This is a genomic window from Enterobacter sp. Taxon_8, assembly GCF_058354585.1.
The window spans coordinates 2,856,257-3,083,322 of the sequence record NZ_CM177989.1; the positions used below are offsets into that span (position 1 = coordinate 2,856,257).

General features: G+C 56.0%; 212 protein-coding genes, 4 tRNA genes, 1 other RNA gene, 2 pseudogenes and 1 riboswitch (2 of these 220 running past the window's edge). Of the genes and pseudogenes, 104 read left to right on the forward strand and 115 right to left on the reverse strand.

The window, feature by feature from the left end; genetic code table 11:
• The 10 genes from flgK to flgB form a co-directional block, all read right to left on the reverse strand.
• A protein-coding gene (gene flgK / locus AC4IBF_RS13605) for a flagellar hook-associated protein FlgK (protein ID WP_111965536.1) crosses the window boundary here: on the reverse strand, positions 1-1,438 show its 5' portion. The gene continues 203 nt to the left of window position 1, outside the view; 1,438 of the gene's 1,641 nt are visible here — the first part of the coding sequence; it begins with the start codon at positions 1,436-1,438; the stop codon falls past the left edge of the window.
• Positions 1,439-1,513: 75 nt separating this feature from the next.
• Positions 1,514-2,467 (reverse strand): flagellar assembly peptidoglycan hydrolase FlgJ, encoded by a 954-nt coding sequence (gene flgJ, locus AC4IBF_RS13610; protein ID WP_248173464.1) that lies wholly within the window; start codon positions 2,465-2,467, stop codon positions 1,514-1,516.
• A complete protein-coding gene (locus AC4IBF_RS13615) occupies positions 2,467-3,564 on the reverse strand; it encodes a flagellar basal body P-ring protein FlgI (protein ID WP_029740346.1) in 1,098 nt (365 codons plus the stop codon). Before AC4IBF_RS13615 ends, flgJ begins: the two co-directional genes overlap by 1 nt.
• A gap of 12 nt (positions 3,565-3,576) precedes the next feature.
• Entirely contained in the window at positions 3,577-4,275 is a 699-nt protein-coding gene (gene flgH, locus AC4IBF_RS13620; protein WP_023311139.1) for a flagellar basal body L-ring protein FlgH, read from the reverse strand.
• 57 nt (positions 4,276-4,332) lie between these two features.
• Positions 4,333-5,115: a flagellar basal-body rod protein FlgG gene (gene flgG, locus AC4IBF_RS13625; RefSeq protein ID WP_008500810.1), complete on the reverse strand. Its 783-nt coding sequence runs from the start codon at positions 5,113-5,115 to the stop codon at positions 4,333-4,335.
• Positions 5,116-5,126: 11 nt separating this feature from the next.
• Entirely contained in the window at positions 5,127-5,882 is a 756-nt protein-coding gene (locus tag AC4IBF_RS13630) for a flagellar basal body rod protein FlgF (RefSeq protein ID WP_033145205.1), read from the reverse strand.
• Positions 5,883-5,902: 20 nt separating this feature from the next.
• Complete coding sequence (flgE, locus tag AC4IBF_RS13635; protein WP_111965534.1) at positions 5,903-7,153, reverse strand: flagellar hook protein FlgE; 1,251 nt, start codon at positions 7,151-7,153, stop codon at positions 5,903-5,905.
• Positions 7,154-7,179: 26 nt separating this feature from the next.
• Complete coding sequence (flgD, locus tag AC4IBF_RS13640) at positions 7,180-7,890, reverse strand: flagellar hook assembly protein FlgD (RefSeq protein WP_111965533.1); 711 nt, start codon at positions 7,888-7,890, stop codon at positions 7,180-7,182.
• A gap of 11 nt (positions 7,891-7,901) precedes the next feature.
• Complete coding sequence (flgC, locus tag AC4IBF_RS13645) at positions 7,902-8,306, reverse strand: flagellar basal body rod protein FlgC (RefSeq protein WP_008500814.1); 405 nt, start codon at positions 8,304-8,306, stop codon at positions 7,902-7,904.
• A gap of 3 nt (positions 8,307-8,309) precedes the next feature.
• Positions 8,310-8,726 carry a flagellar basal body rod protein FlgB gene (gene flgB / locus AC4IBF_RS13650; RefSeq protein ID WP_023311135.1) on the reverse strand — a complete coding sequence of 139 codons (417 nt, stop codon included), beginning with the start codon at positions 8,724-8,726 and terminating at the stop codon, positions 8,310-8,312.
• Between the two features lie 157 nt (positions 8,727-8,883).
• On the opposite strand from flgB, the gene flgA reads away from it, so the two are divergent.
• The 3 genes from flgA (at position 8,884) to flgN (ending at position 10,360) form a co-directional block, all read left to right on the forward strand.
• Positions 8,884-9,543 (forward strand): flagellar basal body P-ring formation chaperone FlgA, encoded by a 660-nt coding sequence (gene flgA / locus AC4IBF_RS13655; protein WP_491462911.1) that lies wholly within the window; start codon positions 8,884-8,886, stop codon positions 9,541-9,543.
• A gap of 93 nt (positions 9,544-9,636) precedes the next feature.
• Positions 9,637-9,930: a flagellar biosynthesis anti-sigma factor FlgM gene (gene flgM / locus AC4IBF_RS13660; RefSeq protein WP_023311133.1), complete on the forward strand. Its 294-nt coding sequence runs from the start codon at positions 9,637-9,639 to the stop codon at positions 9,928-9,930.
• A gap of 4 nt (positions 9,931-9,934) precedes the next feature.
• Complete coding sequence (flgN, locus tag AC4IBF_RS13665; RefSeq protein WP_008500818.1) at positions 9,935-10,360, forward strand: flagella biosynthesis chaperone FlgN; 426 nt, start codon at positions 9,935-9,937, stop codon at positions 10,358-10,360.
• Between the two features lie 59 nt (positions 10,361-10,419).
• Here the strand turns inward: flgN and murJ are convergent, their stop codons facing one another.
• The 4 genes from murJ to rimJ form a co-directional block, all read right to left on the reverse strand.
• Positions 10,420-11,955: a murein biosynthesis integral membrane protein MurJ gene (murJ, locus tag AC4IBF_RS13670; RefSeq protein ID WP_023311131.1), complete on the reverse strand. Its 1,536-nt coding sequence runs from the start codon at positions 11,953-11,955 to the stop codon at positions 10,420-10,422.
• Between the two features lie 129 nt (positions 11,956-12,084).
• Positions 12,085-13,008 carry a Gfo/Idh/MocA family protein gene (locus AC4IBF_RS13675; protein WP_143344931.1) on the reverse strand — a complete coding sequence of 308 codons (924 nt, stop codon included), beginning with the start codon at positions 13,006-13,008 and terminating at the stop codon, positions 12,085-12,087.
• 2 nt (positions 13,009-13,010) lie between these two features.
• Positions 13,011-13,661, reverse strand: a complete 651-nt coding sequence (locus AC4IBF_RS13680) for a YceH family protein (RefSeq protein WP_491462912.1) — start codon at positions 13,659-13,661, stop codon at positions 13,011-13,013.
• 9 nt (positions 13,662-13,670) lie between these two features.
• On the reverse strand, positions 13,671-14,255 hold the full coding sequence (gene rimJ / locus AC4IBF_RS13685) for a ribosomal protein S5-alanine N-acetyltransferase (protein ID WP_008500822.1): 585 nt from the start codon (positions 14,253-14,255) through the stop codon (positions 13,671-13,673).
• Positions 14,256-14,491: 236 nt separating this feature from the next.
• On the opposite strand from rimJ, the gene mdtH reads away from it, so the two are divergent.
• The 9 genes from mdtH (at position 14,492) to AC4IBF_RS13730 (ending at position 21,170) form a co-directional block, all read left to right on the forward strand.
• Positions 14,492-15,700 (forward strand): multidrug efflux MFS transporter MdtH, encoded by a 1,209-nt coding sequence (mdtH, locus tag AC4IBF_RS13690; RefSeq protein ID WP_136194677.1) that lies wholly within the window; start codon positions 14,492-14,494, stop codon positions 15,698-15,700.
• Between the two features lie 123 nt (positions 15,701-15,823).
• Entirely contained in the window at positions 15,824-16,384 is a 561-nt protein-coding gene (locus tag AC4IBF_RS13695; protein WP_127730376.1) for a lipoprotein, read from the forward strand.
• Between the two features lie 127 nt (positions 16,385-16,511).
• Positions 16,512-17,558, forward strand: coding sequence for a dihydroorotase (pyrC, locus tag AC4IBF_RS13700; RefSeq protein WP_023311125.1), 1,047 nt, complete (start codon positions 16,512-16,514; stop codon positions 17,556-17,558).
• Positions 17,559-17,632: 74 nt separating this feature from the next.
• A complete protein-coding gene (gene dinI / locus AC4IBF_RS13705) occupies positions 17,633-17,878 on the forward strand; it encodes a DNA damage-inducible protein I (protein ID WP_133294159.1) in 246 nt (81 codons plus the stop codon).
• A gap of 273 nt (positions 17,879-18,151) precedes the next feature.
• Entirely contained in the window at positions 18,152-18,406 is a 255-nt protein-coding gene (gene bssS, locus AC4IBF_RS13710) for a biofilm formation regulator BssS (RefSeq protein WP_008500827.1), read from the forward strand.
• 116 nt (positions 18,407-18,522) lie between these two features.
• Complete coding sequence (gene solA, locus AC4IBF_RS13715) at positions 18,523-19,641, forward strand: N-methyl-L-tryptophan oxidase (RefSeq protein ID WP_491462913.1); 1,119 nt, start codon at positions 18,523-18,525, stop codon at positions 19,639-19,641.
• Positions 19,642-19,701: 60 nt separating this feature from the next.
• Positions 19,702-19,815: a YceO family protein gene (locus tag AC4IBF_RS13720; protein ID WP_136194675.1), complete on the forward strand. Its 114-nt coding sequence runs from the start codon at positions 19,702-19,704 to the stop codon at positions 19,813-19,815.
• Positions 19,816-20,023: 208 nt separating this feature from the next.
• Complete coding sequence (locus AC4IBF_RS13725; RefSeq protein WP_111965848.1) at positions 20,024-20,590, forward strand: cytochrome b; 567 nt, start codon at positions 20,024-20,026, stop codon at positions 20,588-20,590.
• Position 20,591: 1 nt separating this feature from the next.
• Positions 20,592-21,170 carry a YceI family protein gene (locus tag AC4IBF_RS13730; RefSeq protein WP_133294157.1) on the forward strand — a complete coding sequence of 193 codons (579 nt, stop codon included), beginning with the start codon at positions 20,592-20,594 and terminating at the stop codon, positions 21,168-21,170.
• Between the two features lie 41 nt (positions 21,171-21,211).
• Here AC4IBF_RS13730 and trhO read toward each other — a convergent pair whose 3' ends face one another.
• Entirely contained in the window at positions 21,212-22,261 is a 1,050-nt protein-coding gene (gene trhO, locus AC4IBF_RS13735; protein ID WP_325849111.1) for an oxygen-dependent tRNA uridine(34) hydroxylase TrhO, read from the reverse strand.
• A gap of 221 nt (positions 22,262-22,482) precedes the next feature.
• On the opposite strand from trhO, the gene AC4IBF_RS13740 reads away from it, so the two are divergent.
• From AC4IBF_RS13740 to AC4IBF_RS13750, 3 genes and pseudogenes are all read left to right on the forward strand, one after another.
• On the forward strand, positions 22,483-23,409 hold the full coding sequence (locus AC4IBF_RS13740) for a Kdo(2)-lipid IV(A) acyltransferase (protein ID WP_115874716.1): 927 nt from the start codon (positions 22,483-22,485) through the stop codon (positions 23,407-23,409).
• Between the two features lie 140 nt (positions 23,410-23,549).
• Positions 23,550-24,766 (forward strand): annotated as a pseudogene (gene mdtG, locus AC4IBF_RS13745) (multidrug efflux MFS transporter MdtG).
• Positions 24,767-24,863: 97 nt separating this feature from the next.
• Positions 24,864-25,238 carry a MysB family protein gene (locus tag AC4IBF_RS13750; protein ID WP_115874714.1) on the forward strand — a complete coding sequence of 125 codons (375 nt, stop codon included), beginning with the start codon at positions 24,864-24,866 and terminating at the stop codon, positions 25,236-25,238.
• 6 nt (positions 25,239-25,244) lie between these two features.
• Here the strand turns inward: AC4IBF_RS13750 and AC4IBF_RS13755 are convergent, their stop codons facing one another.
• The 3 genes from AC4IBF_RS13755 to mdoG all read right to left on the reverse strand — a co-directional run bounded on the left by AC4IBF_RS13755 (position 25,245) and on the right by mdoG (position 29,631).
• Complete coding sequence (locus AC4IBF_RS13755; RefSeq protein WP_032650824.1) at positions 25,245-25,472, reverse strand: YceK/YidQ family lipoprotein; 228 nt, start codon at positions 25,470-25,472, stop codon at positions 25,245-25,247.
• An 84-nt stretch (positions 25,473-25,556) separates the two neighbouring features.
• The gene (gene mdoH / locus AC4IBF_RS13760; protein ID WP_115874713.1) at positions 25,557-28,085 is read right to left on the reverse strand and encodes a glucans biosynthesis glucosyltransferase MdoH; all 2,529 of its coding nucleotides are present in this window, start codon (positions 28,083-28,085) and stop codon (positions 25,557-25,559) included.
• Complete coding sequence (mdoG, locus tag AC4IBF_RS13765) at positions 28,078-29,631, reverse strand: glucans biosynthesis protein MdoG (RefSeq protein ID WP_111966168.1); 1,554 nt, start codon at positions 29,629-29,631, stop codon at positions 28,078-28,080. Before mdoG ends, mdoH begins: the two co-directional genes overlap by 8 nt.
• A gap of 254 nt (positions 29,632-29,885) precedes the next feature.
• Between mdoG and mdoC the strand changes: the two genes are divergently transcribed.
• The gene (mdoC, locus tag AC4IBF_RS13770; RefSeq protein ID WP_133294155.1) at positions 29,886-31,025 is read left to right on the forward strand and encodes a glucans biosynthesis protein MdoC; all 1,140 of its coding nucleotides are present in this window, start codon (positions 29,886-29,888) and stop codon (positions 31,023-31,025) included.
• A gap of 33 nt (positions 31,026-31,058) precedes the next feature.
• Here mdoC and ymdB read toward each other — a convergent pair whose 3' ends face one another.
• From ymdB to csgB, 5 genes are all read right to left on the reverse strand, one after another.
• Entirely contained in the window at positions 31,059-31,601 is a 543-nt protein-coding gene (ymdB, locus tag AC4IBF_RS13775) for an O-acetyl-ADP-ribose deacetylase (RefSeq protein ID WP_133294154.1), read from the reverse strand.
• A 107-nt stretch (positions 31,602-31,708) separates the two neighbouring features.
• Positions 31,709-32,029, reverse strand: coding sequence for a YmdA family protein (locus AC4IBF_RS13780; RefSeq protein ID WP_047742227.1), 321 nt, complete (start codon positions 32,027-32,029; stop codon positions 31,709-31,711).
• Between the two features lie 164 nt (positions 32,030-32,193).
• Complete coding sequence (csgC, locus tag AC4IBF_RS13785) at positions 32,194-32,526, reverse strand: curli assembly chaperone CsgC (protein WP_133294153.1); 333 nt, start codon at positions 32,524-32,526, stop codon at positions 32,194-32,196.
• A 61-nt stretch (positions 32,527-32,587) separates the two neighbouring features.
• Positions 32,588-33,040 carry a curli major subunit CsgA gene (gene csgA, locus AC4IBF_RS13790; protein WP_008500842.1) on the reverse strand — a complete coding sequence of 151 codons (453 nt, stop codon included), beginning with the start codon at positions 33,038-33,040 and terminating at the stop codon, positions 32,588-32,590.
• A gap of 41 nt (positions 33,041-33,081) precedes the next feature.
• Positions 33,082-33,537 (reverse strand): curli minor subunit CsgB, encoded by a 456-nt coding sequence (gene csgB / locus AC4IBF_RS13795; RefSeq protein WP_111966173.1) that lies wholly within the window; start codon positions 33,535-33,537, stop codon positions 33,082-33,084.
• A gap of 764 nt (positions 33,538-34,301) precedes the next feature.
• Here csgB and csgD point away from each other — a divergent pair.
• From csgD to csgG, 4 genes are read left to right on the forward strand one after another with little or no spacing between them, the layout of a single operon-like run.
• Positions 34,302-34,952 carry a biofilm master transcriptional regulator CsgD gene (csgD, locus tag AC4IBF_RS13800; protein ID WP_021240790.1) on the forward strand — a complete coding sequence of 217 codons (651 nt, stop codon included), beginning with the start codon at positions 34,302-34,304 and terminating at the stop codon, positions 34,950-34,952.
• Between the two features lie 4 nt (positions 34,953-34,956).
• Entirely contained in the window at positions 34,957-35,346 is a 390-nt protein-coding gene (gene csgE, locus AC4IBF_RS13805; RefSeq protein WP_008500845.1) for a curli production assembly/transport protein CsgE, read from the forward strand.
• Positions 35,347-35,369: 23 nt separating this feature from the next.
• Positions 35,370-35,783, forward strand: coding sequence for a curli production assembly/transport protein CsgF (csgF, locus tag AC4IBF_RS13810; protein ID WP_023311106.1), 414 nt, complete (start codon positions 35,370-35,372; stop codon positions 35,781-35,783).
• Positions 35,784-35,809: 26 nt separating this feature from the next.
• The gene (gene csgG / locus AC4IBF_RS13815; protein WP_021240792.1) at positions 35,810-36,643 is read left to right on the forward strand and encodes a curli production assembly/transport protein CsgG; all 834 of its coding nucleotides are present in this window, start codon (positions 35,810-35,812) and stop codon (positions 36,641-36,643) included.
• Between the two features lie 43 nt (positions 36,644-36,686).
• On the opposite strand, the gene AC4IBF_RS13820 is transcribed toward csgG, so the two are convergent.
• The 4 genes from AC4IBF_RS13820 to ghrA form a co-directional block, all read right to left on the reverse strand.
• Entirely contained in the window at positions 36,687-37,169 is a 483-nt protein-coding gene (locus AC4IBF_RS13820) for a DUF1097 domain-containing protein (RefSeq protein WP_146749032.1), read from the reverse strand.
• 96 nt (positions 37,170-37,265) lie between these two features.
• Entirely contained in the window at positions 37,266-37,820 is a 555-nt protein-coding gene (locus AC4IBF_RS13825) for a TorD/DmsD family molecular chaperone (protein ID WP_491462914.1), read from the reverse strand.
• Between the two features lie 21 nt (positions 37,821-37,841).
• Positions 37,842-38,579: a phosphatase gene (locus tag AC4IBF_RS13830; RefSeq protein WP_367897189.1), complete on the reverse strand. Its 738-nt coding sequence runs from the start codon at positions 38,577-38,579 to the stop codon at positions 37,842-37,844.
• Between the two features lie 84 nt (positions 38,580-38,663).
• Complete coding sequence (ghrA, locus tag AC4IBF_RS13835) at positions 38,664-39,602, reverse strand: glyoxylate/hydroxypyruvate reductase GhrA (RefSeq protein ID WP_288462123.1); 939 nt, start codon at positions 39,600-39,602, stop codon at positions 38,664-38,666.
• A 232-nt stretch (positions 39,603-39,834) separates the two neighbouring features.
• Here ghrA and AC4IBF_RS13840 point away from each other — a divergent pair.
• A tRNA-Ser gene (locus tag AC4IBF_RS13840) sits at positions 39,835-39,922 on the forward strand.
• Between the two features lie 135 nt (positions 39,923-40,057).
• Here the strand turns inward: AC4IBF_RS13840 and AC4IBF_RS13845 are convergent.
• Positions 40,058-40,963, reverse strand: coding sequence for a LysR family transcriptional regulator (locus AC4IBF_RS13845; protein WP_252092729.1), 906 nt, complete (start codon positions 40,961-40,963; stop codon positions 40,058-40,060).
• Between the two features lie 109 nt (positions 40,964-41,072).
• Here AC4IBF_RS13845 and AC4IBF_RS13850 point away from each other — a divergent pair, with 109 nt between their 5' ends.
• The 3 genes from AC4IBF_RS13850 to AC4IBF_RS13860 all read left to right on the forward strand — a co-directional run bounded on the left by AC4IBF_RS13850 (position 41,073) and on the right by AC4IBF_RS13860 (position 42,429).
• Entirely contained in the window at positions 41,073-41,933 is an 861-nt protein-coding gene (locus AC4IBF_RS13850) for a pirin family protein (RefSeq protein WP_115874707.1), read from the forward strand.
• Positions 41,934-42,160: 227 nt separating this feature from the next.
• Positions 42,161-42,248, forward strand: a tRNA-Ser gene (locus tag AC4IBF_RS13855).
• A 44-nt stretch (positions 42,249-42,292) separates the two neighbouring features.
• Positions 42,293-42,429: non-coding RNA, RtT sRNA (locus AC4IBF_RS13860), on the forward strand.
• 189 nt (positions 42,430-42,618) lie between these two features.
• Here AC4IBF_RS13860 and phoH read toward each other — a convergent pair.
• The 4 genes from phoH to efeU form a co-directional block, all read right to left on the reverse strand.
• On the reverse strand, positions 42,619-43,407 hold the full coding sequence (gene phoH, locus AC4IBF_RS13865) for a phosphate starvation-inducible protein PhoH (protein WP_024908976.1): 789 nt from the start codon (positions 43,405-43,407) through the stop codon (positions 42,619-42,621).
• 500 nt (positions 43,408-43,907) lie between these two features.
• The gene (gene efeB / locus AC4IBF_RS13870) at positions 43,908-45,191 is read right to left on the reverse strand and encodes an iron uptake transporter deferrochelatase/peroxidase subunit (RefSeq protein WP_491462915.1); all 1,284 of its coding nucleotides are present in this window, start codon (positions 45,189-45,191) and stop codon (positions 43,908-43,910) included.
• A gap of 5 nt (positions 45,192-45,196) precedes the next feature.
• A complete protein-coding gene (gene efeO / locus AC4IBF_RS13875) occupies positions 45,197-46,324 on the reverse strand; it encodes an iron uptake system protein EfeO (protein WP_111964488.1) in 1,128 nt (375 codons plus the stop codon).
• A 41-nt stretch (positions 46,325-46,365) separates the two neighbouring features.
• Positions 46,366-47,199, reverse strand: a complete 834-nt coding sequence (efeU, locus tag AC4IBF_RS13880) for an iron uptake transporter permease EfeU (protein ID WP_491462916.1) — start codon at positions 47,197-47,199, stop codon at positions 46,366-46,368.
• Positions 47,200-47,450: 251 nt separating this feature from the next.
• Between efeU and AC4IBF_RS13885 the strand changes: the two genes are divergently transcribed.
• Positions 47,451-48,635: a NupC/NupG family nucleoside CNT transporter gene (locus tag AC4IBF_RS13885; RefSeq protein WP_127730349.1), complete on the forward strand. Its 1,185-nt coding sequence runs from the start codon at positions 47,451-47,453 to the stop codon at positions 48,633-48,635.
• A gap of 70 nt (positions 48,636-48,705) precedes the next feature.
• Here the strand turns inward: AC4IBF_RS13885 and AC4IBF_RS13890 are convergent, their stop codons facing one another.
• Positions 48,706-49,125: a DUF3574 domain-containing protein gene (locus tag AC4IBF_RS13890; RefSeq protein WP_032648964.1), complete on the reverse strand. Its 420-nt coding sequence runs from the start codon at positions 49,123-49,125 to the stop codon at positions 48,706-48,708.
• A 117-nt stretch (positions 49,126-49,242) separates the two neighbouring features.
• The gene (gene putP / locus AC4IBF_RS13895; RefSeq protein ID WP_111964491.1) at positions 49,243-50,751 is read right to left on the reverse strand and encodes a sodium/proline symporter PutP; all 1,509 of its coding nucleotides are present in this window, start codon (positions 50,749-50,751) and stop codon (positions 49,243-49,245) included.
• A 423-nt stretch (positions 50,752-51,174) separates the two neighbouring features.
• On the opposite strand from putP, the gene putA reads away from it, so the two are divergent.
• Together putA and AC4IBF_RS13905 are read left to right on the forward strand one after the other, a co-directional pair.
• Entirely contained in the window at positions 51,175-55,137 is a 3,963-nt protein-coding gene (putA, locus tag AC4IBF_RS13900; RefSeq protein WP_491462917.1) for a trifunctional transcriptional regulator/proline dehydrogenase/L-glutamate gamma-semialdehyde dehydrogenase, read from the forward strand.
• A 51-nt stretch (positions 55,138-55,188) separates the two neighbouring features.
• Positions 55,189-55,584 carry a lysozyme inhibitor LprI family protein gene (locus tag AC4IBF_RS13905; protein ID WP_133294146.1) on the forward strand — a complete coding sequence of 132 codons (396 nt, stop codon included), beginning with the start codon at positions 55,189-55,191 and terminating at the stop codon, positions 55,582-55,584.
• Here the strand turns inward: AC4IBF_RS13905 and rutR are convergent.
• Positions 55,581-56,219, reverse strand: a complete 639-nt coding sequence (gene rutR, locus AC4IBF_RS13910; RefSeq protein WP_008499819.1) for an HTH-type transcriptional regulator RutR — start codon at positions 56,217-56,219, stop codon at positions 55,581-55,583. The genes AC4IBF_RS13905 and rutR overlap by 4 nt on opposite strands.
• 245 nt (positions 56,220-56,464) lie before the next feature.
• Here rutR and rutA point away from each other — a divergent pair, with 245 nt between their 5' ends.
• Genes rutA through rutG form a run of 7 tightly spaced genes read left to right on the forward strand, consistent with a single transcriptional unit; the run spans position 56,465 to position 61,899 of the window.
• The gene (rutA, locus tag AC4IBF_RS13915) at positions 56,465-57,556 is read left to right on the forward strand and encodes a pyrimidine utilization protein A (protein ID WP_111964494.1); all 1,092 of its coding nucleotides are present in this window, start codon (positions 56,465-56,467) and stop codon (positions 57,554-57,556) included.
• Positions 57,556-58,245 carry a pyrimidine utilization protein B gene (gene rutB, locus AC4IBF_RS13920; RefSeq protein WP_491462918.1) on the forward strand — a complete coding sequence of 230 codons (690 nt, stop codon included), beginning with the start codon at positions 57,556-57,558 and terminating at the stop codon, positions 58,243-58,245. Before rutA ends, rutB begins: the two co-directional genes overlap by 1 nt.
• A gap of 11 nt (positions 58,246-58,256) precedes the next feature.
• Complete coding sequence (gene rutC / locus AC4IBF_RS13925; RefSeq protein ID WP_010429508.1) at positions 58,257-58,643, forward strand: pyrimidine utilization protein C; 387 nt, start codon at positions 58,257-58,259, stop codon at positions 58,641-58,643.
• A 7-nt stretch (positions 58,644-58,650) separates the two neighbouring features.
• The gene (gene rutD, locus AC4IBF_RS13930; RefSeq protein ID WP_491462919.1) at positions 58,651-59,451 is read left to right on the forward strand and encodes a pyrimidine utilization protein D; all 801 of its coding nucleotides are present in this window, start codon (positions 58,651-58,653) and stop codon (positions 59,449-59,451) included.
• Positions 59,452-59,460: 9 nt separating this feature from the next.
• Positions 59,461-60,051 (forward strand): malonic semialdehyde reductase, encoded by a 591-nt coding sequence (locus tag AC4IBF_RS13935; RefSeq protein WP_491462920.1) that lies wholly within the window; start codon positions 59,461-59,463, stop codon positions 60,049-60,051.
• A 9-nt stretch (positions 60,052-60,060) separates the two neighbouring features.
• On the forward strand, positions 60,061-60,555 hold the full coding sequence (gene rutF, locus AC4IBF_RS13940; RefSeq protein ID WP_111964498.1) for an NADH-dependent FMN reductase RutF: 495 nt from the start codon (positions 60,061-60,063) through the stop codon (positions 60,553-60,555).
• Positions 60,556-60,576: 21 nt separating this feature from the next.
• Entirely contained in the window at positions 60,577-61,899 is a 1,323-nt protein-coding gene (gene rutG / locus AC4IBF_RS13945; RefSeq protein WP_491462921.1) for a pyrimidine utilization transport protein G, read from the forward strand.
• Here rutG and AC4IBF_RS13950 read toward each other — a convergent pair.
• Positions 61,887-62,810, reverse strand: coding sequence for a DMT family transporter (locus AC4IBF_RS13950; protein WP_136194662.1), 924 nt, complete (start codon positions 62,808-62,810; stop codon positions 61,887-61,889). The two genes, rutG and AC4IBF_RS13950, sit on opposite strands and share 13 nt — an antisense overlap.
• Positions 62,811-62,927: 117 nt before the next feature.
• Positions 62,928-63,098 (reverse strand): con-10 family general stress protein, encoded by a 171-nt coding sequence (locus tag AC4IBF_RS13955; protein WP_023311077.1) that lies wholly within the window; start codon positions 63,096-63,098, stop codon positions 62,928-62,930.
• A 391-nt stretch (positions 63,099-63,489) separates the two neighbouring features.
• On the opposite strand from AC4IBF_RS13955, the gene wrbA reads away from it, so the two are divergent.
• Positions 63,490-64,086, forward strand: coding sequence for an NAD(P)H:quinone oxidoreductase (gene wrbA / locus AC4IBF_RS13960; RefSeq protein WP_023311076.1), 597 nt, complete (start codon positions 63,490-63,492; stop codon positions 64,084-64,086).
• Positions 64,087-64,106: 20 nt separating this feature from the next.
• The gene (locus AC4IBF_RS13965; RefSeq protein ID WP_008499832.1) at positions 64,107-64,334 is read left to right on the forward strand and encodes a YccJ family protein; all 228 of its coding nucleotides are present in this window, start codon (positions 64,107-64,109) and stop codon (positions 64,332-64,334) included.
• A gap of 33 nt (positions 64,335-64,367) precedes the next feature.
• Here AC4IBF_RS13965 and agp read toward each other — a convergent pair whose 3' ends face one another.
• Positions 64,368-65,609 (reverse strand): bifunctional glucose-1-phosphatase/inositol phosphatase, encoded by a 1,242-nt coding sequence (agp, locus tag AC4IBF_RS13970; RefSeq protein ID WP_491462922.1) that lies wholly within the window; start codon positions 65,607-65,609, stop codon positions 64,368-64,370.
• A 152-nt stretch (positions 65,610-65,761) separates the two neighbouring features.
• On the opposite strand from agp, the gene AC4IBF_RS13975 reads away from it, so the two are divergent.
• Together AC4IBF_RS13975 and AC4IBF_RS13980 are read left to right on the forward strand one after the other, a co-directional pair.
• Complete coding sequence (locus AC4IBF_RS13975) at positions 65,762-66,205, forward strand: winged helix-turn-helix transcriptional regulator (protein WP_111964502.1); 444 nt, start codon at positions 65,762-65,764, stop codon at positions 66,203-66,205.
• A gap of 125 nt (positions 66,206-66,330) precedes the next feature.
• On the forward strand, positions 66,331-67,125 hold the full coding sequence (locus AC4IBF_RS13980; protein ID WP_133294139.1) for an SDR family NAD(P)-dependent oxidoreductase: 795 nt from the start codon (positions 66,331-66,333) through the stop codon (positions 67,123-67,125).
• 1 nt (position 67,126) lies between these two features.
• Here AC4IBF_RS13980 and AC4IBF_RS13985 read toward each other — a convergent pair whose 3' ends face one another.
• Positions 67,127-67,486: a winged helix-turn-helix transcriptional regulator gene (locus AC4IBF_RS13985; protein WP_023335206.1), complete on the reverse strand. Its 360-nt coding sequence runs from the start codon at positions 67,484-67,486 to the stop codon at positions 67,127-67,129.
• Positions 67,487-67,586: 100 nt separating this feature from the next.
• Between AC4IBF_RS13985 and AC4IBF_RS13990 the strand changes: the two genes are divergently transcribed.
• Entirely contained in the window at positions 67,587-68,336 is a 750-nt protein-coding gene (locus AC4IBF_RS13990) for an SDR family oxidoreductase (protein ID WP_127730327.1), read from the forward strand.
• A gap of 1 nt (position 68,337) precedes the next feature.
• Here the strand turns inward: AC4IBF_RS13990 and AC4IBF_RS13995 are convergent, their stop codons facing one another.
• Entirely contained in the window at positions 68,338-68,841 is a 504-nt protein-coding gene (locus AC4IBF_RS13995) for a DedA family protein (protein WP_136194661.1), read from the reverse strand.
• A 158-nt stretch (positions 68,842-68,999) separates the two neighbouring features.
• Positions 69,000-69,169, forward strand: a riboswitch (M-box (ykoK) riboswitch).
• Between the two features lie 60 nt (positions 69,170-69,229).
• Between AC4IBF_RS13995 and AC4IBF_RS14000 the strand changes: the two genes are divergently transcribed.
• A complete protein-coding gene (locus AC4IBF_RS14000; protein WP_111964506.1) occupies positions 69,230-70,231 on the forward strand; it encodes a magnesium transporter in 1,002 nt (333 codons plus the stop codon).
• Here AC4IBF_RS14000 and hpxK read toward each other — a convergent pair.
• The 7 genes from hpxK to hpxU form a co-directional block, all read right to left on the reverse strand.
• Positions 70,197-71,459 carry an allantoate amidohydrolase gene (gene hpxK, locus AC4IBF_RS14005; RefSeq protein WP_133294135.1) on the reverse strand — a complete coding sequence of 421 codons (1,263 nt, stop codon included), beginning with the start codon at positions 71,457-71,459 and terminating at the stop codon, positions 70,197-70,199. The two genes, AC4IBF_RS14000 and hpxK, sit on opposite strands and share 35 nt — an antisense overlap.
• The gene (locus AC4IBF_RS14010; RefSeq protein ID WP_115874686.1) at positions 71,456-72,697 is read right to left on the reverse strand and encodes a pyridoxal-phosphate-dependent aminotransferase family protein; all 1,242 of its coding nucleotides are present in this window, start codon (positions 72,695-72,697) and stop codon (positions 71,456-71,458) included. Before AC4IBF_RS14010 ends, hpxK begins: the two co-directional genes overlap by 4 nt.
• 13 nt (positions 72,698-72,710) lie before the next feature.
• A complete protein-coding gene (locus AC4IBF_RS14015; protein ID WP_008499843.1) occupies positions 72,711-73,448 on the reverse strand; it encodes an amino acid ABC transporter ATP-binding protein in 738 nt (245 codons plus the stop codon).
• Positions 73,429-74,085, reverse strand: coding sequence for an amino acid ABC transporter permease (locus tag AC4IBF_RS14020; RefSeq protein ID WP_168708008.1), 657 nt, complete (start codon positions 74,083-74,085; stop codon positions 73,429-73,431). The genes AC4IBF_RS14015 and AC4IBF_RS14020 overlap by 20 nt, the downstream gene beginning before the upstream one ends.
• Positions 74,085-74,750 carry an amino acid ABC transporter permease gene (locus AC4IBF_RS14025; RefSeq protein WP_111964571.1) on the reverse strand — a complete coding sequence of 222 codons (666 nt, stop codon included), beginning with the start codon at positions 74,748-74,750 and terminating at the stop codon, positions 74,085-74,087. The genes AC4IBF_RS14020 and AC4IBF_RS14025 overlap by 1 nt, the downstream gene beginning before the upstream one ends.
• A gap of 4 nt (positions 74,751-74,754) precedes the next feature.
• Positions 74,755-75,537 (reverse strand): transporter substrate-binding domain-containing protein, encoded by a 783-nt coding sequence (locus tag AC4IBF_RS14030; RefSeq protein WP_023311064.1) that lies wholly within the window; start codon positions 75,535-75,537, stop codon positions 74,755-74,757.
• A gap of 191 nt (positions 75,538-75,728) precedes the next feature.
• A complete protein-coding gene (hpxU, locus tag AC4IBF_RS14035) occupies positions 75,729-76,568 on the reverse strand; it encodes a MurR/RpiR family transcriptional regulator HpxU (protein WP_133294134.1) in 840 nt (279 codons plus the stop codon).
• A 142-nt stretch (positions 76,569-76,710) separates the two neighbouring features.
• On the opposite strand from hpxU, the gene hpxW reads away from it, so the two are divergent.
• From hpxW to hpxZ, 4 genes are read left to right on the forward strand one after another with little or no spacing between them, the layout of a single operon-like run.
• On the forward strand, positions 76,711-78,294 hold the full coding sequence (gene hpxW, locus AC4IBF_RS14040; protein WP_133294133.1) for an oxamate amidohydrolase: 1,584 nt from the start codon (positions 76,711-76,713) through the stop codon (positions 78,292-78,294).
• An 11-nt stretch (positions 78,295-78,305) separates the two neighbouring features.
• Positions 78,306-78,494 (forward strand): oxalurate catabolism protein HpxX, encoded by a 189-nt coding sequence (gene hpxX / locus AC4IBF_RS14045; RefSeq protein ID WP_045334723.1) that lies wholly within the window; start codon positions 78,306-78,308, stop codon positions 78,492-78,494.
• The gene (locus AC4IBF_RS14050) at positions 78,491-79,888 is read left to right on the forward strand and encodes an AtzE family amidohydrolase (protein ID WP_133294132.1); all 1,398 of its coding nucleotides are present in this window, start codon (positions 78,491-78,493) and stop codon (positions 79,886-79,888) included. Before hpxX ends, AC4IBF_RS14050 begins: the two co-directional genes overlap by 4 nt.
• Positions 79,885-80,271: an oxalurate catabolism protein HpxZ gene (gene hpxZ / locus AC4IBF_RS14055; RefSeq protein ID WP_133294131.1), complete on the forward strand. Its 387-nt coding sequence runs from the start codon at positions 79,885-79,887 to the stop codon at positions 80,269-80,271. Before AC4IBF_RS14050 ends, hpxZ begins: the two co-directional genes overlap by 4 nt.
• A 48-nt stretch (positions 80,272-80,319) precedes the next feature.
• Here hpxZ and puuE read toward each other — a convergent pair whose 3' ends face one another.
• From puuE to AC4IBF_RS14070, 3 genes and pseudogenes are all read right to left on the reverse strand, one after another.
• Complete coding sequence (gene puuE / locus AC4IBF_RS14060) at positions 80,320-81,219, reverse strand: allantoinase PuuE (protein WP_232057393.1); 900 nt, start codon at positions 81,217-81,219, stop codon at positions 80,320-80,322.
• A pseudogene (gene hpxA / locus AC4IBF_RS14065) lies at positions 81,137-82,008 on the reverse strand (allantoin racemase). The gene puuE and the pseudogene hpxA overlap by 83 nt, the downstream one beginning before the upstream one ends.
• Positions 82,008-82,724, reverse strand: a complete 717-nt coding sequence (locus tag AC4IBF_RS14070; protein ID WP_143344911.1) for a GntR family transcriptional regulator — start codon at positions 82,722-82,724, stop codon at positions 82,008-82,010. Before AC4IBF_RS14070 ends, hpxA begins: the two are co-directional and overlap by 1 nt.
• Positions 82,725-82,868: 144 nt before the next feature.
• Between AC4IBF_RS14070 and AC4IBF_RS14075 the strand changes: the two genes are divergently transcribed.
• Together AC4IBF_RS14075 and guaD are read left to right on the forward strand one after the other, a co-directional pair.
• On the forward strand, positions 82,869-84,365 hold the full coding sequence (locus AC4IBF_RS14075; RefSeq protein ID WP_143344910.1) for an NCS1 family nucleobase:cation symporter-1: 1,497 nt from the start codon (positions 82,869-82,871) through the stop codon (positions 84,363-84,365).
• A gap of 101 nt (positions 84,366-84,466) precedes the next feature.
• A complete protein-coding gene (gene guaD / locus AC4IBF_RS14080; protein ID WP_248173374.1) occupies positions 84,467-85,786 on the forward strand; it encodes a guanine deaminase in 1,320 nt (439 codons plus the stop codon).
• Here the strand turns inward: guaD and uraH are convergent.
• Complete coding sequence (gene uraH / locus AC4IBF_RS14085; RefSeq protein ID WP_133294126.1) at positions 85,766-86,089, reverse strand: hydroxyisourate hydrolase; 324 nt, start codon at positions 86,087-86,089, stop codon at positions 85,766-85,768. The genes guaD and uraH overlap by 21 nt on opposite strands.
• Positions 86,086-86,586, reverse strand: a complete 501-nt coding sequence (gene uraD, locus AC4IBF_RS14090) for a 2-oxo-4-hydroxy-4-carboxy-5-ureidoimidazoline decarboxylase (protein WP_143344909.1) — start codon at positions 86,584-86,586, stop codon at positions 86,086-86,088. Before uraD ends, uraH begins: the two co-directional genes overlap by 4 nt.
• 239 nt (positions 86,587-86,825) lie before the next feature.
• Here uraD and hpxO point away from each other — a divergent pair, with 239 nt between their 5' ends.
• Genes hpxO through AC4IBF_RS14105 form a run of 3 tightly spaced genes read left to right on the forward strand, consistent with a single transcriptional unit; the run spans position 86,826 to position 89,979 of the window.
• Positions 86,826-87,980 carry an FAD-dependent urate hydroxylase HpxO gene (hpxO, locus tag AC4IBF_RS14095; protein ID WP_111964519.1) on the forward strand — a complete coding sequence of 385 codons (1,155 nt, stop codon included), beginning with the start codon at positions 86,826-86,828 and terminating at the stop codon, positions 87,978-87,980.
• A 14-nt stretch (positions 87,981-87,994) separates the two neighbouring features.
• The gene (gene hpxD, locus AC4IBF_RS14100) at positions 87,995-89,032 is read left to right on the forward strand and encodes a molybdenum cofactor-independent xanthine hydroxylase subunit HpxD (RefSeq protein ID WP_143344907.1); all 1,038 of its coding nucleotides are present in this window, start codon (positions 87,995-87,997) and stop codon (positions 89,030-89,032) included.
• A gap of 11 nt (positions 89,033-89,043) precedes the next feature.
• Positions 89,044-89,979: a PDR/VanB family oxidoreductase gene (locus AC4IBF_RS14105; protein WP_491462923.1), complete on the forward strand. Its 936-nt coding sequence runs from the start codon at positions 89,044-89,046 to the stop codon at positions 89,977-89,979.
• A gap of 44 nt (positions 89,980-90,023) precedes the next feature.
• Here the strand turns inward: AC4IBF_RS14105 and AC4IBF_RS14110 are convergent.
• A tRNA-Ser gene (locus AC4IBF_RS14110) sits at positions 90,024-90,111 on the reverse strand.
• Between the two features lie 277 nt (positions 90,112-90,388).
• Between AC4IBF_RS14110 and AC4IBF_RS14115 the strand changes: the two genes are divergently transcribed.
• The 6 genes from AC4IBF_RS14115 to AC4IBF_RS14140 all read left to right on the forward strand — a co-directional run bounded on the left by AC4IBF_RS14115 (position 90,389) and on the right by AC4IBF_RS14140 (position 95,526).
• Entirely contained in the window at positions 90,389-91,525 is a 1,137-nt protein-coding gene (locus AC4IBF_RS14115) for a D-alanyl-lipoteichoic acid biosynthesis protein DltD (RefSeq protein ID WP_248174076.1), read from the forward strand.
• Positions 91,522-91,644 (forward strand): hypothetical protein, encoded by a 123-nt coding sequence (locus AC4IBF_RS14120; protein ID WP_256371422.1) that lies wholly within the window; start codon positions 91,522-91,524, stop codon positions 91,642-91,644. Before AC4IBF_RS14115 ends, AC4IBF_RS14120 begins: the two co-directional genes overlap by 4 nt.
• A 9-nt stretch (positions 91,645-91,653) precedes the next feature.
• Entirely contained in the window at positions 91,654-92,772 is a 1,119-nt protein-coding gene (locus AC4IBF_RS14125; protein ID WP_491463324.1) for an MBOAT family O-acyltransferase, read from the forward strand.
• Positions 92,769-94,202 carry an AMP-binding protein gene (locus AC4IBF_RS14130; protein ID WP_115874668.1) on the forward strand — a complete coding sequence of 478 codons (1,434 nt, stop codon included), beginning with the start codon at positions 92,769-92,771 and terminating at the stop codon, positions 94,200-94,202. The genes AC4IBF_RS14125 and AC4IBF_RS14130 overlap by 4 nt, the downstream gene beginning before the upstream one ends.
• A gap of 17 nt (positions 94,203-94,219) precedes the next feature.
• A complete protein-coding gene (locus AC4IBF_RS14135) occupies positions 94,220-94,438 on the forward strand; it encodes an acyl carrier protein (protein ID WP_008499867.1) in 219 nt (72 codons plus the stop codon).
• A 251-nt stretch (positions 94,439-94,689) separates the two neighbouring features.
• Complete coding sequence (locus AC4IBF_RS14140; protein ID WP_213751053.1) at positions 94,690-95,526, forward strand: alpha/beta fold hydrolase; 837 nt, start codon at positions 94,690-94,692, stop codon at positions 95,524-95,526.
• Between the two features lie 106 nt (positions 95,527-95,632).
• Here AC4IBF_RS14140 and AC4IBF_RS14145 read toward each other — a convergent pair whose 3' ends face one another.
• The 3 genes from AC4IBF_RS14145 to AC4IBF_RS14155 form a co-directional block, all read right to left on the reverse strand.
• Positions 95,633-95,890 carry a YjhX family toxin gene (locus AC4IBF_RS14145; protein WP_063453335.1) on the reverse strand — a complete coding sequence of 86 codons (258 nt, stop codon included), beginning with the start codon at positions 95,888-95,890 and terminating at the stop codon, positions 95,633-95,635.
• Positions 95,891-96,181: 291 nt separating this feature from the next.
• Positions 96,182-96,269, reverse strand: a tRNA-Ser gene (locus tag AC4IBF_RS14150).
• A gap of 144 nt (positions 96,270-96,413) precedes the next feature.
• A complete protein-coding gene (locus AC4IBF_RS14155; protein ID WP_133294121.1) occupies positions 96,414-98,042 on the reverse strand; it encodes an ABC transporter substrate-binding protein in 1,629 nt (542 codons plus the stop codon).
• 270 nt (positions 98,043-98,312) lie between these two features.
• Between AC4IBF_RS14155 and yccA the strand changes: the two genes are divergently transcribed.
• A complete protein-coding gene (gene yccA, locus AC4IBF_RS14160; RefSeq protein WP_047174510.1) occupies positions 98,313-98,972 on the forward strand; it encodes an FtsH protease modulator YccA in 660 nt (219 codons plus the stop codon).
• Positions 98,973-99,059: 87 nt separating this feature from the next.
• Entirely contained in the window at positions 99,060-99,389 is a 330-nt protein-coding gene (gene tusE / locus AC4IBF_RS14165) for a sulfurtransferase TusE (protein WP_032658335.1), read from the forward strand.
• Here the strand turns inward: tusE and yccX are convergent.
• The 3 genes from yccX to AC4IBF_RS14180 are packed head-to-tail and all read right to left on the reverse strand — an operon-like array spanning position 99,386 to position 101,035.
• The gene (gene yccX / locus AC4IBF_RS14170) at positions 99,386-99,667 is read right to left on the reverse strand and encodes an acylphosphatase (protein WP_029739909.1); all 282 of its coding nucleotides are present in this window, start codon (positions 99,665-99,667) and stop codon (positions 99,386-99,388) included. The genes tusE and yccX overlap by 4 nt on opposite strands.
• 11 nt (positions 99,668-99,678) lie before the next feature.
• Entirely contained in the window at positions 99,679-100,467 is a 789-nt protein-coding gene (locus tag AC4IBF_RS14175) for an AraC family transcriptional regulator (protein ID WP_491462924.1), read from the reverse strand.
• A gap of 10 nt (positions 100,468-100,477) precedes the next feature.
• The gene (locus AC4IBF_RS14180) at positions 100,478-101,035 is read right to left on the reverse strand and encodes a kinase inhibitor (RefSeq protein WP_136194639.1); all 558 of its coding nucleotides are present in this window, start codon (positions 101,033-101,035) and stop codon (positions 100,478-100,480) included.
• A gap of 173 nt (positions 101,036-101,208) precedes the next feature.
• Here AC4IBF_RS14180 and rlmI point away from each other — a divergent pair, with 173 nt between their 5' ends.
• Together rlmI and hspQ are read left to right on the forward strand one after the other, a co-directional pair.
• A complete protein-coding gene (gene rlmI / locus AC4IBF_RS14185; RefSeq protein ID WP_096150520.1) occupies positions 101,209-102,399 on the forward strand; it encodes a 23S rRNA (cytosine(1962)-C(5))-methyltransferase RlmI in 1,191 nt (396 codons plus the stop codon).
• A 60-nt stretch (positions 102,400-102,459) separates the two neighbouring features.
• The gene (gene hspQ, locus AC4IBF_RS14190; RefSeq protein WP_013097248.1) at positions 102,460-102,777 is read left to right on the forward strand and encodes a heat shock protein HspQ; all 318 of its coding nucleotides are present in this window, start codon (positions 102,460-102,462) and stop codon (positions 102,775-102,777) included.
• Between the two features lie 37 nt (positions 102,778-102,814).
• Here hspQ and AC4IBF_RS14195 read toward each other — a convergent pair whose 3' ends face one another.
• A complete protein-coding gene (locus AC4IBF_RS14195) occupies positions 102,815-103,228 on the reverse strand; it encodes a CoA-binding protein (RefSeq protein WP_008499920.1) in 414 nt (137 codons plus the stop codon).
• A 173-nt stretch (positions 103,229-103,401) separates the two neighbouring features.
• Here AC4IBF_RS14195 and csgI point away from each other — a divergent pair, with 173 nt between their 5' ends.
• Both csgI and mgsA read left to right on the forward strand, forming a co-directional pair.
• The gene (gene csgI / locus AC4IBF_RS14200; protein ID WP_127730303.1) at positions 103,402-104,064 is read left to right on the forward strand and encodes a curli synthesis inhibitor; all 663 of its coding nucleotides are present in this window, start codon (positions 103,402-103,404) and stop codon (positions 104,062-104,064) included.
• Between the two features lie 80 nt (positions 104,065-104,144).
• On the forward strand, positions 104,145-104,603 hold the full coding sequence (gene mgsA / locus AC4IBF_RS14205; RefSeq protein ID WP_491462925.1) for a methylglyoxal synthase: 459 nt from the start codon (positions 104,145-104,147) through the stop codon (positions 104,601-104,603).
• A 60-nt stretch (positions 104,604-104,663) separates the two neighbouring features.
• On the opposite strand, the gene helD is transcribed toward mgsA, so the two are convergent.
• A complete protein-coding gene (helD, locus tag AC4IBF_RS14210; protein WP_143344904.1) occupies positions 104,664-106,718 on the reverse strand; it encodes a DNA helicase IV in 2,055 nt (684 codons plus the stop codon).
• 123 nt (positions 106,719-106,841) lie between these two features.
• On the opposite strand from helD, the gene AC4IBF_RS14215 reads away from it, so the two are divergent.
• Both AC4IBF_RS14215 and yccS read left to right on the forward strand, forming a co-directional pair.
• Positions 106,842-107,288 carry a YccF domain-containing protein gene (locus AC4IBF_RS14215; RefSeq protein WP_111964540.1) on the forward strand — a complete coding sequence of 149 codons (447 nt, stop codon included), beginning with the start codon at positions 106,842-106,844 and terminating at the stop codon, positions 107,286-107,288.
• 19 nt (positions 107,289-107,307) lie between these two features.
• Positions 107,308-109,470, forward strand: coding sequence for a YccS family putative transporter (yccS, locus tag AC4IBF_RS14220; RefSeq protein ID WP_133294117.1), 2,163 nt, complete (start codon positions 107,308-107,310; stop codon positions 109,468-109,470).
• On the opposite strand, the gene AC4IBF_RS14225 is transcribed toward yccS, so the two are convergent.
• Positions 109,427-110,053, reverse strand: a complete 627-nt coding sequence (locus AC4IBF_RS14225) for a TfoX/Sxy family DNA transformation protein (protein ID WP_127730297.1) — start codon at positions 110,051-110,053, stop codon at positions 109,427-109,429. The two genes, yccS and AC4IBF_RS14225, sit on opposite strands and share 44 nt — an antisense overlap.
• A gap of 217 nt (positions 110,054-110,270) precedes the next feature.
• On the opposite strand from AC4IBF_RS14225, the gene sulA reads away from it, so the two are divergent.
• On the forward strand, positions 110,271-110,780 hold the full coding sequence (gene sulA / locus AC4IBF_RS14230) for an SOS-induced cell division inhibitor SulA (protein ID WP_111964573.1): 510 nt from the start codon (positions 110,271-110,273) through the stop codon (positions 110,778-110,780).
• A 354-nt stretch (positions 110,781-111,134) separates the two neighbouring features.
• Complete coding sequence (gene ompA, locus AC4IBF_RS14235) at positions 111,135-112,190, forward strand: porin OmpA (protein WP_023311028.1); 1,056 nt, start codon at positions 111,135-111,137, stop codon at positions 112,188-112,190.
• Positions 112,191-112,255: 65 nt separating this feature from the next.
• Here ompA and matP read toward each other — a convergent pair whose 3' ends face one another.
• Positions 112,256-112,708 carry a macrodomain Ter protein MatP gene (gene matP, locus AC4IBF_RS14240; RefSeq protein WP_008499929.1) on the reverse strand — a complete coding sequence of 151 codons (453 nt, stop codon included), beginning with the start codon at positions 112,706-112,708 and terminating at the stop codon, positions 112,256-112,258.
• A 186-nt stretch (positions 112,709-112,894) separates the two neighbouring features.
• Between matP and AC4IBF_RS14245 the strand changes: the two genes are divergently transcribed.
• Together AC4IBF_RS14245 and fabA are read left to right on the forward strand one after the other, a co-directional pair.
• On the forward strand, positions 112,895-114,655 hold the full coding sequence (locus tag AC4IBF_RS14245; RefSeq protein ID WP_143344902.1) for an AAA family ATPase: 1,761 nt from the start codon (positions 112,895-112,897) through the stop codon (positions 114,653-114,655).
• A gap of 68 nt (positions 114,656-114,723) precedes the next feature.
• Complete coding sequence (gene fabA / locus AC4IBF_RS14250) at positions 114,724-115,242, forward strand: 3-hydroxyacyl-[acyl-carrier-protein] dehydratase FabA (RefSeq protein WP_136194633.1); 519 nt, start codon at positions 114,724-114,726, stop codon at positions 115,240-115,242.
• Between the two features lie 70 nt (positions 115,243-115,312).
• On the opposite strand, the gene rmf is transcribed toward fabA, so the two are convergent.
• The 6 genes from rmf to rlmKL all read right to left on the reverse strand — a co-directional run bounded on the left by rmf (position 115,313) and on the right by rlmKL (position 123,239).
• The gene (gene rmf / locus AC4IBF_RS14255; RefSeq protein WP_013097261.1) at positions 115,313-115,480 is read right to left on the reverse strand and encodes a ribosome modulation factor; all 168 of its coding nucleotides are present in this window, start codon (positions 115,478-115,480) and stop codon (positions 115,313-115,315) included.
• Positions 115,481-115,735: 255 nt separating this feature from the next.
• Positions 115,736-116,302 carry a membrane integrity-associated transporter subunit PqiC gene (gene pqiC / locus AC4IBF_RS14260; RefSeq protein ID WP_008499932.1) on the reverse strand — a complete coding sequence of 189 codons (567 nt, stop codon included), beginning with the start codon at positions 116,300-116,302 and terminating at the stop codon, positions 115,736-115,738.
• Positions 116,299-117,939 (reverse strand): intermembrane transport protein PqiB, encoded by a 1,641-nt coding sequence (gene pqiB / locus AC4IBF_RS14265; protein WP_136194632.1) that lies wholly within the window; start codon positions 117,937-117,939, stop codon positions 116,299-116,301. Before pqiB ends, pqiC begins: the two co-directional genes overlap by 4 nt.
• Positions 117,940-117,943: 4 nt before the next feature.
• Complete coding sequence (gene pqiA, locus AC4IBF_RS14270) at positions 117,944-119,197, reverse strand: membrane integrity-associated transporter subunit PqiA (protein ID WP_023335152.1); 1,254 nt, start codon at positions 119,195-119,197, stop codon at positions 117,944-117,946.
• A 13-nt stretch (positions 119,198-119,210) separates the two neighbouring features.
• Positions 119,211-121,118, reverse strand: coding sequence for an ABC transporter ATP-binding protein (locus tag AC4IBF_RS14275; RefSeq protein WP_127730291.1), 1,908 nt, complete (start codon positions 121,116-121,118; stop codon positions 119,211-119,213).
• Between the two features lie 12 nt (positions 121,119-121,130).
• Complete coding sequence (gene rlmKL, locus AC4IBF_RS14280) at positions 121,131-123,239, reverse strand: bifunctional 23S rRNA (guanine(2069)-N(7))-methyltransferase RlmK/23S rRNA (guanine(2445)-N(2))-methyltransferase RlmL (protein ID WP_348942659.1); 2,109 nt, start codon at positions 123,237-123,239, stop codon at positions 121,131-121,133.
• Between the two features lie 98 nt (positions 123,240-123,337).
• Between rlmKL and AC4IBF_RS14285 the strand changes: the two genes are divergently transcribed.
• Complete coding sequence (locus AC4IBF_RS14285) at positions 123,338-124,447, forward strand: YcbX family protein (protein ID WP_143344899.1); 1,110 nt, start codon at positions 123,338-123,340, stop codon at positions 124,445-124,447.
• Here AC4IBF_RS14285 and zapC read toward each other — a convergent pair.
• Positions 124,444-124,986 (reverse strand): cell division protein ZapC, encoded by a 543-nt coding sequence (zapC, locus tag AC4IBF_RS14290; protein WP_136194630.1) that lies wholly within the window; start codon positions 124,984-124,986, stop codon positions 124,444-124,446. The genes AC4IBF_RS14285 and zapC overlap by 4 nt on opposite strands.
• A 165-nt stretch (positions 124,987-125,151) precedes the next feature.
• Complete coding sequence (gene pyrD / locus AC4IBF_RS14295; protein ID WP_143344898.1) at positions 125,152-126,162, reverse strand: quinone-dependent dihydroorotate dehydrogenase; 1,011 nt, start codon at positions 126,160-126,162, stop codon at positions 125,152-125,154.
• 248 nt (positions 126,163-126,410) lie between these two features.
• Between pyrD and ssuE the strand changes: the two genes are divergently transcribed.
• Genes ssuE through ssuB form a run of 5 tightly spaced genes read left to right on the forward strand, consistent with a single transcriptional unit; the run spans position 126,411 to position 130,651 of the window.
• Entirely contained in the window at positions 126,411-126,986 is a 576-nt protein-coding gene (gene ssuE, locus AC4IBF_RS14300) for an NADPH-dependent FMN reductase (RefSeq protein ID WP_008499940.1), read from the forward strand.
• Positions 126,979-127,941, forward strand: a complete 963-nt coding sequence (locus tag AC4IBF_RS14305; protein ID WP_136194627.1) for a sulfonate ABC transporter substrate-binding protein — start codon at positions 126,979-126,981, stop codon at positions 127,939-127,941. Before ssuE ends, AC4IBF_RS14305 begins: the two co-directional genes overlap by 8 nt.
• Positions 127,938-129,083, forward strand: a complete 1,146-nt coding sequence (ssuD, locus tag AC4IBF_RS14310; RefSeq protein ID WP_252092707.1) for an FMNH2-dependent alkanesulfonate monooxygenase — start codon at positions 127,938-127,940, stop codon at positions 129,081-129,083. Before AC4IBF_RS14305 ends, ssuD begins: the two co-directional genes overlap by 4 nt.
• 9 nt (positions 129,084-129,092) lie before the next feature.
• Positions 129,093-129,884 (forward strand): aliphatic sulfonate ABC transporter permease SsuC, encoded by a 792-nt coding sequence (ssuC, locus tag AC4IBF_RS14315; RefSeq protein ID WP_115874645.1) that lies wholly within the window; start codon positions 129,093-129,095, stop codon positions 129,882-129,884.
• The gene (gene ssuB, locus AC4IBF_RS14320) at positions 129,881-130,651 is read left to right on the forward strand and encodes an aliphatic sulfonates ABC transporter ATP-binding protein (protein WP_133294108.1); all 771 of its coding nucleotides are present in this window, start codon (positions 129,881-129,883) and stop codon (positions 130,649-130,651) included. The genes ssuC and ssuB overlap by 4 nt, the downstream gene beginning before the upstream one ends.
• Positions 130,652-130,701: 50 nt before the next feature.
• Here the strand turns inward: ssuB and pepN are convergent, their stop codons facing one another.
• On the reverse strand, positions 130,702-133,314 hold the full coding sequence (gene pepN / locus AC4IBF_RS14325) for an aminopeptidase N (protein WP_115874643.1): 2,613 nt from the start codon (positions 133,312-133,314) through the stop codon (positions 130,702-130,704).
• A gap of 254 nt (positions 133,315-133,568) precedes the next feature.
• On the opposite strand from pepN, the gene pncB reads away from it, so the two are divergent.
• The 4 genes from pncB to aspC all read left to right on the forward strand — a co-directional run bounded on the left by pncB (position 133,569) and on the right by aspC (position 139,422).
• The gene (pncB, locus tag AC4IBF_RS14330) at positions 133,569-134,771 is read left to right on the forward strand and encodes a nicotinate phosphoribosyltransferase (RefSeq protein ID WP_133294106.1); all 1,203 of its coding nucleotides are present in this window, start codon (positions 133,569-133,571) and stop codon (positions 134,769-134,771) included.
• A 165-nt stretch (positions 134,772-134,936) separates the two neighbouring features.
• Positions 134,937-136,337, forward strand: coding sequence for an asparagine--tRNA ligase (gene asnS / locus AC4IBF_RS14335; protein WP_111964555.1), 1,401 nt, complete (start codon positions 134,937-134,939; stop codon positions 136,335-136,337).
• Between the two features lie 606 nt (positions 136,338-136,943).
• On the forward strand, positions 136,944-138,047 hold the full coding sequence (locus AC4IBF_RS14340; RefSeq protein ID WP_047651295.1) for a porin: 1,104 nt from the start codon (positions 136,944-136,946) through the stop codon (positions 138,045-138,047).
• A 184-nt stretch (positions 138,048-138,231) separates the two neighbouring features.
• Positions 138,232-139,422, forward strand: a complete 1,191-nt coding sequence (gene aspC, locus AC4IBF_RS14345; protein ID WP_143344894.1) for an aspartate transaminase — start codon at positions 138,232-138,234, stop codon at positions 139,420-139,422.
• A gap of 48 nt (positions 139,423-139,470) precedes the next feature.
• Here aspC and AC4IBF_RS14350 read toward each other — a convergent pair whose 3' ends face one another.
• The 7 genes from AC4IBF_RS14350 to cmoM form a co-directional block, all read right to left on the reverse strand.
• Positions 139,471-140,118 (reverse strand): MBL fold metallo-hydrolase, encoded by a 648-nt coding sequence (locus AC4IBF_RS14350; RefSeq protein WP_008499950.1) that lies wholly within the window; start codon positions 140,116-140,118, stop codon positions 139,471-139,473.
• Positions 140,119-140,138: 20 nt separating this feature from the next.
• Positions 140,139-140,690 carry a peptidoglycan L,D-endopeptidase MepK gene (gene mepK, locus AC4IBF_RS14355; protein ID WP_032639289.1) on the reverse strand — a complete coding sequence of 184 codons (552 nt, stop codon included), beginning with the start codon at positions 140,688-140,690 and terminating at the stop codon, positions 140,139-140,141.
• A gap of 174 nt (positions 140,691-140,864) precedes the next feature.
• Complete coding sequence (gene ldtD, locus AC4IBF_RS14360; RefSeq protein WP_143344893.1) at positions 140,865-142,688, reverse strand: L,D-transpeptidase; 1,824 nt, start codon at positions 142,686-142,688, stop codon at positions 140,865-140,867.
• A gap of 179 nt (positions 142,689-142,867) precedes the next feature.
• A complete protein-coding gene (gene mukB, locus AC4IBF_RS14365) occupies positions 142,868-147,319 on the reverse strand; it encodes a chromosome partition protein MukB (RefSeq protein ID WP_248173311.1) in 4,452 nt (1,483 codons plus the stop codon).
• On the reverse strand, positions 147,319-148,023 hold the full coding sequence (mukE, locus tag AC4IBF_RS14370; RefSeq protein ID WP_008499954.1) for a chromosome partition protein MukE: 705 nt from the start codon (positions 148,021-148,023) through the stop codon (positions 147,319-147,321). The genes mukB and mukE overlap by 1 nt, the downstream gene beginning before the upstream one ends.
• Complete coding sequence (gene mukF / locus AC4IBF_RS14375) at positions 148,004-149,326, reverse strand: chromosome partition protein MukF (RefSeq protein WP_041910621.1); 1,323 nt, start codon at positions 149,324-149,326, stop codon at positions 148,004-148,006. Before mukF ends, mukE begins: the two co-directional genes overlap by 20 nt.
• 3 nt (positions 149,327-149,329) lie before the next feature.
• Positions 149,330-150,109 (reverse strand): tRNA uridine 5-oxyacetic acid(34) methyltransferase CmoM, encoded by a 780-nt coding sequence (gene cmoM / locus AC4IBF_RS14380; protein WP_023311004.1) that lies wholly within the window; start codon positions 150,107-150,109, stop codon positions 149,330-149,332.
• A 124-nt stretch (positions 150,110-150,233) separates the two neighbouring features.
• On the opposite strand from cmoM, the gene elyC reads away from it, so the two are divergent.
• Positions 150,234-151,013 carry an envelope biogenesis factor ElyC gene (gene elyC, locus AC4IBF_RS14385; RefSeq protein WP_063408037.1) on the forward strand — a complete coding sequence of 260 codons (780 nt, stop codon included), beginning with the start codon at positions 150,234-150,236 and terminating at the stop codon, positions 151,011-151,013.
• Here elyC and AC4IBF_RS14390 read toward each other — a convergent pair.
• The 13 genes from AC4IBF_RS14390 to AC4IBF_RS14450 form a co-directional block, all read right to left on the reverse strand.
• Entirely contained in the window at positions 150,990-151,883 is an 894-nt protein-coding gene (locus AC4IBF_RS14390) for a YcbJ family phosphotransferase (protein WP_111964561.1), read from the reverse strand. The two genes, elyC and AC4IBF_RS14390, sit on opposite strands and share 24 nt — an antisense overlap.
• Before the next feature lie 142 nt (positions 151,884-152,025).
• The gene (kdsB, locus tag AC4IBF_RS14395) at positions 152,026-152,772 is read right to left on the reverse strand and encodes a 3-deoxy-manno-octulosonate cytidylyltransferase (protein WP_008499959.1); all 747 of its coding nucleotides are present in this window, start codon (positions 152,770-152,772) and stop codon (positions 152,026-152,028) included.
• Entirely contained in the window at positions 152,769-152,951 is a 183-nt protein-coding gene (ycaR, locus tag AC4IBF_RS14400) for a protein YcaR (RefSeq protein ID WP_006174474.1), read from the reverse strand. The genes kdsB and ycaR overlap by 4 nt, the downstream gene beginning before the upstream one ends.
• Before the next feature lie 45 nt (positions 152,952-152,996).
• Positions 152,997-154,226: a winged helix-turn-helix domain-containing protein gene (locus AC4IBF_RS14405; protein ID WP_133294101.1), complete on the reverse strand. Its 1,230-nt coding sequence runs from the start codon at positions 154,224-154,226 to the stop codon at positions 152,997-152,999.
• Positions 154,227-154,270: 44 nt separating this feature from the next.
• A complete protein-coding gene (lpxK, locus tag AC4IBF_RS14410; RefSeq protein WP_491462926.1) occupies positions 154,271-155,248 on the reverse strand; it encodes a tetraacyldisaccharide 4'-kinase in 978 nt (325 codons plus the stop codon).
• The gene (gene msbA, locus AC4IBF_RS14415) at positions 155,245-156,993 is read right to left on the reverse strand and encodes a lipid A ABC transporter ATP-binding protein/permease MsbA (RefSeq protein WP_111964565.1); all 1,749 of its coding nucleotides are present in this window, start codon (positions 156,991-156,993) and stop codon (positions 155,245-155,247) included. The genes lpxK and msbA overlap by 4 nt, the downstream gene beginning before the upstream one ends.
• A gap of 36 nt (positions 156,994-157,029) precedes the next feature.
• A complete protein-coding gene (locus tag AC4IBF_RS14420) occupies positions 157,030-159,294 on the reverse strand; it encodes a ComEC family protein (protein WP_491462927.1) in 2,265 nt (754 codons plus the stop codon).
• A 214-nt stretch (positions 159,295-159,508) separates the two neighbouring features.
• Complete coding sequence (gene ihfB, locus AC4IBF_RS14425) at positions 159,509-159,796, reverse strand: integration host factor subunit beta (protein ID WP_008499965.1); 288 nt, start codon at positions 159,794-159,796, stop codon at positions 159,509-159,511.
• 170 nt (positions 159,797-159,966) lie between these two features.
• Positions 159,967-161,640: a 30S ribosomal protein S1 gene (gene rpsA / locus AC4IBF_RS14430; protein ID WP_008499966.1), complete on the reverse strand. Its 1,674-nt coding sequence runs from the start codon at positions 161,638-161,640 to the stop codon at positions 159,967-159,969.
• A 111-nt stretch (positions 161,641-161,751) separates the two neighbouring features.
• Entirely contained in the window at positions 161,752-162,435 is a 684-nt protein-coding gene (cmk, locus tag AC4IBF_RS14435; protein WP_024907794.1) for a (d)CMP kinase, read from the reverse strand.
• Between the two features lie 185 nt (positions 162,436-162,620).
• Positions 162,621-163,904, reverse strand: a complete 1,284-nt coding sequence (gene aroA, locus AC4IBF_RS14440) for a 3-phosphoshikimate 1-carboxyvinyltransferase (protein WP_127730265.1) — start codon at positions 163,902-163,904, stop codon at positions 162,621-162,623.
• 69 nt (positions 163,905-163,973) lie between these two features.
• On the reverse strand, positions 163,974-165,062 hold the full coding sequence (serC, locus tag AC4IBF_RS14445) for a 3-phosphoserine/phosphohydroxythreonine transaminase (protein WP_143344890.1): 1,089 nt from the start codon (positions 165,060-165,062) through the stop codon (positions 163,974-163,976).
• 162 nt (positions 165,063-165,224) lie between these two features.
• Positions 165,225-165,917: a DUF421 domain-containing protein gene (locus AC4IBF_RS14450; protein ID WP_252092701.1), complete on the reverse strand. Its 693-nt coding sequence runs from the start codon at positions 165,915-165,917 to the stop codon at positions 165,225-165,227.
• Between the two features lie 127 nt (positions 165,918-166,044).
• Here AC4IBF_RS14450 and ycaO point away from each other — a divergent pair, with 127 nt between their 5' ends.
• The 4 genes from ycaO to pflA all read left to right on the forward strand — a co-directional run bounded on the left by ycaO (position 166,045) and on the right by pflA (position 172,348).
• Complete coding sequence (gene ycaO / locus AC4IBF_RS14455) at positions 166,045-167,805, forward strand: 30S ribosomal protein S12 methylthiotransferase accessory factor YcaO (protein ID WP_252092700.1); 1,761 nt, start codon at positions 166,045-166,047, stop codon at positions 167,803-167,805.
• Positions 167,806-168,211: 406 nt separating this feature from the next.
• On the forward strand, positions 168,212-169,069 hold the full coding sequence (focA, locus tag AC4IBF_RS14460) for a formate transporter FocA (protein ID WP_008499974.1): 858 nt from the start codon (positions 168,212-168,214) through the stop codon (positions 169,067-169,069).
• 51 nt (positions 169,070-169,120) lie between these two features.
• Positions 169,121-171,403, forward strand: a complete 2,283-nt coding sequence (gene pflB / locus AC4IBF_RS14465) for a formate C-acetyltransferase (RefSeq protein WP_023310992.1) — start codon at positions 169,121-169,123, stop codon at positions 171,401-171,403.
• Between the two features lie 204 nt (positions 171,404-171,607).
• Entirely contained in the window at positions 171,608-172,348 is a 741-nt protein-coding gene (gene pflA, locus AC4IBF_RS14470) for a pyruvate formate lyase 1-activating protein (RefSeq protein WP_045630022.1), read from the forward strand.
• Between the two features lie 36 nt (positions 172,349-172,384).
• On the opposite strand, the gene AC4IBF_RS14475 is transcribed toward pflA, so the two are convergent.
• From AC4IBF_RS14475 to lrp, 10 genes are all read right to left on the reverse strand, one after another.
• Positions 172,385-172,915 (reverse strand): anti-virulence regulator CigR family protein, encoded by a 531-nt coding sequence (locus tag AC4IBF_RS14475; protein ID WP_111963925.1) that lies wholly within the window; start codon positions 172,913-172,915, stop codon positions 172,385-172,387.
• A gap of 123 nt (positions 172,916-173,038) precedes the next feature.
• Entirely contained in the window at positions 173,039-174,187 is a 1,149-nt protein-coding gene (locus AC4IBF_RS14480; RefSeq protein WP_111963924.1) for an MFS transporter, read from the reverse strand.
• 276 nt (positions 174,188-174,463) lie between these two features.
• Positions 174,464-175,327, reverse strand: a complete 864-nt coding sequence (locus AC4IBF_RS14485; protein WP_491462928.1) for a dimethyl sulfoxide reductase anchor subunit family protein — start codon at positions 175,325-175,327, stop codon at positions 174,464-174,466.
• A 1-nt stretch (position 175,328) separates the two neighbouring features.
• Entirely contained in the window at positions 175,329-175,946 is a 618-nt protein-coding gene (locus AC4IBF_RS14490; RefSeq protein ID WP_021240882.1) for a DMSO/selenate family reductase complex B subunit, read from the reverse strand.
• A 10-nt stretch (positions 175,947-175,956) separates the two neighbouring features.
• Positions 175,957-178,401, reverse strand: coding sequence for a dimethylsulfoxide reductase subunit A (gene dmsA / locus AC4IBF_RS14495; RefSeq protein WP_133294092.1), 2,445 nt, complete (start codon positions 178,399-178,401; stop codon positions 175,957-175,959).
• A 210-nt stretch (positions 178,402-178,611) separates the two neighbouring features.
• Positions 178,612-179,904: a serine--tRNA ligase gene (gene serS / locus AC4IBF_RS14500; protein ID WP_008499983.1), complete on the reverse strand. Its 1,293-nt coding sequence runs from the start codon at positions 179,902-179,904 to the stop codon at positions 178,612-178,614.
• Between the two features lie 92 nt (positions 179,905-179,996).
• Entirely contained in the window at positions 179,997-181,340 is a 1,344-nt protein-coding gene (gene rarA / locus AC4IBF_RS14505; RefSeq protein ID WP_252092699.1) for a replication-associated recombination protein RarA, read from the reverse strand.
• Positions 181,341-181,349: 9 nt separating this feature from the next.
• Entirely contained in the window at positions 181,350-181,964 is a 615-nt protein-coding gene (gene lolA, locus AC4IBF_RS14510) for an outer membrane lipoprotein periplasmic chaperone LolA (protein ID WP_021240884.1), read from the reverse strand.
• A gap of 128 nt (positions 181,965-182,092) precedes the next feature.
• The gene (gene ftsK, locus AC4IBF_RS14515) at positions 182,093-185,824 is read right to left on the reverse strand and encodes a DNA translocase FtsK (RefSeq protein ID WP_252092698.1); all 3,732 of its coding nucleotides are present in this window, start codon (positions 185,822-185,824) and stop codon (positions 182,093-182,095) included.
• Between the two features lie 135 nt (positions 185,825-185,959).
• Entirely contained in the window at positions 185,960-186,454 is a 495-nt protein-coding gene (gene lrp / locus AC4IBF_RS14520; RefSeq protein ID WP_000228469.1) for a leucine-responsive transcriptional regulator Lrp, read from the reverse strand.
• A gap of 544 nt (positions 186,455-186,998) precedes the next feature.
• Here lrp and trxB point away from each other — a divergent pair.
• The 5 genes from trxB to infA all read left to right on the forward strand — a co-directional run bounded on the left by trxB (position 186,999) and on the right by infA (position 192,822).
• Positions 186,999-187,967, forward strand: coding sequence for a thioredoxin-disulfide reductase (gene trxB, locus AC4IBF_RS14525; protein ID WP_252092697.1), 969 nt, complete (start codon positions 186,999-187,001; stop codon positions 187,965-187,967).
• A 114-nt stretch (positions 187,968-188,081) separates the two neighbouring features.
• On the forward strand, positions 188,082-189,848 hold the full coding sequence (gene cydD / locus AC4IBF_RS14530; protein WP_248173295.1) for a heme ABC transporter permease/ATP-binding protein CydD: 1,767 nt from the start codon (positions 188,082-188,084) through the stop codon (positions 189,846-189,848).
• Complete coding sequence (gene cydC, locus AC4IBF_RS14535) at positions 189,848-191,569, forward strand: heme ABC transporter ATP-binding protein/permease CydC (RefSeq protein WP_252092696.1); 1,722 nt, start codon at positions 189,848-189,850, stop codon at positions 191,567-191,569. Before cydD ends, cydC begins: the two co-directional genes overlap by 1 nt.
• A gap of 45 nt (positions 191,570-191,614) precedes the next feature.
• Positions 191,615-192,319, forward strand: a complete 705-nt coding sequence (gene aat / locus AC4IBF_RS14540; protein WP_252092695.1) for a leucyl/phenylalanyl-tRNA--protein transferase — start codon at positions 191,615-191,617, stop codon at positions 192,317-192,319.
• A 284-nt stretch (positions 192,320-192,603) separates the two neighbouring features.
• The gene (gene infA / locus AC4IBF_RS14545; protein WP_002211347.1) at positions 192,604-192,822 is read left to right on the forward strand and encodes a translation initiation factor IF-1; all 219 of its coding nucleotides are present in this window, start codon (positions 192,604-192,606) and stop codon (positions 192,820-192,822) included.
• Between the two features lie 195 nt (positions 192,823-193,017).
• Here the strand turns inward: infA and AC4IBF_RS14550 are convergent, their stop codons facing one another.
• The gene (locus tag AC4IBF_RS14550; RefSeq protein WP_133294087.1) at positions 193,018-194,544 is read right to left on the reverse strand and encodes an aryl-sulfate sulfotransferase; all 1,527 of its coding nucleotides are present in this window, start codon (positions 194,542-194,544) and stop codon (positions 193,018-193,020) included.
• Positions 194,545-194,566: 22 nt separating this feature from the next.
• Positions 194,567-196,120, reverse strand: a complete 1,554-nt coding sequence (locus tag AC4IBF_RS14555; protein ID WP_252092694.1) for a bifunctional metallophosphatase/5'-nucleotidase — start codon at positions 196,118-196,120, stop codon at positions 194,567-194,569.
• Positions 196,121-196,212: 92 nt separating this feature from the next.
• Here AC4IBF_RS14555 and AC4IBF_RS14560 point away from each other — a divergent pair, with 92 nt between their 5' ends.
• Positions 196,213-197,505, forward strand: a complete 1,293-nt coding sequence (locus AC4IBF_RS14560; protein WP_252092693.1) for a hypothetical protein — start codon at positions 196,213-196,215, stop codon at positions 197,503-197,505.
• A 302-nt stretch (positions 197,506-197,807) separates the two neighbouring features.
• Here AC4IBF_RS14560 and clpA read toward each other — a convergent pair whose 3' ends face one another.
• The gene (clpA, locus tag AC4IBF_RS14565; protein ID WP_014831269.1) at positions 197,808-200,087 is read right to left on the reverse strand and encodes an ATP-dependent Clp protease ATP-binding subunit ClpA; all 2,280 of its coding nucleotides are present in this window, start codon (positions 200,085-200,087) and stop codon (positions 197,808-197,810) included.
• A 27-nt stretch (positions 200,088-200,114) separates the two neighbouring features.
• Positions 200,115-200,435 (reverse strand): ATP-dependent Clp protease adapter ClpS, encoded by a 321-nt coding sequence (gene clpS, locus AC4IBF_RS14570; protein WP_006174393.1) that lies wholly within the window; start codon positions 200,433-200,435, stop codon positions 200,115-200,117.
• A 267-nt stretch (positions 200,436-200,702) separates the two neighbouring features.
• Between clpS and cspD the strand changes: the two genes are divergently transcribed.
• Entirely contained in the window at positions 200,703-200,924 is a 222-nt protein-coding gene (cspD, locus tag AC4IBF_RS14575; protein WP_008499993.1) for a cold shock-like protein CspD, read from the forward strand.
• A gap of 70 nt (positions 200,925-200,994) precedes the next feature.
• On the opposite strand, the gene macB is transcribed toward cspD, so the two are convergent.
• Both macB and macA read right to left on the reverse strand, forming a co-directional pair.
• Positions 200,995-202,935, reverse strand: coding sequence for a macrolide ABC transporter ATP-binding protein/permease MacB (gene macB / locus AC4IBF_RS14580; RefSeq protein WP_133294085.1), 1,941 nt, complete (start codon positions 202,933-202,935; stop codon positions 200,995-200,997).
• A complete protein-coding gene (gene macA / locus AC4IBF_RS14585; protein WP_127730241.1) occupies positions 202,932-204,047 on the reverse strand; it encodes a macrolide transporter subunit MacA in 1,116 nt (371 codons plus the stop codon). Before macA ends, macB begins: the two co-directional genes overlap by 4 nt.
• A gap of 159 nt (positions 204,048-204,206) precedes the next feature.
• Between macA and AC4IBF_RS14590 the strand changes: the two genes are divergently transcribed.
• Complete coding sequence (locus tag AC4IBF_RS14590) at positions 204,207-205,163, forward strand: VirK/YbjX family protein (protein ID WP_252092692.1); 957 nt, start codon at positions 204,207-204,209, stop codon at positions 205,161-205,163.
• On the opposite strand, the gene AC4IBF_RS14595 is transcribed toward AC4IBF_RS14590, so the two are convergent.
• On the reverse strand, positions 205,160-206,818 hold the full coding sequence (locus AC4IBF_RS14595; protein ID WP_115874620.1) for an ATP-dependent endonuclease: 1,659 nt from the start codon (positions 206,816-206,818) through the stop codon (positions 205,160-205,162). The genes AC4IBF_RS14590 and AC4IBF_RS14595 overlap by 4 nt on opposite strands.
• A gap of 289 nt (positions 206,819-207,107) precedes the next feature.
• On the opposite strand from AC4IBF_RS14595, the gene aqpZ reads away from it, so the two are divergent.
• The 4 genes from aqpZ (at position 207,108) to hcr (ending at position 211,649) form a co-directional block, all read left to right on the forward strand.
• Entirely contained in the window at positions 207,108-207,803 is a 696-nt protein-coding gene (aqpZ, locus tag AC4IBF_RS14600; protein ID WP_014883193.1) for an aquaporin Z, read from the forward strand.
• 170 nt (positions 207,804-207,973) lie between these two features.
• Positions 207,974-208,873, forward strand: coding sequence for a LysO family transporter (locus tag AC4IBF_RS14605; protein ID WP_252092691.1), 900 nt, complete (start codon positions 207,974-207,976; stop codon positions 208,871-208,873).
• Positions 208,874-209,017: 144 nt separating this feature from the next.
• Entirely contained in the window at positions 209,018-210,670 is a 1,653-nt protein-coding gene (gene hcp / locus AC4IBF_RS14610; protein WP_252092690.1) for a hydroxylamine reductase, read from the forward strand.
• Positions 210,671-210,680: 10 nt separating this feature from the next.
• A complete protein-coding gene (hcr, locus tag AC4IBF_RS14615) occupies positions 210,681-211,649 on the forward strand; it encodes an NADH oxidoreductase (RefSeq protein WP_252092689.1) in 969 nt (322 codons plus the stop codon).
• A gap of 88 nt (positions 211,650-211,737) precedes the next feature.
• Here hcr and AC4IBF_RS14620 read toward each other — a convergent pair whose 3' ends face one another.
• A complete protein-coding gene (locus AC4IBF_RS14620; protein WP_115874615.1) occupies positions 211,738-212,172 on the reverse strand; it encodes a DoxX family protein in 435 nt (144 codons plus the stop codon).
• A gap of 151 nt (positions 212,173-212,323) precedes the next feature.
• On the opposite strand from AC4IBF_RS14620, the gene poxB reads away from it, so the two are divergent.
• The 4 genes from poxB (at position 212,324) to AC4IBF_RS14640 (ending at position 217,635) form a co-directional block, all read left to right on the forward strand.
• Entirely contained in the window at positions 212,324-214,042 is a 1,719-nt protein-coding gene (gene poxB, locus AC4IBF_RS14625) for a ubiquinone-dependent pyruvate dehydrogenase (protein ID WP_126302814.1), read from the forward strand.
• 38 nt (positions 214,043-214,080) lie between these two features.
• Positions 214,081-215,082 carry a low-specificity L-threonine aldolase gene (ltaE, locus tag AC4IBF_RS14630; protein WP_143344881.1) on the forward strand — a complete coding sequence of 334 codons (1,002 nt, stop codon included), beginning with the start codon at positions 214,081-214,083 and terminating at the stop codon, positions 215,080-215,082.
• A 10-nt stretch (positions 215,083-215,092) separates the two neighbouring features.
• On the forward strand, positions 215,093-216,529 hold the full coding sequence (locus AC4IBF_RS14635; RefSeq protein ID WP_491462929.1) for an SDR family oxidoreductase: 1,437 nt from the start codon (positions 215,093-215,095) through the stop codon (positions 216,527-216,529).
• A 92-nt stretch (positions 216,530-216,621) separates the two neighbouring features.
• Complete coding sequence (locus AC4IBF_RS14640; protein WP_143344879.1) at positions 216,622-217,635, forward strand: 3-beta-hydroxysteroid dehydrogenase; 1,014 nt, start codon at positions 216,622-216,624, stop codon at positions 217,633-217,635.
• A gap of 228 nt (positions 217,636-217,863) precedes the next feature.
• Here the strand turns inward: AC4IBF_RS14640 and AC4IBF_RS14645 are convergent, their stop codons facing one another.
• A complete protein-coding gene (locus AC4IBF_RS14645; protein ID WP_133294078.1) occupies positions 217,864-218,694 on the reverse strand; it encodes an N-acetylmuramoyl-L-alanine amidase in 831 nt (276 codons plus the stop codon).
• Positions 218,691-219,014 carry a heavy metal-binding domain-containing protein gene (locus AC4IBF_RS14650; protein WP_008500028.1) on the reverse strand — a complete coding sequence of 108 codons (324 nt, stop codon included), beginning with the start codon at positions 219,012-219,014 and terminating at the stop codon, positions 218,691-218,693. The genes AC4IBF_RS14645 and AC4IBF_RS14650 overlap by 4 nt, the downstream gene beginning before the upstream one ends.
• A gap of 97 nt (positions 219,015-219,111) precedes the next feature.
• On the opposite strand from AC4IBF_RS14650, the gene AC4IBF_RS14655 reads away from it, so the two are divergent.
• The 6 genes from AC4IBF_RS14655 (at position 219,112) to artJ (ending at position 223,632) form a co-directional block, all read left to right on the forward strand.
• Positions 219,112-219,630, forward strand: a complete 519-nt coding sequence (locus AC4IBF_RS14655; RefSeq protein WP_059445567.1) for a lipoprotein — start codon at positions 219,112-219,114, stop codon at positions 219,628-219,630.
• Positions 219,631-219,856: 226 nt separating this feature from the next.
• Positions 219,857-220,585, forward strand: a complete 729-nt coding sequence (artP, locus tag AC4IBF_RS14660) for an arginine ABC transporter ATP-binding protein ArtP (protein ID WP_023310942.1) — start codon at positions 219,857-219,859, stop codon at positions 220,583-220,585.
• Positions 220,586-220,604: 19 nt separating this feature from the next.
• Positions 220,605-221,336: an arginine ABC transporter substrate-binding protein ArtI gene (gene artI, locus AC4IBF_RS14665; RefSeq protein ID WP_044596922.1), complete on the forward strand. Its 732-nt coding sequence runs from the start codon at positions 220,605-220,607 to the stop codon at positions 221,334-221,336.
• Positions 221,337-221,342: 6 nt separating this feature from the next.
• Positions 221,343-222,059 (forward strand): arginine ABC transporter permease ArtQ, encoded by a 717-nt coding sequence (gene artQ, locus AC4IBF_RS14670; protein ID WP_025756069.1) that lies wholly within the window; start codon positions 221,343-221,345, stop codon positions 222,057-222,059.
• Positions 222,059-222,727 carry an arginine ABC transporter permease ArtM gene (artM, locus tag AC4IBF_RS14675; RefSeq protein WP_023310940.1) on the forward strand — a complete coding sequence of 223 codons (669 nt, stop codon included), beginning with the start codon at positions 222,059-222,061 and terminating at the stop codon, positions 222,725-222,727. The genes artQ and artM overlap by 1 nt, the downstream gene beginning before the upstream one ends.
• Positions 222,728-222,900: 173 nt before the next feature.
• Positions 222,901-223,632: an arginine ABC transporter substrate-binding protein ArtJ gene (gene artJ, locus AC4IBF_RS14680; RefSeq protein WP_021240923.1), complete on the forward strand. Its 732-nt coding sequence runs from the start codon at positions 222,901-222,903 to the stop codon at positions 223,630-223,632.
• A gap of 80 nt (positions 223,633-223,712) precedes the next feature.
• Here artJ and AC4IBF_RS14685 read toward each other — a convergent pair whose 3' ends face one another.
• From AC4IBF_RS14685 to rlmC, 3 genes are all read right to left on the reverse strand, one after another.
• Entirely contained in the window at positions 223,713-225,182 is a 1,470-nt protein-coding gene (locus tag AC4IBF_RS14685; protein ID WP_143344877.1) for a sensor histidine kinase, read from the reverse strand.
• Complete coding sequence (locus AC4IBF_RS14690) at positions 225,166-225,873, reverse strand: response regulator transcription factor (RefSeq protein ID WP_115874592.1); 708 nt, start codon at positions 225,871-225,873, stop codon at positions 225,166-225,168. The genes AC4IBF_RS14685 and AC4IBF_RS14690 overlap by 17 nt, the downstream gene beginning before the upstream one ends.
• 72 nt (positions 225,874-225,945) lie before the next feature.
• Positions 225,946-227,066, reverse strand: the 3' portion of a protein-coding gene (rlmC, locus tag AC4IBF_RS14695; RefSeq protein ID WP_136194592.1) for a 23S rRNA (uracil(747)-C(5))-methyltransferase RlmC. It continues 7 nt past the right edge of the window; the window shows 1,121 of its 1,128 coding nt (coding positions 8-1,128); its start codon lies off the right edge, out of view; its stop codon occupies positions 225,946-225,948.

The following is a 227,066-nucleotide window of genomic DNA, read 5'->3' on the forward strand; positions in this document are numbered from 1 at the left end:
TACCGACGGTACTGACGAGAGAGGCATACGCATCGTTGAAGGTTTTGTTTCCACCCACGACTTTGCCGTTTTGCAGATCGAGCAGTTTTTGGCCGTTACGGTTATCACTCTCGCCGCCGTTCTGCACCGATGCCATCGCCAGCTTGGACTCGTCGCTGATCGCGAGTTCCATGTTCATGATGACGTTGGAAACAGGCTTCACGGTAAAGCTGTCTTTGGTGTTTGCCGTACCGCTTACGTTGACGTTAAGGCCATCAAACGACAGATTGCCGCTGGCATCCGGGCTCATCGTAAAGCTGGTTTTGTCTGAAGTACGGGTAACCGTCCAGTCAGTGCCGTTAAACTGCAGCTTATAGTCTGTCGCCTGGACCTGCTTGCTGTCCGCTACAGAAGCCGTAACAACCGCCGAACCGCCGTTCTTGCTGCTGGACAGGACCGCCGGAGAACCGAAGTTGAACAGCTTACCGCCCGCATCACCGTTCGCATCAAAGCCGGCTTCATGCTGCGTGTTCATTGAATCTGCAAAGGCCAGCGCCATCTGGTTCAGGGTGTTACGAGCTTTATCAAGATCTTCCGTGCGGAAGGTCAGTAAACCGCCCAAAGAACCGGTGGTAATCATCTTCTCCGGGATCTCGACATTACCCGCTACGTCGTCGACATAGGCCACGGTGGTACGAGCCGGATCTGCACTCGACTTCACGGCAGCCAGCTGGTTAGCTTTGCTGCCCTGAACCAGGCTGTAACCGTTGCCGAAAGAGATGTTAAACGTACCGCTATCCTGAACAGACACTTCCACGCCGACGATTTTGTTCAGCTCGTTGACGAGCTGATCGCGCTGGTCGAGCAGATCGTTAGGCGATGCGCCCGCGCCGACGCCGGTCAGACGAGAGATCTGATCGTTCAGGTTCGCAATCTGTTTGGCATAGTTGTTGATCTGAGACACGCTGGTCCCAATGGCGGTATTGACCTGCGTATCCTGATCGCGCAGATACTGATCGTTGGTTTTGAACTGATTGACCAGACCACCCGCTTTACCCAGCACCGTCTGACGTGCAGCCGGGTCTTCCGCGTTGCTCACCAGCGTTTGCAGGCTTTTGAAGAAATCCTGCAGGGTGGTGGAGAGCGAGTTGGTGGTATCAGAGAGCACATCGTCGATTTTTGACATCTGCTGGTAGCGCGTCGTCAGACCGCTGCTCTGCGTCTGCGCGGCGCGCAGCTGGTTGGTGATGAAGGCGTCATACTCACGCTGGACACCGGAGACATAAACCCCGTTACCCACCCAGCCACCGCCGGTCAGCGTGCTGTTAGATGCGCCCAGCACCGTGGTCTGGCGGGTGTAACCTGCCACGTTATAGCTTGAAATATTATTACTGACGGTATTGAGTGCCGACTGCGCAGCACTGAGGCCACTCATGGCGCTGTTAATCAAACTGGACATGGGGGTTCCTTTTATACGTTCAGACACGAGTCCTGATGAAGGTTATCGGCAACCTCCACCGGGACTTGAGAACTTTCAGAACAGATTTTCAATATCTGTGCTATAGGCTTTGCTGACCTTCTCGCCCATGGATTTCAGCTGCTGGATCATGCTGGTGAGCTTGCGTGCATAGTTCGGGTCAGTCGCGTAGCCCGCGTTTTGTAAGGCCTGAGCGCCCTGCTCCGCCGTCGCCGCCTGCGTAACGGCGGTATAACGCGGATTTCGGCTCAGCAGGCCAACGTAGTCGGACAATGCTTCCAGATAAGAGCTGTAGACGCGGAATTTTGCTTTGACCTTCACCGCCGCACCGTTCTCGTATTCGGTGGTCGTGATCTCCGTTGTTGGCCCCTTCCAGCTGGAGGTGGCCTTCACGCCGAAGATGTTGAAGCTCGGATCGCCGTTTTCCTTGCGGATCTGACGCTGGCCCCAGCCCGACTCCAGCGCGGCCTGCGCCAGAATCAGATGATGCGGCACGCCGCTCTGTTCGCTGGCAAGGCGCGCGGGCAGAGAGAGCTGCGCCAGGAAGTCTTTGCTGTCACCGGAGAGCGGCTCATCGCCGCTGCCCGTGGCTTTTGGCATCGCTTTACGCACCATTTGCGTCAGAGCCTGGTTCTGATAACTGGTCACCGTTTCCAGATCGAACTTCATCGGCACCTGCTGCGTCTGTTTCTGAGGCTGAATGCCCTGCGCGGCTTCGGTCTGTTTCACAATCATGTCAGCCAGACCGAGGCCTTTACCGGCGGTCATCTGCTGCGCAATCTGCTGGTCATACATGCTGGTGTAGAGACGCGTTGAATCACTGCTGAACATCCCGTCTTTCGGCAGGGTTTCACGCATGCTTTTCAGCATCATCTGTACAAACATCCCTTCCACCTGGCGGGCGACCGGGCGGATGTTCGCCGCCGGGTCTTTTCCTGCTTTGGTTTTCAGTTCGTTGAGCGACTGGGCATCCCAGGCTGCACTGGTCAACAGTTTGCTATCGGTCAGCATTAGATGATTTCCAGTTTGGCGCGCAGGCAGCCCGCGCTTTGCATGGATTGCAGAATGGACATCAGGTCCATCGGCGTTGCACCCAGGGCGTTCAGGGCTCGCACCACGCTGTTCAGGTTGGCACTGGAGCGAACGCTCTGCAGCGACCCGCCGCTCTGACGCATATCAATCTGCGTTTGCGGCGTCACCACCGTCTGACCGCCACCAAATGGCGTATTCGGCTGGCTCACGTTCGCGGAGCGGTTTACCGTTACGGAGAGGTTGCCCTGCGCTACGGCACAGCTGTCCAGCGACACTTCCCGGTTCATGACCACCGAGCCGGTACGGGAGTTGATGATCACCTTGGCATCCTGAACCGGAACGTTCACTTCCATATTCTGGATATCTGCCAGCATGCGCACCTGGTTGCTGCTGCCGGTAGAGGTACGGATCTGCACGGTGCGCGCATCGAGTGCCGTTGCATTACCGTAGCCGCGGCTGCGGTTGATGGTATCGGCAATTTGCTGCGCCATGGTGAAGTCTTCATTATTGAGCTGCAGGTTGATGGTGTTGCCCGCGCCAAACTGGGTCGGCAGTTCACGCTCAATGATCGCCCCGTTGGTGATACGTCCACCGTTAAGCTGGTTCACCTGCACGCTGCTTCCGCCTGCGGATGCGCCCGCACCGCCAACCAGAATGTTCCCCTGCGCCAGCGCATAGACCTGGCTGTCGACGCCTTTCAGCGGGGTCATCAGCAGCGTACCGCCGCGCAGGCTTTTGGCGTTACCCATTGAGGAGACCACCACGTCAATGGTCTGCCCCTGACGAGCAAACGCCGGGTAGGACGCGGTGACCATTACTGCCGCCACGTTTTTCAGCTGCATGTTAGTTCCCGCCGGCACGGTAATGCCGAGCTGGGAAAGCATGTTGTTCAGGCTTTGGGTAGTGAACGGCGTCTGGGTGGTCTGGTCACCGGTACCATCCAGACCAACCACCAGGCCATAGCCAATCAGGGAGTTTTCACGTACGCCCTGAACGCTGGTGAGGTCGCGAATACGGTCAGCCTGGGCAAATGTTGCCACCAGCGCGAGCGCCACGGCGAAGATCGATTTAAACATGGGTCACCTCGCTTACATTGGCGATAAATTAAGGAAGAAGCGCTGCAGCCAACCCATATTTTGCGCTTCATTGATATAGCCGTTCCCGACGTACTCAATGCGCGCATCCGCCACCTGGGTAGATGGAACGGTGTTGGTGCCGCTGATGGTGCGAGGGTTAACCACGCCCGAGAAGCGAATGAATTCAGTGCCCTGGTTGATGGCGATCTGTTTTTCACCCACAACGTGCAGGTTGCCGTTAACCAGTACCTGGTCAACCGTGACCGTCAGCGTGCCGCTGAAGGTGTTGCTGGCGTTCGCGCCGCCTTTACCGTTAAAGGTGTTGCCGCCGGAGGCCTCAACATCCGCACGGGCATTGCCGAACAGGCCCTGCAGATAGCGTGGCACGGTATCGAAGCCAAAATTGGTTTTGCCATCGCGGCTGGCGTTCGCCGACGAGCTCTTGCTCGCGCTGACGTTTTCCTGCAGCACAATGGTCAATGTATCGCCGACGTTACGCGGGCGGCGATCTTCAAACAGCGGCTGATAGCCGTAATTAATCGGCTGCGCGGTCTGGAAAATGGAGCCGTTTACCACTGGCGCGGGGCCAGGAACGGGTTGGGCAGTCGTCGCACCCTGGACCAATGGTTTAGACGGGATCAAAGCACACCCGCTAAGGGTGACAGCCAGAACAGTCAGTATCGGATAACGAAACGCCGCGTTTTTTTGCATTGCCTTCATCTTCGAAAACAGGGAGCCGGCGCGGCGTTTACCGCACCGGGCTACACCTTAGAGTTGCGTCAGTTTCTGCAGCATCTGGTCGGTCGTCGACACTGCTTTACTGTTAATTTCATACGCGCGCTGGACCTGGATCATATTCACCAGCTCTTCCGCCACGTTCACGTTGGACGTTTCAACATAACCCTGGTACAGCAGACCCGCGCCGTTCAGGCCCGGGGTGCTCTCATTCGGCGTACCGGAGGATTGCGTTTCGGTGTAGAGGTTCTCACCAATGCTTTCCAGGCCGGTATCGTTCATGAAGGTGGTCAGGTTGAGCTGCCCGACCTGAACCGGCGCGGCCTGTCCCTGCTGGGTCACGCTGACCACACCGTCACGTCCGATGGTGATGCTCAGGGCGTTCGCCGGGATGGTAATCGCAGGCTGAACCTGGAAACCGCCCGCCGTCACCAGCTGGCCGTTCTGATCGACCTGGAACGAACCGTCGCGGGTATAGGCAGAGGTCCCGTCAGGCAGCTGCACCTGGAAGAAGCCCTGGCCTTTGATTGCCACGTCTTTACTGTTGTTGGTCTGAGACAGGTTGCCCTGGCTGTGCAGACGCTCGGTAGCCACCGGACGAACACCGGTACCGATCTGCAGACCCGATGGCAGCGTCGTCTGTTCAGAAGACTGCGCCCCCGGCTGGCGGATGGTTTGATAAAGCAAATCTTCGAAAACGGCGCGCTGGCGCTTGAAACCATTGGTGCTCACGTTTGCCAGGTTGTTGGCAATCACGTCCATATTGGTTTGCTGGGCGTCCAGGCCAGTTTTCGCGATCCATAAAGAACTGATCATAAGGAGTCCTGTTAACTCATAGCCAGAAGTTGGTTAGCCTTGCCCGCGTTTTCATCCACGCTGCTGATGATCTTCATCTGCATTTCAAAACGACGGGCGCTGGCGATCATGTCGGTCATGGCTTCGACCGGCTTGACGTTACTGCCTTCCAGAACGCCGGACATCACGCGGATGCTCGGATCGGCCTGTAACGTGGCGCCACGCGTCGCCTGAGCCGCCTGGGTCAGGCGGAACATGCCGTCGTCGCCACGCTGCACGTCTTTGGCTTCCGCCTTCACCAGCTTCAGACGTCCGACGGGCGCAACGGTGTTGGCCGGGTCGCCCGGATTCAGCGCCGAAATGGTGCCGTCCGCAGCGATAGTGAGCTCAGAGCCTTCCGGCACGGTCAGCGGACCTGCTTCCCCCATCACCGGATGCCCCTGAATCGTCAGCTGGCCCGTCGCGCTCACCTGGATGTTGCCGTTACGGGTATAGCCTTCGCTGCCGTCCGCCGTTTGCACCGCCAGCCAGCCGTCCTGCTGCAAGGCAACGTCCAGCGGGCGTGAGGTGTAATCCATCTGCCCTGGCGTCATATCGGCGCCAGGGGTTGATGCTGTCACCAGCGTACGGGTCGGCAGGGAAAGCCCTTCTACCGGCACCGCGCGAAGCGCATTAAGCTGGGCGCGAAAGCCCGGCGTTGAGGCGTTTGCCAGGTTGCTGGCGGTAACGGCCTGCTGATTGAGCGTCTGACTTGCCGCGCCCATCGCGGTATATATTGCGTGATCCATTGCGCTTTCCTGTTAGCCGCTTAACGCAGGTTAACCAGCGTGTTGAGGATCTGGTCCTGGGTTTTGATGGTCTGCGCGTTCGACTGATAGTTACGCTGCGCGACGATCATGTTCACCAGTTCTTTACTCATATCCACGTTGGAGGCTTCCAGCGCGCCGTTGGTCAGCTTGCCGAAGTTACCGGTGCCTGCGGTGCCCAGCAGCGCCACGCCGGAAGACTGTGTGGCAGACCAGACGTTGTCGCCTTCAGACTTCAGGCCTTCGTTGTTGGCGAAGTTTGCCAGCACGATCTGACCCAGAACCTGAGACTGTTCGTTAGAGTAGCTTCCCACCACGGTGCCATCGTCGTTGATCTGGTAGCTCACCAGGTCGCCAGGCTTGTAGCCGTTCTGATTGGTTGCCACCACGCTGTTTGCACCGGTGTTCTGCTGCATGGAGTTCTGGAAACTCAGGGAGAAGGTCGCCGCCGTCGCACCGCTGACAGAACCCGTGGTGATGTTAATGGCCGGCGTGGCGTTTGGCGCTGCGCTCAGCACGCCCGCTGCGTCGTAGTTATACACACCCGCCAGGTTACCGTTCGCATCAAAGTTCATCTGCGCCGCTTTCGTCGCAGCAGAACCCGCAACGCTGCCGTCCTGAGTGTAAAGATCCCATTTATTGTTGGCCGTCTTAACGTAGTAGACGTACATGTTATGGGCGTTACCCTGGCTGTCGAATACGGTCACGGTACCTTTTTTGTTATAGGTATCCGGGTTGGTCGCATCGAAGGGGGCGGTTTGAACAGGATCGGTTGAGTTCAGGTTGATCTGCTGCGTGGCGGTGGTGGTTGATTTCGCCGCCATCAGGGTATTCGGGATAGTAATCGCCTGAGGATTCGCACCGGTCTGAACGGTTGGAGGCGTTCCTGCTGCCGGGTAGCCCGTCAGCTGCATGCCCTGCATGTTAACCAGCGTACGGTTTTCATCCAGTTTGAACTGGCCGTTACGGCTGTAGAACACAGAACCGTTAGAATCGACCATACGGAAGAACCCGTTCTGGCTGATGGCAACGTCCAGGCCACGGCCGGTGTTGGTGGTGGTGCCGTCGCTAAAGTCCTGAGTGATGCCTGCAACTTTTACGCCCAGACCCACTTTGGAACCGGCAAACATGTCTGCAAAAGAAGCAGAACCGGATTTAAAACCATAGGTCGCGGAGTTGGCGATGTTGTTGCCAATGACGTCCAGGTTGGTGGCCGCAGCATTCAGGCCGCTGACCGCTTGAGAAAAGGCCATGACTTACTCCTGATAAGTGTTAAGGCTTAGATAATCTGCCGAACTTCGTCGAGTGTGGTGGAACCAGAGGTTCCCAAATCCAGTTTGTTGCCGTCGCTTCCTTTAATCACGCCCTGGACCAGCGCGAACTGCAGCGGCTGCGCCACCAGCTGGGTCGTCCCGTTGCTGGCGCTGATCGCTACTTTGTAAGAACCGTTTGGTGCTTTAGTGCCGTCGGTCAGGCTGCCATCCCACGTAAAGGTGTGAACGCCCGCCTTCAGCTCACCGATATCAATGGTGCGCACGACCGTGCCGTTGCTGTCGGTGATGGTTGCGGTAACTTTCTCCGCCGCCTGCTGCAGCTCAACGCCAAACGGCGTGGTGGTCGTTGTGGTGTTCCCTTCAGTGGTGCTGGTGCCCGCCAGAATCGTGGTTCCCGGGATCATCACCCCGTGACCAATCAGGCTCGCTGCCTGCAGAGACTGGCTGCTGCCAATCTGGCCGGAAACGGCACCGAGGGTAGTGTTGAGCTTCTCAATGCCGCTCACGGTGCTGATCTGCGCAAGCTGCGTGGTCAGTTCGTTATTCTGCATTGGGTTGGTGGGATCCTGGTTCTTAAGCTGCGCCACCAGCAGCGTCAGAAAGCTGCCCTGAAGATCGGAGGCATTGCTCCCGGTCAGGGAGTTAGAACCCGTCGTACTCTTCGTGTTATTAACACCCGAGTTCGTAGGATCATTCACATTTACGGCGATGGACATGCATGTCTCCTTTACTGGCCGAGAGTGAGTGTTTTGAGCATCATGCTCTTCACGGTATTAAGCACTTCGACGTTGGCCTGGTAGCTACGGGAAGCCGACATGGAGTTCACCATCTCACCCACCACATCCACGTTTGGCATTTTCACGTATCCGCTGGCATCCGCGAGCGGGTTACCCGGCTCATACACCAGCCTGTCCGGCGCCTGGCTCTCTACCACATCAGACACCTTCACACCGCCCGTCGCCGCGCCTGGCGCCGCATCGACCTGAAAGACAACCTGTTTGGCACGATAAGGCTGGCCGTCGGGTCCGGTTACGCTGTCGGCGTTCGCCAGGTTACTGGCGGCCACGTTCAGGCGTTTGGACTGCGCGGTTAACGCCGAACCGGCAATATCAAAAATATTCAACAAGGCCATCTATCAGTTCCCCCCCTGCAGGACGTTCATCATGCCTTTGATTTGTCCGCCGAGTACGGTCAGGCCCGTCTGGTATTTCAGGCTGTTATCGGCAAACTGCGTACGCTCCCGGTCCATATCCACGGTGTTACCGTCGAGTGAGGGCTGATCGGGAATGCGGTAAAGTAAATCGGTCGCTGGCGCGGTCATCGCCTGAGCAGGAATATGGCGAGAGGATGTCATGGCGAGTGCAACACCCGTTCCTTCGGCACGTCCACGCTCCATCACCTTTTTGAGTTCACTGGAAAAATCAATATCGCGCGCCTGAAACCCTGGGGTATCGGCGTTAGCGATGTTGGCGGCTAAAATCTCCTGCCGCTGGGCGCGTAAGTTGAGCGCTTCCTGCTGAAAACGTAACGCGGCGTCGAGTTTATCGAGCATGTCTCCTCCGCTGATGGCAAAATTTCAGTTCACAGCTTAAATCTCACCCGGTCTCCCCTATCGACGGAATAAGCGCAAAATGCGTCGCTATTTATTGCGTTGATGCAAAACCACTGCAGGTAAAATTCATTCAACTCTGGAAACGGTGGAACTTGCGATGCAAACGTTAAAACGTAGCCTGGTGGCAGCTTTCTTGCTGTTTAGTCCTCTGGTGCAGGCTGATGGCTTACAGGATCGGCTGACGGCTTTTTTTGCTGAAAAACTGGCAGGCTTTAGCGATGACGTGACCGTTGCCGTGCGCACGCCACCGAATCTGTACCCGACGTGTGACCAGCCGTCCTTCAGCGTGGTAGGGTTCACAAAACTCTGGGGGAATGTGAACGTGCTGGCACGCTGCGCCAACGAAAAACGCTATTTACAGGTTGCAGTTCAGGCGACGGGCAATTATGTTGTCGCCGCCGTGCCCATTGCGCGCGGCAGCGTGCTGCAGACGAACAGCGTGACGTTAAAACGCGGGCGTCTGGATCAGCTGCCGCCACGCACCATGCTCGATATGAACCAGGCACAGGACGCCGTCAGCCTGCGTGATGTCGCCCCCGGCCAGCCGATACAGCTCTCAATGCTGCGTCAGGCATGGCGGGTAAAAGCGGGTCAACAGGTGATGGTGGTGGCCAACGGAGATGGCTTTAGCATCAACAGTGAAGGGAAAGCGTTAAACAATGCCGCGGTGGCGCAAAACGCCCGCGTCAGAATGTCCTCAGGCCAGGTGGTGAGCGGAACCGTCGATGCTGATGGGAATATTCTGATTAACCTATAATCTTTTTAAAGATTTCGCTGCGCGTGCCGATAAATATTCCACTAATGATGATATCAGGCGCAAACGCCGCGAACCCTCGATGAGGACAACACTATGAGCATTGATCGTACATCAGCCCTGAAGCCGGTAAGCGCTGTACAACCTCGCGAAACGAATGACGCTCCTGCGCAGAAAACGCGTCTGGAAAAACCGTCAACGTCCAACAGCACCAGCGTTACCCTGAGCGACGCGCAGGCAAAACTGATGCAGCCAGGCAGCAACGATATCAATATGGAACGTGTTGAAGCGCTGAAAACGGCTATTCGTAACGGTGAGCTGAAAATGGACACCAGCAAAATCGCTGACGCCCTGATTCAGGAAGCACAGAGTTTCTTACAGAGTAACTAACCGTATGAGTCGACTGTCAGAAATACTGGATCAAATGACGGTTGTTCTTAACGACCTGAAAACGGTAATGGACGCTGAACAACAGCATCTCTCTTCCGGTCACATCAACGGCAGTGCGCTGCAGCGTATTACTGAAGATAAGAGTTCACTCCTGGCGACGCTGGATTATCTGGAGCAGCAGCGCCGCGCTGAGCAGGATCCTAAGCGTAGCGCCAATGACGATATTATTGAGCGCTGGCAAACCATTACCGAAAAAACCCAGCATCTGCGCGATCTTAATCAGCACAACGGCTGGCTACTGGAAGGTCAGATTGAGCGTAACCAGCAGGCGCTTGAGGTATTGAAACCGCATAAAGAAACCGGACTGTACGGTGCGGATGGTCAGACAGCGACTGCGCGTATTGCGGGAGTTAAAAAGATTTCGATTTGACGCCTGAGCGACAAATCATGCAGCGGGGAGCACCATAAGGTGAACTCCCCTTTTGGCGTTTATGCCGTACGGCGGGCAAACTCTTTCACTTTGAACCCCAGCACCGCGAGCGTGGCAAAATAAGCCACCACCCCAACGCCTACCACGGCCATCAGCCGCATCAAACGGTATGGCATGGTGCCCAAGGACCATTCCGGCATCACGTACATCATGCCAAGCAGCGCGGCAGACATCACCAGTACCGCAACGATCAGACGCACCAGGAAACTCCCCCAGCCCGGCTGCGGCGTGAAAATATCCTGCTTGCGCAGCTGCCAGTATAACAGCCCGGCATTCAGACAGGCCGCCAGACCAATCGATAATGACAGGCCCGCATGCTTCAGCGGCCCAATAAACGCCAGGTTCATCAGCTGCGTCATAATCAGCGTCACGATAGCAATTTTCACCGGCGTTTTGATGTCCTGACGCGAGTAGAACCCTGGCGCCAGCACCTTGACGACGATCAGCCCCATCAATCCGACCGAGTAGGCAATCAGCGCGCGCTGGGTCATGGCAGCATCAAAAGCGGTGAATTTTCCGTACTGGAAGAGCGACACCGTTAACGGTTTAGCCAGAATACCCAGCGCCACCGCGCTTGGCAGGGCCAGCAGGAAACAGAGACGTAATCCCCAGTCCATCAGGCGGCAATATTCATCATGGTTGCCGCTGGCAAAACTTTTCGACAGCGACGGCAGCAGAATGGTCCCCAGCGCCACGCCCAGCACCCCGGACGGAAATTCCATGAGGCGGTCGGCGTAGTACATCCAGGAAACCGAACCGGACACGAGGAAAGAGGCAAAGATGGTGTTGATGATAAGCGAGATCTGGCTGACTGAGACGCCGAGAATGGCGGGCCCCATCTGCTTGATCACGCGCATCGCCCCGGCATCTTTGAGATTGATGCGCGGCAGCACCAGCATGCCGATTTTTTTCAGATGCGGCAGCTGATACGCCAGCTGCAGCACGCCGCCGACGGTGACCGCCCAGGCCAGCGCCAGCACCGGCGGGTTGAAGTGCGGCGCGGCGAACAGGGCAAAACCGATCATGCTGACGTTAAGAAACGTCGGCGCAAACGCCGGTACAGAGAAGCGGTTCCAGGTATTCAGGATCGCCCCCACCAGCGAAGCCAGCGAGATGAGCAGAATATAGGGGAAAGTAATGCGCAAAAGCTGCGAAGTCAGGGCAAATTTGTCAGCCGTATCGGCAAACCCGGGTGCGGTCACCATAATTACCCAGGGCGCGGCCAGCATCCCGAGTACGGTCACCACAGCTAAAGCCAGCGTCAGCAACCCGGAGACATAAGAAACAAAGACGCGCGTCGCGTCTTCACCCTGCTTGCTTTTATATTCCGCCAGAATGGGCACGAATGCCTGGGAAAACGCCCCTTCAGCAAAAATACGACGCAGCAGGTTCGGCAATTTGAAGGCGACGAAAAAGGCGTCCGTGGCCATCCCTGCACCAAATACCCTTGCCACAATGGCGTCGCGTGCAAAACCCAGCACGCGGGAAAACATGGTCATCGAGCTGACGGCCGCCAGCGATTTTAATAAGTTCATTAACGTGAATTTCCAGAACCATACGGATTTCCAGGACGGGCAAGCGTAAGCGCCACCCGGCAAAGCCTACAAGCGGCGCTTAGTCTACCCGGATTTCAACGAATTACTATCCGCAGATGTTACAGCGAGTTATTCACTCATGGCATCGCGCCAGAGCCTTTCTACAATGCGCTGCGCCATAATGGCCTGCTCGCCGGACGTTTCAGGAACCGTCTGATTTTGCACGCAGGTGATAAAGTGGCGGGCGCATCCTGCGAAACCGCGCTGCTCGAGGGTGCTCTGCCAGCCTGGCGCCGGGAGCGTCACCACGCCGTTGCCCTTCTCTTCCCGCCACTCGCGCATGTCCGTAATGTCGTACAGCGCGCCGTCGGTCACCGCCTGCACGGATTCACGCTGGCTACCCGCCCGACGGTGCATGCTGGTGGTAATCTGAAGATGCTCAACGGAAAAGTGGTGTTCAGCGTAGACCATTTGCCCCTGATCGTTTGTCACGAGGGTGCCGCTTTTCAGCTGCGCATTACCGTTGGTCAGCCACAGCGCCGTATCCACCACATGCAGGTAATCATCCAGAAGGGTGAACCGCAGATCGTTTGGCCCAATGCTGTCGGTACGGTGCTTATCCATTCGCAGCGAGGCAAGCGTGCCCGACTGCGCCTTAAGCTGCTGGTAAAGCGGCGCGAAGCGGCGGTTGAAGCCCACCATCAGCGTCAGTTTTTTGCGCGCCGCCAGTTCGATCAGACGTTCCGCGTCCGGAACATTTTCCGCCAGCGGTTTATCCACGCAGACGTGAACCCCCGCATTGAGCAGCTCGCTCACCACCTGATAGTGAGTTGCCGTTGAGGTATGCACAAAAACCGCATTACACTCGCGGGCCAGATCCTGCAGGGAGGCAGCGTACGGAATGCGCCAGGTTTCGCAGATACGTTCTGCCTTTTCTCGCGTGGGTGACCATGCCCCTTGCAGGGTCCAGTCCGTCGCCGCACCTAAAACAGGCAGCCAGGCTTTTTGCGCAATGCCGCCCAGCCCCACCACGCCTACGCGTAATTTTTTCACCGTCAGTCTCCCAGATGTGCCAGCAAGGCATCCAGACGCTGTTTCAGCCCGGCGACCTCTTCTTCCAGCGCTTCTACGCGCGCGACAAGAGTGTCAGTGCCTGCTGAGGATACCGCGTCGCTCTCCACGGTAGCGACATCGACGTCGCCGCTGAACAGATGCATATAGCGGCTTTCACGTTTGCCCGGCTCGCGCGCCAGACGCACCACGTACGGGCCGTCTTCGCGAGAAGCCAGCCCTTCCAGGGTCTGCTCGACCTCCTGCATATCGCTGAACTCATGCATACGGGAAGCGCGCGTGCGCAGTTCTCCCGGCGTCTGCGCCCCGCGCAGCAGCAGCGTGGTGATGACCGCCACTTCCGCGCTGCTCAACTTCAGGTCACCGAATTCGGAGTTACAAAAGCGCTGTTCGTACTTGGTCACGCGGTTGCCGAAGCCGCTGACGGTGCGCAAATAGTGGCGTTTTACCAGCGCATCCAGCACGTCCTGAACGTTATGCTCGCTGAGGTTCATCACCGGCTCGCGGTTGGTTTTCTGGTTGCAGGCCATGGTCACGGCGTTGACGGAGAGCGGATACTGCTCCGGCGTGGTGACCTGTTTTTCGAGTAAGCACCCAATCACGCGCGCTTCTGTACCGTTTAGCTGATACTTCATCTTTTCTCCTTAACGACCTGCGGTCCAGTCCCGGGTGGTTAACGCCGTCAGAACGTGGTCGCGCCACTCTCCGTCTATCAACAGATAGTCTTTGGCGTAACCCTCTTTCTCGAACCCTAAACGCGCCAGCAAATTGCCGCTGCGCTGATTATGCGGCATATAGTTCGCCATGATGCGATGGATATGCTGCGTGCGTTGCATATAGCGGATCGCCACCGTTAACGCCTCGTACATCAGCCCCTGTCCCTGCCATTTCTGGCCGATGGAGTAGCCAAGGTAGCAGGCGTGAAACGACCCGCGCACCACGTTTGAAAAATTGGCGATCCCGATAATCTCTTTCTCTTCGGGATCCAGCAGCGCGAAATAAAACGCGCTGCCCTGCTTGTGAAATTCCGTAATCATGCTGAGGCGCGCCTGCCAGCCGGAAGGGTAACAATGGCTCTCATCCCGAACGGGTTCCCATGGTTTTAAAAACTGGCGATTCTCGGCGTAATAATCCGCCAGACGCCAGGCATCACGCTCATGCACCAGACGAACGACCAGCCTGTCCGTTGTCAGACGCACTTTTGGCACATTACTGCGATAGCCAAACATCGATCCCACTCCTTCCCGTCACTTCTGCTTACCCATTAGCTTTACTATACCTGCGCCTGCGCCGTCTGTGAAAACAGTGACATACCATTTTTCTCGCTTTTCACTATTTTCGATGAGAACTCTCTATCAAAGCAGCCTTTTGATAAAAAAATATTGTCACGCCCGGGGGTGGGAAAAAACGCGGCGACAACGCAGAATGTTAGCGTGCTCACCATCTTATTTTCCCTGGAGGGAAAATGTCCCGCGTATCACAGGCCAGGAGCCTGGGTAAATATTTCCTGCTCGTCGATAACATGCTGGTCGTGCTCGGCTTTTTTGTCGTTTTTCCCCTTATATCGATCCGCTTTGTCGATCAAATGGGCTGGGCGGCATTAATGGTCGGCATTGCCCTGGGGCTACGCCAGTTTGTCCAGCAGGGTCTGGGCGTCTTTGGCGGGGCCATTGCCGACCGCTTTGGCGCTAAACCGATGATCGTTACCGGTATGCTGCTGCGCGCGGCAGGGTTTGCCACGATGGCGGTCGCCCAGGAGCCCTGGCTGCTCTGGTTCTCCTGCTTTCTCTCCGGCATCGGGGGCACGCTGTTCGATCCGCCACGTACCGCGCTGGTGGTGAAGCTGATTCGCCCTCAGCACCGCGGCCGTTTCTTCTCGATTCTGATGATGCAGGACAGTGCCGGGGCGGTTATCGGCGCCCTGCTGGGAAGCTGGCTGCTGCAGTATGACTTCCGTCTGGTCTGTGCGGCTGGGGCGGTGCTCTTTATTCTGTGCGCGCTGTTTAATGGCCTGTTCCTGCCCGCCTGGAAGCTGTCGACGGTCAAAGCGCCGGTCCGGGAAGGGCTTGGCCGGGTCCTGCGCGACAGGCGTTTTGTCACCTATGTGTTGACCCTGACGGGCTACTACATGCTGGCCGTACAGGTCATGCTGATGCTGCCGATCATGGTTAACGATATTGCGGGCACGCCTGCAGCCGTAAAATGGATGTACGCCATTGAAGCCTGCCTGTCGTTAACGCTGCTTTATCCGATTGCCCGCTGGAGCGAACGGCATTTTCGTCTGGAGCATCGCCTGATGGCCGGGCTGCTCCTGATGACGCTGAGCATGATGCCGATCGGTCTGGTGAACTCTCTCCAGCAGCTGTTTACGCTGATTTGCACGTTCTATATTGGCTCAATCATCGCCGAGCCTGCCCGCGAAACGCTGAGCGCCTCGCTTGCGGATGCGCGTGCGCGCGGCAGCTATATGGGGTTCAGCCGCCTGGGGCTGGCGCTCGGCGGGGCATTAGGTTACGCCGGGGGCGGCTGGTTGTTTGATGCCGGCAAAGCGTTAAATCAACCTGAACTCCCGTGGATGATGCTGGGCGCGGTGGGCTTTATGACGCTACTCGCCCTGTGGTGGCAGTTCAGCCAGAAACGCAGTGCGAGCGGCATGCTCGAGCCTGGCGCGTAGCCTTTCCCTCGGGCGGGAGCCTCTCCCGCCCCACTTCTCAGTTTTTTCTGCTGGTTTCTGCCAATTCACGCTGACATACTGGCGTAACAGGACAGAAGCGCCGATTTTTCGTTGAGGAACACTATGAAGAAAATTGTCTTTGCCGCTGCATTAGTTGTCAGCGGCCTGCTGGTTGGCTGTAACCAGCTCACGCAATATACCGTCAGTGAACAGGAAATTAATCAGGCGCTGGAAAAGCATAACAATTTCTCGAAAGACATTGGCGTGCCGGGGCTGGCAGACGCGCATATCGTGCTCACAAACCTGAGTAGCCAGATCGGACGTGAAGAGCCAAACAAAGTCACACTGGCCGGTGATGCGGACCTCGATATGTCCTCCCTGTTTGGCAATCAGAAAGCCAACATTAAGCTCAAGCTGAAGGCACTCCCTGTTTTCAACAAAGAGAAAGGGGCGATTTTCCTGCAGGAGATGGAAGTGGTCGATGCGCAGGTGTCTCCGGACAAGATGGCACCGGTTCTGCAAACCCTGATGCCCTATCTGAACCAGTCGCTGCGTAATTATTTTAACCAGCAGCCCGCGTACGTCTTAAGTGAAGACAAAAGCAAGGGTGAAGCCCTGGCGAAAAAATACGCAAAGGGCATAGAGGTGAAACCGGGCGAAATTATCATTCCTTTCACCGATTAACCTGAAGGGCGCTGCGGCGCCCTTTTTTTTCACGGAAAAGTGTGCAAACGAAAACGTTTCCGCTTATGATTTGTGTCCGGCAAAAACAGCCATCCTTATGACTGATTCCTGACAAGCCGGAGCTTCCATGACTGCACAACCCCAGGTTCTTAAAATCCGCCGCCCTGACGACTGGCATATCCATCTGCGCGATGGCGATATGCTGAAAACCGTCGTGCCTTATACCAGCGAAATTTATGGCCGCGCGATTGTCATGCCTAACCTGGTTCCACCAGTCACCACCGTCGATGCCGCGATAGCCTATCGCCAGCGCATCCTGGATGCCGTGCCTGCGGGACACGATTTTACCCCGCTGATGACCTGCTATCTGACCGACTCGCTGGACCCGAACGAAGTGGAGCGTGGGTTTAACGAAGGCGTCTTTACGGCAGCGAAACTCTACCCGGCGAATGCCACCACCAACTCCAGCCACGGCGTCACCAGCATTGATGCCATCATGCCGGTTCTGGAACGCATGCAGAAACTGGGTATGCCGCTGCTGGTCCATGGTGAAGTCACGCACGCGGAGATTGATATCTTCGACCGTGAAGCCCGTTTTATCGAGACCGTGATGGAGCCTTTGCGCCAGCGCCTGCCCGCGCTAAAGGTGGTATTTGAGCATATCACCACCAAAGACGCGGCAGAGTACGTGCGTGACGGCAACGATCTTATCGCTGCCACCATTACGCCACAGCACCTGATGTTTAACCGTAACCACATGCTGGTGGGCGGGGTGCGCCCTCACCTCTACTGTCTGCCTATCCTCAAGCGCAACATCCACCAGCAGGCGCTGCGCGAGCTGGTCGCCAGCGGGTTCTCCCGCGCGTTCCTCGGTACCGACTCCGCACCTCACGCCCGCCATCGTAAAGAGGCGAGCTGCGGCTGCGCAGGCTGCTTCAACGCCCCAACGGCGCTTGCCAGCTACGCAACCGTATTTGAAGAGATGAACGCGCTGGAACATTTCGAAGCATTCTGCTCCCTTAACGGCCCGCGCTTCTACGGCCTGCCGGTCAACGACACCTTCATCGAGCTGGAGCGGAAAGCGAGCCACGTTGAGGAGTCCATTGCCCTGACGGATGATACGCTGATCCCATTCCTGGCGGGTGAAACCGTTAACTGGACGGTAAAACGTTAAAAAATCAATCCCCCTTGTTGTCAAAAAGATAATATACCTGTATAAATAAACAGTATATTACACAGGGGGCATTTATGCGTATTGAAGTCACCATAGCCAAAACTACCGTTCTGCCTGCCGGCGCGCTTGATGCACTGGCAGGCGAATTATCCCGCCGTATTAACAACACCTTTCCCGATAACGCGGGTGCCGTAACGGTGCGTTACGCCTCGGCGAACAACCTCTCCGTCATTGGTGCTGCGAAAGAAGATAAAGATCGCATCAGCGAAATCCTGCAGGAAACGTGGGAAAGCGCAGACGACTGGTTTATCACAGATTAACACTGCTCCCTCATTGTGTTTTTTGCCGGGTCGCCCCGGCTTTTTTTTGTCTAAAAATCCTGCAAGTTCAAATTAATTCGGCATCTTCTTTAAGAATCGTGAACAAGATGGTGTTTTATTGTTCGAACAATCCTAAAAAGCAGAAAAATGTGTTGCCAGCTGTTTATTTTTCCCGTCGGAACCCTTATTACTTGGTATACTGAAGATGCTTTCAGAAAAACATGCATTGAACCTCAAAGCCGTTGTCTTCTAACACGCATTAAGGGGGTTATAATGGAAAAGAATAGTGAAGTGATCCAGACCCATCCACTTGTAGGCTGGGATATCAGTACCGTAGATAGCTACGATGCGCTGATGCTGCGTTTGCACTACCAGACCCCGAATCAACTCAACCGTGAAGAAGCGGAAGTTGGACAGACGCTGTGGCTAACAACAGACGTCGCCCGTCAGTTTATTTCTATTTTAGAAGCAGGTATTGCAAAAATAGAATCTGGCGACTATCAGGAAAATGAGTATAAACGGCACTAAGCTTATGCCCACTTTTCTCTCTACAGGCACCCTCGCGGTGCCTTATTTATTTCTCCCTTGTCTAACCCCGCGTTGTTAATTACTCTGCTAACAAAACATCAGTTTACGAGATGCATATGAGATACGACTTAATCATTATTGGTAGCGGCTCCGTGGGTTCCGCCGCCGGTTATTACGCAACACAGGCAGGCCTGAAGGTCCTGATGATCGATGCCCATCTTCCTCCTCATTCGGAGGGCAGCCATCATGGCGATACCCGCCTCATGCGCCATGCGTATGGAGAAGGCGAGCGCTATGTACCGCTGGTGCTTCGCGCCCAGACGCTGTGGGACGAGCTGGCGAAGCAGACCGAAGAGCGTATTTTCGAGCGTACCGGCGTTATCAACCTTGGCCCTTCCCATTCTGATTTTCTCGCCAGCGTCGAGCGCAGCGCAAAAGCCTTTAATCTTGATGTCGAGAAGCTGGACGCGACGGGCATTACCGCGCGCTGGCCTGAAATTACCGTCCCCGACGATTACATTGGCCTCTTTGAAGCCCACTCCGGCGTGCTGCACTGTGAAACAGCGATCAAAACCTGGATCGATCTTGCCGCGAAAGCCGGCTGCGCGCAGCTGTTTAACTGTCCGGTAGAGGCTATCACCCATGACGAGAATGGCGTCACGGTAACGACTATTGACGGCGACTATTCAGCGTCCCGCCTGCTCGTCAGCGCAGGAACCTGGGTCACGCGCCTGCTGCCGGAACTGCCTGTCCAGCCGGTGCGTAAGGTCTTCTCCTGGTTCCAGTCGGATGGGCGCTACAGCGCGCAGAATAAATTCCCGGCCTTTACCGGCGAATTGCCGAATGGCGATCAGTTCTACGGTTTCCCTTCCGAGAAAGACGCGCTGAAAATCGGTAAACACAACGGGGGCCAGGTTATCTCCTCCCCTGACGAGCGTAAGCCCTTCGGCGCCTGGCCACAGGATGGTTCAGAGGCCTTCTCGTTCCTGCGCACTATTCTTCCGGGCGTCGGTGGCTTGCTGTATGGCGCGGCCTGTACCTACGACAACACGCCGGATGAAGACTTTATCATTGATACCCTGCCGGGGCATGACAACGTCCTGCTGATTACCGGGCTGAGCGGCCATGGCTTTAAGTTCGCGTCCGTGCTGGGCGAGATCGCCGCACAGTTTGCCCAGGGCATCACGCCGCAGTTTGATCTGACGCCCTTCTCCCTCTCGCGATTTAACGGATAATCCGCCACGGGCTCCGGACGTCCCGGAGCCCGTTTCATTTACACTGCATGTTGGGGCGTTATGCGCAGGATCGTTAACTTTCTTATGAAGAATATTCGCGAGCATTTTATGCTCTATATCTTACTGTGGGCGCTGCTGGCCATTATTGATTTTGTTTACATCGTATTTTATTGAAAACCATGATTGACAATAATTGACGTTTATTTAGCTTTGCTGAAACTCTCAATTTCATCTTGCACGAAGACATTGAATTACATTTATTGATCCTGTTCAAAAACGCTGAAATAAATAAAATAAAAATCAATAGACAATTATTTCAGTTGCAATATCACCTCTTCCCGTTCATTTTTACCTTTCGGTTAATATGAAAATGGACATTCTGATGCAATTGCGTAACTCCTCCCGGCGCTACGGAATAATATCCATAAGTTTGCACTGGATATTTGCTCTTGCCGTCTACGGTATGTTTGGACTTGGGCTCTGGATGGTCACGCTCAGCTATTACGATGGCTGGTATCACCAGGCGCCAGAGTTGCATAAAAGTATTGGTGTCCTGCTGATGCTGGGGCTGGTCTTCCGCGTGATCTGGCGACATATCTCCCCGCCGCCCGCCGCGCCAACGTCACACAGCAAATTTACCCGCGTTAGTGCAGTCGCCGCGCATATTGCCCTCTATGCGCTGCTGTTTGCCATCCTGATTAGCGGCTATCTCATTTCGACGGCTGACGGTAAGCCGATTAACGTTTTTGGCCTGTTCGAGGTTCCGGCAACGCTTAGCGATGCCGGGGCGCAGGCCGATACGGCGGGGGTAGTTCACCTCTGGCTTGCCTGGAGCGTGGTGATCCTGTCCGTACTTCACGGGCTTGCCGCCCTCAAACACCATTTTATTGATAAAGACGATACGCTAAAGCGCATGCTTGGCCGCTCGTCAGTTGACTCTGGAGCATAAAATGAAAAAACACCTGCTGGGTATCGCCCTGGGTTCTCTGTTATTCACCGCCGGTAATGCCGTGGCGGCGGATTATAAAATTGATAAAGAGGGCCAGCACGCTTTCGTCAATTTCCGTATTCAGCACCTGGGCTACAGCTGGCTGTACGGCACCTTTAAGGATTTTGACGGCACGTTCACCTTTGACGAGAAAAATCCCGCGGCCGATAAAGTCAATGTGACGATTAATACGAACAGCGTCGACACGAACCACGCAGAGCGCGATAAACACCTGCGCAGTGGGGAGTTCCTCAACGTCGCGAAATTCCCGCAGGCGACCTTCACTTCTACTGAGGTGAAGAAAGACGGTGATAAGCTGAATATTACCGGCAACCTGACGCTTAACGGCGTAACAAAACCAGTCACGCTTGATGCTAAATTACTGGGCCAGGGTGACGATCCGTGGGGCGGTAAACGCGCAGGTTTTGAAGCGGCAGGGAAAATTCACCTGAAAGATTTTAATATCACAACGGATTTAGGCCCGGCGTCTCAGGACGTGGAGCTGATTATTTCCGTTGAAGGGGTACAGCAGAAATCATAATAACTTCGCCCGGCAGGTTTTCACCGTGCCGGGCGTTATTATCATTCCGGGTCAGGGATACCCAGTTTGGTATTCAGACGACCACGTGATTTATTAAAAATCTTGTTGCCGTTTTCACGTCCTGCGCGACGGCGACGCTGCTCTTCTTCCGGCAGGATGCTCTCTTCACTGCACAGCTCGCTACAGCAGCCGTTAAACTTCTCGGCACAGGCCGGGCACTGAATGAACAGCAGATGGCAGCCGTCGTTTTTGCAGTTGGTGTGGGTATCGCACGGCGCGCCGCACTGATGGCAATGGGCAATAACGTCTTCAGAGATACGCTCACCCATCCGCTCGTCAAAGACAAAGTTTTTCCCGATAAAGCGTACCGGCAACCCCTGCTCACGGGCGCGACGAGCGTACTCGATAATGCCGCCTTCAATGTGCCAGACCTTATTGAAGCCGTTGTGCTTCATCCACGCGCTGGCTTTCTCACAGCGGATACCGCCGGTGCAGTACATAACGATCTTTTTATCTTTATGCTCCTGCATCATCTCAACCGCTTTGGGCAATTGCTCGCGGAAGGTATCAGCCGGGATTTCCATCGCGTTCTCGAAATGCCCCACTTCGTACTCATAGTGGTTACGCATATCAATGAATACGGCATCCGGATCGTCCAGCATCGCATTCACTTCCGCCGCCTTGAGGTATTCACCGACGTCCGACGGGTTAAACTCAGGATCGTCGATACCGTCCGCCACGATGCGTTCACGCACCTTCATTCGCAGCACCCAGAAGGATTTCCCGTCATCATCCAGGGCAATGTTCAGGCGTAAGCCGTCGAGTGCAGGGTCAAACTGATAAAGTACGTCACGGAAGGCGCTGACTTTGCTTTCCGGTACGCTAATCTGCGCGTTGATGCCTTCACGGGCAAGGTAGACGCGGCCGAAGACGTTAAGCGCCGTGAACGCCTGATAAAGCGCATCGCGGGTCGCCTGCGGATCGTCGATGGTGAAGTATTTGTAGAAGGAGATGGTTGTGCGCGGTTCGGTTTCAGCCAACATACGCGCTTTTAACATCTCATTCGAAACGCGGTTATGTAACACTGGCATGGTGTACAGTCCTGGATTCGTTAGAGAGAATGAAAAATCGGTCGGCATCATATAGCAAACAAAACCAATTTACATCCACACAATTTACGCTACATTTCACACACCCTGATTAATCAGGCTTAACAATTGCTGTATTCGTGCACGCTTCGAAAGCAGATATTTTGGCTACGTCTCAAAAAATGAGACACTAGCAAAACAGGACGTTTGAACACAGGAAAGACATGACCCAGTTACCAAAATTTACTGCCGCCCTTTTGCATCCCCGCTATTGGTTGACCTGGCTTGGCATCGGCTTTTTATGGCTTCTGGTACAGCTTCCCTACCCTGTTATTTTTCGGTTGGGTAAATTTCTGGGCCGCTTCGCGCAACTGTTTATGAAACGTCGAGCCAGAATCGCGTACCGCAATCTTGAGCTGTGTTTTCCGCAGATGAGCGAGTCAGAGCGTCACGATATGGTCGCGAAGAATTTCGAATCCGTCGGGATGGGCCTTATGGAAACCGGCATGGCGTGGTTCTGGCCGGACAAACGCATGGCTCGCTGGAGCGAGGTGACGGGCACCGGCATGGATCCGGTGCATACGCTTCAGGCCAACCAGACGGGCGTTCTGCTGATTGGCGTCCATTTCCTGACGCTCGAAATCGGGGCGCGCATGTTCGGCATGCAGGCGCCGGGCATTGGCGTTTATCGCCCTAACGATAACCCGGTCATCGATTTAATCCAGACCAACGGCCGCATGCGCTCCAACAAAAGCATGATCGACCGTAAAGATCTGAAGGGAATGATCCGCGCGCTGAAATCCGGTGAAGTGGTCTGGTACGCCCCCGACCACGACTATGGCCCGCAGGCCAGCGTATTTGTCCCCTTCTTCGCCGTTGAAGAGGCCGCCACAACGACCGGAACCTGGATGCTGGCGCGGATGTCCAAAGCCGCCATCGTGCCTTTTGTTCCCCGCCGTAAGCCGGATGGTTCAGGCTACGAGCTGATGATGCTGGAGCCGGAACTCGCGCCGCCGCTCGACGATGCGGAAACTACCGCGCGCTGGATGAACAGCGTTGTGGAGAAGTGCATTATGCTGGCGCCCGAGCAGTACATGTGGTTGCACCGCCGCTTTAAAACGCGGCCACAAGGCACGCCGTCTCGCTATTAATCCTCATGCGGCCCTCAGGGCCGCATGCTGTTTTAGCTTTAAAAGCTCCCTCTCATTGCGGCATTCATAACCCAGGCGCATAATTAGCAGGCTTATTACTTCATGCTTCAGGTGCTCAGCACCTCATTATGCGGATTGTTATGTCACCCTCAGATGCCCCCATAAACTGGAAGCGTAACCTCACGGTTGCGTGGCTTGGCTGTTTCCTCACCGGCGCGGCGTTTAGCCTGGTTATGCCTTTCCTGCCGCTCTACGTCGAACAGCTGGGCGTGACGGGCCACAGTGCGCTCAATATGTGGTCCGGCCTGGTATTCAGCATCACGTTCCTGTTTTCCGCGATAGCCTCACCCTTCTGGGGCGGCCTTGCCGACCGCAAGGGGCGAAAAATCATGCTGCTGCGTTTGGCGCTGGGGATGGCCATCATCATGGCGCTGATGGGCGTGGCGCAAAACGTCTGGCAGTTCCTGATTTTGCGCGCGCTGCTGGGCCTGCTGGGAGGATTTATTCCCAACGCGAACGCCCTGATTGCCACACAAATTCCCCGCCATAAAAGCGGCTGGGCGCTGGGCACGCTCTCAACCGGCGGCGTGAGCGGTGCCCTGCTGGGGCCACTGGCCGGCGGACTCCTGGCCGATAGCTATGGACTGCGGCCGGTTTTCTTTATCACCGCCAGCGTGTTGTTCCTGTGCTTCATCGTCACCTTGCTCTGTATTCGTGAAAACTTCACGCCAGTCGCCAAAAAGAGATGCTCCACGCCAGGGAAGTGCTGACCTCGCTCAAAAATCCCAGACTGGTGCTGAGCCTGTTCGTGACGACAATGATTATCCAGGTGGCTACCGGGTCGATTGCCCCTATTCTGACGCTTTACGTTCGCGATCTGGCGGGTAACGTCAGCAACATTGCATTCATCAGCGGACTCATTGCATCCGTGCCCGGCGTAGCGGCGCTGCTGAGCGCCCCGAGGCTCGGAAAACTGGGGGACCGGGTGGGTCCGGAAAAAATACTGATCTGCGCGCTGGTGATTTCCGTCCTGCTGCTTATCCCGATGTCGATGGTGCAAACGCCATGGCAGCTGGGCGTCCTGCGCTTTTTACTGGGAGCCGCCGACGGCGCGTTACTGCCCGCCGTACAGACCCTGCTGGTTTACAACTCCACGAACCAGATTGCCGGGCGTATTTTCAGCTATAACCAGTCGTTCCGGGACATCGGTAACGTCACCGGACCGCTGCTCGGGGCTGGGGTCTCCGCCAGCTTCGGTTTTCGCGCCGTCTTTATCGTGACGGCGGGCGTCGTGTTGTTCAATGCCATTTATTCATGGTTTAGTTTATCCCGCGCGTTACGGCCGGTGACGGAATAAGACGAACGCCTGACAGCTTATTTTCGTATTCATACTTGCAGAATCGGATATTCAGCTATTCTTTCCCTGAAACCTTCTGGAAAACAGGGAGACACCAATGACCATGTACGCCACGCTGGAAGAAGCTATTGATGCCGCTCGTGAAGAGTTCCTCGCCGACAACCCCGGCGTTGAAGAAGAAGATGCTGACGTGCAACAGCTTAATATCCAGAAATACGTTCTGCAGGATGGGGATATTATGTGGCAGGCCGAATTCTTTGCCGATGAAGGTGAAGAAGGGGAATGTTTGCCGATATTAAGTGGTGAAGGTGCGCAGGCCGTCTTTGACGGCGACTATGAAGAAATCGAACTTCGGCAGGAATGGCTGGAAGAGAACACCCTGCACGAGTGGGATGAGGGTGAGTTTCAGCTCGAGCCGCCGCTTGATACGGAAGAAGGTCAAACCGCAGCCGATGAGTGGGACGAACGTTAATTTAGGTTATTCGTAAGGGCCGTGGCTGGCATCAATCGGCAGCAGCAGCGTGTCGAAAATCAGCGAGAACGGCAGATCGAGCACGGTCAGGTAGCGCCATGCGGAATCACGGAGATCCCATTTCACGCCAGGGTAATACTGATTCCCGTGGCCTTGCCCTGGAATGGTGCGACTGATGATACTGCCGCAGCCGCTGAGCAGGCATGCCATCAGTACGACGATGATTATTTTCATGAGTAACCTCTAAAAAAATACCGGCGATTAAGCCGGTATTTTATTTGGCGGGAGGCGCTTCGCTTGCCCACCCTACTTAACAACTTACTTCGCCTTCAACGCCAGCGGGTTAAGTTTCAGTTCCTTATAGTAGTTTACCCACGAAGAGTATCTCTCCGGAGCGGACCACACGCGATAGTGAAGACGCGCCATCGTGACCGGGTCGCTCAGCAGGACCAGACGACGGTCGCGGTTGAGTTTTTCCGGAGTCTCGTTAAGCGCCTGCTCTACGTGACGATCGCGGGCAATCTCCAGCACCTGGCTTGCGCGGTGGCGCGCCGTCGCCATAGCCGTTGCCAGGGCGTTGAATGACGGGTTAAACACGGCGTGCATGAAGCCGTCATCCAGCGTGCGATTGCGGTTCTGCTCCAGGTAACGATCGGTATCCACCAGCACCTGCGGCGGGGAATACTCTTCCGGGATCAGGAACAGCTTCCAGCGTTTGGTCCGCAGTCCCACCGTCGAACGGCTGGAGATCACGGAGACAAACGGCGACAGGATTAGCGAGAAGACAATCGGCGCCAGCCAGAACAGGAAACGCAGATCCAGCCACGCCATCCCGGCCGCCCACACCAGACCCAGCAGCAGCTGAGAACCATGGCGCATAAAGGCTTCGCTCCACGGCGTGGAGTCGTCATCACGCTGCGGTGAGTTCCAGACCACCTCCCAGCCCAGGAACGCACTGACCACAAACACGGTGTGGAACAGCATACGCACCGGCGCCAGCAGCACGGAGAACAGGACTTCCAGCAGCAGTGAAAGGGTCACGCGGAAGAAACCGCCGTACTCTTTCGAGCCTTTGCACCAGATCAGGATGATGCTGAGCAGCTTAGGCAAGAACAGCAGCACCATGGTCGAGGCAAACAGCGCGATCGCCAGCTCCGGACGCCACTGCGGCCAAACCGGGAACAGCTGCCGCGGTTGCAGGAAGTATTGCGGCTCCGTCAGGGCATGGACAACCTGCAGCGCGGTGGAGAGCGCAAGGAACATAAACCACAGCGGTGCGGAGAGATACGACATCACGCCGGTCAGGAACACCGCACGGTGAACCGGGTGCATCCCTTTAACAAGGAACAGGCGGAAGTTCATCAGGTTACCATGACACCAGCGGCGGTCACGCTTGAGCTCGTCCAGCAGGTTCGGCGGCAGCTCTTCGTACGATCCCGGCAGGTCGTAGGCAATCCAGACGCCCCAGCCAGCACGACGCATCAGCGCCGCTTCAACGAAGTCGTGCGACAGAATAGAGCCGGCAAACGACCCCTCGCCCGGCAGCGGCGCCAGCGCACAGTGCTCAATGAACGGCTTCACGCGGATAATCGCGTTGTGACCCCAGTAGTGCGATTCACCCAGTTGCCAGAAGTGCAGACCCGCCGTAAACAGCGGCCCGTAAACACGGGTGGCGAACTGCTGGCAGCGTGCATAAAGGGTGTCCATTCCGGACGCTTTTGGGGAGGACTGGATAATACCCGCGTTCGGGTTGGCTTCCATCAGACGCACCAGACCACTCAGGCAATCTCCGCTCATGACGGAGTCAGCATCCAGCACCACCATGTAGCTGTACTGGTTACCCCAGCGACGGCAGAAGTCATCAATGTTACCGCTTTTACGCTTCACACGACGACGACGGCGGCGGTAGAAGATCTGGCCTTCGCCCTGCACTTCCGCAATCAGCTCCATCCAGGCTTTTTGCTCTGCAACGCAGATATCCGGGTTGTAGCTGTCGCTCAGGATGTAAACGTCGAAATGCTCCGCGTTGCCGGTGGCCTTTACGGACTCCCAGGTTGCGCGCAGCCCCGCGAATACGCGGTCAACGTCTTCGTTACAGATAGGCATAATCAGCGCGGTACGGTGCTCAGGATTGAGGGGTTCATTCCCGACCGTTGATGCTGAAATGCTGTATTTGTCACGCCCCATCAGCAGCTGCAGGAAGCCCATCAGCGCGGTCCAGAAGCCGGCTGAGACCCAGCAGAAGAGAACCGCGAACAGCAGAAGGATGCCGCTCTGCAAGATGTACGGCAGCAGCTGCATGAAGGAGACCCAGAGATCCTGGCCCATCATGTCCGTCGGGTTTATGAATGCCCAGCCCTGATACGGCAGGATGGTTTTCATATACCAGGTCGCGACGACCGTCTGCGCAAGCGTTAGAAGCAGCAGGATATAGCGACGGATTGTCCCCACGGTACGCCATTTCTGTTCAGACGCCTGCTCTTCTTTCGTCAGGCGTGACAGATAGCGCGGCGTCACATCACGTCCACGCAGGCGATCCCAGAAGCGACCCACCGGGTTGGTGCGCCACGGATCGGGGAACATAGAGGAACGCGTGGCCTTCGGCATCGCCTGAAGCTGATCGCGTCCTTCATCGTCTTTAATCAACTGCCCTTCCGCCAGCGAGTCCGGCCAGGCCTGCTCCAGACGCGCCTTGACTGACCCAAGCGGCGTATCATCATCACGGGAAAACTGACGATGTTCACCATCCAGCGCGGTGTGAACCGCGCGGATGTCGCTCTTAGGCAGTGCCGCTTTTTCGATATCCGTCAGCGGCATGGCATCAATATATTCAGATGTATTATTCATTGGCAGGTAGCTGATAGCTCCAGGTTTCACTCAGCGGCTGATCGTTACTGACCAGCGCAGCACGCATTTCAGTGGTCTGTTTCGGATCTTTCACTTTCACGCGCAGGGTCAGACGCCAGCCTTTGGTTACCGGGTTATAACGCACGGTATTCTCAACGATTTCACCGTTATCACCGATGCTGGCCTGAGCGGCAACGGCGGTGTCCGGTGCCAGTTTCTTCATATCCTGGCCCGTGAAGTCCACGACAAACGCCACGGTACCGTCAGGCTGACGAATCAGATTAGACTGCTTCACATCACCCGTTGAGCGGCGAGTCTGCATCACATACGCGTTATCCGGCGCATGCAGCTTATCTTCGTCGCGGCTGAAGGTAATGGTGTACTTGAAGTTCATCTCTTTACCGGCTTCCGGCAGCTGATCCGGCGTCCAGTAAGCAACGATGTTATCGTTGGTTTCGTCGTTGGTTGGAATTTCTACCAGTTCGACCTTACCTTTACCCCAGTCACCGTTTGGCGTGACCCAGGCGCTTGGACGCTGGTCATAGCGATCGTCCAAATCTTCAAAACGGGAGAACTGACGACCACGCTGCAGCAGGCCAAAACCTTGTGGGTTTTCCATCGCGAAGCTGCTCACCGCCAGATGTTTCGGGTTATTCAGCGGACGCCAGATCCACTCACCGTTACCGGCATGAATCGACAGACCGTTGGAGTCGTGCAGTTCCGGGCGGAAGTTGGTTGCCGGTGACGGCTGGTTCGGCCCAAACAGGAACATGCTGGTCAGCGGCGCAACGCCCAGTTTGCCCACTTTATCACGCAGGTAAACCTTAGACTGTACGTCAACCACCGTGTCGCGGCCCGGCATAATCACAAAGCGATAGGCCCCGGTCGCACGCGGCGAATCCAGCAGCGCGTAGATAGTCAGACGTTTATCCGTTGGTTTTGGACGTTCAATCCAGAACTCACGGAAACGTGGGAACTCTTCACCTGATGGCAGCGCGGTATCAATAGCCAGTCCGCGCGCAGAAAGCCCGTATACCTGCCCCGCGCCAATCACGCGGAAGTAGCTGGCACCAAGCATGCTGACGATTTCGTCGTTTTTATCTTTGCTGTTGATCGGGTAAAGCACCTTAAAGCCTGCGAAGCCCAGGTCTTTCACCGTATCTTTGTCGTGTTGCACATTGCCAAAATTAAAGTAATCCGGGCTGTATTTGATCTTACGTACCGCTGTTGCCGTCACTTCATTGATGGCAACAGGCGTGTCGAAGTACATACCCTGATGATAAAACTCAAGCTTGAACGGGGTTTTAATATTGCTCCAGTACGCTTTGTCGTGATTGAACTGGATCTGCTGATAGTCCGCATACTTCATGTCGCGGAAAACGGAGGGCAAGTTACTTTTCGGCGCTTCGTAGCTCTTGCCTGCCATCGATTTTGCCTGTTTTGCGACATCGTCGATGTTAAAGGCCAGTGCCGATGAGGTATACAGTGATAACACCACTGCAGCACCCAACCAACGCATTTTCATCATCTGTGGTTTATGTTTCATAATAAGTAAGCACTTCCCCCTTTGTGTGCTTATATCGATCCGATCCATTTTAATGGAAACTCAGGCAATCCGACAACATTATCACTGCTTTGTTCAGCTGCTGGCTCATGGATTAAGCAAATGAAAGAACCCGCTATTCACTTTGCGTGCTTATCCTGGAGACAGGGTGTCGGTCTTGGTGTAGGGTTGGCTTCGAATGTAACCATTATGAGTCTTAGGGATAAGACGAAAAGTCTGAGAATGCACAACGTTATATGAGCACAACACCAACAGAACGTGAATATTTCCTCGACTCGATCAGGGCCTGGCTGATGCTATTGGGGATCCCCTTTCACATTTCACTGATTTACTCCAGCCATACCTGGCACGTGAATAGCCAGATGCCCTCCTGGTGGCTGACGCTGTTTAACGACTTTATTCACGCCTTTCGTATGCAGGTTTTCTTCGTCATATCCGGCTATTTTTCTTACATGCTGTTTCTGCGATACCCGCTTAAGCGATGGTGGAAAGTACGCGTGGAGCGCGTGGGCATCCCCATGCTCACCGCAATTCCGCTGCTGACGCTGCCTCAGTTCATTATGCTGCAATACGTCAAAGGCAAAGCGGAGAACTGGCCGAATCTGACGCTGTATGAAAAGTACAATACGCTGGTCTGGGAGTTGGTGTCTCACCTGTGGTTCCTGCTGGTCCTTGTGGTGCTCACAACGGTAAGTCTGTTGATTTTTAGCCGCCTGCGCCACCATCTGAGCGCAAAAGCCGACACCTTCTTCGCCAACGTTACGATGGGCAAACTGTCAGTGCTATTCTTGCTGTTGGGGATCGCTTATGCCGCCGTGCGACGGACGCTGCTTATCGTCTATCCGCCTATTTTGAGCGACGGGTTATTTAATTTCGTGGTGATGCAGTCACTGTTCTACATTCCGTTCTTTTTAATCGGCGCGCTGGCTTTTATTCATCCAAAGCTTAAATCGCTGTTTGTCACCCCGTCACCGTGGTGCGCGCTGGGGGCAACCTTCGCGTTCGCTGCATATCTGCTGAATCAGCGCTACGGCAGCGGCGACGCCTGGATGTATGAAACGGAAAGCGTGATCACGATGCTGCTGGGCCTGTGGATGGTGAACGTGGTATTCGCGCTGGGCCATCGTTTGCTGAACTTTAAGTCCAGCCGCGTGACTTACTTCGTTAATGCATCACTGTTTATCTATCTGGTGCATCATCCGTTGACGCTTTTCTTCGGGGCTTACATCACACCGCACATCGCCTCCAACACGCTGGGCTTCTTTACCGGGCTGGTTTTTGTGGTAGGGGTGGCGATCGTACTTTACGAAATCCATCTGCGGATCCCGCTCCTGCGTTTCCTCTTTTCAGGAAAACCGCAGGCAAAAGCCTCATAAACCACGCGGCGCACCAGATGCGCCGCGTTTGCTTCAGCTTTCCAGCTCTTGTTTGCGCTGAGTCAGAAGCCGCTGATAAAGATGCGTGGTGTCGTCGTCAAAACAGACAAAAATCACCTTCTCTGGCAGCGGTTTTAACGACAGATAGCGGTAAACGGTTTCTACAGCGATCGTTGCGGCTGCCGCCTTAGGATAACCATACACGCCGGTGCTGATAGCCGGGAACGCCATCGTTTTATAACCGTTGTCGGCGGCCAGTCGCAGACAGTTCCGGTAAGCCTCTTCCAGAATACTCGCCTCGTGCCGATCGCCACCGTGCCAGACGGGCCCAACGGCATGAATAACCGCTCTGGCGGGCAGATTGCCCGCCAGCGTAATTACCGCATGACCGGGAGGACATTCGCCCTGCTGTTGCCGCACGGTTTTACAGGCTTCGAGCAGCTGCGGTCCGGCAGCACGGTGAATAGCCCCGTCCACACCGCCTCCCCCCATCAGGGAAGGATTGGCCGCATTGACGATGACGTCGACGTGCATTGTCGTAATATCGCCTTGAATAATTTCAATTTGCGGTTTCATAAAGCCCCTCTGCAATCCGCCTTTTTCTTAAGTGTATCGCAGAGGTGACCGGGAGAAAAAACTATCAGAAAAAATCCTCTTCCACCGCAGGGCGGGGAGAACGCGCATTAGCGATACTGGATTTCAATAACTGCAAGCGTTTTTTCAGGATTAAGGTATTTCATATTGAGCGTTGCCAGGTTTGAGTCGCTCACTTTCCCGTTAAGCGCCTCTTCATAGCTGACCATACGCGTTTGCATACGGTTATTATTTGGACATGACATTGCAAATTGTTGCTTCTGCGGAGTGACTTCACAAGGGTCGGCGACGATAGCACCGCGAAAATGTATGACACCGCCGTCAACAACTGTGGCCGAATAAGCCGGGATACTCAAAGCAGAAACGACCAGACCCAGACCTGCTACGAGTCGAGCAAAATAGTTGTTCATTATAGGTACTCCTCAATGAAAATCGTCCATGAGGGGTAAACGCGCTTCATTTATTACGGCAAACGAAGTTTCACGTTACGGAACATAACGACCTGGTCCCTGATATCAGCATAGCTCAACGGCACAGACCCGCCACATTCACAACATATTGATTTAATACATTTTTATAGCGGGCGTTCCGCTGGCGACCACTGTTGTGATAAATGAAGCGATTTTCCATCTGTAACGGTGACAACGATTTTTACCGTGTCTCCTGCATTAATATTTAAACTCAGGCGCATTAAATCAATCGTCTGATTAGCGGGTATAAAAAGTGTGTTTTGCTGCCGGGAAGAACTTTGCCCCCCCTGCCCTTCTCGTAAAGAAACAATCTGAACCTGACAATCACACGACTGCGTAAGAGTGACCTGAGGAATAATGGTGGTCATATTTTCCTGCTGCGACGTTTTGAAGGTGATCTGACTGGAAAGCGCGGCCAGGAGAATTAAGGTATTCATGATGAACTCCCGAAAAAAAACAGGGCTGATGCCCTGTTTTTTTGTAGCACAGATTTCAGTATCAGTACTGATGAGCTGTCGCGTGGTTACCAAAACCGATCTGGGTAACGTTGACAGTAGAGTTAGAGGCAGTCTGGTCAACGAGTGCGCCGTTAAAGCCGCCGGACTGGCTAACGTTCATAACAGATTTTTTACTGTTCCACTGATCAAGTGTTGCACTGTTGCCGAATCCTTTCTGGGTCAGGTTGATTTTACTGTCATCAGAACCCTGACCAACGTCAGCGCCGTTACCGCCACCTTTCTGGGTAATATTCAGCACGGAATTTCTGGCGTCTGTCTGCAGAGCAACCGCGGAGTTACCGCCACCGTCCTGATAAATATTCAGGGTTGAATTTGGACCACTGTATCCGCCATGACCATGCCCATGACCCCAGCCGCCCTGATTAATAGAACCCGCCATAGCACTACCAGAAACTACGATTGCTGCAAGCGCTGCCACTTTGAGAAATTTCATGGTAAACCCCCATCGGATTGATTAAAGTCGTCGCGAAAGCGCTAATGTTGAATAACGTTAATCGCCATTTGCGACTGTTTCTGCACTACAACTGCGGTTTTCTGCGTACCGTACTGCGTAATATTTGCTCTATTACCCGACCCTTTCTGGATAATTTTCGCGCTATTACCGTATCCATCTTGCGTAATACCTGCATCATTCGCGTTTCCGCTCTGATCGATCCAGGCTATATTGTAACTCCCTGATTGATCAACTCTCGCTCTGTTGCCTGCCCCATCCTGGGAAACAATGGACAATAGTTTCGAACCTTCCTGGCGAACCTGAGCGTCATTGAAAACACCCTGTTGACCAATAATGGCTGCCTGATTGAGTGATGAAAGACTTAATTCGTTAACCGCAAAGTTATATTCAGCATTTGCTAAATCTGAATTCGCTGCGGTTACAAATCCAGGCGCACCCAGTAATGTAAACATCATAAATAACGATGTGTATTTCATGTTGTCACCCTGGACCTGGTTATTGAATAACTCCATAACTCTATAACAGTGTCACATGTAAAAACGATTCGTTTTGTGTTAACGCGTCGTTACGGTGAAGAGTATGTCCGCTGAAACATTTTAAATATCTCACCCGCGCGGCTTATTTTTATTTTTCAGATCACCACAAAGTCGTAATTTACATCAAAAACCACTTTATTCAGGCCAGCTTATATTTTTTATTAAATGCATTTTTCGAAAGGGTTGTACAGCAAGATAAAAGCTGTCCAAGCCTCCTCCCGGGGTGTTTAAACGTAACGGCATGAGAACATTTTTTCTCAGCACGTGACACGAGGCCTCTTTTCTTAAGCCAGACTGCTGCTCATTCGAGGGCTTAGTAAAAACCTGTAACTCATACAAAATTATTGCTTTATAAAAATAATAAATATCCATTTAAATCATGCAATTAAAAATATTTGTATGATTTTTAAAATCTGTGCAGCTCTATTTATGTGTACAACTTTCTCATCAATTCTCGCCATTCAAAACAACTCAATTTCACAAATTAATATTGATTTTTACATTATGTTACATGTTTAACACTTGCTTTAAACTTCGTAAAAGCTAGATTGAAATTAGATGTACGAAATTGGTTTTATATTTACCTCCCTGTGGAGGTTATGGTCTGATTCTACACACAGCAGTGCAACATCTGTCAGTACTTCTGGTGTCCTCTTTTAAACAGGAGGACAGCTGCCAGGTGCCAATTAAAGTGGGGTTTCATCATGTATAATGAAGTCCATAGTTTACATGGTCATACATTACTGTTGATCACAAAACCTTCTCTGCAAGCGACAGCATTATTACAACATTTAAAGCAATCTTTATCACTGAACGGGAAATTGCATAATATTCAACGTTCTTTTGATGATATTGCACCTGGCAGCATCATTCTTTTCGATATGATGGAAGCGGATAAAAAACTTATCCATTACTGGCAAGATATTTTAAGCAGGAAAAACAACAATATCCGTGTGCTATTGTTGAATACGCCTGATGAATATCCTTTCAGAGATATTGAAAGCTGGCCGCATATCAATGGCGTGTTCTACGTCACAGAAGAAGAAGACCGGGTAGTTGAGGGTCTGCAAGGTATATTGCGCGGAGAGTGTTATTTTTCGCAAAAGCTTGCCAGTTATCTCATCACGCACTCGGGAAATTATCGTTATAACAGCTCAGAGTCAGCACTGCTCACGCACCGTGAGAAAGAGATCCTGAATAAGTTACGCATTGGTGCTTCAAATATTGAAATCGCCCGTTCGTTATTTATCAGCGAAAATACGGTAAAGACGCACCTTTATAATCTTTTCAAGAAGATAGCTGTGAAAAACAGAACTCAGGCTGTTTCGTGGGCAAACGATAACCTCAGGCGTTAATCACATGAAGCGCACGTTGAGTTGGATCGCCGCAGCGAGTTTCCTGCTCGCTGCCGGGAATCTGAAGGCCGTCGAGGTCGAAGTTCCCGGATTGTTAACAGACCACACTGTTTCATCGGTCGGGCACAGTTTTTACCGTGCCTTTAGTGATAAATGGGACAGTACTTATACCGGAAATATAACGATCAACGAGCGGCCCAGTGCACGATGGGGAAGTTGGATAACAATAACGGCTAATCAGTACGTTATTTATCAAACGTTTTTATTCCCCACAAAAATGGACTTCGATAAAAACGTAGCCCTGGCACTGGCACAATCAGAAGACGCTATTAATCGCCTGCAAATAGATAAAGCCCTATTAAGCACTAGCGATTTAGCAAAAGACGAGTTCTAGCGAACCGATATGCGGAGGCTGTCATGCGTATTGCATATGCAGTTGTTTCGATAATGCTAATAACACCCATAAGCTGGGCCGGAAACATGACGTTTCAGTTCCGTAACCCTAACTTTGGCGGTAACCCTAACAACGGCGCGTTCCTGCTGAATGAAGCTCAGGCGCAAAACTCCTATAAGGATCCCAGCTTAAAGGATTTTAGCATTGATACCCCGTCCGCACTGGACAACTTCACTCAAGCTATTCAGTCGCAGATTTTAGGTGGGTTACTGACCAACATTAATACCGGTAAACCCGGCCGGATGGTGACCAACGACTTTATCGTTGATATCGCCAACACTGACGGACAGCTTCAGTTGAACGTGACCGATCGTAAAACCGGAAGAATCTCCACTATTCAGGTTTCCGGTCTACAAAGTAATTCAACTGACTTTTAAACAATAGCTAAATAAGGACAACGATCATGCAGCGCTTCCTGATTTTTGTTGCAGTGTGCTTATTGAGCGGTTGTTTAACTGCTCCACCTAAAGAAGCTGCAAAACCTACGTTAATGCCTCGGGCCCAGAGTTATCGTGATTTAACGCATTTACCTGCTCCAACGGGGAAAATATTTGTCTCCGTATACAACATTCAGGATGAAACCGGGCAATTCAAACCTTACCCGGCAAGTAACTTCTCCACGGCCGTGCCGCAAAGCGCCACCGCGATGCTGGTTACCGCGCTCAAGGATTCGCACTGGTTTATTCCCCTGGAACGTCAGGGTCTCCAGAACCTGTTGAATGAACGTAAAATCATTCGTGCAGCACAGGAAAATGGTACCGTCGCGGCCAATAACCGTACGCCTCTGGAATCTCTGGCGGCAGCGAACGTGATGATTGAAGGATCGATTATTGGCTACGAAAGTAACGTTAAATCGGGTGGAGCGGGCGCGCGGTATTTCGGTATCGGCGCGGATACCCAATACCAGCTCGACCAAATTGCCGTTAACCTGCGTGTGGTCAACGTCAGTACAGGCGAAGTGCTCTCTTCGGTGAACACCAGCAAAACCATACTGTCCTATGAAGTTCAGGCAGGGGTATTCCGCTTCATCGATTACCAGCGTTTGCTGGAGGGTGAAATTGGCTACACCTCCAACGAGCCGGTCATGATGTGTCTGATGTCAGCCATTGAAACCGGCGTGATCTTCTTAATCAACGACGGTATTGACCGCGGGCTGTGGGATCTGCAAAACAAAGCAGACGTGCAGAACCCGATACTGGTGAAATACCGCGATATGTCAGTCCCTCCGGAATCCTGACAGGAAGCGCATAAAAAAGGCGAGATGATTATCTCGCCTTTTTTTATTCGCTCACTGCCGTGACGTTTTGCGCTTTTTCCCGCCGCGACGCCAGCCAAAGACCACTGTTTTTCATGGCATAGCCAAACAGCAACCCCAGCACCAGTGAGGGGACCACCAGCTTCCAGTCACCCTGCCCTGCAAAGGTCGCACACGCCCCCATAAAGGTTCCAGGAACAAATGAAAGCAGCAGATGCTTAGCCTGGATGCACATTAAAAAGGCAACAACGCCCGTCATCACGTATCCCAGCATCTCCAGATGCGGCGCCAGCGCGCTGCCTTTCATGATCACCAACGCCCAGATAACGCCGCTCATCAGGGTGCAGCCAGAGATAAAGAGCCCTTTGACGCCCCCCTGCGGGCAGGCGAAATAGGCCGTACAGCCAAGGAATCCGGCCCAGCTGAGTAATCCGAGAGACATGGCCACCCATCCCCAAAGCCCGGAGAGAATGCCCGTCGTTATTGCGATACAAAGTAATATGTTCATGGCGCGCATCTTAGCAGAAGCGCACCATAGAAATGCGATCAGAAGCACATTATGTGCAAATTGAAATGCGTAGTTGCAGAATTTATGTGATCTAAATCACTTTTCATTCTCTTCTTCCAGCTCATCCCACATCGCCGCGATCGCGTCGCGCGTGAGCGGTGCCAGCGTTCTCCAGAATGGCGAGGTGGCATGCGCTTCGACTTTACCAAGGAATGTTCCGACCCACGGCAGCAGGTACGTTTCGAACAGGGTTTCAATAGCTTCGTTCTCATCATCCCCGGCGTTGTCTTCGATCCAGGAGGCAGCAAGCAGCAGCGTACCGATATGATCCGCCGGCGTATCGCTCAGCGGCATACCGCGGGTGGAGAGGAAAGCGCGGACTTCCGCTTCCGTCGCCCCGTCCTGCCAGGCTGAGCGGTATGGCGAAACGCGGCACTCATCGCCGACGAACAGTGCATTGTAGTCCGTCGCAATCTGCTGCATATCGCAGCTTTTTTGCAGACGTTCCAGTAAATCATCCTGTTCCAGCGGCCAGTTCTGCGCCAGTTTACCTTCACGAATCAACGTAAAAAGCGGAACCAACAGCGGGTCTTGCGGCTGGCGATAATAGAGCGTACCCAGCACGCGGCAGAGGATGGAAAACTCGTTCATTTTTATTATTCCATTACACAATTAAAGATCGGCAAATTCGGCAATCGGCTCCATTCCGCGGGACTCAAGGAAATCGAGCATGCGGCGTGGGGTCACGTTCAGGATTTGCGCTTCCGGGAAGTTAACATCATTCAGCACTTTCAGGCACTCGCTGAAATCACCCAGCGTAAACGCCGTATGAGAATCTGAGCCCAACGCCACCATGCCGCCCGCATCACGCACGGCGGCCGCCACTTCGCGACAGTTGGCTTCACTGCCCTTACGCGAGTGAACAAAAGAGGAGTTATTAATCTCCAGCGCCACGCGGTGCTTCGCTGCCGCCTGCGCGACAGCCTGAATATCAATCGGATATTTTGGGTTACCGGGATGACTGATAATGTGCACATTGCCGCTGGCAATGGTGGCAATCATCGCCGCGGTATTGGTCTCTTTATCCTGAGGAGCAAAAACCGGCTCATGGAAGCCGGCGAGGACAAGGTCAAGAGACGTCAGCATCGGGCCGGTGCAGTCGATCTCACCGTCGGTATTTTTGATGTTTGCCTCAATGCCGCGCAGTATCCCAATGCCGTCCACCAGACGTGGCCAGATCCGCATATTCACAAAATGCCAGTAGTGCGGCGCATCAGCCATATCCGGGCCATGATCGGTGATCGCGAACAGCTTGATGCCTTTAAGCTTCGCCTGGGCGATATAATCATGGAGGTTGCTATAAGCGTGGGTACTGGCGACGGTGTGCATATGCAGGTCAACGGGATACATCTCTCTCTCCTCTGCGGTTTTTCCAAAGGATAGCAGTTATCAGCGGCGAATATTAGCAAAAACCCGGCGAACGCCGGGTTTATCTCAGTAGCCGCGCTGTCTGTCGACCTGGCCGGTGACCGGGTTACCCTTTTCCATTTCGCTGATGGTATGTGATATATACGCCACCGCTTCTGCCGGACGCGTCACGGCGGCCACGTGAGGGGTCATCGCGACGCGCGGGTGCGCCCAAAGCGGGCTTTCCGCGGGTAGCGGCTCACGGCTATAGACATCCAGCATGGCACCTTTAAGCTTTCCTCTGTCCAGCGCCTTCAGCAGATCGGGCTCGACCAGATGCACCCCGCGCGCCAGGTTCATCAGGTAGCTCCGATCGACGAGCTGATTGAGCAACGCTTCATTGATGATACCGACCGTTTCCGCCGTATTGGGCAGCAGGTTGATGAGCACGCGCGTCCCGTTCAGAAAGGCCGGGAGTTCATCCGTCCCGGCAAAGCTCTCTACGCCCGGATAATCTTTGCGGCTGCGACTCCAGCAGCGCAGCGGAAAGCCCCACGGAGCAAGGGCTTCAGCCACTTTTGAGCCCAGCACGCCCGCGCCGAGGATGCCGATGGTAAAGTCCTCACGACGGTAATCCGGCAGCGGCTCCCAGCGGGCCTGCTGCTTAAATGCCTGATAGTCATCAAAGCGGCGGAACCAGTGCAGAACCTGGCTCACGGCATATTCCTGCATCTGCTGGCCCATTCCGGTATCTTCCAGGCGAAACAGTGGAACGTCTTCCGGCAGCATTTCAGGGTGTGCCTTAAGTTTGCTCAGAATGGAATCCACGCCGGCTCCAAGGGCAAAAACGGCCTTCAGCTTGCGTCCCTGGAGCATTTCTACCGGAGGATGCCAGACCAGCGCATAGTCAGCATGTTCATTATCGCCGCGCTTCCACTCGCGTACGCGTGCGCCGGGCAGCGCCGCCGAAAGTGCGTCAATCCAGTAAGCGTTATCAAATGTAGGGTGATAGAAGAGAATATCCATGGTCATTCCTGCCTTTTATTGCGCTGTTTTGCTTTCATTTTCAAGTGGATTGTCAGCATAACAAATTTATCAGGAAACCGCGTTGCTGATAAAAGAGGCATTTTATGCACATTTAAGAATCATGTTGCCTGAAGTTTGTCTAAACGCGCTAAATTACTGAAAAAGTGAGTTGACGGCAGTTCGGCTTTTCCTTACATTAGCGCCCGTCCCGTCAACAACGGGATGACAATATGGTGAGGTGTCCGAGTGGCTGAAGGAGCACGCCTGGAAAGTGTGTATACGGCAACGTATCGGGGGTTCGAATCCCCCCCTCACCGCCATATTTAAAGAAGAGCTCGCATGAAAATGCGGGCTTTTTTTTTCGCATATTGTACGCACGCAGGGGGGATTCGAACCTTGTGGCTCTGTGAGAAACTCATGTCGGGTAGCGCTGCGCTTACCCGACCTGGAAAAAACTAGTCTTCCACCATCTTCGCATACTCTTCGGTCAGAAAATCCACCAGCGCCCTAACGGAGGGCAGCAAACCGCGTCTTGAAGGATAAACGGCGTGAATCACTTCCCGTCTGGGTTCCCATGCCTCAAGCACCCGGACCAGCTCACCGGACGCAAGCTGATCCTTCACCATCAAAATCGGCAACTGCACCACGCCAATGCCTGCCATGGCGGCTTCACGCAGCGCGAGCATATCCGTACTGATCAAACGGGGATGGTAATGGATCTCCGCTTTCGCCCCGTCGGGTCCGGAAAGTGCCCACTTATGGTTGTGCTTTCCCTCCCCCATACTTAATCCAGGCCAGGCGCTGAGTTCAGACGGCATTGACGGTTCCCCCAGACGGGCAATCAACGCCGGGCTTGCCACCAGGCAATGCCCCCTGTCAGCCAGCACCCTTAGCACCAGGTCACTGTCATCAAACGGACGCGGGCGTACGCGGATCGCGATATCCACGCCCTCTCCCACCAGATCTACACGCCGGTTAGTCGCCTCAAGCTGAAGATTGATCCCGGGGTAGCGCGCCATAAATCTTGCCAGCATCGGACCAACGTGGACATGCAGTAAGGTTATCGGGCACGTGATCCTGACGATACCGCGCGGTTCGGCCTGCAGTGCCGCCACGGCTTCCTCGGCAGCCTCGGCCTCCACCATCATCGCTTTGCAGTGCTGATAGAACGTCTGGCCGACCTCGGTCACCGTAAAATGCCGGGTTGTTCTATGGATGAGCCGTACGCCAAGCCGCTCTTCCAGCTGCGCAATCCGGCGGCTTAGCCTGGACTTTGGCAGGTCAAGCGCCCTTCCCGCCGCAGCAAAGCCACCGTAGTCCACCACCTTCACAAACCAGACAAAGTCATTGAGATCCTGCATAAAACCTCATCGTTCTATTTTCAGAACAGTGAATGCCATTTTCACTATCTACCGGGATATTGACCCTGAATATAAGCTAATTACATCAACAGAACATCAGGAGTTAATCATGAAAAACGTAACAGGCGTTTATACCGCTCCCCGCCAGCACTGGGTTGGAGATGGTTTCCCGGTCCGTTCAATGTTTTCTTATCAGACGCACGGCGAGCCGCTCAGCCCGTTCCTGCTGCTGGACTACGCGGGCCCGTATACCTTTCCTGCTGATGGTGCGAAACGCGGCGTAGGCCAACACCCTCACCGGGGTTTTGAAACGGTCACTATCGTCTATGCCGGTGAAGTGGAGCATCGCGACTCCACGGGTAAAGGCGGCGTCATTGGCCCTGGCGACGTGCAGTGGATGACCGCAGGGGCAGGCATTTTGCACGAGGAGTTCCACTCCAGCGCGTTCTCGCAGAAAGGCGGGGAACTGAAAATGATGCAGCTTTGGGTCAACCTGCCGGCGAAAGACAAGATGGCGGCACCGGGCTACCAGAGCATCACGAAAGCCGATATCCCGGTGGTGACGCTGCCGGATAACAGCGGTTCGCTGCGAGTTATTGCCGGTCGCTACGACACGGTGACAGGCCCGGCGCACACCTTCTCGCCGCTTAACGTCTGGGACATCGCGCTGAACCAGGGAAGCCATCTGACGCTCAATCAGCCTGAAGGCTGGAGCACGGCGCTGGTCGTGCTTGAAGGCAGCATCACGGTGAACGGTGCAACTCAGGCGGGTGAAGCCCAGCTGGTCGTATTGAGTCAGGAAGGTGACAAACTGCACCTGGAGGCGAACAGCGATGCAAAAGTGCTGCTGATGGCCGGCGAGCCGCTGAATGAACCGATCGTGGGCTATGGCCCGTTTGTGATGAACACTAAGAGTGAAATCAACGAAGCCATTCGTGATTTCAATTCCGGCCGCTTCGGCCAGATCTGAACGTAATAAAGGAGGACTGCCGCTGCGATCTTCAATATCCAGCGCCCCCTTGAACCGTCAAGTTCTCGATTCACAACGTTATCCCCTGCTCCACGGCGAAAAACCGTGGAGCTGATTATTGCTTAACCGAACAGGCACTAAAGCAGAAAATCTGCTTGACCGTGTCAGCGCAACTCCCTATAGTAGCGCCCCGTTGCCCCCCAAGCGGTCAGGCAGCAAAACAATATGGTGAGGTGTCCGAGTGGCTGAAGGAGCACGCCTGGAAAGTGTGTATACGGCAACGTATCGGGGGTTCGAATCCCCCCCTCACCGCCATATTTGAGATGAGAGCTCGTACGAAAGTACGGGCTTTTTTCTTTTATATTCTCCGAAAAGGGGGGATGAGAATCCCCGACCGGGGTTCGACAACTGGCGCAGCCAGTTGGACAGACTGTGAGTGCAGCGAACAGGCTGCCCGCAGGGCGAGCAAAGCGAGTCAATCCCCCCCTCACCGCCATATTTGAGATGAGAGCTCGTACGAAAGTACGGGCTTTTTTCTTTTATATTCTCCGAAAAGGGGGGATGAGAATCCCCGACCGGGGTTCGACAACTGGCGCAGCCAGTTGGACAGACCGTGAGCGCAGCGAACAGGCTGCCCGCACAAAATCAAAGCCCGGTTTCCCGGGCCTTGAACGCAACAGCAAACTCAGTAATACGCTTGCAGCGTGCGCTGGCAGAGCGCCGATCGCACGCAGTCCTCTTTGGTGAAACGTACCACCCCAATCATCTCATCTTCCTCAAAACGTGACATGGCGTCGCTCAGCCCGGATTTTACGCCGGACGGCAGGTCACACTGGGTAATATCGCCGTTAACGATAACCGTCACGTTCTCCCCGAGGCGCGTTAAAAACATCTTCATTTGCGCAGCGGTCACGTTCTGAGCCTCGTCAAGAATGACGACCGCATTTTCAAATGTACGTCCGCGCATATAGGCGAACGGCGCGATTTCCACCTTGCCAATCTCTGGCCGCAGGCAGTACTGCATGAAGGATGCACCCAGCCGCTTCACCAGCACGTCATAGACGGGCCTGAAGTACGGGGCAAACTTCTCCGAAATATCACCGGGCAAGAAGCCGAGATCTTCATCAGCCTGCAGTACCGGACGGGTAACAATGATTCTTTCCACGTCCTTATGGATCAGCGCTTCCGCCGCTTTGGCTGCACTGATCCAGGTTTTCCCGCATCCGGCTTCACCGGTTGCAAAGATGAGCTGTTTACTCTCGATAGCATTCAGGTAGTGCGCCTGAGCCTCATTGCGCGCCACAATTGGAGAATTATCACGGCTGTCTCGGGCCATGCCAATTGCTTCTACGCCACTCATCTGCACAAGCGAGGTGACCGATTCTTCTTCACGCTGTTTATGGCTACGTGAATCCCGTCTCAGCACACGTTTTGCTTCGCGACGAGCTTTGATCACTGCTTTTTGTCTTCCCATGGATAGCACCTTGAGTTGTTGGTATTCATCACACGCGCCAGCGTCGGCACGATTATGCGCACGAACATCAGAGGGTTGGCTTCCTTGTAAGCCATTGCTTGCACTATCGGATGACGATACGGAACAGCTACGCGCACCGTTCTGCACGTCGGTCGAATCAGATTCTTGAGGGAGGGGGGAAAATTTAGTGGTGAGGAAATCGCTGCCGGAGTCTGAGCCTCCGCGCCGGGTGCTGCGGTTGTTATGTTTACCTTGTCCAGTACAGGACGCAACCATTCGCGATCTCCATAGTGATTCAGCATCACTGCCGGGAACTACCGCTGTCTTATCTTAAGTACATCAGGAGCTATCATAAATGCAACATTTATTTTACCTGAATGCAACTTTTAGGACTGTCCCTACAGTTGAAATCAGTCTCATATAGAAATATTACAGAAATATAACAGCAGGATAGTCATATGAAAAAATAATGTCCCTGCGAATCGTCGCAGGGACAATTATCAGGCTTCAATAAGACTCTGAGCGAGATACGCGCTGCTGTCGCGCACGCCCGGCAGGGCAAAGAAATAGCCTCCGCCGATAGGTTTAATGTACTCTTCCAGCGCCTCTCCGTTTAAGCGCTTCTGCACGGTGAGGAAGCCCTTTTCGAGATCGTGCTGGTAGCAGACGAACAGCAGCCCCATATCGAGCTGACCGGAGTTAGTCACGCCGAGCGAGTAGCTGTATCCCCGACGCATCATCAGGCTCGACTGCGTCTCTTTGGTGCGCGGATTGGCCAGACGAATGTGGCTGTCCAGCGCAATCACATCGCCATTAGGATCGCTGGCGTAGTCGGGCAAGTCATGCTCGTTCTTCATGCCGAGCGGCGCGCCGCTTTGCTTATCGCGACCGAAGATCGTCTGCTGCTCTTTCAGCGGCGTGCGGTCCCAGAACTCCACGTGGAACTGAATAATGCGCACCGCCTGATAGCTGCCGCCCACCGCCCATGCCGGTTCGCCCTGATCGGCAGTGACCCACACCACCTCCTTCATGAGCGCACCATCGTGGCTGTCCGGATTGGCAGTGCCGTCCTTGAAGCCCAGCAGGTTCACCGGAGTCTCTTTCCCCTTGCTGCGGGCGGCGTGGTCCGAGATAAACCCTTCCCGCTTCCAGCGCACGCTCAGCAGATCCGGCGTGTGCTTGATGATGTCGCGCAGGGCGTGGATCACCGTGTCCTGCGTATTGGCGCAAATCTGCAGAAGCAGATCGCCGTGGCAGAGGGCGGCATCCAGGGAATCATTCGGGAAGCGCGTCATTTTTTGCAGCGCTTTCGGCTTCTGTTTTGCCAGCCCGTAGCGCGCATCAAACAGCGATTCTCCCAGCGAAACGGTTATGGTCAGGTTATCCGGGGCAATGAATGGCCCCAGAATGCCGGAGTCCATTGGCGGCAGACGCGGGTTCGGCGTATCGGGCGCCGGTCCACCGGCGGTAAGAAACGCGATGCGCGTCGTCAGCAGGCGGAACAGACGTTCCAGATCGGCTTTATCGCTGGCCAGCGAATCAAAGGCCACCAGCATCATCGACGCCTGCTGCGGCGTCAGGATGCCCGCCTGATGCTCGCCATAAAACGGCTGCGTCTCCATGCGGGCATTGGGTGACAGCGTGCCGGGCGCGCTTTGCGGTTTTGCCGCATGCGCTACCGGACACCCGCCAGCCAGAGCAAGCGCGCCCCCCAGCGCCCCTACCCCTTTTAACAACCGACGACGTGAAGGCTCAACCACGTCGTTCTCGCTATGCTTATTCATCGTGCTTAGTCCAGACCCAGTACGCCACGCAGCAGGGAGAGATCTTCCGCCAGGGCGGTAATCGGGCCTTTCAGCGCGTTACGGTCGGCGTCGGTCAGCTTGTCGTAGGTCTCAAACCCGTCTTTGGTGCGGTACTTCGCCAGGATGGTGTCGACTTTTTTGAAGTTGGCATCCACCTTGCCCAGCAGCTCGCCGTTCTCTTTCTGCAGCTGAGGACGCAGCAGGTTAACGATTTTCTGCGCGCCGTCGACGTTGGCCTGGAAGTCCCACAGATCGGTATGGCTGTAGCGATCTTCTTCGCCGCTGATTTTGCTCGCGGCTACTTCTTCAATCAGGCCGGCCGCGCCGCCCACCACTTTTGACGGCGGGAAGGCCAGCTCGCTTATGCGCTTTTGCAGCTCCAGCACGTCGCCGTTCAGCTGCTCAGCGTATTTCTCCATCCCTTTGGTGGAGTTGTCGCCAAACAGGGCTTTCTCCAGACGGTGGAAACCGGTGAATTTCGGATCGGCGGCCTTCTGCTCGAAATCATCTTCGCGGGCATCAATGCTGCCATCAAGGTCAGAGAACAGCTCGGCGATCGGCTCGATACGCTCGTAGTGCTGACGTGTTGGCGCATAGAGGGATTTCGCTTTTTCGATGTCACCGGCCTTCACCGCATCGGTAAAGGCTTTGGTTGCCGCTGCCAGATCCGCCGTCTCTTTCGTGACGTACGCTTTATACGCGGTAATCGCATCGCCCAGGCTCAGCACCGCAGCGCCTTTCGCCGCATCGGCCGTCGCTTCGCCTTTGACAATAAGCTTCCCTTTAGGGTTGGTCAGCAGGCCGCAGGTCATCTCATATTCGCCCGGCTGCAGGTTGGCGGTCATCTTCTGGCTGAAGCCAGGAGCGATATTTTCGCGCTCCTCCACCACCAGAACCCCTTTCAGGATCTCCCATTCCAGCGCCTTCTGGCTGTGGTTCTGAATAATAAACTGGGTTTTGCCGCTGTTCACCGTGAGGGTCATCGGCTCACACTGCTTATCATTAACGGTGACTTTAACCTGAGGAACATCCGCGCCCCAGGCGGAGAATGCAGAAGCGAACAGCGCGGCAATGCCTGCGCATAACGCACTACGACGGAACTGAATTGCCATGACTCTTCCCTTTAAAAAGTATGTTGTAACTAAATCAACTATTATGGCGTAACGCGAGACGCCTGCGTGCCGGTACGCGGCGGCATTGCGAACAGCACCAGCGCCGGAACCAGATAGATAAAGTAAATCGCCACTTCGCTGACGCTCGGCGTTTCCTGATAGCCGAAGATACCTTCAAGCAGAGTGCCGGTCAGAGAGTGCGTGGAGAGCACGTTGCTAAGGTCGAACGCGACGTCCTGGAAGTGGTTCCACAGGCCCGCTTCATGGAAGGCGCGAATCGCCCCTGCCGCCAGCCCTGCCGCCACCAGCAGAATAAACAGGCTGGTCCACTTGAAGAAAGCGCCCAGGTTCAGGCGGATACCGCCCCAGTACAGCAGGAAACCGAGCACCACGGCCGTGGCGAGGCCCAGCATGGCCCCCAGCGGCGGCCAGATCCCCACATCCTGCTGAAACGCCGCCAGCAGGAAGAAAACAGACTCCAGCCCTTCGCGCGCGACGGCGAAAAAGACCATCATAATGAGCGCCCAGCCGTGGTTATTCCCCTTTTGCAGCGCGTTATCCACCGCCTGCTCCAGCTGCACCTTCACGTTACGGGAGACCTTACGCATCCAGAACACCATCCAGGTGAGGATCACCACCGCAATCACGGCGACGCTCCCTTCGAACAGCTCCTGCTCTTTCTGCGGGAACTCGCCGGTGGTTTCGTTGATGAGGACACCTAAGCCCAGGCAGAGCGCCGCGGCAAGGAATACCCCGACCCACATGACGCCAATCCAGCGTCCGCGCTGGGTTCGCTTCAGATAACTGGCGATGAGGCTCACGATAAGGGCGGCTTCGAGCCCTTCACGTAACATAATGAGAAATGGAACAAACATGCCGACACCTTAAATGTTTATCGCGGTCAACTGATGCAAAGAAAGGTAAATTCTTGTGATAGTGATTATCATTACGACGAAAAGAAAAACAAGCGAAATGTGCGGTGTTTTGATAACGAGTTGTAAACGCCCAGCCTGATAATAGTTACATACGTTATCGTTAAGTTTATAAGTTATAACGAAAATGCTCATTTACGCTGATTCAGGGCTGTGGCTAAATATCCGCCTCAAACACCTGGTGAAAATAAATTATGTTTAAAATTGTCCATTTCCTGCTGGCGCTGGTGATTATTCTCGCGCTTGCCTGGCTGGTAAGTTTCGACCGCCGAAAAATTCGCATTCGTTTTGTTTTACAGCTGATTGTCATTGAAATTGCCCTGGCGTTCTTTTTCCTGCACGCCGAAAGCGGGTTATTCCTGATTAAATACGTCTCGGGATTTTTTGAGTCACTGCTCAAATTTGCTGGCGAAGGCACCAATTTCGTCTTTGGCGGTATGGGTGAAAAAGGGCTGGCGTTCATTTTCCTCGGCGTGCTTTGCCCAATTATTTTTATTTCCGCGCTGATTGGTATTCTTCAGCACTGGCGGATCCTGCCGATTTTTATTCGGGTGATCGGTACTCTGCTGTCGAAACTGAACGGCATGGGTAAGCTGGAATCCTTTAACGCGGTTAGCTCGCTGATTCTCGGCCAGTCGGAAAACTTCATTGCCTACAAGGGCGTGCTGGGGGATCTCTCTTCCCGTCGTCTCTTCACCATGGCAGCCACGGCGATGTCGACGGTCTCCCTGTCGATTGTCGGCGCGTATATGACCATGCTCGACGCTAAATTTGTCGTCGCGGCGCTGATTCTGAACATGTTTAGCACCTTTATTATTCTTTCGGTCATCAACCCGGCACGCCCGGAAGCGGAGCCAGATATCAAGCTGGAAAAACTGCATGAATCGCAGAGCTTCTTCGAAATGCTCGGCGAGTATATTCTGGCCGGTTTTAAAGTGGCGATGATTATTCTGGCCATGCTGATTGGCTTTATCGCGCTTATTAGCGCCGTTAACGCCCTCTTCTCCAGCGTATTTGGCATGAGTTTCCAGCAGATCCTGGGCTATGTATTTTATCCCCTGGCGTGGCTGGTGGGTATTCCGCTGGGTGACGCCCTGAACGCGGGCAGTATTATGGCGACCAAGCTGGTGGCGAATGAATTTGTGGCGATGATTGAGCTGCAAAAAATCGCTCATCAAATGTCCCCGCGCGGGCTGGGGATTTTATCCGTCTTCCTGGTGTCGTTCGCGAACTTCGCATCCATCGGCATTGTGGCCGGAGCGATTAAGGGTCTTAACGAGCAGCAGGGGAACGTGGTGTCGCGTTTCGGTCTGCGTCTGGTTTATGGAGCAACGCTGGTAAGTTTACTGTCGGCGAGCTTTGCGGGGTTGGTGCTCTGATGCAATGCCGGGTGACGCGCAGCGATCCCGGCCTACAAAACAACAACGGCGGGAATTCCCGCCGTTTTCATTAAAACTGCACGCACACCGGCTGGTCGACACGCATCACCGACTCCTGCGCGAAGCGTGACTTATAAATCCCGCGCAACGCTTCGATGTTCTTCTCGCTCTGCGCATCTTTTCCATGGATCAGCATCAGCGCCTTGCTCGGTTCGCGCGCCACTTTCCCGTCGTTCCCCAGCCATTGCCCGCGCGCGTCAAACACCGTTAAGCCGTCGCGAAAGCGTGGCGTCACGTCCTGGTCAACAAACTGCTGCCACTCGTTGCTGGTAATCTGCGCCCCGGCAGGACGGTTTAAGCCGAAATAGAGCGTGGTTTGCTGCATCTGGTTATCCGCTTTGCAGGTCTCCACCGCAGCATGCTGCGATGGCGCGTTGCAGCCCGCCAGCATCAATAATGCCGCCGCCATTAACCCTGTTTTGATTGTCATGCTTCGCTATCCTCATTGTTATAAGCACATGGATATCACAGGAAATTACGGATTTTGGCAAGAAAAAAGCCGGGTGGTGCTTGCGCTCACCCGGCCTGTATTGTGCAGCGAGAAAAATTATTCTGCCTGAAGCTTAGACGGCGGCGCAGTGTGGTAATGCGCGTCGGCTTCCGCAAAGCGTTTCTGCATGGAGGCAGACGGCGCTTTACCCAGCAGGCTAAACACCACGATACCGATGCTGCCGAAGATGAAGCCAGGAATGATTTCGTACAGGCCCAGCCAGGCGAACTGTTTCCAGACGATAACGGTCACCGCACCGATAATCATCCCCGCCAGCGCGCCGTTACGGGTCATACGGGACCACATGACGGAGAACAGGACGACCGGACCAAATGCCGCACCGAAGCCCGCCCACGCGTAGCTAACAAGACCCAGCACGCGGTTCTCCGGGTTAGCCGCCAGCGCAATCGCCACCAGCGCAACCGCCAGCACCATGAAGCGCCCGACCCACACCAGCTCTTTCTGGCTTGCGTTTTTACGCAGGAAGGCCTTATAGAGGTCTTCGGTGATCGCACTGGAGCAAACCAGCAGCTGGCAGCTCAGGGTGGACATCACCGCCGCCAGGATCGCGGAGAGCAGAATACCGGCAATCCACGGGTTAAACAGAATCTGCGCCAGCTCGATAAACACGCGTTCGGCGTTCTGGTTCACCGCACCCGCCTGCGCCGGGTTGTTGCTGAAGTAGGCGATACCGAAGAAGCCAACAGCGCACGCACCCGCCAGACACAGGATCATCCACGTCATACTGATGCGACGGGCATGTACGATGGTGTGGTGAGAATCCGCCGCCATAAAGCGCGCCAGAATGTGCGGCTGACCGAAGTAGCCCAGACCCCAGCCCATCAGGGAGACGATGGCCACGAAGTTCAGCCCTTTCAGCATGTCGACGTTTTCAATGCTCTTCTGCTTGATCACTTCCAGCGATTCGCCAAAGCCGCCAACGGTGAAAATCACAATCACCGGGGTCAGGATCAGGGCGAAGATCATCAGGCTCGCCTGCACTGTGTCGGTCCAGCTTACCGCCAGGAACCCGCCCACGAAGGTATAGAGAATGGTCGCAGCGGCACCGGCCCACAGAGCGGTTTCGTAGCTCATGCCGAAGGTGCTTTCGAACAGGCGCGCGCCGGCCACGATGCCGGAGGCGCAGTAGATGGTGAAGAACAGCAGGATAACCACCGCAGAGATAATACGCAGGATGCGGCTGTTATCTTCAAAACGTCCGGTGAAGTAATCCGGCAGCGTCAGGGCGTTGTTGTTGGCCTCGGTGTGCACGCGCAAACGGCCTGCCACCAGCTTCCAGTTGATCCACGCGCCCACGGTCAGACCGATGGCAATCCAGCTTTCCGAAATACCAGAGATAAAAATCGCACCCGGCAGACCCATCAGCAGCCAGCCGCTCATGTCGGATGCGCCCGCGGAGAGTGCGGTCACCATCGGGCCTAAACTGCGTCCGCCCAGAATATAGTCGTCAAAGTTCTTTGTAGAACGCCACGCCAAAAACCCTATCAGGATCATGCCAAAAATATAAACGAGAAATGTCACCAGCATCGGTGTGCTAATAGCCATTCAAATTCTCCAAAAGTGTCGAGCGACAACCGTCCGGGTTGCCTTGTTATATGATCACCGGAACGAGGTGACGGTATCTTGTGTTTCGGTTGGGCGCGCTATCCTGCCGTATGCGCCCTCCGCTGACAAACGATTTAACACTGCATTTACATCAATTTCATCCCCGGTTTGATACGAGTTTCCTATAGGTTGCACTCGCTCACGCTTTTACGGGTTGCACCTTTTAAAAGTGTTAACTTCCGCATAAAACCAGGCTTTCCGCGTCAAAGCCAGCACGTTTTTCCAGCTAACCATTCGTTAACAATCCATTCATTTTCTGGGTTGCAAACCAGGTCACATTTAACACGGTTGCACAAAGTTGCAACATGGGGGATATTTCACGCTATCTACAGAATGCTATTACAGAACAACAGGAGCTTTGGCATGGGTATGACCACCATGGGGGTTAAGCTGGATGACGCGACCCGCGAACGGATTAAGACCGCAGCAACCCGCATTGACCGCACGCCGCACTGGTTAATTAAGCAGGCGATTTTTAACTATCTCGAAAGACTCGAGAGCGATGAGGGCCTGCCGGAGCTGCCTGCCCTGCTCGCCGGTGCCGCCAATGAAAGCGAAGAGGCGCCGGCCGCTGGCGACGAAAGCCATCAGCCGTTCCTTGAGTTTGCCGAGCAGATCCTGCCGCAGTCCGTCAGCCGCGCCGCCATTACCGGCGCTTACCGCCGCGCCGAAACCGACGCCGTGCCGATGCTGCTGGAGCAGGCTCGCCTGCCTGACGCCGTTGCCGCACAGGCGCACAGCCTGGCGTATCAGTTAGCCGACAAGCTGCGTAACCAGAAAACCGCCACCGGCCGCGCCGGAATGGTTCAGGGTTTGCTGCAGGAGTTCTCCCTCTCCTCTCAGGAAGGCGTGGCGCTGATGTGCCTGGCGGAAGCGCTGCTGCGTATTCCGGATAAAGCCACCCGCGACGCGCTGATCCGCGACAAGATCAGCAACGGCAACTGGCATTCGCACATTGGCCGCAGCCCGTCGCTGTTCGTTAACGCGGCAACCTGGGGCCTGCTGTTTACCGGCAAACTGGTTTCGACCCATAACGAAGCCAACCTGTCACGCTCCCTGAACCGCATCATCGGCAAGAGCGGCGAGCCGCTGATCCGCAAAGGCGTAGACATGGCGATGCGTCTGATGGGCGAACAGTTTGTGACCGGGGAAACTATTGCCGAAGCGCTGGCGAACGCCCGCAAGCTGGAAGACAAAGGTTTCCGCTATTCGTACGACATGCTCGGTGAAGCGGCCCTGACCGCCGCCGACGCGCAGGCCTACATGGTTTCTTACCAGCAGGCGATCCACGCCATCGGTAAAGCGTCCAACGGTCGCGGTATTTATGAAGGCCCGGGCATCTCGATAAAGCTCTCCGCCCTGCACCCGCGCTACAGCCGCGCGCAGTATGACCGGGTGATGGAAGAGCTCTATCCGCGCCTGAAGTCACTGACCCTGCTGGCGCGCCAGTATGACATCGGCATTAACATCGACGCCGAAGAGGCCGACCGTCTGGAGATCTCCCTCGATCTGCTGGAAAAACTGTGCTTCGAGCCGGAGCTGGCAGGCTGGAACGGGATTGGCTTCGTTATCCAGGCCTACCAGAAGCGCTGCCCGTTCGTCATTGATTACCTGATTGACCTTGCCACCCGCAGCCGCCGTCGCCTGATGATCCGTCTGGTGAAAGGCGCCTACTGGGACAGCGAAATCAAACGCGCCCAGATGGAAGGTCTGGAAGGCTACCCGGTCTATACCCGCAAGGTTTACACCGACGTCTCTTACCTCGCCTGTGCGAAAAAGCTGCTCGGCGTGCCAAACCTGATCTATCCGCAGTTCGCTACCCATAACGCCCACACCCTGGCGGCGATCTACAGTCTGGCCGGGCAAAACTACTATCCAGGCCAGTACGAGTTCCAGTGCCTGCACGGCATGGGTGAACCGCTTTACGAGCAGGTCACAGGTAAAGTGGCGGACGGCAAGCTAAACCGCCCGTGCCGTATCTATGCTCCGGTGGGCACGCACGAAACCCTGCTGGCGTACCTGGTTCGTCGTCTGCTGGAAAACGGCGCGAACACCTCCTTCGTTAACCGCATCGCCGACACCACGCTGCCGCTGGACGAGCTGGTGGCCGACCCGGTACAGGCCGTTGAGAAGATGGCAGCGCAGGAAGGCCAGATTGGTCTGCCGCATCCAAAAATTGCCCTGCCGCGCGAGCTGTACGGCAAAGGTCGCGTCAACTCGGCGGGTCTGGATCTCGCCAACGAACACCGTCTGGCGTCCCTCTCCTCTGCCCTGCTCAACAGCGCGCTGCAGAAGTGGCAGGCCAAACCGATGCTGGAGCAGCCCGTTGATGACGGCGACATGCAGCCGGTCATCAACCCGGCAGAGCCAAAAGATATCGTCGGCTATGTGCGTGAAGCGACAGAAGAGGAAGTGGATCAGGCGCTGGACAGCGCGGTGAATAACGCCCCTATCTGGTTCGCCACGCCGCCGCAGGAGCGCGCCGCCATTCTGGAACGCGCGGCGGTGCTGATGGAAGATCAGATGCAGTCGCTCATCGGCATTCTGGTGCGCGAAGCGGGTAAAACCTTCAGCAACGCAATCGCAGAAGTACGCGAGGCCGTCGACTTCCTGCACTACTATGCCGGTCAGGTGCGCGATGATTTCGATAACGAAACCCACCGTCCGCTGGGTCCGGTCGTCTGTATCAGCCCGTGGAACTTCCCGCTGGCGATCTTCACCGGCCAGATTGCCGCCGCGCTAGCCGCAGGCAACAGCGTGCTGGCAAAACCGGCAGAGCAGACCCCGCTGATTGCCGCGCAGGGCATCAACATTCTTCTGGAGGCAGGCGTACCGGCGGGCGTGGTCCAGCTGCTGCCGGGCCGCGGTGAAACCGTGGGCGCCAAACTGACCTCCGATAACCGCGTGCGCGGCGTGATGTTTACTGGTTCGACCGAAGTGGCCTCGCTGCTGCAGCGCAATATTGCCACCCGTCTGGATGCGCAGGGTCGTCCTACGCCGCTCATCGCGGAAACCGGCGGCATGAACGCCATGATAGTCGACTCCTCTGCCCTCACCGAGCAGGTGGTGGTTGACGTGCTGGCCTCCGCCTTCGACAGCGCCGGTCAGCGCTGCTCCGCCCTGCGCGTGCTGTGCCTGCAGGATGACGTGGCAGACCACACGCTGAAGATGCTGCGTGGCGCGATGGCCGAATGCCGCATGGGCAACCCGGGCCGTCTCACCACCGACATCGGGCCGGTGATCGACGCGGAAGCCAAAGCCAATATTGAAAACCACATTCAGTCCATGCGCTCGAAAGGCCGTCCGGTGTTCCAGGCGGTGCGAGACAACAGCGAAGACGCCCGCGAGTGGCGTTCCGGCACCTTTGTGCCGCCTACGCTTATCGAGCTGGCAAGCTTCGACGAGCTGAAAAAAGAGGTCTTCGGCCCGGTGCTGCACGTGGTGCGCTACAACCGTAACAACCTCAACGAGCTGGTTGAGCAGATCAACGCCTCCGGCTATGGCCTGACGCTCGGCGTGCATACCCGTATCGACGAGACCATTGCGCAGGTGACCGGCAGCGCCAAAGTGGGCAACCTGTACGTTAACCGCAACATGGTTGGCGCGGTCGTGGGCGTGCAGCCGTTCGGCGGTGAAGGCCTTTCCGGCACCGGTCCGAAAGCGGGCGGTCCGCTCTACCTGTACCGTCTGCTGGCGAACCGTCCGGAGAACGCGCTGGGCGTCACCCTGGCGCGTCAGGATGCGGAGTATCCGGTGGATGCGCAGCTGAAAACCGTGCTGACCCAGCCGCTGGAGGCGCTGATCGCCTGGGCGGAAAAACGTCCTGAACTGCGTGCCGTGGCGCAGCAGTACGGCGAGCTGGCACAGGCCGGTACGCAGCGTCTGCTGCCGGGGCCGACCGGCGAGCGCAATACCTGGACGCTGATGCCGCGCGAACGCGTACTGTGCGTGGCGGATAACGAGCAGGACGCGCTGGTACAGCTGGCCGCCGCGATGGCCACCGGGTGTGAAGTGCTGTGGCCGGACGATGCGCTGCATCGGGACCTGGCCAAACAGCTGCCAAAAGCGGTCTCGGCCCGTATTCACTTCGCGAAAGCCGATGCGCTGCTGACCCAGCCGTTTGATGCGGTGATCTACCACGGTGATTCCGATCAGCTGCGCGAGCTGTGCGAGCAGGTTGCGGCCCGCAGCGGGGCGATTGTTTCGGTGCAGGGCTTTGCGCGCGGGGAAACCAACCTGCTGCTGGAGCGTCTGTACGTGGAGCGCTCGCTCAGCGTCAACACCGCGGCGGCGGGCGGTAACGCCAGTCTGATGACAATAGGTTAACGCTGTGCTAATAAGGCTCCGGAGACGGAGCCTTATTTTATTGGGGAATATATGAAACGATATCTTATCGCCAGTGCAGCGCTGCTGCTGAGCGCCAGCGCGCTGGCCGACGAGTGCGACAAAGCGACCACCCAGCTTGAACTGAATACCTGTAGCGCGCAGCAGTACCAGGCTGCCGATAAAAAGCTCAACCAGACGTACCAGGCGGCCGTTAAGCGTGCGGCAGACCCTCAGCGAGATCTGCTGAAAAAAGCGCAGCAGGCGTGGATTACCCTGCGCGATGCGGACTGCGCGTTTATCGGTTCGGGTACGGAAGGCGGGAGCGTTCAGCCAATGATTGTTAACCAGTGCCTGGCGGAAAAAACCGTGGAGCGCGAAGCGTTTCTGGCCTCGCTGATGCAGTGTGAAGAGGGCGACTTAAGCTGCCCTCTCCCGCCGGCAAACTAACGTAAGCGGATCCCTTCAATAATCATCCGCTGCACGTTTTCCAGGGTGCTGTGGAAAAACGCTTCGTCCTGGAGCGTTTTTCCGGTCACCGCCTCGACCTGGGCCGCAAAGTCAGCGTAATGCTGGGTGGAGGCCCAAATCATAAAGATCAGATGATGCGGATCGACCGGGGCCAGCTTTCCGCTGGCAACCCATCCGGCGATAATGGCCGACTTGTCGTCCACCAGCTGTTTCAAATCTCCGGTCAGCTCCGCCTGCAACAGCGGCGCCCCCTGCAGCATCTCAAGGCAAAACAGCCGTGATGCCTGCGGGTAATCGCGCGACACCTCCAGCTTCAGGCGAATGTACTCCTTGATCGCTACCAGCGGGGCCAGCTCCTCGCGAAACGCTTTCAGCGGCGCCAGCCAGATATCGAGGATCTGCTGCATCACCGCGACATACAGCGCCTCTTTCGATGGGTAATAGTAGAGCAGATTGGTTTTGGATACCCCGGACTGCTCCGCCACCTGCTCCAGGCGCGTGCCGTGAATGCCAAACTGCGAAAACGTCTCCAGCGCCGCGCTGAGGATCGCCTGCTTCTTGGCGCTCACCGCCTGCGAACGTTTACCTGGTGTTTTCACTGCGCCTTGTGTCATTCCCGCTCTCCTTATTCTGCGTTGCCCTCAGCATAGCAAAACCCCCGTCTCACCACGACATCCTGCACTCCGATCGCGCATGAATGCCTGTTTTCTGTGCAATGTTTTTGACCATTTAGTCCACATTTAGCTGCATCAATCCACCAACTTCTGATTAACACATTAATAACACAGCCATTTTCAAAACTGGCACTGCCTTTGCAAAAACACCGTTACACCTGCGACGTAATGAAGAGAGGTTCGTGATGAAAATTGGCGTATTTGTACCCATCGGCAACAACGGCTGGCTTATCTCGACCACTGCACCGCAATACATGCCGACCTTTGAGCTCAATAAAGCCATCGTGCAGAAAGCGGAGCACTACCATTTCGACTTTGCGCTTTCGATGATCAAGCTGCGCGGCTTTGGCGGCAAAACCGAATTCTGGGATCACAACCTGGAGTCCTTCACCCTGATGGCTGGGCTGGCGGCAGTCACCTCGCGGATCCAGATCTACGCCACCGCCGCCACGCTTACCCTGCCCCCGGCCATCGTCGCGCGCATGGCCTCCACCATTGACTCCATCTCAGGCGGACGCTTTGGCGTCAACCTGGTTACCGGCTGGCAAAAACCCGAGTACGAGCAGATGGGGCTCTGGCCGGGTGACGATTACTTCTCGCGTCGCTACGACTACCTGACCGAATACGTGCAGGTTCTGCGCGACCTGTGGGGTACCGGCAAAAGCGATTTTAAGGGTGACTTCTTCACCATGAACGACTGTCGCGTCAGCCCGCAGCCGTCGGTGCCGATGAAGGTGATTTGCGCCGGACAGAGCGACGCGGGGATGGAATTCTCCGCCAAATACGCCGACTTCAACTTCTGCTTCGGTAAAGGCGTTAACACGCCTGCCGCCTTCGCCCCGACCGCCGCTCGCATGAAAGAGGCCGCCGACAAAACCGGGCGCGACGTGGGCTCCTACGTGCTGTTCATGGTGATAGCAGACGAAACCGACGACGCCGCGCGCGCGAAATGGGAGCGCTATAAGGACGGCGCCGACGAGGAGGCCCTGAGCTGGCTTACCGAGCAGAGCCAGAAGGATACCCGCTCCGGCGCGGATACCAACGTTCGTCAGATGGCCGACCCGACCTCCGCCGTCAATATCAACATGGGCACGCTGGTCGGCTCGTACGCCAGCGTTGCCAGAATGCTCGACGAAGTGGCGGCCGTCCCCGGCGCGGAAGGCGTCCTGCTGACCTTCGATGACTTCCTCACCGGCGTGGAAACCTTCGGCGAGCGCATCCAGCCGCTGATGCAGTGCCGCGCCCACGTTCCTGCCGTCACGAAGGAGGTGGCGTAATGACGACCCTTAACGCACGCCCGGAAGCCATTACCTTCGCGCCACAGCAGAGCGCGCTGATCGTGGTGGACATGCAAAACGCCTACGCCAGCCCCGGTGGTTATCTTGATCTGGCGGGCTTCGACGTCTCCGCGACCAGACCGGTTATCGAGAACATTAAAACCGCCGTCGCCGCCGCGCGCGCCGCGGGCATGCTCATCATCTGGTTCCAGAACGGCTGGGACGAGCAGTACGTCGAGGCCGGCGGCCCCGGCTCGCCCAACTTCCACAAGTCGAACGCCCTGAAAACCATGCGTAAACGGCCCGAACTGCAGGGCAAGCTGCTGGCGAAAGGCGGCTGGGACTATCAGCTGGTGGATGAGCTGGTCCCACAGGCGGGTGATATCGTCCTGCCCAAACCGCGCTACAGCGGCTTTTTCAACACGCCGCTCGACAGCCTGCTGCGCAGCCGGGGCATTCGCCACCTGGTCTTCACCGGCATTGCCACCAACGTCTGCGTGGAGTCGACCCTGCGCGACGGCTTTTTCCTCGAGTATTTTGGCGTGGTGCTGGAAGACGCGACCCATCAGGCCGGGCCGGAATTCGCCCAGAAGGCGGCCCTGTTCAATATCGAAACCTTTTTTGGCTGGGTCAGTAACGTTGCGGATTTCTGCGACGCCCTGAATCCCCCGCTCGCCCGTATCGCCTGAGGAGACATCTGATGCCGAAATCCGTAATCATCCCGCCGGGCACCAGCACGCCCATCGCCCCGTTTGTCCCCGGCACCCTTGCCGACGGCGTGGTGTATGTCTCAGGCACGCTGCCGTTTGATAAAGACAACAACGTGGTATTTATCAACGACCCAAAGGCGCAAACCCGCCACGTGCTGGAGACGATCAAAACCGTGATCGAAACGGCCGGTGGCACGATGGAGGACGTGACCTTCAACAGCATCTTTATCACCGACTGGAAAAACTACGCCGCGATTAACGAAATCTACGCCGAGTTCTTCCCCGGCGATAAGCCGGCCCGGTTCTGCATTCAGTGCGGTCTGGTGAAGCCGGAGGCGCTGGTTGAGATCGCCACCGTTGCGCACATCGCGAAGTGAGGCAGGCATGAAACTCTCCGTCTCACCGCCCCCGTATGAGGGTGCGCCCGTGGTGGTCCTTATTGCCGGGCTCGGCGGCAGCGGCAGCTACTGGCTGCCACAGCTGGCCGCGCTGGAGCCGGAATATCAGGTGGTGTGCTATGACCAGCGTGGAACGGGCAATAACCCCGACGTCCTGCCGGAAGGGTACAGCCTTGCAGAGATGGCGGACGAACTGGACCAGGCGCTGGCTGAGGCCGGAATTGCACGCTACAGCGTCGTCGGCCACGCGCTGGGGGCCCTGGTCGGCCTGCAGTTGGCCCTCGACAGGCCCGACGCCCTCACCGCGCTGGTGTGCGTCAACGGCTGGCTGACCCTCAACGCCCACACCCGCCGCTGCTTTCAGATCCGCGAGCGCCTGCTGCATTACGGTGGCCCACAGGCGTGGGTTGAGGCGCAGCCGCTGTTTCTCTACCCGGCAGACTGGATGGCCGCTCGCGCGCCCCGCCTGGAGGCCGAAGAAGCGCTGGCGCTGGCCCATTTTCAGGGAAAAGCCAACCTGCTGCGCCGGCTCAGCGCCCTGAAAAAGGCCGACTTCAGCCGCCATGCGGCGCGCATCCGCTGCCCGGTCCAGATCATCTGTTCCGCCGACGACATGCTGGTGCCCTCTGTCTGCTCGTCTGAACTGCAGGCTGCGATCCCGAACAGCCACAGCGCGGTGATGCGCCAGGGCGGGCATGCCTGCAACGTCACCGAGCCGGACACCTTTAACACCCTGCTGCTCAACGGGCTGGCCAGCCTGCTGCACAGCCCTGAACCCGCTTTATAAGGAGCTTTAATGAGCGAAGCCATTACCCCCGCCGCGCTGGAAACGCTGTTCACCGGCGCCCGCACCCATAACGGCTGGCAGGATATTGCCGTCAGCGACGAGACGCTGCGCGAAATCTACGACCTGATGAAATGGGGGCCCACGTCCGCCAACTGCTCCCCGGCGCGGATTGTGTTTGTGCGAAGCGCTGAGGGAAAAGAGAAGCTGCGCCCGGCGCTCTCCAGCGGCAACCTGGAGAAAACGCTTACCGCTCCGGTCACGGCGATTGTCGCCTGGGACGGTGAATTCTACGAGCGCCTGCCTGAACTGTTCCCGCACGGCGATGCCCGAAGCTGGTTTACCGCAAGCCCCGCGCTGGCGGAAGAGACCGCCTTTCGCAACAGCTCGCTGCAGGCCGCCTACATGATTTTCGCCTGTCGCGCGCAGGGGCTGGATACCGGCCCGATGTCGGGCTTTGACCGACAAAAGGTCGACGAGGCCTTTTTCACCGGCACGACGCTTAAAAGCAATCTGCTGATCAACATTGGCTACGGCGACCCGGGCAAACTTTACGGGCGCCTGCCGCGCCTGACCTTCGACGATGCCTGCGGGCTGGCGTAAGGAGCGATCATGACGACACCGGATAAGCAAACCTTTCGCGATGCTATGGCCTGCGTTGGCGCGGCGGTGAATATCATCACCACCGACGGCCCGGCGGGGATGGCAGGCTTCACCGCCAGCGCGGTGTGCAGCGTCACGGATTCACCGCCCACCCTGCTGGTGTGCCTGAACCGCGGCGCGTCCGTCTGGCCGACGTTCAGCGAAAACCGCACCCTGTGCGTCAATACCCTCAGCGCCGGACAGGAGCCGCTCTCAAACCTGTTTGGCGGCAAAACGCCGATGGAAGAACGCTTCGCCGCCGCCCGCTGGCAAACGGGCGACACGGGCTGTCCGCGCCTGGAGGAGGCGCTGGCCTCGTTTGACTGCCGGATCAGCCAGGTGGTGAGCGTCGGTACGCACGACATTCTTTTTTGCGACATCGTTTCGATTATTCGCCACCCCGCGCCGCAAGGCCTGGTGTGGTTTGACCGCGGCTACCACGCGCTTATGCGACCCGCCTGTTAACCCGCTTTAAGGAGACAGATCATGTTCGGATTTCCCCACTGGCAGTTGAAATCGACCTCCACAGACGCTGGCGTGGTCGCGCCGGATGAACGACTCCCGCTCGGGCAGACTATGGTGATGGGCGTCCAGCACGCGGTCGCCATGTTTGGCGCCACGGTATTGATGCCGATGCTGATGGGACTGGATCCCAACCTCTCTATTCTGATGTCGGGTATCGGTACCCTGCTGTTCTTTTTTGTCACCGGCGGGCGCGTGCCCAGCTATCTGGGATCCAGTGCCGCCTTTGTCGGCGTGGTGATCGCCACCACCGGGTTTAACGGCCAGGGAATCAACCCCAACCTGAGCGTGGCCCTCGGCGGCATCATCGCCTGCGGTCTGGTGTATACCCTGATAGGTCTGGTGGTAATGAAGATCGGCACGCGGTGGATCGAACGCATGATGCCTCCAGTTGTCACCGGCGCGGTGGTGATGGCGATTGGCCTGAACCTTGCGCCGATTGCGGTGAAAAGCGTCTCCGCCTCGCCGTTTGAAAGCTGGATGGCGGTTGTGACCGTGCTGTGCATCGGCCTGGTGGCGGTGTTTACGCGAGGCATGATCCAGCGGCTGCTGATCCTGGTAGGTTTGATTTTCGCCTGTCTGGTCTACGCCGTGCTGGCGAACGTTTTTGGTCTGGGCAAGCCTGTTGACTTTACGCTGCTTCACCAGGCCGCCTGGTTCGGCCTGCCGAAAATCACCTCGCCCACCTTTAACACCCAGGCGATGATGCTTATCGCACCGGTGGCGGTGATCCTGGTGGCGGAAAACCTGGGTCACCTGAAGGCGGTCGCGGGGATGACCGGACGCAGCATGGACCCGTACATGGGCCGCGCGTTCGTCGGCGACGGGCTGGCGACCATGCTCTCCGGTTCCGTGGGCGGCAGCGGCGTTACCACCTATGCCGAGAATATCGGCGTGATGGCGGTGACCAAAGTCTATTCGACGCTGGTCTTCGTGGCGGCGGCAGTGATGGCGATGCTGCTCGGCTTCTCGCCGAAATTCGGCGCGCTGATCCATACTATTCCGTCACCGGTCATCGGCGGGGCCTCAATCGTGGTGTTTGGGCTGATCGCCGTGGCCGGCGCGCGTATCTGGGTGCAGCATCGGGTCGATCTCAGCCAGAACGGCAACCTGATTATGGTGGCCGTCACGCTGGTGCTGGGCGCGGGCGATTTTGCCCTGACGCTGGGCGGGTTTACGATCGGCGGGATTGGCACCGCGACCTTCGGCGCGATCCTGCTTAACGCCCTGCTGAGCCGCCGGATGGCCGCTGCGCCGCAGGGCGAGGTGGTACATCAGGATTCGTGATTTAACGTCGCGCTGTCATCTTCTGGCAGCGCGTTTTTCTTCCGCTTGAGCTTCAGCTCGCTCACCAGCACCCCGGCGACAATAAACGCCGCGCCCACCAGGGCCAGCAGCGGCAAACGCTCGCCGGCGAGTCGCCCGAAAATGCCTGCCCAGACCGGCTCACCGGTGTAGATCACCGTTGCCCGCGTCGGCGACACGCTGCGCTGCGCCCAGTTCATGGTGACCTGGATAATGGCGCTGAAGATACCCAGCCCCAGTGCGACCACTACCAGACCGGTGGACATCTGCGGCACGGACTCCCCTGCAGGAACCATCGCCGCAAAGGCCACCAGAGACGCCGTCGCGAGCTGCACCACCGTTACGCGTTTGACGTCGACCTTGCCCGCCCAGGCGCTAATCAGAATAATTTCCGCCGCAATGGCGATCGCCCCAATCAGGGTAATGATTTCGCCCGGCCCCAGCGCCAGAAGATTGTTTTCCGGCCCGGCCAGCAAAATCAGACCGATAAACGCCAGCACGATGCCAATACAGGACATCATCCCCGGCAGCCGACCCAGGCACAGCCACTGCAGCAGCGGCACCAGGGGCACATACATGGCGGTGATAAATGCGGATTTGCTGCTGGAGATGGTCTGCAATCCCCACGTCTGGAGGCTGTAGCCCATCGCTATCGCCACCCCAATCGCCACGCCGGCCTTAAGCTCTTTCAGCGTCAGCCCCCTCAGCGTTTTAAGCGAAATTAGCCCCACGGCAAGGGCCGCCGTCGCAAAGCGCAGGCCAACAAAAAAGAACGGATCGCTGAGGGTCACCGCGTACTGAACGGCCAGAAACGTCCCGCCCCAGAACATGGTGATGAGAATGAGGATGGCTTCCTGCGGTTTAACGGAGAATTTGAAGCGTGAGACAGACATGCGGCACCAGAAAGAGAAAACAATTCTGTAGTGTGCGTTGCCTCTGGTTACAGTTCAATGTTGCAGAAATAAAAAAACCGCCGGGAGATCCCGGCGGCAGAGGTTCAACCCGGCGCATTACTTACTGCTGCCGTGGCTGTTTTTCCCCCCTTTTTTACCAGCTTCTGATGCGCGCTGAGGGTCATTTTTAAAATTGCCCCCGCTGTGCTGGCCACCTTTACGACCTGCTTCTGATGCTCTTTCACGGTCTTCAGCGAAATTACCAGAACCACCACGATGGTTTGCCATCTCTAACCTCCAGAGTGTGAAACATTAGACATCATATTGCATTCAGTAAAAGAGGATTCTTTCACCTCGCGGCGCAAGGACGACGCCTCAATCTGTGCCGCGTGAAACTAAGCTTAGTGGACTGAGGCTGTCCGGCAAGCCACAGGTAATATCCTGCAACATGATCTCAGTCTTTCAGGTGAGATGACGCGGCGGGGATGCATAAGCCTTTCTTATCATTTTAAAAATCCGCACCGGGAAAGTTGTATCATTTTGCTACAAAGCCATTTTTCTACTCATGTTGTTATAAATCAAATAAATGGCGTTCATTTTTGCAGTCTGGCCGTGATGGCATATCTTTAAAAGAGCGCAGCGATCCGCTGTCAGAGAAACCAACGAGGAGTGAAGCAAAATGGCAAAAGTTCTGGTGCTCTATTATTCCATGTATGGACACATTGAAACCATGGCTCACGCGGTAGCAGAAGGTGCAAACAGGGTTGACGGCGTTGAGGTTGTGGTGAAACGCGTACCGGAAACCATGCAGGCGGAAGCCTTCCTGAAAGCCGGGGGGAAAACGCAAAACGCCCCGGTCGCCACCCCGCAGGAGCTGGCGGATTATGATGCCATTATCTTCGGCACCCCGACCCGCTTCGGCAATATGTCAGGCCAGATGCGCACCTTCCTCGATCAAACCGGCGGGCTTTGGGCATCCGGCGCGCTCTACGGCAAACTCGCCAGCGTATTCAGCTCAACCGGCACCGGCGGCGGTCAGGAGCAGACGATTACCTCAACCTGGACTACCCTTGCTCATCACGGGATGGTGATTGTGCCGATTGGCTACGGCGCGCAGGAGCTGTTTGACATTTCCCAGGTGCGTGGCGGTACGCCGTACGGCGCAACCACCATTGCCGGTGGTGATGGCTCACGTCAGCCAAGCAATGAAGAACTGTCTATCGCCCGCTATCAGGGTGAATACGTCGCGGGTCTGGCCAAAAAACTGAACGGCTAACACCCAACAGGAGGACAAGCATGCCAACTCAAGAATCCAAAGCTCACCACGTGGGCGAATGGGCAAGTTTACGCAACACCTCTCCGGAGATTGCCGAAGCTATCTTTGAAGTCGCGAAATACGATGAAAAGCTGGCCGAGCAGATTTGGGAGGAAGGTAACGATGAGGTGCTGGTGCGCGCCTTCGAAAAAACGGATAAAGACTCGCTCTTCTGGGGCGAGCAAACCATCGAACGTAAAAACGTCTAAGCGTTTCCCCCCGCCGCAGCGGGGGGGTCTCTCTTACTTCGCCGCGTTATTCATCACCGCATTGAATTTATCAACAGGACAGAAGCCGTTCGCATCCACCGGGCAGCCCTTCAGCTCCAGCGTCACGCGCTGTGCAGGCGACTGCAGCGACAGCACGCTGGCGTTGCGCAGCTGCTCTGAGCTCTGATAGACATACTCAATTTTCATCAGCTCCTGGTTGGCATTTTTGTCATGCCAGCGCTGGAAGACAATCTTACCGCCAATCGGGGTGCGTTCCTGCTGGTCGTGCAGCTGATACGGTTTGAAATCCAGGGCCGTCAGCAGGGAAGCAATGTTCGAATCATGCCCCACCAGCAGGGTGATCTTAGGCGCTTTCGCCTGGTCGGTGACCAGCGTTTTATCGATATATTTCACCAGCGGCTTCGCTACGTTTTGCGCCACCTCGGTTGAGGTAAACAGCGAGTCCTGATAGCCGTTCTTCAGCTTCGACAGCACGCGCCACTGCTGGTCGGTTTTGATTTCTCCCCAGGCCACCTGGTCGGCCGGGAAGCCTTCGTAATACTGCAGCGTAAACGCGTCCACCAGCGAGTTACCCACCTTCAGCGGCCCGGATACGCCAGGCTCTTTTTCATAGTCGGCGCTGAAGGTATCTTTTGCGTCCGCCAGAGAGCAGACTTTTTTCTCTTTGCAGGACGGCGAATCGGCGTAGTTCGTCATCTGCTCAAGCAGCTTATAGCTTTCGCCAAGCTGCATTTTCTGCCGCTCGGTCTCCATCGCCTTGAGCGCTTTTTCGCGGAATTCCGGCGAGTTATCGGTAATCACCGGGTTGAACGTCGGGTCCATGGTGCCCATTTTTTCCTGATGGTGCACGGGCACATCGCAGCCCGGGAACGCGCCGGTAATGAAGAACTGCGCGGTGGCGACGGTACGCTGCAGGCTGTTGGCGTAAGCATAAACGCTATCCGCCGCTGGACATTCTCCCGTCTTCACCATCCCCTGCTCTGCCAGCCACTCGCGCATGTAATGGCCCATATAGACTTCCAGCACGCCACCTTTGGTGGTGAGCTGACCGCCCGGCACCTCCCACTCCGGCCACTGCTTCGGCGTGGACTGCTCCAGCACGCTGCCGTTATTAGCGAGCGGCGCGCGCAGGTTATGGCGACTCATGATTAAAACTTGCTCCAGCTGATACCCTTCCGGCGTCTCTTGCGCCTGCACGCCAAACGTTGCTGAAATGGAACCGGCGACTGCCAGCGCGAGTAGTGCTTTTCTCATCCCTAATTCCTCACTCGTTTTAAAATGTCGCGTTCAGTGTGACAGATTCGTGACAATTTTCCGGGAAGCATTTCTCAAACTGATGATTAACATGCTTACGACGCGTGCAGATTAGTTTTATAATAAAACCACACCCCACCGGAGAATTCGCTGTGAAACGTACCCGCCTTGAAGAGAGCACCTGCCCCGTCGCCCGTTCGCTGGATATTATAGGCGACTGGTGGTCGCTGCTGATTGTTCGCGACGCGCTACGCGGGATTAAACGCTTCGGCGAGTTCCAGAAAAGCCTTGGTATCGCAAAAAATATGCTGACTACGCGGCTAAAACTGCTGGTCGACGAGGGCATCCTCCGGCTTCAGCCCGCGTCTGACGGCAGCGCCTGGCAGGAGTATGTCCTGACCGATAAAGGGCGCGCCCTGCAAACGGTGCTGGTTGCCCTCTCCCAGTGGGGCAACGAGTTTTTGTTCGCGGAAAACGAATGCGGCACCGTGCTGGTCGATACCGAACAGCGCAAACCTCTGCGTAAACTGGCGCTTATCGCCGACGACGGGCGCGAACTGACGCCTGAAGAGATCGTGGCTAAACTCCCCTCCTGACCGTTCCCGACGGCAAAAGCACAAAATGCTCGCAAATATGGTTGCATTATAAAACCAAATAGCAGAGAGTTTATTCAGTTTCATATTGAAACCAAATAACCCACTTTGCTTTGAGGTAACACACGATGACTACGCAAATCACCACAGCCCTGATTACGGGTGCCTCTTCCGGGATCGGTGCCGTCTATGCTGACCGCCTTGCCGCGCGCGGCGCTAACCTGGTGCTGGTCGCCCGTCGCGAGGATCGCCTGAAAATCCTCGCCGCCGACCTTCGCGCGCGCTATGGCGTGGCCGTCGATATTCTGGTTGCCGATCTCACCGATGAAGCCGGGATCCGCGCCGTGGAAGAAGAGCTGCGCAGCAATACCGCCATTGATACGCTCGTTAACAACGCGGGCACCGCGCAGATGGCACCGTTCCTCGCGGGCGAGGTGGCGCAGCATCAGGCCATCAATACCCTGAACACCACGGCGCTGATGCGTCTGACCTACGCCATCCTGCCGCGCCTGGCGCAGAACAATCGCGGCACGCTGATCAATATCGCGTCCGTGCTGGCCCTGCACGTCCGGGCGGGCAGCGCGCTTTACAGCGCCACCAAGGCGTGGGTGTTGAGCTTTACACGTGGGTTACAGGAAGAATTTGCCGACAGCAACGTGCGCATTCAGGCCGTACTGCCTGCCGCCACGGCGACTGAAATCTGGAGCCATTCAGGCGTCACGGTGGACGATCTGCCGGAAGGATCGGTGATGACCACCGACAACATGGTGGATGCGTCGCTGGCGGGTCTGGATCAGGGTGAACCGATCACCATCCCGCCGATGCATGACGCTGGCCTGTGGGATCGCTACGAAGCGGCGCGCCTTGAGCTGTTCAACAGCGCGCGCACCGGCATTCCGGCACCGCGCTACGTAAAACAGTAGCCTAACGCTCAAGCTGGTCGCCGTACTCGCTCATCCAGGCGGCCAGCGGGGAGAGTGCGTCCTGCAGGGTTAACCCCAGCTCGGTTATCTGATACTCCACGCGCGGCGGGATCTCCGGGTAGACCGTCCGCGTCACCAGCCCGCGCTGCTCAAACAGGCGCAGCTGCTTCGTCAGCTCTTTCTGGGTGATGGGGGCTGCGGCCCGCAGCAGATCGCCAAAGCGTACGGGCGTATTAAAGACAATCAGGCGATAGAGAATGGGGATCGCCCATTTACCGGAAATCAGGTTCACAAACTGCGTCATCGGGCAGGTATAGGCCTCAGATTTTTTTTCACAGCACACCTCCAGCATTTCTGCCATAGCACACCTCTTGCCTCTTTAGTATCCATTTGGTACCTGGTTTCCTTTCGATACTAACGTTTCTATAGTGCTTTCTCCAGTGACATTTCAGGAGAAGAATATGGGTCGTTTAACAGATAAATATACGCTGATTACCGGCGGCACCAGTGGCATCGGTCTCGCCACCGCGCAGGCGTTTATCGCCGAAGGCGCGCGCGTCGCCGTGACCGGGCGTAACCCGGACACCCTCGCCGAAGCAGAACGCATTCTTGGCGATAAGGCCTGGGTAATCCCAACCGATGCGGGCGATATCTCGTCGCAAAAAGCCCTGGCGGAAACCCTCGCCGCCCGCTGGCCGCGCCTGGACGCGGTGTTTCTCAACGCCGGCGACGTAACGCACGCGCCGCTGGAAGAGTGGCGGGAAGAGACCTGGGATCGCCTGATGGGCATCAACCTGAAGGGACCGTTCTTTTTGATTCAGGCGCTGCTGCCGCTGCTGAATAACCCGTCGTCGGTGATCCTCTGCGGCTCCGTGAGCGCGCGCATCGGCCTGCCCACCAGCAGCGTGTATGCCGCGAGCAAGGCCGCCCTGCTGTCGCTGGCGCGCACGCTCTCGGCGGAACTGCTGCCGCGCGGGATACGCGTCAACGGCCTGAGCCCCGGTCCGGTGGAGACCCCGGCGTTTACCAAAACGGGCTTAAGCGACGAGGCGCTTAACGCGATGATGGCGGAAATCATCAAGCTGGTGCCGCTCGGCAGAATGGGCTCAACGGTGGAGCTGGCAAAAGCCGCGCTCTATCTGGCGTCCGACGAGTCGAGCTACACGGTAGGAACGGAGCTTCTGGTGGATGGTGGAATGGGGAGCCTGTAACTCAAAAGGCGCTGATGCCGGTGACCGCGCCGACATACAGCGCCGCCCACGCGCAGGCGGAAAGCAGGCTGACGGCGTAGACCTTTGCTGCATTCAGCCTGAGCATACCCGCTGCCAGCGGCACGATGTAACGCAGCACCGCCAGAAAGCGCGACGTAAACAGTGCGATGACGCCGTTCTTTTGCAGCTGATGCTGTACCCGTAAAAACGTAGCGGCATGCTTCGACGTAAAGCGCGTGACCAGCCGGGTGTGCCCCATCAGCTGCCCTAAGTGGTAGTTCAGCACCGATCCCGCCGTTGCCCCCATCACTACAGCCAGCCATGCCAACGCAGGATGCATGCTCCCCTGGCTGACGGTAATGCCCGCCAGCAGCATCACCGACGCGGGCGGCAGCACGGAGGAGATCAGCACCGTCGATTTACTCAGCGCCATCACAAATAACAGCGCGAAAAGATGTGCCGGATACAGCGCAAAATGATTCAGCAGATTATCAAGCCACGCCATTTTCTCTCCTCCGTTAATTATTTAATCCACCATTTAAAATGAATAAACCTAAATAAACCCTCAACGCTTTATTAATAATATTTATCTAAACCGTTCTTAAACATTATTTAATTTCCTGAGCGGTAAATTTAAACAGGCGTATTATTTCCCTCGTTTTACAACGATCTCGTTATGGCGAGGCTCCTGTACAAATACACGTTATCGCTCTGGTAGGTTCGAGAGAACCGGCACAGGGTAAAACAGGCACTGTCGAATCAAGGCTTTGTCAGTATAACTTCCCTCACGGGATACGGTGTACAGTGCTGAACCCAGGACGTGGGGATCTCCTCTTCGACATGCCCTGTCTTGCTCGCCCCTGAGAGATGTTATTATTCAAAGGGAATTCACTATGTCTTACGCTATTCACAATCAAAACCTGGCATTCAATGACAGCGCTGTCGCGCAATATATGAATACCGATTTTATTGTCCTCGATATTTCATTATGCGTAGCGCTGGCGCGCGAGCAATTCTTCGAAAAATTAAAAGACGACGATATTCCGTCTCATATTTTTATTGAAGACAATGGTCGCCTGGCGGGCATGATTGCCGTGCGTAAATTGCTGCAAACCGCCGACACGGTCCAGCCGGTGAAATCGCTGATGATTTCGCAGTTTTTGCAGGTCAAACCGGAGGATGAACGTGCCGACGTTGCCGGACTGCTGGCGCACGGCGGCGCGGATGTGGTGCCTGTGGTCACCCACGGCAAGCTCGTCGGCTGCCTGACGGAGCGCGAAATCGCCCATCTGCTGGAAGATGACGTCACTGAAGACGCCCAGCTTCAGGGGGCGACGCTACCGCTGGAGAAGCCCTATCTGGATACCAGTCCGTATAGCCTGTGGAAGAAACGCTCCGTCTGGCTGCTGCTGCTTTTTGTCGCAGAAGCCTACACCAGCTCGGTGATCCAGCATTTCGAAGAGGCGCTGGAGTCCGCCATCGCGCTGGCGTTCTTTATTCCGCTGCTGATCGGCACGGGCGGCAACAGCGGGACGCAGATCACCTCCACGCTGGTGCGCGCCATGGCGCTGGGAGAAGTCCGTCTGCGCGACGTTGGCCGCGTGCTGCGTAAAGAGATGACCACCTCGCTGATGATTGCCGCCACGCTCGGTATCGCCGGGTGTATCCGCGCCTGGATGATGGGGATTGGGCTGGAGATTACGCTCATCGTCAGCCTGACGCTGGTGTGCATTACGCTCTGGAGTGCGATTGTGTCGTCCGTCATTCCGATGGTGCTCAAGCGCTGCGGCATTGACCCGGCTGTCGTCTCCGCGCCGTTTATTGCGACGCTTATCGACGGTACCGGGCTGATTATCTACTTTAAGATCGCGCAATATACGCTGGGGCTGGAGTAACGCGGTCCGCCAGCTGGATCACCGCTCGCGAAAACGCCTCAATCGCCAGGGCGACATCTTCAGCCATCACCGATTCCGCCGGATGGTGGCTGACGCCCCCTTTGCAGCGCACAAACAGCATGCCGACCGGCCAGCGTTCCGCGATGGCAATCGCATCGTGGCCCGCACCGCTGGGTAGCGATAGCGAGCGACCCTGTACCGATTTGACCGCCTCCTCCAGCACGTTTTGCAGGTGGGTATCGCACGGCGTGGCGGCAATGCGGTAAAACTCCTCGGCGCTGAAGTCCAGATTGCGGCGCGATGCGATCGCCTGCGCATGCTCCAGCAGCTCGTTAAGCAACCGATCCAGCGGCGCATCCTGCGGGCCGCGAATATCCAGCGAGAGCTGAACCTCGCCGGGGATCACATTCACCGCCCCCGGCAGGCAGCGCAGTTCGCCAACCGTCGCCACCAGGTTGCCGCCCTGCTGTCGGGTAGCGTTTTCAATGATGACCATCCACTCGGCGGCGGCGGCCAGCGCATCCCTGCGGTGGTGCATCGGCACGGTTCCCGCGTGCCCGGCCTCGCCGGTAAAGCGACAGTTCAGACGACGCGCGCCGTTAATGGCTTGCACCACGCCCAGGGCGAGCGTCTCCTGCTCGAGGCACGGCCCCTGCTCAATATGCAGTTCCAGATAGGCGCTGAAATCCTCCTGACGGCGCGCGGCATGCAACACGCGGGCAGGATCGAGCCCCACCAGGGTCATCGCCTGCGCCACGCTGATTCCGCTGGCGTCGGCTTTCTCCAGCCAGCCCTGCGGCCAGGTGCCGGTGATGCCCCGGCTGCCTAACAGCGTAATGCCGAAGCGGGTCCCCTCTTCGTCGCAAAAGCCGACAATCTCGATGGCCTGCGCCAGATGCACACCCTGCTGGTGCAGGCTGTCCACCACCTCAATGGCGGCAAGCACGCCGAGCATACCGTCGTAGCGCCCGGCATTGCGCACGGTATCAAGATGCGAGCCGAGCAGCACCGCCTGCGCCCCTTCCTGCGCGCCCTCATAGCGTCCACAGATGTTGCCCACGCTGTCCTGCCAGACGGTCATGCCCGCCTGGCGCATCCACTCTCCGACCAGCTGGTTAGCCTGCAGATGCTGCGTGGAGAGATAGACCCGCGTCAGGCCGTCCGGGGTTTCGCTGATGGCGGCCAGCGCGTCGGCGCGCGCCATCACCCGCTCTGCCGCCGGGCTCATTGCGGCGTCTCGCGGCGATAGTGGTCCCACGCGGCCTGCATGGCGGCCCCCTGCGTGGTGGAGAATTTCAGGTAGTTGAGCACCGACTCCAGCGCGCTCAGGGTGGTCATCACGCAGTCCTTGCGTGCGTTGTAGCCCATGGTGCCAATGCGCCAAACTTTGCCGTGCAGCGGGCCAAACGAGGTGCCGATTTCAATCCCGAAATCCTCCAGCATCAGCTTACGCACCTGGTCACCGTTGATGCCCTGCGGTATCACCACGCCCAGCACGTTGTTCATCTTGTGCTTCAGGTCGCCGAAGGTCTCCAGCCCCATCGCCTGAATGCCCTTCAGCAGCGCATCGCCGTGCAGCCTGTGGCGAGCGATGCCGTTATCCAGCCCCTCCTGCAGGATCAGACGCGCGCACTCGCGGGCGCCAAACAGCGCGGTGGTGGCTTCGGTGTGGTGGTTAAGACGTTCCGGCCCCCAGTAGTCCATCACCATGCCGAGATCGAAGTAGTTGGAGTAGATCATCTCCTCGTCGCCGTCGCGGTGGGCGTCGGTGCGTATGCCTTCCTCAACGCATTTGCGGCGGCGGATCGCCTCCTCCATGCGCGCGCTCAGGGTGATCGGCGAGGTGCCAGACGGGCCGCCGAGGCATTTCTGCATCCCGGCCGAGACGGCATCCAGCCCCCAGGCATCGGTCTCCAGCGCGTTACCGCCGAGCGACGCGGTGGCATCGGTGTAAAACAGCACGTCGTAGCGGCGGCAGATCGCGCCCAGCTCGGCGAGCGGCTGCAGCATGGTGGTGGAAGTGTCGCCCTGCACGGTCAGCAGCAGGCGCGGACGAATACGCTTAATCGCATCCTCGACCTGGTCCGGGGTAAACACCTCGCCCCACGGCACCTCGATGGTATGCACCTCCGCGCGGCAGCGGCGGGCAATTTCGCACAGCAGGTGGCCAAAGCGGCCAAAGACCGGCACCAGCACCTTATCTCCCGGGCGGATGGCGGAGACCAGAATGGCTTCAATCCCCGCACGGGAGGTGCCGTCCACCAGCATCGTCCAGCGGTTTTCGGTGCGGAATACGCCGCGATAGAGCGCCATCACCTCGTTCATGTAGTGGGTCATGGCCGGATCGTACTGCCCGATCAGCTGGCTCGACATGGCGCGCAGCACGCGCGGGTCGGCGTTGATCGGGCCCGGCCCCATCAGCAGGCGCTGCGGCGGGTTGATTTGCGGAAAGTGTGCGATATCCATTGTTAAGTCCTTATCAGTTGAGGCCGCGCACGGAGGAGATGAACTGCTTCAGTTCCGTGGTCTGCGGGTTGGCGAACAGCGTTTTGCTGTCGCCCTGCTCCCAGACTTTCCCCTGGTGCATAAACACCACGCGGTCGCCCACTTCGCGGGCAAAATTCATTTCATGGGTAACCAGTATGAGCGTCATCCCCTCGGCCGCCAGCTGCTCCAGCACTTTGAGCACTTCGCCCACCAGCTCCGGGTCGAGCGCGGAGGTGATCTCGTCGCAGAGCAATACTTTCGGCGACATGGCCAGCGCGCGGGCAATCGCCACGCGCTGCTGCTGGCCGCCGGAGAGGCTCGACGGGTAGTAATCCAGACGATCGCCGAGGCCAACCTTCTCCAGCATGCGCTGCGCCAGCTCGCGGCATTCGGCGGCGCTTTTCTTCAGCACCCGACGCGGGGCGAGCATCACGTTTTCCAGCGCCGTCATGTGCGGGAACAGGTTGAAGCTCTGGAACACCATCCCCACCGAGCGGCTGATTTCGCGCGCCTGAGAATCCCGGTCGGTAATGGTCATGCCGCCCAGCTTGATGCTTCCGTCCTGATAGCCTTCCAGGCCGTTGATGCAGCGCAGCAGCGTGCTTTTGCCCGATCCGCTGCGCCCGATGATGGAGATCACCTGGCCCATGTCGATATCCAGATCGACGCCCTTGAGCACGTGGTTATCGCCGTAGTACTTCTGCACCTGATTAATGGTGATGAGAGGCATTGAATTTCGTCTCCAGATAGCGGCTGTAGCGCGACAGCGGATAACACAGAATAAAGTAGCCCAGCGCCACCAGCGCAAAGACCTTAAACGGCTGATAGGTCACGTTGGTCAGCATGGTTCCGGCCTTGGTCAGCTCGACAAAACCGATAATCGACGCCAGCGCGGTGCCTTTGATCACCTGCACGGCAAAGCCGACCGTCGGCGCGATGCCGATGCGCAGCGCCTGCGGGGCGACGACGCGAAACAGGGTCTGGCCGAAGGTCAGCCCCAGGCAGCGCGACGCTTCCCACTGCCCCTTCGGTAAAGCGCGAATGCAGCCGTTCCAGATATCGAGCAGAAACGCGCTGGTGTAAAACGTCAGCGCCAGCGAGGCGGCGGTCCACGGCGAGACGTCGATGCCGAACAGCGCCACGCCGAAGAAGGCCAGGAACAGCTGCATCAGCAGCGGCGTGCCCTGAAACAGCTCAATATAGCCGCGGATAATGCGCTTCACCGTGCGCCCGCCCGTCAGGCGCAGCAGCAGGAGCGGCAGCGTTACCACCGCCCCGCCGACGAACGCCACCAGCGACAGCAGCACCGTCCAGCGTCCGGCCAGCAGCAGGTTGCGAATAATGTCCCAGTCGGTAAAGGTGGTCATCATGCCTGCACCCCCAGCCATTTGCGTCCTGCCGCCATCATCAGCTGGCGCAGGGTAATCGACAGCGCCAGGTAAATCCCGGTTGTCACCAGATAAACCTCAAAGCTCAAAAACGTTCTGGACTGGATCAGGTTGGCGGCGAAGGTCAGCTCTTCATAGGAGACCTGCGACACCACCGAGGAGCCGAGCATCACGATGATGCACTGGCTCACCAGCGCCGGGTAAATGCGCTGCAGCGCGGGCGGCAGCACCACGCGAATAAAGGTCTGCAGGCGGGTGAGCCCCAGCACGCGTCCGGCTTCCCACTGCCCTTTCGGCGTGACCTGAATGCCCGCGCGGATAATCTCGGTGCTGTAGGCGCCCAGGTTTACCACCATGGCCAGCAGCGCCGCTTCACCCGCCGTCATCTTCAGGCCAAGATTTGGCAGGCCGAAGACAATGAAAAACAGCTGTACCACAAACGGCGTGTTGCGGATGATCTCCACGTAGCCGCCCCAGATCCGGCTGAACCAGGTCGTGCGTCCGCTGCGGATCGCCGCCCCGAAAATCCCTATCGCCAGCCCGCCGACGGTCGCCATCACCGTCAGCTGAACGGTGACCCACAGCCCTGCAAGCAGCTCTGGCCAGTGCGGCCAGAGCGCGGAGAAATCAAGTTGCTCAGTCATCGGCTCAGGCGCCAAGGTTTGCCGGCAGCGGGGCCTTCAGCCATTGCTCAGACAGGCCGTTTAGCGTGCCGTCCTTGATGCCCTGCTCAATCAGCGCATCCACTTTTGCCTTCAGGGCCGGTTCGTTTTTCTTCAGGCCAATAAAGCACGGCGAATCTTTCAGCATAAAGCTCGGCACCGGGGCTTTATCCGCGTTCTGGCGCGAAATGGCCGCCACCACGAGGTTACCGGTTGCCACGTACTGCACCTGCCCCGACAGGTAAGCGGAGAGCGTGGTGTTATTGTCTTCGTAGCGCTTCACGTCCGCGTCTTTCGGCGCCAGTCCAGTCAGCACCATGTCCTCCACCGCCCCGCGCGTCACGCCGATGGTTTTTCCGCTCAGCGCGGCGGCGTCCTTCAGCTCGGCCCCTTTTGGACCAAACACGCCAAGGAAGAACGGCGCGTAGGCGCGGCTGAAGTCGATCACCTTCTCGCGCTCCGGGTTTTTACCGAGGCTGGAAATGACCAGGTCCACCTTATCGGTTTGCAGGTACGGCACGCGGTTGGCGCTGGTCACCGGCACCAGCTGCAGTTTGAGCTTCATCTGTTTGGCGAGATAGCGCGCCATATCGATGTCGTACCCCTGGGGCTGCAGATCGGTCCCCACCGAGCCAAACGGCGGGAAGTCCTGCGGAACGGCAATACGGATAGTACCGCGCTTCTCGATATCCTGTAGCTGGTCAGCCTTTGCCGGCAGCTGCGTGAAGAGGCATGCTGCCCCGGCCAGTGCAATCAACAATTTTTTCATGGTGCTTCCCCGTAACGTTAACATGAAACAAAAGATTCTTTGAATGTGATTTTGCAACTAATGTGCCAGATAAGGCGAAGCGGGTAATATTCTTGTAAAGCCTGATAAAACGCGGACGAGGCGAAAATGCTCTCCATTTTCGCCCCGCCATTACGCACCATTTTAATGCAAAGCACCAGCCTGATGCCCCATTATCGCTGTTCGAGCTCGTCCAGCTGCTGATAGAGGGAGGCAATCTCGTGAATGCGCGGACGGCCTTTATCGAGGATCTCATGCAGGAAGGCGTTCGCCAGCAGGTTGATCAGACTGTTAACCGAGGAATAGCTGTCATAGGCCGAGACGCTGTCCAGCGGGGCGCAGAGCTGCCAGCTGGCGAGCGGAAACAGGCTGTGGGCCTGCGGCTCGCACATCAGCAGCACCGGAATACCGCTGCTCTGAAGCTGCTGCATCAGAGGGCGGATAATGCGCGGACGGCGGCGGAAGGCCATCATGACCACCAGATCGTCCGGCGTTAAGTCCACCAGCTCCTCGCTCAGGCTCTGCCCCGGCTGCGGCAGCACCAGCACCTGACCGCGCGCCTGCAGCAGCTGCTGGCGCAGGTGCAGCGCCGCCGGATAGGCGTTACGCATGCCGATAATGACAATGCGGCGCGCCCTGACCATGCAGGCCATGGCGTCGGCAAACTGCTGCGCATCGAGGGCATTGACCCACTGGGTCAGGTTCGCCATCTCCTGCTTGTAGTGGCGCGCCAGCAGCGTATTGCCCTGCACCGCATCGCGATTGTCGGTGAGCGGCATCCCGCTCTGGCGCAGGGTGCGCAGCTCTTCACGCATATCCTTATATTTCTCATAGCCCAGACGCTTAAACAGACGGCTCACCGTGGCTTTCGACACCCCGCTCAGCTGCGCCAGCTCGGCGCTGTTGTAGCTAATGAGATCGTCAAAATGATCAAAAATAAAGTCCGCCACCCGCTGCTCCTGCGGCGACAGCGACGGGTATTGTGCTTTCAGACGTTCATCCAGTTGTTCCATAGCGCCTCTGTAACTTTTGTTTCATCACATTTTGGTTTTCATTCTACCTTTCATTATACGTGCCAGTTTACTGAAACTTTTCTTTCAGAACTGGAACAGCTTTTGCAGCGCCTTGTGACTTTCAGGGTTACGAGGACTCTTCATGCAAAGTAATGTCTCCACACACGGTATGGCGGTTGCGCCCCACCACCTCGCCAGCCAGAGCGCGCTGACGGTGCTACGCGAGGGCGGCAGCGCGATAGAAGCGATGGTCGCGGCGGCGGCCACCATCGCCGTGGTTTACCCGCATATGAACGGGCTGGGCGGCGATGGCTTCTGGCTTATCGTACCGCCGGAAGGCGACCCCATCGCCATTGACGCCAGCGGCGCGGCGGGATCGCACGCGACGCTGGCCGCCTACGACGGGCTCACGCAGATCCCCCATCGCGGACCGCAGGCGGCGCTAACCGTCGCCGGCACGGTCAGCGGCTGGGACGAGGCGCTGAAGGTTTCCCGTGCGATGACCGGCAAGTCGCTGCCGCTGGCCCGCCTGCTGGCCGACGCCATTGACTACGCGCAGAACGGCACGCCGGTCACGGCCTCTCAGGCTCACGCCACTGCCAGCAAGTTCGACGAGCTGAAGGATGTGCCGGGCTTCGCGGAAACCTGGCTGGTCGACGGCAAGCCGCCGCAGGCCGGGAGCCGCTTTTATCAGCCCGCCATGGCTACAACCCTGAGGCGCCTGGCGGAAGACGGTCTGGACAGTTTTTATCGCGGCCCGCTGGCGGACGTGCTGGCGCACGGCATGGAGACGCTGGGCCTGCCCGTTACGCTGGCCGATTTACACGCCCACGCAGCCCGACGCACCGCGCCGCTTAAGCTGCAGCATCAGCAGGGAGAGATCTTTAACCACGCTCCGCCGACGCAGGGGCTGGTCTCGCTGGCGATACTCGGCATCACCGACCGCCTGAACATGGCGGAGGCCGACGACGCCGAAACCCTTCACCGCATCGTTGAAGCCACCAAGCTGGCCTTTGGCCTGCGCGATGCCCACATCACCGACCCGCGCGAGCTGAAAACCGATATTCAGGATCTGCTGGATCCCGCCGCTCTGCAGGCGCTTGCCGACAGGGTTGACGACGGCCGGGCCGCACCGTGGGGAACCGGAAAAGGCCCCGGCGATACGGTGTGGATGGGGGTGATAGACAGCAGCGGGCTTGCCGTGTCGTTTATCCAGAGCCTTTATCACGAGTTCGGCAGCGGCGTTGTCCTGCCCGATACCGGCATCGTCTGGCAGAACCGCGGCGCATCTTTCAGCCTCGATCCTGCCCATCTTCTGGCCCTCGCGCCGGGCAAACAGCCGTTCCACACCCTGAACCCGGCGGCGGCGCGTCTGAAGGACGGTCGCGTGATGGTCTACGGATCGATGGGCGGCGACGGACAGCCGCAAACCCAGGCCGCGATCTTTACCCGCTACGCGATTCAGGGCGTGCCTTTACAGGAGAGCATTTCCCGCCCGCGCTGGCTGCTGGGGCGCACCTGGGGACAAACCTCGGACACCCTAAAGCTTGAAGGACGTTTTTCACCCGAGACGGTCGTGCGCCTGCGGGCACTCGGTCACGAGGTGGAGCTTTTCCCTGACTTTAGTGAAGCCATGGGCCACGCGGGCGCGATTGTCCGCCACCCCAACGGGCTGTTCGAAGGGGCATTTGACCCGCGCAGCAACGGCGCGGCCGCCGGATTCTGAGGAGAAAAAAAATGACGACACACCAACCCGACTGGCAGGCATACCTGGCGCAAATGGAAACTGTACTCGGCGTGACGCTGGATGACGCCCGCCGCGCCGAGCTGCAGCTGCAGTTCAGCCGCATAGCCACCATGGCCGCCCCGCTGATGGCGCTGCCGCTCGACGACCGTCTTGAGATCGCAGGAGTATATAAAGCATGACGCTACACGAGATGAGTATCAGCGCTATTCAGCAGGCGCTGAGCGCTGGGGAGCTGAGCGCTCGCGAGATCGCCCGACAGACGCTGGAGGGGATTGCGCGCGTTAACCCGCAGATCGGCGCCTGGACAGCCGTGACGGAAGCACGCATGCTCGCCGAGGCCGACAATATCGATACCCTGCGACGGGAAAAGCGCCCCCTGCCGCCGCTGGCGGGCGTGCCCTACGCGGTAAAAAATCTGTTCGACGTTGCCGGTCACACCACCCTCGCAGGAGCCGAATTGTTCAGCCAGCGCCCTGCCGCCGCCGCTGACAGTTTTGCGGTGCGCCAGCTGCGCAGCGCGGGCGGGCTGCTGACCGGGATGGTCAATATGGACGCCTACGCCTACGGCTTTACCACCGAGAACAGTCACTACGGCACGACGCGTAACCCGCACGACCTGGCGCGCATTGCGGGCGGGTCGTCCGGCGGTTCAGCCGCCGCGGTGGCCGCCGGGCTGGTGCACTTTTCGCTCGGCACCGACACCAACGGCTCGATTCGCGTTCCGGCCTCCCTGTGCGGTATCTATGGCCTGAAGCCCACCTTTGGCCGCCTGTCGCGATCCGGCAGCCATCCGTTTGTCGCGAGCCTGGATCATATCGGCCCCTTCGCCCGCCGCGTGTGCGACCTGGCGTCCGTGTATGATGCGCTGCAGGGACGGGATACCAGCGACGGTTTTCAGGCCGAGTGCTCCCGGGAACAGACGCGCCCCCTGCTCGATCGTGGGCTTGATGGCCTGCGCTGCGCGGTGCTCGGCGGCTATTTCACCACCTGGTGCGACGCAGACGCCAGAGCCGCCGTGGCGCGGGTAGCGAAAGCGCTCGACGTGCAGGATGAGCTGCAGTTCCCTGACGCCGAGCTGGCGCGTTCGGCGGCGTTTATCATCAGCGCCTCCGAAGGGGGAAATCAATACCTGCCCGCGCTTCGCCATGAACCGGCGCGTTTTGAGCCGCACTCTCGCGAACGGCTGCTCGCCGGGGCGATGATCCCCTCAGCCTGGTATATTCAGGCCCAGCGGTTTCGCGCTCACGCCCGGCAGGCGTTCAAAACCTTATTTGCGCAGGCGGACGTGCTGATCGCCCCGGCCACTCCGCGCAGCGCCACGCTGGCGGGCGCGCAAACCATGGAAATCAACGGTCAGCCGCTCCCCATTCGCGCCAGCATGGGGATGCTGACCCAGCCGATTTCGTTTTTGGGCCTGCCGGTGACCACCGTTCCCCTGCGCACCGCGCAGGGTGCGCCCATCGGCCTGCAGCTGATTGCCGCGCCGTTTAACGAGCAGGCCTGCCTGCGCGTCGCGCGGGTTCTGGAAGAGAGCGGCATCACCGATGCCCGTCCGGCGGAGATAGCAGCATGATGAATCACGATGACATTAACCTCCCGTGGGTGGTTGCCGAGGTGACCGCCGCGTTTTACCGCTATGAGGACGCGCTGGTAAGCAACAACGTTGCGGTGCTGGACGAGCTGTTCTGGCACGACAAAAACACGGTGCGTCTCGGAGCGGGTGAAAACCTGTACGGGATTGATGAAATCCGCGCCTTTCGGGCGGCGCGCCCGTCCGCCGGATTGCAGCGGACGCTGCGCCACACAGTGATTACCACCTTTGGGGAGGATTATGCCGTGTGCAGCACCGAGTTTACCCGCGCGGGGACGGAACGCATTGGCCGCCAGCAGCAGACGTGGGTACGGTTTGCCTACGGGTGGCGGATCGTGGCGGCGCAGGTGAGTTTGATGTCGTAGTCGTAGGCCGGGTAAGGCGCAGCCGCCACCCGGCTAAAGACGGCTCAGTTATTTCTGAAACGGATGCACCTCCCGCCAGTGGTCGGCAATCTGCTGGCGGGTACAGACCCACACCCGCTCGTGCTGCTGCACATAATCCAGGAACTTCTGCAGCGCGCGAAAACGCCCCGGTCTGCCCAGCAGGCGACAGTGCATGCCGATGGACATCATCTTCGGCGCGCTTTCCCCCTCTTCGTACAGCACGTCAAAACTGTCCTTCAGGTAGGTATAGAACTGCTCGGCCGTGTTAAACCCCTGCGCGGTCGCGAAGCGCATGTCGTTCGCATCCAGCGTATACGGCACAATCAGGTGCGGCTTGCGGGTGCCGTCGCTGCAGGCCACTTCCGTCCAGAAGGGCAAATCGTCGCCGTAGTAGTCGCTGTCGTAGTCAAAACCGCCGTGCTCCACCACCAGCTGGCGCGTGTTGGGGCTGTCGCGCCCGGTGTACCAGCCCGCTGGCGGCTTGCCGAACAGGTCGGTCAGAACGTGCACCGCCTTATGCAGGTGTTCGCGCTCCTGACTGATGTCCATGTTTTGATAATGGATCCAGCGCCAGCCGTGGCTGACCACGTCGTAATCCGCGGCTTTGATCGCCTCAACGATCTCCGGGTGTCGCGCCAGCGCCATCGCCACGCCAAAGACCGTCAGCGGCAGGCCGCGCTTTTGAAATTCATTGTGGATCCGCCAGAACCCGGCGCGGCTGCCGTATTCGTAGAGGGAGTCCATCGACATGTGCTTATCCGGGTAGCTGGCCGCGCCGATAATGTCCGACAGGAACTGCTCGGATCCGGCATCGCCGTGCAGAACGTGGTTTTCCGCCCCTTCCTCATAGTTGAGCACAAACTGCACGGCGATGCGCGCCTGATTCGGCCACCGCGCGTGCGGCGGGTTGCCCGCGTAGCCGCGCAAATCCCGCGGATAATCCTGTTCAAAAAGCCCCATTGCCACCCCCAAAAATTAAAATGGATTCAATGCCTGAAAATGCCCGCTTAACGGTTTGTTCTCCGGGAATGCCAGATCCCCGTGCTTGCTGGTCGACAGCCCCAGCGCCACCAGCGATTCCACCATCTTCACCGCCGCGCTGACGCCGTCGATCACCGGCACGCGCAGCTCGCGGGTCAGCTCCTGCGCCAGCGTTGCCATGCCGCCGCAGCCCAGCACGATGGCGCCACAGCCATCCTCTTTCAGCGCCTGTATACAACGCGCGCGCACTTTTTCCTGCGCCAGACCGCTGCCATCCTCCAGCGCGAGCACCGGAAGGTCGATGGCGTGCAGCTCCGCGCAATGGTCCTGAAAGCCATACTGGTGCAACAGATGACGGGCAATAATCAGCGTGCGCGGCAGCGTGGTAACCACCGAAAAACGCGTCGCCACCAGCGTCGCCATGTGCATCGCGGCTTCGGCAATGCCGATAACCGGCCCCTGGGCCAGCTCGCGCGCCGCCAGCAGGCCCGGATCGCCAAAGCAGGCAATCACGTGACCCGACACGCCCTGTTCCCTGCCTTTTTTGATCTGTTCCAGCACACCGACGGCGGCGATGGCCTCATCAAAGTGGCCTTCTATGGACGGTACGCCCGCGCACGGGCAGACCGCGAGGATCTCCGTCCCCGGCGCCGCCACCGCGCGGGCCGCCGCGCCGATGGTTTCCGTCATGGCGAGGCTGGTGTTGGGGTTGATCACTTGTATACAGACAGACATTACGACTCCTTGTGGCCGGCAAACAGCCGGGCAAAATCAGGCAGGCACTCGCCCGCCCGCTCGAAGCAGAGGCTGGCGACGATATGTTCAAAATGGAGCATGAGGGCATCGCTTAATGGCTCAAGCGCCTTCTGGCGCAGCAGATCCACAAGCTGTTCGTGATCGTTGCAGCGGCAGCCCTGACGCCACGGCGCGCCCCAGGTGGCAATCACCAGCGAAGAACGCTGGCTCAGGCTGGTCACCATCTCAGTGAGCACCTGGTTGCCGGAGATGGCCTGCAGCTGAATGTGGAAATTGGCGGAGTGGCGAATCGCCGCCGGGCCGTCATAGGCCTCGTGCGCCTGCTGCTCCTGGCGAATAATGGTCTCCAGCGCGGCAAGGTGCGGCGGCTGGCAGTGCGCCAGCACGTCCGGAAGGTTAGCGACCTCCAGCAGCGCGCGGGTGCGAAAGATGTGTCGCGCCTCTTCCACCGTCGGGCTGGCGACGTGTGCACCACGCTTGGGCGTCAGGGTGACCATTTGCACAGCGGCGAGTCGTTGAAGCACCTTGCGGATGCCCGTGCGGCTTACGCCAAACACCTCGGCCAGCGCCTCTTCCGGCAATTTGCTCCCCGGCAGCAGCTGATGTTCGACAATCGCGGTCATCAGCGCCTGAAAGATCGATTCGTCTTTGTCATGCAGGTCTGGCGCGGTCTGCAGGGCGTTTATGTTGTTCATTCACCACTCCGTCTTTTACTCTTCGTTATCGAATCGTATACATAAAAATAAAATATTGCATACAAGATTTATTATTTTGGCCTGGATCCTGCAACACCGTTTGCACTCCCGCTTAACGGGTTTTCATTCACAGGAGCAGGTTTCATGCCAAACAGTCAAAACGCACAGCAAGGTACGGCCGCTGATTCCGGTGCGGTTTACAGCCCACGTCTTTGCAATGAGGATCTGGCACCGACGCGTGACCAGAACTGGAGCTGGTACAATATCTTTTCGTTCTGGATGTCGGACGTTCACAGCATGGGGGGTTATGTTGTCGCCGCGAGCTTCTTTACGCTCGGGCTGGCAAGCTGGCAGGTGCTGCTCTGCCTGCTGGTCGGGATTTGCATCGTGCAGCTGTGTGCCAACCTGGTGGCCAAACCGAGCCAGATGGCGGGCGTGCCCTACGCGGTGATCAGCCGTCAGGCGTTCGGCGTCTTCGGAGCCAATATTCCGGCGGTGATCCGCGGGCTGATCGCTTTTGCGTGGTACGGGATTCAGACCTATCTGGCCGCCAACGCCCTGATGCTGGTGGCGCTGAAGTTCTGGCCATCGCTCTCTTCGCTCACCGCCGGTGCGTTCCTGGGCCTGTCTCATCTGGGCTGGATCTGCTTCGCTATTATGTGGGTCCTGCAGGCGATGGTCTTCTGGCACGGCATGACCGCCATCAAGCGCTTTATTGATATCGCCGGTCCGGCGGTCTACGTGGTGATGCTTGCCCTCGCAGGCTGGATTGTATACAAGACCGGTTTTGACGGGATATCCTTTACCCTCGCCAGCAAATCCCTGAGCGCGGGCGAGCAGACCTGGCAGATGATCACCGCCACCGCGCTGGTAGTCTCCTACTTCTCCGGCCCGCTGCTCAACTTTGGCGACTTCTCCCGCTACGGTAAAAGCATGGGCGAGATCCGCCGCGGCAACCGCTGGGGCCTGCCGTTTAACTTCCTGCTGTTCTCCATCGTCACCGTAGTCATTGTCTCCGGCACCCAGTCGCTGTTTGGCCGCATGATCACCGACCCGATTGAGACCGTCAGCCGCGTGGGCAACGATCTGGCCGTGGCGATTGGCCTGCTGACGATGATCACCGCCACCATAGGGATCAACATCGTGGCAAACTTCGTCTCGCCGGCGTTTGATTTCTCTAACTGCTCGCCGCAGAAAATCAGCTTCCGCACCGGAGGGATGATTGCCGCCGTCGGCTCGATCCTGCTCACCCCGTGGAACCTGTTCAACTCGCCGGAGCTTATCCACTACACCCTGGACGTGCTCGGGGCGTTCATCGGCCCGCTGTTCGGCATTCTGATTGCCGACTTCTACCTGATTAAGCGCGGCAAGGTGTCGGTTGACGATCTGTTCGACGACACGCCAAAGGGTAAATACTGGTACCGCAACGGCTTTAACCCGAAAGCTATTGGCGCGCTGATCCCATCCGTTGCCGTGGGCCTGGTGATTAGCTTTATCCCGGCCCTGCATGAGGTGGCGAACTTCAGCTGGTTTATCGGCGTCTTCCTCGGCGGCGTGACCTACCGCTGGCTGGCGCGGGAAGATCGTGAGACGGCGGACGCGACGTCGTTCAGCTCCCGCGTGGCAACGCAAAAAGAGTAACCCCCTCCCTCCGGCCGCAGCGTATCTGCGGCCCTTTCATTCTGGCACCGTTCTTGCTGAGCCTTCTCACCCCCCGCTACGCAAACACGAAGGCAGGAACCATGATGGAATACCAGACTGCGATACGCGGTGCATTTTTTGATATTGCCCGGGTCTGCGACAGCGCAGACGCCATTGCTCAACACGCGCGCTACCTTGAGGACGGGCTGCTGTTTATACAGAGCGGGAAAATTCTGGCGCAGATGCCGTGGCAGGAGGGCGAGCAGTATCTTGACCCCCACAAGGGCTACACCGACCTGCGCGGCAGGCTGCTGCTGCCCGGTTTTGTCGACACCCACGTCCATTACCCGCAAACGGAGATGATCGGCGCCTTTGGCGAACAGCTGCTGGAGTGGCTGACCACCTACACCTTCCCGGTGGAAAGCCAGTTTGCCGATGAGGCCTACGCGAAAGAGATCGCCGAATTTTTCATACAGCAGCTGGTCAGCAACGGCACCACCACCGCGCTGGTGTTTTGCACGCTGCATCCGGAATCGGTCGAAGCGCTGTTTACCGAGGCCCTGCGCCTGAACATGCGCCTTATCGCCGGAAAGGTGATGATGGACAGACACGTGCCGGACTACCTGAGCGAAGACGCGAAGCAGAGCTACCGGCAGACGCGGGCGCTAATCCAGCGCTGGCACCACCGGGGACGGCTGGGCTATGCCATTACGCCGCGCTTTGCCCCGACGTCATCCCCCGAGCTGCTTGCGGCGGTCAGCCTGCTCAGAGAGGAGTTCCCGGACGCCTGGCTGCAGACCCACCTGAGCGAAAACCCCAACGAAGTGGCCTGGGTAAGCGACCTCTGGCCGGAGCACGAGCGCTATCTGGACGTGTATCACCACTACGGCCTGACCGGCGAGCGCAGCGTGTTTGCCCACGCGATCCATTTGCACCACAGCGAGTGGCAGTGCCTGCATGACACCGGCTCGGCGGTGGCGTTTTGCCCCACCTCTAACCTGTTTCTCGGCAGCGGGCTGTTTCGCCTGCCCGCCTGCTGGCAGCACAGGGTGCGGATGGGCATCGGCACCGACGTTGGGGCGGGCACGACCTTCAGCATGCTGCGCACGCTGGGGGAAGCCTACAAGGTCGGCCAGCTTCAGAGCTACCGCCTGCGCGCCAGCGAGGCGTTTTACCACGCCACGCTGGGCGGCGCGCACGCCCTCCGGCTGGACGATAAGATTGGCAACTTCACACCCGGCAAAGAGGCGGATTTTGTGGTCATCGATCCCGACGTGACGCCGCTGCAGCGCCTGCGCAATCGCCGCTGTCAGGATATCTACGAGCAGCTTTTTGTGCTGATGACCCTCGGAGACGAGCGCAACATCAGCGAGACCTGGGTCAACGGCGAGCGGGTGTGGTCAACTGCCCCGGTAGGTTGACCATCCGCCGGGGGCAACCACAAACGGCAGATGGAAATGCTCGTCTGCCGTTTCTCCCGTCACAAAATCAATTTGCGCACTGGGATAGAGCGTGTCGCGACCGGTTTCGCTAAACCACGCCCCGATCTCCGCCACCAGCCGATAGCGGCCCGCGGGCAGAGAGGCAACGAACGCGGCGATGCGCCCCTGGGCGTTGGTCACGCCCGTGGCCAGCGTCTTCCCGTCCTGTTGCAGATGAACCGTTACGCCCTCCGCGGGCTTGCCCGTTGAGATATCGAGAATATGGGTGCTGAGTGTGCTCATTCGCTAATAACTCCTTCCAGCCGAAGCAGCGTAATTTCCCACAGCTGTTCCAGCGCGGCGCGGACTTCCTGCGCGTCGCTGTTCTCCAGCCGCGCGTGCAGGGCCTGTAATATCTCCTCGCCGCTGCGGCCCTTCGCGCGGATCAGAAACACGCGTCCGAAGCGGGCCTCGTAGCGGGCATTCCCCTCGCGCAGCGCCTGGGCAAGGGCGCCATCGCGATCGTTCACAGCGCCCTGCTCCTGACGCGACAGCGCCGCCTCCGCCGCTGAACCCGCGGGCTTTTCCCCGATGCGCGGATGGGCGCTCAGGGCCTGCGCCAGCGCCGCTTCGTCCCAGTTTTGCGTCAGCGCGTTTGCCGTACTGAGTAATTCGTCCCGGCTGGCGTATGGCCGCCCCAGAGCCAGCGCGTCGGCCCAGCCGGGTATCGCCACGCAGGGCTGAAGCAGCGTAAGAGCATCTTTCTCAGGAAGCTGATTGAAGTCGTGCAGTGCGATCATAGTGTCTCCTTTATTATCCTTCTCCAGACTATTGCACAAACCACGCCACCCTGAACGCGGGCGTGAAACAGTCGATTCCGTATAGCTCAACTGGAAATTTTTGATTCATAAAAAGGCACGCCCACCGCGTTTACGCACCTTAGCAGTGCAAACGTCTCCCTTACAACGCCGTTTTCACCACTCTGCAGCCTGGTACGCAAATTGCTGAATGTCTTTACACCCTGCAAAAGGAGAGAAGCATGAAAGCAATCGTGATTGGCGCGGGTATTGGCGGCCTGAGCGCTGCCGTGGCGCTAAAGAAAGCGGGCATCGACTGTACCGTGTTTGAAGCCGTAAAGGAGATCAGGCCCGTCGGGGCGGCCATCTCCATCTGGCCTAACGGCGTGAAATGCATGCAGCACCTCGGCATGGGCGACATCATCGAGACCTGGGGCGGGCCGATGCGTTTTATGGCCTACAAGGATTACCGGCGCGGCGAGACTCTGACCCGCTTTAGCCTTGCCCCGCTGGTTGAGCGTACCGGCGGACGTCCCTGCCCCGTCTCGCGCGCTGAACTCCAGCGCGAAATGCTGGACTTCTGGGGGCGCGACAGGGTGCAGTTCGGCAAGCGCGTGGAACACGTCCATGAAGACGACGCGGGCGTGAACGTCACCTTCACCGATGGCACCACGGCAACCGGCGATTTTCTGATTGCCGCCGACGGCAGCCACTCGGCGGTTCGCCCGTATGTGCTGGGGTATACCCCGGAGCGCCGATACGCCGGGTACGTAAACTGGAACGGGCTGGTGAAGATTGACGAAGAGATTGCCCCGGCGCACCAGTGGACCACCTTCGTTGGCGAAGGCAAACGCGTGTCGCTGATGCCCGTCTCCGGCGGACGCTTCTACTTCTTTTTTGACGTGCCGCTGCCCGCAGGCCTGGCGGAAGATCGCACCACCCTGCGCGCCGATCTCACGGGCTACTTCCGCGGCTGGGCGCCGCCGGTGCAGAAGCTTATCGCGGCGCTGGATCCTGAAACCACCAACCGCATTGAAATCCACGACATTGAGCCGTTCGACAGCCTGGTGCGCGGCAACGTCGCGCTGCTCGGCGACGCCGCGCACAGCACCACGCCGGATATCGGCCAGGGCGGCTGTGCGGCGATGGAAGACGCCGTCGTGCTGGGGGAGTGCCTGCGTGAAAACCATAATATTACGCTGGCGCTGCGGCAGTACGAGGCGCTGCGCTGCGACCGGGTGCGCGACCTGGTCCTGAAGGCGCGTAAACGCTGCGACGTCACCCACGGGAAAGACATGGCGCTGACGCAGGCCTGGTATCAGGAGCTTAGCGAAGAGACCGGAGAGCGCATCATCAACGGTCTGTGCGAGACCATTCAGGGCGGCCCGTTAGGCTGAACGCAAGAGGGATAATGATGAAAAGAGAACCAACTCCACCCGCCCACTGTACGTTTGAGCCAGAGGACTGGCTGCGTCTGGCGAAATGCTGGCATCCGGTCGCGCGCGCCTGCGACGTCGGCCCGGCGCCGGTCAAGGCGACCCTGCTGGATGAACAGCTGGTGATTTACCGGATCCACGACCAGGTCGTGGTCGCCCGTGACGTCTGCCCGCACCGCGGCGTGCCGCTGACGCTCGGCTTTCACGACGAGCACGGGATTATCTGCCCCTATCACGGCCTCCGCTTTGGGGAGGACGGGCGCTGCAACCGTATTCCCTCCAGCCCCGACCAGCCCGTTCCGGCGAAGCTGAACCTGATTAACTACGCCGTGGAGGAGCGGTTCGGGCTGATCTGGACCTGCCTGGCGTTTGATCCGGAAAACCCCGCGCCGCTGCCAACCATGCCGCACTGGGATGACGCCGGATTTCAGCAGATTAACTGCCCGGCGTTTGAGGTCAACGGCTTTGCCGGACGTCAGGTAGAGGGTTTTCTGGACGTGGCGCACTTTGCCTGGATCCACACCGAAACCTTTGCCGACCCCAATAACCCGCTGGTGCCCCACTATCAGCCGCAGGAGACGCCGTTTGGCTTCGTGGCGGATTACTGGAGCTCCGTGAGCAACTATCCCGCCAGTTCCCCCGTGCAGGCTCCGGAAGGGTTCCAGTGGTTGCGCCATTTTGAGATGCACCTGCCGTTCACCGCCACCCTGACGATTCATTTTCCGGGTGAATCGCGGCTGGTGATCATGAACGCCGCATCGCCGGTGTCATCGCGCGTGACCCGCATGTTCGCCCCTATCGCCCGCAATTTTGACCTGCATATTCCTGTGGAGGATGTGCATGCCTTCAATCTGCGGATTTTTGAAGAGGACCGTCTGATGGTGGAAACCCAGCGCCCGGAAAGCCTGCCGCTGGACCTGACCCTGGAAGCGCATATCCCCGCAGATAAAAGCTCGATTGCTTACCGTCGGGGGCTGAAGAAGATGGGCTTTGGCGAGTTTTTCCTGGTATGACGGAGGCCGATATGCTGAGCGTGATTGTTGACGGGCTGTGGCGAGAGGGCGACAAAAGCCTCGCCGTCAGGCTGGTGGCGGAAGACGGCGAAGCGCTGCCACCCTGGCAGCCCGGCGCACACATTGATGTTCACCTGCCCTGCGGCGTGGTTCGCCAGTATTCCCTGACCGGAGCGTGTAGCGGCGAGAACTACCTGATCTGCGTGGGGCGGGAAACCGCCTCGCGCGGCGGATCGCGCTACGTTCACGAAACACTGCGTCCGGGGCAGAAGCTGCTAATTTCAGCCCCGCGCAATCTGTTTCCGCTGGTTCAGGCAGAACGGGTTTTGCTGCTGGCGGCGGGCATTGGCATTACGCCGCTGTATGCGATGGCCCTGCAGCTGAAGGCAACCGGAACGCCGTTCACGCTGCACTACTACGTCAGAAACCGCGAAAGCGCGGCGTTTACGCGTGAACTCTCCCGGTTCGACGAGTGCCTCATTCATACCGCCAGCCCGCGCATAACGCTGGCAGAGCATCTCCCCGCGCCCGAGGCGGGGCTTCACGCCTGGATATGCGGACCGGCAGGATTTATGGAAAAAGTGTGTGAGGTCGCCACTGCAAAGGGATGGGATGACGCCCAACTTCACAGCGAGGCGTTTCAACCCGTTGCGCCCGCCGCAGGCGGTGAAACCGGGGAGATTTTCACGGTCAAACTGGCCTCCACCGGTGAGCGCTGGCCGGTGCCTGCGGATAAGACCATCGCCCAGGTATTACAGGAAAACGGGGTAGACATTCCGCTGTCATGCGAAATGGGGATCTGCGGCGCGTGCCTGACGCCGGTGATTGACGGCGTGGTGGATCACCGGGATAGCGTGCAGTCGGAGGCGGAAAAAAGCGCGACGAACCAGCAGGTGGCGCTGTGCTGTTCGCGAAGCCATTCCGGGGAGCTGGTGATTGGGCTGTAAAACGAAAAAACCCTGCGATATTGCTATCGCAGGGTTTTCGAATTTGGCGGAAGCGTAGAGATTCGAACTCTAGAACCCTTTCGGGTCGCCGGTTTTCAAGACCGGTGCCTTCAACCGCTCGGCCACGCTTCCAAAGTGAGGCGCACTATAAACATCTATTAGCGCCTTGTAAAGCAGGAATTTTTCTATTTTTCCCCACAGGCGTTTGACTGCGCAAAAAGTCACCCAAACGCTGACTTCACATCATTCTCCGCGACCTTGTACATACCGTAACATAGCAACGCTCATCGTTTTAAATCGCTCTGGTATAGAATGCCATAAAAATAAACGGTCATATGTTGTGTAATTGTTATAAATCTGAGTAGCCACAGATTTAGAAATTACTGCCATGCAGTGTTACTGGTTGATGATGAAAATCAAAAATTCGCTTTGCTTACATATCCTGATGGCGACGCTGGCCATTTTGTTTCTCTGTGTTCACCCGCTGGTGACGAGTTTCGATCCGCCGCTCACCTTCCAGCCGCTGATTAAATCAATGGCGGGCACGCCTAAAGAACAGGCGGAAAAAATTGCGACTATTTCTCATGCCTTAGAAGGGAATGCTATTTTCTTCATTGGCGCGTCTGAGGTTGCCACCTCAGAAGATGAACATTACGCTGTATATAATTACTTTAATAAGCAATTACACAAACCCGTCGTGGCGTATGGCGATGCGTTTGTCGATGATGAAACGCAATTTTTACTATTCTCACGTTTTAAAAATAGCCTTAACGCAAACAGTAAAGTTGTTTTGCTGCTGGCGCCTGACAGCTTTTACTCAAAAGGGCTGCCACCGGCTATTTATGCCGATAATTTCCCCGGCTCTATTTTTAATCCACTGATGAAGGATCCGCAGGCTCGCCCGCTGCTGGTTAATTATTTAAAGCATATTGATAGTAAAGAAATAAGCCATTTAACCTTTGGCCAAATGCGCGTCTTTGGCTGGCATCCCGATCAGATCTGGGACGAGCTGAGCTTCCAGTTTGCGAACGTCTGTACCATGATAAAAAACGACTGGCTGTCGCTGCTCAACATTAGGCCCCAGACGGTTCAGACCTGGCCGCCGCAGCCAGCCACCCACATTATCCCTGACTGGGATAAAGAGCTGGCGAATGCCCGCGAGTTAAATAAAAAACGCCAGCAGAGCGCGGCCACCCTGTGGATGGACAAAACGATTTACGAAGAGGACGGTACGCGGCAACAGTGGGACGACACGCCGGTCGTGCCTGCGCAAATCGCCGCTTTCAGTAAAACCGTCCAGCTGCTGAAAGAACATCACGTGCAGGTGATTGCTATCGTCGACCCGGTTAACCCCTGGGCGCTTTACAACACCGATACCTTCCGCCCGGTTGATAAGCAAATTAAAACCATTCTGGAAAAAAACCAGATCCCCTATTTAGATATGTACGCCATGCCTTATCAGAATGGCTGGAACTGGGATCGTTTGCACCCTTCCGAACTGGCCTGGGTTCCTATGATTCGCTTTATTGCACAGAGTTTTAAATGATGAAAATTGCGATCCGTCTTTTTTTCCTTTATCTCCTGCTGGCGATTACCGTCGTCGCGTGGACCTCTGTCGATGACAGCATGAGTATGCAGCTGCATTTTGAATATCAAAAATTCTGAGGCCGAATGATGTATAGCTCAGGAATGTTTTTTGTCTATTTGTTTTCATCCGCCCTGGCGTTTGCGCTGGTCAATCGCGTATTACGCCATCGCCTGACGTATTTATCGGCCTTATCCGTCCTGGCCGCATTAGGCTGGGGCTATATTTTTCAGGGTGATTACCGTGTTCCCGCGGTCGTTTTTTTTAGTTTTTACATTGTCGCCGCGTTTAAAGAAAAAGGATGGTTAAAAACCTGGCAGGCGATTGTGTTAACGCTGCTTCCTTTATTTTTGGTGAAACTGCACGTTAATAACCATCTCAGCATGATTGGCCTCTCTTTTATGACGTTCCGCGCGGTGGACGTGCTGCTCTATCGCAGTAAAAAAGAAGGGCAGAATTTCCTGCACTATTTCTGCTATCTGTTTATGCCCTTTATTATTCTGGCGGGCCCAATGTACCGCTGGCGGACATGGATGAGCGACGTCAGTAAGCCCGTCTTTGCCCTTACTCGCGAACAGTTTTTAGTGGCGCTGGAGCAAATCATTACCGGCATTGTCCAGAAGTTCCTGTTTGCGATGCTGGTTGACTCACTCGTCGTGCAGCCCTGGAGCCATAAGCCGTTTACCCTGACCGTGGGCGTGGTGATGTCGATAGCCTACAGCGCCTACCTCTACTTTGATTTTGCGGGCTACAGCAATATGGCCATCGGTGCGGGCCGCCTGTTTGGACTCAACATTCCGGCAAACTTCAATATGCCGCTTCTGGCAAAGAACCCGCAGGATTTCTGGCGCCGCTTCCACATCAGCCTGTCTGAATGGCTGCGCGATGTGGTCTTTATGCCCGTTTATATGAACCTGATGAAGTTCAACTTTTTCCGTCAGAACAAAACGCTGGCGCAAAATATCGGTATTTTTTGCACCCTGTTCTGCATGGGGGCATGGAATGGCCTGGAACGCCATTACGTCATCAGCGGCGCGCTGTTTGGCGGCATTTCTGTCGCCCATAACATGCTGCTGTGGTCAGCCAAACGCAGCCCGACGTTACACCGCGGGTTGCAGTATCCGGCCGTTGCGTTTTTGGGACGCATTCTGACGCTGGGAAGCGCCGCGGGCTCCCTTTACATCTTTAGTGGAATGTCACCTCTATGAAAAATCACTCCGATCTTCAGGAAATGCACGATTTCTTGCGTGCGGCATTATGCGATCCCGCCTCCCCGCAGCAGCCGGCCATCAGCGGCAGCGACGAAGCCTTAAGTTGGCTGCAGCTTTCCGCGGCCGTGACGGACTGGGCGCAGCGCTATCAGCGTTGCCAGCCTGTTGCCGGTACGCCGGTCGTCTTGTACGGACACCAGCAGGCCGAGTTCGCCGTGGCGATTTATAGCTGCCTGCTGCACAACATTCCGTACATTCCGGTGGACTGCATTTACCCGCAGGAGCGCCTGCGGGAGATCTGCCATCTGGCCAGCGCCCCTTACTATTACGACGTCGCGACCCGGCAGTTTATCGCCACCGGTGAACCGGGCAAGGTGCTGGAGGAGCAGGATTTGGCCTATATCATGTTTACCTCAGGCAGCACCGGCAAGCCTAAAGGGGTGCAGATTGGACGTGAAAGCGTATGGCACTTCATGAAATGGGTCAGCCAGGACTTTTCGCTGCCGGAAAAACCAGTGCTGATGAACCACGCGGTGTTCAGTTTTGACCTCTCCCTGATCCCTTTGCTGGCGAATCTGGCGATGGGTGGACACATCGTGCTGAACGCCAAAGAAGACATTCAAAAAGAGAACTGGCTGGAACGACTGAAAAGCAATGCCGTCTCCGCCTGGATTTCCACCCCCTCTTTTGCTTACCAGCAGCTGCTTTCCCCGCAGTTTAACAGCGAGTATTTACCTGAACTCAACGTCTTTATCTTCATTGGTGAAGTGTTGAATAAAGCGCTGGTTAAACAGCTTCGCCGCCGCTTCCCGCAGGCAAAAATCATTAACTCCTATGGTCCAACGGAAGCGACCATCGCGACCACCGTGGTTGAAATCACGGATGAGATCCTGAACAGCGACAGCGCCGTGCTGCCGGTGGGGGTCATGATGCCAGAGAGCAGAATGGAAATTTCCGCTGAAGGCGAGCTGATTATCTGGGGTAAAAACGTCATGCGCGGCTACCTGGGCCTACCGCAGGAGAACGCAGAAAAATTACTCCGTCGGGAAAATGAAGCATTTCGCGGCTACCGGACCGGCGATCTGGGCTATGAAGCGGGACTTATCTACTGCCAGGGCCGCAACGATAGCCAGGTCAAACTGAATGGCTACCGTATTGAAATTAACGAGATTGAAAACCGCCTGCTGGCCATGTCCGGCATCAACGAAGCGGTGGTTCTGCCGCTGATGAAATCCTGCGGCAGCGTGCTGCGCATTGCCGCGTTCTGCGTGACCGATATGGCGCCGGATACCATCAAAACGTCGCTTTCTAAGGTGGTTCCGCACTATATGGTGCCTTCACAAATTATCGTAAAAGACGCTTTGCCGCTGAATCCCAACGGCAAAATTGACCGCAAGCTGCTGGACGCTTACGCCCGCACAAATTAATGACTCCAGGAAAAATTATGGAACAAGAAATTCTCGCCCTGTTCGAAAAAGTGTTATCCCGTAAGGTGGGCTTTCACGATGAACTGATTGAATCCGACATTCTCGACTCCATCCTGGCGGTCGATATGGTGCTGGAAGTGCAGGACGTTTACGGCTGTATGATCCCGCCAACTGACGTAGCGACGGTGCTGAAAACCCCGGCTGACCTGGCCCGCTATATTGAAGAAAACCGCTAAACGCCCCTGCAGTTAATGCTGCCCTGAAGGCTCTGGAGGATCTCCCCAGAGCCTTTTTTCGTTCCCCCTCCCGCCTGAAAGCAAAACGCTGCCTTTCACAGGAATGAAACCCACTGCTTTTACTATTTCACCTACACTTTAGGGGTACTGTCGGTACGGGAAATAGAAAAAAGCCAACTTAATTAAGGCATTAATGATTCGCTCTCCACCCGGGTTGCGATCGTTTTGCCTTTAACAGAGGAGTCTGCAGTATGGCATTCGTAACCACGAAAGACGGCGTCAACATTTACTACAAAGACTGGGGCCCCAAAGAGGCCCAGCCCATTGTCTTCCACCACGGTTGGCCGTTGAGTGCCGATGACTGGGATAACCAGATGCTCTTCTTCCTTGCTGAAGGCTATCGCGTTATCGCTATCGATCGCCGCGGTCATGGGCGTTCGGACCAGGTGAGTGAAGGACACGATATGGATCATTATGCGGCCGATGCGTCAGCCGTGGTTGAAAGCCTGGATCTGCGTAATGCCGTGCACGTCGGTCACTCCACAGGCGGCGGCCAGGTCGCCCGCTATGTTGCCCGGTACGGCCAACCGCAGGGGCGCGTTGCCAAAGCGGTGCTCGTCAGCTCTGTTCCGCCTCTCATGGTCAAAACGGAGACTAACCCCGGCGGAACGCCGATCGAGGTTTTCGATGGCTTCCGCAAAGCGCTGGCGGCTAACCGCGCCCAGTTTTACCTCGACGTCGCCAGCGGTCCTTTCTATGGTTTTAACCGTGAGGGAGCCGAGATTTCACACGGTACGATTCAGAACTGGTGGCGTCAGGGCATGATCGGCAGCGCCAAGGCCCACTATGAGGGGATTAAGGCATTTTCTGAAACCGATCAGACGGAAGATTTAAAAACCATCACGGTTCCCGTTCTGGTGATGCAGGGCGACGACGATCAGGTCGTGCCGTATAAGAATGCCGCCCTGCTGCAGGACAAGCTGCTGGCGAACAGCGTACTGAAAATTTATCCGGGCTTCCCGCACGGGATGCATACCACCCATGCGGATACTATCAACGCGGACATTCTGGCTTTTATTCGCTCATAACGCTGCGTTTCTTGCGGGATGGCGCTGCGCTTACCCGGCCTACATCCCGCCACGATATCCAGTTCAATGCATGAACGCCACCCGAGGGTGGCGTTGTCTATTTCACTTAGCGATTATCCAGCTGGGCGCGAACGTTGTTCAGCCCGGTGGTGTTGATCCGGTACGGCTGCCCGTTCACGGAGCGGATTAGCTTTTTGGTGCGGAGTTTTTTGAAGACGCTGAGCGTGCAGTCGCTCAGTATCAGCCCTTCACGGGTATAGCACTCTACGGACGTAACGCGGCCGGAACTGTCGCGGACGTGCACAATACGCCCACCTTTGGCGAGAACGTGTAAGGTACGTTGTTCCTGACGGGATAAATTCATACTGGAAAACCTGTGTAATCATCATGCGTAAAAACGAGCCCACACCCGCAGGTGCGTGCGTAAGGTTTAAGCGCAGCGATAACCAGTCCGTCCTGAAAAGGGCGGGAAGCTGATTATCTGATGAAAACATTCTCCAGCATCAAAGCCTCGATGAGAGATGAAAAGGTATTTACGGGGGTGAATAATAGCGCCTGATTTTTGCGGGGAAATAACGGGGTCTTGAAAGTGTGAGGCGGATCGGTCAATCCAAAACAAAAACCCCAGGTTCACAAGTAACCTGGGGTTTATATCTGGCGGAAGCGCAGAGATTCGAACTCTGGAACCCTTTCGGGTCGCCGGTTTTCAAGACCGGTGCCTTCAACCGCTCGGCCACACTTCCTAAGTGAGGCGAACTATAAACACCTCACCGCATGCTGTAAAGAGTAGCTGCACTCGTTCGCTGTAAAAATAGTCAAAACGTGTTTAATCGGTTGAACTGACGACACATCGACGATTTTATCAGCACAGTCTCCCGCGCTCAGGCTTAGTGTTTTTTGATGTACATGTCTTTGGTGTAATAGTACCCCAGCTTATCCGGCGTAAACCCACCCACCCACGGTTTCACCAGGTGCGTGCGAACGTAGTGATAAACCGGAATGGCCGGCACATCACGACCCAGCAGATCTTCCGCCTGCTGGTAGAACTTACCCCGCTCTTCCGTTGTTTTGGCTTTTGCGGCATTCACCAGCGCCTGGTCGTATTCCGGATTGCTGTACTGGCTGGTGTTTTCGCTGTCGCCGGTGCGGAAGGTGTTCAGGAAGGTCGCCGCATCGTCGTAATCGGCAATCCACGCGTACCGCACCGCGTCAAAGTTGTGGGTGTGCATGGTATCCAGCATGGTTTTCCACTCCTGATTTTGCAGCTTCGCCTCCACGCCGAGGTTCTTTTTCCACATGGAACTGGCCGCAATCGCGATACGCTGGTGCGATTCAGAGGTGTTATAGAGCAGGTTGAAGCTCAGAGGGTGGCTTTCGTTGTACCCGGCCTCGTTGAGCAGTTTTTTCGCCTCAGCGATGCGCTTGTCCTGCGGCCAGCTGGCGTAGTCCGGATTCTGAAGCTTAACGCCGCCGATATCCGGCTGGCTGATGAGCCACGCCGGGCGCTGCCCCTGCCCTAACACTTTCCCGGCAATGATGTCTTTATCGAGCGCCATGTTCAGCGCCTTGCGCACCCGGGCGTCGTTGAACGGCGGTCGGGTGGTATTGAATTCGTAGTAATAGGTCGCCAGCTGCGGAGAGACATCCAGTTGGCTGCCCAGAGTCTTCTTAAGCTGGGCAAACTGGTTGATCGGCACCGTGTACACGATATCAATTTCACCCGCTTTATAGCGGTTCACATCCGCGGCTTCGGAGGTGATAGGCAGATACGTCACCTTGTTGATCACGGTATGAGCATTATCCCAGTAGCGCGGGTTGCGCTCCGCCACAATGCGTTCGTTGACCACCCACTGTGAAAGCTTATACGCCCCACTAGTGACGATATGTTCAGGCTTGGTCCACTTGTCGCCAAAGCGGCCAATCAGCACTTTATCCACAGGCACCAGTGACGGGTGCGCCAGCATTGCCAGGAATGCCGCATTAGGCTGAGTCAATGTCACTTCCAGCGTGGTGTCGTTAATGGCTTTCACGCCCAGCGTATCGGGGGCTTTTTTCCCTTGAGCGATATCCGCACCATTTACGATGTGCATGTTGCCTGGATAGCTGGCATACGGTGAAGCAGTTTTAGGATCAACCAGACGCTGCCAGCTCCAGACCACATCTTCCGCGGTGATGGCAGTGCCGTCGCTCCAGGTGATGCCCGGGCGCAGATGGAACGTCCAGACGGTGTTGTCCTTGTTCTCCCATTTTTCCGCCAGCCGGGGCTGAACTTCACCCGACGGGGAAACGCTGACCAGCCCGTCGAATAAATCACTGATAATATTGAATTCGACGTCGCTTTCGACTTTATGCGGGTCGAGCGAAGCGGGCTCATTACCGTTGTTCCTGACCAGTTCCTGCTTATCGGCCAGCTGCGTTCCTGCCGGCACGTTAGCCGCCCAGGTAGCCGTGCTGGCGCACAGGATCCCTGCGGTAAGTAAAGAGAGCGTAAAGCGCGTGCGTGTTTGTGGTTTCATTTCCTTCGCCTTATTGTCTGTTTTTGTGACGATCCGGAAATAACTCTTAGCGGCCTTATGGTAATAACGCAATAATTTTCAGTAACCTATAAGAGGTTGATCTGATTAATCGCGCCAAACCGCTGTTCATACTGGTGAAATGTATTTATGCAGAAGAAACAACCAGCTCCAGCGCTAACCTGCTGAGTAAAGATGGGTAAAACCACTTTGAGACTGGCGCCCCGTTTCCTATTCTTTCCGTTAATTACATCTGTCATAAGAGAGTGACTCATGGATCGTATAATTACTTCCTCACGCGACCGCACATCGCTACTCAGCACCCACAAGGTGCTGCGCAATACCTATTTCATGCTCAGCCTGACGCTGGCGTTTTCGGCGATCACCGCCACCGCCAGCACCCTGCTGATGCTGCCGTCTCCGGGGCTGATCCTGACGCTGGTGGGTATGTATGGTCTGATGTTCCTGACCTACAAAACCGCTGACAAACCGGTCGGTATTCTGTCGGCCTTTGCCTTCACCGGCTTCCTGGGCTACATCCTGGGACCGATGCTGAACGCGTATCTGTCTGCCGGTATGGGCGACCTTATCGGCATGGCGCTGGGCGGTACCGCGCTGGTATTCTTCTGCTGCTCGGCCTACGTGCTGACCACCCGTAAGGACATGTCCTTCCTCGGCGGTATGCTGATGGCGGGTGTTGTTGTGGTGCTGGTGGGCATGGTGGCTAACATCTTCCTGCAGCTGCCTGCCCTGCACCTGGCGATCAGCGCCGTGTTTATTCTGATTTCTTCCGGCGCGATCCTGTTTGAAACCAGCAACATCATTCGCGGCGGTGAGACGAACTATATCCGCGCCACCGTGAGCCTGTACGTGTCGCTGTATAACATCTTCGTCAGCCTGTTGAGCATCCTGGGCTTCGCCAGTCGGGATTAAACCGCAGCGCTGTGAACCTGGCCCCGCTTATGCGGGGCTTTGTTTTTTGGTACACTGCTGCGGTTTTTGACTGACGCGTGAATGACTATGTTGAGTTTTGAAGGCAAAGAGATCGAGACCGATAACGACGGTTATCTGAAAGAGAGTGGCCAGTGGAGCGAACCGCTGGCGGAGAAAATTGCGGAAAACGAAGGGATAACCCTCTCTCCAGAACACTGGGAAGTGGTGCGTTTTGTTCGCGAGTTCTATCTTGAATTCAACACCTCTCCGGCCATTCGCATGCTGGTCAAGGCGATGGCCAATAAGTTCGGTGAAGAGAAAGGCAACAGCCGCTATCTGTATCGTCTGTTCCCGAAAGGCCCGGCAAAACAGGCCACCAAAATTGCCGGCCTGCCTAAGCCGGTGAAGTGCATTTAATACCGAATACCGAAATTTACGTATTCGCGCCCCGGTTGATGGGGTTCCGTTAAGACCTTATCAACCCGCGCGCTGCGCGGCCCACCCGCTTTCAGCCACGCCACCAGCTTGTCGACCTGCTCCGCTTCGCCGCAGGCGACCACTTCGACGCTTCCGTCGTCCATGTTGCGCGCGTATCCCGTTAGCCCAAGCTCAACAGCTTCGCGCTGGGTGCTGTAGCGGAACCCGACGCCCTGAACAACGCCGTGAACCCAGGCAATAGTGCAGACTTTAGACATTCTTCTTCTCCTTAACGTAGCGTTTTCGGTAAGCAGCCGTAGTGTTGCCGGAAACGGGCGGTGAAACGAGAGCTGGAAAGATACCCACATTGTAATGCGATTTCGCCGATCGGTAATCGTGTTGACTGTAGCTGCGACAAAGCCACGGCCATCCTTATCTCCTCCACAATCTGGCGAAAACTCTGCGACTCTTCACGTAACCGCCTGCGCAGCGTCGGCACGCTTAATGCGAGACGGCTGGCAACGTCCTGCGCGGTCCAGTCTCTGGCGGGCGACAGCATAATGAACTGCCGCACCTGCTCGGTCAGGTTACTGTTTCGCTCAACAAGCAGCGGACCCGCCACGCCATCATGTAGCAAGGCCAGCAACAGACCGAAGGCCTGATGCTTTTGTAGCGCTTCCGGTAACTCCTGACGCACGGCGTGCAGCAGGTTGTCCCACATAAATGCCAGCCCCTCGCTCAGCGGAGCACAGAGCGAATGCAGCGTCGTGCGCGGCCAGGATTTCAGGTAATGCGCTTTAAACTCGGCAACAATTTCCGGCGATAACATTAGCAAATCCGAGTGAAACAGCCCGTTTACAGGCTGATTAATAATTTCCATCGACGTATTGGCAGGGATAATGATGAGCTCATCCCGTGTCGCCTCCAGGCGGTTATCATCCTGAACAATCACCTTACTGCCGTGAGTGATATGACAAATAGCCGGAAAAAAAAGTTTAACCTGGTGCAGGCGATGCATTTTGCTGGCAGTCACTTCACCCGCTGTAAGATGTTTATGTCGAAAATGAAACTCCTGCACCCTGCCATCCTTATCTGCTGTAGGTTGCTGTTAACTGAGCCTTTGCCAGAACGTGACTATTGATCATAAAACCGACCAGCGCGCCGCTGGCATTGTTGTCGACGGGCAGTTTATCCACGTCGAGCGCCCAGACGGTAATCTGATAGCGGTGAGGCTTATCCCCGGCGGGTGGACATACGCCGCCGAATCCAGAATAGCCGAAATCATTACGCCCCTGCACAGCGCCGGCAGGTAATTTCTCGCCGTTCGGATTACCGGCATCAGCGGGCAGCGTCATTGTCTTCGCCGGGATATTGGCTACTGTCCAGTGCCACCAGCCGCTGCCGGTAGGTGCATCCGGGTCATATACCGTAACGGCAAAACTTTTCGTACCGGCAGGGGGATTCTTCCATGCCAGCCGTGGTGAAGTATTTCCACCGTGGCAGCCGAACCCCTCAAACACCTGCTGTGTCGCTAACCGCCGTTCGCCGGAAATATCCCGGCTGGTGATGCCGAAAGGCGTTGCCGCTAAAACCTGAGAACTCATTGCCGCCAGAGCGGCTATGGCTATTACACTGTGCTTTTTCATGGGTATTTCCTTTGCTGAACCGGAAGCCCTAAGATAAAGCACGCAACAATGCCCCAATGTGCCTAAGCGATTTGATTTTGTGCCGAAACGCTCAACGGCATCCGCAGATGATTGCGCCTTGCTGAATGTGGTAATCTACGCGCCATTTCCTGAAATCGACAGAACAGCAAATTATGAGTGTACGTTTAGTGTTAGCCAAAGGGCGCGAGAAATCATTACTGCGCCGTCATCCCTGGGTCTTTTCCGGCGCGGTTGCCCGTATGGAAGGCAAAGCCAGCCTCGGTGAAACCATTGATATCGTTGACCATCAGGGTAAATGGTTAGCGCGAGGCGCCTACTCGCCAGCGTCCCAGATCCGTGCTCGCGTCTGGACGTTTGATAAAGATGAAACCATTGACATCGACTTCTTCGTTCGCCGCCTGCAGCAGGCGCAGCAGTGGCGCGACTGGCTGGCAAAACGTGACGGGCTGGACAGCTACCGCCTGATCGCCGGTGAGTCCGACGGCCTGCCGGGCGTGACCATCGATCGCTTCGGTGACTTCCTGGTACTGCAGCTCCTGAGCGCCGGAGCGGAATACCAGCGTGCCGCGCTGATCAGCGCGCTGCAAACGCTGTTCCCGGAATGCGCCATTTACGACCGCAGCGATGTGGCGGTGCGCAAAAAAGAAGGCATGGAGCTGACTCAGGGGCCCGTAACGGGCGAACTACCACCGGCCCTGCTGCCGATTGAAGAGCACGGCATGAAGCTGCTGGTGGATATTCAGGGCGGGCACAAAACCGGTTACTACCTCGACCAGCGCGACAGCCGTCTGGCTACGCGTCAGTACGTTGCCGACAAACGCGTGCTGAACTGCTTCTCCTATACCGGCGGTTTTGCCGTTTCAGCTCTGATGGGCGGCTGTGCCCAGGTTGTCAGCGTGGATACCTCGCAGGAAGCGCTGGACGTGGCAAAACAGAACGTCGAGCTGAACAAGCTGGATCTGAGCAAAGCGGAATTTGTACGCGATGACGTGTTCAAGCTGCTGCGTAAATATCGCGATCAGGGCGAGAAGTTCGACGTCATCGTGATGGATCCACCAAAGTTTGTGGAAAACAAAAGCCAGCTGATGGGCGCGTGCCGTGGGTATAAAGATATCAACATGCTGGCCATCCAGCTGCTGAACCCGGGCGGGGTTCTGCTCACCTTCTCCTGCTCCGGCCTGATGACCACAGATTTATTTCAGAAAATCATCGCCGATGCCGCAATAGATGCTGGCCGTGATGTACAATTTATAGAGCAGTTCCGTCAGGCAGCCGATCATCCCGTGATTGCTACCTACCCGGAAGGACTGTATCTGAAAGGGTTTGCCTGTCGCGTCATGTAACTTGAAAAGAGAAATATTGCCCGCACATAACGTGTAAGTCGTATTTCCCGGGAGGTGACTATGATTGCCAGCAAATTCGGTATCGGCCAGCAGGTCCGCCACACTTTGCTCGGGTATTTGGGTGTGGTCGTGGATATCGACCCGGAGTATTCCCTTGATGAACCGTCAGCAGACGAGCTGGCGGTCAACGCAGAGCTTCGCGCCGCGCCCTGGTACCATGTGGTGATGGAAGGTGATGACGGGCAACCCGTCCACACCTACCTCGCCGAAGCGCAGCTGAGTAGCGAGCTGCAGGATGAGCATCCGGAGCAACCCACTATGGATGAACTTGCTCAGACTATCCGCAAACAGTTACAGGCTCCGCGCCTGCGGAACTAAGCGTGTAAAAAAAGCCCGATGAACGGGCTTTTTTTTATTACTTCGCCAGCCCCAGACGGGGGATATCGATCGCCGGACAGCGGTCCATGACGACGTTCAGCCCCGCATCCCGCGCCAGTACCGCAGCCTGCTCGTTAATCACACCCAGCTGCATCCACAGCGTTTTCGCCCCTACGGCGATAGCGTCCTGCGCCACTTCCCACGCTGCCTCGGAGTTTCGGAAGACATCAACCATATCAATTTTTTCCGGCACGTCAGCGAGCGTGGCATACCCCTGCTGACCGAGTAAGGTTTTCCCCGCCACTTTTGGCGAGACCGGGATAACGTGATAGCCCTGATCGAGAAGGTATTTCATCACCCGATAGCTTGGGCGATCGGGTTTATCGCTCGCGCCCACCAGCGCAATGGTACGCGTGGATGTCAGAATCTCGGCAATATCGTTCTCTTTCATGGTTTTTCTCCTGGCTTTTTTAAAAGTGTACGCCAAACCGCGCATCTCAACCATCCATCCCATACAGATGCATGAGGGCAAAACTGCGAAATATGTCTATATGTTAGTAAACGTGATTATCGAAAAATTTAGATACATTAATGCGGCGACAGGATTTCTGACGGGAGCCTTCTATGAAAACCGGTATTGCCACGGCTCTGATTGCGTTAGTGATGCCGGTCTGGGTTTTTGCTACCACGCTCCGGCTCTCTACCGACATTGATCTCCTTGTTCTGGACGGAAAAAAGGTCTCCAGCTCGTTATTGCGGGGTGCGGACAGCATCGAATTGGATAACGGGCCGCATCAGCTGGTCTTCCGGGTGGAAAAATCGATCGGGCTTGCGAATCACGAGCAAAGGATGTACATCTCGCCGCCGCTGATCGTCAGCTTTAACACCCGGCAAATCAGTCAGGTGAACATCACTCTGCCTCGCCTTGAAACGGAGAAAGAGTCTGCGGCCTTCGACGCTTCACCCCGCGTTGAACTGCTGGACGGGGATGCGATGCCGATTCCGGTGAAGCTGGATATTCTGGCGTTGACGACCTCACCGAAAGGCCCGGATTACGAGGCAGCGACCCAGACCTATAACAAAGCGGGTAAACGCGCCTCTCTTCCGCAGTTTGCGACCATGATGGCGGACGACAGTACGCTTTTGTCCGGCGTCTCCGAACTGGATGTCATTCCTCCCCAGTCCCAGACCCTGACGGAACAGCGCCTTAAATTCTGGTTCCAGCAGGCCGATCCCGACACGCGGGCCCGATTTTTACAGTGGGCAAAACAACAACCTTCATCATAAGCCACATTTTTTACGCCTTTCTCTTGCAGCGTCAGACGGTTCCCGTCATCGTGTAGTCAGTTAACCTGATGGATATGATTATGGAATTGACAACACGCACGCTGCCTGAGCGCAAACACATTGCTCTTGTGGCGCACGATCACTGTAAACAAATGCTGCTTAACTGGGTTCGCCGCCATCAGTCTTCGCTGGAAAAGCACGCCCTGTCGGCGACCGGTACAACCGGTAACCTGATCCAGCGCGAAACGGGTCTACAGGTGAATGCGATGCTGAGCGGCCCGATGGGCGGCGATCAGCAGGTCGGCGCGCAGATTTCCGAAGGGAAAATTGATGTGCTGATCTTCTTCTGGGACCCGCTGAACGCGGTTCCGCACGATCCGGATGTCAAAGCGCTGCTGCGCCTGGCGACGGTGTGGAATATTCCAGTGGCGACAAACCTCTCGACGGCGGATTTCATCATCGAATCGCAGCAGTTTAACTCACCGGTAGATATCCTTATTCCGGACTATCAGCGTTATCTTTCAGAGAGATTGAAGTAGCTTTTTTTTGCCGGGTGGCGGCTACGCCTTACCCGGCCTACCCATCCTTGCCCGGCGGCGTTATGGCTTCCGCGCCACCGGCACATCTATACTCTTCAATATATCGACAAACACGGATGGCTCCTCTTTATTGAACAGCAGCCACACGCGATGGCGCGCGCGGGTCATTGCCACATACAGCAAACGCCGCTCTTCGGCATCCGGGAAATCTTCCGGCTCCGGCAGCAGGGCCTGTTCCATCACCGACTCGCGGGCCGGGGCCGGGAAACCGTCGCTCCCCTCTTTCAGCCCCACCACGATCACATAATCGGCCTGCTGCCCTTTGCTGGCATGAATCGTCATAAATTCAAGCTGCAGTTTCGGCCAGCGGGTGGCGGCTTTTTCCAGCGCCTCAGGTTTAATGTGATGGTAGCGTGCCAGCACCAGGATACGCTCATCGGGCTTAGCGTAGCCGCTGAGCTTGTCCAGCAGCGGTTCCAGCTGATCGTCCGCCAGCAGGGTCACTGCTTTTTTATCCCCAGGCCGCAGGCTATTGAGCGGTTTTGCCAGCTGATGCGGGTTCTGCTGGATAAAGCGGTTGGCGATTTCACCAATCCGTGAATTGAAGCGGTAGGTCGTATCCAGATCGCTGCGATCGCCTTCGCCAAAATAGTGGTGGAATGCGGTCGTCAGCGAAAGCTGTGCCCCGCTGAAGCGATAGATGGCCTGCCAGTCATCCCCCACCGCAAACAGAGAGGTATGTTTATTTTGTGCCCGCAGCGCCGAGAGCAGAGCCGCACGCTGTGGAGAAATATCCTGGAACTCATCCACCAGAATATGTTTCCACGGGCTGACAAAACGTCCCTTTTCAAGAATGATGATGGCTTGATGGATCAAACCGGAGAAATCGACCGCATTTTCTTCTTTCAATGCTGTTTTCCAGGCCTTCAGCAGCGGCGCCATCAGCTTGACCCGCTTCGAAAACAGCTCGCGGATTGCCTCCGGCGCGCTTTCAATCATCTCTGCCTGCGATCCACCGTGCATTCGCATCAGGCTGACCCAACGGTCAAGTCGCGAACCCAGCCGACGCGCCAGTTTGTCATCCTGCCAGAAGCTGCCCTCAGGCACCTCCCAGTTGAGTTCCTCTTCCAGCCACTGACGCCACCCTTTCGCCTGCGCCTTTTTCTCACTGCACTGCTGGCGCCACGTTTTGATGAACAGCGCCTGACGCGCCTGCGCGTCGTTTTCCAGCTTACTGATGGAAGGCACTTTTTTACTGCCCTGCTGAATAATATGCAGCGCAAGAGCATGGAATGTTCTGGCCGTGATATCCCGGGTGTGCAGGCGCTCCTGGATCCGTTCGTCCATTTCCTGCGCGGCCTTACGGCCAAAGGCCAGAAGCAGAATTTGATCGGCGACCGCTTCCCCGGTCGTCAGCAGCCAGCCGGCACGCGCGACCAGCACCGACGTTTTACCGCTACCGGCTCCCGCCAGCACCAGCAGCGACTGCTCGCCGTTGACCACCGCTCGCGCCTGAGCCGGATTGAGCGGTGAAGATTCCACCGTACTGAAAAAATCGGCGTATTGGGTAAGCATGGCATCCGTCCAGGCCTGGTTATGGGCGAGACGGCTTTTATCCTTTTCATTCAGCCAGGCCTGACACTGGCGCCAGGCGTCGCGACAGTTGTCAAACTCGTCGAGACGCGTCACGGAGAGCGGCAGCGCCGAGAGTGCCTGCCGGATCTTTTGCTGCAGGCCGGCAGTCTGCTGACGGGTCAGCCACGCGTGCTGCGCGTTGCTCTGGGCGATATCGTCCAGCACCTGCTGCAGCACCTGGGCGGCAATCACGCTCATATCCTGGCTCCACTGCTGCCAGAGTGCGTTCAGGTGATGATGGAAACGCTGGGTTTCCGCCCACTCGGTGCCATGAAGGCGCACGACTTTATCGTCAGGCAGAACGAACTCCAGCTCGCCCCACACCAGACCGCGTTTGCAATGAATAGCCAGAAGCTGATTAAACGGAATAAGGTATTCGTGGCGTTCCCCGGAGACTTTCACCCCGGCATTGAGGAGAACAACCCTGTCGTAAGGGTGTTGTGCCAGGCGTTTGCCCAGCGACGTTGCTTTCAGTTCCATGTTCCGCCAAATCCACGAAGAGATAATTTACCTGACAGTTTAACTGCCAGTTTTAAGGTGCTCCAGCCTAAAAAAACGTTACAATCATTGGGCGTTAATTATATCGAAAGGAAGTGAGCGTTTATGCGTACCGTTCTGAATGTGTTGAATTTTGTGCTGGGCGGTTTTGCCACCACCCTTTCCTGGCTTTTTGCCACGCTGGTGAGCATCGTCCTGATTTTCACGCTTCCCCTGACCCGTTCCTGCTGGGAAATCACAAAACTCTCCTTAATCCCCTACGGGAATGAAGCCATCCACGTTGACGAGCTGAATCCGGAGAGCAAAAACGCCCTGATGAATACGGGCGGAACCCTGCTTAACATTCTGTGGCTGATTTTCTTTGGCTGGTGGCTGTGCATCATGCATATTTTTGCCGGTATTGCACAGTGCATCACGATTATTGGTATTCCTGTGGGGATCGCAAACTTTAAGATCGCCGCTATCGCCCTTTGGCCCGTTGGTCGCAGGGTTGTTCCGGTAGAAGTGGCCAGAGCGGCGCGCGAAGCAAACGCTCGCCGTCGTTTTCAGTAAATAAGGACTGGCCGCGTTTATGCTAAGCCCACTGCTTCGCCGTTATACCTGGAACAGCACCTGGCTTTATAACGTCAGGATATTTATCGCGCTTTGCGGCACGGTTGCCCTGCCCTGGTGGCTGAATGATGTCAAGCTCACCATTCCGCTCACGCTGGGGGTGGTCGCCGGGGCGCTGGCGGATCTGGACGACCGTCTGGCCGGGCGCTTACGTAACCTGGTCATTACGCTTGTCTGCTTTTTTATTGCGTCAGCTTCCGTTGAGCTGCTTTTCCCGTGGCCCTGGCTGTTTGCCCTGGGCCTTACGCTCTCAACCAGCGGGTTTATTTTGCTGGGCGGGCTTGGGCAGCGCTATGCCACCATCGCGTTTGGTGCATTGCTGATCGCTATCTACACCATGCTGGGCGTTTCCCTGTACGACCAGTGGTACCAGCAGCCGGTTCTGCTGTTGCTCGGTGCCATCTGGTATAACCTGCTGACGCTAACCGGTCATCTGATTTTCCCGGTTCGCCCGCTGCAGGATAACCTTGCCCGCAGCTTTGAGCAGCTAGCCCGCTATCTGGAACTGAAATCCCGGCTGTTCGACCCGGACATCGAGGAAGAAAGCCAGGCGCCGCTCTACGATCTGGCCCTGGCAAATGGCCAGCTGGTCGCCACTCTTAATCAGACAAAAGCTTCCCTGCTTACCCGTCTGCGCGGCGATCGCGGTCAGCGCGGAACACGACGGACGCTTCACTACTATTTTGCAGCCCAGGACATTCATGAACGCGCCAGCTCCTCGCACGTTCAGTATGCCGCCCTGCGCGAGAAGTTCCGCTACAGCGACGTGATGTTCCGCTTCCAGCGTCTGCTGTCCATGCAATCCCAGGCGTGCCAACAGCTCTCTCACTCCATTCTGCTGCGCACGCCCTATCAGCATGACCCCCGCTTTGAACGCGTATTCAGCCATCTTGATGCGGCACTCGACCGCGTTCAGGCCAGCGGAACGTCACCGGAACACATCAAAGCGCTGGGTTTTCTGCTTAACAACCTGCGTGCGATTGATGCCCAGCTGGCAACCATTGAGTCCGAACAAGCGATGGCGCTGCCAGGCAGTGAGGTGGAAAACCAGCTTGCTGATGACAGCGTACACAGCGTTAGCGATATGTGGCTACGGCTGAGCCGCAACTTTACGCCGGAGTCGGCTCTCTTTCGGCACGCCGTGCGAATGTCGCTGGTTCTGTGCGTGGGGTATGCCTTTATCCAGATTACCGGGCTGCATCACGGCTATTGGATCCTGCTGACCAGCCTGTTTGTCTGCCAGCCGAACTATAATGCCACCCGACACCGTCTTGCGCTGCGTATTATCGGCACGCTGGTGGGCGTCGCGATTGGCCTTCCGGTGCTCTATTTCGTGCCCTCCGTTGAAGGTCAATTGATCCTGATCGTGATTACCGGCGTGTTGTTCTTCGCGTTTCGCAACGTGCAGTACGCCCATGCCACCATGTTCATCACGCTGCTGGTGCTGCTTTGCTTTAACCTGCTGGGTGAAGGGTTTGAAGTCGCCCTGCCCCGAGTGATCGATACCCTGATTGGCTGTGCGATTGCCTGGGCCGCGGTCAGCTTTATCTGGCCGGACTGGCGTTTCCGAAATTTGCCGCGCGTGGTAGACAGGGCGATGAACGCCAACTGTCGATACCTTGACGCGATCCTGGAGCAGTATCATCAGGGCCGCGATAACCGCCTGGCTTACCGGATAGCCCGCCGCGACGCGCACAACAGTGATGCGGAACTGGCCTCCGTAGTCTCTAACATGTCGACGGAGCCTCGCGCCACGGCGGATATTCGTGAGACCGCGTTCCGCCTGCTCTGCCTGAACCATACGTTCACCAGCTATATTTCGACGCTGGGCGCTCACCGTGAGAAACTCACCAACCCGGGTATTCTCAACCTGCTCGATGACGCCGTCTGTTATGTCGATGACGCGCTTCATCATCGACCAGCCGATGAGCCGCGCGTTGAACAGGCGCTGGATGAACTGGCTCAACGCATTGCGCATCTAGACCCGGGAAACGACAGTAAAGCACCTCTGGTGCTTCAGCAGATAGGCCTGCTTATCGCTCTGCTGCCTGAAATTTGCCGGCTGCAACAGCACATCGCTACCTGGAGGAGTGATTCTCCTGTGGCTCAGTCAACGCATTAAACCACTCCGTGAGCTCCCGGCGAATGTCTGCCGGGAGTGCCGCTTCATGCAGCCCCTCGATAGCCCCTTCCAGCGCGAAGAGAACTTTAATACTCAGCGCTTTATTTTTTGCCCGCATCTTTAGCCAGCACGCCCTTGCACCAAGCTCCCGCAACATTTCCTCATTGGTGATGCCAGCTTCAAAGAGCAAGACTTCAAGCTGAAAGGTCAGGTTTGGCAGATCCTTGAGTCGGTTTCGTTGATGGCGCTGATAACGCTCTTTTCTTGCCGCACTGAGCGCAAACGAGGAGAGCTGAAGTAACCGCTCCCTGTCCTGCCATAATCCGTCATCAACACGATAATAGTTGAGCAGCACCGGACGGCCTCGCTTCATCAACGTCAAAAAAGAGGAGGCATTTTTTACACAGTATTTGGCACTCTCCTCACAGGCGCGAAGGTAAAGCTCGCCATCTGAGACCATGGCAAAAACAGCATCATCCACCGCAAGGGTATAGCCGCCAAACAACGCGCGGTGATGAATCTCGCCCAACGGGGAGAGGTATTCCTGAGATTTATAAATCCGTTCATAAGATATCTTTTTCATGATATTTCCCTTCAAAATCATAAAGTAACAACTAAATTTCTTACTAGCGGATCCGTTAGCAGGAAAATAGGCAACTTAACGTCGTTGAGCAAGATGATTTTTCGAGGAGCATCAAGATTGAATGAATTTTGCGAGTCGCTTTCCGAAAATGAGGTTGATCTTTGGGCATACAGGGGTTACTGTATATCCATACAGTAACTACAGGGCTGGAATGAATATGCACACTTCAGGCTATGCAAATCGCGCTACCTCTCTCTCTTCTGCTGCAGGCAATGTCTCGCAGAATTCCATCGAGCGTGTTTCCACGGGGCTTATCAGTGAAGTGGTTTATCGTGAAGACCAGCCCTTGTTAACGCAACTTCTGTTACTGCCGTTATTACAACAGCTCGGTCAGCAATCGCGCTGGCAGCTTTGGCTCACGCCTCAGCAAAAGCTGAGCCGTGAGTGGGTTCAGTCCGCCGGCCTGCCGCTGACGAAAGTCATGCAAATTAATCAACTCTCGCCTTGCGATACCGTTGAGTCGATGATCCGCGCGTTACGCACAGGGAATTACAGCGTGGTGATTGGATGGTTACCGGAAGAATTGACTGAAGAAGAACATTTCCGTCTGACTGAAGCCGCTGAAGAAGGGAATGCGATCGGGTTCATTATGCGTCCGGTTCGATCGGATTCTTACCGCAGAGGACAACTTTCTGGGCTAAAAATTCACTCAAATTTGTATCATTGAGCGAAATTAAGATTTTTCCTGGAATTTTTTTTGACCGCAAGATGGGATTTAAGTTCCCGACCTAAAAATTGCGGCAAGGCTTGTCTGGTGCGGTTCTCCTTAATTTTATTGCACAAAATTCGTTCGAAAAATGTTAAATAATCGGTATACGGAACTTTTTTTTTCATATGCCTGACGGACTTCACACTTGTAAGTTTTCAGCTACGTTGTAGACTTTACATCGCCAGGGGTGCTCGGCCTAAGCCGAAGATATCGGTAGATTTATATTTGACCACGCCCCCCGGTGAAGGATTTAACCGTGATTCTCTCTTGAGACTTTCATGGCGAATTTTGGATGATAACGAGGCGCAAAAAATGAAAAAGACAGCTATCGCGATTGCAGTGGCACTGGCTGGCTTCGCTACCGTAGCGCAGGCCGCTCCGAAAGATAATACCTGGTATGCAGGTGGTAAACTGGGCTGGTCTCAGTTCCACGACACTGGCTGGTACAACAGCAGCCTGAACAATGATGGCCCAACTCACGAGAGCCAGCTTGGTGCAGGTGCGTTCGGTGGCTATCAGGTTAACCCGTATGTTGGTTTTGAAATGGGTTACGACTGGTTAGGTCGTATGCCATACAAAGGCGACACCATCAACGGCGCTTTCAAAGCACAGGGCGTTCAACTGACCGCTAAACTGGGCTACCCAATCACTGACGATCTGGACGTGTACACCCGTCTGGGCGGCATGGTATGGCGTGCTGACTCCAGCAACAACATTTCTGGCGACAACCATGACACCGGTGTTTCCCCAGTATTCGCTGGTGGCGTTGAGTGGGCTATGACCCGTGACATCGCTACCCGTCTGGAATACCAGTGGGTTAACAACATCGGCGACGGCAACACCGTTGGTGTTCGTCCAGACAACGGCATGCTGAGCGTAGGTGTTTCCTACCGTTTCGGCCAGCAGGAAGAAGCAGCACCAGTTGTTGCTCCAGCGCCGGCTCCAGCTCCAGAAGTACAGACCAAGCACTTCACTCTGAAGTCTGACGTTCTGTTCAACTTCAACAAAGCGACTCTGAAACCAGAAGGTCAGCAGGCACTGGATCAGCTGTACACCCAGCTGAGCAACCTGGATCCTAAAGACGGTTCTGTAGTGGTTCTGGGCTTCACCGACCGTATCGGTTCTGACGCTTACAACCAGAAACTGTCTGAGAAACGTGCTCAGTCTGTTGTTGATTACCTGATCTCTAAAGGTATCCCAGCTAACAAGATCTCCCCACGTGGTATGGGCGAATCTAACCCAGTTACTGGCAACACCTGTGACAACGTGAAAGCTCGCGCTGCACTGATCGACTGCCTGGCTCCAGATCGTCGCGTAGAGATCGAAGTTAAAGGCATCAAAGACGTTGTAACTCAGCCAGCGGCATAAGTTATCGTCTTATAAAAAAACCCCGCCATGCGGGGTTTTTTATTGTCTGAAGAAAAGTAAAAAATCTACTTTTTACCCAACAGAGCCTGAAGGTCGTTCTTCAGCGTCGACATCTGGTTGGCGTACTTCTCTTTATGTTCTGCATCCTCAATCAGCTGCACGATGGTTTCCGACAGCGTTTTTCCCCGTCGTTGTGCCAGCCCGGCCAGGCGCTGCCAGACAACGAACTCAAGGTCGATTGATTTTTTGCGAGTGTGCTGATGCTCAGCATTAAAATGCCGTTTGCGTCGCGCGCGGATAGTTTGCTTCATCCGGTTTAACAACGCAGGATTGATGTGTTTCTCAATCCACCCGTTAACCTGTACCGGTTCATTTTCGAGGGTCAGCAAAATATCCACGGCTTCTTGCGCAGCGCTGGCTTCGATGTAGCAGGTGATCAGCTCCCCTTCACGGTGCTTTTTGACCAGGTATTTCCATTTCCAGCCGCTTTCGAGATTTTCCAGTTGTTGATATTTCATTGCGATCTCAGTGTTACCACGTAACTCTGTTCAGAATATCAGTTTTTTAGCAATCTGCTGAAAAGAAATCATATCCTGTGAGTGAATGCAGCCATTCGCCCTGTCGAAATCCCCAATCCTGCTTGGGTACAGCCCCCCGCTTACGGTATACTCCACGCTTTTACATCTGACTAAAAAACATCAACTTTGACCATTACGAAACTTGCATGGCGTGACCTTGTTCCGGATACCGAAAGTTATCAGGAACTGTTTGCACAGCCAGATCTCGCAAAAGAACACGAATTCATCCTTAGCGATACGCAGCCCCGTTTGCATTACGCGCTGGAGCAGGTGTTAAGCCCCTGGGCAACTGCGCCCTTCATGCTGCTCAAAGCCCCGGAAGAAGCGGAATACCTGACGCTGCTCGGTGATGCTGTGCGTCAGCTGAAGCCGGAAGCGAACGCCGTTTTTGGCGGGCAGTATCGTATTGCGGGACATGATGTCACTTTCGAACCTGCGGCGCAGGCCGATGGCGCTTTTGCCGCTAAGGGCGAAGTGGTTACCGCTAACTGGGTCGAGGCGGAACAACTCTTTGGTTGTCTGCGCCAGTTTAACGGCGAACTTTCGCTGCAGCCGGGGCTGGTACATCGCGCAAATGGCGGTGTTCTCATCATCTCACTGCGTACCCTGCTCTCGCAGCCGCTGCTGTGGATGCGTCTGAAAACCATCGTGCATCAGCAGCGTTTCGACTGGGTCGGCTACGATGAGTCTCGTCCCCTGCCTGTCTCGATTCCGTCTATGCCGCTGTCGTTAACCGTCGTGCTGACGGGCGACCGTGAGTCGCTGGCGGACTTCCAGGAAATGGAGCCCGAACTGGCTGAGCAGGCGGTATATAGCGAATACGAAGATAATATCCAGATTGCCGATGCCGACGATATGGCGCAGTGGTGCCAGTGGGTGATGACCGTTGCAGAACGTTTTGCGCTGCCAACGCCTGCGGCTGACGCGTGGCCAGGCCTGATACGCGAAGCGGTGCGCTATACCGGTGACCAGGAAACGCTGCCACTCTGCCCGCTCTGGATAGGTAAACAGCTGCGTGAAGTGGGTGTGATTAGCGGTAACGGTGCGTTCACCGGAGAGCAGCTCACCCAGATGCTGGCTCAGCGAGAATGGCGAGAAGGCTATCTTGCTGACCGTATGCAGGATGAAATTCTGCTGGAACAAATTCTGGTGGAAACCGAAGGCGAACGCGTCGGGCAGATCAACGCCCTGTCGGTGATTGAATTTCCTGGCCATCCGCGCGCATTCGGGGAACCGTCCCGTATCAGCTGCGTTGTGCATATTGGCGATGGCGAATTTACCGACATCGAACGCAAAGCCGAGCTGGGCGGCAACATTCACGCCAAAGGCATGATGATCATGCAGGCGTTTTTGATGTCTGAGCTGCAGCTTGAGCAGCAGATCCCCTTCTCGGCCTCGCTGACGTTTGAACAGTCCTACAGCGAAGTGGATGGCGATAGCGCCTCTATGGCTGAACTGTGCGCCTTAATCAGCGCCCTGGCGGAAGTGCCCATCAATCAGAACATCGCGATCACCGGCTCGGTGGACCAATTCGGTCGTGCTCAGCCTGTCGGCGGCCTCAACGAAAAAATTGAAGGCTTCTTCTCTATCTGCCAGCAGCGCGGTTTAAATGGCAAGCAGGGTGTGATTATTCCTGCTCCCAACGCACGCCATTTAAGCCTCAGCCAGGAGATTCTGGATGCGGTTGAACAAGAGCAGTTCGCCATCTGGGCCATCGAAGGGATTGAGGATGCACTACCCTTACTGACAAACCTGGTATGGGATGGCGAAGGGCAAACCACCCTGATGCAGACTATCCAGGAGCGCATTGCTCAGGCAACACAGCAGGATGCTCGTCACCGTTATCCATGGCCGTTACGCTGGCTGGGCTGGTTTAGTTCGAACTGATCGGACTTGTTCAGCGTACACGTGTTAGCTATCCTGCGTCCTTCACTAAAATAAGGCTTACTGAGAACATGGTAGATAAACGCGAATCCTATACAAAAGAAGATCTTCTTGCCTCTGGTCGCGGCGAACTGTTTGGCGCAAAAGGCCCACAGTTGCCGTCCCCGAACATGCTGATGATGGACCGTGTCGTGAAAATGACCGAAACCGGCGGCAACTTCGATAAGGGTTACGTAGAAGCAGAACTCGATATCAACCCGGACCTGTGGTTCTTCGGTTGCCACTTTATTGGCGATCCGGTAATGCCTGGCTGTTTGGGCCTGGATGCCATGTGGCAGCTGGTTGGCTTCTATCTGGGCTGGCTGGGTGGCGAAGGTAAAGGCCGCGCACTGGGCGTGGGCGAAGTGAAATTCACTGGCCAGGTTCTGCCTACAGCGAAGAAAGTGACCTATCGTATTCACTTCAAGCGCATCGTAAACCGCCGCCTGATTATGGGCCTGGCAGATGGTGAAGTACTGGTCGACGGTCGTCTGATCTATAGCGCAAGCGACCTGAAGGTTGGCCTGTTCCAGGACACTTCTGCGTTCTGATCGTGCTTTTCGAACCCCGGAAAGGCGAAACCTCCGCAATGCGGAGGTTTCTTTTTTGAAAGAGACGTTATCAGGCTATGAGTGCCCTGTCGCCGATGGCTTCTCGCCAGCCTCCAAGCCATTGTGACCTTTGATTTATCGTCTGATAAGGACACATTTCTTTAGAACGTCCAGCGATGCCGGCCTGATAACCACGTTGATGAGCCCGTTCCAGGCGATCTCGTTTCTGTCTCTTCATGCCTCGTTTCCCTCATTCTTTTGTCTGGTGGAAAGAAAACAGTGTCTGCACTATCTGCACAGGCACAGATAACGAATACCCCGAATTAGTCGCATCGTCAATGTTCAAAATTCATACGGGTGTCATATCTGTGAGCTACATGGAAGTTCATTTGTACAAAAATTGTGACGTGGCACAAGTAACAACCTGAGTTGAAAACGAAAAAAAAACCGCAATCAGCGACAGGCCAACTGCGGTTTTAATGATGAATTTTACTTATGGCAGCCGGGAAATCTCCCTCGCGATACTGGCCGACTCCTGCGCCCAACCCTGAGCCAGGACTTTCACCATTTCGTCATAGCCATCCTTCTGCTGCTTCAGCTCCAGATGGAAAGGACGCTTAATCAGCTGCCCCTGATGGTTTAGCAACCACTCCCCGCTGATCACCACCGCACCGTCATAACGGCCGTGGAAGCCCGTTACTGTGACGTTCAGCGTATCCTGATCGTTACCCAGCGGCTGCGACGCGACTACCCAGCCCGGAAGCTGGCTGCCCAGGTTAGCCACCAGCGTGTTGCGCAGCTGCTGATCCAGCGGGCTGGCCCACAGGTTGTTGGTCGCAATCACGTATTTAACGTCGCTGGTCTGATAGACCACGCCGTTTCCTGCCAGATAATCCGGCACGGCGACCTGCTCAACCCACAGCTGGCGGTTTCCCTGACTCGCCGTGCTTTGCCCACCGCTGTGGGTTGCCACAGGCAGCTGATAATAACTTTTATTATCTCCCCCTGAACTGCACGCCGTTAACAGCAGAGCGCCAACCATCAATAGCCATTTTTTCATTCTTTTGCCCTCTTCGGCTCAGGATCCTTTTTATCTTTCGCTTCGAATACCAGCGCATTGCTCTTCTCGTTGAGCGTTTTCAGCACCGGCTGTAGTTCACGCAGGACCTGATCAAGACGCTGCATATCTGCCACCATCTTGTTATAGGCCGCAGAGCCCGGCTGGAAGCCCTGCATACTGCGGTTCAGCTCACGCAGCGTTTTCTGCATGTCCTGCGGCAGCTGCTGCATGCTCTGGCTCGCCGTGATCTTGTTGATGTTATCCAGCGTGGTTTGCAGACGGCGCATCGTTGCCTGGCTTTCGCTCAGCGAGTTTGTCGCCGCTTCAATCATCGGATTCAGTGGCAGATTGTTGATCTTATCCAGCGTCTCCATCAGACGCTGCTGGATCTGCGCCAGACCGCTGCTCACCGTTGGGATGATCTTGTAGCCGCCGAATTCACGGATACCGGTAATCGGCGGTGCTTTCGGGTAGAAGTCCATATCCACATACAGCGCGCCGGTTACCAGGTTGCCGGTTTTCAGCGACCCGCGTAGACCGCGTTCCATCAGTTGGGTGATGTGGGTAGCGATATCCTGGTTTTCACCAATCTGGTTAAGCAGACGCTCTGGTTCAATGCGGATCAGCACCGGAATGCGATAGTCATCATCCAGCATCTGGCTCAGACCCGGGACGAAGAACGGCACTTGCCCAACCGTACCGAGGCGAATACCGCGGAACTCAACGGGCGCCCCCGGCTGCAGGCCGCGAACGGAGTCTTTGAAGAACATCAGGAAGTCAACGTGATCGGTATAGAGTGCATCCTGAATGCTTTTTTGATCGTCAAAGAGGCGGAAAGCGGTGTTCTCTGCAACCGGCTGCCCCAAATCCAGGCCTTCCGGCACGTCAAAACTCACGCCGCCGCCAAACAGCGTGGTCAGCGAACCCATTTCAACGCGCATGCCTGCCGAGGTCAGATCCACCGCGATCCCGCTGTCTTTCCAGAAACGGACGTTGCTGGTGACCAGGCGATCGTTTGGCGCATTGATGAAGAGCTGATAGCTAATTGCGCGTTTCTGCGGATCGAACGTGCTTTTCTCAACCGACCCGACGCGGTAGCCGCGGAACAGGACCGGGTCGCCGGCCGTGAGCTGACCTGCTTTTTTGCTGTCGAGGATCACGCGGATGCCCTTGGCATCAGGCGGCGCAAGCGGCGGTGAATCCAGAAGCTGGTATTTGGCAGGCTGGTTACCCTTAGCGCCTGGCTGCAGCTCTATGTAGGCGCCCGAAAGCAGCGTTCCTAAGCCGCTGATCCCTTCACGCCCTACCTGCGGTTTAACGACCCAGAAAACGGAATCGTCGTGCAGCAGTTTCTCCATGCCGGCATTAAGGCGCGCCTTAATCTCCACATGGGTTAAATCGTCGGTCAGGGTTGCGCTTTCGACCACGCCCACATCCACGCTACGGCTTTTGATGGTCGTTTTACCGCCCTCAATCCCCTCGGCATTGGTGGTTATCAGCGTGACTTCCGGTCCCTGATGGCTGTAATGATAAAACAGGATCCATGCACCGATCAGCGCGGTCACGATGGGAAAAATCCACACCGGTGACCAGTTTTTGACCTTCTGCACTTTCGCCTCTCCACTCTTATTTTCCATGCTCTTACTCTTCCTCATGGCTTGATTCAGGCTCACGATCCCACGATAAACGAGGGTCGAAGGTCATGGCCGCAAACATGGTCATGATCACGACCAGTGCAAACATTAAAGCCCCCATCGCGGGATAAATACTCATCAAACCGCCCATCCGCACCAGCGCAGAGAGAACGGCGATGACAAACACGTCTATCATTGACCAGCGTCCAACAAACTCGACCACTTCATAAATCAGGTGCATGCGTTCGCTGTCGCGCTTCCCATGGCCCTTCGCATCCCAACAGAGCCAGGCGATGGCGATCATTTTTAAGGTTGGCACCATAATACTGGCGATAAAGATAACGCCAGCGACCGGATAGGAACCCTCGCCCCAAAGCAGTATCACCCCGGCCAGGATCGTTGAGGGCATTTTGTCACCGAGCAAATCGGTGATCATGATTGGCAGAATGTTAGCAGGCAGATACAGCATGATGGACGTGACCAGCAGCGCCATCGTCCACTGAAGACTATTTTTACGCCGCACGTGCCCTTTCGTTTCGCAGCGCGGACAAACGTCGAGATCGGCGGGCAGCACGGCGGTACAGCATGGGCAGGAACGCAGCCCCTGACGAATGCCGGGCACGCCGACCTTCACCGTCTGCGCAAGCGTCGGTGCCGGGGCGATATCATCCCACGCCCAGCGCCTGTCAACGCACTGGAATGCACGCAGCTGGAGGACGCAGTACAGACACCACGGAATAAAGCTGCTGCCGATCCCCACGTCGCCGTACGCCATCAGCTTCACGAAACTGACCAGAATGCCCGCCAGAAAGATCTCGGCCATGCCCCAGCTTTTGAGCTGAAAAAGGATACGCGCAAGCCGGATTTTCAGTGATGCGGGCATCCTGACGCGGTTGACCAGTAAAAGGATTACGACCAGGCAAAAAGCCGGGACTATCTGGACAAACAGGAGAAAAAAGGTGCCGAGGCTAGCGTAATCTTCTGAGAACATCACGCCCGGGATCTCAAGCAAATCCACCTGGCTGGTTATCCCACCCACCTTCATATAGATGAAGGGGAAGAGATTAGAGAGCAGCAGCATAAAAAGTGCTGCAAGAGCGTAAGCAGTGGGACGCTGCCGCGGCGCGTCCCACTCGGTTGTCAACGTCGCACCGCAACGTGGACACAGGGCTTTATGTCCGTGACCAAGCTCTGGCAACGCCACGAGCATATCGCATTGCGAGCATAAAATATGCCTGTCGGCATGGTGCTGGTCACACATATGTTATCCCTGTTTATGCGCCGTTTTTCAGAGACTCAAGGTACTCCCAGCGCTCAAATGCTTCTTCCAGGGCTTTTTCAGCCGCGGACAGTTCTGACAGTACTTTCTGAGTATAGTCATGCGATTGGGTAAAGAATGACGCATCAGCAACCTGTTTTTGCAGATCCTCAAGCGCGGCCTCCAGCTCTTCAAGACGCTGCGGCAGTCCCTCCAGTTCGCGCTGCAGGTTATAGCTTAGTTTAGCCGAGGTTTTCTTGACAGTTTCTGCTTTTGTTACAGTAGCTTCAGGACCAATTTTGGACTTTGACTGCTTCGTCGCCAGCGACTGTGCCTGCTGCCCTTTTGCGTCGTGATAACCGCCTACATATTGACCAATTCGCCCTTCACCTTCGAAGATCCAGCACTCGGTCACGGTGTTGTCAACGAACTGACGATCGTGGCTAACCAGCATCACGGTACCCTGATAGCCGTCGATCAGCTCTTCGAGTAGTTCCAGCGTTTCGACATCCAGGTCATTCGTTGGTTCATCGAGAATCAGCAGGTTACTTGGCTTCAGGAACAGGCGCGCCAGCAGAAGACGGTTGCGCTCACCGCCTGACAGCGCGCGCACCGGCGTCATGGCGCGTTTCGGATGGAACAGGAAGTCCTGCAGGTAGCCCAGCACGTGGCGCGGCTTGCCGTTTACCATCACCTCCTGCTTACCTTCAGCGAGGTTATCCATCACCGTACGGTCCGGATCCAGCTCCGCGCGGTGCTGGTCGAAGTAGGCGACCTCCAGCTTGGTCCCGCAGTGAATGCGGCCGCTGTCGGCCTGCAGCTGGCCCAGCATCAGCTTCAGCAGCGTGGTTTTACCGCAGCCGTTCGGGCCAATCAGGGCGATTTTGTCGCCGCGCTGGACCTGTGCGGAGAAGTCTTTCACCAGCACTTTACCGTCAACCTGGTAGTTGACGTTTTCCATTTCGAAGACAATCTTGCCGGAGCGGGACGCCTCTTCCACCTGCATTTTGGCGCTGCCCATCACTTCACGGCGTTCGCTGCGCTCGCGACGCATCGCCTTCAGGGCGCGCACGCGGCCTTCGTTACGGGTACGGCGGGCTTTGATGCCCTGGCGGATCCAGACCTCTTCCTGCGCCAGCTTGCGGTCGAACTCGGCATTCTGCAGCTCTTCCACGCGCAGGTTTTCTTCTTTCTCCAGCAGATAGGTGTCGTAATCGCCGGGATAGGTGACCAGCTTGCCGCGGTCGAGATCGACAATACGCGTCGCCATATTGCGGATAAACGAACGGTCGTGTGAGATGAAAATAATGGTGCCGCTGAAGGTTTTCAGGAAGCCTTCCAGCCAGTCGATCGCTTCGATATCCAGGTGGTTAGTCGGTTCGTCCAGCAGCAGCACCTTCGGCCCGCTAACAAGCGCGCGGCCCAGGGCCGCCTTACGCAGCCAGCCGCCGGAGAGCGCCGACAGCTCCATATCGGGTTCCAGACCGAGCTGTGCCAGCACTTCATTAATACGGTTTTCAAGCTGCCACAGACCGTGGTGATCGAGCATCTCCTGCACTTTTGCAAGTTCGTTGAGGTTTTTGTCGCTCGGATCGGTCATCACCAGATGCGAAATCTCGTGATAGCGCTTCAGGTATTCGGCCTGTTCGGAGATCCCTTCCGCAACGAAATCGTAAACGCTGCCGGTCACGTGACGCGGCGGGTCCTGCTGGAGGCGGGAGACGATCAGATCCTGTTCGTAAACAATGCGTCCGTCATCCAGGCCCTGTTCACGGTTAAGGATTTTCATCAGCGTGGATTTACCCGCGCCGTTACGGCCCACCAGACAGACGCGCTCGTTATCTTCGATGTGCAGCTCTGCATTATCGAGAAGCGGTGAGTCGCTGAAAGAGAGCCACGCGCCGTGCATACTAATTAAAGACATTTATTTTTCCTTTCAGACCGCGGTAATAAACCAGCAGTTATGGATTTGACGGTTACGGGCAAAGTCCTGAGACAGCGTTTTTTGGCTGATTTCTTGTGCTTTCAGTCCCAGGGCTGCTAAGCCGTCATGATCCATACGGAAGCCGCGTTTGTTGTTCGAGAACATAATGGTGCCGCCTTTGCGCAGCAGGCGCTTCAGGTCGGTCATCAGGCGCAGGTGATCGCGTTGAACGTCAAAGCTATCTTCCATACGCTTGGAGTTGGAGAAGGTCGGAGGATCGATAAAGATCAGGTCGAACTGCTCGTCGGTATCGCGCAGCCAGCCCAGCACGTCGGCCTGCATCAGGCGATGCTGACGTCCGGTTAAGCCGTTAAGGCGCAGGTTGCGCTCCGCCCACTCCAGATAGGTGCGGGACATATCTACCGTGGTAGTGCTGCGCGCGCCGCCCAGACCGGCATGCACGCTGGCGCTGCCGGTGTAGGAGAAGAGATTCAGGAAGTCCTTGCCTTTACTCATCTGGCCCAGCATGCGGCGGGCGATACGGTGATCGAGGAACAGACCGGTATCCAGATAGTCGGTCAGGTTGACCCACAGGCGCGCGTTGTATTCGCCCACTTCGATAAAGTCGCCCTTCTCGCCCATCTTCTGATACTGGTTTTTGCCTTTCTGACGTTCACGCGTTTTCAGCACCAGCTTGTTTGGCGCAATACCCAGCACGGCGATGGTGGCGGCAATGACGTCCAGCATGCGCTGACGCGCTTTTTGCGCATCAATGGTTTTCGGCGGCGCATATTCCTGAATCACCACCCAGTCCGCGTAGCGGTCAACCGCCACGTTGTACTCCGGCAGGTCGGCATCATACAGGCGGTAGCATTCAATGCCCTCCTGCTTCGCCCACTTCTCAAATTTCTTCAGATTCTTGCGCAGACGGTTAGCGTAATCTTCCGCCACGCCGGACGGCTTGCTGTCGGCCGCCTTCTCCGCCAGATGGTAGTTTTTCTGCACGCAGTCCAGCGGGCCGTTTTTCGCCTTAAACTGGCGATCGGCACGCAGCTGCAGGCAGCTCAGCAGCTCCGGCGAGGCGCTAAACAGAGACAGGTTCCAGCCGCCGAAGTGGTCCTTCATATTACGGCCCAGCAGGCTGTGCAGGGCAATCAGCGCCGGTTCACTGTCGAGACGTTCGCCATATGGCGGGTTGCTGATCACGGTACCGTACGGGCCTTTTGGCAGCGGGTTGGTCAGGTTTGCCACGTCTTTTACTTCGAAGGTGACCAGCTCGCCGATACCGGCACGGCGGGCGTTGCTGCGCGCGCGCTCAATGACGCGCGGGTCGCTATCAGAGCCGTAGAAATGAGAGGTATATTCCGCCAGCCCCTTACGTGCGCGGGTCTGCGCGTCGTCTTTGACCTCTTTCCAGAGCGCTTCATCGTGCTGCGCCCAGCCCTTGAAGCCCCACTGGCCGCGGTGAAGTCCCGGCGCGCGGTCGGTGGCCAGCATGGCCGCTTCAATCAGCAACGTACCGGAACCGCACATCGGGTCGAGCAGCGGCGTGCCCGGCTGCCAGCCGGAGCGCATCACAATGGCGGCCGCCAGGGTCTCTTTGATGGGGGCCATACCGGTACGATCGCGGTAGCCGCGCAGGTGCAGCCCCGCGCCGCTCAGATCGAGAGAGATGCTTGCCGTGTCGCCGTTCAGCCAGACGTTAATACGCAGATCGGGGTTTTCACGATCGACGTTAGGACGTTCCTTATTTTTACGGGTAAAGCAGTCCACAATGGCGTCTTTTACGCGCAGGGCACCGTACTGGCTGTTGCGGATCTCGTCGTTCACGCCGTTGAAATGTACCGCAAAGGTAGCATTCGGGGTGAAGATCTCTGTCCAGTCGATCATCTGTACGCCGGTATAGAGGTCAAGATCGCTATAAACCTTGCACTCCTTCATCGGCAGCATGATGCGCGACGCCAGGCGGCTCCACATCAGGCTCTGGTAAATAAGCCGCGTGTCGCCCTCAAAATGGACACCACCCTGAACCACCTGGCACTCTTGCGCGCCCAGGCTTTCCAGTTCAGTTTTTAACAGCTCTTCCAGCCCACGGGCCGTACTGGCAAACAGAGAATTCATATCGTCACTTTTACTCTTAGAAAATTGTCGCGCATTATAGCTAATATGGCGTGTATGTCATAAAGTTGAAGGCTTATTTTCATTCGAGGGAGTGTGCAGTGGCGACGTTATCCAGGCTTTTTATTCATCCGGTGAAATCCATGCGCGGCATCGGCGTCTCTCACGCGCTTGCCGACATGAGCGGATTTGCCTTCGATCGTATTTTTATGGTCACCGAGCCTGACGGAACGTTCATTACCGCACGCCAGTTCCCTCAGATGGTTCGCTTTACCCCTTCCCCGCTTCATGACGGTTTGCACCTTACCGCGCCGGACGGTTCCAGCGCGGTGATTCGCTTTGCTGATTTTGCGCCCGTCGATGCGCCGACGGAAGTGTGGGGCAATCATTTTACCGCGCGCATCGCACCGGATGAGATTAACCGCTGGCTGAGCGGCTTCTTCTCCCGCGACGTGCAGCTGCGCTGGGTTGGGCCTGAACTGACGCGTCGCGTGAAGCGCCACGACGCCGTTCCCCTCTCCTTCGCCGATGGCTTCCCGTTCCTGCTGACTAACGAAGCTTCACTGCGTGATTTGCAAGGCCGCTGCAAAGCCAGCGTTCAGATGGAACAGTTCCGTCCGAACCTGGTAGTAACGGGCGCAGACGCCTGGGATGAAGACACCTGGAAAGTGATCCGCATTGGCAGCGTCATTTTTGACGTGGTGAAGCCGTGCAGCCGCTGCATTTTCACGACGGTAAGCCCGGAGAAAGGCCAGAAGCACCCTTCCGGCGAACCGTTGAAGACATTGCAGTCATTCCGCACCGCGCAGGACAACGGCGATGTCGATTTCGGCCAGAACCTGATCCCGCGCTCCAGCGGCGCGATCCGCGTCGGTGATGAGGTAGAAGTGCTCGCCCGTGGGCCAGCAAGGGTTTACGGCTCGGGTCAGGAAGAGGAGTTTGTCGACGTTGAGACAAACGTCGCCGCTGCGGTAGAGATTCACTGGCAGGGCAACGTGATCCGGGGTAATAACCAACAGGTTTTGCTTGAACAGCTGGAACAAGCAGGGATCCGCATCCCCTATTCCTGTCGCGCAGGCATTTGCGGATGCTGCCGCATCAGGCTGGTGGATGGAGAGGTCAGTGCGCTGAAAAAATCAGCAATTGGAAGTGATGGCACAATTCTCTGCTGTAGCTGCATACCGAAAACGTCCGTACAGCTGGAAGCTTAAACCGCCTGCTCGAGGCTGAAGGCATCCACGCGAAGCTGGGGCTTCAGCCTGTCGTTCATGACCTTAATAGCATCCCCAAGCTGCATCGTCCGCCCGGCAATCGTTACGCCGGGCTGCGCCAGCAGACAGAGTGCAGCATTTTCGCCAGGCTCAACCACCAGCAGGCTCACCTCTTCTGTAGTGTCGCTCAGATTTACGCTCGCCGCATCGCCCGTTGCCGGGGTCCAGTTCATGCCGTGGGGCAGAAAATGCCAGCTCTTTGGCATTTGCGGTTTCAGGAAACGGATAGCCACCAGCGCATTTAATACCAGCTCGGCGCGCTGCTCTTTAGAGAGCACCAGATCGCGGCATTTTTCCTCAAAGGAGAAATAAAGCGCTGCATCGTCAACGCAAAAGCCCGACGGGGAAAACGCATCCGGGGTTAACATTCGGCGGGCAAAACGAGAACGAAACAACATGCCATTGGCTAAGTCGAGCATCATTCGGTCATGCTCGTCGCAAAAATACCAGCGCCAGTTATCGTCAGGTTTAATTCGCATGTGTCTCTCCCGTCCCCAAACGTCCTGTACTAAAAATGTCCTGTTTGCCGCCTCGTTTATAACACCATTAATAAAAGACTATAATGACTAAATAAGCAACAGTGACGGAATATAAAACAACCAGGGCTGGAAATAAAGCCCTGGTTGTCTGATTAAGAGAAAAGATTAGATATGAGTAACGATTTCTTTAATCAGCGGCGGTCCTTTAAAAATAAAGCCGGAATAGATCTGCACCAGCGACGCACCCGCCGCCATTTTCTCGCGCGCAGCAATCACGGAGTCAATGCCGCCGACGCCAATAATCGGCAGACCACCTTTTAATTCCGCAGACAGGGCGCGAATAATTTCGGTGCTTTTTAATTGTACCGGACGGCCACTTAACCCACCCGCTTCGTCACAGTTTTTCATTCCCTGCACGAGGGAACGATCGAGAGTGGTATTGGTTGCAATCACACCATCAATATTATGGCGAACCAAACTGTCGGCAACCTGGATCAATTCTTCGGGAGAAAGATCCGGGGCGATCTTAACCGCGACCGGAACATATTTATGGTGGATCGACTGAAGTTCATTTTGTTTATTTTTAATGGCACTCAGAAGATCGTCCAGCGCTTCGCCATATTGTAAAGAGCGCAGCCCCGGGGTATTGGGTGAAGAAATATTCACCGCAATATAACCGGCATAGGCGTAGACTTTTTCCATACAAATCAGATAGTCATCTTTACCCTGCTCTACCGGCGTGTCTTTATTTTTGCCGATATTGATGCCTAATATCCCGTCAAAATGGGCTTTTTTTACATTCTCAACCAGGTGATCAACACCGAGGTTATTAAAGCCCATGCGGTTGATCAGCCCTTCGGCTTCCACCAGTCGGAACAGGCGCGGCTTGTCATTTCCCGGCTGCGGGCGCGGGGTGACGGTACCGATTTCAATGGAGCCAAAGCCCATCGCGCCCAGGGCATCAATGCACTCGCCATTTTTGTCCAGACCGGCCGCCAGACCCAGCGGATTTTTAAAGGTCAGCCCCATGCACTGCACAGGTTTTACCGGCACATTCTGACGTACCAGAGCGGCCAGCGGCGTTCCGGTAATACGACGTAATTGCTGGAATGTAAATTCATGAGCGCGCTCAGGGTCGAGCTGGAAAAGGGCTTTACGAACGAAGGGGTAGTACATGAACTCTCCTGGATTCCCGGTGTGCAAACCGGGAGGGGATTATGGGCGATCCAGGCGCGAAAGGGAATTGACCTGCGGCAAAAAATCAGCGCAAAACGCAATCGTTTACCTTCCCGTCTATTTCTTATGCACTTTTTCGCATTTTAATTGCAGATAAATCATTTAGTGGAATAACCGTGCGGTGTCACACTCCTGAAAATTGTTATGAATGTTAGATAAAAGCAAACAATTAGTTATAAGGAGGAAGTATGCGCGTCATTACCCTGGCCGGAAGTCCACGATTCCCATCGCGCTCCAGCGCCCTGCTGGAATATGCCCGCGAAAAACTCAATGCTCTGGATGTGGAAGTGTGCCACTGGAACCTGCATAACTTCGAACCTGAAGATCTGCTTTATGCCCGTTTTGACAGCCCTGCGCTGAAAACGCTCATCGAGCAGCTTAACGGCGCTGACGGCTTAATAGTGGCAACGCCCATTTATAAAGCCTCTTTTTCCGGCGCGCTGAAAACCCTGCTCGATCTGCTTCCGGAACGCGCCCTGGACGGCAAAGTCGTGCTGCCGCTGGCAACGGGCGGTACGGTTGCCCATTTACTGGCCGTGGATTACGCCCTGAAGCCGGTACTGAACGCGCTGAAAGCGCAGGAGATCCTCCACGGGGTTTTCGCCGATGACTCGCAGGTCATTGACTATCAACACAAACCACACTTTACGCCCAACCTGCAAACCCGCCTCGATAACGCTCTGGAAACGTTCTGGCATGCCCTTCACCGCAGAGATATCCAGGCCCCGGCGTTTGGTCAGCCTCAAGGAGTCGCACATGTTTAAAACGTTCACCCGTATCGGTCTGGCAGGTCTGATGGCCCTTACCTCGCTGGCCCATGCCGCAGAAACAGCTCCGGAAAGTTTACGCATCGGGTATCAGAAAGGCAGCGTCAGCATGGTGCTGGCGAAAAGCCACCAGCTTCTGGAAAAACGCTTCCCGGATACTAAATTCTCCTGGGTGGAGTTCCCTGCCGGCCCGCAGATGCTGGAGGCCCTGAACGTCGGCAGTATCGATCTCGGCAGCACTGGCGATATTCCGCCCATTTTCGCCCAGGCCGCGGGAGCGGACCTCGTCTATGTAGGCGTTGAGCCGCCCAAGCCGAAGGCCGAGGTGATCCTGGTGCCTGAAAACAGCGACATTAAAAGCGTCGCCGACCTTAGAGGACATAAAGTTGCTTTCCAGAAAGGTTCCAGCTCACACAACCTTTTGCTGCGAGCTCTGCAAGAGGCCGGACTCAAGTTCACCGACATTCAGCCCGTCTACCTGACTCCCGCTGACGCGCGCGCCGCGTTCCAGCAGAAGAACGTTGATGCCTGGGCCATCTGGGACCCGTACTACTCCGCCGCATTGCTGCAGGGCGGCGTTCGCGTGCTGAAAGACGGTACCACGCTGAAGCAGACCGGCTCGTTCTATCTGGCCGCGCGTCCTTATGCGGAAAAGAACGGCGCATTTATTCAGGGCGTGCTGGATACCTTTACCCAGGCCGATGCCCTGACCCAGACCCAGCGTCAGGAGAGCATTTCCCTGCTGGCGAAAACCATGGGCTTACCTGAGCCGGTGATCGCGAGCTATCTCAACCACCGTCCGCCGACCACCATTACCCCGGTGGACGCACACGTCGCCGCGCTTCAGCAACAAACGGCTGACCTTTTCTATCAAAACCACCTCGTGCCAAAACAGGTCACTATTCGCGAACGCATCTGGCAGCCTGCAGGCAAAGAAGGAGCTAAATCATGAGTCTGAATCTTTTCTGGTTTTTACCCACCCACGGTGATGGACACTATCTTGGTACAGAAGAGGGCTCGCGCCCGGTTGACCACGGCTACCTGCAGCAGATTGCGCAGGCGGCGGACCGAATCGGTTTCACTGGGGTGCTCATCCCGACCGGACGTTCATGTGAAGATGCCTGGCTGGTCGCCGCATCAATGATTCCGGTCACCCAGCGTCTGAAGTTCCTGGTTGCGTTACGTCCTAGCGTCGTCTCCCCTACCGTGGCGGCACGTCAGGCGGCAACGCTGGACAGACTATCCAACGGCCGCGCCCTGTTTAACCTGGTGACGGGCAGCGATCCGCAGGAGCTGGCAGGCGATGGGGTGTTCCTTGACCATACCGAACGCTATGAAGCTTCCGCCGAGTTCACCCGCGTCTGGCGACGCCTGCTGGAAGGTGAAACCGTTACCTTCAAAGGCAAGCATATCCACGTTCGTGACGCGAAACTCTACTTCCCGCCGGTACAGCAGCCGCGACCGCCGCTCTATTTTGGCGGATCGTCGGATGTAGCCCAGGATCTGGCGGCAGAACAGGTCGATCTCTATCTGACCTGGGGCGAACCGCCTGAGTTGGTGAAAGAAAAAATTGCCCAGGTCCGCGCTAAGGCGGCCGCCCATGGCCGCAAGGTGCGCTTCGGCATTCGCCTGCATGTGATTGTGCGCGAAACCAGTGAAGAAGCCTGGCAGGCGGCGGACCGCCTGATCTCGCATCTGGATGATGAAACGATCGCCAGAGCCCAGGCCGCATTTGCCAAAACCGACTCCGTCGGGCAGCACCGGATGGCATCCCTGCACAACGGCAAGCGCGAGAATCTGGAGATCAGCCCGAACCTGTGGGCGGGCGTTGGTCTGGTGCGCGGCGGTGCGGGCACGGCGCTGGTCGGCGACGGACCGACCGTGGCCGCGCGCATCAACGAATACGCCAAGCTGGGTATCGACAGCTTCATTCTCTCCGGTTATCCGCACCTGGAAGAGGCCTACAAGGTGGGCGAGCTGTTATTCCCGCACCTGGATGTCGCCATTCCGGAAATTCCGCAGCCGCAGCAGCTCCAGCTGCAGGGCGAAGCCGTGGCGAACGAATTCATTCCACGTAAAGCCGCACAGAGCTAAGGAGCGACCATGTCTGCCACCTCACAAAAATGGCTGCTGCGCGCCGCGCCGTGGTTTTTACCCGTCGGCATTGTGGCTCTCTGGCAGCTCGCGTCGTCCACCGGCTGGCTGTCGAGCCGCATTCTGCCCTCTCCGGAGGGTGTTGTAGAAGCGTTCTGGTCGCTGAGCGTCAGCGGTGAGCTGTGGCAGCACCTGGCGATCAGCTCCTGGCGCGCGGCGATCGGGTTTTCCATCGGCGGCAGCATCGGTCTGGTTCTGGGCCTGATCAGCGGTCTTTCACGCTGGGGCGAGCGGCTGCTGGATACCTCCATCCAGATGCTGCGCAACGTGCCGCATCTGGCGCTGATCCCGCTGGTCATCCTGTGGTTTGGGATTGATGAGAGCGCCAAGATTTTCCTCGTGGCGCTGGGCACGCTTTTCCCCATTTACATCAACACCTGGCACGGCATCCGCAATATCGATCGCGGTCTGGTCGAGATGGCACGCAGCTACGGCTTGTCCGGTTTTTCCCTGTTTATTCACGTGATCCTGCCGGGCGCCCTGCCCTCCATTATGGTCGGGGTGCGTTTCGCGCTCGGCCTGATGTGGCTAACGCTGATTGTGGCGGAAACCATCTCGGCCAACTCCGGGATTGGCTACCTGGCGATGAACGCCCGCGAATTCCTGCAAACGGACGTGGTGGTGGTTGCCATTATCCTTTATGCCCTGCTCGGCAAACTCGCTGACGTTAGCGCCCAGTGGCTGGAGCGCAGCTGGCTGCGCTGGAACCCGGCCTATACCCTTCAGGAGGCGAAAGCATGAATACTGCACGACTGAATCAGGGGACACCGCTACTGCTGAACGGCGTCACCAAACGCTACGGCGATAACACCATTCTTAACGGGCTGGATCTGCATATTCCCGCCGGACAGTTTGTGGCAGTTGTCGGGCGCAGCGGCGGCGGAAAGAGTACCCTGCTACGGCTTCTGGCCGGACTGGAAGCCCCCAACGGCGGCGATATTCTGGCAGGGACAACGCCGCTTTCGAATATCCAGGACGATACCCGCATGATGTTCCAGGACGCGCGCCTGCTGCCGTGGAAATCGGTTATCGATAATGTCGGGCTCGGTCTTAAGGGCAACTGGCGGGATGAAGCCCGCCAGGCGCTGGCCGCCGTTGGGCTGGAAAATCGAGCCGATGAATGGCCTGCAGCCCTTTCGGGTGGGCAGAAGCAGCGCGTGGCGCTGGCGCGCGCGTTAATTCACCGTCCGGGCCTGCTGTTGCTTGATGAACCGCTGGGCGCGCTCGACGCCCTGACGCGAATCGAAATGCAGGATTTGATTGGATCTCTCTGGCAGGCACACGGCTTTACGGTACTGCTGGTGACGCATGACGTGAGCGAAGCCGTCGCAATGGCCGACCGGGTGCTGTTAATAGAAGATGGCAAAATAGGTCTGGATCTGACGGTAGATCTTCCGCGGCCTCGTCGCGTGGGCTCGGCAAGACTGGCGGAGCTGGAAGCGGAAGTGCTGGATCGGGTGATGAAGCGTGGAGGTACGGAGTTACAGCGAGCTAAGGCTAATGCCTGATGCCCTCACCCCGGCCCTCTCCCACAGGGAGAGGGCCGGGTTAACTTTTATTACGCTAAGGCTTTAGCAATCTTCTCGTACAGATCGCCAGACAGGTTTTCCAGCCCTTTCAGCTGCTCAAGCGCGGCACGCATTTTCGCCTGACGCTTCGCATCGTAGCGTTTCAGACGGATCAGCGGCTCAATCAGGCGCGACGCCACCTGCGGGTTACGGCTGTTCAGCTCGGTCAGCATTTCCACCATGAACTGATAACCGCTGCCGTCTTCGGCGTGGAACGCGGCCGGGTTGCTGCTGGCAAACGCGCCAATCAGCGAACGCACGCGGTTTGGGTTGCTCAGTGTAAAGGAACGATGCTTCAGAAGGCTGCGCACGTTGCTGAGCGCATCGGCCGCCGGGCTGGTCGCCTGCAGGATGAACCACTTGTCCATCACCAGGCCATCCTGATGCCACTTGTCGTCGTACTCCTGCATCAGCGCGTCGCGGCACGGCAGCTCAGCGGCAACGCTTGCACCCAGCGCGGCCAGCGCGTCGGTCATGTTATCCGCTTCATGATACTGCTTGCTCACAAGGGTGTTCGCCAGCTCGGTTTCACCAAACGCCAGGTAGCGCAGACAGGTATTACGCAGAGAACGTTTACCAATGTCCGCGTGCTCAACGCGATAAGCATCAAGCTTGTTGGCGTTATAAATGGCGAGGAACTCGTCCGCCAGCTCAGCAGCCAGCGTACGGGTCAGCGCTTCACGCACCGCCACGATCGCGATCGGATCGATAATCTCGAACAACTCGGCGATTTCCGTTGCTGACGGCAGGGTCAGAATTTCAGCGGCGAGCGCCGGGTCAATCTTCTCATCCAGCAGGATCGCGCGGAACGCGTCAGCCACGTGCACAGGCAGCGACAGCGGCTGGCCCTGCTGGTGACGGTTTACGTTGATCTTGATGTAGGTCGCCAGCAGGCTTTGCGCCGCATCCCAGCGGGAGAAATCGTTGCGCGCGTGACGCATCAGGAACGTCAACTGCTGATCGCTCCACTTGTACTCCAGCTTCACCGGCGCGGAGAATTCGCAGAGCAGAGCAGGCACCGGCTGGAAGTAGACGTTATCAAAGATAAAGGTCTGCTCGGCCTGGGTCACGTTCAATACGTGGTGTACCGGGTGGCCGCCCTTCTGCAGTGGGATGACTTTGCCTTCGTTATCGTACAGCTCAATGCTGAACGGAATATGCAGCGGGTATTTCTCTTCCTGCTCTGCCGTCGGCGGCGTGCGCTGACTGATGGTCAGCGTGTACTGCTCGGTTTCCGGATTGTAGTCGTCTTTGACGGTAACAATTGGCGTACCGGCCTGGCTGTACCAGCGGCGGAAGTGGGAAAGATCGACATTAGAGGCATCTTCCATCGCCTGCACGAAATCGTCGCAGGTGGCCGCGCTGCCGTCATGACGCTCGAAGTAGAGCTGCATCCCTTTCTGGAAGTTCTCTTCACCCAGCAGGGTATGGATCATGCGGATAATTTCTGCGCCTTTTTCGTACACCGTCAGGGTGTAGAAGTTGTTCATCTCAATGACTTTATCCGGGCGGATCGGATGCGCCATTGGGCTGGCATCTTCTGCAAACTGCAGGCCGCGCATGGTACGCACGTTGTTGATGCGGTTCACCGCGCGTGAACCCAGATCGGAGCTGAACTCCTGATCGCGGAAGACGGTCAGGCCCTCTTTCAGGCTCAGCTGGAACCAGTCGCGACAGGTGACGCGGTTACCGGTCCAGTTGTGGAAATATTCGTGGCCGATGACGCGTTCGATATCGAGATAATCTTTATCGGTAGCGGTATCGGTGCGCGCCAGCACGTATTTGGAGTTAAAGACGTTGAGGCCTTTATTCTCCATTGCGCCCATGTTGAAGAAATCAACGGCGACGATCATATAGATGTCGAGGTCATATTCGAGGCCGAAGCGCTCTTCGTCCCACTTCATGGAGTTGATGAGCGAGGTCATCGCCCACGGCGCGCGGTCAAGGTTACCGCGGTCTACGAACAGCTCCAGCGCCACCTCGCGGCCTGAGCGCGTTTTGAAGGTGTCACGCAGCACGTCGAAGTCCCCCGCCACCAGCGCAAACAGGTAGCACGGTTTCGGGAACGGATCCTGCCACTGAACCCAGTGACGGCCATTCTCCAGCTCGCCTTCACCTACGCGGTTGCCGTTGGAGAGCAGGAAGGGATACAGGGTTTTATCGGCGATGATTTTGGTGGTGAAGCGCGCCAGGACGTCCGGGCGATCGAGATACCAGGTAATGTGGCGGAACCCTTCCGCTTCACACTGGGTACACAGCGCCACGCCAGACTGGTAAAGCCCTTCCAGCGCGGTATTGGCGGCCGGGCTGATTTCATTCACGATGCGCAGCGTAAACTGTTCCGGCAGGTTGTCGATGACCAGTTGGTTGTTTTCTTCTTTATAGTCCGACCAGGCTTCATCATTGATATGCAGGGAGACCAGCGTCAGGTCTTCGCCATCCAGACGCAGCGGAACGGCGGTTGCGCTGTGGCGCGTCACTTGACTCACCGCCGTGACAACGGTTTTTGTGGCATCCAGGTCAAAAGTCAGATCGATTTCGCTAATCAGGTAATCCGGCGCACGGTAGTCGTGGCGGTATTTGGCTTGTGGCTGTTGTGTCATAGAAAACCTTATGCATCGTTTGTCGAGTAACGTTTCAATATATTCCTGTTGCGCAAATCGCGCTATGCAGAATGTTCATCTTTTCAGGGGCAAAACCTTTTTTTGCTACATTTGTATAACACGGGGCACAAAATGCCCTCGACCATAAAACGCGCTTATGTTGTGATCGGGGTTCAATAAATCACTAAACAAGGTATACTCCGGAGTTGTTTATTGTACTAAACGCTCCTGTGAGAGGATGCTACTGCGCACCTATGACTCAATTCGCTTCTCCAGTTCTGCATACGTTGCTGGATACCGACGCGTATAAACTGCATATGCAGCAAGCCGTTTTCCACCACTACTATGACGTTCACGTCGCGGCGGAATTCCGCTGTCGTGGCGACGACTTGCTCGGTATCTACGCAGACGCCATTCGTGAACAGGTCGATGCTATGCAGCATCTGACGCTGCAGGACGAGGAATATCAGTGGCTTTCTGGCCTGCCTTTCTTCAAAGCCGACTACCTGAACTGGCTGCGCGATTTCCGCTATAAGCCGGAGCAGGTCACCGTGCTTAACGATAACGGCAAGCTGGATATTCGCCTTGAAGGTCCGTGGCGGGAAGTGATCATGTGGGAAGTGCCGCTTCTGGCGGTGATCAGTGAACTGGCTCACCGCTACCGTTCGCCGGAAAAAGGCGTCGAGCAGGCGGTCGCCGCGCTGGAAAACAAACTCGCAGCCTTCTCCACGCTGACCGCAGGGCTGGACATGTCCCGCTTCCGCCTGATGGACTTTGGTACGCGGCGCCGTTTTTCGCGCGACGTACAGGAGGCCATCGTTAAACGTCTGCAGCAGGAGCCGTGGTTCGTGGGCACCAGTAACTACGATCTGGCCCGTCGCCTCAACCTGACGCCAATGGGTACCCAGGCGCACGAGTGGTTCCAGGCGCATCAGCAGATCAGCCCTGACCTGGCCAACAGCCAGCGCGCGGCGCTGGCCGCATGGCTTGAGGAGTACCCGAATCAACTCGGGATCGCCCTCACCGACTGCATTACGATGGATGCCTTCCTTCGCGACTTTGGACCTGAATTTGCAGAGCGATATCAGGGGTTACGCCACGATTCAGGGGATCCGATCGAGTGGGGCGAGAAAGCGATTGCCCATTACGAGAAACTTGGCATTGACCCGATGAGCAAAGTGCTCGTCTTCTCGGATAATCTCGACCTGGCGAAAGCGGTCGAACTCTATCGTCATTTCAACACCAGAGTGAACCTGAGTTTCGGGATTGGTACCCGGTTGACCTGCGACATTCCTCAGGTAAAACCTCTGAATATCGTGATAAAGCTGGTGGAATGTAACGGCAAGCCGGTGGCGAAACTCTCCGACAGTCCGGGTAAAACCATCTGCCATGACAAAGCGTTTGTCCGCGCATTGCGCAAAGCGTTCGATCTCCCCTTGATTAAAAAAGCCAGTTAAGCGCTTATGGGAGCCTTTATGGCTCCCTTCCCTTATTTATTTCTCAATTCTTCTCTTTTGACTGCGAAATTTACTTGTCTGATAGCGGATGGCAGGTAACATAGATATCCCCCCATAAGGGTGGACAAGTGTTTATTTTTTCCGACTATTAACAGAGAGAATATTATGAGCGTTGTGCCTGTAGCCGACGTACTCCAGGGCCGTGTCGCCGTTGACCAGGAAGTCACCGTGCGCGGATGGGTGCGTACCCGCCGAGATTCTAAAGCTGGCATCTCCTTCCTCGCCGTCTATGACGGTTCCTGCTTTGATCCTGTACAGGCCGTCATTAATAATTCTCTGCCCAATTACAATGATGACGTTCTGCACCTGACAACGGGCTGTTCCGTTATTGTCACCGGCGTGGTTGTAGCATCACCGGGTCAGGGCCAGAGCTTCGAAATTCAGGCTTCTGCCATTGAAGTCACCGGCTGGGTTGAAGATCCGGATACCTATCCGATGGCGGCTAAACGTCACAGCATCGAATATCTGCGTGAAGTGGCCCACCTGCGTCCGCGTACCAACCTGATTGGTGCGGTGGCGCGCGTGCGTCATACGCTGGCGCAGGCGCTGCATCGTTTCTTCGATGAACAGGGTTACTTCTGGGTGTCGACCCCGCTGATTACCGCGTCCGACACAGAAGGTGCCGGTGAGATGTTCCGTGTCTCAACGCTGGATCTCGAAAACCTGCCGCGCACGCCGGAAGGTAAAGTGGACTATGACAAAGACTTCTTTGGTAAAGAGGCCTTCCTGACCGTTTCCGGTCAGCTCAACGGCGAAACGTACGCCTGTGCGCTGTCTAAGATCTACACCTTCGGCCCTACCTTCCGCGCAGAAAACTCCAACACCAGCCGTCACCTGGCGGAATTCTGGATGCTGGAGCCGGAAGTGGCGTTCGCCGACCTGGACGATGTTGCGGGCCTGGCGGAAGCGATGCTCAAGTACGTCTTCAAAGCGGTGCTGGAAGAGCGTCCTGACGACATGAAATTCTTTGCAGAACGCGTAGACAGCGATGCTGTAGCGCGCCTGGAACGTTTTGTCTCAGCCGACTTTGCGCAGGTGGACTACACCGACGCGGTGGCGATCCTCGAGAAATGCGGTGAGAAGTTCGAGAACCCGGTTTACTGGGGCGTAGACCTGGCGTCTGAGCACGAGCGCTATCTGGCCGAGAAGCATTTCAAAGCGCCGGTTGTCGTTAAAAACTACCCGAAAGACATTAAGGCCTTCTATATGCGCCTTAACGAAGACGGTAAAACCGTGGCAGCGATGGACGTCCTGGCGCCGGGCATTGGTGAAATCATCGGTGGCTCTCAGCGTGAAGAGCGTCTTGACGTGCTGGACGCGCGTATGGAAGAGATGGGGCTCAACCCAGCTGATTACAGCTGGTACCGCGATCTACGCCGTTACGGTACCGTACCGCACGCCGGTTTTGGTCTGGGCTTCGAGCGTCTGATTGCCTACGTGACCGGTGTTCAGAACGTACGCGACGTGATTCCGTTCCCACGTACTCCACGTAACGCCAGCTTCTAATCGCTAAAAGACTAAAATGGCCAGCAGATGCTGGCCATTATTTTATTCTGTATTGTCAGTTTTCGTCAGCTTAAAGTCAGCGTCTTTAAACCTTCGCCCCGTCACAACCACTACCTGTTACGTTTTGTTTCCGCGAAACATCCAGCCACAAAAAATAAACCCTATTCTTATTGCGATTATTTCACCATCGGGCAATAGCACAAATTTCAACCATTTTCACAGCCATCCAGAAGGCTTTCAGGAGTCATAAGAAAAAACGGGTCGTTTAGCGTCTGTTTATATGAATTGCCTTTATCCAAATTAATCATAAGGAATTCATATATATAGGATATGCTCTGTTGTTTAATTCGCCAGGGCACTCTGAAGTTTGAGGTGGTTCACAAAGTTCCCAAAAATACATATTTAGTTACACATATTTTCTTTCCGTTACTCAATCTTGAGAATTGTAGCACTTTCAGGCTAGCGAAACGCTTCGGCGAATGGAAAGATGCCTGTCAGATACATAAAGACACCTAACTCTCATCAATAGTTCCGGAAATATTTATTGACAGAATTTATTGACGGCAGTGGCGAGTGTCATAAAAAAACCAATGAGGGTAATAAATAATGATGAAGCGCAATATTCTGGCAGTGGTAATCCCTGCCCTGCTGGTAGCCGGTGCAGCTAACGCTGCAGAAATCTATAACAAGAACGGCAACAAGCTGGACTTCTACGGTAAAGTTGTGGGTGAACACGGCTTCACCACTTCTGGCGTACACAAAAACGCTGACTCCTCTTATGGCCAGATCGGCTTCAAAGGCGAAACTCAGATCAATGATCAGCTGACCGGCTACGGCCAGTGGGAATACCGTGCACGCGCCGGTGCAGCTGAAGGTGACCAGACTAACGTAACTCGTCTGGCTTTCGCTGGCCTGAAAATCGCTGACGCGGGTTCTCTGGACTACGGTCGTAACTACGGTATCGTGTATGACGTAGAATCCTACACCGATATGGCTCCATCCTTCTCTGGCGAAACCTGGGGTGGCGGTTATGTTGATAACTACATGACCAGCCGTTCTACTGGCCTGCTGACCTACCGTAACAACAACTTCTTCGGTCTGGTTGATGGTCTGAACTTTGGTGTTCAATACCAGGGTAAAAACGATCGTAAAAACCTGAATGAAGCAAACGGCGACGGCGTTGGCCTGTCACTGGGTTACGAGTTCGGTGAAGGCTTCGGTCTGATCGGTGCCTACAGCACCGCTAACCGTACGCTTGAGCAGAAAAAAGATGGTAAAGGCGATAAAGCTGAATCCTGGGCTGTTGGCGCGAAATACGACGCAAACAACATCTACCTCGCGACCGTTTATGCAGAGACTCGCAACATGAGCCGCCTGGGTAACAGCGGCGAAAACTATGTTCCGAATGATGATGGTAATGTTTATAACATTGCTAACAAGACTCAGAACTTCGAAGTTATCGCTCAGTACCAGTTCGACTTCGGCCTGCGTCCTTCCGTTTCTTACGTTCAGTCCAAAGGTAAAGACCTGAACGGCATCGGCGACCGTGACCTGGCGAAATACATCACCACTGGTGCGACTTACTACTTCAACAAGAACTTCAACGTGTACGGTGACTACCGCTTCAACCTGCTGGACGACAAAGATGCGTCCACCAGCTGGGTTGGCTCTGACAACCAGGCTACCGTTGGCGTAACCTACCAGTTCTAATCAGTACACCACTTTGTTATATGCTTAATGAACAGGGCTTCGGCCCTGTTTTTTTATGCCTGACAGAAAATAATGGCGACTTTTGAAAAGCCGCACGCTTTTCGTCGCAAACGGTTGGCATTTTGTAAATCTACCGTTAACCTGATAGCGGATTTCACTTCTGTAATCACAATGGAACTTCGTCATGTTTGAGAACATTACCGCCGCTCCTGCCGACCCGATTCTGGGCCTGGCCGATCTGTTTCGTGCCGACGACCGCCCTGGCAAAATCAACCTGGGTATTGGTGTATATAAAGATGAAACCGGCAAAACTCCGGTACTGACCAGCGTTAAGAAAGCTGAGCAGTATCTGCTGGAAAACGAAACCACCAAAAACTACCTCGGTATTGATGGTATCCCTGAATTTGGTCGCTGCACCCAGGAGCTGCTGTTCGGTAAAGGCAGTACAATTGTGAGTGACAAACGTGCCCGCACAGCACAGACCCCAGGCGGTACCGGTGCGCTGCGCGTGGCGGCGGATTTCCTTGCGAAAAACACTTCTGTTAAGCGCGTTTGGGTAAGCAACCCAAGCTGGCCTAACCACAAGAGCGTGTTTAACTCTGCGGGTCTGGAAGTGCGTGAATACGCCTACTACGACGCGGCAAACCACTCTCTCGACTTTGACGGCCTGCTGGCGAGCCTGAGCGAGGCGCAGGCAGGTGACGTGGTGCTGTTCCACGGCTGCTGCCACAACCCAACCGGTATCGACCCGACGCTTGAGCAGTGGCAACACCTGGCGAAGCTGTCCGTAGAGAAAGGCTGGCTGCCGCTGTTTGATTTTGCCTACCAGGGCTTCGCCCGTGGTCTGGAAGAAGATGCCGAAGGCCTGCGCGCGTTCGCAGCCGTGCACCAGGAGCTGATTGTCGCAAGCTCATATTCCAAGAACTTCGGTCTGTACAATGAGCGCGTGGGTGCCTGTACGCTGGTTGCCGCTAACGAAGAGACCGTCGATCGTGCGTTCAGCCAGATGAAATCGGTTATCCGCGCTAACTACTCTAACCCACCGGCACACGGTGCGTCTGTCGTTGCGACTATCCTGAGCAACGATGCGCTGCGCGCTATCTGGGAACAAGAGCTGAACGATATGCGTCAGCGCATCCAGCGCATGCGCCTGCTGTTTGTGAACACCCTGGCTGAGAAAGGCGCGGATCGCGACTTCAGCTTTATCATCAAACAGAACGGCATGTTCTCATTCAGCGGCCTGACCAAAGAGCAGGTTCTGCGTCTGCGTGAAGAGTTCGGCGTGTACGCCGTGGCCTCTGGCCGCGTGAACGTTGCAGGCATGACGCCTGACAACATGGCGCCACTGTGCGAAGCGATTGTCGCCGTACTGTAATTTGCGCCCATAAAAAAGCCTGCGTTATGCAGGCTTTTTTTATTCGGGTTACCAGACAGGCATTTCATCCTGAAGGAACGGGTTATGGAGCCGTTCATAGCCCAGCGTCGACATCGGACCGTGTCCAGGGATAAACGTTACATCATCACCAAGCGGCAATAACTTCTGTTTAATCGACTGAATCAGTTGACCGTGGTCACCGCGCGGAAAATCGCTGCGTCCTACGCCACCTTTGAAAATCACATCGCCGGAAATCAGCAGACGGGACTGGTCATCAAAGAAGACGATATGGCCCGGCGTATGCCCAGGACAATGCAACACCTGTAAAGTCACATTCCCTATGCTAACGCGCTCTCCTTCGTTCAGCCAGCGATCGGGCGTCAGTGGTTGACACTCATCCAGGCCAAACATGCGGCTTTGGGCGGGTAACCCCTGCAGCCAGAACTCATCTTCTTTTTCCGGACCGACTATCGGCACGCCGTAGTGTTCAGCCAGTTCAGCCGCTGCACCCACATGGTCGAGGTGACCATGCGTCAGTAAAATCTGCATGAGCGTCACGCCGCTGTCGGCGACTTCCTGCTTGATCTTCTCAGCGTCACCGCCGGGATCGACAAGCGCGGCCAGTTTAGTCTGTTCGCACCAGATGAGAGAACAATTCTGGGAGAACGCGGTAACCGGAATAATACGATAGTTCATACTGCTCCTGTGTTTCGTTATTACCAGTGCCGAACCGGACCGGTATCAATATGCACAAAGTTGCTGCTGGGGTAATATCCTACACCACCTGCGCGCATAGATAACGCAGCTTTGCGAATATTGGCTAACGAAACGCCTTCAATATGGAAATCCATTGCCTGTCCCTTCGTGTGATAGCTTTTTTTCGCTACCCCGCGACTGTGGGCGCGAAGTTCATTATTGGTATCAATCGAGCGATAGCCAGAAATGAGCTGAACCGGCTTGCTGGTGCCCAGCAGGCCCTGAAGGCGGAAAAGCTGATCAAACAGTCCTGGATCGATGGCTTTTATTTTATTCGCGCGGAAATCACGGAAAAAATGGTTAAGTCTTGCTAATTCATCCTGAATATAGCCTCTGCCATCGAAAAACTCCGCTTTTAGCGACTCACCGGTATGCAGGTTGTTGAGCGTTAAAACTCGCGGACGAGGTGTCGAGAGGGTGGCAAATGCTGGCGTCGGCAAGATGGCCGCTGCGCCAAGCGCAACACCACCTAACGCCAGCAGTTTGCGGCGATTAGCGTCAAATTTGTCCATGATAATCAGGTCTACAGGTAAAAGAAATCGTAATATGCTTAGCGCACGAAGGGCACCTTAACTGGCAAAACCGGGTACGTCAAGGCGCCCAACCCCAGTGAATACGCGGCTTACAGCGATATTGCCCCTTATTCACCCTAACTTACGACAATCATTTTTCCCGAACTGCTTCATTTACCTGATTAATTGTTCCGCTTTTGGCAAAATTTGTGCGCCGGATCGCGCGGTGAGATCATAATTGTAAATATCTGTACGGTACTGAGTACGCCCGTCTTCGCCAACAAACGCCGTCAGATAGTAGAGATTGACCGGAATGTTGTGTCGAATATTAACGTAACGCGTATCCCCCTGCTTCAGGGCATCGGAAATGCGCGTATCGTTCCAGCCCGCATCCTGCAATAGCATATTGGCCAGCTCCGAGGCTTTGTTCACGCGTACGCAGCCAGAACTCAGCGCGCGAGTATCTTTCTGGAACAGGTTGTGGTTCGGCGTATCGTGCAGATAGATAGCGTCTGAACTCGGCATATTGAATTTGTAGCGCCCTAAAGAGTTATGCGCCCCGGGTGCCTGCTGGAAACGGAACGGCAGATTAGAAGCCGTAATTGTCGACCAGTCGACCATATAAGGATCGATGGCCTCTTTACTGTTCCATCCGCGCATCACCGTATAGCCATGACGTTCCAGATACCCCGGATCGTTCCAGACCTTCGGCAGAATGTCTTTTCTCGCCAGCGTCGGCGGCACGTTCCACGGTGGGTTAACCACCACGTTATTCAGCGCGCTGCTCATCATCGGTGTTTTACGATCCGGACGTCCGACAATCACGCGCGACGCCAGTTTTTCGCTACCGTCCTGATAATAGACCAGGGAATAAGCCGGAATGTTAACCATAATTCCGGTAGAGAGTGTTCCCGGCAGCAGGCGCAAACGCTGGATATTGAGCGCCAGCACCCCTGCCCGCTGCGCAGGCGATACGTTCAGCCAGTCTCGCGTCGTCTGGCCAATGACGCCATCGGCCCCCAGCCCCTGTGCGGTCTGGAATTGCTTCACTGCCGCAACCAGCTCGCGATCGTATGCTGCGGGTTTATTGCTGACGGCAATCGCTTTTTTCTCCTTCACGGGAGCTGACGGGCTGACCGCCGCATTTTGCGGATCGTCGCCTGGCAACGCAATATGTGGCCCGCCATCAAGAAGACCGGAGCGAGTCAGGATCTCGCGCAGAGCAGGCACATCGCTGCTCCACTGCCCCGGACGCAGCGTCGCGGTGCCGCGCATCTGAGGCCATGGGCGCGAGTCACCCACCAGCGCGAGGAGCGACTGGTGCAGAGTGGCATATTGTGGGTGCGCCGGTGCGAGGCTGGCGATAAAGCGCGGCAGTTCGCCGTTATCCAGCGCTAACTGCCATTGGTTAATCACCGACAGTGCCGGCGTCGCCAGCTTGTACGGCTTATCGCTGTAAAGCCAACGGTTGCCGTTGACCGGAATACCCGCCACGAACTGCAGGTAGCCCATCATGGCATCGGAAAGCACCACGTCCCGCGCCTGCCCGGTGACGGCAGGATCGGTTAACAGCTCAACCCATTTTGTAAACTGCGGCTGAAACCCTGCAATCGCAACCTCCGCCAGCTGCTGCTGGAAGGCGCGAACGGCATCGCGGTTTTCCCACATCGGTTTCATATCGCGGGCAGCATAAAGGAGCGTGAGCTGATTGAGATAGACAGGCGCGTACCCGGACGGCAGCCCCGACTGCAGCTGCTGGCTGAGCGATTCGGCGTCGATGCCTTCCGGCAGCGGCTTAATACCGGCCATGATAGCCGTTGCCGGAGACTGGTCCAGAGGCTGGGACAACGACGTTGGCTGCGCGCCCGTCGTTGCCGAGCTGTCAGTCGGCACAATTTCAGGCTCGTCGGCCTGGGCGGTTAACAGCGGAGCAAACATCACTGCCAGGCATAAACTTAGCGCCGACAGCTGACGACCACATTCTTTCTTAAGCAACATCCCTTGCCCCCTGTTTTCACGACATGCCCATCACGTTGGGGCTTTCTTTCATTATAGGTAGACGGCTAAGCTGTTGCCTTACCTTATGTAAAGAAGTTTAAAGATAACGCAGCCCTAAGCACAAGTTAAGTTTAAAAAAAAAAGCGGCGCCAGGGCGCCGCTTCGGGTCAGAAGACGCTTCAGGAAGCGTCCGCCGTGGTTTCAGGCAATGATTCTGGCGGCTGCGGCGCAAAGCCACGCAGCCCAACAACGTGAACGTGTTCGCTGTTCTGGAACACTTTACGCACCAGCTTGTAGGTTGTCCCTTTTTCGGGACTGATGTTCTCAGGTGCCGCAATGATGAGCTGCATATCGAGACGTTCGCAAAGCTCAAAAAGCGTGGCAATGGAGCGCGCATCAAGACGCGCAGCCTCATCAAGGAACAGCAGTCGGCATGGGGAGATGTCTTTGCCGCGCAGGCGGCGCGCTTCGTCTTCCCAGCTCTGTACCACCATCACCAGAATTGACATACCGGTACCGATCGCTTCACCGGTAGAGAGCGCTCCGGATTCCGCACGCAGCCAGCCGTCTGAGCCACGGTTTACCTCAACTTCCATTTCCAGATAGTTACGGTAGTCCAGCAGCTCTTCACCGATGGTTTGCGGCGTACGCTGCCCCATATCAATCTGCGGGTTCAGGCGCTGATAGAGCTTCGCCAGCGCTTCGGAGAAGGTCAGACGGTTACTGTTAAACAGATCCTGATGCTGCTCGTGCTGCTCAGAAAGCACTTCCAGCAGGGTGGCATGCGCTTCACGCACGTTAACGTTGAGGCGCACGCTGTTCACCTGACCAAACGACACGCTCTGCAGCCCCTGGTTGAGCTGGCGGATACGGTTCTGCTCGCGCTGAATGGTTTTACGAATAATGTTCGCCACGCTGCGGGAGCTGATTGCCAGCTTCTGCTCGCGGGAGGTCAGCTCTTCCGTCAGACGGCCCAGCTCGATTTCCATCTGTTCGATGGCTTCGACCGGATCGTCAGTACGGATGATGTCCTGGCGAATACGCTCGCGCAGGTGCTGGTAAACCGCCACGAAGAACTGGATTTTACGTTCAGGACGTTTCGGATCCTCTGACATGCGCAGGACATCGCGCAGGTGTTCGTTATCCGCCACCGCCAGACGCAGGGCACCCAACGCCTTATCCGACATGGAACGCAGCTCATCGGCGGAGAGATATGCCAGCTCACGACGGTGCAGACGACGCTCAACGTTATTATCTTTCACCATGCGCATCACCGCGCACCAGCCCGCCTTGGCGGTCACGACCTGCTCACGCATTTCGTGATAATCGCGTTCCAGCTTGCGCAGGCGACGGGTCAGGTTATCCATTTCGGCTTCGCAGAAGGTCAGCGCTTTTTCCAGCTGATTACGACGCGCACGGTTATTGCTGAGCTGCGAATGCAGTTCGTCACGACGGATACGCGCACGCTCTTCTGCCCCGCTGTCGGCACGAACGCCGATGTCCTGAAGCTCTTTCTGCAGATCGTTTAACAGCTCTTTCTTGGTGTCGAAGGAGCTTTTCAGCGAGGCCAGCACCTGGTTGTACTGGTTCAGCTGAGCGGAGTGGCTGCGCATTGCTTCGCGGGCGCGAGTACGTTCCGCTTCAGCCTGCTCAAGACGCTGACGCAGCTTTTCGTTCAGGTCACTGTTACCGCTCAGCATTTCCGCCGAATCGGAGTAGCCGAAGTGGGCGCGACGCTGCACCACCTCCGTCAGGGCAAACGCCTGCTGACGCGCCTCGCGCTGCACCTGCTGTGACCAGGCATAATCTTCTTTTAACTGCTCAAACTGCTCCGGGTCGCTCTGCAGGACAGAGACTACCGGCTCGAGCTTCGCCAGCTGATTGCCGTGCTGCTGCACGAAGCGCGCGGCTTCCTGCGCTTCATCCAGACGCTCCTGGATCTCGTCCACGCGATCGGCCAGCGTGTCATCCGCCAGCAGATTCAGGCGCGGCAGAATACGGTTAAGGGCCGCGACGCCCTCTTTCGCCTGCTCGAACTGGACGCGGCTCTGCTGGTTGTCGCTTTCATGGCTGGCAATCGCCCGCTCCAGCTCGCCGCGACGGGTATTGAGCTTGCGGATTTCCGCTTCCGGGTCAGCTTCAAAGGCCACGGCCAGATGGCTGCCGATAAAGCGGCTAAACGCCTGATGCAGGCGCTGGGTTTTCTGCACGTCAAACGACAGGGTCGCAAAACGTTCAGACAGCGTTTCACGCTCGGCGTGCAGGCTTTCGATGCGGCTTTCGCGCGCGGCGCGGCCAAACAGCGGCAGCTCAGGGAAGCGGGAATAGCGCCACTGACGGTCGGCGATTTTCACCACCACCGCTTTTTCCAGCTCGTCGACGCTGAATACGCTGTCATCGAACGACTGCGGATCCCCTTCGATCAGGTAGAGATCTTCCGGACAATCTTCCAGTCCGGCAAGCTGCTCAGAAATCAGCGACAGATCCGGGACCACTATCGCGTTGCGGGATGGACCGTACAGCGCGGAGAAGTACGGGGCATCATCAAGACCTACATCATCATAAATCTCGGACAGCAGCACGCCGCCAAAACGCTCGGCGAGTGCATTCAGGCGCGGATCTTCTGACCCGCCCGGCTGGCTTAAGCGCTCAATTTCTTCGTCGACGTCACGCTTGCGCGCGCCCACTTCATCACGCTCAACAATAGCTTCGCGCTCGCGCTCCAGCAGCTGCTGCAGGTATTCTGTCACTTCCTGGCTGGATTCGAACTGCTCGCCGCACTGTTCGCTGAGCTGGTTCAGGCTGCTTTGAGCCGCCAGCCAGACCGGCGCCCGCTCCAGAAGCGTCTTCGAACGGGACTGAAGCTGCTCCAGCTCCTGACGCAGAGTCATACGCTGTTCGCTGGCGCTGGAGACCGTGTCTGAAAGCGCAGCGATACGCGCTTCCAGCTCCTGATGCAGGGCCTCAAGCTCGTCGAAATCGTAATTTTTTCCCTGACGCTTGCAGAATTCCGCCAGCAGACGCTCGGCTTCCTGCTGCTCGCGCAGGCGCTGCTCCAGCTCGTTCAGACGCATACGCAGCGGCTGAACCTGCTCGGCCAGATGGCGCTGGTTCACGCCGTCGCGCAGCAGCTCACGGGCAACGTCCCAGGCTTCGCTACGCGCCAGCGGGCCGTTAATCGCAACGACTAGCTGATAAGCCTGCTCAAACTGGCTGTGCGCCGTTTGCGCGACGCTCATTTTCTGTTCGAGGGACAGCAGTTTTTCGGTGGCTTCCTGCTCTTTGGCCTGGAAGGTATCCAGCCACTCGTCGGCGCTTTCCGGCGTCAGGTCAGGCAGATGGCACAGCTCTTTCGCGCGCTGCAATGCCTGCAGTGCCTGGGTGTACTGAATCGCGCGCGTCTGCTGCACGTCCAGCGCCTGCTGGTAATCGGCAAGCTGGCTTTTCAGCTCATCCACTTCCAGCTCGGCGGCTTCGGCGCGGGCTTCGTTCTCTTCCTGCATGTCGGCGGCTTCGGCCACCACTTCATTTTGCTCTTCGAGACGGATCTGCAGCTCGTCGAGGTCCGCTTCATAGCGCTCGATTTTTTCCTGCTGACGCAGCGCGGTTTGCACCAGGTTCAGGTGATCGCTGGCGGCCTGGTAGTCGGCTTCCAGGTCGCCCTCGGCACCGTTGTGCTCACCGAGTTCGCGCGCCATTTCGACGTGCTTGTACTGCTCGGCCACCAGCTGTTTACGGGAGGTAAACAGCTCGCGACGGTATTCTAATGCCTGATCGAGGTGGACGCGGCGCTCGTTGGCGTGGCGCATGTAGTCCGCCGCCACGTAGTTGGTGGCTTCGCTGATCAGGTGTTTAAACAGGTCACGATCGGACTGGGTAACGCGAATCGCTTCCAGCGTCATACGGTTTTCACGCAGCGCCGCTTCCATATCCTGGAAGGCCTTACGCACCCCGCTGTTTTCCGGCAGCAGGTAGTCGCGCAGGGAGCGGGTAATCGCGCTGGAGATACCGCCGTACAGAGACGCTTCAATCAGGCGATAGTATTTGCTTCGGTCTGATGCCGTGCGCAGACGACGCGCCACCACGCCCAGATCGAACATGAGCGAGTGGTAGTCGGTAATCGAGTTGAACTGCTTGAACTGCACGCCTTCGATCGCTTCGAGCTTATCTTTCAGCTCCTGCAGCGTTAGCACGCGCGCCTGGCGTTCGTTCAGAGTTTCCGTCAGCAGCGCCGTCGGCTGCACGGAGGTCGGCAAGCCCTGAATCGCAAACGGCTTGATATCCACTTTACGGTCGCGGCCGGCGACCTGCTGCAGGCGCACGCCCACGACTACACGCTGATGGCGGGAGTTAATGACGTCCAGAACCGAATAACAGACGCCGGCCTTCAGCTTACCGTGCAGACCTTTATCACGGGAGCCGCTTGTTGCCCCCGCTTCGGTGGTGTTACGGAAGTGAAGCAGCGTCAGGTCAGGGATCAGCGCCGTGACAAAGGCCGCCATGGTGGTGGATTTACCCGCCCCGTTACCGCCGGAGAGCGTCGTGACCAGCTCATCCAGATCGAACGTTCGGGCAAAGAAGCCGTTCCAGTTAATCAGCGTCAGTGAGCGAAATTTACCGCGTTCAATCATTACTCTTCCTCCCCGCTATCCGGCAGATTCTCTTCATGCTCATCATTGAGCTGCAAATGGTTTTCCACCGGCATCGCTTCACCGTCGCGGATCATGCGAAGCTGCGCTTCACGCGCGTCATCGCCCGCACGCACGTCGGCGCCGAAGCGGAAGACAGATTCCGTAATGCGGAATTTGCTGCTGTCATGGCCCATAAACCAGACCATTCCCAGACGACGCAGACGGTTCAGGGAAGAGCGAACCTTTTCCTGTAATTTCTGACGGTCAAGATCCGAACCCGTGGAACGGTTGTTCACCAGCTTGAGCAGCTTGCTCTCATCTGCCAGCGTCAACAGCTCGTCGTAAAGTTCCTGCTGGGTGAAGATCCCTTCATTCGCCAGACGTTCCGGGCTGAGGTAGAGGTAGCAAAGAATTTTGCCGACCATCATATCCAGCTCGGAAAGCACGGAACGCGGAATCAGCGTCGTGGAGCGCGGGCGCAGGTAGAAAAAACCTTCCGGCGCGCGGATAAGCTCCACGTTGTAGCGCGCGTAAAACTCTTCCAGGTACTCCTGAAAGTCCATCAAAAAGGCGTGATTATCCAGCTCGTCTAAGCCAATGTGACGACCGGCACGCAGCTGGCTGTCCAGCGCCGGAAATAACGGATTCGCCAGCGCCTGTGCCAGCTTAACCGGCATCACTTGTTCAATATTTGTCAATGACATGCGCCTGTACCTTGGCTCCGTAATCGTTAATTGGCTGCCACTTCGGCGGCAGTCCGGTGAAATCTGCTTGCGCGATACCCAGGCGCACCGCCTGGTCTACCACAATGCGGGCAACGTCGAAGTGGCGCGCACGAGGATATTGCGCCAGATAGTCGCGCACCACGAGTCCAAGATCCAGCGGAGCTTGTCTGGTTTTGTAGACCGCGAGCTGTTCTTCGATCATCGCCGCAAGCTGCTCGCGAATTTCGTTAAATTCTTCGTATTCCAGATCCGGCGGCAGTTCACCGGTCACCTCTTCATCGCGCAGCGCCATCTCTTCGTCACGCATATCCAGCAGACGATCGGCATTGGCGTAGGTCAATGCCCACGGCGCATCGAAATAGGTCTGTACCGACTGACGCAGACGCTGAGCAAAGACGCGGTTTTTATCCATATCGATCGCGGTACGGATAAATTTATGCACGTGTCGGTCATAGCCGATCCACAGGTCGATCGACTGCTGGCCCCAGCTGATAATACGGTCGAGTTTGCTCTGCAGGTCGAACACCAGACGGTCAATAAAGTGCAGATCGTCGTGCGCCAGGGTCGCATCCTGGATGCGTAGAAGGTTCGCCTGAAGCTTATCCCCTGCGGCTTCCAGCGTATCCTGGAGCTCACGCAGCGTGCCGGAAGTTTCTGACAGCAGAAGTTCACAGCTGGAGATGGCCGCTCGCCAGTCTTTATTCAGCAGCTGTGCGATATCGTCTTTCACCTGCTGCTGCTGCTCGTCCATCAGGCGCTGGGTGAGATCGATACTGTCGAAAATCTCGGCCACCGAATATTTCAGCGGCGCGTAGACGTTACGGTGCCAGTGGAATTCGTCACCGTTTTCATCCGCCGCGTCGGCGGCGCGCTTAAGCTCACCCGCCACGATCGAGAGCTGCATGGAAAGACGCAGCGTGGAAAATTCACGCTGGCGGATATAATAATCGGTGATGCCGATGCCCAGTGGCGTCAGACGATAGATGGCGTTTCCTTCCGCCTGCTCGCTGGTAAAGCGGTTCAGCAGACGTTGACGCACCATATCGTTGATTGCGTTGTTGGCACGCACGCTAATGGTTTCGCTGGTTTGCTCAAACGCATCACTGACATGGCGGAACGCATCCACCAGTTCACCCTCGCTCATTTCACCATCCAGCCGTTCACCGTTCAGCGTGGCAACCGCCAGCAGGAAAGAGAGTCTATCTACCGGCAGCGAGATGGAGAAATCGTTTTTCCTGGCCCAGGCAACCAGTTCGGGGACTGTCTGGGAAAATTCACTCATAGGTTATCCTTGCATCTGCGGCTTGTGCGCGGTGACGTGAATATAGCGGCCAAGGCTGATAAAAGGCTCCTGACGGCAATACCGCGTTTCTAATTCTGTTAAGGTGTCAAAACAGTCACGCTGTTTGTGTTTTTCACGCAGATAATCATGAAACACCCTGACGCCCGTCTTCCCGACTATCTGCCAGCCAATCGCTTCCAGCCAGCCATAAACCTGCTGTGGATCGCGCGGATAGTCCGGGGAAAGCGTGCGCTTTTTCTTTTTGGGCATCCCGACCTGAACATAGTCGAAGTTTCCTGCAACCATGTTGTGCATCAGAAAGCCGTTAGCATTGTAGAACATCAGCGACAGCGTGCCGCCCGGGCGCAACATCGACCACAGGGTTTGTAACACGCTTTGCGGATCGGCAACCCACTCCAGCACCGCATGAAACAATATCAGATCAACCTGGGTTTCCAAATGCTGTGCGATATCCTGAGCGGCGCATTGTATGAAATGCATGTTGTCGCTCACACCTTTCTCTTCTGCCGCACGCGTCGCCCGGGCGACCATTTCAGCAGAAAGATCGCAAAGCGTGACGTGATGACCGCGTTCAGCCATTTTTATGGCCGTCTGGCCTTCACCGCCACCGGCGTCCAGCACGCGCAACGTTTGACCACCGAACGTAGCCAGAATGGTGTCCAGATCCTGCCAGAGGATCGTCTGACGGAGCTGCCCTTTCGTGGTGCCATAAATGTTGCGCGAAAACTTTTCCGCGATGTCATCAAAATTGCGATCCCGCATTGGGAGAGTTCCACTCGCTAACTGCAAAACCGCTATTTTGTCACACCCGCGCGGAGAATGAACCTCTCTGGTGTAATATCACGGGTAATCACCTGCTATATGGTCAAAAAAGGAACCAAAAAGGATGCTTTTTACCCTTAAGAAATACATTGGAGGGATGATGCTTCCCCTTCCGCTGCTGCTCATCATCATCGCGCTGGGGCTGGCGCTGGTGTGGTTCAGTCGCTTTCAGAAAAGTGGCAAAACGCTTATCACGCTCGGCTGGTTAGTCTTGCTGCTGCTAAGCCTGCAACCGGTCGCAGATGGTCTGCTACGCCCCATCGAAAACAAGTACCCGACATGGCAGGGAAAGCAGAAAGTGGCGTACATCGTGGTGCTGGGCGGCGGATATACCTGGGATCCTGACTGGGCCCCCAGTTCAAACCTGATCAACAACAGCCTGCCGCGGCTGAACGAAGGTATTCGCCTCTGGCTGGCGAATCCGGGATCAAGAATGATCTTCACCGGCGCGGCGGCCAAAACGAACCCGGTGAGCACGGCTGAAGCGGGCGCCAGGGTCGCGGAATCGCTCGGCGTACCGCGTTCTTCAATAATCACTCTCGACAGCCCAAAAGATACCGAAGAAGAGGCTGCCGCTGTGAAGCAGGCAATTGGCGATGCCCCGTTCTTACTGGTGACCTCCGCCTCACACCTGCCGCGCGCGATGATTTTCTTTGAGAAGCAAGGCCTGCACCCGCTTCCCGCGCCGGCAAACCAGATGGCCGTCGACGCGCCGCTCAACCCGTGGGAGCGGGCTATCCCCTCCCCGGCGTGGCTGATGCATAGCGACCGCGTCGGCTATGAGACGCTTGGACGCCTCTGGCAGTGGCTGAAAGGATCGTCAGGCGAGCCAGGGCAACAGTGATTTTGTTGCCAGATCGAAGTTTGCGCGATTAAAACGTCCGGTGTTCACCAGCTGCGCGACTTCGTCCCAGAGCAGGTAGAGCCAGCGCCGCCAGAGAAATGCTTCCGCAACAGGGGCGCGCTGAAGGTAATGCCACAGTAAACCTTCCGCCGCCCCGCTGTCGCTGAGCCTGAAGAGCTCATATTCGCGCGGAGCCCAGAGCATGATCCCCGGCCCGAGCATCGCCAGAAGCTGATCGCTGCGGGCATCTTTGAGCATGCTGCGCAGGGTGAAATTACCGTGGATCAAAACGCAGTTGTCATTAAAACCGTCGAACAGTGCCGGTAGGCACTCGCGGGTGCGAAACAGAATGCGTTTGTCCTGCATGGTTAAACCGGTATTGTTGAACTGGTTAAGCGTCCCCCAGAGCACTTCCACCCGCTGGCGGTACCACTGCGGCCACAGGTTTTCCTGAGTGCTGTCGACCGGACCAACAAGCCCGCGGCTATCCTGACGGTGCCAGGCCAGCAGCGCCTCGACAATCTGGTCTTTTAACTGCTCCCAGCGTTCCGGCGTGCGCGCAGGCGCTTCAACGGACACACCGCGTAAACGCTCAATCAGCAGCACGTCCGGGCCGGGGTGTTCCTCGTGGGTCATCACGCCGTACACCGTCGGCATACGGACGGTCCCCTCCCGCGCCAGCATCGACATTTTCCATGCAAGCTGCCTGGCTACTCCCGGCGAGGTGAAACTTCTGGCCATCAGCGGCATTGGGTTGCCCTGACTGTCATACAATGACCAAAGCGCGGTATCGGCCTTTTCACTCACGCATTCTACCCGGCTTAATTTCTCACCCAGCAGATGGCTAAGTTCGGCACGCAGCTGTTCCATATGAGATTACCCCCATTAAGACTACTGCTTTTATAATGAGCGTCCTTAATGAAGATGTCACCCGGAAGAGATCAATCAGGAAAAAGAAAGTGAAAAATAAAGTGGAGAGTGCATCCCTCACTGCGGAGAGATGCCGGTAAGATTAACGCAATTCGGCTCGAACGCGCTCAAGATCTTCAGGGGTGTCTACGCCCGTGCCGGGAACTTCCTCAGCAACGGCAACGTGAATTTTCTCGCCGTACCAGAGCACGCGAAGCTGCTCCAGCATTTCGATATGCTCCAGCGGGCTCGGCGCCCAGGCCACATAGCGGCGAATAAAGCCGGCGCGATAGCCGTAGATCCCAATATGACGCAGGAAGGTATCACCGATGGTCTCTTTAGAAAGCGCAAAGCGATCGCGATCCCACGGAATCGTAGCTCGGGAGAAATAGAGCGCATAGCCTTCCGCATCCATGACGACCTTCACCGCATTCGGATTGAATGCCTCTTCAGCGTGGTGAATGGGTACCGCCAGCGTGGCCATTCCGACCTGACGCTGGGCCAGGTTTTCGGCCACCTGACGGATAATGACAGCGGGGATCATCGGCTCGTCACCCTGCACGTTTACGATGACCGTATCATCACTGAAACCACATTTCTCAACCACTTCCGCCAGACGTTCGGTGCCGGACTGGTGATCGGCGCGGGTCATGCATACCTCACCGCCTGCTGCCTCAACCGCACGGGCGACGTCAGGATGGTCGGTAGCAACAATCACGCGATCGGCACCGGATTCACGCGCGCGTTCAAGAACATGCACAATCATCGGCTTGCCGTTGATATCCACCAGCGGTTTACCCGGCAGACGCGTTGAGGCATAACGCGCAGGGATAATGACAACAAAACTCATGGTTTGCTCTCTTCTGCTACCAGGGAGCGGGCTTCATTTTCCAGCAGTACCGGAATGCCGTCACGCAGCGGGAAAGCCAGGCTGTCCAGCTTGCAGATCAGCTCCTGTTTGTCCTGGCTGTAGTAGAGTTTGCCGTTGCATACCGGGCAGGCAATAATTTCAAGTAAACGGTGATCCATAGTTCCTCCGTATGGGTAATCGCTAAAGCTTAACACATTCCCTTTTCAGGGCGTGCCTGTTTCCCAGCCACTTCGACAGGATGTAAACAATCCATCAGGTACCCGGCCCAGCGTCACGTCGCGGGCACCCTGCCAGCACGCGAATTCGCTAATGGCGGACGTTAACCCTTTTTCCAGGCTCGCCGTCACCCTGACGCCTTCTTGCAGATAAAGCGCAATGATTTCAAGCGTTCCGGTCTTGCGGTGCATTTTGGCATCCATACGCCCGACCAGTTGCCCCTTGTGCAGCAGCGGTAAAACAAAATAGCCGTACTGGCGCTTTGGAGCCGGGGTATAACATTCCAGCCGGTAGCTAAAATCGAACAGCTGCTCGGCGCGTTTTCTGTCCCAGACGACCGGGTCGAAAGGCGACAGCACCGCACTGTGGGTTGCCTGAAGTTTCCCCTCCAGGGCCAGAGGCAGCAGCGGGAGGAGATCCGCATGCAGCCACATTTCGCCCAGCGTTTCCACCGTGACGGGGATGATGCGCTGTTCACGTTGCCAGATGTCCAGCAGCGGTTTCAGCGCGGGCTGGCGAAGGCGGTAATAGTCTGCCAGCCATTGGGGGCGGAAAATCCCCAGGCTGCGGGCGCTGTTCTCCAGCATGATGGCCTCGGCAGTCTCCTGGGTAAGCAGGTCACGCTCGTCGTCCCAGTGCGGCATCACGCGATGCGTCAGGTCGTAGACGCGCTGAAAATTACGCCGCTCAATCACCATGACTTTACCTGAGGTGAACAGCCCTTCGAGATGACGTTTGTGCGGCTTCCACTCCCACCAGCCGCTGGTGCCCTTGCGCGGGTGTTCAAAATCGGCAGAGCGGACGGGACCGTTTTCCTGAATATGCGCGATGAGCTGCTCAATTTCAGCCGCATGCTCCTGCATCCACGCCTGTCGGTATTTCCAGCCCATCTTTTCCGGCGCGAGCATGCGGTGACGAACCAGGGCAAAATCGCTGCGGGGCAGAAAACAGGCTTCGTGCGCCCAGTACTCCATTAACTCCCCCTTGCTTAGCGCTTCATCCAGCCACTGCAAAGGATAATTCCCCAGTCGACTAAACAGGACCAGGTAAGGGCTACGGGCCACAATGTTAATGGTGTCAATTTGAAGCAGCGACATGCGCTGGACGGTAGAGAGAATATCGGCAGGCTGTGCGCGGCGGCGGGGCTTTTTGAGCAGCCCCTGCGCGGCAAGGTGTAAATGACGTGCGGCTGAAAGCGAGAGTTGCGGTAATGACATGCGTTTTCCTGTCAGTCTAAGCGCCACCGGAACCGCGTAAGCCTTTACTGCACCAACGCAATCAGTTCCTGGAGCAAGTGTTCCGGCTGCTCGCCGCTGAGTTCAGCGTCAACCGGCAGATACCACCAGTTATCTTTCGCAAAGGCACGGCATTTTACCGCATCTTTTTCGGTCATGATCAGCGACTGTCCGGGCAAAGTCAGGGCGTCAACCTCCCCTTCCACCAGCGCCTGATGGTCGGCCAGCGGAACGCGCTTTTCCAGACGGGCACCACACTGTTCCAGCGTCGCGAAGAAGCGTGGCGGATGACCAATACCCGCCATCGCCACCGGTGAAGGCAGCTCAGCAACCGACCGGCGTTCCCCCGTCAGCAGGTTAATCGCAGGACCCGGCTGCAGGTGCATGGGGATTTCACCCGATTTTGCCTCTCCACCGTTCACAATCACCGCATCAACGGACTTCAGTCGCGAAGCACGTTCACGCATGGGGCCAGCGGGCAGCCACCAGCCGTTGCCGAAACGACGAACGCCGTCGATAACTACAATCTCTTTATCACGCGCCAGAGCGTAATGCTGCAGGCCGTCGTCAGTGATGATGATTTGTGCCGCGTGTTTAGCAAGCAGGGCCTGCACGGCGTCGCTGCGCACCGGGGAGACCGCAACTGGCGCGCCGGTACGCTGGAAAATCAATACTGGCTCATCACCCGCTTCTGCGGTCGTGGTTTCCGCCGACAGCAGCAGCGGATAACGCGCCGCTTTGCCACCATATCCGCGCGATACCACCCCTGGGCGGATGCCGCGTTTTTGCAATTGCTCCACCAGCCAGATCACCACCGGCGTTTTACCGTTGCCCCCTGCCGTAAGATTACCGACAACCACAACCGGCACCGGCGCGCGCCAGGCACGCTTCAGCCCCAGACGGTAAAGCAGACGGATAATGCCGCTTACCAGGCCGTATAGCCAGGATAGCGGCAAAAGCAGCAGCCACAGCGGGTTCTCACCGGACCAAATGCGTGCAATCATTCGCCAAACTGCATCTTATGAAGCTGGGCGTAAACGCCGCGGTGCTCCAGCAGGTCAGCATGGCTTCCGCGTTCAACAATGATACCGTCCTCAACCACGACGATTTCGTCAGCCTGCTCGATAGTCGACAGACGGTGTGCAATCACCAGCGAGGTACGGTTCTTTTGCAGCTCATCCAGCGCAGACTGAATAGCACGTTCTGATTCCGTATCCAGCGCAGAGGTCGCTTCGTCCAGAATCAGAATCGGGCTATCGCGCAAGAGCGCACGCGCAATGGCGATACGCTGACGCTGACCGCCAGAAAGAAGTACCCCGTTCTCACCGATTATCGTATCCAGGCCGTTATCCATCTTATTGATAAAGTCCATTGCGTAGGCCATACGCGCGGCGTTCTCAATCTGCTCGCGGCTGTACTCATCAGTGCGCGCGTAAGCGATGTTATTGGCGACCGTATCGTTAAACAGATGCACGTTCTGAGAAACCAGAGCAACCTGGTTACGCAGCGACTGAAGGGTATACTCCCGTAAGTCATGCCCGTCTAACAGGATCTCACCTTCGTTAATATCGTAAAAACGGGTGATCAGACTGGCAATGGTCGATTTACCCGAGCCGGAACGGCCTACCAGCGCCACGGTTTTACCCGCAGGAATGGACAGGTTGATATTACGCAGGGCCGGTGTTTCGCGGCCAGGGTAGGTAAAGGTCACATTGCGAAACTCAACGTCGCCGTTTGCACGCTCAATGACGCGCTTACCTTCATCTTTTTCCTGCTCGGAATCCAGAATGCTGAACAGGGTCTGACAGGCCGCCATCCCACGCTGGAACTGGGCATTGACGTTTGTCAGGGATTTCAGCGGACGCATCAGGGCGATCATTGAGGAGAAGACCACGGTGATGGTACCCGCCGTCAGCGTCTCCATGACGCTTGGGAAGCTTGCCGCATACAGGACGAATGCCAGCGCCAGTGACGCAATCAGCTGAATAATCGGGTCAGAGATGGAAGAGGCTGAGACCATTTTCATCCCCTGAAGACGCATTTTGTTGCTGACTTTATCAAAGCGTTTTGTTTCGACTTCCTGACCGCCGAATATCAACACTTCCTTATGCCCTTTCAGCATCTGTTCCGCGCTAGTGGTCACCTGCCCCATCGTGTTCTGCATATTCTTACTAATATTGCGGAAGCGCTTTGAGACGACGCGGATGGCAATAGAAACTACCGGCGCCAGAACGATAAGGATGAGCGACAGCTGCCAGCTGTAATAGAACATCATCACGAACAGGCCGATGATTGACGCGCCCTCACGCACAACGGTGATCAGTGCGCTTGAGGACGAGGAGGCAACCTGCTCGGAGTCGTAGGTAATACGCGACAGCAGCGTCCCGGTAGACTGTTTGTCAAAGAACGAGACCGGCATGCCCATCATGTGGCTGAACAGGCGACGGCGCATGGTCATCACCACTTTCCCGGATACCCAGGAAATGCAGTAGCTGGAGATGTAGCTGGTGATACCGCGTAAGATCATCAGTCCGATAACCACCAGAGGCATCCACAGCAGCACTGAGCGATCCGTTTTACCAAAACCGTCGTCCAGTAACGGTTTGAGAAGCGATAGCATAAAAGTATCGCTGGCTGCGTTGAGGATTAACGCTACTCCCGCCACGATCAGGCCTGTTTTAAAGGGCGCAATCATCGGCCAGAGACGGCGGAAGGTTTGCCACGTGGAGAGATCTTTGTCGTTATGCATTCAAAAAACCAGCATTCGTTGAAATAGCCGCATATTCTACCCGTTATCGACGGGCGCGCCAAACCACTGATGATACCAAACGGGTAAAAATTGCTCTCGCAAGCGCCGGATTTGCCAGTGATGTTGCGAGAATGTCACCGATATTTGTCCAGAATGAGGGGTATCGTGCCAGATATACCCCTCTTTTCGATAGCGTCGGACAACTTTTGCTGACGGGAATCGCCATGCGTTATAGCGGGCCGCTGAATCCAGGGCGATTTTACCTTCCACGCGCTGTACCAGCGGCAAGGAAGAAGAAGTAATGCTGCCATGATGGGGCACCTGTATGAGGGTAGAGGTCAGATAACGCCAGTAATGGCTAAGCATAGCCTGTTCCGCCTGCGCTTCAATATCTCCTGTTAGCAGAACACTCTGCTCACCGTCGTCGATTTTTACCACGCAGGAATGGTTGTTTCCCTGAGCCGGGTAATTTTCAGGGGGCCAGTGTACGGTGAAGGAGAGTCCCTGCCATCTCCATCTCTCCCCGCGAAAACAGGGGTGATGCCCCGCCTGGCGCAATGGGCTTCTTACCCACAGGTCAGGCCACGCTTTTTGCAACGATGCGAGGCCTCCCGCATGGTCGAGGTGCTCATGACTGAGAATAACGCCTTCAGGCCGCAGGTGATGCCAGCGAAGCCACGGGATAATTAACCGCTGTCCGCTGTCCCCGCCCGGCCAGGCGAGCCCGGTATCATAGAGAATGGCTTTCCCCTGCCGTTCAATGACTATTGCCAGCCCCTGCCCCACATCCAGCATATGTACCGTCCAGCTCTCGCTTTTTTCCGTTCTCCAGAGAGGAAATGTCAGTAAAACACTTCCTGCAAAACAAACGGCGGGAAGGGTTTTCCAGGCACGAAAACGCCAGCCAATGATGATAAGCCAGGGCAGTAGTGTCATGTACTGCCAGCGTTGATCTACACTCTGCCAGCCATCAGGCAGGCGCATGAGGAGCCAGAATAGCCCCGCAAGTGACTTATCGGCTGCAAACCAGACAACGCTTTCCAGTGCTTCCAGCGGCAGCAGATGAAGCAGCATGCCGAGCAGGATCAGCGGTACGGAGACAAACGTCACCAGAGGAACGGCAAAGAGATTCGCGACCAGTGAGGTGAAGCTGAAGCCATGGAAAATCAGAACCTGTAACGGCATCAGCAGCATCAGCATACCGACCTGCAGAGAGAGCAGGTTCAGCAGCGGCCGTATACGTCGAGCCCGTTGCCAGTCAGGAAGAGGCAGCCACTGAAACCAGAAAATCAGCGCGGCGACGGCAAATGCAGACAGGGCAAGACTCTGCGAAAGTACGGCTAAGGGATCGCTTATCAGGATCGCTGCGATACAGCATCCCCATACCTGCCAGGGAGACCATTGGCGGGCAGCGATCCGCAACATTGCAAGCACAGCAAGCGCGATGACCGTTCGTAGCGCAGGAGGTTGCAGACCGGTAAGCCAGGCATAGAAGGCGGCAAAGCATAACCCAGCCAGGAGAGGCATTTGCCAGTAGACCCGATGGCTGGGTAATAAAAACTGGAGTCCACGTGCAAGTAACCAGACGAGGGATGCCGCCAGCGCGATATGCAGGCCCGAAATCGCCATCAAATGCAGCGTCCCGGTTTCACGCATCAGGTCTTTTATTTCCCGGGGAACATCCAGACGTTCACCCATCCCAAGTCCGAGGATAACCGCACCCCAGCGGTAAGCAGAAAGTCGGTTTTGCAGTGACATCAGGTATTGCGCTCGCAGGCTGCAGCGCCCATCGACGAGTTCAGCACGGGTGAAGCGCCCACTCAGCGTTTGATGTTGGGCAAAGGCGCTGCGCTGAGAATCATAACCGCCGTCGTTCAGTTCGCCATGGGCAGGCCTGAGCCTGAGCGTCATGGTCCAGCGCTGACCGGCACACGCTTTCTGTGGCAGATAGTTGCCATACAGCGTTACGCCGGTTGAAGCCCACCAGCGCTTGCCATCAATGCTGCGAATGTTTCCCTGATGCAGAGTAGCGCCGTCGGTCGATGTGAGTTCTACCTCAGCATGCACAGCCCCCGTGGTTAAATGCTGCATCGGCCAGACGCTCTCCTGCGCGGCCAGAATGCCCCACGCACAAAATAACAGCGTAATACCAGCATACTTCACTCGATGGTTTTGCCATGCAGCAAGCACTATCCCGCCAGCCACCATGACCCACACGGTGTATGGTGATGGCAGTTCAGGTAACCAGAGTAACGGGGCTATCGCCAGAATGGCGCAGATACTAAGCGTGGGAATTCCCATTGCTACCTCCCTGTTTCAGAGCGGCAGTATGTATGCAAGCAGTGCGAAATGTCAGATGAGAAGAATGCGTTTTACAGCGCGCGCTGTGTTGTTTTTATCGGCTTACAGAAAACGAAACTGAAAATGCGGGACATCTTCAGAATAAAAGCGACAGACACAAAAAAAGCACCCGCAGGTGCTTTCTTTCGAACCCAGTTTAACCGGCTGGCTAAACTCAGTTACCGTAAATATTGGCGCGATCGCGCAGTTCTTTACCCGGCTTAAAGTGTGGAACGTACTTACCTTCCAGCTCGACTTTATCGCCAGTTTTCGGGTTACGCCCGGTACGTGGAGCACGATAGTGCAGAGAAAAACTACCGAAACCGCGGATTTCAATGCGCTCGCCCTGGGCAAGAGTGGAGGCCATATGCTCCAGCATCTCTTTTACGGCATCTTCCACTGCCTTGGCAGGGATATGCGGTTGCTGACTGGCAAGTCTTTCAATCAATTCTGACTTGGTCATGATTCCTCCGGTTCCTTTCAAACCAATTAGCTGAACAGCTCATTAAACAAGGGCGGCCGTAGCCGCCCTTTGTTATTGATTACAGGACGAATCCTGCAATCTGTCAAGTTTGCTCCTCATCCTTCACGCTGTAAATGCGTTACAGCGCAAATGATGCTGAGAACCTGATATTACTCGCCTTTAGCTGCTTTGAAAGCTTCAGCCATTGCGTTGTTAGAGAAGTTTGCATCTTCCTGTTTGTTAACAGTTGCGATTGCATCTTTCTCATCAGCTTCGTCTTTAGCACGAACAGACAGGCTGATTGCACGGTTCTTACGGTCAACACCGGTGAACTTAGCTTCAACGTCGTCGCCTACGTTCAGAACCAGAGTGGCATCTTCAACGCGGTCACGGGAAGCTTCAGAAGCGCGCAGGTAACCCTCAACGCCGTCAGCCAGTTCTACGGTTGCGCCTTTAGCGTCAACTGCAGTTACTTTACCGTTTACGATTGCGCCTTTCTTGTTCAGTGCAACCCAGTTGTTGAACGGATCTTCTGCGAGCTGTTTAACGCCCAGGGAGATACGCTCACGCTCTGCGTCAACCTGCAGAACAACTGCAGCGATTTCGTCGCCTTTTTTGTATTCACGAACTGCTTCTTCGCCTGCAACGTTCCAGGAGATGTCAGACAGGTGAACCAGGCCATCGATGCCGCCGTCCAGGCCGATGAAGATACCGAAGTCAGTGATAGACTTGATTTTACCTTCAACACGGTCGCCTTTGTTGTGGGTTTCCGCGAACTGCTGCCATGGGTTGTTTTTGCACTGTTTCAGGCCCAGGGAGATACGACGACGTTCTTCGTCGATATCCAGAACCATCACTTCCACTACATCACCAACGTTAACAACTTTGGATGGGTGGATGTTTTTGTTGGTCCAGTCCATTTCGGAAACGTGCACCAGACCTTCAACGCCTTCTTCGATTTCAACGAAGCAGCCGTAGTCAGTCAGGTTGGTTACGCGACCAGTCAGTTTAGTACCTTCTGGGTAACGCTTAGCGATAGCTACCCATGGATCTTCGCCCAGCTGTTTCAGGCCGAGGGATACACGAGTACGCTCGCGGTCGAACTTCAGCACTTTAACAGTGATTTCGTCGCCCACGTTCACGATTTCGCTTGGGTGCTTAACGCGTTTCCACGCCATGTCGGTGATGTGCAGCAGGCCATCAACGCCGCCCAGGTCAACGAATGCGCCGTAGTCAGTGAGGTTCTTAACGATACCTTTGACTTCCATGCCTTCCTGCAGGTTTTCCAGCAGCTGATCGCGTTCTGCGCTGTTTTCAGATTCGATAACGGCACGACGGGAAACAACAACGTTGTTACGCTTCTGGTCCAGCTTGATTACTTTGAACTCAAGCTCTTTGCCTTCCAGGTGCAGGGTGTCACGGACTGGACGAACGTCTACCAGAGAACCTGGCAGGAACGCACGAATACCATTCAGCTCAACAGTGAAGCCACCTTTAACTTTGCCGTTGATAACACCGACCACAGTTTCAGCTTCTTCGTAAGCTTTTTCCAGCGTGATCCAAGCTTCGTGACGTTTCGCTTTCTCACGAGAAAGCAGGGTTTCACCGAAGCCGTCTTCTACTGCGTCCAGAGCAACGTCAACTTCGTCGCCAACCTGGATTTCCAGCTCGCCCTGGGCGTTTTTGAACTGCTCTGCCGGAATGGCGGACTCAGATTTCAGACCGGCGTCAACCAGTACTACGTCTTTGTCGATAGCAACAACAACACCGCGAACGATGGAACCCGGGCGGGTTTCGATTTCTTTTAAGGATTCTTCAAACAGTTGAGCAAAAGATTCAGTCATGTTTAATCTTCAGGTTAATATTAACGTCCACCTGGCTCCGTGCCGGATGGGGTTGTTTCACATACCCGCCGTCAATCCATTGCAGCGGGGGTACTGCTAAATCGGTCGCGATTACGCGAGTGCCAGTTTTTGGCGCGCATATTGTAGCGCTTTTTCAATCACTTGCTCAATAGTTAAACTGGTTGAATCCAGAACTAATGCATCTTCTGCTGGAACAAGTGGAGCGACGGCGCGGTTACGATCGCGGTCATCGCGCTCTTTTATCTCGGATAAAAGGCGATCAAAGTTAACACTAAACCCCTTTTCCTGCAACTGAAGCATGCGGCGCTGAGCGCGTTCTTCCGAAGAGGCGTCAAGGAAAATTTTCACAGGTGCATCAGGGAATACCACGGTTCCCATATCGCGTCCGTCCGCGATCAAACCCGGGGCTTCACGAAACGCGCGCTGACGACGTAACAACGCCTCACGAACGCGCGGGAAGGCCGCTACCTGAGAGGCCGCATTCGCCACTTCCTGAGTACGGATTTCCCCGCTCACGTCTTCCCCTTCAAGGATCACTTCCAGGTTGCCATCGGTCGACACGAAACGCACATCAAGATGCGCGGCCAGCGGAACCAGCGCTTCTTCTGACGCCACGTCCACGTGATGATGTAGCGCAGCCAGAGCCAGCACGCGATAGATTGCTCCCGAATCTAAAAGATGCCATTGCAATGCTTCCGCCATCGCTTTGCACAGAGTCCCTTTCCCTGCGCCACTCGGCCCATCAATGGTGATTACCGGGGCAATTGCCGTCATCTTTTTCTCCTTAAATAAGGCATACCGTTTACATGAACGCCGCGCATTATACGCGTCAACGTGCGCAACTGTTACCTTTGCGTGCAAATTACGGATTGATTGAAGCAGAGTGTAGAAGAAATGAACGGAAGTGTTCGTCAGGAAGCGTAAGGAAATGCCGCATCAGGCGATGCGGCAAGGTGTTATCAGGCCAGCGTGCTAATGCGTGCCAGCTGTTCGAAGTAGTCCGGGAACGTTTTCGCCGTACATTTCGGGTCAAGGATGGTCACAGGCGTGTCTGACAACGCCACCAGCGAGAAGCACATCGCCATACGGTGATCGTTGTAGGTTCCGATCTCGGCAACCTGCAGTTTTGCAGGAGGCGTGATGCGAATGTAGTCTTCGCCCTCTTCCACCTCAGCGCCGACCTTACGCAGCTCGGTCGCCATCGCGAACAGACGGTCAGTCTCTTTTACGCGCCAGTTGTAGATATTACGCAGCGTGGTGGTGCCTTTTGCAAACAGCGCCGCAGTGGCAATGGTCATCGCCGCATCCGGAATATGGTTCATGTCCATATCGATGGCATTCAGATCGCCATGGGTACAGGCGATGAAGTCATCACCCCAGGTCACAACCGCGCCCATTTTTTCCAGCACGTCCGCAAAACGTATGTCGCCCTGCACGCTATTGCGACCAATACCGGTGACCTTCACGGTACCGCCTTTGATCGCACCCGCAGCCAGGAAGTAAGAAGCCGAAGAAGCGTCGCCTTCAACCAGATAGCTGCCCGGAGACTGGTACTGCTGCGCCCCACGCACCACGAAGCGCTGATAAGACTGGTTTTCAACCTCGACACCGAAGGTTTTCATCAGGTGCAGCGTGATATCAATATAAGGTTTGGAGACCAGCTCGCCTTTAATCGTAATAACCGTATCCTGCGGCGCCAGCGGCGCGGTCATCAGCAGTGCCGTCAGGAACTGGCTGGAGACGCTGCCGTCAACCTCGACGTGACCGCCGTTAAAACCACCGCGCAGACGCAGTGGCGGATAGTTTTCCTGCTCCAGATACTCAACCTGCGCGCCGCCCTGACGCAGGGCATCCACCAGATGGCCAATCGGACGCTCTTTCATGCGAGGTTCGCCGGTCAGCACAATGTTGTTGCGCCCAAGACACAGGGCCGCCGCCAGCGGACGCATCGCGGTACCCGCATTGCCCAGAAACAGCTCAAGCTCTTCATCCGTCTGCAGCGCGCCGCCGCTGCCGGTCACTTCGCAGCGGGTACGATCGTCGGAGAGAATGTAATGAACACCCAACGCTTTCAGCGCATTGAGCATATGGCGTACGTCATCGCTGTCCAGCAGGTTTGTAAGGACGGTGGTGCCGTTTGCCAGTGCTGCCAGCAGCAGAGCGCGGTTCGAGACACTTTTTGAACCAGGCAGATTAATGGTGCCATCTACCCGCGCGATAGGTTGTAACGTCAGGGATTCCATGAAAACTTAACTCTCAACTCAACATAATAAAAACCCCGCAGCAGGGCTACGGGGGTGAAAACAGCGCTATTAACCGTGGCGACGTTCGAAGTCGATCATGAAATCCGTCAGAGCTTTAACGCCTTCCAGCGGCATCGCGTTATAGATGGAGGCACGCATGCCGCCAACGACACGGTGACCTTTGAGCGAATGCAGGCCTGCCGCGAAGGACTCTTCAAGGAACACTTTATCCAGGCTGCTGTCCGCCAGCTGGAACGGCACGTTCATGCGGGAACGGTTAGCTTTCGCCACATCGTTGCGATAGAAATCGCTTTTGTCGATCACGCCATACAGCAGTTCAGCTTTCTGCTGATTCACCTTGTCCATCTGCGCCACGCCGCCGTTTTGCTTCAGCCATTTGAAGACCAGGCCTGAAAGATACCAGGCAAACGTTGGTGGGGTGTTGAACATAGAATCGTTATCGTTCAGCACGGTGTAATCGAGAATCGACGGGCAGGATTTATGCGCTTTACCCAGCAGGTCTTCACGCACGACGACGATAGTCAAACCGGCCGGACCGATATTTTTCTGCGCGCCCGCATAGATAACGCCGTAGCGGCTGACATCAATTGGCGCAGACAGAATGGTGGAGGAGAAGTCGGCGGCAACCACGACATCGCTGCCGAAGTTTGGCGTCTCGTCGATGGCAATCCCGTCAATGGTTTCGTTCGGGCAGTAGTGCAGATACGCTGCGTTATCAGAAAGCTGCCACTCGCTCATTGGCTTCACGGCGCGCAGGCCATCAACGGTCACTTTGGCGTCGATAACATTCGGCGTGCAGTATTTATGCGCTTCTTTAACGGCGCTCGCAGCCCAGTAGCCCGCGTCAACGTAGTCAGCCGTCGTTTTGTCACCGAGGATATTCAGCGGAACGCCTGCAAACTGGCCGCGTCCACCGCCGTGGCAGAACAATACTTTGTAGTTCGAGGGAATATTCAGCAGATCGCGAAAATCCTTTTCTGCCTCTTCGGCCACCTGAATAAACTCTTTACCACGGTGGCTGATTTCCATCACCGACGTACCGAGACCGTTCCAGTCACAGAGTTCCTGTTGAGCCTGTTTAAGCACGTCTGCCGGTAACATTGCCGGACCTGAACTGAAATTAAAGACTTGAGCCATTTCCCCTCACCACGCTAAAAGCCATAAGTTATAACTGTGGATATCGGTTTTATCATTCAGTGACACGCGCCGCAATGTCTAAAACTTATGACCCTTGAAATGTGCCCCGCGTCACACAAAACAATCTGCCGCCTCGCCATCACAAAACCGACAAAATGGCTGTCAGGTGATGCGTTTGGCCCGGCTAACCTTCGTCCATTCTGGATTTGCACAGCGGGGGCATAATTGACGATCCCCCGGCTGCATCGCGAGCACGTGGCTACATCTCACGCAGGCATACTCGCCTGACTCAGGTACGGTTCTGAAACGCTCGATCAGCATATCCGGCAGGATACACAGTCCCGGCTTCACCTCGTCGTCAGAATAGTAATAGACGCAGATCTGCCCGTTGGTCTCCATGATCGCCAGACGCACCTGCCCGAGCTGTTCAACGCTATTCAGTCGTAGCTCCATAAAGAACTCGAACTCGGTCATATTGGCGCTTTGTACATTTTCCCAGGCCAACTGCCCGTCCTCGACGATAACGACCGGCTTCCCCTCAAGCAGATCTTCCAGCTTTTCGCTTTTCGACATCAGCCACATGACAAGGCGATAAAGAAGCGCCAGTGAAACAAAAACGATAAACACCGGCACCATCGGCACATCATCATAGAAGGCGACATCCCCCGCCGCTGAACCCAGCGTCAGGATGATCAACACCTCAAAGAGCGACATCTGCCGTACGCCGCGACGGCCGGTGATTTTAAGAAACAGGAAGACAAGTACGAAGGTATACAGGCTGCGGAGCGCCACTTCGCCCAGAAATTCAGGAGGAACTTTATCAAACGCCATCCGCTGGAGATCAAATGCTTTCATTTTTCTATGCCTTAACAGTCAGTTACTGCCACTAAGCATAGCCCAGCCATTTATTTTCGCCGAAGATAGCACCCGTCACTCAAAACCCGTATCATTGCGCGCTTTACGTACGATAAAAGTGAACGCCATGACTCAAACGTTTATCCCCGGCAAAGATGCCGCTCTGGAAGATTCCATCGCTCGCTTCCAGCAGAAACTGACCGACCTGGGTTTTAACATCGAAGAAGCCTCCTGGCTCAATCCGGTGCCTCACGTCTGGTCCGTGCATATTCGCGATAAAGACTGTGCCCTGTGCTTTACCAACGGTAAAGGCGCGACAAAAAAAGCGGCACTGGCCTCTGCGCTGGGTGAGTATTTTGAGCGTCTGTCCACCAACTATTTCTTCGCTGACTTCTGGCTGGGCGAGACCATCGCTAACGGCCCGTTCGTTCACTATCCAAATGAAAAATGGTTCCCGCTGACCGAAGACGACGAACTGCCGGAAGGTATTCTCGACGCACGCCTGCGTGCCTTCTACGATCCAGACAACGAACTGACCGCCAGCATGCTGATCGATCTGCAGTCTGGCAATGAGGATCGTGGGATCTGCGCCCTGCCGTTTACCCGTCAGTCTGACGAGCAGACCGTCTATATCCCGATGAACATCGTCGGCAACCTGTATGTGTCCAACGGTATGTCCGCGGGTAACACCCGCAATGAAGCGCGCGTGCAGGGCCTTTCCGAAGTCTTTGAACGCCACATTAAAAACCGCATCATTGCCGAATCCATTAGCCTGCCTGAAATTCCGGCCGACGTGCTGGCGCGCTACCCGGGCGTGGTGGAATCCATCGCTAAGCTGGAAGCAGAAGGTTTCCCAATCTTTGCCTATGACGGCTCGCTGGGCGGCAAGTACCCGGTTATCTGCGTCGTGCTGTTCAACCCGACAAACGGCACCTGTTTCGCCTCCTTTGGCGCGCACCCTGACTTCGGCGTGGCGCTGGAACGCACCGTCACCGAGCTGCTGCAGGGCCGTAGCCTGAAAGATCTCGACGTGTTCACACCGCCAACGTTTGACGATGAAGAAGTGGCTGAACATACGAACCTCGAAACCCACTTCATTGACTCCAGCGGTTTGATCTCCTGGGATATGTTCAAACAGGACGCAGACTATCCGTTCGTGGACTGGAGCTTTGCAGGGACAACGGAAGAAGAGTTCGCGACGCTGATGGCGATTTTCAAAGCCGAAGACCAGGACGTCTATATCGCCGACTACGAGCACCTGGGCGTCTATGCATGCCGCATTATTGTTCCCGGCATGTCCGACATCTACCCTGCAGAAGATCTGTGGCTGGCGAATAACAGCATGGGTGCACATCTGCGCGAAACGCTGCTGGCTCTGCCTGGCAGCGAGTGGGAAAAAGAAGATTATCTGAACCTGATCGCCCAACTGGACGAGGAAGGCCACGATGACTTCACCCGCGTACGCGAACTCCTGGGTCTGGCGACAGGTAAAGATAACGGCTGGTATACCCTGCGTATTGGTGAGCTGAAAGCGATGCTGGCCCTGGCGGGTGGCGACCTGGATCAGGCCCTGGCCTGGACCGAGTGGACCATGGAATTCAACCAGTCGGTCTTCTCTGCCGAGCGCACCAACTATTACCGTTGCCTGCAAACCCTGCTGCTGCTTGCACAGGAAGAGGATCGCGAACCGCTGCAATACCTGAACGCTTTCGTGCGCATGTACGGTGCTGAGGCTGTAGAAGCAGCCAGCGCGGCCCTGAGCGCTGAAGCGCCGTTCTATGGCCTGCAGGCTGTTGATAGCGATCTGCAAGCCTTCCCGGCGCACCAGTCGCTGCTGAAGGCCTACGAAAAACTGCAGAAAGCAAAAGCCGCTTACTGGTCAAAATAAGCGCACATAACATTACCAGCAGTAGGCGTATTCAATCGTCTGGGCTATATTACGGGGCAATTTCATTGCCCCGTTTTTTATTTTCTTCGGCAATGACTGTTGATTGTAATAATAAAGTTAAACATGGGTAAATATAATAATATTTACCTGGGCTTTACTGTTACTTTTTATGGTAAATACTCCATATTAATTAACTGTATCCGAGGTGGCTGAACGAAAAAATTCAACTCTTTTCATAACTTTTAAAATTTATTTTTATACGGATAATCAAACACTTACTCCGCATTTGCTGTAAATCCATACACACTGCGGGCCTATAAGCCAGGCGAGATATGATCTATATCAATTTCTCTTCTATAATGCTTTGTTAGTATCTCGTCGCCGACTTAATAAAGAGAGAGTTAGTGTGAAAGCTGACAACCCTTTTGATCTTTTACTCCCTGCTGCGATGGCCAAAGTTGCCGAAGAAGCGGGTGTCTATAAAGCAACGAAACACCCGATGAAGACGTTCTATCTGGCGATCACGGCTGGTGTGTTCATCTCTATCGCTTTCGTCTTCTACATCACCGCCACCACCGGTACTGCCGGAATGCCTTTCGGTATGGCCAAACTGATTGGCGGCATTTGTTTCTCACTGGGTCTGATTCTCTGCGTCATCTGCGGCGCCGACCTCTTCACCTCAACGGTGCTGATTGTCGTGGCAAAGGCCAGCGGAAGAATTACCTGGGGTCAGCTGGCACGTAACTGGCTTAACGTCTACGTGGGTAACCTGGTTGGCTGTCTGCTCTTTGTTTTGTTGATGTGGCTTTCTGGCGAGTACATGACCGCCAACGGTGGCTGGGGCCTTAACGTCCTGCAAACCGCCGACCACAAAATGCACCACACATTTATCGAAGCCGTTGCTCTCGGCATCCTCGCTAACCTGATGGTCTGCCTGGCTGTATGGATGAGCTACTCGGGTCGTAGCCTGATGGACAAAGCCTTAATTATGGTTCTGCCGGTTGCGATGTTTGTTGCCAGCGGCTTTGAGCACAGTATCGCGAATATGTTCATGATCCCAATGGGCATTGTCATCCGCGACTTTGCGAGCCCGGAGTTCTGGACCGCAGTTGGTTCATCCCCGGAAAGTTTCTCACACCTGACTATTATGAATTTCATTACTGATAACCTGATCCCTGTCACTATCGGGAACATTATCGGTGGGGGTCTGTTAGTTGGGTTGACATACTGGGTCATTTACCTGCGTGGCGACGATCATCATTGATGGTTTTCTCAGGCAGTAAATAAAAAATCCACTTAAGAAGGTAGGTGTTACATGTCCGAGCTTAATGAAAAGTTAGCCACAGCCTGGGAAGGTTTTGCGAAAGGTGACTGGCAGAATGAAGTAAACGTACGTGACTTCATTCAGAAAAACTATACCCCGTATGAAGGTGACGAATCCTTCCTGGCTGGCGCAACTGACGCGACCACCAAGCTGTGGGACAGCGTAATGGAAGGCGTTAAACTGGAAAACCGCACTCACGCGCCAGTTGATTTTGACACCTCCGTTGCTTCCACCATCACTTCTCACGATGCTGGCTACATCAACAAAGCCCTTGAGAAAATCGTTGGTCTGCAGACTGAAGCACCACTGAAACGCGCAATCATCCCGTTTGGTGGTATTAAAATGGTTGAAGGTTCCTGCAAAGCGTATAACCGCGAGCTGGACCCAATGCTGAAAAAAATCTTCACCGAATACCGCAAAACCCACAACCAGGGCGTATTCGATGTTTACACCAAAGACATTCTGAACTGCCGTAAATCTGGCGTTCTGACTGGTCTGCCAGATGCGTATGGCCGTGGCCGTATCATCGGTGACTACCGTCGCGTTGCGCTGTACGGTATCGACTTCCTGATGAAAGACAAGTACGCGCAGTTTGTTTCCCTGCAGTCTGACCTGGAAAATGGCGTAAACCTGGAAGCGACTATCCGTCTGCGTGAAGAAATCGCTGAACAGCACCGCGCGCTGGGTCAGATCAAAGAGATGGCGGCGAAATATGGCTGCGATATCTCTGGTCCTGCTACCAACGCTCAGGAAGCTATCCAGTGGACCTACTTCGGCTACCTGGCCGCAGTTAAGTCTCAGAACGGCGCAGCAATGTCCTTCGGTCGCGTATCCACCTTCCTGGATGCTTACATCGAACGTGACCTGAAAGCAGGCAAAATCACCGAGCAAGACGCTCAGGAAATGATTGACCACCTGGTCATGAAACTGCGTATGGTTCGCTTCCTGCGTACTCCTGAATATGATGAACTGTTCTCTGGTGACCCAATCTGGGCAACAGAATCTATCGGCGGTATGGGCGTTGACGGCCGTACTCTGGTTACCAAAAACAGCTTCCGCTTCCTGAACACCCTGTACACCATGGGTCCTTCTCCGGAGCCGAACATCACCGTTCTGTGGTCTGAAAAACTGCCTCTGAACTTCAAGAAATTCGCCGCTAAAGTGTCCATCGATACCTCTTCTCTGCAGTACGAGAACGATGACCTGATGCGTCCGGACTTCAACAACGACGATTACGCTATCGCTTGCTGCGTAAGCCCAATGGTTGTTGGTAAACAAATGCAGTTCTTCGGTGCGCGTGCAAACCTGGCGAAAACCATGCTGTACGCTATCAACGGCGGCGTTGATGAAAAACTGAAAATGCAGGTTGGTCCTAAATCTGAGCCGATCAAAGGCGACGTTCTGAACTTCGACGAAGTCATGGACCGCATGGATCACTTCATGGACTGGCTGGCTAAGCAGTACGTCACTGCACTGAACGTTATCCACTACATGCACGACAAGTACAGCTACGAAGCCTCTCTGATGGCGCTGCACGACCGTGACGTTATCCGCACCATGGCGTGTGGTATCGCTGGTCTGTCCGTTGCTGCTGACTCCCTGTCTGCAATCAAATATGCGAAAGTTAAACCAATTCGTGACGAAGACGGTCTGGCTATCGACTTCGAAATCGAAGGCGAATATCCTCAGTTTGGTAACAACGACTCTCGCGTTGATGACATGGCGGTTGACCTGGTAGAACGTTTCATGAAGAAAATTCAGAAACTGACTACCTACCGTAACGCTATCCCGACTCAGTCTGTTCTGACCATCACCTCTAACGTTGTGTATGGTAAGAAAACCGGTAACACCCCAGACGGTCGTCGTGCTGGCGCGCCATTCGGCCCAGGTGCTAACCCAATGCACGGTCGTGATCAGAAAGGTGCTGTTGCCTCTCTGACTTCCGTCGCTAAACTGCCGTTTGCTTACGCGAAAGATGGTATCTCTTACACCTTCTCTATCGTGCCAAACGCGCTGGGTAAAGACGACGAAGTGCGTAAAACCAACCTCGCGGGTCTGATGGATGGTTACTTCCACCACGAAGCGTCCATCGAAGGTGGTCAGCACCTGAACGTGAACGTAATGAACCGTGAAATGCTGCTCGACGCGATGGAACACCCTGAGAAATATCCTCAGCTGACCATCCGCGTATCTGGCTACGCAGTACGTTTTAACTCCCTGACTAAAGAACAGCAGCAGGACGTTATCACCCGTACTTTCACTCAGTCCATGTAAGTGGAATTGACTGAAATCACGCGTTAACAACGCGTACAATAAAGGCTCCACGTCAGTGGGGCCTTTTTAGCACCCTCTCCACCTCAGTCTCTTTTGTCCGCTATCTATACTTAATGGATAACAGCCAAAACAGACTTAACACAGCCGGCTTTGAGCTGTGCATACACAGGCCCGGGACGGGCCGATGATGGAGATATCACCGCAATGTCAACTATTGGTCGTATTCACTCCTTTGAATCCTGTGGCACCGTTGATGGCCCGGGCATCCGCTTTATCACCTTTTTCCAGGGCTGCCTGATGCGCTGCCTGTACTGCCATAACCGCGATACCTGGGACACGCACGGCGGCAAAGAAGTGACCGTTGAAGACTTGATGAAAGAGGTGGTGACTTACCGCCACTTTATGAACGCGTCCGGTGGCGGCGTCACCGCATCCGGCGGTGAAGCCATTCTTCAGGCTGAATTTGTCCGTGACTGGTTCCGCGCCTGCCACAAAGAAGGCATACATACCTGCCTGGATACCAATGGCTTTGTACGTCGCTACGATCCGGTGATTGATGAACTGCTTGAAGTGACCGATCTGGTGATGCTCGATCTCAAACAGATGAACGATGAGATCCACCAGAACCTCGTTGGTGTCTCAAACCACCGCACGCTGGAGTTTGCCAAATACATAGCCGACAAAGGCATCAAAACCTGGATCCGCTACGTGGTTGTTCCTGGCTGGTCAGACGACGACGACTCCGCGCACCGCCTGGGGGAATTCACCCGTGACATGGGCAACGTCGAGAAAATCGAGCTTCTGCCCTATCACGAGCTGGGTAAACATAAATGGGTGGCCATGGGCGAAGAGTACAAACTCGATGGCGTGAAGCCGCCGAAAAAAGAGACGATGGAACGCGTGAAAGGTATTCTCGAGCAGTATGGCCACAAGGTCATGTATTAAAGAAAAGGCCCGGTAAAACCGGGCCTTTTTTATATTCTATTTAAATACACCGTTAATAACGGACGTCACAATGGCTGTGCTCAGCGCAATTAAGACCAGGTCGTCCCCGACCACGCGCCATTCATAGCCTGGGTAGGAAGGAAGCTGGTCCAGCATAGAGGCTGGCACGGTTTTCTTCGCAATGCCAGGAGGAAGCGGCTTACCGCGCGCCAGGTTTTTCGCGATGCCCGGAGGCAGAGAGTCATAACCCGTTAAGCCATAATTCAGCGCCAGGTGACGCGCATGATCGAAGCTCACGCGAGCATCAACATCATTACCGACGTCTTTGCTATTTTTGAAGCTCTTATTCGATTTTCCAGGGTTATCCTGTCCGCTATTTTGCTTATTTCCATGGTTGCCGGAGTTACCTGAATTCCCGTTACCATGATTACCGCCATTACCTTGTCCGCCACCGTTTCCGTGACCACCGCCATTCCCGTTTCCAGGATTAGCCATGACCGGAGCCGTTGCAAACGTTAAAGACAACACTACGGCAAGTGCGGTAGTGGAAAAACGACGAATAGACATGATTGCTGCCTTATAGTGGTAGGACTCACATGAATTATCGCCTGGCGCAATAAACAAACAATAAGTAAAACTCTTAGTTGTGACAGGGACAAAAAAGCCTGTCATCGACAGGCTTTAATTTAATCAGGCATGTGCCACAGGCGTTGGATGCTCACCTGCTTTACGCAGCAGCATTAAGAGATATATAAACGACACGCTGGCAATCATGATAAACAGTAAATTGTCGGAGTAATTCTGCATCAGCATCGCGGTAAACGTCGGCCCTAATAAGCTGCCGATGGTATAGCTCAGTAACAGCGCCTGGTTCATTGCCACCAGCTGGTGGTGCTCAACTTTCTCACAGGCCCAGGCCATTGCCACCGGATAGAGCGTAAAGCCGGCGGCCCCGAGAATAAACAGCGCAGGCGCCATTGCGGCGTTGCTGAGCATGGCAAGACATCCCATGATGACCACGAAAACCTGAACGCGCAGCACCAGCAGACGACCGAAGCGGTCCGCCAGTCGGCCAATCGGCCACTGCCCGACGATCCCGGCACTCACCATCACCGCCATCCAGAAGCCAATTCCGGAATCGCTGACGCCCTGATGATTCAGATAGAGCGGCATCAGACCATAGAGCGAGCCCAGTACAATCCCCGATATAATGCAGCCGTTAACGCCCAGACGCGCATGACGCAGTCTGAGCATTGGCCAGACGTGGGTTGCTTCCTGGTGTTCGCTGTTCTGGTTCACGATGCGCGTGAAGAGCAAAGGCAAGATCGCGGCCAGCACCATACCCGTTACCCACGGCAGAACGCTCATGAGGTCGGTTGGCAGCTTGCTGACCATCAGTTGCCCCAGCACGGTGCCGACGTAATAAACCATCATATAGGCTGCCAGCAGGCGTCCACGATTACGGGAGGTGCCGCTGCACATCAGCGCACTTTCAACGACTACCCAAATCATCGCGCAGCCTACACCGGCGATAAAGCGCCATGCCATCCAGCTCCAAAAGCCGACCATCAGGCCCAGCCCCGCACACCCGGCAGCGAAAATCAGCGAAGCCAGATAATAGCTGCGGTTAAAGCCAAAGCGCTTAATCAGGCTCCCGGTCACCAGGGTTCCAAGAAGGTTGCCGGTAAAAAAGGACGAGCTGACCATACCCACCTGCCAGGTCGGTAAGTTTTCATGGGCAAGCCACAGCGGGACGAGCGTATTTAACACTGCGATCGCCAGGGTCAACAGAAGCAAGCCACAGAGCAACAGCAGCACTGGCCGGGTATAGGTGGTCATGGATTAAAAAGCCGTGAGGAAGTTCAGATTTCGTGCGCATCATGCCACTGGCAAAAACAAAGTCAATCCACTGATTTAGCCGCCTCGCACAATATGTTCCCTGTCGATTTAAAAAACTTATCCTGCTAATGCCACGCCTGCTATAGATATTAATTATGTCTCTGTTTTCATTTATTAATGGGCAAAATTAAAACAAAACGACAGTCGAAAAATTTCATGACCGAAAAAAGAAAAAGCCGGGCACTCAGGCCCGGCTTGATATAACCAAATACAACGTTAACTGGCGATAGCCATACCTACAGTCATATGCAACCCGTAGAACACGCCGCGACCAATCAGTTCACCCGCCAGTACCAGCACAAAGGCCAGTGACAGCAGCGGCAGCGCGGGCTGATAACCTTTGAGCTGAGGAGCAATCCAGAATACCAACGCGGCGACCAGCAGAACGATGCGCCAGGCCATCAGAGCACCGTAGTCCGGTACCAGGGCAGAAGCCTGCTGGATAGAACTGTGAATGGTTGCCAGTTCTGCTCCCTGCATCAGGGCGACCATCACACTCACCACCAGCGCCAGCAGCGAAACAGCGGGCAACAAACGCATTGCCCACCCGTCTACGCCCGCCACGCGCAGCAGCAGGTAGCCCAGCAGCGGTCCGCCGATAAACATCGTCAGGAAGAAGCTCATTGGCGTCCAGACGCTGTACCAGGTTGGAACGGTATCGATGGTGTTATAGACGCGCACCATCATCCACACAAACACTACGCCCAACACCATGGTCACGATTAGCCACAGGCTGCGCAGACCCGCAGGCAATTTTTTCATGGCGGCCAGCAGCCAGCCCAGCCCACCGACGGCAAAGAAAATTGCTCCGCTGGCAATCTCGTTACTGAGGGATGAGGCCCCCACGCGGTTCAGGGAGTTAAACGCGCGCATAGGCGAACCCAGATGAAGCGTAGAGGCGATAAACCCAATCCCCATCAGCACCCACAGGCCAAACATGCTCAACACTAAACGCTGCTGCTGTTCAGCATTAAGGCGACCTTTCAACAGCGCCAGCGCGAGCACAATGAAACCACCCGCCACGCACTGACCAAAGACCGTGAAGATCATCAGCGGCCATTCATGCCATCCACTTCCCATCTCACACCTCCTTCGGATTTGCCAGGTAGCCGGTGGTGTCCCCTGTAGGACGGCTGTTGGCGTTAGGTTTAATTACAATGCTCGGCTTCGTGAAGTGCGCAGACGGCAGCGGCGCCACGGCAGCGAGCTGACCGTGTTTTTGACGCAGCTCTTCAATCGGACCGAAGTCCAGCGCGCGCAGCGGGCAGGACTCGACGCAAATCGGCTTTTTGCCGTCCGCTACGCGGGTGTGGCAACCGTCGCATTTGGTCATATGACCTTTGGCGGCATTGTACTGCGGCGCGCCGTACGGGCACGCCATATGGCAGTACCGACAGCCGATGCAGACATCTTCGTCCACCACAACAAAACCGTCTTCACGCTTGTGCATCGCCCCGCTCGGGCAGACCTTGGTACAGGCCGGATCTTCACAGTGGTTACAGGCAATTGACAGGTAATAGGCAAAAACGTTCTGATGCCAGACGCCGTTATCTTCCTGCCAGTCCCCCCCGGCGTATTCATAAATACGGCGGAAGCTGACGTCAGGGGTCAGGTCTTTGTAATCTTTACAGGCCAGCTCGCAGGTTTTGCACCCGGTGCAACGGCTGGAATCAATAAAAAATCCATACTGAGTTGTCATCGGTTACTCCTTAAACCTTTTCAACCTGGACAAGGTTTGTGTGGGATGGGTTGCCTTTCGCCAGCGGCGACGGACGCTGCGTGGTCAGTACGTTAATACTGCCAGCCTGGTCGATGCGGTTTGCATCAGGGCTATACCAGGCACCTTCACCCAGCGCCACTACGCCTGGCATCATGCGCGGCGTCACTTTGGCTTCAATGTGAACCTCGCCGCGACCGTTGAAGATCCGCACGCGATCCCCATTGCTGATACCTCGCGCTTTGGCATCCATCGGGTTGATCCACATCTCCTGTCGGCAGGCGGCTTTCAGCACGTCGACGTTACCGTAGGTAGAGTGAACACGCGCTTTGTAGTGGAAGCCAGTCAGCTGCAGCGGGAATTTCGCCGTCAGCGGATCGTTGTAGTTTTCAAAGCCCGGCGTGTAGATCGGCAGTGGATCGATAACGTCCCCTTCCGGCAGTTCCCAGGTTGACGCAATTTTTGCCAACTCTTCGGAATAGATTTCGATTTTGCCCGACGCCGTGGTCAGCGGGTTCGCCTGCGGATCTTCACGGAACGCTTTGTACGCCACGTGGTGCCCTTCCGGATCGCGCTGTTTGTACATCCCCTGCTTGCGGAAGGTGTCAAAGTCCGGCAGGTCAGGAATGGCCTTACGGGAGAGTTCATGCAGATGGCGCATCCACCCTTCCTGAGTCCGCCCCTCGGTAAACTGCTGCTCAACGCCAAGACGTTTCGCCAGCTCGGAGGTCATCTCATAAATGGTTTTGCACTCAAAGCGCGGTTTAATCGCCTGGTCGGTAAAAATCACGTAGGACATGTTGCCGCAGGATGCATCCAGCGCGAAATCCATCTGCTCAGAGGCGGTGCAGTCCGGCAGCAGGATATCGGCATATTTCGCCGAAGAGGTCATGTGGCAGTCGATCACCACAATCATCTCGCACTTCTTGTCATCCTGCAGGATTTCATGGGTACGGTTGATTTCTGAATGCTGGTTGATGAGGCAGTTACCGGCATAGTTCCAGATCATCTTGATCGGCACGTCCAGCTTGTCCTTGCCGCGCACGCCGTCGCGCAGGGCGGTCATTTCCGGGCCGCGTTCAATCGCATCGGTCCACATAAACATGGAGATGCTGGTCTGAACCGGGTTATCCAGCGTCGGCATACGTTCGAACGGCACTTCATATGAACCTTCACGCGCGCCGGTGTTACCGCCGTGAATGCCGACGTTGCCGGTCAGAATGGAGAGCATGGAGATGGCACGGGTCGCGATTTCGCCGTTCGCATGACGCTGCGGACCCCAGCCCTGGCTGATATAGGCCGGTTTGGCTGAACCAATTTCACGCGCCAGCTGAACGATACGCTCAGCCGGGATGCCGGTGATGGTGGACGCCCACTCCGGCGTTTTCGCCACGCCGTCGCTGCCCTGTCCGAGAATATACGCCTTGTAGTGACCGTTTGCCGGCGCGCTGGCTGGCAGAGTTTTCTCGTCATAGCCGACGCAGTATTTATCCAGGAAAGGCTGATCGACAAGATTCTCTGTGATCATCACCCACGCCAGGGCGGAGACCAGCGCCGCGTCGGTCCCCGGACGAATGGGAATCCACTCGTCTTCACGTCCGGCGCCGGTGTCGGTGTAGCGTGGGTCGATGATGATCATGCGGGCATTGGATTTGGCGCGGGCCTGTTCGAGGTAGTAGGTTACCCCACCGCCGCTCATGCGGGTTTCACCCGGGTTATTGCCGAACAGCACCACCAGCTTACTATTTTCGATATCAGACGGGCTGTTTCCGTCCGCCCAGCCGCCATAGGTGTAGTTCAGGCCAGCAGCAATCTGCGCCGATGAGTAGTCACCATAGTGATTGAGATAACCGCCGCAGCAGTTCATCAGGCGCGCCACCAGCGTTTTACCCGGTGGCCAGGAACGGGTCAGCGTGCCGCCAAGCGTCCCGGTACCGTAGTTCAGGTAGATGGATTCGTTGCCGTACTCTTTAATCAAACGCTGCATGTTAGTGGCAATGATATCGTAGGCTTCATCCCAGCTAATCCGCTCGAACTTCCCTTCCCCACGCTTACCGACGCGCTTCATCGGGTATTTCAGGCGGTCAGGATTATAGACGCGACGACGCATGGAGCGACCGCGCAGGCAGGCACGGACCTGATGTAACCCTTCGTAGTTATCGTCCCCGGTATTGTCGGTTTCGACATATTTAATTTCACCATCCACCACATGCATACGCAGCGGACAACGGCTACCGCAGTTGACGGTACAGGCACTCCACACCACTTTTTCCGGGGAAGTGGCCGGAGACAGAGCATCAGCCGCCGACGCCAGTCGGGTAAAGGGGAGCGTGAAGGCACTGCTGGCTACGGCCAGGCCGCCTATGGCCGTGGTTTTCATCAAACCACGGCGAGTGACCTCGGCAGCCATTAATGCTTCAGGCGCGTTGATTTTCATAGAGACTCACTTTGGTTGCTCACAAAGAAAAGAGAGGCGGCGCAAACCGCTATGTAGTTTTATATATAACGAATATTTTCGTTATCAGCGTTTTATGCTGACTTTCATTCGGAGGAGTATTACTACTTTAGAGGGAGGGGGTATTGCGTCGTATCAATTCATAAGCATAAAAAAAGCGCCCTGAGGCGCTTTTTTGTTTTGAGACAAATATTAACCGATGTACTGCTGGCCTTTCATGTATGGACGCAGCACTTCAGGGATCTCGATACGACCGTCTGCCTGCTGATAGTTTTCCAGCACGGCAACCAGGGTACGACCCACAGCCAGACCAGAACCGTTCAGGGTATGTACCAGACGGGTTTTCTTGTCAGATTTGCTGCGGCAGCGTGCCTGCATGCGGCGCGCCTGGAAATCCCAGACGTTAGAGCAGGAGGAGATTTCACGGTAGGTGTTCTGCGCAGGCACCCACACTTCCAGATCGAAGGTTTTGCAGGCGCCAAAGCCCATATCACCGGTACACAGAGCCATACGACGGTACGGCAGACCCAGCAGCTCCAGCACCTTCTCCGCGTGGCCGGTCATCTCTTCCAGCGCGTCCATGGATTCTTCTGGACGAACGATCTGCACCATCTCAACTTTGTCGAACTGGTGCATACGGATCAGACCGCGCGTGTCGCGACCGTAAGAACCGGCTTCAGAACGGAAGCACGGTGAATGTGCCGTCAGTTTGATCGGCAGATCGTCTTCGTCGATGATCTCATCACGCACGAGGTTAGTCAGCGGCACTTCCGCGGTTGGGATCAGCGCGTAGTTGCTGCTGTCTGCTTCTTCGTCCAGCGGGCGGGTATGGAACAGGTCGCCGGCAAATTTCGGCAGCTGGCCCGTACCGTACAGCGTATCGTGGTTGACCAGATACGGCACGTAGGTTTCGCTGTAGCCATGCTGCTCTGTGTGCAGATCCAGCATGAACTGCGCCAGCGCGCGGTGCAGATGGGCAATCTGGCCTTTCATCACCACGAAGCGAGAACCTGTCAGCTTAACCGCTGCCGCAAAGTCCAGGCCCGCGTGCATTTCGCCCAGCGTCACGTGATCGCGTACTTCGAAGTCAAACTCACGAGGCGTACCCCAGCGCTTCACTTCAACGTTGTCGTTTTCATCTTTGCCGACAGGCACGCTGTCGTCAGGAATATTCGGGATAGCCAGGGCAATATCACGAATCTCGGCCTGAAGAACGTCCAGCTCAGCTTTCGCCTGATCCAGTTCTTCGCCCAGTTTGTTCACTTCCAGGCGTAATGGCTCAATATCTTCCCCGCGCGCTTTCGCCTGGCCGATGGATTTCGATCGAGAGTTACGCTCTGCCTGCAGATTTTCAGTTTGTACCTGCAGTACTTTACGACGCTCTTCAAGAGCGCGTAGCTTATCTACATCCAGCTTAAAGCCCCGGCGTGCCAGTTTTTCAGCGACTGCGTCTGGCTCATTACGCAGCAGATTGGGATCGAGCATGCTTATCCTGTGCTTATCGAATTAAAATAGGAAAATGTGACCACAGCCTGCGGCCACAAGGATACTACGCCAACATTACCGCAACGATTGAACTAACGGTAGCGTTTTATAGGGCTATTTTGATCCTGTCCGGCGAGCCAGGTGAGCTTTTCACCAATCTTGCCTTCAAGACCTCTGTTTGTGGGGCGATAATAGCGCGTTTGTGCCATCTCCTGCGGGAAATATTCCTCCCCTGCGGCGTAGGCATTGGGTTCATCATGAGCGTAGCGGTACTCCTGCCCATACCCCATCTCTTTCATCAGTTTGGTCGGTGCATTACGCAAATGAACCGGAACATCGTAGTCCGGACGTTCACGCGCATCCGACATCGCCGCTTTAAACGCGGTATAAACCGCATTGCTTTTCGGCGCGCAGGCCAGATAAACAATCGCCTGCGCAATGGCACGTTCGCCCTCCGCAGGTCCAACGCGGGTGAAGCAGTCCCAGGCCGACAGCGCGACCTGCATAGCGCGTGGATCGGCATTGCCAACATCTTCAGACGCAATCGCCAGACAGCGGCGCGCGACATATAACGGATCGCCGCCCGCGGTGATAATGCGCGCGTACCAGTAAAGCGCCGCATCCGGTGCGCTGCCGCGTACCGACTTATGCAGCGCCGAGATCAGGTCGTAAAAACGGTCGCCTTTATTGTCGAAACGGGCGCTGCGTTCACCAGCAATTTCGGTGAGCAGTTCCGGTTTAAGCACCCGCTTCCCGGCATCGTCGACTTCGGCCATATCGGCCATCATTTCCAGCGTATTCAGCGCCCGACGCGCATCGCCGTTGACCAGCTCGGCAATCGCACGACGCGTGTCGTCGGGCAGAACGATATCCTGCCCGCCGTAGCCGCGCGTTTTGTCGTCCATCGCCTGGGTGAGAACCTTTTCAATATCCTCGGTGGTCAGCGATTTGAGCAGATAAACGCGCGCGCGGGAGAGTAGCGCCGAGTTCAATTCAAACGACGGATTCTCGGTGGTCGCACCGATGAAGAAGATCGTGCCATCTTCAATATGCGGCAGGAAGGCATCCTGCTGGCTCTTGTTGAAGCGGTGGACTTCGTCCACGAAGAGGATGGTGCGCCGCCCGGCATTGCGGTTCTGCCGCGCACGCTCGATCGCCTCACGGATCTCCTTCACGCCGGAGGTCACCGCCGAGATGCGTTCAACGTCCGCGTTGGCATAGCGGGCGATCACTTCTGCAAGCGTGGTCTTGCCGGTGCCAGGGGGCCCCCAGAGGATCATGGAGTGAAGATGCCCCGCCTCAATGGCGCGTGGCAATGGCTTACCGGCAGCCAGCAGGTGCTGCTGGCCGATGTACTGCGCTAAATTTTCTGGCCGCATACGGGCGGCCAGAGGTTGAAACGCGTTATCTGAAAAATCGAGCGACAGATTGCCCACTCACGCCTCTTACTTATTGCGTTGGTCGTCCACCGTCACGCCCTTCGGCGGGGTAAAGGTGAATTTCGATGCATCAACGGCGCCGTTCTGCTGAGATTTTAGCTGGTAGCTGCTGCGCTGATCGTCCTGCTCAACCGCGCCGAACTGATTAATGGTACCGTTGGTGCTCACGTTAATGGTGAACTGCTTCAGGTTGCCGTTGCTGCCTTTCGGCGTCAGGACAAACTCGTCACCCGTCTGTTTAATATTGTACTGCTGCCAGTCGCTGGCCTGGTTACGGGCAATCAGCATAAACGGCGTATTGCTGGTGGCATCTTTCAGCCAGGTCGCAGTAGCCTGCTCAACGAACGGGTTGTAGAACCATAAGGTTTTACCGTCAGACACCAGAATGCTCTCATCCGGCTGGGTCATGTGCCAGTTGAACAGATTTGGGCGTTTTACCCACAAATCTCCCTGGCCTTCCTGCACCGCGTTGCCGCTGCCGTCCGTCACTTTTTGCGTGAAGCTGGCGTGGAAGCTGCTTACTTTATCCAGTCGGCTTTTAAGGTCGCTGGCTGCATCAGCCCAGACGCTGCTGGCAACAAAACTGGTGAGTAATGCACAGGCGATGGCGATTTTTTTCATTGTTATTCCTTAAAATACGTCTTCCCGATATGGGATTTCCGTCTTCTATTCTGGACCTGCCCGAAGGCAGGCGACAGAAGAAAATGCTTAAATTTGGCTGATTTACCCTTCTTTGCAAACGCTGAAGGTTAATCAAACGGCGGCGGCGCCAGCACCTCGCGGTTACCGTTATGCCCCTGCTCGCTCACAATGCCCTGCGCTTCCATCTGCTCGATGATACGCGCTGCGCGGTTATACCCGATGCGGAATTGACGCTGCACGCCTGAGATGGACGCTTTACGTTTTTCGGTAACGAAGTTAACCGCCTGATCGAATAACGGATCCAGCTCTTCACCACCGTCGAAGCCACCGCCGCCGCCTTCGCTTTCCGTATCGCTGGTAATGCCGTCAATATATTGTGGACGACCGCGCGCTTTCCAGTCCTGCACAACGGCGTGAACTTCCTCGTCGCGGACAAACGCACCGTGAACACGCACCGGAGAAGTGGAGTTCGGGCCGGAATAGAGCATGTCCCCCATTCCCAGCAGCGACTCTGCGCCACCCTGATCAAGAATGGTACGGGAGTCAATTTTGCTTGATACGGTAAAGGCGATACGCGTCGGAATGTTCGCTTTGATAAGACCAGTGATAACGTCCACGGAAGGACGCTGGGTCGCCAGCACAAGGTGAATACCAGCCGCACGCGCTTTCTGCGCCAGACGGGCAATCAACTCTTCCACTTTCTTACCAACGGTCATCATCAGGTCAGCGAATTCATCGACCAGCACGACGATATAAGGCAGTTTTTCCAGCACCGGATGCTGGGCATCCATGCTGTCACCTGGCTTCCAGTAAGGATCCGGGATCGGACGTCCCATACGCATAGCCTGGGCGATTTTCTCGTTATAACCGGCCAGATTACGTACGCCCAACGCAGACATCAGCTTGTAGCGGCGTTCCATCTCATTGACGCTCCAGCGCAGGGCGTTGGCGGCGTCTTTCATGTCGGTGACCACTTCGGTCAGCAGATGAGGAATACCTTCATAGACCGACAGTTCGAGCATTTTCGGGTCGATCATGATGAAACGCACATCTTCCGGCTGCGCTTTATAGAGCATGCTGAGGATCATGGCGTTCACACCGACAGACTTACCGGAACCGGTAGTACCCGCGACCAGCAGGTGAGGCATTTTTGCGAGGTCTGCCACCACCGGATCGCCAGCGATATCTTTACCCAGCACCACTGTCAGCGGGGATGGGTTATCGCGGAATTTGGTGTTATCCAGCACTTCACGTAGGTAGACGGTCTGACGTTTCTTGTTCGGCAGCTCAAGACCAACGTAAGGTTTGCCCGGTATCACTTCCACCACACGTACCGCAACGGTCGACAAGGAACGCGCCAGGTCGCGGGACAGGTTAGAAATACGCGCGGCTTTAACGCCTGGCGCCAGGTTCAGTTCAAAACGGGTGATAACAGGGCCCGGCGAGTAGTTCACCACGTCAGCCTTGATACGGAAGTCGGCCAGACGGGCTTCCACCAGACGCGCCATCTGCTCCAGCGCGAAGGTATCGACGGGTTCCACTTCCGACGGCGGCGGCGTTAACAGATCCAGAGAAGGCAGCGGCGTGCTTGGACGCTGCAGCGGACGGCTGTCACCGTTACGCATCAGCAGCGGGTGAATCAGGCTCTCTTGCTGCTGAGGCGCAGGCTGCTGGAACTGCGGCGGCTGCGGTTGCTGAACTGGTTGTTGCGGTTGCGCATATGGCTGCTGAACGGGCTGCTGCGGCTGCGCATACGGCTGATGAACAGGTTGTTGCGGCTGTGCATAGGCCTGTGGTGCTGGCTGCTGGCGCACAGGCTCAACTTCCGGCATCACGCTCGGGGTAAATAAAGGCTCGCTCGGGCCATCATCCACCAGATCCTTCATCGGCGAGAATTCAAAATCAGACAGTGAGAACGGATTTGCACCAGCCGGTTGTTCACCGGAATAACGCTGCTGCTGGGTGGCGGCGAACTGGCGCGCTAATTCCGCTTCTGCAGCGTCATCTTCGTCTTCAGGCACAGGTTCATCGTGCTGATATTCTTCACCGTAGCGTTGATTCTGCTGCGCGGCGAACTGGCGGGCCAGCTCGTCCTGCTGCATCTCATCGGCGTCATCCTCGTACTCAGGCTCGCGCGCTTTCTCTTCCGCCATGCGCTGGGAAGGCAGCTTGATACCATAAGAGGCAAGTTCACGACGGGTTGGTACGCGAACGCGGTTAGGACGAGGCAGTTGCGGACCAATCCCCTCCTTCACCTGAGGACGTGGCGCGCCCCCTGTTGCCAGGCTAAAGACAGGTGCAGCCACGGCAGCGGCCTCGGTAGCCTGCTTCACGCTTTCCGCTACGGGTGCAACTACAGGTGTCGAGTCGACCGGTGGAACTGGGACAGAAGGCGCTTTCGTCACCGGCTCCTGCACCGGTTCAGGCACAGGCTGATACCAGGCGGCCAGCTGTTCGCGTTCACGCGCGCGGCGCTCTTCGACTTCTTCAAAATAGTACAGCGGTGGACGGGCTGGCTTCACCTCTTCCACGATTTCAGGTTCAGGCTGCGGCGCTACATGAGGCTGCACAGGTTCAACCGGTTCAGGCACATACTCCTGATACGGTTGGGCCACAGGCTGTTCAAAGTGAGGGTAATCTTGCGGTTCATACGCAGGCTGCGGCGGCTGATATGGCTGCTGCCACTGCTCCTGCTGCACAGGGACATAGCTCTCTGGTTCAGGCGCGATAACGGGCTCCGGCGTGTGAACACCGGGAGCAGTCTGCCAGTCAACCTGAGGTTGCTGAATAACGGATTCCGGCGGCGAAACCGGCGCGGATGGCATCACGGCGTCGACAGGCGCGGCATACGCCTGCGCTGCGGTTGTCGCGGCTGCGGCTGCCGCAACCGGTTCAGTGACCGAATGACCGTTTAACAGCGGGTCGTATTCGTCAAAGTCCCCGGGTGTGGCCCGGCTGCCAGAGAAGAGCACATCGTCAGGATCGACTGCGACACCCGCAGCGCGATACGCCACCTGCTCGTCTTCATCCATGCGTTTACCGGAGAAGAGCGCCGCATCGGTTTTACGACCTAGCGGGTTGGCAAATTTCTCAGCAACACGCTGACGACGCGCCAGCGCGCCGCGCAGAATACGCGCACGACGAGATTCGCGACGCTGCACAGGCGCGTCATCTTCCTCTTCATCTTCGTACTCGTCTTCATCAACCCACGTATCGTCACGGCGGGTACGGTTGCTGGCGAAGGTCAGAATGGTGAGGATAAAACTACCAATTTTCTCGGCAATGCTCACCCAAGACCAGCCGGTAAACAGCGTTAGCCCGGCCGCCCAAATGCACAGCAGCGCCAGCGTGCCGCCGCTGCTGTGCAGCATCGGCTGTAGCGCAGAACTGAGTAAGCTGCCGATTACACCGCCAGAGGCGAAGTACCAGATATCATCCGCATTGATTGCCGCTAGCCCGCACGAAGTAAGGATCAGCGCCAGCGCGCCAATCAGGCGCAGCGACACGGCGAAATAGTCGATGTAATCATCGTTCTGACGATGACGCCACGCAAACCAGCAGCCGCCAATGATAATAACGGGGAGGGTGTAGGCCATCACACCGAAAATGAAAAACAGCGTATCCGCCAGCCAGGCACCAGGGACACCGCCTAAATTATGGATAGGCTCATGCCATGCAGTTTGTGACCAGCTGGGATCTGAAGGATTGAAACTGAATAAGGCTGCCATCAGCCAGACGGCAAAAAGGGCAATAACAATCAGCAAAGCCTCGAGGAGACGACGTCCGCTGCTTAGCTTCGATAGTGTGACTTCTTTGTCTTCAGTGTATTCCTGGCTCAAAAAAGGCTCTCCAGGTATCAGGCATATCCTGCCTTTTTGCTAAAACGGACAACAGCGCCGGGACTCCCCGGCACTGTTGCTGTATGGATTAACAGGAGTGTAATCAAACTAAGCTGATTTTGCACCTGTTCCGTGTTAGCGCGTCTTAATAACCAGACGATTGCTCTGTTTGACCTCTTCCATCACCACATATGTACGGGTGTCGTTCACGCCTGGCAGACGCAGCAGGGTTTCCCCCAGCAGCTTACGGTAGGCGGACATATCAGGCACTCGGGTTTTCAACAGGTAGTCGAAATCACCGGACACCAGATGACACTCTTGAATTTCTTCAAGTTTTTGTACAGCGGCGTTGAATTGTTCAAACACATCCGGCGCACCACGATTCAGAGTAATCTCAACAAATACCAGAAGTGAGGCATCCAGATAATGCGGGTTCAACAGAGCAGTGTAGCCCTGAATGAAACCCTGTCTTTCCAGTCGGCGCACACGCTCAAGGCACGGCGTCGGGGAAAGTCCCACACGTTTTGAAAGCTCGACGTTGGAAATACGCCCATCCTTTTGCAATTCATTAAGAATGTTACGATCGATACGGTCGAGATCTTTGCCAGGGCGCTTCTTGCTATCTACCATTATTATTGTCTCTCTGTATTCCTTCCCTACTCCTGCCTGGACCCTGTGCACATCACTGTTCAGAGCCTGTACCCGTTAGTCATCACATCGCCTGATTATGTAATAGACGCGATGCGGATTCGGGTTCTGTTGGTAAGAAGACCGTTGCCCGAAGGCTGTCACCGACATCACGTATGGCGTCTGTCCACGCCATGCGTAGATTTCACTGACCCGGTAAAAATGGCATTTACGTGCATGCCTATGCGGCATACGGTTAACGCGGTTTTTTTTCTTCCTTGAATGTTTTCGCAAAAGCGCAGGGGATTGTCAAAGCAAAACATCGTTTTTTAGTACAACATGCCGGATATTCATTACGGCAGGGTATTAATCCTCATTTTATTGCCTTAGAAACGACCGCTTTTATCGAGAAAGCGTGAGGTTATCGCGCGCTATTCATCGTCCATGGCTATTACACAGATTGATATCAAAATTGCTGCGCTCTTTTTTTACGGCAACAAATTCCCTACAATCCAGCCAAATGTCTGCCAACAACAATGGGGATCTCATGGGCACGGCCAAACACAGTAAGCTGCTAATCCTTGGTTCTGGACCTGCGGGATATACCGCAGCGGTCTATGCTGCACGCGCTAACCTGCACCCGGTACTCATCACCGGTATGGAAAAAGGCGGTCAGCTGACCACCACCACCGAAGTGGAAAACTGGCCAGGGGACCCGAACGACCTGACCGGGCCGCTGTTGATGGAACGTATGCACGAGCATGCCGCTAAATTCGAAACCGAAATTCTGTTCGACCACATCAATAAGGTCGATCTTCAGAACCGTCCGTTCCGCCTGACGGGCGACAGCGGCGAATACACCTGCGACGCGCTGATCATCGCCACGGGTGCTTCTGCCCGTTACCTCGGTCTGCCATCCGAAGAAGCGTTCAAGGGCCGCGGCGTCTCTGCCTGCGCAACCTGCGACGGTTTCTTCTACCGTAATCATAAAGTCGCGGTCATCGGCGGCGGCAACACCGCAGTGGAAGAAGCACTCTATCTGGCAAACATTGCCTCTGAGGTGCACCTGATCCACCGTCGCGAAACCTTCCGCGCGGAGAAGATCCTGATCAAACGTCTGATGGATAAAGTAGCAAGCGGCAACATCGTGCTGCATACCAACCGTACCCTGGAAGAGGTGACGGGAGACCAGATGGGCGTTGCCGGTCTGCGTATCCGTGATACCCAGAACACTGATAACGTTGAAACGCTGGAAGTGGCGGGCCTGTTTGTGGCGATCGGTCACAGTCCGAACACCGCGATCTTCGACGGTCAGCTGGAGCTGGAAAACGGCTACATCAAAGTGCAGTCCGGCATTCACGGTAATGCGACCCAGACCAGCATCCCGGGTGTGTTCGCGGCCGGCGACGTGATGGACCATATTTATCGTCAGGCGATTACTTCTGCGGGCACCGGCTGTATGGCCGCGCTGGACGCTGAACGCTACCTCGATGGACTGGCTGAACAAGGTAAATAATCTTTACAAGTCAGTAACAAACGTAAATAAAGGCGGCGATAAGTCGCCTTTATTGTCTCCCCGTTGTAACATTGCGCTGCCCAACTTCTAATAACGTCACCTGCAAAGTACGCAATGGAAAAAACCCGTCAACAAGAGTTAACACGCTGGCTGAAACAGCAAAGCGTTATTTCCCGCCGCTGGCTTACGATTTCCCGCCTTTTGGGGTTCGTTAGCGGTCTGTTGATTGTTGCCCAGGCATGGCTGCTGGCCCGCATTCTAAATCACATGATCATGGAGAACATCCCGCGCGAAGCGCTCCTGCTGCCCTTTATTGTCCTGATCCTGATTTTTGTTCTGCGCGCCTGGGTGGTATGGCTGCGTGAGCGCGTCGGTTTTCACGCCGGACAGCACATCCGTTACGAGATCCGCCGTCAGGTGCTCGACAGGCTTCAGGAAGCCGGGCCCGCCTGGATCCAGGGTAAACCGGCCGGTAGCTGGGCGACGCTGATCCTTGAGCAGATTGACGATATGCACGACTATTACGCGCGCTATCTGCCGCAGATGGCCCTTGCCGTCTTCGTTCCGCTGCTGATCGTTATCGCTATCTTCCCGGTGAACTGGATGGCGGCGCTGATTCTGATGGGAACCGCCCCGCTGATCCCACTGTTTATGGCGCTGGTCGGGATGGGGGCAGCGGATGCCAACCGCCGTAACTTCCTGGCATTGGGTCGCCTGAGTGGCCATTTCCTCGATCGTCTTCGCGGCATGGAGACATTGCGCATTTTTGGCCGCGGTGAAGCGGAAACCGAAAATATTCGCAAGGCGTCACAGGACTTCCGTCAGCGCACCATGGAAGTCTTACGCCTCGCCTTCTTATCTTCCGGCGTACTGGAATTCTTTACCTCTCTGTCGATTGCCCTCGTGGCGGTCTACTTCGGCTTCTCCTACCTTGGCGCGCTGGATTTTGGCCATTACGGCACGGCGGTGACCCTTTCTGCCGGTTTCCTGGCGCTGATACTGGCGCCGGAATTTTTCCAGCCGCTTCGCGATCTGGGAACCTTCTATCACGCCAAAGCGCAGGCGGTTGGCGCCGCCGATAGCCTGAAAATGTTTCTGGAAACGCCGCTGGCCCACCCGGAGCGGGGTGACGTAACGCTGAATGCTAAAGATCCGGTGACGATTGAAGCGCAGGACTTTTCCATTCTGTCGCCCGAAGGCAAAGTCCTCGCCGGTCCGCTGAACTTTACCTTACCTGCCGGACAACGCGTGGTGCTCGTCGGCACCAGCGGTTCCGGGAAAAGCTCTCTACTGAACGCGCTATCCGGTTTTATGGCCTACACGGGTTCACTGCGGATCAACAAAACCGAACTGCGCAACCTCGAGCCTGACGCCTGGCGTAAACAGCTCAGTTGGGTAGGACAAAACCCGCAGCTCCCGGCTTCTACGCTGCGTGAAAACGTGCTTCTGGCCCGCCCGGACGCGCGTGAAGATGAGCTGCAATCGGTTCTCGACCGCGCCTGGGTCAGCGAATTTCTGCCTCTGCTGCCGAAAGGGGTGGATACCGTGGTCGGCGATCAGTCCGCCGGGCTGTCGGTCGGGCAGGCGCAGCGCGTGGCCGTTGCCCGAGCGCTGCTTAACCCATGCCAGCTGATGCTGCTGGACGAGCCCGCAGCAAGCCTGGATGCCCACAGCGAGCAGCGCGTAATGGAGGCCCTGAACGCTGCCTCCCGGCAGCAAACCACGCTGATGGTCACCCACCAGCTGGAAGGCATTGCCGAATGGGACCAGATCTGGGTCATGGAGAACGGTCGTATTGTTGAGCAAGGCGATTACGCCTCTCTCGTTGCCGCCCAGGGACCATTTGCCGCCCTGCTGGCGAACCGTCAGGAGGATATCTGATGCGCGCTCTGCTGCCTTATCTTGCGCTCTATAAACGCCATAAATGGATGCTGACGCTGGGGATTGTGCTGGCGATTGTCACGCTGCTCGCCAGCATCGGTCTGCTCACGCTTTCCGGCTGGTTTCTGTCGGCCTCGGCCGTCGCAGGGTTCGCCGGTTTATACAGCTTCAACTATATGCTTCCGGCTGCCGGGGTTCGCGGTACCGCCATCACCCGTACTGCCGGACGCTATTTCGAACGCCTGGTGAGCCACGACGCCACCTTCCGCGTGCTGCAGCACCTGCGTATCTACACCTTCAGCAAACTGCTGCCCCTCTCCCCTGCCGGGCTGGCGCGTTTTCGTCAGGGCGAGTTGCTTAACCGCGTGGTGTCGGATGTCGACACGCTGGATCACCTTTATCTGCGCGTAATTTCCCCTATCGTGGGCGCGTTTGTGGTGATTGTGGTGGTCACGCTGGGGCTGTCTGTTCTGGATGTTCCCGTTGCGCTGACGCTGGGCGGGATAATGCTGTTAACGCTTATCGTTCTGCCGCCGCTGTTTTACCGCGCCGGGAAATCCACCGGGGAAAACCTGACTCGTCTGCGTGGGGACTATCGTCAGCAGCTGACCTCCTGGCTTCAGGGCCAGGCAGAGCTGACCATTTTTGGTGCCAGCAAGCGCTACCGCGCCCGCATGGAAAGTACGGAGCTAAACTGGCATGAAGCCCAGCGCCGCCAGTCGGAACTGACGGCCTTTTCTCAGGCGCTAATGATGCTAATCGGCGGTGTGGCGGTGATTGCCATGCTGTGGCTGGCTTCCGGCGATATCGGGGGAAATACACAGCCGGGTCCGCTTATTGCCCTTTTCGTTTTCTGTGCGCTGGCCGCATTTGAAGCGCTGGCCCCGGTGACGGGCGCCTTCCAGCACCTGGGTCAGGTAATCGCCTCTGCCCTGCGCATCACCCAGATCGCCGAGCAGGAACCGGAAGTTACGTTCAGTGCCGGGCAGACCGCGGTACCAGAGCAGATTGCGCTGACGCTTGACGATGTCACCTTCAGCTATGACAAACAGGCACAAAACGCGCTGGAGGGTATCACCCTTTCTGTTAATGCCGGACAGCGGATTGCGATCCTCGGCCGTACCGGCTGCGGTAAATCCACGCTGCTGCAGCTGCTGACCCGCGCCTGGGATCCGCAGCGCGGTCAGATTCGTTTTAATAACACGTCGCTGACCGATTTTAGCGAGCAGGCCCTGCGCAAAACCGTCAGCGTCGTTCCGCAGCGCGTGCATCTGTTTAGCGCCACCCTGCGCGATAACCTGCTGCTGGCAGCCCCAGAGGCCACTGATGATACGCTTCGCGCCGTGCTGGAGCAGGTCGGGCTGCAAAAACTGCTTGAGGACGACGGGCTGAACAGCTGGCTGGGCGAAGGCGGCCGTCAGCTCTCCGGCGGTGAACTGCGCCGTCTGGCAATTGCGCGCGCGCTGCTGCACAATGCGCCGCTGATGCTGCTTGACGAGCCCACCGAAGGGCTTGACGCCACGACCGAGAGCCAAATCCTTGATTTGCTGGCCAATGTCATGACCGGTAAAACCGTCCTGATGGTCACGCATCGCCTGCGCGGACTGGCGAGTTTTGATCGGATAATTGTGATGGACAACGGACACATTATTGAGCAAGGTAGTCACGCAGAGCTGTTGGCGAAACAGGGTCGCTACTACCAGTTTAAACAGCGTCTGTAGACTATATTTGTAGCGTCCTCACTCGCGTACTGGAGTTTTGCTGTCATGCGCCTGGTCCAGCTTTCTCGTCATAACATCGCGTTCCCTTCTCCGGAAGGGGCGCTGCGTGAGCCCAATGGGCTGTTGGCCCTTGGCGGTGACCTCAGTCCTGCTCGACTATTGATGGCATACCAGCGCGGTATCTTCCCCTGGTTTTCTCCCGGCGATCCGATTTTATGGTGGTCTCCCGATCCGCGCGCCGTGCTGTGGCCAGATCAGTTTCACCTGAGCCGCAGCATGAAGCGTTTCCATGCAAAATCACCGTACCGCGTCACCCTTAATCACGCCTTTGGTCAGGTCATTGAAGGCTGTGCCGAAGACCGCTTTGAGGGAACATGGATAACCCGCGATATTATTACCGCCTACCACCAGCTTCATGAGCTTGGCTACGCCCACTCAATCGAGGTGTGGGACGGCGGAGCACTCGTCGGCGGCATGTATGGCGTGGCGCAGGGCACGCTGTTTTGCGGTGAGTCGATGTTCTCCCGCGCGGTTAACGCCTCGAAAACGGCGCTGCTTGTCTTCTGCCAGGCATTTGCCCAGCGCGGCGGACGCCTGATCGATTGTCAGGTGCTCAACGAGCACACGGCCTCTCTCGGTGCCGTTGAGATCCCGCGACGCCAGTATATTGATCATCTGGATGTCAGCCGTCAGGAGAAGCTCCCCCGCGACTTCTGGATACCGAGAACGCTCTTTATGCCCAATGCCTAAATGTTTTCCGCATATTTTTTGTGAGGGTGTTATAATTATGCCGCAGAGTAGCTTCTGCCTGTTGCCCCGCCGCCGTTTGGGACCCTCGCTTCAGATAACGTCCTGACGTTTATCCTGTTGTCTCCCCTTTACGAATGCGCTTCCTGTTCGGTTGTACCGTGACGCTTGGGCAATGCGCCGAAACTGTTTTGCTGCGTTTTAATCGCGCAATTCTTTACTTAATTGATGAATTTCGGCATTATCTTGCCGGTTCAAAACTTGGTAGTGATACCCCAGAGGATTAGATGGCCAAAGAAGACAATATTGAAATGCAGGGTACCGTACTTGATACGTTGCCTAATACCATGTTTCGCGTAGAGCTGGAAAACGGTCACGTGGTAACTGCGCACATCTCCGGTAAAATGCGCAAAAACTACATCCGCATTTTGACGGGCGACAAAGTGACTGTTGAACTGACCCCGTACGACCTGAGCAAAGGCCGCATTGTCTTCCGTAGTCGCTAATTGTTTTCGCCTGTAATGGCAGATGAATATTAAATAAGGCCGGGATTTTCCCGGCCTTACTTTTTTGTGCTGCAGGCGATTATTTGACCATTCGATTCAGCCTCAGGGCTGTCTGTTCGACAGCAATGCCAGCCACTGAAAGTGACCGACATTAGCAGCCGCAATGTCCTTAAATGGCTGTGTCTCGCTATGCTTTCAGCCGTTTGCCACCTGGTAACCTATATTTATCAAAGCATCAAGCTCGTCTTTCGCAAACAACCTTGCCCGATAGCACTCTCCTGGGAACTCGGGATAGCCATCCAGAGTACAAATCAGATCGTAGATTGTGGCAATAATATGGCCTGTCGCATCACTGATAAAGAAAGAGCGAGCGTGGTTGGTGTAGATGCCATAGTAGTCACCATAATCGATTGCAGCCCCCATAAAATCAGTGATTTGAGGAACGCGAGAGGAAGGTAACTGGATAATGCTACCTGTCTGAGTTGCTGTTTTGGCAACCAGATCAACAGCATAGAACATGACCCTTGCAGGATCGGTTTTGTAAACATCAGCCGTTGGATCAAGAGTAATATCACGAGTAACCGCGTTTCCTTCATTATCAACGCAGGAGCGATTATCAAATAGCGAAAGAACGAATTTGCCTTCGGCCTCATTGTTTAACCCAGCAAAAGCGCTATTTTTAGTGACGAATACGGTATGAGCACCATTTTCAAAATTCGTAATACCGGAAGTTTCTATCTGCGTAACGCCCTGCCCCGCTGCGAAACCAGGGTTAAATCCACCGGTATTAATACTCCATAATATCGTACCATCGGCAGGAGAAATACCAAACGTCAGGCCTGCAGAGCGAGTATGGACAACAATCGCTTCAGAGTTTGCTTCACCCTCGGGGATCCAGGAAAGCGAGTTAAGGTGAGCATCGTTTGTCGGGCTATTATTCAGGATCTGCGTATTATCGAATGCACGCGTATAATTTTTTGCCCACAGCATCATGCCTGTCTTTTCATCAAATTTTAGAATTGATGCATCCTGCCTCATCGTATTGGTCGAACGATCCGGGTTATCATTACCAATCATGAAGAGATTACCGGCTGAATCCCAGATCAGATCGTGGGTATTAGCATAGCGGTTGCCATCGCGGTCACGTAAATCAAATTCCAGAATCTCATTGCCTAAAATATCAATTTTAAAAAAACGTCGGCCATACCAGTGTTCATCTTCATCACTGCCGATATAGAAATAACCATTATGCGTTTTTAACATCTGATTACGATAGGGCTGAGCATAATAGCAACGAAGATCGCCATTTTGGTCGTAACCATCACAATTGGTGGTCATTAACCAACTGTTTCCCCATACGGCCGCAAACTTAGTGGGATCCGTTTGCTCAATATCGATATGGAATATTGTCGCATCGCGATAGACTTGTTCCTGTGTGCTTACCTGAATGGTTTGATTAAAAATTTCCACTCCGCTAAGGTTTTTAAAAACAACCTGCACTTGATTAAGATAGTTTGCGTACAGTCCAATAACCGGAATTTTTACCTCAGATAGAGAGATAATGTCATTTGATGAATACGTAAAATCTAAACTTGATGCGCTAGTTAATCTTCCCAGAACTGTATAGGAATATGTTACCGCTTCATCAATTCTAAACTTCAGATATACTGCAAGCTGGTTATTTGCAGGCGCGAGATCCATTCCAAGATAGGTAATTGCCATGTTGTTCACCTGTTATTAAGTATTACTGTTCAACTTCTTTTACACGCATTTCTTTCACCTGTTGGGGAATGATCTTATTTCCTTTTACCAGATAATCAATAACCGCATCAGAAAGGTTATACCCACCTTTTACCTGTTTGTTCTGACCATCGATAAATGCGGTAAAACCATCGCCCCCAGGGGCAAGGAAACTATTTGTCGCTACGCGATAGGTATCAGTATCTACAATAGGCTTGCCATTAAGCGTAAATAGCACAACGCGGTGCCCAACAGGTTTATGTTGGTCGTATCGCATTTCCAGTCCTTTCGACATCTGCAAAACACCATTTGTAAGTGACGCTCCGTGTTCCATAAGATTGCGTAAGGATTTCCCTTTCAAATCCATGACAGTTAGCTCATTTGGAAACGGAAAAGCGCTGATAACATCGCCAAGGGTTATCGGACCGGCATTCAAGTCTGCGCGAAGACCACCTGAATTAGTGAGCGCCAGCTGCGCATCAGGCGCTGCAGCAAGCATTGCATCGGTAAATAAATTTCCAAGTGAAGATGACTCACCATAGGCGCGCGTAAGCGTAACAGGCGTCTCACCAACTTTTTGGCGAACCGTTTCGGACAGTTTTTTATTCCAGGTATCAATAACGCTCTGAGTTGCCGGATCGGGTTTCCATTCATCGGCATACAGGGTTTTAAGTTCGAAGCTTTTTATTTTATGGTGATGCGTTTTTAGATCCACATCGAGAACCAGCTTACCGATATCAATCCCCCCACTGTCAGTCGAAAGTACCAACGTGTTGCCTACTTTGAGCGGCTCCACTGTTCCAACATGCGCATGTCCGGTAATCAGAATATCCAGGCCCTTCACCTGCTTCGCCGTCTGAATATCCTTATCAAGGGCGCGCTTCACGTCTGTATTGCCGATACTGGACTGGCGTGCAGGGAAACCTTCATGCATAAGTGCAACGGTAATATCCACTTTTCCACAGAGTTCATCCAGATAATGCTGGAGATATTTCACCTCGTCACGCGCTTCAATCCCCTGACGCATTGACGAAGAAACGGTATCATCGAATGCAAACACGCCGTGCAACCCAACAACCCCAATTTTAATGCCATCCTTTTCGATGATGGTATAAGGATTATTCCAGAAGAGGACATTACTGTTTTTATAAAAGACGTTCCCTAACAGTATCGGGAATTTAGCCTGACTGAGCTGTATAAGGGTATTATCCCAACCATGATCGAACTCATGATTGCCGACAGACGCAGCATCAAATGACATTGTATTCATAATATCTATGATTGCCTTCCCTTTTGTCAGGCTACTGATATACGGGCCGGTAAAATAATCCCCAGCATCGAAATAAAAAGTAGCCTTATTGTTTTTCTTTTCTTGCTTAACGTATGTTGCAATATTTGCAAAGCCACCCACAGCTCTTTTTCCCTCTGCAACATAGGGGAGTTTATAAGGCTCAACATGGGCATGCAGATCATTAGTATAAATGACGGTAACGTCCTGCGCTGGACTTAGCGAAGCATATCCCGACAATAATAAAACTGCGATTACTGTTTTTTTCATATTTCAACTCTCTAATTAAAAGAAGAGTTTCATTATCGATTAGCAAAAAACAGATTTTGTGAACTTTCTCACGGCATATAAAAAAGAGAGGCGTGAAAATCATCGACTCACAGAATCAGTTGGTGATATGCATGGAATGCGCTCCAAAAATAGACCTGAATGTTTGTAAAAGCTGGTCATGCCCTAATCTTGGAATACCTGATGCGAGTGATTATGTTGTTCCTGTTTATCGTCTCGGCTACGCTGCTCTTGAATGTCAAAAATGTGGCAGCCTTCCGCCCTTGTTTAATAAAAAAGAATGTGACGAGTGGTTCAGACACTTCATGCAACAAAAACTGGGAAATACAGGACAAGGTTGTCCTCGCTGTTTTACAACTCGCATCATTCACTATGGATACACAAAAGCCAGAACCCCACGCCTTCAATGTTGTACCTGCCGCTATGTGTTTACTCCACACTATGACAATGCTCAATGTCAGGATAAAAATATCACCCTTCTTTCCCGGCTCGAACAAGGCGTGCATTCTGGTGAAACGACAAACCAAAGAGCGCTTGCACAAGCGGTTAACGGGTTTGAACACGTTCTTCATGCCTCTGTCCCTGGATTAACAAGGGTGTCAACGACGACGATGGTAATACCGTTTCAGGGCCGCGCTGCGAGGCAGAAATTATATGTTGTGATCAGCGCCGATGCTGACTCAGGCAAAATTATTCAAATAACAACCAACTATTGCGACTGGAAGGCAGGCGATTCGTTGCTCTATAAAAGCTCACAGCCCAGCCCTTCTGCGATATTACCGTCGAGCGATGTTGATCTTATTCGTGAACAAGAGAAGCAATTTCTGACGCGGAGTCAGTTCGATGAAATTCAGTACGGTAGCGCCGAACTTAAGCGAAACGACCGGGGAAGCATAGTCCGTCCTGTCATAACCATACACAGTCATTTTCAGCGATTAAAACGACGATTCCCGGGTGTAACCGATCATTATCTCGCGCATGAGTGCGTCTTGCGTGGCGGTGCAATTACGGCCTGGTCAACAGAGGTTCGCCTTGGAAAAACCAATCTGTGGTTTGTGTCTGAAAAGCCTGAAACTGCCATGCTCTCTGAAAAGTCATTTTACCTGACTGGCAGCTGGAAAATGGGATGGTGGAAGAATGTATGGGAGCGCTGGGATAATGGCGAGAGATGCAAGATGATTGGCCTCCTAACCGGACAGCAAAGTACAGCGGTACCCGCTTTGATTACGCTTGCACCCTGCACTGCATTTGGTGCCTGGCTGAAAGCCCATCCATGGTCATTACAGTGTCATAACTATGGAGCCCGGGTTGTGAGCCAGCATTTAGTGGGTCTTGGCTGTATTTATAACCAAAAATTGATTCTGTGAGCCCGTATTTTACGTCTTATAGACCGGCTCCAGGCAATAACGTACGTTAAGGTGAGCACGTAAGATTGTCAATTCATACACTTACAGGATGCCAGTCCTGACACCTGATTTGCAGGTTCGCCGCCATTTTATTACTGTGGATTTATCCAGAAACCAACGTCGAACAAAAGTGGAAAGCGCCTCGCAAAATTCCTCTGCGGCCTGATGCCGTCATCCCGGCCCTCTCCCACTGTAAGAGGGAGAAAAGCAGGAATAAAAAAACCGGGCAAATGCCCGGTTTCTAACATTAGCCTTCCACTCACTCAGTGAGCCGCTTCCGGCTTGTGCTTCGCCGCACTCTGGAAATCGTACGTGAGTTCGTTCTTCGCCTGATCCAGCGCCACGGTCACCTGGCCGCCGTCCACCAGCGAGCCAAACAGCAGCTCGTTCGCCAGCGGTTTCTTCAGGTTGTCCTGAATTACACGCGCCATTGGACGGGCGCCCATCGCACGGTCGTAGCCTTTCTCGGCCAGCCAGTTTCGGGCCTCCTGGCTCACTTCCAGCGACACGCCTTTCTGATCCAGCTGAACCTGCAGCTCGACGATGAATTTATCCACGACCTGATGGATCACCTCGGTAGACAGGTGATCGAACCAGATAATGTTGTCCAGACGGTTACGGAACTCCGGCGTGAAGATCTTCTTGATCTCCTCCATCGCATCGGTGCTGTTATCCTGGTGGATCAGGCCGATGGACTTACGCTCGGTTTCTCGCACCCCGGCGTTAGTGGTCATTACCAGCACTACGTTGCGGAAGTCAGCTTTGCGCCCGTTGTTGTCGGTCAGCGTCCCGTTGTCCATCACCTGCAGCAGGATGTTGAACACGTCCGGGTGCGCTTTCTCGATTTCATCGAGCAGCAGTACCGCGTGCGGGTGCTTGATCACCGCGTCGGTGAGCAGGCCGCCCTGGTCAAAGCCCACGTAGCCAGGAGGCGCACCAATCAAACGGCTGACGGTGTGACGCTCCATATACTCGGACATATCAAAGCGCAGCAGCTCAATGCCCAGCGCTTTGGAAAGCTGAACCGTTACCTCGGTTTTCCCCACGCCGGTCGGGCCAGCAAACAGGAAGGAACCGACAGGCTTGTGCTCATGCCCCAGTCCGGCACGGGCCATCTTGATCGCTTCGGTTAAGGCCTCAATGGCTTTATCCTGACCAAAGACCAGCATTTTCAGGCGATTACCGAGGGTGCGCAGCGTGTCGCGATCGCTCTGAGAGACGCTCTTCTCAGGGATACGCGCGATGCGGGCCACCACGGACTCAATATCCGCCACGTTAACGGTTTTCTTACGCTTGCTGGCCGGCATCAGGCGCGCACGCGCCCCGGCCTCATCAATCACGTCAATCGCCTTATCCGGCAGATGACGGTCGTTGATGTATTTCACCGCCAGCTCCACCGCCGCACGCACCGCTTTCGCGGTATAACGCACGTCGTGGTGCGCTTCGTACTTCGGCTTCAGGCCGTTGATGATCTGCACCGTTTCCTCGACGGACGGTTCGGTCACGTCGATTTTCTGGAAGCGGCGCGCCAGCGCACGGTCTTTCTCAAAGATGTTGCTGAACTCCTGGTAGGTCGTGGAGCCAATCACGCGGATCTTGCCGCTGGAGAGCAGCGGTTTGATCAGGTTAGCGGCATCCACCTGGCCACCGGAGGCCGCACCTGCCCCGATGATGGTGTGAATTTCATCGATAAACAGTATGCTGTTGGTGTCCTGCTCCAGCTGTTTCAATAGCGCCTTGAAGCGTTTTTCAAAATCACCGCGGTATTTAGTGCCCGCCAGCAGCGAGCCGATATCCAGCGAGTAGATGGTGCAGTCGGCAATCACTTCCGGCACGTCGCCCTGGACAATGCGCCAGGCAAGCCCTTCGGCAATCGCGGTTTTACCCACGCCTGACTCCCCCACCAGCAGCGGGTTGTTCTTGCGGCGACGGCACAGCACCTGGATCGCGCGCTCCAGCTCTTTATCGCGACCAATCAGCGGGTCGATACCGCCAACGCGAGCAAGCTGGTTAAGGTTGGTGGTGAAGTTTTCCATACGATCCTCCCCGCCTGCTTGCTCTTCATTGTTATTGACCTGATTGCTGGAATCCGATGCCTGGTTAGGCTCGTCTTTGCGCGTTCCGTGAGAAATAAAGTTAACCACGTCGAGGCGGCTGACTTCGTGTTTGCGCAGCAGATAGGCAGCCTGTGACTCCTGCTCGCTGAAGATGGCGACTAAGACGTTTGCGCCAGTCACTTCGCTACGCCCGGAAGACTGGACGTGGAATACCGCGCGCTGCAGCACGCGCTGGAAGCTGAGCGTCGGCTGCGTGTCGCGCTCTTCTTCACTGGCTGGCAGCACCGGTGTGGTTTGTTCGATGAAGGCTTCGAGTTCCTGACGTAGCGCCACCAGATCCACGGAGCAGGCTTCCAGCGCTTCGCGGGCAGATGGGTTGCTAAGCAGTGCGAGCAGTAAATGCTCGACGGTCATAAACTCATGTCGGTGCTCACGCGCTCTGGCGAAAGCCATGTTTAAACTGAGTTCCAGTTCTTGATTGAGCATAGGCACCTCCCCCAATTTTATGCCTTATCAGGCCTTTTCCAGCGTACACAGCAACGGATGCTCGTTCTCCCTCGCATAGTCGTTCACCATCGCCACTTTGGTTTCCGCCACTTCGGCTGTGAAGATGCCGCAGATAGCTTTGCCACGATAATGAACGGTAAGCATCAGTTGCGTTGCACGTTCTACATCATAAGAAAAGAACTTTTGTAGCACGTCAATAACAAATTCCATCGGCGTGTAATCATCGTTCATTAACATAACTTTATACATAGATGGCGGTTTTAGCGCGTCGCGCACTTTGTCTTCCGCCAGCTGGTCAAAATCCAGCCAATCGTTGGTCTTACCCATTATGCATAACCACTTTGAATCTACCTCAGATGTTAGATAACAATCATCTATTACTGTCATCCGCGATGTCTGTCACAAACTGTTGCAATAGCGTTAACTGCTTCAAACTTTGGTTGATTATTGTCCCATCTCCAGCGCCAAACGCTTGACGACTTCTTTCGTTTCTCTAAATTGTACAAGCGTGAGATGGCGAGGTTTTGAACAGCCCCCACTCCACCACCGGTTCATTCCATCTTAACTTATAAGATTTACGAAGGATGTCGAAGCATGGAAATGGGTACTGTTAAGTGGTTCAACAACGCCAAAGGGTTTGGCTTCATCTGCCCCGAAGGCGGCGGCGAGGATATCTTCGCTCACTATTCCACCATTCAGATGGATGGTTACAGAACGCTCAAAGCCGGGCAGTCCGTCCGGTTCGATGTTCACCAGGGACCAAAAGGCAATCATGCCAGCCTTATCGTCCCCATTGAAGCTGAGACGGTTGCATAGCTCTCTGTTTTATTGTGTACATCCCGCAGTCAAAATGCCAGCCCGATCGGCTGGCATTTTTATTTTCGGGTTATTCCCGAGCCAGCGCGTCCACCGGATCCAGCCGCGCCGCGTTGCGGGCGGGCAACCAGCCAAACAAAATGCCGGTAAAGGTTGAACACAAGAATGCGGTAATAATGGCCACCGGCGAGAAGCCAATCTCCCAGCCGGGTAAAAAGAGCTGAAGCGCGAAGGCGATCATCATCGAGAGCGCAATCCCCATCGCACCGCCGACCAGACACACCAGCACGGCTTCAATCAAAAACTGCTGCAGCACGTCGCTGGCCCGGGCCCCGACCGCCATGCGGATGCCAATCTCCCGGGTACGTTCGGTTACCGACACCAGCATGATGTTCATCACCCCGATACCGCCGACGACCAGCGAAATCACCGCCACCAGCGTGAGGAACAGCTGAAGAGTACGTGTGGTCTTTTCCGCCGTTTTCAAGAGGCCGTCCATGTTCCAGGTGAAGAAATCTTTCTTCCCGTGGCGCAGGGTTAACAGCCGCTCAAGCTGCTGTTCGGCCAGCGCGCTGTCGTAGCCCTCCTTCACGCGCACGGTGATGGAGTTGAGCCAGGACTGCCCCATAATCCGCCCGGAGATGGTGGTATAGGGCAGCCAGACGCGCAGGATCTTGCTGCTGCCAAACATCGACTGCTTCTCTTCCGCCACGCCGATAACCGTGGCAGGCATGTTGCCGACCAGGATCACTTCGCCCACCACGTTGGCTTTATTGGGGAAGAGCTGTCTGCGCGAATTCGCGTCCAGCACCACCACCTGCGCCCTGCCCGCGAGCTGCTCGGCGTTGAAGGTGGCGCCTTCGCTGAAGGTCATACCGTAGACGTTGAAGTAGTCTCCGCTCACGCCGTTCGCGTTGGCTGCCACGTCAACATTGCCCACGCGCAGGCGCAGGTTCTGCGACACCGCAGGCGTGGCGGAGTTGACCCATGGCTGCTTCTGAATGGCCGCCAGGTCGTCGTATTTCAGCGCCTGCTGATACTGCGGCTCGTCGTCCCCGAAGTCTTTGCCGGGATAGACGTCAATGGTATTGGTGCCAATAGCGCGGATATCTGCCAGCACCAGCTGCTTGGCCGCGTCGCCCACCACCACAATCGACACCACCGAGGCAATACCGATGATGATGCCGAGCATCGTCAGCAGGGTACGCATTTTATTGGCCGCCATCGCCAGCCAGGCCATGGTCAATGCTTCACGAAAGCCGCTGGAGAACTGCCCCCAGCCGGTTGATGCCGGCAGCGCTTCTTTAGATGCCGCGGCTCTGGACTCACGCGGCGGCGGGTTGCTGACCAGCTCGCCGTCGCGGATCTCAATTATGCGCTCCGCCTGCGCCGCCACCTGCGGATCGTGGGTCACGATGATGACGGTGTGCCCCCGATCGCGAAGCTGGTGCAGGATCGCCATCACCTCTTCGCCGGAATGGCTGTCGAGCGCCCCGGTCGGCTCATCCGCGAGGATCACCTGCCCGCCGTTCATCAGGGCACGGGCAATACTCACGCGCTGCTGCTGCCCGCCGGACAGCTGCGAGGGCTGGTATTCAACCCGCTCCGCCAGCCCCAGACGCGTCAGCAGCATCTGCGCGCGTTCGAGCCGTTTTTTCCGCTCGACGCCCGCATAGACCGCCGGAACTTCAACGTTCTGCGCCGCATTAAGATGAGAAAGCAGATGGTAACGCTGGAAGATAAAGCCGAAATGTTCCCGGCGCAGCTTCGCCAGCGCGTCACCGTTCAGCGTGGAGACATCCGTTCCGGCCACGCGGTACGTGCCGCTGGTGGGTTTATCCAGACAGCCGAGAATGTTCATCAGCGTCGATTTACCGGAACCCGATGCCCCGACAATCGCCACCATCTCGCCCGCCTCCACGCGCAGGGAGATGCCCTTCAGCACCTCCACCGGGCCGTCGCCCGACGGATAGCTGCGACGAATGTCCTTCAGCTCAAGCAGCGCCGTCATTTGGCGGCTCCGGGCAGGCTTTCGCTGACAACAACCTCCTCGCCCTCTTCCAGTCCTTTCACCACCACCACGTCGGTGTCGTTGCGCGCGCCTATCACAACCTCACGCTCGCGCGTTTCGCCGTTGCGCAGCACTTTCACTTTATAACGGCTATCCCCGGCGGATTCGCCGAGCGCGGAGAGCGGAATGGTCAGCACGTTCTTCACGCCGGTCAGCTGGATATGCACCTGTGCGGTCATGTCCAGACGCAGCACGCCCTGCGGGTTTGGCACCTCAAAGCGGGCATAGTAAAAAATAGCGTCGTTAACTTTTTCCGGCGTCGGCAGAATGTCTTTCAGCACGCCTTCGTAGCGCGTCTGCGGATCACCCAGCACCGTAAACCAGGCGTTCTGTCCCGGCTTAAGATGGATAACATCCGCCTCTGAAACCTGGGCTTTGACCAGCATAGTGCTCATGTCCGCCAGCGTCAGAATGTTTGGCGCCTGCTGCGCGGCAATCACCGTCTGGCCCTGCAGCGTAGTGATCTGGGTCACTTCACCCGCCATGGGCGCGACGATTTTGGTGTAGTCGAGGTTGGTTTTTGCCGTATCCAGCGAGGCCTGATTGCGCTTGATTTGCGCGTCAATCGTGCCTATCTGCGCCTGTTTCACCGCCAGTTCCGTGGTGGCCGTGTCTAAATCCTGCTTCGAAATCGCCTGGGTTTTGGCCAGCGCCTGCTGTCGGGTCAGCGTCACCTGCGCCAGGTTACGTTCTGCCAGCGCCTGCGCACGCTGCGCGCGCAGCTCCATCAGCGTGGCTTCCACCTCGCGGATCTGGTTCTCAGCCTGCTCAGGGTCGATAACGCCGAGCAGCTGGCCTTTTTTCACCTTATCGCCAATCTCAACCGACAGCGTTTTCAGCTGGCCGCTAACCTGCGCGCCGACGTCAACCTTGCGCAAAGCGTCAAGCTTGCCCGTCGCAAGGACGTTTTGCTGCAGTTCGCCCGGGCGAACAATCAGTGTCTGATACTGCGGCACCGGCGCATTCAGCACCTGCCATAGCCAGTACCCACCGACTAAAACCACGACCGCCAGCAGCAGAAACAGCGTTCTGCGTTTTCCCTTGAGATTCATAAATATTCCAAATAAATGTTCTGGCAATTATAAATGTTGATTCTATCTAAACGACTCCTCAACGAAACCCCTGTTCTCTGAAATCGCCCTAATTTGTTTACGAGACGTTGACATTTCTCCTGTTGAAATAGCGATATTCCAAAAGGATCAGGATCTACCATGTCTTCTATCGTCGACACATCACTTTCAAACCTGCCGCAGCCTAAATCCGGCTGGCAGCTCTTCAAAAAACTGGCTTTCGGTGAGATCGCGCCCGGGCTGGCATGGGAAAAAACCGCCTACAGACGTAAGTTCATGCTGCGTTCACTGGCGACACCGCTCAGCACCGCTCGCCTGCTGTCTGGCCTTGCAGAACATCCGCACCTAATGCAAATGCTCCAGGTTCAGCCGGGACTGCCCTGCCGCCTTCATCGTCCGTGGTTGACGGTCAATATGGATAGACAGCGTACGCTGGAATCGCTGTCATGGCACTATCAGATGATGTGTCGCCAGCTGCCGGCAAAGCTGACCAGTGGTTACCTTTCAAAGCAGGGCGTGACTCTGCTGACCTTAACCGGAAAAGATGAACAGCAATTTACCGTCCGTCTGTGTGCCGATGCGTTTATGGATAAAGAGGGAGAAGCTACCCTCGTTTTCTGTGACGGTCAAAATACGGCGCTGGCGGAGATGACCTTTACCCTCTGCCAGTTTGAGGGAAAATCGACGCTGTTCATTGGCGGTTTGCAGGGCGCAAAAGCGCATGTTCCGCATGAGCTGATCCAGGGTGCGACGAAAGCCTGCCATGGCCTGTTCCCGAAACGTCTGCTGGTCGAGGCCGCCATGATCCTCGGCGCCGCGTTCCCGGTAGAGCAAATTGTCGCGGTCAGTAACGATACGCACATTTACCGCAGCTGGCGCTACCGCAAGAAAAAAGAGGGGAAACTGTTGGCCGATTACGACAGTTTCTGGATCTCCATCGGCGGTGAAAAGCAGGACAGCGGTAACTTTATGCTGCCGCTCGTCATGCCGCGTAAACCAATGGAAGAGATCGCCAGCAAAAAGCGTTCCGAATATCGCCGCCGCTACGAGCTGCTGGATAGCCTGATTCAGCAGGTGAAACAGGCGACCCAACGTTAATCTGCTCTCCCGCGAGCCAGCCACAGCACGCGGGAGAACATCTTCCGCAACAGGGTCGGTACCGCCTCCACGCCCCGCCTCCCCGCCTCCGTTGCCACTTCAATGGCTAAATCCGGTTTTGAGGAACGATGAATAGCTTTGGCGATCACGCGCCGCATGTTCATCGGGACATCGACCGGCACCATGGCAATTCGGTGGAATACGTCGTCAAACCCCTGACGATACATAAAGTGTTCCATGTCCATGGCGGGCAGCATAGTTAAATGGTCGCGCTCTTCCTCTCGCTCGTTACTCAGCAGGCTTCGCACGGTCGAGGCATATTTTTTGCCAGCCTCATCGCCGTCGACCAGAACGTGCCACTCGATCCCCATCCGGCGGGCAAATTTTATCAGTGGCTTTAATCCCGACTGGGCGAACTCGATTACCTTGATGCCTTCCGCATCAAAATGGTGGCCGCACTGGCGCGCCAGTTCGTTGATGACCCAGGTTTCCGTTTCCCCCTCAACCAGCAGCCAGCAGCGGGCAAAGAGCGACGACGCCCGGTTAAAGCGAATATGGAACGCGATGCGCCGCCCGTCTTCCGCGTTCAAACCGCCCGGCCCAAGCCGGAAAGCAGAGACGCGGGAGGATTCACGCACCAGGCGACAGACGTGTTCTACCGGCGTCAGCGATAATAGCTCCCCGGAATTGGTGGTCGTAATACGCTGGAGCGGCAGCAGATTCAGCAGATGCCATGCCACGGAGAGCATGATGGGATGGAGGCGCGTTTCCGGGTCTTCCACCAGCAGCAGCGGTCGGGCGTCCCGGTCAAGACGAACGGTGCCTTTGGCCTGCAGAAGCGTTGAAAACAGCCCCAGCAGAATCACCCGATGGGTACGACCTCCGGGCCTGTCGATCATCCGGTTAATGATGTCGAGATAACGCCAGCTTCGCTGCTCATCATGAGAGCGGCGGCGCATCAGACGATGGCGCGACTCAGAGGTTCCCTGCTCGGAAAAATAGTGCTCCAGAAGCTGTACCATTGCGGACAACCCCTGACGAATTTGGCCATCAGTAAGGTTCTGCGGACGCGACACCAGCTCTCTTGCCAGAAAATCCAGCTCGCGGGCGGTGACTTCCACTTCCGGCATATTGGGTACGGTACCGTTACGAATACGCCGCATAAAACGCGCATCGCGCAGGCGTAACACCGGCGTCAGACGGATCAGGTGACGGGCCAGATCGTCGATATTGTCCAGCGGGATGGGGTTAGCTTTCTCATCGAGAAAATCACGCAGGGTGAGTACCCCCTCGTTCTCCGCCATCTCACCTTCCAGCCGATAGAAAATCCGTTGAAAACCGTCATCGCACGGCACCCAACAGGGTGACAGCGGGCGGAAGCGACGCACGCGGTGACGTCCGGGTTCGGATTCGCGGAACGTCAGGATGATGTGCAGGTGCTTCTCTCGCCCCGTCACGTCGCCGGGGGGAAACCAGAAATCGTCGCGAACAAAGTGATACAGATCGTCCTCGGGCGAAAGCAGTAGCGTCAATGCATCCAGCAGGCTGGACTTGCCCCAAGCGTTCTCGCCGATCAGGACGTTGTTTTGCTCCAGCTGCAGTGACAGGCGGTTAATACCGCGAAACCCGACAATTTCCACACGTTCGAGAAGCATAAATCCCCCGACAAATGATCACTTTTTCCTTCAAGTTATCAGCAGTATAGCGGGAGGTGCTCTGTCACGACAGCATAACATTCACCCTTACAAGAATTGGTCTATGCTCTATTTACCGCTGATTTGAACAAGGATTGACATCACATTGCCTTAAATCAAATTAATCGAATTTATTTAAGTGGCGAAGGGATGTTGTTGGTTTCTAAAATACGGGCTCTTCGAGTCGTCATCCCTTTATGGCGATATATCCCGCGCGCGGGAAAGCGTGCGGAAAATTTTTGAGGTGGTTATGTTTAGAAAATTGGCAGCAGAATGCTTTGGTACATTCTGGCTGGTATTTGGTGGCTGCGGTAGTGCCGTTCTGGCAGCAGCATTCCCGGAATTAGGCATTGGTTTTGTCGGCGTCGCGCTGGCTTTTGGTTTAACCGTATTAACCATGGCGTTTGCCGTCGGGCATATTTCCGGCGGTCATTTTAACCCGGCCGTGACGTTAGGTTTGTGGGCTGGCGGCCGTTTCCCGGCGAAAGACGTGATTGGATATATTGTGGCACAGGTGGTTGGCGGTATTATTGCGGCTGGCGTTCTGTACGTAATTGCCAGCGGTAAAGCCGGGTTCGACGCGGCGGCCAGCGGCTTTGCCTCTAACGGCTTCGGCGAGCATTCTCCGGGCGGCTACTCCATGTTGTCTGCCATCGTGATTGAAATTGTGCTGACCGCCGGCTTCCTGCTGGTGATCCACGGCGCAACCGACAAACATGCGCCAGCTGGTTTTGCCCCGATTGCCATTGGTCTGGCGCTGACGCTTATCCACCTGATTTCTATTCCGGTCACCAACACCTCCGTTAACCCGGCACGCAGTACCGCCGTCGCCATCTTCCAGGGCGGCTGGGCGCTCGAGCAGCTGTGGCTGTTCTGGGTGATGCCAATTATCGGTGGTATCCTGGGCGGCGTGCTGTACCGCACCCTGCTGGAAAAACGCGATTAATTGCTCGCGGTGTCGGGTGGCGCTAACGCTTACCCGACCTACGTGAGAATGCACTTGTAGGCCGGGTAAGGCGTAGCCGCTACCCGGCTTTCTTTTGTCGCTTTACTGAACAGCCTTTATTGGGTAGTGTCACTGGCGCTTAACCGATACTCAAAAAGGACCGGCTGTTCATGTTTTCAGGACTCCTCATCATTTTGTTGCCCTTGATCGTGGGCTATCTTATTCAGCTCCATCGTGAATCCGCATTAAGGCTCATTAATCGATTCCTGAGCTGGATTGTCTACGTGATTCTTTTCTTTATGGGGATTAGCCTGGCATTTCTGGACAACCTGTCAGCGAATTTACTCTCAATTCTCCATTATTCTGTCGTCACCGTAGTCGTTATTTTGCTGTGCAATATTGCCGCGCTGCTGTGGCTGGAACGCACTATTCCATGGAAAAATCACCATCATCAGGAAAAGCTTCCTTCACGAATTGCAATGGCGCTTGAATCATTAAAATTATGCGGCGTCGTGGTGCTCGGTTTTCTTCTTGGGCTGACCGGTTGGGCTTTTTTGCAGCACGCAACTGAGGCCAGCGAATATACGCTGATCTTCCTGCTGTTCCTTATTGGTATTCAGCTGCGAAATAATGGCATGACCCTGAGGCAAATTGTCCTGAACCGTCGGGGAATGATGGTTGCCGTCATTGTTGTCGCCAGTTCCATGGTGGCGGGCGTCATTAATGCCTTTGTGCTCGATCTGCCGCTGAAAACCGGCCTGGCGATGGCGTCAGGTTTTGGCTGGTACTCCCTCTCCGGTATTCTGCTTACTGAATCATTCGGCCCGGTGATCGGCAGCGCCGCCTTCTTTAACGATCTGGCGCGAGAGCTGATCGCCATCATGCTGATCCCGAGCCTGGTTCGCCGCAGTCGTTCTACCGCGCTGGGCCTGTGCGGTGCGACGTCGATGGACTTTACCCTGCCGGTATTACAACGCTCCGGGGGGCTGGAGATGGTGCCCGCGGCTATCGTTCACGGCTTCATTTTAAGCCTGCTGGTTCCGGTTCTGATGGCCTTTTTCTCAGCCTGATACTTCTTTGGCGGTAGGTTTCCTGCCGCCAAAATTGCGCTAAATCAATCTCCCTCTATTTTGTAGCAGAAAGCCCTTTTCACCGTTCCGGCACGAGCATAACCTTAAACATGTATATCAAATATAACTTTAACAGGTGTGATTATGTTTTGTGTGCAATGTGAACAAACCATCCGTACCCCGGCAGGCAACGGCTGCTCCTACGCACAGGGTATGTGCGGCAAAACCGCAGAAACATCTGACCTGCAGGACCTGCTGATTGCGGCTCTGCAAGGCCTTTCCGCCTGGGCGTTCAAAGCCCGCGAATACGGCATAGTCGACCACTACGTCGACAGCTTCGCCCCGCGCGCGTTTTTCTCCACGCTGACCAACGTTAACTTCGACTCTCCGCGCATTGTCGGCTACGCCCGCGAAGCGATTGCCCTGCGTGAAGCGCTGAAGGCACAGTGTCTGAAGGCGGATGCCAGCGCCCGCGTGGAAAACCCGATGTCAGAACTTCAGCTGGTCAGCGACGATCTCGGCGACCTCCAGCGCCAGGCGGCAGAATTCACCCCGAACAAAGACAAAGCGGCGATTGGGGAGAACATTCTCGGCCTGCGCCTGCTGTGCCTGTACGGCCTGAAAGGCGCTGCGGCGTATATGGAGCACGCGCACGTTCTGGGTCAGTACGACAATGAGATTTATGCGCAGTACCACAAAATCATGGCGTGGCTGGGCACCTGGCCTGCCGATATGAATGCCCTGCTTGAGTGCTCAATGGAAATCGGCCAGATGAACTTCAGGGTGATGAGCATTCTGGACGCCGGTGAAACCAGCACCTACGGCCACCCGACGCCAACGCAGGTCAACGTCAAGGCTACCGAAGGCAAGTGCATCCTGATTTCCGGTCACGACCTGAAAGATCTCTACAACCTGCTGAAGCAAACCGAAGGCACCGGCGTTAACGTTTATACCCACGGTGAAATGCTGCCCGCGCACGGCTACCCGGAGCTGCGTAAATTTAAGCATCTCATCGGTAACTACGGCAGCGGCTGGCAGAACCAGCAGGTGGAGTTCGCCCGCTTCCCTGGCCCTATCGTGATGACCTCTAACTGCATCATCGACCCGACCGTCGGCGCGTACGATGACCGCATCTGGACCCGCAGCATCGTCGGCTGGCCGGGCGTGAGCCATCTTGAAGGTGACGATTTCGGTCCGGTTATCGCCCAGGCGCAGCAGATGGCGGGCTTCCCGTACAGCGAAATTCCGCACCTTATTACCGTCGGCTTCGGTCGTGAAACCCTGCTGGGTGCCGCTGATTCGCTGATCGATCTCGTCAGCCGTGAAAAGCTGCGCCACATCTTCCTCGTCGGCGGCTGCGACGGCGCGCGCGGCGAGCGTAACTACTTCACCGATTTCGCCACCAGCGTGCCGGAAGACTGCCTGATCCTGACCCTGGCATGCGGCAAATACCGTTTCAACAAGCTGCACTTCGGCGACATCGAAGGTCTGCCGCGCCTGATCGATGCGGGCCAGTGTAACGATGCTTACTCGGCCATCATTCTGGCGGTCACCCTGGCGGAGAAACTGGGCTGCGGCGTGAACGACCTGCCGCTGTCTCTGGTGCTGTCATGGTTCGAGCAGAAAGCGATTGTCATCCTGCTGACCCTGCTCTCTCTTGGCGTCACCAACATCGTGACCGGACCGACCGCGCCAGGCTTCCTGACGCCGGACCTGCTGGCCGTGCTGAACGAGAAATTCGGTCTGCGTTCCGTGACCAACGTTGAAGACGATATGAAGCAGCTGCTGAGCGCGTAAGGAGGGATTCATGACCATGCCAACCTCACAATGCCCGTGGCGGATGCAGGTTCATCACATCCATCAGGAGACGCCGGATGTGTGGACACTGTCGCTGTTGTGCCATGACTACTATCCATATCGTGCAGGCCAGTATGCGCTGGTCAGCATTCGCAATTCGGCGGACACCCTGCGCGCCTACACGATCTCCTCGACGCCGGGCGTGAGCGAATACATTACGCTCACCGTCCGCCGCATTGACGACGGCGCGGGCTCCCAGTGGCTGACGCAGGACGTGAAGCGCGGGGATTACATCTGGCTGTCCGACGCGCAGGGGGAATTCACCTGTGACGACAAAGCTGACGATAAATTCCTGCTGCTGGCGGCGGGCTGTGGCGTAACGCCGATTATGTCAATGCGCCGCTGGCTGGCGAAGAACCGCCCCCAGGCCGACGTGCAGGCGATCTTCAGCGTCCGTTCCCCGGAAGATGTGATTTTCGCCGAGGAGTGGCGTGAATATCCGGTGACGCTGGTGGCTGAGCACAACGCGACCCACGGTTTTGTGCCCGGTCGCCTGAGCCGCGAGCTGCTGCAAAGCGTGCCGGATGTTGCGAACCGAACGGTGATGACCTGCGGCCCGGCGCCGTACATGGCTATCGTGGAAGAAGAAGTGAAAGCGCTTGGCGTAACCCGCTTCTTCAAAGAGCAGTTCTTCACGCCGGTGGCGGAAGCGGCAAGCAGCGGCGTTAGGTTCACCAAACTGCAGCCTGCCCAGACCTTCTTTGGCCGCGTGGGGACCACGCTGCTGGAGGCGCTGGAAAGCAACAAGGTGCCGGTAGCGGCTGCCTGTCGTGCTGGCGTGTGTGGCTGCTGTAAAACCAAAGTGGTTTCCGGTGAGTACACCGTCACCAGCACCATGACGCTGTCCGACGCGGAAATTGCCGAGGGTTACGTGCTGGCGTGCTCGTGCCATCCGCAGGGGGATTTGATCCTCGCATAAACGATAAACGTTCGTTCGTAGGCCCGGTAAGCGTCAGCGCCACCGGGCTTTTTTGCCGGGCGGTACTGCGTTTACCCGACCAACAATTTTACCGCCACGCGGGCGCTTTACCCAGCGCAAACCGCCCTGCCCCTAAAAACGCGACAGCCAGCGAGCCGATAAAGAAGTACACCAGGCTTTCAATCGCCCATGCCCCAACCTTATCAAGGGCGAACGTTTCACCCATTCCCACCATCAGCCACGCCACAATCATCGTAAACGCCAGTACCAGCGCGGCCGGCCGCGTAAACAACCCGACAATAATCAGGATCGGCGCCACGACTTCGCCAACCAACACGCCGTAGGCGATAAATCCCGGCAGCCCTTTTTCCACCAGCATGCCGCTGATAAACCCCACGCCGCCAAAAAGCTTGTGCAAACCGTGAAAAAGCATCAGCCCGCCGACGGCAAGTCGTAACAAGAGTTTGCCAAGATCGTCGCACGATAGCTTTTCATTAACAGCAATTAACAATGATTTAACCATTTGAAATTATTCCTGTTTTAACTGAGACACTGCCAGATTATGCCGAATAATTGCGCGTGAAAAGCACCTTTTAATTGTGGGGATGCGACGGGCAATACGGAGACTTTCTTCTAAGCTTGTAAGCGTTATCACAAAAAGGAGACGGACAACCATGAAACAAACCGTGGCTGCATATATAGCGAAAACGCTCGAACAGGCTGGCGTAAAACGTATCTGGGGCGTCACCGGCGACTCCCTGAACGGACTCAGCGACAGCCTCAACAAGATGAAGACCATCGAATGGATGCCGACCCGCCATGAAGAGGTTGCCGCCTTCGCCGCAGGCGCTGAAGCGCAGCTTACGGGTGAACTGGCCGTCTGCGCCGGATCCTGCGGGCCGGGTAACCTGCACCTGATCAACGGCCTCTTCGACTGCCACCGCAATCACGTGCCGGTGCTGGCGATTGCCGCCCACATCCCCTCGTCCGAAATCGGCAGCGGCTATTTTCAGGAGACGCATCCGCAGGAGCTGTTCCGTGAATGCAGCCACTATTGCGAACTGGTTTCATCCCCGGAGCAGATCCCTCAGGTGCTGGCGATCGCCATGCGTAAAGCCGTGCTGAATCGCGGCGTTTCTGTGGTCGTTATTCCGGGCGATGTGGCCCTCAAGGCTGCGCCAGAAGGGGCAAGCACTCACTGGTATCACGCCCCGCAGCCCGTCGTCACGCCAGCAGAAGAGGAGCTGAAAAAGCTGGCGCAGCTGCTGCGTTACTCCAGCAATATCGCCCTGATGTGCGGCAGCGGCTGCGCTGGCGCGCACAAGGAGCTGCTGGAATTTGCCGGAAAGCTGAAAGCGCCGATTGTCCACGCCCTGCGCGGCAAAGAGCACGTCGAGTACGACAACCCCTACGATGTTGGCATGACCGGACTGATCGGTTTTTCTTCAGGCTTCCACACCATGATGAACGCCGACACGCTGATCCTGCTTGGTACCCAGTTCCCGTATCGCGCGTTCTACCCGACGGATGCCAAAATCATTCAGATTGATATCAACCCGGCCAGCATCGGCGCGCACAGCAAGGTCGATATGGCGCTGGTGGGCGATATCAAATCCACCCTTTCCGCCCTGCTGCCGCTGCTGGAAGAGAAAACCGACCGCAAGTTCCTTGATAAGGCGCTAAGCGACTATCGCGATGCCCGCAAGGGGCTGGACGACCTCGCAAAACCAAGCGACAAAGCCATTCACCCGCAGTACCTGGCGCAGCAAATCAGCCATTTCGCGGACGACGACGCCATTTTTACCTGCGACGTGGGCACGCCAACCGTCTGGGCGGCACGCTATCTGAAGATGAACGGCAAGCGTCGCCTGCTCGGCTCGTTTAACCACGGCTCGATGGCCAACGCCATGCCGCAGGCGCTGGGCGCAAAAGCCACGGCGCCGGAGCGTCAGGTGGTGGCGATGTGCGGCGACGGCGGGTTTAGCATGCTGATGGGGGATTTCCTGTCGGTAGTACAGATGAAGCTCCCGCTAAAAATCGTGGTATTTAACAACAGCGTGCTGGGCTTCGTAGCGATGGAGATGAAGGCCGGAGGCTATCTCACGGACGGTACCGAGCTGCACGACACCAACTTCGCGCGCATCGCCGAGGCCTGCGGCATCACCGGTATTCGCGTGGAGAAAGCCTCCGAGGTGGATGAAGCCCTGCAGCGCGCCTTCTCCATAGACGGCCCGGTGCTGGTGGATGTCGTCGTCGCCAAAGAAGAGCTGGCGATCCCGCCGCAGATCAAGCTTGAGCAGGCCAAAGGCTTTAGCCTGTACATGCTGCGCGCAATCATCAGCGGCCGAGGCGACGAGGTGATCGAACTGGCAAAAACCAACTGGCTCAGGTAAAACATTTCGCATGACCTCTTAAATTAAAGGGATGTGAAATGATTGATTTACGCAGTGATACCGTTACCCGCCCGAGTCGGGCCATGCTCGAAGAGATGATGACCGCTCCGGTCGGGGACGACGTCTACGGTGACGATCCAACGGTAAACGAACTGCAGCGCTATGCGGCAGAACTGAGCGGCAAGGAGGCCGCCCTGTTTATGCCGACAGGCACACAGGCGAACCTGGTCGCGCTGCTCAGCCACTGCGAGCGAGGTGAAGAGTATATCGTCGGCCAGGGCGCGCATAACTATCTCTACGAAGCCGGCGGTGCGGCCGTGCTCGGCAGCATTCAGCCGCAGCCGATTGACGCCGCGCCGGACGGCTCCCTGCCGCTCGATAAAGTCGCGGCGAAAATCAAAGCCGACGATATTCACTTCGCCCGCACCAAACTGCTCAGCCTCGAAAACACCCACAACGGCAAAGTGCTGCCGCGCGAGTACCTGAAGGCGGCGTGGGAATTTACCCGCGAGCGTAAACTCGGCCTGCACGTGGACGGCGCGCGTATCTTTAACGCCGTAGTGGAGTATGGCTGCGAGCTGAAAGAGATTACGCAATACTGCGACTCGTTCACTATCTGCCTGTCAAAAGGACTGGGCACGCCTGTAGGTTCACTGCTGGTTGGCAATACGGACTACATCAAGCGCGCCAACCGCTGGCGCAAAATGACCGGCGGCGGGATGCGTCAGGCGGGTATTCTGGCGGCTGCTGGGCTGTATGCCCTGAAAAACAACGTGGCGCGTCTGAAGGACGATCACGACAACGCCGCGTGGATGGCGGCGCAGCTGCGCGAGATTGGCGCCGACGTGATGCGCCACGACACCAACATGCTGTTCGTCCGCGTGGGCGAGGATCGCGCCGCTGCGCTTGGCGAATTTATGAAATCACGTGGCGTGCTGATCAACGCCTCACCTGTCGTGCGCCTGGTCATGCATCTCGACGTGAGCCGCGAACAGCTGGCGGACGTGGTTAAACACTGGCAGGCGTTTTTACAGCGATAAGGAACATCACGTGCCGCAACGCATTCTGGTGCTCGGCGCCAGCGGGTACATCGGTCAGCATCTCACCGCGGCGTTAAGCCAGCAGGGACACCAGGTGCTGGCTGCGGCACGCAACACCGAACGCCTGCAAAAACTCGGTTTGCCTGGCGTCACCTGCCACAACGTTGACCTCAACTGGCCGAAGGAACTTCCCGCCCTGCTGGAAGGGGTCGATACGCTTTACTACCTGGTGCACAGCATGGGCGAAGGCGGGGATTTCATCGCCCACGAGCGGCAGGTGGCGATGAACGTTCGCGATGCGCTGCTGCAAAACCCGGTTAAGCAGGTGATTTTTTTAAGCTCGCTTCAGGCTCCCGAGCATGAGCAATCCGATCATCTGCGTGCCCGCCAGCTGACGGCTGAGACCCTGCGCGGCGCCAATATTCCCGTCACCGAACTGCGCGCCGGGATCATCGTTGGCGCAGGCTCCGCCGCCTTCGAAGTGATGCGCGATATGGTCTACAACCTGCCGGTACTCACGCCGCCGCGCTGGGTGCGTTCGCGCACCACGCCGATTGCGCTGGAGAACCTGCTGCATTATCTGATAGCCCTGCTGGATCGCCCGGCGGAGCAACACCGCGTGCTGGAGGCGGCAGGCCCGGAAGTCCTGAGCTATCAGGAGCAGTTCGAACATTTCATGCACGTCAGCGGACGCCGCCGCTGGCTGATCCCCATCCCCTTCCCGACCCGCTGGATTTCGGTGTGGTTTTTGAATGTGATCACCTCCGTGCCGCCGACGACCGCCAAAGCGCTTATCCAGGGGCTGAAGCACGATTTACTGGCGGACGATCGCGAGCTGCGCGCCTTAATTCCCCAGGAGCTGAGCCGCTTTGACGATGCCGTGCGCAAAACGCTCAAGGAAGAAGAACAGCTGGTGAACTCCAGCGACTGGGGTTACGACGCTCAGGCGTTTGCCCGCTGGCGCCCGGAGTACGGCTATTACCCGAAACAGGCGGGCTGCACGGTGAAAACCAACGCCAGCCTGGCCGCTCTGTGGGAAGTGGTGAACCAGATTGGCGGCAAAGAACGGTATTTCTTCGGTAATATCCTCTGGCAAACGCGCGGGGCGATGGACCTGCTGGTGGGCCACAGGCTGGCAAAAGGCCGCCCGGCAAACCCGTATCTTGCGGTGGGCGACACGGTAGACAGCTGGAAGGCGATCATCGTCGAGCCGGAAAAACAGCTGGCGCTGCTGTTCGGTATGAAAGCCCCGGGGCTGGGTCGACTCTGCTTTACCCTGAAAGACAAAGGGGATTATCGTGAACTGGACGTGCGCGCCTGGTGGCATCCGCACGGAATGCCGGGTCTGTTCTACTGGCTGTTGATGATCCCTGCCCACCTGTTTATCTTCCGTGGGATGGCGAAACGCATTGCGCAACTGGCAGAACAAAAGACGGAAAAGATCTAAATAAAACTCTCTTTCTTTCACCTTTCCCATTGCATAGCGCCGTAATTCACGAAAGAATGCGCACGAAATTCTTTTCAACACAGTGGATTGATATGAAGGTACTGGTTACCGGGGCGACCAGCGGCTTAGGCCGAAATGCGGTCGAATTTCTGCGCAACAAGGGCATCAGCGTCAGGGCTACCGGTCGCAACGAAGCGATGGGAAAACTGCTGCAAAAAATGGGCGCAGAGTTCGTCCATGCCGACCTGACGGAGCTGGTCTCCTCGCAGGCGAAAGTGATGCTCGCCGGTATCGACACGCTGTGGCACTGCTCCAGTTTTACCTCCCCGTGGGGAACCCAGGAAGCCTTCGATCTCGCCAACGTGCGGGCTACCCGCCGTCTGGGTGAATGGGCCGTTGCCTGGGGCGTGCGTAACTTTATTCATATCTCGTCACCGTCACTCTATTTCGACTATCACCACCATCGTGACGTGCAGGAAGATTTCCGCCCTGCTCGCTTTGCCTGCGAGTTTGCCCGCAGCAAGGCGGCCAGCGAAGAGGTCATCGACCTGCTGGCGCAGTCAAACCCGCATACCCGCTTTACGGTCCTGCGTCCGCAGAGCCTGTTCGGGCCGCACGACAAGGTGTTTATTCCGCGTCTGGCGCAGATGATGCACCACTACGGCAGCGTGCTGCTGCCGCGCGGCGGCGATGCGCTGGTCGATATGACCTATTACGAAAATGCCGTTCACGCCATGTGGCTGGCCAGCCAGCCGAACTGCGATAAGCTTACCTCCGGTCGCGCCTACAACATCACCAACGGCGAACCGTGCACGCTGCGCAGCATTGTGCAGCGCTTAATTGACGAGTTGCAGATCGACTGCCGTATCCGTTCTGTTCCCTATCCAATGCTGGATATGATTGCCCGCAGCATGGAGCGCTTTGGCAGTAAATCAGCCAAAGAGCCTGCGCTGACGCATTACGGCGTCTCTAAACTTAACTTTGACTTCACGCTGGATATTTCGCGTGCGGAGAATGAGCTAGGGTATAAACCGATTGTGACGCTGGATGAGGGGATTATGCGCACCGCGGCGTGGCTGCGGGACCACGGGAAGCTTCATCGGTAGATCGGGCCCGATATTTTTACGATGAAAAAAAGCGGCAACCCGAAGGTTGCCGTTTGTCATTTTGCTGATTACAGCGCAGTCCACGCGTCCTGCCATGCAATTAGATTGTCAACCACGTTTGCGAGTAATTTCGACTGAGGAAACTATAAAACATTTACGCCGCGAATGTGATTAGAAAATTAGTCCAAAAGGAGACCGTGTAAAAGTGGAGTCGGGTAACCCGAGGGATTACCCCTGCCCGTAGCGCTCTAACAGCGCCTCCGCGATTGCCAGCGTTTCGCGATCGGCCACGCCGTCCCAGCGCGCCGGGCGAAAATGCATCTGAAACGCGACGATCACGCGCTTCTGCTGTGCGTTCGTCATGTTATCGGTCACCTCATAGCCGTAGCGCGCCAGCAGATCGAGCAGCACCTTCGGCTCAACAAGCTCATCTCGCGGCTTGCCGTTCAGGTAAAACGCCACCCGCGCCGGGTCGGGCCATGCGCCAATCCCCTGCAGCGCCAGCTGACGCCATGGGAACAGCGGGCCGGGATCGTCTTTGCGCTGCGGGGCGATATCAGAATGGGCCACCACATTTTCAGGTTTGATGTTGTAGCGGGTGATAATGTCTTTGGCGAGCGGCACCAGCGCCGCAATCTGCGCTGGCTCAAAAGGGGTAAAGTGCTTAACGCCCGACGTCTTTTGCCAGCCACGGTTCTCCAGCTCAATGCCGACAGACGTATCATTGATGCGGTTGGTGCCGCGCCAGAAGCTGATGCCCGCATGCCAGGCCAGTTCGCTCTCGGGTACCAGCTGCCAGATGCGCGGCTTGCCGTCCGGTGCGGGAGGCCTGGCAGGGATCAAATAGTGAGAGCTGACGTTTTTATCCGTCAGCGTGGCCAGCGAGCTGTCAAAATCATCCGCGGTGTAGTGGATCACCAGCACCTTGATGCGCGGATAAGCCGCCTGAGCCTGATGACGCGTATCCAGCTCGTAGGCGCCTTTGTCGATAACCCCTTTTTCCGAGGCACATCCTGCCAGCAGCAGCGCCAGCAGGAGCGCGGCAAACGAACGCCTCATCTCAGGGTTTTCACCGCCGTACCGCTTACGCTCACCATCAGCATGCTGCCATCTTTCCCGACCGTCTCGTAGTCGATATCAATCCCCACGACCGCATCAGCGCCGAGGGCTTCCGCCTGCTCGCCAAGCTCTTTAAAGGCGATTTCACGCGCTTTACGCAGCTCTTTTTCATATGCGCCCGAGCGGCCGCCAACGATATCGCGGATGCCGGCAAAAAAGTCACGGAAGATATTGGCGCCGAGAATCGCTTCACCGGTGACCACGCCGCAGTACTCGGTGATGGTCTGCCCTTCCAGGGTTGGCGTTGTTGAAAACTGCATGGTTTCTCTCCTTCTTTAGCGTTCAATGCCTTAGGCACAGCATTATCGGTTCGTTACGCTATGATTGAAAGGATAGTTAATAAATAAGGAAATCAACATGCGCTATTCAGCTTTAACACTTTTAGTGCCCTGCGCGCTGGTGCTCAGCGCCTGTACCACCACGGTCACGCCAGCCTTTAAGGATATCGGTACCCGCAGCGGCCCCTGCATTGAGGGCGGTCCGGACACCGTGGCGCAGCAGTTCTATGATTATCGCATTCAGCACCGCAGCAACGATCTCACCGGCCTGCGCCCGTATCTGAGCGATGGTCTGGCAAAACTGCTTAACGATGCCACCCGCGATCCGCAGCATAACGCCCTGCTGAAATCCGATCCGTTCTCCAGCCGCGCCACGCTGCCGGACAGCGCCGAAGTGGCGAGCGCGTCAACCATTCCGAACACGGATGCCCGCAATATTCCGCTGCGCGTGAAGCTGACGCAGGGAACCCAAACCTGGCAGGATGAAGTGCTGATGATCCGTGAAGGACAGTGCTGGGCGGTAGACGACGTGCGCTACGTGGGCGGTAGCGTTCATGCCCCGGCAGGCACGCTGCGCCAGTCGATTGAAAATCGCTAAACCCGCCGATATAACCTGGTAACCCCCGTAAAATGTGCGGCATTTCTTGCGGAATGCCGACATTTATACTCGCCGACCTTGCCGTTCGCTATTTTGTGCTATGTTTAAGAGGAAACACGGGTTATATTTAACTTTTAACGCAGAAATATTGCATAACTATTCTGTCAACGGTACTATCTGCGGCCTCAATTGCTATAGATTGCCTGGATGAGTAAAGACTGCCCCGATGAGTATTAAACTAAACGGCATTAACTGCTTCTACGGCGCACACCAGGCGCTGTTTGACATCACGCTGAACTGCCCGGAAGGCGAAACGCTGGTTTTGCTTGGCCCAAGCGGTGCAGGCAAAAGCTCCCTTCTGCGCGTCCTTAATCTGCTTGAAATGCCCCGTTCAGGTACGCTGGCGATTGCCGGTAACCACTTTGATTTCGCGAAGACGCCGTCTGATAAAGCGATTCGCGAGCTGCGTCAAAACGTCGGCATGGTCTTCCAGCAATACAATCTCTGGCCGCACCTGACCGTGCTGCAGAATCTGATTGAAGCCCCGTGCCGCGTGCTGGGGTTAAGCAAGGATCAGGCGATCGCCCGTGCTGAAAAGCTGCTGGATCGTCTGCGCCTTAAGCCCTACAGCGACCGCTACCCGCTGCACCTGTCCGGTGGTCAGCAGCAGCGTGTGGCCATTGCCCGTGCGCTGATGATGGAGCCCGCGGTACTGCTGTTTGATGAACCGACCGCGGCGCTGGATCCGGAAATCACCGCCCAGATCGTCAGCATCATTCGCGAGCTGGCGGAAACCAACATTACGCAGGTTATCGTCACCCACGAAGTAGAAGTGGCGCGCAAAACCGCCAGTCGTGTGGTCTACATGGAAAACGGGTATATCGTTGAGCAAGGTGATGCGAGCTGCTTCGCTAACCCGCAAACCGATGCCTTCAAAAACTATTTATCTCATTGATTGTGTCAGGGGAAATATAATGAAAAAAGTATTACTTGCCGTGCTGCTTGCTGGCGTTACCCTTTCCGCTTCCGCAGCTCAGACCATTCGTTTTGCCACGGAAGCCTCTTACCCTCCGTTTGAATCCATTGATGCGAACAACAAAATTGTGGGCTTCGACGTAGACCTGGCAAACGCCCTGTGTAAAGAGATCGATGCTACCTGTACCTTCAGCAACCAGGCGTTCGACAGCCTGATCCCAAGCCTGAAGTTCCGCCGTATCGATGCCGTGATGGCCGGTATGGACATCACCCCTGAGCGTGAAAAGCAGGTGCTGTTCACCACCCCTTACTACGACAACTCCGCCCTGTTCATTGGTCAGAAAGGTAAATTCACCTCTGTCGATCAGTTGAAAGGCAAAAAAGTGGGCGTGCAGAACGGCACCACGCACCAGAAATTCATCATGGATAAGCATCCGGAAATCACCACCGTTCCGTATGACAGCTACCAGAACGCGAAGCTGGATCTGCAAAATGGCCGTATCGACGGCGTATTTGGCGATACTGCTGTCGTGACCGAGTGGCTGAAAGCCAACGACAAGCTGGCGCCAGTGGGCGACAAAGTGACCGATAAGGATTACTTCGGTACCGGTCTGGGGATTGCCGTTCGTCAGGGCAACACTGAGCTGCAGCAGAAATTCAACGCTGCGCTGGAAAAAGTGAAGAAAGACGGCACCTACGAAACCATCTACAAAAAATGGTTCCAGAAGTAATTCCTGATGAATGAAATTTTTCCTTTAGCAAGCGCCGCCGGGATGACCGTCGGCCTTGCCGTTTGCGCACTGATTATCGGCCTCGTGCTGGCGATGTTCTTTGCGGTGTGGGAATCCGCGAAATGGTTCCCCGTCGCCTGGACAGGCTCCGCGCTGGTCACCGTGCTGCGTGGGCTACCGGAAATTCTGGTAGTCCTGTTTATCTATTTCGGTTCCTCACAGCTGCTGCTCACGCTGTCGGACGGCTTCACCCTTAATCTCGGCTTTGCGCAGATCCCGGTGCAGATGCAGATCGAAAACTTCGACGTCAGCCCGTTCCTGTGCGGCGTGATTGCCCTCTCCCTGCTCTACTCCGCATACGCGTCGCAAACCCTCCGCGGTGCGCTGAAGGCCGTGCCGCAGGGTCAATGGGAGTCGGGTCAGGCGTTAGGTCTGTCGAAATCAGCCATCTTCTTCCGTCTGGTGATGCCGCAGATGTGGCGTCATGCCCTGCCGGGTCTCGGCAACCAGTGGCTGGTGCTGCTGAAGGATACCGCGCTGGTGAGCCTGATTAGCGTCAATGATTTAATGCTGCAAACCAAAAGCATCGCCACCCGTACTCAGGAGCCCTTTACCTGGTACATTGTGGCGGCGGCGATCTACCTGGTGATCACGTTGCTCAGTCAGTACATTCTCAAGCGTATTGACCTGCGAGCGACGCGCTTTGAACGGAGACCAGGCTGATGCTTGAATATTTCCCCGAGTTGATGAAAGGGCTGCATACCAGCCTGACGCTGACCGTGGCGTCCATTATCGTGGCGCTGATCCTGGCCCTTATCTTCACCATCATCCTGACGCTGAAAACGCCGGTGCTGGTGTGGATTGTGCGCGGCTACATCACCCTGTTTACCGGTACGCCGCTGCTGGTGCAGATCTTCCTGATTTACTACGGCCCGGGCCAGTTCCCGTCGCTGCAGGAGTATCCGGTTATCTGGCATCTGCTTTCTGAGCCGTGGCTGTGTGCCCTGATTGCCCTTTCGCTGAACAGCGCGGCCTATACCACCCAGCTGTTCTACGGAGCGATCCGCGCCATCCCGGAAGGCCAGTGGCAGTCCTGCGGGGCGCTGGGCATGAGCAAGAAAGACACGCTGGCGATCCTGCTGCCGTACGCCTTTAAGCGCGCCCTCTCCTCCTATTCCAACGAAGTGGTGCTGGTATTCAAGAGTACCTCGCTGGCCTACACCATCACCCTGATGGAAGTGATGGGTCACGGACAGCTGCTGTACGGGCGCACCTATGACGTGATGGTGTTCGGCGCGGCGGGCGTGGTCTATCTGGTGGTTAACGGTCTGCTGACGCTGATGATGCGCCTGATCGAGCGTAAAGCGCTGGCGTTTGAGCGCAGAAATTAACCACGAAAATGCATAAAACGGTATTCATGAAGCGGGTAACCTGATGGGTTATCCGTTTTTTTTTGCGATAAAGATAATACTTAATCATTTTTATTGCATATAAATTCATTAACTGGCATTGTACATCCAGGCCGCAGACACGGCGCATCAATAAGACAGACGGGAGCATTACAATGAAAAAGTTAGTTCTGGCCGCATTACTCGCCACCTTCGCCGCTGGCGCATCCGCAGCTGATAAAATCAATTTCGGCGTGTCCGCCACCTATCCGCCGTTTGAGTCGCTGGATGCCAGCAACCAGATCGTCGGTTTCGATATCGATCTGGCGAAAGCGCTGTGCAAACAAATGCAGGCCGACTGCACCTTTACTAACCATGCTTTTGACAGCCTGATCCCGTCGCTGAAGTTCAAAAAATACGACGCGGTGATCTCCGGGATGGACATCACGCCTGAGCGCAGCAAGCAGGTCGCGTTCACCGACCCGTACTACGCCAACTCGGCGGTGGTGATTGCGAAGAAAGGCGCTTATACCTCATTCGATCAGCTGAAAGGCAAACGCATCGGGATGGAAAACGGCACCACGCATCAGAAATACCTCCAGGACAAACATCCGGAAGTGAAGACCGTGGCCTATGACAGCTACCAGAACGCGATTATCGACCTGAAAAATGGCCGTATCGACGGCGTCTTCGGCGATACCGCCGTGGTGAACGAGTGGCTGAAAACCAATCCGCAGCTGGGCACCGCAACCGAGAAAGTGACCGATCCGCAGTACTTCGGCACGGGTCTGGGTATCGCGGTACGTCCGGATAACAAAGCCCTGCTGGAAAAACTGAACGGTGCGCTGAAAGCGATTAAAGCAGACGGTACTTACCAGAAAATTAGCGAGCAGTGGTTCCCGCAGTAAGATTTTTTTGCCGGGTGGCTCGGCCTACGGGGGTGGTAGTCTGTAGGCCGGGTCAGGCGAAGCCGCCACCCGGCAATTTCTCAGAGTGGCACAAAGAACCTGAACCGTGCTCCGCTCGCCGACTCCATCAGCCTGATCCCACCCCCGTGCAGCTCCAGCATCCGTTTCACAATCAGCAGCCCCAACCCGCCGCGATTCTCTCTCGACGCCTGAGTATTGAGCGCCGACGGCCGCTGGAACAAATCGTCGCGCAGCGAGGCATCCACGCCCGCTCCGCTGTCGGAGACTTCAACCTGCAGCCGTTCATTTTCCTGCCACACCGCCAGGCGAATCTCCCCGCCGCCAGGCGTATGGCGCATCGCGTTATCCAGCAGGTTGGTCACCACGCGTTCAATCATCGACACATCGGCGTTTATCAGCGGCAGCGGCCCCGGCACGTCAATATGCAGATTGACCTCGCGCGTGCGGGCGGTGAGCTCAAACTTCTGCGCCACGTCGGAAATCAGCTCTCCCATCGCGAACCGCTCGCGCTGGGGTTTAATACCGCCGTACTCCAGGCGCGCCAGCTCAAACAGCTGCTGAGAAAGATGACGGACCTTTTGTCCCTGGCGCAGCGCGGTGGCGAGATACTGCTGGTGCTCCTGCGGCGTCAGCGTGGCGGATTTGAGCGACAGGGTTTCGAGATAGCCCAGCAGCGAGGTCAGCGGCGTACGGAGATCGTGCGAAATATTGGCGATAAACTCCCGGCGCTGGCGATCGCTGTCGGCCAGCCGATCCCACTGCTGGGTGATTTTGCGCGCCAGCTCGATAAAACTGTTGCGCAGGATCGCCACCTCATCTTTTGCCGCCGCGTCCGGCGTCTGTGCCGCCAGCTGTCTGATAGCGCTTATGCTGTCTTGCTCCAGCCCGGCGACTTCCACCGTCAGCTGTTTGACCGGACGCGTGACCCAATACCAGACCAGTAAACCGGCCAGCAGGCCAAACAGCGCGACCCACAGCAATGACCACAGCACCGTGCTCCACAGCGCCTTATGCCAGGCCATCTCCGCAAGAGCATTTGACTCCTCGCCCTGCAAAATAATGTACAGATAGCCTTTTAGCTCGCCATCCTGCCGCAGCGGCGTGGCGCTAAAGACTTTTTGATTTTGACTGCGCGGATCGTCGCCCAGCACCGGCATGGCGGTGCCGCTGAGGAAGCTCTGCACCGGAGCCAGATCGATTTTTTGCCGCTGAATATGGCCCGGCGGTGCGGCATCGGCGAGGATATCACCGTCAGGAGAGATAACGTACAGCTCAACGCTCGGATTAAAGGTCATCAGCCGGCCAAACAGCGGTTTCAGCGCGCTGCGGTCAACCCTGCCCTGCGCATCCAGAATTGGTTCGCGCTGAACGATCTGCTGCGCCAGCCCGCCCGACAAACGCTGCACCATCGCATTACCGTACTGCATGCTGCTGTAGAGCTGTACCGCACAGGCAACGGCGGCGCAGAGCATCATCAGCAGGATGAAGAGCAGCGTCAGGCGCTGGCTCAGGCTAAAGCGGCGCATCATGATTTGGCTCCGCAAATTTGTAGCCCTTGCCCCAGACGGTGCGAATAATCTCCGGCTCGGCGGCGTCCTTCTCAATCTTGATGCGCAGGCGGTTGATATGGGTGTTGACGGTGTGCTCATAGCCTTCGTGCTGGTAGCCCCAGACCTGCTCCAGCAGCGCCAGACGGGAGAACACCTCGCCGGGATGACGGGCAAAGAAGTAGAGCAGTTCGAACTCGCGCGGGGTGAGATCCACCACCTGGCCGTGAAGCAGCACGCTGCGCGCCAGCGGATCGATGGTCAGTCCGTGAGCCTGAATTTGACCGTCGGTTTGCGCCTGCCCCATCGCCTGCTGGCGACGGAACAGCGCTTTGATGCGCGCAATCAGCTCCTGCACGGAGAACGGTTTTGCCAGATAGTCATCGGCGCCGGTTTCCAGCCCGGTGATGCGGTCGGTTTCACTGCTGCGGGCGCTAATGATGATCACCGGCAGGTAGCGCGTCATCTGACGGATGCGGCGGCAAATCTCCAGGCCGTCAACGCTGGGCAGCATCAGGTCGAGGATCACCGCGTCCCACGTCTGAGCTTCAAGACGCTGCAGGGCTTTGCCCCCGTCGGGTTCGTGGGTGATGGCGTAGCCTTCGTCTTCTAAATTGAGTCGCAGAAGCGCCGCGATATCGTGGTCGTCTTCCACCAGCAGGATCTGCTTCATGGGTAAGCCTTCATTCATTTCTTATGACGTAAGCTTACCTGATTTCGCCGGGATGAAGAGTTCACATTTTGTTTAAGATTTTACGAGCAACGTCAGCACTTCATAGTGTGCGGTGTGCGGGAACATATCAAAAAGCTGAACGCGTTCAACGCGATAGCCCGGTAGTTGCGCAATGTCTTTTGCCATGGTCTGCGCGTTGCAGCTGGAATAGATGATGTATTCCGGCGCCATCTGGCTCAGGTAGTCGCACAGCGCATTGCCGATGCCGCGGCGCGGCGGGTTGACCAGCACCAGCTCAGGCACGTTGCCCTGGCCGGTGGCGAACTGCGTGGAGTCGAGCGCCTGGAAGCGCAGATTCGTTAACCCCAGCTCAGACGCAGACTGCTTCGCGCAGGCAATCGCTTCGGCAGAGATCTCAATGCCGGTGAGCTGCATCTCCGGCGTGGCGCAGTGCAGGCCAAACCCGCCCACGCCGCAGAAGAGATCCCACATGTGGTGAACGTTTAACGCACGAACCCAGTCGCGGGCGGCGGCGTACAGGCTGCTTGCTACGGTCGGGTTGGTCTGGAAGAAGCTTTGCGGGCGGATCCACAGCGGCACCCCGTTGAAGCTTTCGGCCAGCGCGTGCTGGTCGGTGAAGAAAATCTCTTTCTCCCCTTCCATGATTGCCATATGCACGGGCTGAATGTTTGCCGTAATGACCTTCAGCTGCGGAAGCTGCGCCTGCAGCCACGGCAGCGCCGCGCGCAGCTGCTCCAGCTTGGTTTCAGAGCGCAGCACGAAGCGCAGCATCATGCCGCCGTCTTTCTGGCTTTCCGTCAGCAGAAGGTATTTCAGCTCGCCGCGCTTGCGGGCCACGCTGTAGGGCGTTAAGCCCGCCCGCGCGATAAACGGTTTCAGTGCGGCAAAGACAGGCTCAAACGAGTCGGGATACAGCGGGCAGTCGGTTAAGTCTTCCGGCGTGCCGTCGCGGTGCAGCATCCCAAGCAGCGGTTTTTCTACGCTGCCGCTGACCACCATTTTGGCTTTATTGCGAAAACCCTGTTCAGGGCCGCTGACGGGTGCGCACCACTCGCCCACCGCGTGTTCTGCCAGCAGCTGTTGCAGGTCAGCCATTTTGGCGGTGAGCTGTTGAGGGACCGGCTGTTCTATCCACTGACAGGAGCGGCAGCGTCCGGCGTCATAGAGTGCGC

Excerpts from the sequence above, each read along its gene's own strand:
- matP (WP_008499929.1), bottom strand. The coding sequence starts at position 112,708 with ATGAAATATCAACAACTGGAAAATCTCGAAAGCGGCTGGAAATGGAAA.
- AC4IBF_RS14405 (WP_133294101.1), bottom strand. The coding sequence starts at position 154,226 with ATGTCATTACCGCAACTCTCGCTTTCAGCCGCACGTCATTTACACCTT.
- sulA (WP_111964573.1), top strand. The coding sequence starts at position 110,271 with ATGCACACTTCAGGCTATGCAAATCGCGCTACCTCTCTCTCTTCTGCT.
- AC4IBF_RS14480 (WP_111963924.1), bottom strand. The coding sequence starts at position 174,187 with ATGACCACCTATACCCGGCCAGTGCTGCTGTTGCTCTGTGGCTTGCTT.
- rmf (WP_013097261.1), bottom strand. The coding sequence starts at position 115,480 with ATGAAGAGACAGAAACGAGATCGCCTGGAACGGGCTCATCAACGTGGT.
- AC4IBF_RS14135 (WP_008499867.1), top strand. The coding sequence starts at position 94,220 with ATGGAACAAGAAATTCTCGCCCTGTTCGAAAAAGTGTTATCCCGTAAG.
- AC4IBF_RS14015 (WP_008499843.1), bottom strand. The coding sequence starts at position 73,448 with ATGCCTCTCATCACCATTAATCAGGTGCAGAAGTACTACGGCGATAAC.
- mukF (WP_041910621.1), bottom strand. The coding sequence starts at position 149,326 with ATGAGTGAATTTTCCCAGACAGTCCCCGAACTGGTTGCCTGGGCCAGG.
- efeU (WP_491462916.1), bottom strand. The coding sequence starts at position 47,199 with ATGTTTGTTCCATTTCTCATTATGTTACGTGAAGGGCTCGAAGCCGCC.
- AC4IBF_RS13630 (WP_033145205.1), bottom strand. The coding sequence starts at position 5,882 with ATGGATCACGCAATATATACCGCGATGGGCGCGGCAAGTCAGACGCTC.
- AC4IBF_RS13820 (WP_146749032.1), bottom strand. The coding sequence starts at position 37,169 with ATGAACATATTACTTTGTATCGCAATAACGACGGGCATTCTCTCCGGG.
- solA (WP_491462913.1), top strand. The coding sequence starts at position 18,523 with ATGAGATACGACTTAATCATTATTGGTAGCGGCTCCGTGGGTTCCGCC.
- AC4IBF_RS13725 (WP_111965848.1), top strand. The coding sequence starts at position 20,024 with ATGCAATTGCGTAACTCCTCCCGGCGCTACGGAATAATATCCATAAGT.
- mepK (WP_032639289.1), bottom strand. The coding sequence starts at position 140,690 with ATGGACAAATTTGACGCTAATCGCCGCAAACTGCTGGCGTTAGGTGGT.
- ompA (WP_023311028.1), top strand. The coding sequence starts at position 111,135 with ATGAAAAAGACAGCTATCGCGATTGCAGTGGCACTGGCTGGCTTCGCT.
- AC4IBF_RS14140 (WP_213751053.1), top strand. The coding sequence starts at position 94,690 with ATGGCATTCGTAACCACGAAAGACGGCGTCAACATTTACTACAAAGAC.
- ihfB (WP_008499965.1), bottom strand. The coding sequence starts at position 159,796 with ATGACCAAGTCAGAATTGATTGAAAGACTTGCCAGTCAGCAACCGCAT.
- artP (WP_023310942.1), top strand. The coding sequence starts at position 219,857 with ATGAGTATTAAACTAAACGGCATTAACTGCTTCTACGGCGCACACCAG.
- mdoH (WP_115874713.1), bottom strand. The coding sequence starts at position 28,085 with ATGAATAATACATCTGAATATATTGATGCCATGCCGCTGACGGATATC.
- aroA (WP_127730265.1), bottom strand. The coding sequence starts at position 163,904 with ATGGAATCCCTGACGTTACAACCTATCGCGCGGGTAGATGGCACCATT.
- guaD (WP_248173374.1), top strand. The coding sequence starts at position 84,467 with ATGATGGAATACCAGACTGCGATACGCGGTGCATTTTTTGATATTGCC.
- AC4IBF_RS13755 (WP_032650824.1), bottom strand. The coding sequence starts at position 25,472 with ATGAAAATAATCATCGTCGTACTGATGGCATGCCTGCTCAGCGGCTGC.
- hspQ (WP_013097248.1), top strand. The coding sequence starts at position 102,460 with ATGATTGCCAGCAAATTCGGTATCGGCCAGCAGGTCCGCCACACTTTG.
- AC4IBF_RS14595 (WP_115874620.1), bottom strand. The coding sequence starts at position 206,818 with ATGCTTCTCGAACGTGTGGAAATTGTCGGGTTTCGCGGTATTAACCGC.
- rimJ (WP_008500822.1), bottom strand. The coding sequence starts at position 14,255 with ATGTTTGGCTATCGCAGTAATGTGCCAAAAGTGCGTCTGACAACGGAC.
- AC4IBF_RS14025 (WP_111964571.1), bottom strand. The coding sequence starts at position 74,750 with ATGACTGAGCAACTTGATTTCTCCGCGCTCTGGCCGCACTGGCCAGAG.
- mdoC (WP_133294155.1), top strand. The coding sequence starts at position 29,886 with ATGAGCACAACACCAACAGAACGTGAATATTTCCTCGACTCGATCAGG.
- AC4IBF_RS13750 (WP_115874714.1), top strand. The coding sequence starts at position 24,864 with ATGACCATGTACGCCACGCTGGAAGAAGCTATTGATGCCGCTCGTGAA.
- AC4IBF_RS14605 (WP_252092691.1), top strand. The coding sequence starts at position 207,974 with ATGTTTTCAGGACTCCTCATCATTTTGTTGCCCTTGATCGTGGGCTAT.
- rlmI (WP_096150520.1), top strand. The coding sequence starts at position 101,209 with ATGAGTGTACGTTTAGTGTTAGCCAAAGGGCGCGAGAAATCATTACTG.
- macB (WP_133294085.1), bottom strand. The coding sequence starts at position 202,935 with ATGACGGCGCTGCTTGAGCTGAAGGACATTCGTCGCAGCTATCCGTCG.
- AC4IBF_RS14030 (WP_023311064.1), bottom strand. The coding sequence starts at position 75,537 with ATGAAAAAATTGTTGATTGCACTGGCCGGGGCAGCATGCCTCTTCACG.
- pflA (WP_045630022.1), top strand. The coding sequence starts at position 171,608 with ATGTCAACTATTGGTCGTATTCACTCCTTTGAATCCTGTGGCACCGTT.
- csgG (WP_021240792.1), top strand. The coding sequence starts at position 35,810 with ATGCAGCGCTTCCTGATTTTTGTTGCAGTGTGCTTATTGAGCGGTTGT.
- rutR (WP_008499819.1), bottom strand. The coding sequence starts at position 56,219 with ATGACACAAGGCGCAGTGAAAACACCAGGTAAACGTTCGCAGGCGGTG.
- murJ (WP_023311131.1), bottom strand. The coding sequence starts at position 11,955 with ATGAACTTATTAAAATCGCTGGCGGCCGTCAGCTCGATGACCATGTTT.
- AC4IBF_RS14690 (WP_115874592.1), bottom strand. The coding sequence starts at position 225,873 with ATGAAGCAGATCCTGCTGGTGGAAGACGACCACGATATCGCGGCGCTT.
- AC4IBF_RS14490 (WP_021240882.1), bottom strand. The coding sequence starts at position 175,946 with ATGACAACTCAGTATGGATTTTTTATTGATTCCAGCCGTTGCACCGGG.
- AC4IBF_RS13680 (WP_491462912.1), bottom strand. The coding sequence starts at position 13,661 with ATGAAGTATCAGCTAAACGGTACAGAAGCGCGCGTGATTGGGTGCTTA.
- pncB (WP_133294106.1), top strand. The coding sequence starts at position 133,569 with ATGACTCAATTCGCTTCTCCAGTTCTGCATACGTTGCTGGATACCGAC.
- mdtH (WP_136194677.1), top strand. The coding sequence starts at position 14,492 with ATGTCCCGCGTATCACAGGCCAGGAGCCTGGGTAAATATTTCCTGCTC.
- rutB (WP_491462918.1), top strand. The coding sequence starts at position 57,556 with ATGACGACCCTTAACGCACGCCCGGAAGCCATTACCTTCGCGCCACAG.
- AC4IBF_RS13850 (WP_115874707.1), top strand. The coding sequence starts at position 41,073 with ATGAAAAACGTAACAGGCGTTTATACCGCTCCCCGCCAGCACTGGGTT.
- AC4IBF_RS14050 (WP_133294132.1), top strand. The coding sequence starts at position 78,491 with ATGACGCTACACGAGATGAGTATCAGCGCTATTCAGCAGGCGCTGAGC.
- AC4IBF_RS14020 (WP_168708008.1), bottom strand. The coding sequence starts at position 74,085 with ATGACCACCTTTACCGACTGGGACATTATTCGCAACCTGCTGCTGGCC.
- flgJ (WP_248173464.1), bottom strand. The coding sequence starts at position 2,467 with ATGCTGACCGATAGCAAACTGTTGACCAGTGCAGCCTGGGATGCCCAG.
- efeO (WP_111964488.1), bottom strand. The coding sequence starts at position 46,324 with ATGGCAATTCAGTTCCGTCGTAGTGCGTTATGCGCAGGCATTGCCGCG.
- flgM (WP_023311133.1), top strand. The coding sequence starts at position 9,637 with ATGAGCATTGATCGTACATCAGCCCTGAAGCCGGTAAGCGCTGTACAA.
- rutG (WP_491462921.1), top strand. The coding sequence starts at position 60,577 with ATGTTCGGATTTCCCCACTGGCAGTTGAAATCGACCTCCACAGACGCT.
- AC4IBF_RS14075 (WP_143344910.1), top strand. The coding sequence starts at position 82,869 with ATGCCAAACAGTCAAAACGCACAGCAAGGTACGGCCGCTGATTCCGGT.
- rutA (WP_111964494.1), top strand. The coding sequence starts at position 56,465 with ATGAAAATTGGCGTATTTGTACCCATCGGCAACAACGGCTGGCTTATC.
- AC4IBF_RS14640 (WP_143344879.1), top strand. The coding sequence starts at position 216,622 with ATGAAGGTACTGGTTACCGGGGCGACCAGCGGCTTAGGCCGAAATGCG.
- cmk (WP_024907794.1), bottom strand. The coding sequence starts at position 162,435 with ATGACGGCAATTGCCCCGGTAATCACCATTGATGGGCCGAGTGGCGCA.
- AC4IBF_RS13720 (WP_136194675.1), top strand. The coding sequence starts at position 19,702 with ATGCGCAGGATCGTTAACTTTCTTATGAAGAATATTCGCGAGCATTTT.
- mukE (WP_008499954.1), bottom strand. The coding sequence starts at position 148,023 with ATGTCATTGACAAATATTGAACAAGTGATGCCGGTTAAGCTGGCACAG.
- ycaR (WP_006174474.1), bottom strand. The coding sequence starts at position 152,951 with ATGGATCACCGTTTACTTGAAATTATTGCCTGCCCGGTATGCAACGGC.
- AC4IBF_RS14485 (WP_491462928.1), bottom strand. The coding sequence starts at position 175,327 with ATGGGAAGTGGATGGCATGAATGGCCGCTGATGATCTTCACGGTCTTT.
- AC4IBF_RS13825 (WP_491462914.1), bottom strand. The coding sequence starts at position 37,820 with ATGAACGAGTTTTCCATCCTCTGCCGCGTGCTGGGTACGCTCTATTAT.
- pqiA (WP_023335152.1), bottom strand. The coding sequence starts at position 119,197 with ATGTGTGACCAGCACCATGCCGACAGGCATATTTTATGCTCGCAATGC.
- ssuE (WP_008499940.1), top strand. The coding sequence starts at position 126,411 with ATGCGCGTCATTACCCTGGCCGGAAGTCCACGATTCCCATCGCGCTCC.
- AC4IBF_RS13730 (WP_133294157.1), top strand. The coding sequence starts at position 20,592 with ATGAAAAAACACCTGCTGGGTATCGCCCTGGGTTCTCTGTTATTCACC.
- artI (WP_044596922.1), top strand. The coding sequence starts at position 220,605 with ATGAAAAAAGTATTACTTGCCGTGCTGCTTGCTGGCGTTACCCTTTCC.
- putP (WP_111964491.1), bottom strand. The coding sequence starts at position 50,751 with ATGGCTATTAGCACACCGATGCTGGTGACATTTCTCGTTTATATTTTT.
- zapC (WP_136194630.1), bottom strand. The coding sequence starts at position 124,986 with ATGCGAATTAAACCTGACGATAACTGGCGCTGGTATTTTTGCGACGAG.
- infA (WP_002211347.1), top strand. The coding sequence starts at position 192,604 with ATGGCCAAAGAAGACAATATTGAAATGCAGGGTACCGTACTTGATACG.
- rpsA (WP_008499966.1), bottom strand. The coding sequence starts at position 161,640 with ATGACTGAATCTTTTGCTCAACTGTTTGAAGAATCCTTAAAAGAAATC.
- artM (WP_023310940.1), top strand. The coding sequence starts at position 222,059 with ATGCTTGAATATTTCCCCGAGTTGATGAAAGGGCTGCATACCAGCCTG.
- uraH (WP_133294126.1), bottom strand. The coding sequence starts at position 86,089 with ATGAGCACACTCAGCACCCATATTCTCGATATCTCAACGGGCAAGCCC.
- AC4IBF_RS14450 (WP_252092701.1), bottom strand. The coding sequence starts at position 165,917 with ATGAAAGCATTTGATCTCCAGCGGATGGCGTTTGATAAAGTTCCTCCT.
- dinI (WP_133294159.1), top strand. The coding sequence starts at position 17,633 with ATGCGTATTGAAGTCACCATAGCCAAAACTACCGTTCTGCCTGCCGGC.
- AC4IBF_RS14000 (WP_111964506.1), top strand. The coding sequence starts at position 69,230 with ATGTCTTACGCTATTCACAATCAAAACCTGGCATTCAATGACAGCGCT.
- cydD (WP_248173295.1), top strand. The coding sequence starts at position 188,082 with ATGGAAAAAACCCGTCAACAAGAGTTAACACGCTGGCTGAAACAGCAA.
- flgD (WP_111965533.1), bottom strand. The coding sequence starts at position 7,890 with ATGTCCATCGCCGTAAATGTGAATGATCCTACGAACTCGGGTGTTAAT.
- AC4IBF_RS13830 (WP_367897189.1), bottom strand. The coding sequence starts at position 38,579 with ATGTATCCCGTTGACCTGCATATGCACACCGTCGCCAGTACCCACGCT.
- hpxD (WP_143344907.1), top strand. The coding sequence starts at position 87,995 with ATGATGAAAAGAGAACCAACTCCACCCGCCCACTGTACGTTTGAGCCA.
- trhO (WP_325849111.1), bottom strand. The coding sequence starts at position 22,261 with ATGCCAGTGTTACATAACCGCGTTTCGAATGAGATGTTAAAAGCGCGT.
- ymdB (WP_133294154.1), bottom strand. The coding sequence starts at position 31,601 with ATGAAACCGCAAATTGAAATTATTCAAGGCGATATTACGACAATGCAC.
- AC4IBF_RS14180 (WP_136194639.1), bottom strand. The coding sequence starts at position 101,035 with ATGAAAAAGCACAGTGTAATAGCCATAGCCGCTCTGGCGGCAATGAGT.
- yccX (WP_029739909.1), bottom strand. The coding sequence starts at position 99,667 with ATGTCTAAAGTCTGCACTATTGCCTGGGTTCACGGCGTTGTTCAGGGC.
- serC (WP_143344890.1), bottom strand. The coding sequence starts at position 165,062 with ATGGCTCAAGTCTTTAATTTCAGTTCAGGTCCGGCAATGTTACCGGCA.
- elyC (WP_063408037.1), top strand. The coding sequence starts at position 150,234 with ATGCTTTTTACCCTTAAGAAATACATTGGAGGGATGATGCTTCCCCTT.
- AC4IBF_RS14650 (WP_008500028.1), bottom strand. The coding sequence starts at position 219,014 with ATGCAGTTTTCAACAACGCCAACCCTGGAAGGGCAGACCATCACCGAG.
- AC4IBF_RS14475 (WP_111963925.1), bottom strand. The coding sequence starts at position 172,915 with ATGTCTATTCGTCGTTTTTCCACTACCGCACTTGCCGTAGTGTTGTCT.
- flgB (WP_023311135.1), bottom strand. The coding sequence starts at position 8,726 with ATGCTCGATAAACTCGACGCCGCGTTACGTTTTCAGCAGGAAGCGCTC.
- AC4IBF_RS13950 (WP_136194662.1), bottom strand. The coding sequence starts at position 62,810 with ATGTCTGTCTCACGCTTCAAATTCTCCGTTAAACCGCAGGAAGCCATC.
- rutD (WP_491462919.1), top strand. The coding sequence starts at position 58,651 with ATGAAACTCTCCGTCTCACCGCCCCCGTATGAGGGTGCGCCCGTGGTG.
- AC4IBF_RS14010 (WP_115874686.1), bottom strand. The coding sequence starts at position 72,697 with ATGGATATCGCACACTTTCCGCAAATCAACCCGCCGCAGCGCCTGCTG.
- flgE (WP_111965534.1), bottom strand. The coding sequence starts at position 7,153 with ATGGCCTTTTCTCAAGCGGTCAGCGGCCTGAATGCTGCGGCCACCAAC.
- hpxK (WP_133294135.1), bottom strand. The coding sequence starts at position 71,459 with ATGAGCCCGGCGGCAGAGCGGGTGATGGCGCGCGCCGACGCGCTGGCC.
- AC4IBF_RS14195 (WP_008499920.1), bottom strand. The coding sequence starts at position 103,228 with ATGAAAGAGAACGATATTGCCGAGATTCTGACATCCACGCGTACCATT.
- efeB (WP_491462915.1), bottom strand. The coding sequence starts at position 45,191 with ATGAATAAGCATAGCGAGAACGACGTGGTTGAGCCTTCACGTCGTCGG.
- csgI (WP_127730303.1), top strand. The coding sequence starts at position 103,402 with ATGAAAACCGGTATTGCCACGGCTCTGATTGCGTTAGTGATGCCGGTC.
- AC4IBF_RS14340 (WP_047651295.1), top strand. The coding sequence starts at position 136,944 with ATGATGAAGCGCAATATTCTGGCAGTGGTAATCCCTGCCCTGCTGGTA.
- pqiB (WP_136194632.1), bottom strand. The coding sequence starts at position 117,939 with ATGGAAAATAAGAGTGGAGAGGCGAAAGTGCAGAAGGTCAAAAACTGG.
- trxB (WP_252092697.1), top strand. The coding sequence starts at position 186,999 with ATGGGCACGGCCAAACACAGTAAGCTGCTAATCCTTGGTTCTGGACCT.
- AC4IBF_RS14125 (WP_491463324.1), top strand. The coding sequence starts at position 91,654 with ATGTATAGCTCAGGAATGTTTTTTGTCTATTTGTTTTCATCCGCCCTG.
- hpxZ (WP_133294131.1), top strand. The coding sequence starts at position 79,885 with ATGATGAATCACGATGACATTAACCTCCCGTGGGTGGTTGCCGAGGTG.
- agp (WP_491462922.1), bottom strand. The coding sequence starts at position 65,609 with ATGAGAAAAGCACTACTCGCGCTGGCAGTCGCCGGTTCCATTTCAGCA.
- clpA (WP_014831269.1), bottom strand. The coding sequence starts at position 200,087 with ATGCTCAATCAAGAACTGGAACTCAGTTTAAACATGGCTTTCGCCAGA.
- lpxK (WP_491462926.1), bottom strand. The coding sequence starts at position 155,248 with ATGATTGCACGCATTTGGTCCGGTGAGAACCCGCTGTGGCTGCTGCTT.
- uraD (WP_143344909.1), bottom strand. The coding sequence starts at position 86,586 with ATGATCGCACTGCACGACTTCAATCAGCTTCCTGAGAAAGATGCTCTT.
- AC4IBF_RS13995 (WP_136194661.1), bottom strand. The coding sequence starts at position 68,841 with ATGGCGTGGCTTGATAATCTGCTGAATCATTTTGCGCTGTATCCGGCA.
- ssuD (WP_252092707.1), top strand. The coding sequence starts at position 127,938 with ATGAGTCTGAATCTTTTCTGGTTTTTACCCACCCACGGTGATGGACAC.
- lolA (WP_021240884.1), bottom strand. The coding sequence starts at position 181,964 with ATGAAAAAAATCGCCATCGCCTGTGCATTACTCACCAGTTTTGTTGCC.
- flgA (WP_491462911.1), top strand. The coding sequence starts at position 8,884 with ATGCAAACGTTAAAACGTAGCCTGGTGGCAGCTTTCTTGCTGTTTAGT.
- AC4IBF_RS13965 (WP_008499832.1), top strand. The coding sequence starts at position 64,107 with ATGCCAACTCAAGAATCCAAAGCTCACCACGTGGGCGAATGGGCAAGT.
- ssuB (WP_133294108.1), top strand. The coding sequence starts at position 129,881 with ATGAATACTGCACGACTGAATCAGGGGACACCGCTACTGCTGAACGGC.
- ldtD (WP_143344893.1), bottom strand. The coding sequence starts at position 142,688 with ATGTTGCTTAAGAAAGAATGTGGTCGTCAGCTGTCGGCGCTAAGTTTA.
- AC4IBF_RS14115 (WP_248174076.1), top strand. The coding sequence starts at position 90,389 with ATGAAAATCAAAAATTCGCTTTGCTTACATATCCTGATGGCGACGCTG.
- ltaE (WP_143344881.1), top strand. The coding sequence starts at position 214,081 with ATGATTGATTTACGCAGTGATACCGTTACCCGCCCGAGTCGGGCCATG.
- artJ (WP_021240923.1), top strand. The coding sequence starts at position 222,901 with ATGAAAAAGTTAGTTCTGGCCGCATTACTCGCCACCTTCGCCGCTGGC.
- AC4IBF_RS13695 (WP_127730376.1), top strand. The coding sequence starts at position 15,824 with ATGAAGAAAATTGTCTTTGCCGCTGCATTAGTTGTCAGCGGCCTGCTG.
- AC4IBF_RS13935 (WP_491462920.1), top strand. The coding sequence starts at position 59,461 with ATGAGCGAAGCCATTACCCCCGCCGCGCTGGAAACGCTGTTCACCGGC.
- hpxX (WP_045334723.1), top strand. The coding sequence starts at position 78,306 with ATGACGACACACCAACCCGACTGGCAGGCATACCTGGCGCAAATGGAA.
- ssuC (WP_115874645.1), top strand. The coding sequence starts at position 129,093 with ATGTCTGCCACCTCACAAAAATGGCTGCTGCGCGCCGCGCCGTGGTTT.
- hcp (WP_252092690.1), top strand. The coding sequence starts at position 209,018 with ATGTTTTGTGTGCAATGTGAACAAACCATCCGTACCCCGGCAGGCAAC.
- AC4IBF_RS13845 (WP_252092729.1), bottom strand. The coding sequence starts at position 40,963 with ATGCAGGATCTCAATGACTTTGTCTGGTTTGTGAAGGTGGTGGACTAC.
- AC4IBF_RS13740 (WP_115874716.1), top strand. The coding sequence starts at position 22,483 with ATGACCCAGTTACCAAAATTTACTGCCGCCCTTTTGCATCCCCGCTAT.
- AC4IBF_RS13890 (WP_032648964.1), bottom strand. The coding sequence starts at position 49,125 with ATGACAATCAAAACAGGGTTAATGGCGGCGGCATTATTGATGCTGGCG.
- AC4IBF_RS14120 (WP_256371422.1), top strand. The coding sequence starts at position 91,522 with ATGATGAAAATTGCGATCCGTCTTTTTTTCCTTTATCTCCTGCTGGCG.
- cspD (WP_008499993.1), top strand. The coding sequence starts at position 200,703 with ATGGAAATGGGTACTGTTAAGTGGTTCAACAACGCCAAAGGGTTTGGC.
- AC4IBF_RS14155 (WP_133294121.1), bottom strand. The coding sequence starts at position 98,042 with ATGAAACCACAAACACGCACGCGCTTTACGCTCTCTTTACTTACCGCA.
- AC4IBF_RS14070 (WP_143344911.1), bottom strand. The coding sequence starts at position 82,724 with ATGAACAACATAAACGCCCTGCAGACCGCGCCAGACCTGCATGACAAA.
- yccS (WP_133294117.1), top strand. The coding sequence starts at position 107,308 with ATGCTAAGCCCACTGCTTCGCCGTTATACCTGGAACAGCACCTGGCTT.
- flgN (WP_008500818.1), top strand. The coding sequence starts at position 9,935 with ATGAGTCGACTGTCAGAAATACTGGATCAAATGACGGTTGTTCTTAAC.
- AC4IBF_RS14130 (WP_115874668.1), top strand. The coding sequence starts at position 92,769 with ATGAAAAATCACTCCGATCTTCAGGAAATGCACGATTTCTTGCGTGCG.
- AC4IBF_RS13980 (WP_133294139.1), top strand. The coding sequence starts at position 66,331 with ATGACTACGCAAATCACCACAGCCCTGATTACGGGTGCCTCTTCCGGG.
- AC4IBF_RS13885 (WP_127730349.1), top strand. The coding sequence starts at position 47,451 with ATGTTTAAAATTGTCCATTTCCTGCTGGCGCTGGTGATTATTCTCGCG.
- AC4IBF_RS14305 (WP_136194627.1), top strand. The coding sequence starts at position 126,979 with ATGTTTAAAACGTTCACCCGTATCGGTCTGGCAGGTCTGATGGCCCTT.
- helD (WP_143344904.1), bottom strand. The coding sequence starts at position 106,718 with ATGGAACTGAAAGCAACGTCGCTGGGCAAACGCCTGGCACAACACCCT.
- AC4IBF_RS14350 (WP_008499950.1), bottom strand. The coding sequence starts at position 140,118 with ATGAACTATCGTATTATTCCGGTTACCGCGTTCTCCCAGAATTGTTCT.
- asnS (WP_111964555.1), top strand. The coding sequence starts at position 134,937 with ATGAGCGTTGTGCCTGTAGCCGACGTACTCCAGGGCCGTGTCGCCGTT.
- aat (WP_252092695.1), top strand. The coding sequence starts at position 191,615 with ATGCGCCTGGTCCAGCTTTCTCGTCATAACATCGCGTTCCCTTCTCCG.
- hpxU (WP_133294134.1), bottom strand. The coding sequence starts at position 76,568 with ATGGAACAACTGGATGAACGTCTGAAAGCACAATACCCGTCGCTGTCG.
- dmsA (WP_133294092.1), bottom strand. The coding sequence starts at position 178,401 with ATGAAAATCAACGCGCCTGAAGCATTAATGGCTGCCGAGGTCACTCGC.
- AC4IBF_RS14275 (WP_127730291.1), bottom strand. The coding sequence starts at position 121,118 with ATGTCTTTAATTAGTATGCACGGCGCGTGGCTCTCTTTCAGCGACTCA.
- AC4IBF_RS14645 (WP_133294078.1), bottom strand. The coding sequence starts at position 218,694 with ATGAGGCGTTCGTTTGCCGCGCTCCTGCTGGCGCTGCTGCTGGCAGGA.
- clpS (WP_006174393.1), bottom strand. The coding sequence starts at position 200,435 with ATGGGTAAGACCAACGATTGGCTGGATTTTGACCAGCTGGCGGAAGAC.
- bssS (WP_008500827.1), top strand. The coding sequence starts at position 18,152 with ATGGAAAAGAATAGTGAAGTGATCCAGACCCATCCACTTGTAGGCTGG.
- AC4IBF_RS14215 (WP_111964540.1), top strand. The coding sequence starts at position 106,842 with ATGCGTACCGTTCTGAATGTGTTGAATTTTGTGCTGGGCGGTTTTGCC.
- AC4IBF_RS13780 (WP_047742227.1), bottom strand. The coding sequence starts at position 32,029 with ATGAACAACTATTTTGCTCGACTCGTAGCAGGTCTGGGTCTGGTCGTT.
- yccA (WP_047174510.1), top strand. The coding sequence starts at position 98,313 with ATGGATCGTATAATTACTTCCTCACGCGACCGCACATCGCTACTCAGC.
- csgE (WP_008500845.1), top strand. The coding sequence starts at position 34,957 with ATGAAGCGCACGTTGAGTTGGATCGCCGCAGCGAGTTTCCTGCTCGCT.
- aspC (WP_143344894.1), top strand. The coding sequence starts at position 138,232 with ATGTTTGAGAACATTACCGCCGCTCCTGCCGACCCGATTCTGGGCCTG.
- csgB (WP_111966173.1), bottom strand. The coding sequence starts at position 33,537 with ATGAAATACACATCGTTATTTATGATGTTTACATTACTGGGTGCGCCT.
- mukB (WP_248173311.1), bottom strand. The coding sequence starts at position 147,319 with ATGATTGAACGCGGTAAATTTCGCTCACTGACGCTGATTAACTGGAAC.
- rutF (WP_111964498.1), top strand. The coding sequence starts at position 60,061 with ATGACGACACCGGATAAGCAAACCTTTCGCGATGCTATGGCCTGCGTT.
- cmoM (WP_023311004.1), bottom strand. The coding sequence starts at position 150,109 with ATGCGGGATCGCAATTTTGATGACATCGCGGAAAAGTTTTCGCGCAAC.
- fabA (WP_136194633.1), top strand. The coding sequence starts at position 114,724 with ATGGTAGATAAACGCGAATCCTATACAAAAGAAGATCTTCTTGCCTCT.
- pqiC (WP_008499932.1), bottom strand. The coding sequence starts at position 116,302 with ATGAAAAAATGGCTATTGATGGTTGGCGCTCTGCTGTTAACGGCGTGC.
- AC4IBF_RS13615 (WP_029740346.1), bottom strand. The coding sequence starts at position 3,564 with ATGTTTAAATCGATCTTCGCCGTGGCGCTCGCGCTGGTGGCAACATTT.
- rutC (WP_010429508.1), top strand. The coding sequence starts at position 58,257 with ATGCCGAAATCCGTAATCATCCCGCCGGGCACCAGCACGCCCATCGCC.
- hpxO (WP_111964519.1), top strand. The coding sequence starts at position 86,826 with ATGAAAGCAATCGTGATTGGCGCGGGTATTGGCGGCCTGAGCGCTGCC.
- AC4IBF_RS13990 (WP_127730327.1), top strand. The coding sequence starts at position 67,587 with ATGGGTCGTTTAACAGATAAATATACGCTGATTACCGGCGGCACCAGT.
- pepN (WP_115874643.1), bottom strand. The coding sequence starts at position 133,314 with ATGACACAACAGCCACAAGCCAAATACCGCCACGACTACCGTGCGCCG.
- artQ (WP_025756069.1), top strand. The coding sequence starts at position 221,343 with ATGAATGAAATTTTTCCTTTAGCAAGCGCCGCCGGGATGACCGTCGGC.
- wrbA (WP_023311076.1), top strand. The coding sequence starts at position 63,490 with ATGGCAAAAGTTCTGGTGCTCTATTATTCCATGTATGGACACATTGAA.
- ghrA (WP_288462123.1), bottom strand. The coding sequence starts at position 39,602 with ATGGATATTCTCTTCTATCACCCTACATTTGATAACGCTTACTGGATT.
- phoH (WP_024908976.1), bottom strand. The coding sequence starts at position 43,407 with ATGGGAAGACAAAAAGCAGTGATCAAAGCTCGTCGCGAAGCAAAACGT.
- AC4IBF_RS14105 (WP_491462923.1), top strand. The coding sequence starts at position 89,044 with ATGCTGAGCGTGATTGTTGACGGGCTGTGGCGAGAGGGCGACAAAAGC.
- AC4IBF_RS14390 (WP_111964561.1), bottom strand. The coding sequence starts at position 151,883 with ATGGAACAGCTGCGTGCCGAACTTAGCCATCTGCTGGGTGAGAAATTA.
- rlmKL (WP_348942659.1), bottom strand. The coding sequence starts at position 123,239 with ATGAATTCTCTGTTTGCCAGTACGGCCCGTGGGCTGGAAGAGCTGTTA.
- mgsA (WP_491462925.1), top strand. The coding sequence starts at position 104,145 with ATGGAATTGACAACACGCACGCTGCCTGAGCGCAAACACATTGCTCTT.
- AC4IBF_RS14420 (WP_491462927.1), bottom strand. The coding sequence starts at position 159,294 with ATGGGAATTCCCACGCTTAGTATCTGCGCCATTCTGGCGATAGCCCCG.
- pflB (WP_023310992.1), top strand. The coding sequence starts at position 169,121 with ATGTCCGAGCTTAATGAAAAGTTAGCCACAGCCTGGGAAGGTTTTGCG.
- AC4IBF_RS14225 (WP_127730297.1), bottom strand. The coding sequence starts at position 110,053 with ATGAAAAAGATATCTTATGAACGGATTTATAAATCTCAGGAATACCTC.
- macA (WP_127730241.1), bottom strand. The coding sequence starts at position 204,047 with ATGAATCTCAAGGGAAAACGCAGAACGCTGTTTCTGCTGCTGGCGGTC.
- csgC (WP_133294153.1), bottom strand. The coding sequence starts at position 32,526 with ATGAATACCTTAATTCTCCTGGCCGCGCTTTCCAGTCAGATCACCTTC.
- AC4IBF_RS14685 (WP_143344877.1), bottom strand. The coding sequence starts at position 225,182 with ATGATGCGCCGCTTTAGCCTGAGCCAGCGCCTGACGCTGCTCTTCATC.
- msbA (WP_111964565.1), bottom strand. The coding sequence starts at position 156,993 with ATGCATAACGACAAAGATCTCTCCACGTGGCAAACCTTCCGCCGTCTC.
- aqpZ (WP_014883193.1), top strand. The coding sequence starts at position 207,108 with ATGTTTAGAAAATTGGCAGCAGAATGCTTTGGTACATTCTGGCTGGTA.
- putA (WP_491462917.1), top strand. The coding sequence starts at position 51,175 with ATGGGTATGACCACCATGGGGGTTAAGCTGGATGACGCGACCCGCGAA.
- flgG (WP_008500810.1), bottom strand. The coding sequence starts at position 5,115 with ATGATCAGTTCTTTATGGATCGCGAAAACTGGCCTGGACGCCCAGCAA.
- serS (WP_008499983.1), bottom strand. The coding sequence starts at position 179,904 with ATGCTCGATCCCAATCTGCTGCGTAATGAGCCAGACGCAGTCGCTGAA.
- csgA (WP_008500842.1), bottom strand. The coding sequence starts at position 33,040 with ATGAAATTTCTCAAAGTGGCAGCGCTTGCAGCAATCGTAGTTTCTGGT.
- pyrD (WP_143344898.1), bottom strand. The coding sequence starts at position 126,162 with ATGTACTACCCCTTCGTTCGTAAAGCCCTTTTCCAGCTCGACCCTGAG.
- lrp (WP_000228469.1), bottom strand. The coding sequence starts at position 186,454 with ATGGTAGATAGCAAGAAGCGCCCTGGCAAAGATCTCGACCGTATCGAT.
- hpxW (WP_133294133.1), top strand. The coding sequence starts at position 76,711 with ATGCAAAGTAATGTCTCCACACACGGTATGGCGGTTGCGCCCCACCAC.
- AC4IBF_RS14555 (WP_252092694.1), bottom strand. The coding sequence starts at position 196,120 with ATGAAAAAAACAGTAATCGCAGTTTTATTATTGTCGGGATATGCTTCG.
- AC4IBF_RS14655 (WP_059445567.1), top strand. The coding sequence starts at position 219,112 with ATGCGCTATTCAGCTTTAACACTTTTAGTGCCCTGCGCGCTGGTGCTC.
- hcr (WP_252092689.1), top strand. The coding sequence starts at position 210,681 with ATGACCATGCCAACCTCACAATGCCCGTGGCGGATGCAGGTTCATCAC.
- AC4IBF_RS14145 (WP_063453335.1), bottom strand. The coding sequence starts at position 95,890 with ATGAATTTATCCCGTCAGGAACAACGTACCTTACACGTTCTCGCCAAA.
- flgH (WP_023311139.1), bottom strand. The coding sequence starts at position 4,275 with ATGCAAAAAAACGCGGCGTTTCGTTATCCGATACTGACTGTTCTGGCT.
- AC4IBF_RS13905 (WP_133294146.1), top strand. The coding sequence starts at position 55,189 with ATGAAACGATATCTTATCGCCAGTGCAGCGCTGCTGCTGAGCGCCAGC.
- poxB (WP_126302814.1), top strand. The coding sequence starts at position 212,324 with ATGAAACAAACCGTGGCTGCATATATAGCGAAAACGCTCGAACAGGCT.
- pyrC (WP_023311125.1), top strand. The coding sequence starts at position 16,512 with ATGACTGCACAACCCCAGGTTCTTAAAATCCGCCGCCCTGACGACTGG.
- csgD (WP_021240790.1), top strand. The coding sequence starts at position 34,302 with ATGTATAATGAAGTCCATAGTTTACATGGTCATACATTACTGTTGATC.
- AC4IBF_RS14620 (WP_115874615.1), bottom strand. The coding sequence starts at position 212,172 with ATGGTTAAATCATTGTTAATTGCTGTTAATGAAAAGCTATCGTGCGAC.
- ycaO (WP_252092700.1), top strand. The coding sequence starts at position 166,045 with ATGACTCAAACGTTTATCCCCGGCAAAGATGCCGCTCTGGAAGATTCC.
- tusE (WP_032658335.1), top strand. The coding sequence starts at position 99,060 with ATGTTGAGTTTTGAAGGCAAAGAGATCGAGACCGATAACGACGGTTAT.
- flgC (WP_008500814.1), bottom strand. The coding sequence starts at position 8,306 with ATGGCCTTGTTGAATATTTTTGATATTGCCGGTTCGGCGTTAACCGCG.
- csgF (WP_023311106.1), top strand. The coding sequence starts at position 35,370 with ATGCGTATTGCATATGCAGTTGTTTCGATAATGCTAATAACACCCATA.
- AC4IBF_RS14550 (WP_133294087.1), bottom strand. The coding sequence starts at position 194,544 with ATGGCAATTACCTATCTTGGAATGGATCTCGCGCCTGCAAATAACCAG.
- mdoG (WP_111966168.1), bottom strand. The coding sequence starts at position 29,631 with ATGAAACATAAACCACAGATGATGAAAATGCGTTGGTTGGGTGCTGCA.
- cydC (WP_252092696.1), top strand. The coding sequence starts at position 189,848 with ATGCGCGCTCTGCTGCCTTATCTTGCGCTCTATAAACGCCATAAATGG.
- AC4IBF_RS14590 (WP_252092692.1), top strand. The coding sequence starts at position 204,207 with ATGTCTTCTATCGTCGACACATCACTTTCAAACCTGCCGCAGCCTAAA.
- kdsB (WP_008499959.1), bottom strand. The coding sequence starts at position 152,772 with ATGAGTTTTGTTGTCATTATCCCTGCGCGTTATGCCTCAACGCGTCTG.
- AC4IBF_RS13985 (WP_023335206.1), bottom strand. The coding sequence starts at position 67,486 with ATGGCAGAAATGCTGGAGGTGTGCTGTGAAAAAAAATCTGAGGCCTAT.
- AC4IBF_RS13955 (WP_023311077.1), bottom strand. The coding sequence starts at position 63,098 with ATGGCAAACCATCGTGGTGGTTCTGGTAATTTCGCTGAAGACCGTGAA.